Annotated in this window: 149 protein-coding genes, 2 tRNA genes and 2 pseudogenes (1 of these 153 cut by a window edge); 58 read left to right on the forward strand and 95 right to left on the reverse strand. The window is 73.3% G+C overall.

What is annotated here, in order from left to right; all coding sequences use genetic code 11:
• Both lepA and hemW read left to right on the forward strand, forming a co-directional pair.
• A protein-coding gene (lepA, locus tag ACUXPL_RS08385) for a translation elongation factor 4 (protein WP_129044192.1) crosses the window boundary here: on the forward strand, window positions 1-37 show its 3' end. It extends 1,823 nt beyond the left edge of the window; only the last 37 of its 1,860 coding nucleotides appear in the window; its start codon lies off the left edge, out of view; it ends in the stop codon at window positions 35-37.
• A complete protein-coding gene (gene hemW / locus ACUXPL_RS08390) occupies window positions 38-1,318 on the forward strand; it encodes a radical SAM family heme chaperone HemW (RefSeq protein ID WP_180535644.1) in 1,281 nt (426 codons plus the stop codon).
• Between the two features lie 15 nt (window positions 1,319-1,333).
• Here the strand turns inward: hemW and ACUXPL_RS08395 are convergent, their stop codons facing one another.
• Together ACUXPL_RS08395 and ACUXPL_RS08400 are read right to left on the reverse strand one after the other, a co-directional pair.
• Window positions 1,334-1,753 (reverse strand): DUF4870 domain-containing protein, encoded by a 420-nt coding sequence (locus tag ACUXPL_RS08395; protein ID WP_002854682.1) that lies wholly within the window; start codon window positions 1,751-1,753, stop codon window positions 1,334-1,336.
• 93 nt (window positions 1,754-1,846) lie between these two features.
• Window positions 1,847-2,707: a DUF3097 family protein gene (locus ACUXPL_RS08400; RefSeq protein ID WP_454183187.1), complete on the reverse strand. Its 861-nt coding sequence runs from the start codon at window positions 2,705-2,707 to the stop codon at window positions 1,847-1,849.
• A gap of 170 nt (window positions 2,708-2,877) precedes the next feature.
• Between ACUXPL_RS08400 and hrcA the strand changes: the two genes are divergently transcribed.
• The 10 genes from hrcA to uppS all read left to right on the forward strand — a co-directional run bounded on the left by hrcA (window position 2,878) and on the right by uppS (window position 13,531).
• Window positions 2,878-3,891: a heat-inducible transcriptional repressor HrcA gene (gene hrcA, locus ACUXPL_RS08405; protein WP_180535642.1), complete on the forward strand. Its 1,014-nt coding sequence runs from the start codon at window positions 2,878-2,880 to the stop codon at window positions 3,889-3,891.
• A 75-nt stretch (window positions 3,892-3,966) separates the two neighbouring features.
• Complete coding sequence (gene dnaJ / locus ACUXPL_RS08410; protein WP_180535641.1) at window positions 3,967-5,100, forward strand: molecular chaperone DnaJ; 1,134 nt, start codon at window positions 3,967-3,969, stop codon at window positions 5,098-5,100.
• On the forward strand, window positions 5,097-5,858 hold the full coding sequence (locus ACUXPL_RS08415) for a 16S rRNA (uracil(1498)-N(3))-methyltransferase (protein ID WP_180535640.1): 762 nt from the start codon (window positions 5,097-5,099) through the stop codon (window positions 5,856-5,858). Before dnaJ ends, ACUXPL_RS08415 begins: the two co-directional genes overlap by 4 nt.
• A 76-nt stretch (window positions 5,859-5,934) precedes the next feature.
• Window positions 5,935-6,972, forward strand: a complete 1,038-nt coding sequence (locus tag ACUXPL_RS08420; RefSeq protein ID WP_257643239.1) for a PhoH family protein — start codon at window positions 5,935-5,937, stop codon at window positions 6,970-6,972.
• Window positions 6,962-7,435, forward strand: coding sequence for an rRNA maturation RNase YbeY (gene ybeY, locus ACUXPL_RS08425; RefSeq protein WP_180535639.1), 474 nt, complete (start codon window positions 6,962-6,964; stop codon window positions 7,433-7,435). The genes ACUXPL_RS08420 and ybeY overlap by 11 nt, the downstream gene beginning before the upstream one ends.
• Window positions 7,436-7,446: 11 nt before the next feature.
• Entirely contained in the window at window positions 7,447-8,772 is a 1,326-nt protein-coding gene (locus ACUXPL_RS08430; protein ID WP_180535638.1) for a hemolysin family protein, read from the forward strand.
• A gap of 43 nt (window positions 8,773-8,815) precedes the next feature.
• Window positions 8,816-9,781, forward strand: a complete 966-nt coding sequence (gene era / locus ACUXPL_RS08435; protein ID WP_454183190.1) for a GTPase Era — start codon at window positions 8,816-8,818, stop codon at window positions 9,779-9,781.
• 338 nt (window positions 9,782-10,119) lie between these two features.
• Window positions 10,120-11,853, forward strand: a complete 1,734-nt coding sequence (gene leuA / locus ACUXPL_RS08440) for a 2-isopropylmalate synthase (protein ID WP_454183192.1) — start codon at window positions 10,120-10,122, stop codon at window positions 11,851-11,853.
• Window positions 11,850-12,671 carry a DNA repair protein RecO gene (recO, locus tag ACUXPL_RS08445; protein WP_206397071.1) on the forward strand — a complete coding sequence of 274 codons (822 nt, stop codon included), beginning with the start codon at window positions 11,850-11,852 and terminating at the stop codon, window positions 12,669-12,671. The genes leuA and recO overlap by 4 nt, the downstream gene beginning before the upstream one ends.
• The gene (uppS, locus tag ACUXPL_RS08450) at window positions 12,668-13,531 is read left to right on the forward strand and encodes a polyprenyl diphosphate synthase (RefSeq protein ID WP_454183194.1); all 864 of its coding nucleotides are present in this window, start codon (window positions 12,668-12,670) and stop codon (window positions 13,529-13,531) included. The genes recO and uppS overlap by 4 nt, the downstream gene beginning before the upstream one ends.
• Here the strand turns inward: uppS and ACUXPL_RS08455 are convergent.
• Complete coding sequence (locus ACUXPL_RS08455) at window positions 13,471-14,580, reverse strand: alpha/beta hydrolase (protein WP_454183196.1); 1,110 nt, start codon at window positions 14,578-14,580, stop codon at window positions 13,471-13,473. The genes uppS and ACUXPL_RS08455 overlap by 61 nt on opposite strands.
• A gap of 55 nt (window positions 14,581-14,635) precedes the next feature.
• Between ACUXPL_RS08455 and ACUXPL_RS08460 the strand changes: the two genes are divergently transcribed.
• Window positions 14,636-15,763, forward strand: a complete 1,128-nt coding sequence (locus ACUXPL_RS08460; RefSeq protein WP_454183198.1) for a quinone-dependent dihydroorotate dehydrogenase — start codon at window positions 14,636-14,638, stop codon at window positions 15,761-15,763.
• Between the two features lie 66 nt (window positions 15,764-15,829).
• Here the strand turns inward: ACUXPL_RS08460 and ACUXPL_RS08465 are convergent, their stop codons facing one another.
• On the reverse strand, window positions 15,830-16,453 hold the full coding sequence (locus ACUXPL_RS08465; RefSeq protein WP_180535632.1) for a DUF3043 domain-containing protein: 624 nt from the start codon (window positions 16,451-16,453) through the stop codon (window positions 15,830-15,832).
• An 80-nt stretch (window positions 16,454-16,533) separates the two neighbouring features.
• On the opposite strand from ACUXPL_RS08465, the gene ACUXPL_RS08470 reads away from it, so the two are divergent.
• The 5 genes from ACUXPL_RS08470 (at window position 16,534) to ACUXPL_RS08490 (ending at window position 21,753) form a co-directional block, all read left to right on the forward strand.
• Window positions 16,534-17,937, forward strand: a complete 1,404-nt coding sequence (locus ACUXPL_RS08470; RefSeq protein ID WP_454183200.1) for a M20/M25/M40 family metallo-hydrolase — start codon at window positions 16,534-16,536, stop codon at window positions 17,935-17,937.
• Between the two features lie 121 nt (window positions 17,938-18,058).
• Window positions 18,059-18,451, forward strand: coding sequence for an iron-sulfur cluster insertion protein ErpA (gene erpA, locus ACUXPL_RS08475; RefSeq protein ID WP_002854644.1), 393 nt, complete (start codon window positions 18,059-18,061; stop codon window positions 18,449-18,451).
• A gap of 277 nt (window positions 18,452-18,728) precedes the next feature.
• Window positions 18,729-19,646, forward strand: coding sequence for an aa3-type cytochrome oxidase subunit II (ctaC, locus tag ACUXPL_RS08480; protein WP_420826556.1), 918 nt, complete (start codon window positions 18,729-18,731; stop codon window positions 19,644-19,646).
• Window positions 19,646-21,355 (forward strand): aa3-type cytochrome oxidase subunit I, encoded by a 1,710-nt coding sequence (gene ctaD / locus ACUXPL_RS08485; RefSeq protein WP_180535630.1) that lies wholly within the window; start codon window positions 19,646-19,648, stop codon window positions 21,353-21,355. Before ctaC ends, ctaD begins: the two co-directional genes overlap by 1 nt.
• Window positions 21,352-21,753 carry a cytochrome c oxidase subunit 4 gene (locus tag ACUXPL_RS08490; protein ID WP_454183203.1) on the forward strand — a complete coding sequence of 134 codons (402 nt, stop codon included), beginning with the start codon at window positions 21,352-21,354 and terminating at the stop codon, window positions 21,751-21,753. Before ctaD ends, ACUXPL_RS08490 begins: the two co-directional genes overlap by 4 nt.
• Before the next feature lie 1,327 nt (window positions 21,754-23,080).
• On the opposite strand, the gene qcrB is transcribed toward ACUXPL_RS08490, so the two are convergent.
• From qcrB to ctaE, 4 genes are all read right to left on the reverse strand, one after another.
• Window positions 23,081-24,775: a cytochrome bc1 complex cytochrome b subunit gene (gene qcrB, locus ACUXPL_RS08495; RefSeq protein ID WP_180535628.1), complete on the reverse strand. Its 1,695-nt coding sequence runs from the start codon at window positions 24,773-24,775 to the stop codon at window positions 23,081-23,083.
• A gap of 5 nt (window positions 24,776-24,780) precedes the next feature.
• A complete protein-coding gene (qcrA, locus tag ACUXPL_RS08500) occupies window positions 24,781-25,857 on the reverse strand; it encodes a cytochrome bc1 complex Rieske iron-sulfur subunit (RefSeq protein ID WP_180535627.1) in 1,077 nt (358 codons plus the stop codon).
• 69 nt (window positions 25,858-25,926) lie between these two features.
• Window positions 25,927-26,733 (reverse strand): cytochrome bc1 complex diheme cytochrome c subunit, encoded by an 807-nt coding sequence (gene qcrC, locus ACUXPL_RS08505; protein WP_036315101.1) that lies wholly within the window; start codon window positions 26,731-26,733, stop codon window positions 25,927-25,929.
• Between the two features lie 86 nt (window positions 26,734-26,819).
• The gene (gene ctaE, locus ACUXPL_RS08510) at window positions 26,820-27,458 is read right to left on the reverse strand and encodes an aa3-type cytochrome oxidase subunit III (protein WP_454183205.1); all 639 of its coding nucleotides are present in this window, start codon (window positions 27,456-27,458) and stop codon (window positions 26,820-26,822) included.
• Between the two features lie 190 nt (window positions 27,459-27,648).
• On the opposite strand from ctaE, the gene trpD reads away from it, so the two are divergent.
• Window positions 27,649-28,707, forward strand: coding sequence for an anthranilate phosphoribosyltransferase (gene trpD / locus ACUXPL_RS08515; protein ID WP_180535626.1), 1,059 nt, complete (start codon window positions 27,649-27,651; stop codon window positions 28,705-28,707).
• Window positions 28,708-28,761: 54 nt separating this feature from the next.
• Here trpD and ACUXPL_RS08520 read toward each other — a convergent pair whose 3' ends face one another.
• Entirely contained in the window at window positions 28,762-29,043 is a 282-nt protein-coding gene (locus ACUXPL_RS08520) for an Lrp/AsnC family transcriptional regulator (protein ID WP_002854527.1), read from the reverse strand.
• Between the two features lie 68 nt (window positions 29,044-29,111).
• Entirely contained in the window at window positions 29,112-29,528 is a 417-nt protein-coding gene (locus ACUXPL_RS08525; RefSeq protein WP_180535625.1) for a DUF3054 domain-containing protein, read from the reverse strand.
• Window positions 29,529-29,637: 109 nt separating this feature from the next.
• On the opposite strand from ACUXPL_RS08525, the gene ACUXPL_RS08530 reads away from it, so the two are divergent.
• Window positions 29,638-30,288 (forward strand): hypothetical protein, encoded by a 651-nt coding sequence (locus ACUXPL_RS08530; protein ID WP_454183208.1) that lies wholly within the window; start codon window positions 29,638-29,640, stop codon window positions 30,286-30,288.
• A 193-nt stretch (window positions 30,289-30,481) separates the two neighbouring features.
• Complete coding sequence (locus ACUXPL_RS08535) at window positions 30,482-30,727, forward strand: superinfection immunity protein (protein ID WP_002854519.1); 246 nt, start codon at window positions 30,482-30,484, stop codon at window positions 30,725-30,727.
• 16 nt (window positions 30,728-30,743) lie between these two features.
• Here ACUXPL_RS08535 and ACUXPL_RS08540 read toward each other — a convergent pair whose 3' ends face one another.
• Window positions 30,744-31,292, reverse strand: a complete 549-nt coding sequence (locus tag ACUXPL_RS08540) for a maltokinase N-terminal cap-like domain-containing protein (protein WP_454183210.1) — start codon at window positions 31,290-31,292, stop codon at window positions 30,744-30,746.
• A gap of 59 nt (window positions 31,293-31,351) precedes the next feature.
• On the reverse strand, window positions 31,352-33,457 hold the full coding sequence (locus tag ACUXPL_RS08545) for an oxidoreductase (protein WP_454183212.1): 2,106 nt from the start codon (window positions 33,455-33,457) through the stop codon (window positions 31,352-31,354).
• 149 nt (window positions 33,458-33,606) lie between these two features.
• On the opposite strand from ACUXPL_RS08545, the gene ACUXPL_RS08550 reads away from it, so the two are divergent.
• The 3 genes from ACUXPL_RS08550 (at window position 33,607) to ACUXPL_RS08560 (ending at window position 35,761) form a co-directional block, all read left to right on the forward strand.
• On the forward strand, window positions 33,607-34,083 hold the full coding sequence (locus tag ACUXPL_RS08550; protein WP_180535621.1) for an NfeD family protein: 477 nt from the start codon (window positions 33,607-33,609) through the stop codon (window positions 34,081-34,083).
• 52 nt (window positions 34,084-34,135) lie between these two features.
• Complete coding sequence (locus ACUXPL_RS08555; protein WP_406890909.1) at window positions 34,136-35,326, forward strand: SPFH domain-containing protein; 1,191 nt, start codon at window positions 34,136-34,138, stop codon at window positions 35,324-35,326.
• Between the two features lie 87 nt (window positions 35,327-35,413).
• Window positions 35,414-35,761 (forward strand): RNA polymerase-binding protein RbpA, encoded by a 348-nt coding sequence (locus ACUXPL_RS08560; protein WP_060774975.1) that lies wholly within the window; start codon window positions 35,414-35,416, stop codon window positions 35,759-35,761.
• A gap of 76 nt (window positions 35,762-35,837) precedes the next feature.
• Here ACUXPL_RS08560 and ACUXPL_RS08565 read toward each other — a convergent pair whose 3' ends face one another.
• The 10 genes from ACUXPL_RS08565 to ACUXPL_RS08610 form a co-directional block, all read right to left on the reverse strand.
• The gene (locus tag ACUXPL_RS08565; RefSeq protein WP_036315073.1) at window positions 35,838-36,569 is read right to left on the reverse strand and encodes a polyprenol monophosphomannose synthase; all 732 of its coding nucleotides are present in this window, start codon (window positions 36,567-36,569) and stop codon (window positions 35,838-35,840) included.
• Between the two features lie 90 nt (window positions 36,570-36,659).
• Complete coding sequence (locus ACUXPL_RS08570; RefSeq protein WP_454183215.1) at window positions 36,660-37,754, reverse strand: hypothetical protein; 1,095 nt, start codon at window positions 37,752-37,754, stop codon at window positions 36,660-36,662.
• Between the two features lie 19 nt (window positions 37,755-37,773).
• Window positions 37,774-40,764 carry a DEAD/DEAH box helicase gene (locus ACUXPL_RS08575; protein WP_454183217.1) on the reverse strand — a complete coding sequence of 997 codons (2,991 nt, stop codon included), beginning with the start codon at window positions 40,762-40,764 and terminating at the stop codon, window positions 37,774-37,776.
• A 74-nt stretch (window positions 40,765-40,838) separates the two neighbouring features.
• Window positions 40,839-41,696 (reverse strand): twin-arginine translocase subunit TatC, encoded by an 858-nt coding sequence (gene tatC, locus ACUXPL_RS08580; RefSeq protein WP_454183219.1) that lies wholly within the window; start codon window positions 41,694-41,696, stop codon window positions 40,839-40,841.
• A 20-nt stretch (window positions 41,697-41,716) separates the two neighbouring features.
• Complete coding sequence (locus ACUXPL_RS08585) at window positions 41,717-41,974, reverse strand: twin-arginine translocase TatA/TatE family subunit (protein ID WP_002855080.1); 258 nt, start codon at window positions 41,972-41,974, stop codon at window positions 41,717-41,719.
• A 37-nt stretch (window positions 41,975-42,011) separates the two neighbouring features.
• Window positions 42,012-44,111 (reverse strand): helix-turn-helix transcriptional regulator, encoded by a 2,100-nt coding sequence (locus ACUXPL_RS08590; RefSeq protein ID WP_454183221.1) that lies wholly within the window; start codon window positions 44,109-44,111, stop codon window positions 42,012-42,014.
• Window positions 44,112-44,122: 11 nt separating this feature from the next.
• Window positions 44,123-44,518 carry an FKBP-type peptidyl-prolyl cis-trans isomerase gene (locus ACUXPL_RS08595; protein ID WP_010078659.1) on the reverse strand — a complete coding sequence of 132 codons (396 nt, stop codon included), beginning with the start codon at window positions 44,516-44,518 and terminating at the stop codon, window positions 44,123-44,125.
• A gap of 31 nt (window positions 44,519-44,549) precedes the next feature.
• Window positions 44,550-45,641: an FKBP-type peptidyl-prolyl cis-trans isomerase gene (locus ACUXPL_RS08600; protein WP_454183223.1), complete on the reverse strand. Its 1,092-nt coding sequence runs from the start codon at window positions 45,639-45,641 to the stop codon at window positions 44,550-44,552.
• Window positions 45,642-45,678: 37 nt separating this feature from the next.
• The gene (pafA, locus tag ACUXPL_RS08605) at window positions 45,679-47,073 is read right to left on the reverse strand and encodes a Pup--protein ligase (RefSeq protein ID WP_180535614.1); all 1,395 of its coding nucleotides are present in this window, start codon (window positions 47,071-47,073) and stop codon (window positions 45,679-45,681) included.
• A complete protein-coding gene (locus ACUXPL_RS08610; RefSeq protein WP_017488237.1) occupies window positions 47,070-47,261 on the reverse strand; it encodes a ubiquitin-like protein Pup in 192 nt (63 codons plus the stop codon). The genes pafA and ACUXPL_RS08610 overlap by 4 nt, the downstream gene beginning before the upstream one ends.
• Before the next feature lie 124 nt (window positions 47,262-47,385).
• On the opposite strand from ACUXPL_RS08610, the gene ACUXPL_RS08615 reads away from it, so the two are divergent.
• Entirely contained in the window at window positions 47,386-47,850 is a 465-nt protein-coding gene (locus ACUXPL_RS08615) for a pyrimidine dimer DNA glycosylase/endonuclease V (RefSeq protein ID WP_454183225.1), read from the forward strand.
• Between the two features lie 40 nt (window positions 47,851-47,890).
• The gene (locus ACUXPL_RS08620) at window positions 47,891-48,484 is read left to right on the forward strand and encodes a cyclodeaminase/cyclohydrolase family protein (RefSeq protein ID WP_454183227.1); all 594 of its coding nucleotides are present in this window, start codon (window positions 47,891-47,893) and stop codon (window positions 48,482-48,484) included.
• A gap of 15 nt (window positions 48,485-48,499) precedes the next feature.
• Here the strand turns inward: ACUXPL_RS08620 and dop are convergent, their stop codons facing one another.
• Genes dop through ACUXPL_RS08645 form a run of 5 tightly spaced genes read right to left on the reverse strand, consistent with a single transcriptional unit; the run spans window position 48,500 to window position 54,918 of the window.
• Window positions 48,500-50,221, reverse strand: a complete 1,722-nt coding sequence (gene dop, locus ACUXPL_RS08625; RefSeq protein ID WP_454183229.1) for a depupylase/deamidase Dop — start codon at window positions 50,219-50,221, stop codon at window positions 48,500-48,502.
• Window positions 50,218-51,972 carry a proteasome ATPase gene (gene arc / locus ACUXPL_RS08630; protein ID WP_454183231.1) on the reverse strand — a complete coding sequence of 585 codons (1,755 nt, stop codon included), beginning with the start codon at window positions 51,970-51,972 and terminating at the stop codon, window positions 50,218-50,220. Before arc ends, dop begins: the two co-directional genes overlap by 4 nt.
• Window positions 51,973-53,037, reverse strand: coding sequence for a tRNA (adenine-N1)-methyltransferase (locus ACUXPL_RS08635; protein ID WP_012750880.1), 1,065 nt, complete (start codon window positions 53,035-53,037; stop codon window positions 51,973-51,975).
• A 16-nt stretch (window positions 53,038-53,053) separates the two neighbouring features.
• Window positions 53,054-54,181, reverse strand: a complete 1,128-nt coding sequence (locus ACUXPL_RS08640) for a site-2 protease family protein (protein ID WP_406925558.1) — start codon at window positions 54,179-54,181, stop codon at window positions 53,054-53,056.
• Window positions 54,178-54,918, reverse strand: a complete 741-nt coding sequence (locus ACUXPL_RS08645; protein WP_454183233.1) for an HAD family hydrolase — start codon at window positions 54,916-54,918, stop codon at window positions 54,178-54,180. Before ACUXPL_RS08645 ends, ACUXPL_RS08640 begins: the two co-directional genes overlap by 4 nt.
• Window positions 54,919-55,009: 91 nt before the next feature.
• Between ACUXPL_RS08645 and ACUXPL_RS08650 the strand changes: the two genes are divergently transcribed.
• Window positions 55,010-55,960, forward strand: a complete 951-nt coding sequence (locus tag ACUXPL_RS08650) for a PAC2 family protein (protein ID WP_454183235.1) — start codon at window positions 55,010-55,012, stop codon at window positions 55,958-55,960.
• 22 nt (window positions 55,961-55,982) lie between these two features.
• Here the strand turns inward: ACUXPL_RS08650 and mshC are convergent, their stop codons facing one another.
• The 3 genes from mshC to ACUXPL_RS08665 form a co-directional block, all read right to left on the reverse strand.
• The gene (gene mshC, locus ACUXPL_RS08655) at window positions 55,983-57,251 is read right to left on the reverse strand and encodes a cysteine--1-D-myo-inosityl 2-amino-2-deoxy-alpha-D-glucopyranoside ligase (RefSeq protein ID WP_180535607.1); all 1,269 of its coding nucleotides are present in this window, start codon (window positions 57,249-57,251) and stop codon (window positions 55,983-55,985) included.
• Between the two features lie 64 nt (window positions 57,252-57,315).
• Window positions 57,316-58,149 carry an undecaprenyl-diphosphate phosphatase gene (locus ACUXPL_RS08660; RefSeq protein WP_036315183.1) on the reverse strand — a complete coding sequence of 278 codons (834 nt, stop codon included), beginning with the start codon at window positions 58,147-58,149 and terminating at the stop codon, window positions 57,316-57,318.
• A gap of 69 nt (window positions 58,150-58,218) precedes the next feature.
• Window positions 58,219-58,437, reverse strand: coding sequence for a hypothetical protein (locus ACUXPL_RS08665; RefSeq protein ID WP_036315190.1), 219 nt, complete (start codon window positions 58,435-58,437; stop codon window positions 58,219-58,221).
• Window positions 58,438-58,530: 93 nt separating this feature from the next.
• Here ACUXPL_RS08665 and ACUXPL_RS08670 point away from each other — a divergent pair, with 93 nt between their 5' ends.
• A complete protein-coding gene (locus ACUXPL_RS08670; RefSeq protein WP_010078677.1) occupies window positions 58,531-58,770 on the forward strand; it encodes a DUF5703 family protein in 240 nt (79 codons plus the stop codon).
• Window positions 58,771-58,823: 53 nt separating this feature from the next.
• Here ACUXPL_RS08670 and ACUXPL_RS08675 read toward each other — a convergent pair whose 3' ends face one another.
• A complete protein-coding gene (locus ACUXPL_RS08675) occupies window positions 58,824-60,149 on the reverse strand; it encodes a M20/M25/M40 family metallo-hydrolase (RefSeq protein ID WP_406890922.1) in 1,326 nt (441 codons plus the stop codon).
• A gap of 116 nt (window positions 60,150-60,265) precedes the next feature.
• Between ACUXPL_RS08675 and ACUXPL_RS08680 the strand changes: the two genes are divergently transcribed.
• Together ACUXPL_RS08680 and malQ are read left to right on the forward strand one after the other, a co-directional pair.
• A tRNA-Leu gene (locus tag ACUXPL_RS08680) sits at window positions 60,266-60,349 on the forward strand.
• Window positions 60,350-60,455: 106 nt separating this feature from the next.
• Complete coding sequence (gene malQ, locus ACUXPL_RS08685; RefSeq protein ID WP_257643107.1) at window positions 60,456-63,944, forward strand: 4-alpha-glucanotransferase; 3,489 nt, start codon at window positions 60,456-60,458, stop codon at window positions 63,942-63,944.
• A gap of 64 nt (window positions 63,945-64,008) precedes the next feature.
• Here malQ and ACUXPL_RS08690 read toward each other — a convergent pair whose 3' ends face one another.
• The 3 genes from ACUXPL_RS08690 to ACUXPL_RS08700 are packed head-to-tail and all read right to left on the reverse strand — an operon-like array spanning window position 64,009 to window position 67,630.
• Window positions 64,009-64,902: a MaoC family dehydratase gene (locus ACUXPL_RS08690; protein ID WP_454183239.1), complete on the reverse strand. Its 894-nt coding sequence runs from the start codon at window positions 64,900-64,902 to the stop codon at window positions 64,009-64,011.
• Window positions 64,903-64,904: 2 nt separating this feature from the next.
• Window positions 64,905-66,254 (reverse strand): 3-oxoacyl-ACP reductase, encoded by a 1,350-nt coding sequence (locus tag ACUXPL_RS08695; RefSeq protein WP_255168812.1) that lies wholly within the window; start codon window positions 66,252-66,254, stop codon window positions 64,905-64,907.
• A gap of 32 nt (window positions 66,255-66,286) precedes the next feature.
• On the reverse strand, window positions 66,287-67,630 hold the full coding sequence (locus tag ACUXPL_RS08700; RefSeq protein WP_180535602.1) for an acetyl-CoA C-acetyltransferase: 1,344 nt from the start codon (window positions 67,628-67,630) through the stop codon (window positions 66,287-66,289).
• Window positions 67,631-67,747: 117 nt separating this feature from the next.
• Between ACUXPL_RS08700 and ACUXPL_RS08705 the strand changes: the two genes are divergently transcribed.
• The gene (locus ACUXPL_RS08705) at window positions 67,748-68,461 is read left to right on the forward strand and encodes a TetR/AcrR family transcriptional regulator (RefSeq protein ID WP_454183241.1); all 714 of its coding nucleotides are present in this window, start codon (window positions 67,748-67,750) and stop codon (window positions 68,459-68,461) included.
• Window positions 68,458-70,581, forward strand: a complete 2,124-nt coding sequence (locus ACUXPL_RS08710; RefSeq protein ID WP_454183243.1) for an acyl-CoA dehydrogenase family protein — start codon at window positions 68,458-68,460, stop codon at window positions 70,579-70,581. Before ACUXPL_RS08705 ends, ACUXPL_RS08710 begins: the two co-directional genes overlap by 4 nt.
• Window positions 70,582-70,660: 79 nt before the next feature.
• On the opposite strand, the gene glgA is transcribed toward ACUXPL_RS08710, so the two are convergent.
• Complete coding sequence (glgA, locus tag ACUXPL_RS08715; RefSeq protein ID WP_454183245.1) at window positions 70,661-71,857, reverse strand: glycogen synthase; 1,197 nt, start codon at window positions 71,855-71,857, stop codon at window positions 70,661-70,663.
• A gap of 113 nt (window positions 71,858-71,970) precedes the next feature.
• On the opposite strand from glgA, the gene glgC reads away from it, so the two are divergent.
• On the forward strand, window positions 71,971-73,215 hold the full coding sequence (glgC, locus tag ACUXPL_RS08720) for a glucose-1-phosphate adenylyltransferase (protein ID WP_002855045.1): 1,245 nt from the start codon (window positions 71,971-71,973) through the stop codon (window positions 73,213-73,215).
• Between the two features lie 103 nt (window positions 73,216-73,318).
• Window positions 73,319-75,967 (forward strand): aminopeptidase N, encoded by a 2,649-nt coding sequence (gene pepN, locus ACUXPL_RS08725; protein WP_454183247.1) that lies wholly within the window; start codon window positions 73,319-73,321, stop codon window positions 75,965-75,967.
• Between the two features lie 94 nt (window positions 75,968-76,061).
• Here the strand turns inward: pepN and ACUXPL_RS08730 are convergent, their stop codons facing one another.
• The 6 genes from ACUXPL_RS08730 to ACUXPL_RS08755 form a co-directional block, all read right to left on the reverse strand.
• Complete coding sequence (locus ACUXPL_RS08730) at window positions 76,062-77,033, reverse strand: hypothetical protein (protein WP_454183249.1); 972 nt, start codon at window positions 77,031-77,033, stop codon at window positions 76,062-76,064.
• Window positions 77,034-77,079: 46 nt separating this feature from the next.
• Window positions 77,080-78,138 (reverse strand): lipoate--protein ligase family protein, encoded by a 1,059-nt coding sequence (locus ACUXPL_RS08735; protein ID WP_454183251.1) that lies wholly within the window; start codon window positions 78,136-78,138, stop codon window positions 77,080-77,082.
• Between the two features lie 103 nt (window positions 78,139-78,241).
• Entirely contained in the window at window positions 78,242-78,499 is a 258-nt protein-coding gene (locus ACUXPL_RS08740; protein ID WP_002855042.1) for a type B 50S ribosomal protein L31, read from the reverse strand.
• 109 nt (window positions 78,500-78,608) lie between these two features.
• Window positions 78,609-79,451: a TrmH family RNA methyltransferase gene (locus ACUXPL_RS08745; protein WP_454183253.1), complete on the reverse strand. Its 843-nt coding sequence runs from the start codon at window positions 79,449-79,451 to the stop codon at window positions 78,609-78,611.
• Window positions 79,444-80,289: a sulfite exporter TauE/SafE family protein gene (locus ACUXPL_RS08750; RefSeq protein ID WP_454183255.1), complete on the reverse strand. Its 846-nt coding sequence runs from the start codon at window positions 80,287-80,289 to the stop codon at window positions 79,444-79,446. The genes ACUXPL_RS08745 and ACUXPL_RS08750 overlap by 8 nt, the downstream gene beginning before the upstream one ends.
• Window positions 80,286-81,110, reverse strand: coding sequence for an ABC transporter ATP-binding protein (locus tag ACUXPL_RS08755; protein ID WP_454183257.1), 825 nt, complete (start codon window positions 81,108-81,110; stop codon window positions 80,286-80,288). Before ACUXPL_RS08755 ends, ACUXPL_RS08750 begins: the two co-directional genes overlap by 4 nt.
• An 86-nt stretch (window positions 81,111-81,196) precedes the next feature.
• On the opposite strand from ACUXPL_RS08755, the gene serB reads away from it, so the two are divergent.
• A complete protein-coding gene (gene serB / locus ACUXPL_RS08760) occupies window positions 81,197-82,033 on the forward strand; it encodes a phosphoserine phosphatase SerB (RefSeq protein ID WP_454183259.1) in 837 nt (278 codons plus the stop codon).
• A 73-nt stretch (window positions 82,034-82,106) separates the two neighbouring features.
• Here the strand turns inward: serB and ACUXPL_RS08765 are convergent, their stop codons facing one another.
• Both ACUXPL_RS08765 and fabG read right to left on the reverse strand, forming a co-directional pair.
• On the reverse strand, window positions 82,107-82,865 hold the full coding sequence (locus ACUXPL_RS08765) for an SDR family oxidoreductase (RefSeq protein WP_454183261.1): 759 nt from the start codon (window positions 82,863-82,865) through the stop codon (window positions 82,107-82,109).
• Between the two features lie 37 nt (window positions 82,866-82,902).
• Window positions 82,903-83,649: a 3-oxoacyl-ACP reductase FabG gene (gene fabG / locus ACUXPL_RS08770; protein WP_454183263.1), complete on the reverse strand. Its 747-nt coding sequence runs from the start codon at window positions 83,647-83,649 to the stop codon at window positions 82,903-82,905.
• Window positions 83,650-83,820: 171 nt separating this feature from the next.
• Between fabG and ACUXPL_RS08775 the strand changes: the two genes are divergently transcribed.
• From ACUXPL_RS08775 to ACUXPL_RS08785, 3 genes are read left to right on the forward strand one after another with little or no spacing between them, the layout of a single operon-like run.
• The gene (locus ACUXPL_RS08775) at window positions 83,821-84,270 is read left to right on the forward strand and encodes a DUF3099 domain-containing protein (protein ID WP_454183265.1); all 450 of its coding nucleotides are present in this window, start codon (window positions 83,821-83,823) and stop codon (window positions 84,268-84,270) included.
• Complete coding sequence (locus ACUXPL_RS08780; protein WP_454183267.1) at window positions 84,267-84,638, forward strand: hypothetical protein; 372 nt, start codon at window positions 84,267-84,269, stop codon at window positions 84,636-84,638. The genes ACUXPL_RS08775 and ACUXPL_RS08780 overlap by 4 nt, the downstream gene beginning before the upstream one ends.
• Window positions 84,635-85,552, forward strand: coding sequence for an SURF1 family cytochrome oxidase biogenesis protein (locus ACUXPL_RS08785; protein ID WP_454183268.1), 918 nt, complete (start codon window positions 84,635-84,637; stop codon window positions 85,550-85,552). The genes ACUXPL_RS08780 and ACUXPL_RS08785 overlap by 4 nt, the downstream gene beginning before the upstream one ends.
• A gap of 30 nt (window positions 85,553-85,582) precedes the next feature.
• Here ACUXPL_RS08785 and abc-f read toward each other — a convergent pair whose 3' ends face one another.
• Window positions 85,583-87,181 carry a ribosomal protection-like ABC-F family protein gene (gene abc-f / locus ACUXPL_RS08790; protein ID WP_180535583.1) on the reverse strand — a complete coding sequence of 533 codons (1,599 nt, stop codon included), beginning with the start codon at window positions 87,179-87,181 and terminating at the stop codon, window positions 85,583-85,585.
• A gap of 122 nt (window positions 87,182-87,303) precedes the next feature.
• Here abc-f and ypfJ point away from each other — a divergent pair, with 122 nt between their 5' ends.
• The gene (ypfJ, locus tag ACUXPL_RS08795) at window positions 87,304-88,251 is read left to right on the forward strand and encodes a KPN_02809 family neutral zinc metallopeptidase (RefSeq protein WP_454183270.1); all 948 of its coding nucleotides are present in this window, start codon (window positions 87,304-87,306) and stop codon (window positions 88,249-88,251) included.
• Between the two features lie 108 nt (window positions 88,252-88,359).
• On the opposite strand, the gene ACUXPL_RS08800 is transcribed toward ypfJ, so the two are convergent.
• The 5 genes from ACUXPL_RS08800 to ACUXPL_RS08820 all read right to left on the reverse strand — a co-directional run bounded on the left by ACUXPL_RS08800 (window position 88,360) and on the right by ACUXPL_RS08820 (window position 92,980).
• A complete protein-coding gene (locus tag ACUXPL_RS08800) occupies window positions 88,360-88,686 on the reverse strand; it encodes a metal-sulfur cluster assembly factor (RefSeq protein WP_002855327.1) in 327 nt (108 codons plus the stop codon).
• A 1-nt stretch (window position 88,687) separates the two neighbouring features.
• Window positions 88,688-89,452 carry a Fe-S cluster assembly ATPase SufC gene (sufC, locus tag ACUXPL_RS08805; protein ID WP_200968791.1) on the reverse strand — a complete coding sequence of 255 codons (765 nt, stop codon included), beginning with the start codon at window positions 89,450-89,452 and terminating at the stop codon, window positions 88,688-88,690.
• Window positions 89,453-89,498: 46 nt separating this feature from the next.
• Entirely contained in the window at window positions 89,499-90,737 is a 1,239-nt protein-coding gene (sufD, locus tag ACUXPL_RS08810; protein ID WP_180535580.1) for a Fe-S cluster assembly protein SufD, read from the reverse strand.
• Window position 90,738: 1 nt separating this feature from the next.
• The gene (sufB, locus tag ACUXPL_RS08815; protein ID WP_036315257.1) at window positions 90,739-92,211 is read right to left on the reverse strand and encodes a Fe-S cluster assembly protein SufB; all 1,473 of its coding nucleotides are present in this window, start codon (window positions 92,209-92,211) and stop codon (window positions 90,739-90,741) included.
• A 76-nt stretch (window positions 92,212-92,287) separates the two neighbouring features.
• On the reverse strand, window positions 92,288-92,980 hold the full coding sequence (locus tag ACUXPL_RS08820; protein WP_454183273.1) for a helix-turn-helix transcriptional regulator: 693 nt from the start codon (window positions 92,978-92,980) through the stop codon (window positions 92,288-92,290).
• Between the two features lie 143 nt (window positions 92,981-93,123).
• Here ACUXPL_RS08820 and ACUXPL_RS08825 point away from each other — a divergent pair, with 143 nt between their 5' ends.
• Genes ACUXPL_RS08825 through ACUXPL_RS08835 form a run of 3 tightly spaced genes read left to right on the forward strand, consistent with a single transcriptional unit; the run spans window position 93,124 to window position 95,921 of the window.
• The gene (locus tag ACUXPL_RS08825; protein ID WP_454183275.1) at window positions 93,124-94,089 is read left to right on the forward strand and encodes an ABC transporter ATP-binding protein; all 966 of its coding nucleotides are present in this window, start codon (window positions 93,124-93,126) and stop codon (window positions 94,087-94,089) included.
• The gene (locus ACUXPL_RS08830; RefSeq protein ID WP_454183277.1) at window positions 94,086-94,862 is read left to right on the forward strand and encodes an ABC transporter permease; all 777 of its coding nucleotides are present in this window, start codon (window positions 94,086-94,088) and stop codon (window positions 94,860-94,862) included. Before ACUXPL_RS08825 ends, ACUXPL_RS08830 begins: the two co-directional genes overlap by 4 nt.
• 42 nt (window positions 94,863-94,904) lie before the next feature.
• The gene (locus ACUXPL_RS08835; RefSeq protein WP_454183279.1) at window positions 94,905-95,921 is read left to right on the forward strand and encodes a COX15/CtaA family protein; all 1,017 of its coding nucleotides are present in this window, start codon (window positions 94,905-94,907) and stop codon (window positions 95,919-95,921) included.
• Between the two features lie 76 nt (window positions 95,922-95,997).
• Here the strand turns inward: ACUXPL_RS08835 and ACUXPL_RS08840 are convergent, their stop codons facing one another.
• Window positions 95,998-96,981, reverse strand: coding sequence for a heme o synthase (locus tag ACUXPL_RS08840; RefSeq protein ID WP_180535576.1), 984 nt, complete (start codon window positions 96,979-96,981; stop codon window positions 95,998-96,000).
• Window positions 96,982-97,243: 262 nt separating this feature from the next.
• On the opposite strand from ACUXPL_RS08840, the gene tkt reads away from it, so the two are divergent.
• From tkt to ACUXPL_RS08865, 5 genes are read left to right on the forward strand one after another with little or no spacing between them, the layout of a single operon-like run.
• Window positions 97,244-99,418 (forward strand): transketolase, encoded by a 2,175-nt coding sequence (tkt, locus tag ACUXPL_RS08845; protein ID WP_454183281.1) that lies wholly within the window; start codon window positions 97,244-97,246, stop codon window positions 99,416-99,418.
• 51 nt (window positions 99,419-99,469) lie between these two features.
• Entirely contained in the window at window positions 99,470-100,588 is a 1,119-nt protein-coding gene (tal, locus tag ACUXPL_RS08850) for a transaldolase (protein WP_454183283.1), read from the forward strand.
• A 55-nt stretch (window positions 100,589-100,643) separates the two neighbouring features.
• Window positions 100,644-102,245 (forward strand): glucose-6-phosphate isomerase, encoded by a 1,602-nt coding sequence (locus tag ACUXPL_RS08855; RefSeq protein WP_454183284.1) that lies wholly within the window; start codon window positions 100,644-100,646, stop codon window positions 102,243-102,245.
• Window positions 102,235-103,797, forward strand: a complete 1,563-nt coding sequence (gene zwf / locus ACUXPL_RS08860; RefSeq protein ID WP_200968782.1) for a glucose-6-phosphate dehydrogenase — start codon at window positions 102,235-102,237, stop codon at window positions 103,795-103,797. The genes ACUXPL_RS08855 and zwf overlap by 11 nt, the downstream gene beginning before the upstream one ends.
• Entirely contained in the window at window positions 103,794-104,735 is a 942-nt protein-coding gene (locus tag ACUXPL_RS08865) for a glucose-6-phosphate dehydrogenase assembly protein OpcA (RefSeq protein ID WP_454183286.1), read from the forward strand. The genes zwf and ACUXPL_RS08865 overlap by 4 nt, the downstream gene beginning before the upstream one ends.
• Before the next feature lie 94 nt (window positions 104,736-104,829).
• On the opposite strand, the gene secG is transcribed toward ACUXPL_RS08865, so the two are convergent.
• The 11 genes from secG to uvrA all read right to left on the reverse strand — a co-directional run bounded on the left by secG (window position 104,830) and on the right by uvrA (window position 117,828).
• On the reverse strand, window positions 104,830-105,081 hold the full coding sequence (gene secG / locus ACUXPL_RS08870; protein ID WP_406891035.1) for a preprotein translocase subunit SecG: 252 nt from the start codon (window positions 105,079-105,081) through the stop codon (window positions 104,830-104,832).
• 81 nt (window positions 105,082-105,162) lie between these two features.
• A complete protein-coding gene (tpiA, locus tag ACUXPL_RS08875) occupies window positions 105,163-105,954 on the reverse strand; it encodes a triose-phosphate isomerase (protein WP_192593278.1) in 792 nt (263 codons plus the stop codon).
• A 2-nt stretch (window positions 105,955-105,956) separates the two neighbouring features.
• Window positions 105,957-107,204: a phosphoglycerate kinase gene (locus tag ACUXPL_RS08880; RefSeq protein ID WP_454183289.1), complete on the reverse strand. Its 1,248-nt coding sequence runs from the start codon at window positions 107,202-107,204 to the stop codon at window positions 105,957-105,959.
• A 107-nt stretch (window positions 107,205-107,311) separates the two neighbouring features.
• On the reverse strand, window positions 107,312-108,322 hold the full coding sequence (gap, locus tag ACUXPL_RS08885) for a type I glyceraldehyde-3-phosphate dehydrogenase (protein ID WP_454183291.1): 1,011 nt from the start codon (window positions 108,320-108,322) through the stop codon (window positions 107,312-107,314).
• A 182-nt stretch (window positions 108,323-108,504) separates the two neighbouring features.
• Window positions 108,505-109,131, reverse strand: a complete 627-nt coding sequence (locus tag ACUXPL_RS08890; protein WP_002855650.1) for a superoxide dismutase — start codon at window positions 109,129-109,131, stop codon at window positions 108,505-108,507.
• Window positions 109,132-109,280: 149 nt separating this feature from the next.
• A complete protein-coding gene (whiA, locus tag ACUXPL_RS08895; RefSeq protein ID WP_180535565.1) occupies window positions 109,281-110,246 on the reverse strand; it encodes a DNA-binding protein WhiA in 966 nt (321 codons plus the stop codon).
• A gap of 31 nt (window positions 110,247-110,277) precedes the next feature.
• Window positions 110,278-111,324, reverse strand: coding sequence for a gluconeogenesis factor YvcK family protein (locus ACUXPL_RS08900; protein ID WP_454183294.1), 1,047 nt, complete (start codon window positions 111,322-111,324; stop codon window positions 110,278-110,280).
• Window positions 111,321-112,217, reverse strand: coding sequence for an RNase adapter RapZ (gene rapZ / locus ACUXPL_RS08905; RefSeq protein ID WP_454183296.1), 897 nt, complete (start codon window positions 112,215-112,217; stop codon window positions 111,321-111,323). The genes ACUXPL_RS08900 and rapZ overlap by 4 nt, the downstream gene beginning before the upstream one ends.
• The gene (gene uvrC / locus ACUXPL_RS08910; protein WP_454183298.1) at window positions 112,214-114,139 is read right to left on the reverse strand and encodes an excinuclease ABC subunit UvrC; all 1,926 of its coding nucleotides are present in this window, start codon (window positions 114,137-114,139) and stop codon (window positions 112,214-112,216) included. The genes rapZ and uvrC overlap by 4 nt, the downstream gene beginning before the upstream one ends.
• Window positions 114,132-114,803 carry a lysophospholipid acyltransferase family protein gene (locus tag ACUXPL_RS08915; protein ID WP_180537511.1) on the reverse strand — a complete coding sequence of 224 codons (672 nt, stop codon included), beginning with the start codon at window positions 114,801-114,803 and terminating at the stop codon, window positions 114,132-114,134. The genes uvrC and ACUXPL_RS08915 overlap by 8 nt, the downstream gene beginning before the upstream one ends.
• A 40-nt stretch (window positions 114,804-114,843) precedes the next feature.
• Complete coding sequence (gene uvrA, locus ACUXPL_RS08920; protein WP_454183300.1) at window positions 114,844-117,828, reverse strand: excinuclease ABC subunit UvrA; 2,985 nt, start codon at window positions 117,826-117,828, stop codon at window positions 114,844-114,846.
• 114 nt (window positions 117,829-117,942) lie between these two features.
• Here uvrA and ACUXPL_RS08925 point away from each other — a divergent pair, with 114 nt between their 5' ends.
• Window positions 117,943-118,623 carry an MBL fold metallo-hydrolase gene (locus tag ACUXPL_RS08925; RefSeq protein ID WP_180537509.1) on the forward strand — a complete coding sequence of 227 codons (681 nt, stop codon included), beginning with the start codon at window positions 117,943-117,945 and terminating at the stop codon, window positions 118,621-118,623.
• Window positions 118,624-118,653: 30 nt separating this feature from the next.
• Here ACUXPL_RS08925 and ACUXPL_RS08930 read toward each other — a convergent pair whose 3' ends face one another.
• The gene (locus ACUXPL_RS08930; protein WP_180537508.1) at window positions 118,654-119,577 is read right to left on the reverse strand and encodes a methyltransferase domain-containing protein; all 924 of its coding nucleotides are present in this window, start codon (window positions 119,575-119,577) and stop codon (window positions 118,654-118,656) included.
• 42 nt (window positions 119,578-119,619) lie between these two features.
• Between ACUXPL_RS08930 and ACUXPL_RS08935 the strand changes: the two genes are divergently transcribed.
• A complete protein-coding gene (locus ACUXPL_RS08935; RefSeq protein ID WP_454183302.1) occupies window positions 119,620-122,253 on the forward strand; it encodes a DEAD/DEAH box helicase in 2,634 nt (877 codons plus the stop codon).
• Window positions 122,254-122,285: 32 nt separating this feature from the next.
• Complete coding sequence (locus tag ACUXPL_RS08940) at window positions 122,286-123,752, forward strand: alpha/beta fold hydrolase (RefSeq protein WP_454183304.1); 1,467 nt, start codon at window positions 122,286-122,288, stop codon at window positions 123,750-123,752.
• A 55-nt stretch (window positions 123,753-123,807) separates the two neighbouring features.
• Here ACUXPL_RS08940 and ACUXPL_RS08945 read toward each other — a convergent pair whose 3' ends face one another.
• The 7 genes from ACUXPL_RS08945 to coaE (ACUXPL_RS08975) all read right to left on the reverse strand — a co-directional run bounded on the left by ACUXPL_RS08945 (window position 123,808) and on the right by coaE (ACUXPL_RS08975) (window position 133,078).
• Window positions 123,808-125,067: a TerC family protein gene (locus ACUXPL_RS08945; protein ID WP_454183306.1), complete on the reverse strand. Its 1,260-nt coding sequence runs from the start codon at window positions 125,065-125,067 to the stop codon at window positions 123,808-123,810.
• Between the two features lie 240 nt (window positions 125,068-125,307).
• A complete protein-coding gene (locus tag ACUXPL_RS08950) occupies window positions 125,308-126,345 on the reverse strand; it encodes a TerC family protein (RefSeq protein ID WP_454183308.1) in 1,038 nt (345 codons plus the stop codon).
• Between the two features lie 76 nt (window positions 126,346-126,421).
• A complete protein-coding gene (locus ACUXPL_RS08955) occupies window positions 126,422-127,186 on the reverse strand; it encodes a hypothetical protein (protein WP_454183309.1) in 765 nt (254 codons plus the stop codon).
• Window positions 127,183-127,821 carry a SatD family protein gene (locus tag ACUXPL_RS08960; protein ID WP_454183311.1) on the reverse strand — a complete coding sequence of 213 codons (639 nt, stop codon included), beginning with the start codon at window positions 127,819-127,821 and terminating at the stop codon, window positions 127,183-127,185. Before ACUXPL_RS08960 ends, ACUXPL_RS08955 begins: the two co-directional genes overlap by 4 nt.
• Before the next feature lie 76 nt (window positions 127,822-127,897).
• Entirely contained in the window at window positions 127,898-130,027 is a 2,130-nt protein-coding gene (gene uvrB / locus ACUXPL_RS08965) for an excinuclease ABC subunit UvrB (RefSeq protein WP_454183313.1), read from the reverse strand.
• Between the two features lie 37 nt (window positions 130,028-130,064).
• Entirely contained in the window at window positions 130,065-130,712 is a 648-nt protein-coding gene (gene coaE / locus ACUXPL_RS08970; protein WP_255168740.1) for a dephospho-CoA kinase, read from the reverse strand.
• The gene (gene coaE, locus ACUXPL_RS08975; protein WP_454183315.1) at window positions 130,709-133,078 is read right to left on the reverse strand and encodes a dephospho-CoA kinase; all 2,370 of its coding nucleotides are present in this window, start codon (window positions 133,076-133,078) and stop codon (window positions 130,709-130,711) included. Before coaE (ACUXPL_RS08975) ends, coaE (ACUXPL_RS08970) begins: the two co-directional genes overlap by 4 nt.
• Before the next feature lie 154 nt (window positions 133,079-133,232).
• Between coaE (ACUXPL_RS08975) and ACUXPL_RS08980 the strand changes: the two genes are divergently transcribed.
• Window positions 133,233-133,934 (forward strand): IMPACT family protein, encoded by a 702-nt coding sequence (locus ACUXPL_RS08980; protein ID WP_454183317.1) that lies wholly within the window; start codon window positions 133,233-133,235, stop codon window positions 133,932-133,934.
• Complete coding sequence (locus ACUXPL_RS08985) at window positions 133,927-135,144, forward strand: class I SAM-dependent methyltransferase (RefSeq protein ID WP_454183319.1); 1,218 nt, start codon at window positions 133,927-133,929, stop codon at window positions 135,142-135,144. Before ACUXPL_RS08980 ends, ACUXPL_RS08985 begins: the two co-directional genes overlap by 8 nt.
• A 136-nt stretch (window positions 135,145-135,280) precedes the next feature.
• Here the strand turns inward: ACUXPL_RS08985 and rpsA are convergent, their stop codons facing one another.
• The 3 genes from rpsA to polA form a co-directional block, all read right to left on the reverse strand.
• Window positions 135,281-136,738, reverse strand: coding sequence for a 30S ribosomal protein S1 (rpsA, locus tag ACUXPL_RS08990; protein ID WP_115164985.1), 1,458 nt, complete (start codon window positions 136,736-136,738; stop codon window positions 135,281-135,283).
• A gap of 142 nt (window positions 136,739-136,880) precedes the next feature.
• Window positions 136,881-138,254 (reverse strand): GNAT family N-acetyltransferase, encoded by a 1,374-nt coding sequence (locus ACUXPL_RS08995; protein ID WP_454183321.1) that lies wholly within the window; start codon window positions 138,252-138,254, stop codon window positions 136,881-136,883.
• Complete coding sequence (polA, locus tag ACUXPL_RS09000) at window positions 138,238-141,051, reverse strand: DNA polymerase I (RefSeq protein WP_454183323.1); 2,814 nt, start codon at window positions 141,049-141,051, stop codon at window positions 138,238-138,240. Before polA ends, ACUXPL_RS08995 begins: the two co-directional genes overlap by 17 nt.
• Before the next feature lie 67 nt (window positions 141,052-141,118).
• Here polA and ACUXPL_RS09005 point away from each other — a divergent pair, with 67 nt between their 5' ends.
• Window positions 141,119-141,640: a PaaI family thioesterase gene (locus ACUXPL_RS09005; protein WP_454183325.1), complete on the forward strand. Its 522-nt coding sequence runs from the start codon at window positions 141,119-141,121 to the stop codon at window positions 141,638-141,640.
• A gap of 55 nt (window positions 141,641-141,695) precedes the next feature.
• Here the strand turns inward: ACUXPL_RS09005 and mnhG are convergent, their stop codons facing one another.
• The 7 genes from mnhG to ACUXPL_RS09040 all read right to left on the reverse strand — a co-directional run bounded on the left by mnhG (window position 141,696) and on the right by ACUXPL_RS09040 (window position 147,891).
• Window positions 141,696-142,073, reverse strand: a complete 378-nt coding sequence (gene mnhG / locus ACUXPL_RS09010) for a monovalent cation/H(+) antiporter subunit G (protein ID WP_454183327.1) — start codon at window positions 142,071-142,073, stop codon at window positions 141,696-141,698.
• Between the two features lie 12 nt (window positions 142,074-142,085).
• The gene (locus ACUXPL_RS09015; protein ID WP_049158185.1) at window positions 142,086-142,376 is read right to left on the reverse strand and encodes a monovalent cation/H+ antiporter complex subunit F; all 291 of its coding nucleotides are present in this window, start codon (window positions 142,374-142,376) and stop codon (window positions 142,086-142,088) included.
• Entirely contained in the window at window positions 142,373-142,813 is a 441-nt protein-coding gene (locus ACUXPL_RS09020) for a Na+/H+ antiporter subunit E (protein ID WP_454183329.1), read from the reverse strand. The genes ACUXPL_RS09015 and ACUXPL_RS09020 overlap by 4 nt, the downstream gene beginning before the upstream one ends.
• Entirely contained in the window at window positions 142,810-144,450 is a 1,641-nt protein-coding gene (locus ACUXPL_RS09025; RefSeq protein ID WP_454183331.1) for a monovalent cation/H+ antiporter subunit D family protein, read from the reverse strand. The genes ACUXPL_RS09020 and ACUXPL_RS09025 overlap by 4 nt, the downstream gene beginning before the upstream one ends.
• Window positions 144,447-144,902, reverse strand: coding sequence for a sodium:proton antiporter (locus ACUXPL_RS09030; RefSeq protein ID WP_002855699.1), 456 nt, complete (start codon window positions 144,900-144,902; stop codon window positions 144,447-144,449). Before ACUXPL_RS09030 ends, ACUXPL_RS09025 begins: the two co-directional genes overlap by 4 nt.
• On the reverse strand, window positions 144,899-147,739 hold the full coding sequence (locus ACUXPL_RS09035; protein WP_454183333.1) for a DUF4040 family protein: 2,841 nt from the start codon (window positions 147,737-147,739) through the stop codon (window positions 144,899-144,901). The genes ACUXPL_RS09030 and ACUXPL_RS09035 overlap by 4 nt, the downstream gene beginning before the upstream one ends.
• A gap of 70 nt (window positions 147,740-147,809) precedes the next feature.
• Window positions 147,810-147,891 (reverse strand) — tRNA-Leu (locus ACUXPL_RS09040).
• Window positions 147,892-148,066: 175 nt separating this feature from the next.
• On the opposite strand from ACUXPL_RS09040, the gene ACUXPL_RS09045 reads away from it, so the two are divergent.
• Window positions 148,067-148,663 (forward strand): ANTAR domain-containing response regulator, encoded by a 597-nt coding sequence (locus ACUXPL_RS09045; RefSeq protein WP_454183335.1) that lies wholly within the window; start codon window positions 148,067-148,069, stop codon window positions 148,661-148,663.
• 18 nt (window positions 148,664-148,681) lie between these two features.
• Here ACUXPL_RS09045 and pyk read toward each other — a convergent pair whose 3' ends face one another.
• From pyk to ACUXPL_RS09105, 12 genes are all read right to left on the reverse strand, one after another.
• Window positions 148,682-150,169 (reverse strand): pyruvate kinase, encoded by a 1,488-nt coding sequence (gene pyk, locus ACUXPL_RS09050; protein ID WP_454183336.1) that lies wholly within the window; start codon window positions 150,167-150,169, stop codon window positions 148,682-148,684.
• Window positions 150,170-150,210: 41 nt separating this feature from the next.
• The gene (gene lgt / locus ACUXPL_RS09055; RefSeq protein ID WP_454183338.1) at window positions 150,211-151,200 is read right to left on the reverse strand and encodes a prolipoprotein diacylglyceryl transferase; all 990 of its coding nucleotides are present in this window, start codon (window positions 151,198-151,200) and stop codon (window positions 150,211-150,213) included.
• 2 nt (window positions 151,201-151,202) lie between these two features.
• Complete coding sequence (gene trpA, locus ACUXPL_RS09060; protein ID WP_454183340.1) at window positions 151,203-152,009, reverse strand: tryptophan synthase subunit alpha; 807 nt, start codon at window positions 152,007-152,009, stop codon at window positions 151,203-151,205.
• Window positions 152,006-153,331, reverse strand: a complete 1,326-nt coding sequence (trpB, locus tag ACUXPL_RS09065; RefSeq protein WP_454183342.1) for a tryptophan synthase subunit beta — start codon at window positions 153,329-153,331, stop codon at window positions 152,006-152,008. The genes trpA and trpB overlap by 4 nt, the downstream gene beginning before the upstream one ends.
• Before the next feature lie 29 nt (window positions 153,332-153,360).
• Window positions 153,361-154,167 (reverse strand): indole-3-glycerol phosphate synthase TrpC, encoded by an 807-nt coding sequence (trpC, locus tag ACUXPL_RS09070; RefSeq protein WP_454183344.1) that lies wholly within the window; start codon window positions 154,165-154,167, stop codon window positions 153,361-153,363.
• 5 nt (window positions 154,168-154,172) lie between these two features.
• Window positions 154,173-154,487 carry an HGxxPAAW family protein gene (locus tag ACUXPL_RS09075; RefSeq protein ID WP_454183346.1) on the reverse strand — a complete coding sequence of 105 codons (315 nt, stop codon included), beginning with the start codon at window positions 154,485-154,487 and terminating at the stop codon, window positions 154,173-154,175.
• Window positions 154,488-154,612: 125 nt separating this feature from the next.
• Complete coding sequence (locus ACUXPL_RS09080) at window positions 154,613-155,218, reverse strand: Trp biosynthesis-associated membrane protein (protein ID WP_454183348.1); 606 nt, start codon at window positions 155,216-155,218, stop codon at window positions 154,613-154,615.
• Window positions 155,218-156,768: a chorismate-binding protein gene (locus tag ACUXPL_RS09085; RefSeq protein WP_454183350.1), complete on the reverse strand. Its 1,551-nt coding sequence runs from the start codon at window positions 156,766-156,768 to the stop codon at window positions 155,218-155,220. Before ACUXPL_RS09085 ends, ACUXPL_RS09080 begins: the two co-directional genes overlap by 1 nt.
• Window positions 156,765-157,145 (reverse strand): phosphoribosyl-AMP cyclohydrolase, encoded by a 381-nt coding sequence (gene hisI / locus ACUXPL_RS09090; RefSeq protein ID WP_454183352.1) that lies wholly within the window; start codon window positions 157,143-157,145, stop codon window positions 156,765-156,767. The genes ACUXPL_RS09085 and hisI overlap by 4 nt, the downstream gene beginning before the upstream one ends.
• Before the next feature lie 44 nt (window positions 157,146-157,189).
• Window positions 157,190-157,960, reverse strand: a complete 771-nt coding sequence (gene hisF / locus ACUXPL_RS09095; protein WP_454183354.1) for an imidazole glycerol phosphate synthase subunit HisF — start codon at window positions 157,958-157,960, stop codon at window positions 157,190-157,192.
• Between the two features lie 46 nt (window positions 157,961-158,006).
• Window positions 158,007-158,855: an ATP phosphoribosyltransferase gene (gene hisG / locus ACUXPL_RS09100; RefSeq protein ID WP_454183356.1), complete on the reverse strand. Its 849-nt coding sequence runs from the start codon at window positions 158,853-158,855 to the stop codon at window positions 158,007-158,009.
• Window positions 158,856-158,907: 52 nt separating this feature from the next.
• Window positions 158,908-159,171, reverse strand: a complete 264-nt coding sequence (locus ACUXPL_RS09105) for a phosphoribosyl-ATP diphosphatase (protein ID WP_010078767.1) — start codon at window positions 159,169-159,171, stop codon at window positions 158,908-158,910.
• 320 nt (window positions 159,172-159,491) lie between these two features.
• Here ACUXPL_RS09105 and ACUXPL_RS09110 point away from each other — a divergent pair, with 320 nt between their 5' ends.
• The 3 genes from ACUXPL_RS09110 to ACUXPL_RS09120 all read left to right on the forward strand — a co-directional run bounded on the left by ACUXPL_RS09110 (window position 159,492) and on the right by ACUXPL_RS09120 (window position 162,832).
• Entirely contained in the window at window positions 159,492-159,647 is a 156-nt protein-coding gene (locus ACUXPL_RS09110; RefSeq protein ID WP_454183358.1) for a hypothetical protein, read from the forward strand.
• Window positions 159,648-160,394: 747 nt separating this feature from the next.
• On the forward strand, window positions 160,395-161,816 hold the full coding sequence (locus ACUXPL_RS09115) for a hemolysin family protein (RefSeq protein WP_454183360.1): 1,422 nt from the start codon (window positions 160,395-160,397) through the stop codon (window positions 161,814-161,816).
• A complete protein-coding gene (locus ACUXPL_RS09120; RefSeq protein WP_454183362.1) occupies window positions 161,816-162,832 on the forward strand; it encodes a CNNM domain-containing protein in 1,017 nt (338 codons plus the stop codon). Before ACUXPL_RS09115 ends, ACUXPL_RS09120 begins: the two co-directional genes overlap by 1 nt.
• A 24-nt stretch (window positions 162,833-162,856) precedes the next feature.
• Here the strand turns inward: ACUXPL_RS09120 and ACUXPL_RS09125 are convergent.
• The 4 genes and pseudogenes from ACUXPL_RS09125 to ACUXPL_RS09140 form a co-directional block, all read right to left on the reverse strand.
• Window positions 162,857-163,186: pseudogene (locus ACUXPL_RS09125) on the reverse strand (transposase); the annotation flags it as partial.
• Window positions 163,187-163,330: 144 nt separating this feature from the next.
• Entirely contained in the window at window positions 163,331-163,720 is a 390-nt protein-coding gene (locus ACUXPL_RS09130; protein ID WP_409480710.1) for an IS5 family transposase, read from the reverse strand.
• Window positions 163,721-163,768: 48 nt separating this feature from the next.
• Window positions 163,769-164,247: pseudogene (locus ACUXPL_RS09135) on the reverse strand (arsenate reductase ArsC).
• Window positions 164,198-164,563: an ArsR/SmtB family transcription factor gene (locus tag ACUXPL_RS09140; RefSeq protein ID WP_044658723.1), complete on the reverse strand. Its 366-nt coding sequence runs from the start codon at window positions 164,561-164,563 to the stop codon at window positions 164,198-164,200. Before ACUXPL_RS09140 ends, ACUXPL_RS09135 begins: the two are co-directional and overlap by 50 nt.
• A gap of 82 nt (window positions 164,564-164,645) precedes the next feature.
• Here ACUXPL_RS09140 and ACUXPL_RS09145 point away from each other — a divergent pair.
• On the forward strand, window positions 164,646-165,287 hold a 642-nt coding region (locus ACUXPL_RS09145), incomplete at its 3' end, for an arsenic resistance protein (protein ID WP_454183365.1).

Genomic DNA, 165,287 nt, shown 5'->3' on the forward strand with positions numbered 1-165,287 from the left:
GGACGGCGCCGGCGCCGACCAGGCCGCGAAGAAGTAAGTGCCCGCCCTGCCCCTCGGCGAGCCCGTCCCCGACGACGGCCGGCTGCCGGCCGACGTCGGGCAGCGGGTGCGCGCGGCCGCCCGCGACGGCGCGGCGCGCACCTTCAGCCTGTACGTCCACGTGCCGTTCTGCACGGTGCGCTGCGGCTACTGCGACTTCAACACGTACACGGCCGTCGACCTCGGCCCCGGCGCGGGTCGCGGCGACTACTGGGAGTCGGCGGTCACGGAGCTGGACTTCGCCGCGGACGTGCTCGCGTCCTCGGACGTGCCCGCCCGCCCGCTGCACACGGTGTTCTTCGGCGGCGGCACGCCCACGCTCCTGCCGGCCGCGGACCTCGTGCGCATCCTCCAGGCGGCGGTGGACCGGTTCGGGATCGCGCCCGGCGCGGAGGTGACCACCGAGGCCAACCCGGACACGATCACCCCGGAGTACGCCCGCCAGCTCGCGGCCGGCGGCTTCACCCGCCTCTCCCTGGGCATGCAGTCGGCGGTGCCGCACGTGCTCGCCACGCTCGAGCGCACCCATCGGCCCGAGTCCGTGCCCGCCGCCGTCGCCGCGGCCCGCGAGGCCGGCCTGGAGGTGTCCCTGGACCTGATCTACGGGACCGCGGGGGAGTCCCTCGCCGACTGGCGGGCCACGCTCGAGGCCGCCGTCGCCCTGGCCCCGGACCACGTGAGCGCGTACTCGCTGATCGTGGAGGAGGGCACCAAGCTCGGGGCCCAGGTGGCCCGCGGCGAGGTGGCGGACGTGGACCCCGACGACCAGGCGGACAAGTACCTGCTCGCCGAGGAGCTGCTCGGCGCCGCCGGCTACCGCTGGTACGAGGTGTCCAACTGGGCGCGGGACCCGCGGGGGTCCGGGGTCCACCGCGCGCGGCACAACGTGGCGTACTGGGAGGACCAGGACTGGTGGGGGATCGGCCCGGGCGCGCACTCGCACCTCGCCGGCGTCCGGTTCTGGAACGCCAAGCACCCCGCCGCCTACGCGCAGCGGCTGGCCACGGGGGTCACCCCCGCCGTGGGCCGCGAGCGGCCCGACGCCGACGCGCGGCGACTCGAGCGCATCATGCTCGCGGTGCGCACGGTGGACGGGCTCCCGACCGCGGAGCTCGTCTCGGAGACGCCGGGGGAGGCCGCGCGGATCCGCGGGGCGATCGCCGAACTCATCGCCGCGGGCCTGCTGGACGGGCGCGCCGCCGTCGACGGCCGCATCGTCCCCACGCTCGAGGGGCGGCTGCGCAACGACGCGATCGTCCGGGCGTTGGCAGGCTTCTGACCGGCCGGCCCCGGGTCAGCGCAGGATGCGCAGGTTGAACGGGTACCGGAACGGACGGCCCTTGGACACGTGCGAGGCGCCCATCACGCCGTAGACCGCCATGGCGGCCCACGTGAGCGCGCCGAGGATCGCGAAGATCGGGCCGACCACCGGCAGCAGGGACAGGAAGAAGAACAGGAGCGTGATGAGCGTGGGCGGCCCGGAGAAGTTCAGGGCCTCGCGCGACTCCTGCGAGGTGAACGGGCCGCGGTCGCGGTAGAGCAGCCACACGACCAGCGGGCCGAGCACGCCGAACGCCAGGCTGAGGTGGGCCAGCGCCGCGCGGTCACGGTCCTGCTTCGCCGTGAGCGGGGCGCCGCGGCCGCCGGCCGAGACGAGCCAGGCGGGCGGGCCGTGGCCGGTGCGGCCGGCGTCGGGCTGCGCGCGGGTGTTCACGAGGGGCTCCTCCTGGATCGCGGGACCCGCGCGCCGGGACCGGGCGCAGGGCATGGGCCAGCATAGCGCGGGCGGGCGGTGGCCGCGCCGAGATCAGTGCTCGGGTGCGGCGGTGAGGAAGTCGATGAGCTCCTCCACGCGGCCCAGCAGGGACGGCTCGAGGTCCGCGTACGTGGTGACGTGGGAGAGCAGCCGCTTCCACCCCAGCCCCGTGGCCTCCTTGCTCCCGTGCGGCCAGCCCAGTCCCCGCAGGATCCCCGTCTTCCAGTCCTGTCCCTTCGGCACGACGGGCCACGCGGGGATGCCGAGGACGGAGGGCTTGATGACCTGCCAGACGTCCACGTAGGGGTGGCCGAGGATGAGCACGTTGCCCGCGGCCCCCGGCACGCGCATCGCCTCGGCCGCGAGGCGCTCCTCCTTGGACCCGGTGACGAGGTGGTCCACGAGGATCCCGAGCCGGCGCCGCGGGCCGGGGGCGAACGCGCGGATCGCCCCGGCGAGGTCGTCCACGCCGTGCAGGGGCTCCACCACGATGCCCTCGAGGCGCAGGTCCTCGCCCCACACCTTCTCCACCAGCTCGGCGTCGTGCACGCCCTCCACCCAGATGCGTGAGGCGCGGGCGGTGCGGGCCCGCGCCCCCTCGACCCGTCGCGAGCCGGAGGCGGTGCGGGCCGGGGCCGCCGGGGCCGCGGCGGCCGGGGGGACCAGGGTCACGGGCTCGCCGTCGATCCAGAAGCCGCCGCCGAGGGGGAAGCCGCGGCGCACGCCGCGGCGGTCCTCCAGGACCACCACGTGCACGCCGCCGGAGCGCTCGATGCCGATCACGGCCCCGGTGAACCCGGAGGCCACGTCCTCGACCACCGTGCCGGGGGCGGCGGGCACATCGGGGACGGTCCGGGCGGGGCGGCGCGTCAGGTCGTCGTGGCCCGCGGGGCCCCAGCTGCTCCAGTCCATGGGAGAGCACGGTAGCAACGGGGGCGGGCGATCACCGTGAGCGAAGCCGTGCAGGCCCGGCGGGCCGTCCCCCGGGTCGGACGGTAGCATTGGCACTTGACCCGCCGGAGTGCCAGCCAGGGGCACCTCCGGGGTCGCCCCGGATCCCGACGGACCAGAGGAGGACCGAGATGTCGGAGCAGCCCCGCCGCCTGCAGGTGCTCCAGGCGATCGTGGAGGACTACGTGGCGCTGCGCGAGCCCGTGGGCTCCAAGGCGCTCGTGGAACGGCACGCCCTGGGCGTGTCCTCCGCGACCGTGCGCAACGACATGGCTGCGCTCGAGGAGGAGGGCCTCATCGTGGCCCCGCACACCTCCGCCGGGCGCGTCCCCACGGACAAGGGCTACCGCGTGTTCGTCGACCGCCTCTCCGAGGTGAAGCCGCTGTCCCCGGCGGAGCGCCGGGCCGTGCGGACCCTGCTGGACCCGGAGACGGACACCGAGCACATGATGGAGTCCACGGTGCGCCTCCTGGCCCAGCTGACCCAGCAGGTCGCCGTCGCGCAGTTCCCCCACGAGGACGGCTCCACGATCCGCCACCTCGAACTGGTCTCCCTCACGCCCACGCGGGTGCTCGTGGTCCTCATCCTGTCCACGGGACGGGTGGACCAGCGGCACGCCGTCCTGGACCGGCCGGTCGACGAGGCGGAGCTGTCCGTGCTCCGCGGCCTCCTGCTGGACGCCCTGCTGGGGCTCGGTCCGGTGCCGGCGGCCACCGTGGTGGACGACGTCGTCAGCCGGGTCCGCCCGGAGCACCGGCAGTCCGCCGCCCTCGTGGCCGCGGCCGTCCACGACCTGCTCGAGGCCGGCCGGCAGGACCGCATCGTCCTGGCCGGCACCGCCAACCTGGCCCGCTCCCCGGGGGACTTCGGCGCGTCCATCGGGCCGATCCTGGAGGCGCTCGAGGAGCAGGTGGTGCTGCTGCGCCTGCTCACGGAGATGGAGCAGGACGCCCACGGGGTGTCCGTGCGGATCGGGTCCGAGAACGCCGGATCGCTCGCGGACACCTCGGTGGTCGCGGCCGCCTACGGCCCCGGCGCCGTGGCGAAGGTCGGCGTCATCGGCCCGACCCGGATGGACTATCCGGGCACCATGGCCGCCGTCCGGGCGATCGCCCGCTATCTCTCCCGCATCCTGACCACCTGACGCGCCTCCGCGTGTCCCGGCGGGCCCCGTCCCGCATCGCCCCACGTCCCGCTCTCCCCGAGAGGAATCCCCACCGTGACCGACCACTACGAGACGCTCGGCGTCAGCCGTGACGCCAGCACCGAGGAGATCCGCCGCGCCTACCGCAAGCTCGCGCGCACCCACCACCCGGACGTCAACCCCGACCCGGAGGCGGCCGAGCAGTTCAAGCGCATCTCCCACGCCTACGAGGTGCTCTCGGACGAGGGCCGGCGCCGGGCCTACGACACGACGGGCAATGAGAACGGCCAGGCCGGCTTCCCGGGCGGCTTCGGCGGGGCGGGCGGCTTCGGGGGCTTCGCCGACATCTTCGAGACCTTCATGAACGCCGCCGGCCAGGGCGGCCGCGGCGGCCCCGCCAGCCGCGCCCGCCGCGGCCAGGACGCCCTGGTGACCGCGCGGATCGACCTGCGCGACGCCGTCTTCGGCGGCGAGCAGACGATCGAGTTGGACACGGCCGTGCGCTGCGAGCGGTGCGAGGGCTCGTGCTGCGAGCCCGGCACCCAGCCGGAGACCTGCCAGACCTGCCACGGCCACGGCATGATCCAGCGCCCCGTGCGGTCGCTGCTGGGCACCGTCATGGCCACCGAGGCCTGCCCCGCCTGCCAGGGGTTCGGCACCGTCATCCCGACGCCCTGCCACGAGTGCGACGGGCAGGGCCGCGTCCGCACCCGGACGCCGCTGACCCTGCGCATCCCCGCGGGCGTGGACGACGGCACCCGCATCCACCTCGCCGGCCGCGGCGAGGCCGGCCCGGGCGGCGGCCCGAACGGCGACCTCTACGTGGAGATCGCGGTCCGCCCGGACGAGACCTTCCGCCGCGAGGGCGACCACCTGGCCACCACCGTGACCGTCCCCATGGCCGCCGCGGCCCTGGGGACCACCGTCACGCTGGACACCCTGGACGGCAAGCAGTCCGTCAGCCTGGACCCGGGCGTGCAGTCCGGCCACGTCGAGGTCCTCCACGGCCTGGGCGTCGGCCGCCTGCGCGGGCAGGGCCGTGGCGACCTCAAGGTGGACGTGGTGGTCACCACGCCCACCGACCTGGACGACGAGCAGCGCCAGCTCCTGCAGCGCCTGGCCGAGGTGCGCGGCGAGGAGGTCGTGCACGGTGCACCCCAGGCCAAGGGCATGTTCGCCCGGCTGCGGGAGAACCTGAGGAACCTGTGACCGCCCCCCTGTTCCACCTCGAGCCGGGCGCCCTGGCCGGCGCGAGCGCCGGCGCGGAGGTCGTCTTCGGTGGCCCCGAGGCCCGGCACGCCGCCGCGGCCATGCGGCTGGCCCCCGGGGAGGCCGTGCTCCTGGCCGACGGGTCGGGCACGCTCGGCCACGGCACCGTGCTCGCCGCCGCCCCGGACGCGGTGTCCGTGCGGCTGGACGCGGTGGCGGAGGAGCCGGCGCCCACCCCGGCGCTCGTGCTCGTCCAGGCCCTCGCCAAGGGCGACCGGGACCTCATGGCGGTCCAGGCCGCCGTCGAGCTCGGCGTGGACGCCGTGGTGCCCTGGGAGGCCGAGCGTTCGATCGTCCGCTGGAAGGGCCCCAAGGCCGCCAAGGCCCGCCAGAAGTGGGCTGACACGGCCCGTGCGGCCGCCAAGCAGGCGCGTCGCGCCCGGGTGCCCGCGGTCCGGGACCACGTCTCCGGGACGGCGGTCGCCGGGCTGGTCCGGGACGACGACGGCGGCCGGCTCGTCCTCGTGCTGCACGAGGACGCGGAGCACGGGGTGTCCGCGGTGCCCGTGGAGCGACTCTCCGCGGCCGCCGAGATCGCCGTCGTCGTGGGCCCCGAGGGCGGGATCGGCCCGGCCGAGCTCGAGGCCTGCGTGGCCGCGGGGGCCGTGCCGGTGCGGCTCGGCCCGCACGTGCTGCGCGCCTCCACGGCCGGCCCCGCCGCCCTCGCCGTGCTCCAGCACCGGCTCGGCCGCTGGTGAGCCCCGGCAGGACGACGCGCAGACGCCTAGACTGGACGGGACGTCCCGCCCCCACGACCCCGAGGTGATCCGCCCCATCGTGACCGTGCCCCCCACGACCCCGACCCCGCCCGCCACCGCGCACGAGGGGGTCGCGTTCGAGACCGCCGACCTCATGGTCCGCACGCTCGGACCGCAGGACGCCCTGCTGCGGATCCTCGGCGGCGTGTTCCCCACCGTGGACGTCACGGTCCGCGACCAGCGGCTGGACCTGGCCGGGCCGGTGGCCGACGTGGCCTCGGTGCGGCGCGTCGTCGAGGACCTGCGCTCGATCGCCCGCCGCGACCAGGCCGTCACCCCCGAGGTGATGGGCCAGGTCGTCCACCACGTCCGCGACGCCGCCACCGGGCGCGGCGCGGGTCAGCTGCACCTGGACTCGATCCTCTCGGGCCGGGGCCGCCGCATCCGCGCGAAGACCCTGCACCAGCAGGACTACGTGGAGGCGATCGACCGCTCCACCGTCGTCTTCGGCATCGGACCGGCCGGCACCGGCAAGACCTACCTGGCCATGGCCAAGGCCGTGCAGGCGCTGCAGGCCAAGGAGGTCAACCGCATCATCCTCACCCGCCCGGCCGTCGAGGCCGGCGAGCGGCTCGGCTTCCTGCCCGGCGGGCTCTCCGAGAAGATCGACCCGTACCTGCGCCCCCTGTACGACGCGCTGCACGACATGATCGAGCCCGAGTCGATCCCGCGGCTGATGGAGGCCGGGACCATCGAGGTCGCCCCGCTGGCGTACATGCGCGGCCGCACCCTGAACGACGCGTTCGTGATCCTCGACGAGGCCCAGAACACCACCGGCGAGCAGATGAAGATGTTCCTGACCCGCCTCGGCTTCGGTGCCCGCATGGTCGTCACGGGCGACACCTCGCAGGTGGACCTGCCGCGCGGCACCCAGTCCGGCCTGGCCCAGGCCGTCGAGGTGCTCGAGGGGATCGAGGGCCTGGAGATGGTCCGCTTCGACTCCTCGGACGTGGTCCGGCACTCGCTGGTGAGCGCCATCGTGGACGCCTACGACGCCGCCCGCGGCCCCGCGGAGCGGGCCCCGAAGCGAGGAGGGGCCCGCCGTGGCCGTTGAGATCCTGAACGAGTCGGGGATCGAGGTCCCCGAGGACGCGCTGCTGCACATGGCCCGGCACGTGTACGCGCGCCTGCACGTCCACGAGCGCGCCGAGACGGCCGTGACCGTCGTGGACGCCGCACGCATGGCCGAGCTGCACGAGGAGTGGATGGACCTGCCCGGGCCGACCGACGTGATGAGCCTGCCCATGGACGAGCTGACCCCCGGCTCGCCCGAAACGCCGGCCGAGGGCGTGCTGGGCGACGTCGTGCTCTGCCCCGAGGTCGCCGCCGAGCAGGCGGCGCGCGGCGGGCACTCCCGTGACGACGAGCTGCTCCTGCTGCTCACCCACGGCATGCTCCACCTGCTCGGGTACGACCACGTCGAGGACGCCGAGCGCGAGGAGATGTTCACGCTCCAGGATCGGCTCGTCTCCGAGGTCCTCGGCCGGCCCGCCCCGGCCCCCACCGTCGAGGATTGACGGCACCGCCCATGCTGACACCCGCCGTCCTCTTCGCCCTCTTCCTGGTCTTCCTCGGCCTGACCTGGACGCTGTCCCTGGCCGAGTCCGCGTTCTCCTACCTCTCCCGGCGGGACGCGGAGGACATCGTCCGCGAGCAGCCCGGCTCCAAGGTCCTGGAGATCGCCCGCGAGCGGGAGAGCCACCTCGGGGCCCTGCGGGTCTGGCGCTTCGTGGCCGAGGCCCTGTCCGCCGTGTGCCTGACCGCGGCCGCCGACGCGGTGGTGGACGACACGTGGCTCGCCGTGGCGATCGCCGCGGTCGTGCTCGTGGGCGTGGCCGCCCTGCTGGGCGTCTGGAGCCCGCGGCCGATCGGCTCCCGCAACGAGGCCGCCGTCGCCCGCCGCCTGGGCGGGCTCGTGTGGGTGCTCCGCCGGGCCCTGGGCCCGCTCGCCGCCCGCCTCGACCGGGACCGGCGCCGTCGCGAGGTCGAGCCGGAGGACGAGGACGACTTCCAGGAGCGCCACCTGCGCGAGTTCGTCGCCCGCGCCCACGACGCGGACGTGCTCGCCGACTCCGAGGCGGAGCTGATCCAGTCGGTGTTTTCCATGAACGACACCATCGTCCGCTCGGTCATGGTGCCGCGCACCGACGTCGTCACGATCGACGCCGACCACACGCTCGGCCAGGCCATGGCCCTGTTCCTGCGCTCCGGCAACTCCCGCATCCCGGTGATCGGCGAGGACGCCGACGACATCCGGGGCATGCTGCACCTCAAGGACGTCACCCGCGCCCTGCACCACGACGGCGCTGCGACCGACACCCCCGTCACCGAGGTCATGCGCGACGTCCGCTTCGTCCCCGAGTCGAAGTCCGTGGCGACCCTCCTGCAGGAGCTGCAGCGCGAGTCCACCCACGTGGCCGTGGTGGTGGACGAGTACGGCGGCACGGCGGGGCTCGTGACCCTCGAGGACCTCATCGAGGAGATCGTCGGCGAGATCTACGACGAGGACGACCACCCGGACCGCCCCGAGGTGGAGTCCGTCGCGCCCGGCGTCTACTCCGTCGACGCGCGCATGGGCATCCACGACTTCCGGGAGGAGTTCGAGCTGCCAGAGGAGGACGAGGACGACGACGTCGACACGGTCGGCGGCCTCCTCGCCAAGGAGCTCGGCCGTGTCCCGATCCAGGGCTCGCGCGTCGTGGTCCAGGGGATCGAGCTCGTCGCGGACACCCTCGAGCCCCGCCGCAACCGGGTCGCGCGCCTGCGCGTCTCCGAGACCTCCGACCGCCCGGTGCGGCTGCGCCGGCACGAGGAGCAGGCCCACGGCGCCACGTCCGCCGACCCCGTGGCCTGAGCCGGCCGCCCCACCCCACGCCCCGCCTGACAAGGATGACCCCATGACCGATCTCGTCGATCCGGCCCGCGCCGCGGACGGCTTCCGTTCCGGCTTCGTCTCACTCGTGGGCCGGCCGAACGCCGGCAAGTCCACGCTCACCAACGCGCTGGTGGGGGAGAAGGTGGCGATCACCTCCTCCAAGCCGCAGACCACGCGCCACACCATCCGCGGGATCGTCCACCGCGAGGACTTCCAGCTCGTGCTCGTGGACACCCCGGGCCTGCACCGGCCCCGCACCCTGCTCGGCGAGCGCCTCAACGACCTCGTGGCGGAGACGCTCAACGAGGTCGACGCCGTGGGCATGTGCCTACCGGCCGACGAGGCGATCGGCCCCGGCGACCGGTTCATCGCCCAGCAGCTCTCGTACCTGCACCGCACCCCGGTGGTCGCCGTGGTGACGAAGACGGACAAGGTGGGCCCGGAGCAGCTCATGGCCCAGCTCGTGGCCGTGACCGCGCTGGGCGACGAGGTCCTCGGGCCGGAGAACGGCGGGGAGGGCTTCGCGGCCGTCGTGCCGGTCTCGGCGGTGGCCGACCGCCAGGTCGACGACGTCCTGGGCGTCTTCGCGAGCCTGCTGCCGGCCGGGCCGCCCCTGTACCCCGAGGGCGAGCTCACGGACGAGCCGGAGGCGGTCATGGTCGCCGAGCTCATCCGAGAGGCGGCCCTGGAGGGCGTGCGCGACGAGCTGCCGCACTCGGTGGCCGTGGTGGTCGAGGAGATGTCCCTGCGCGAGGACCGCCCCGCGGATCGGCCCCTCATGGACGTGTGGGCGAACGTCTTCGTCGAGCGGGACAGCCAGAAGGGCATCATCATCGGCAAGGGCGGCTCCCGGCTGCGCGAGATCGGCGCGCAGGCGCGGGCGGGCATCGAGCGGATGCTCGGCACCAAGGTGCACCTGGACCTGCGGGTCAAGGTCGCCAAGGAGTGGCAGCGCGACCCCAAGCAGCTCGGCCGGCTCGGCTTCTGAGCCCGAGGCCCCGGCCCGGTCGCGCACGCGCCGGAGCGGGCTGCCGTCGTCGTGCGTCACACGGGGACGGCCTCCTGTGGCCCGGCCCACCTCGGTGCTAGGGTCGGGGGCATGTCCCTCCGCCTCGCGACGACAGCGCCGGCCACGGCCCGCCTGCTACTTCCCGGCCGCACGGGGTCCCCGTGCCAGGCCGTGATCCACGCCGCCTGAGCGCACGCGGAGGCAGGACGCCTCCCACCGGACCGGACACCCCGTGCGGAGTCCCTGACCTCCCGGCCCGGCCACCGACCATCCACCTTTCGCGCGCCCGCCGCGCGCACGTCGAGGGGAGAACACGCATGAGCGCCCACCTGCAGAAGTCGTCGGGGATGAAGTTCCACAAGTACGTCCCGTTCCAGGACCAGATCGAGGTCGCCCTGCCGGACCGCACCTGGCCGGACAAGGTCATCGAGAAGGCGCCGCTGTGGTGCGCCGTGGACCTGCGCGACGGCAACCAGGCCCTGATCGACCCCATGGGCCCCGAGCGCAAGCTGCGCATGTTCCAGCTGCTCGTCGGCATGGGCTTCAAGGAGATCGAGGTCGGCTTCCCCTCCGCCTCGCAGACCGACTACGACTTCGTCCGCCAGCTCATCGAGGGCGACCACATCCCGGACGACGTCACCATCCAGGTCCTCACCCAGTCCCGTGAGCACCTGATCGAGCGCACCTTCGAGGCGCTCGAGGGCGCCGACCGGGCCATCGTGCACCTGTACAACTCGACGTCGGTGCTGCAGCGCCGCGTGGTGTTCCGGCAGGACGAGGACGGGATCGTGGACATCGCGACCTCCGGCGCGCGCCTGGTGAAGAAGTTCGAGGAGCAGCTCAAGGGCACGCAGATCACCTACGAGTACTCGCCCGAGTCCTACACGGGCACCGAACTCGAGTTCGCCCGGCGCATCTCGGACGAGGTGGCCACGGTCCTGGAGGCCTCCACCGACCGCAAGATGATCCTGAACCTGCCGGCGACGGTGGAGATGTCCACCCCGAACGTGTACGCCGACTCGATCGAGTGGATGCACCGCAACCTGGAGCACCGCGACTCGCTCATCCTCTCCCTGCACCCGCACAACGACCGCGGGACGGGCGTGGCCGCCGCCGAGCTGGGCTACCTGGCCGGGGCGGACCGCATCGAGGGATGCCTGTTCGGCAACGGCGAGCGCACCGGCAACGTGGACCTGGTGACGCTGGGCATGAACCTGTACTCGCAGGGCGTCGACCCCATGATCGACTTCTCCGACATGGACCACATCAAGCGCACGGTCGAGTACTGCAACCAGCTGGCCGTGCCCGAGCGCTCGCCCTGGGGCGGCGACCTCGTCTTCACGGCCTTCTCCGGCTCCCACCAGGACGCCATCAAGAAGGGCTTCGAGGCCATGGAGGTCGACGCGAAGGCGGCCGGCACGGATGTGGACGGCATCCCGTGGGCCGTGCCGTACCTGCCCATCGATCCGAAGGACATCGGCCGCTCCTACGAGGCCGTCATCCGCGTGAACTCGCAGTCCGGCAAGGGCGGCGTCGCCTACCTGCTCAAGTCCGAGCACAACCTGGAGCTGCCGCGCCGCGCGCAGATCGAGTTCTCCCACGTCATCCAGGATCTGGCCGACGCCCAGGGCGGCGAGGTCTCGGGCGCCGACCTGTGGCGCGTGTTCCAGGACGAGTACCTGCCCGCCGACGCGGCGGAGGCGCAGTGGGGCCACTACCGGCTCCGCTCGGTCTCCTCGGCCTCCGGCGAGGACGGAACGTTCCGGATGGAGGCCGAGCTCGAGGTCGACGGCGTGACGCAGACCCGCACGGCGCAGGGCAACGGCCCGATCGACGCGTTCCTGCGCATCCTCGGCGAGGAGGGCGTGGACGTCCGCGTGCTCGACTACTCCGAGCACGCGCTGTCCGAGGGCGGCGCGGCCATGGCCGCCGCCTACGTGGAGGCGGCCGTGGGCGACCGTGTCCTCTGGGGCGTCGGTCTGGACCACAACACCACCACGGCCTCGCTGAAGGCCGTGGTGTCCGCGGTGAACCGCGCCCTGCGCGCGTGAGCGGTTCCGGCTCCTCCCGGCGGGGTGCGCGGCACGGCGGCTACGCGGCGAACTCGTTCCGCACCGAGGCCATCGTGCTGCGCACCCACCGTCTGGGGGAGGCCGATCGCATCGTCGAGGCGCTCACCCCCGAGCACGGCCTGGTCCGGGCCGTGGCCAAGGGGGTGCGCAAGACGTCCTCCCGGCTGGGCTCGGTGGTGGAGCCGTTCATGCACTCCACGCTCCAGCTCGCGCGCGGCCGGGGCGAGCTGCACACCGTGAGCCAGGCGCAGCTGCTGCACCCGTACGCGACGATGCTGGCCGCCGACTACGACGCCTACACCGTCGCCGGCGCCCTCGCCGAGGCCGTCGAGCGGGTCCCCGCGGTGGACGACGACGGTCGGCGCGCCCAGTACCGCCTCTTCCACGGCGCGCTGGCCGCGCTGGCCCGCGGTGCGCACGACCCACGCCTGATCCTGCACTCGTTCCTGCTGCGCGCGCTCGCCCAGGCCGGTTGGGCCCCCACCTTCGACCGGTGCGCCCGCTGCGGCGCCCCCGGCCCGCACACGGCGCTGCACGTGGGCCTCGGCGGGGCCGTCTGCCCCGAGTGCAGGCCACCCGGTGCCGCGCACCCGGCCCCGGAGACCTTCGATCTGCTCTCGGCCCTCGCGGCGGGGGACTGGGCCACCGCGGACGCCTCCGGGGCCCCCGCCCGCCGCGAGGCGGCCGGTATCGTGGCGGCGTACCTGCAGTTCCACGCCGAGCGGCGCCTGGTGTCCCTGTCCGTCCTGGACCAGGACCTCGGCCTCCCCGCCCCGCGCGTCGAGAGGAGACCATGAGCGCCGACCGTGCCCCGCAGTCCCCGCCGCCGCACCCCTCGGGTGCGGTCGCCCCGCGGATCGATCCACGTTTCGTGCCCCGACACGTGGCGATCGTGATGGACGGCAACGGACGGTGGGCCAACCAGCGCGGCCTGCCCCGCACCGAGGGCCATCGGGCCGGCGAGGTGGCGCTGCTGGACGTCGTCGCCGGGGCGGTGGAGCTGGGGATCGGCCACGTGTCCGCGTATGCGTTCTCCACGGAGAACTGGCGGCGCTCGGCGGAGGAGGTGCGCTTCCTCATGGGCTTCTCCCGGGACGTGCTGCGCCGGCAGCGGGACACCCTGCACTCGTGGAACGTGCGGATCCGGTGGAACGGGCGGGCCCCGCGCCTCTGGACCCCCGTGATCCGGGAGCTGCAGGAGGCCGAGGAGCTCACGCGCCACAACACCGGCACCACCCTGCACATGTGCGTGAACTACGGCAGCCGGGCCGAGATCCTGGACGGCGTCCAGGCGATCGCCGAAGAGGTCCGGGCCGGCCGGATGCGGCCGGGGGAGATCAGCGAGGACGTCATCACCCGCTACCTCGACCGCGGCTTCCGCACGGGTCAGGACGTCGACGTCGTCCCGGACGTGGACCTGTTCCTGCGGACCTCGGGGGAGCAGCGCCTGTCCAACTATCTGCTGTGGCAGTCCGCCTACGCGGAGCTGCTGTTCCTGGACGTGCTGTGGCCGGACGTCGACCGGCGGACCCTGTGGGCCGCCGTTGAGACCTACGCCCGACGGGACCGCCGCTACGGCGGCGCCGTGGACACCCCTCAGCCGGCGCCGTCGTCCGGCGCGGCGGACTCGGCCTCGGACGCCGACGGCGGCGCGTAGGCGCCCAGCCACGTGAGCGTCGCGGCACCGGCCGCCTCGCGCACCGACGCGGGGGAGGCGAACACGTCGTGCAGCGCGTCGGGGAGCCGGTGGACGGTCACCCGGTCGCCGAGCCGCAGGGAGCGGCGGGCCATGGCGTCGGGGTCCAGGACGATGTCCGAGGTCAGCATCGCCTCGTCGTAGGACGTGCCCCGATGCCCGCGCGCGGAGACGAGCACGAGAATCGGCACGGTGACGTCGAGCCGCCCGGCCACGGCCCGGTGCCCCGAGAGGACCGCGCTGAGCCAGGCGGCCGGCACCTCGAACGCGTGCGGGGGACGCCAGAGCGGGTGCAGGTCCCATTCGCCCTCGGCCTGGTCCGAGAGGGTGCGCCAGTAGTGGTCGATGCGCGGCAGTGTGAGCATGGCGTAGGGCTTCATGGCGGAGACGGGCCCCACGATGGACTTCGCCAGCAGGCGCACCCCCGCGTTGCCCTGCATCTCCAGCCATGGGCTGTTGAGCACGAGCGCGGCGAGGCGGCCGGGATTCCGGTCCGCCCACAGCGCGGCGATCAGCCCGCCGGTGGAGTGGCCCATGAGGATGGGCGGCAACGGGTGGTCCTGGGCGATGGTCTCGAACGCGGCCTCGAGGTCCGCGTCGTAGCGGGCCAGGTCGTCCGTCCAGCCGGGCGTCTGTCCCGTGCGCAGCGAGCGGCCGTAGTGGCGGAGGTCGACGGCGTGGAAGGCGTAGCCGGCGGCCTCGAACGCGTGGGCGAGCGGGGCGTTGTAGAAGTAGTCGCTCCAGCCGTGCACCGAGAGGATGGGCCGCCGGGCCGGGTCACGGGCGGAGTCGGTGCGCGGACGCACCACTGTGACAAGGTTCTGTCCTTGTTCATCGGTGTCGAGGCCGAGGGTGCATCGTTCGAAGCCCGGCAGCCCGTCCGGGACCCAGCCCAGGCCCGGCGGATCGTCGAGGAACGGGCGGGTGTCCTCCTCCGTCGGTCCGCCGGCGGGTGCGCCGTGCGGGGCGGGTCGGTCCGGGGGCGGCGGCTGGAGCGGGTCACGGGCCATCCGACCACTGTAGGAGGACCCCGGGCGGGCGGGAGGCCCGTGCGAGGATGGAGGCATGCAGCTGCCTGATCCCAAGTCCGCCGTCGACGGCCTCCTGACCTCCCGCGCGCCTCGCCTGTACCCGCCCTTCTTCCGTGCCGTGTTCGGCGGCATGGACGCGGAGCGGGCGCATCATCGGGGCTTCGACGCGATCCGGCTGGCCGAGCGCACCGGGGCGTCCGCCGCCCTGCGCGCCGCCTTCCGCCCGGACCCGATGCTCGCGCGCACGGTCATGGGCCTGCGGTTCCCGACGCCCTTCGGCCTGGCCGCGGGGTTCGACAAGGACGGCCGGGGGACCGCCGCCCTGGTCGACCTCGGGTTCGGCCACATCGAGGTCGGCACGATCACGGCGCAGCCGCAGCCCGGCAACCCGCAGCCCCGACTGTTCCGTCTCGTGGACGACCGGGCGCTGGTCAACCGCATGGGCTTCAACAACGACGGCGCTGCGGCCGTCGCCCCCCGCCTGGCGCGGACCCGGCAGACGCTGGAGCGCCGCTTCGGCCCGGCCCGGCCGGTCCTGGGCGTGAACATCGGCAAGACCAAGGTGGTCCCGCTCGAGGACGCGGCGGACGACTACCGGGCCTCGACCCGCCTGCTCGCGCCCCACGCCGACTACCTGACGGTCAACGTGTCCTCGCCGAACACGCCGGGGCTGCGCCAGCTGCAGGAGATCGACGCGCTGGAGCCGATCCTCACGGCGGTGCGCGAGGAGGCCGACCGTGTGGTCCCGGGCCGTCGCGTGCCGCTGACCGTGAAGATCGCCCCGGACCTGGCGGACGACGACGTGCGCGCCGTCGGGGCGCTCGCCGAGCGCCTCGGACTCGACGGCGTCATCGCGACCAACACGACCGTCTCCCGCGAGGGCCTGCGCACCCCGCGTGCCGACGTGGACGCCCTGGGTGCGGGCGGCCTGTCCGGCGCCCCGCTGCAGGAACGGTCGATGCGGGTGCTGGAGGTCCTGCGGGCGGCGCTGCCGACGGGCACCGCCGTCGTCAGCGTGGGCGGCGTGACGGACGCCGACGACGTCCAGGCCCGGCTCGACGCGGGCGCGGACCTCGTCCAGGGCTACACCGCGTTCCTCTACGAGGGCCCGTTCTGGGCCGGCCGGATCACCGCCGGGCTGGCCCGGTCCCTGCGGGGCTGACGGTCTGCTCGCCGGGGACGCGACGGCCCGGACCCACCGGGGTCCGGGCCGTGGCGCGGTGTCGTGTCAGGCGGGGTACTCGCCCCGCTTGACCTGGGGCTTGGGCAGACGCAGGCGGCGGAACTGCAGTGCCCGCATGATGCCGTAGAAGCCGGTCCCGGACTCCGGCGTGCCGAAGCGCTCCGTGAGGCCCTTCTTGATGTGCCGGCTGACCATGAAGCTCTCGATGAGCACGAGGGCCACGAGGACGTACAGGCTGATCATCAGGATCAGCTGCGCCTCGCGGCCGGGGATGAACATGAGCAGGACGTAGGCGAAGACGACGGGCATGAGCCACTCGCCGATGCCGGTGCGTGCGTCCACGTAGTCACGGACCCAGCGCTTCTGCGGTCCCTTGTCGCGCGCCGGGAGGCCGTGCTCGTCCCCGGTCTCCAGCGCGGCGCGCTGGCGCATCCGCTCCTGGGCCATCGCCTGACGCTCGGCCTTGCGGGCCGCCTTGCGATCCTCGGGGACCAGGGTGCGACGGCGCGCGGCCTCCTGGTCGCGGCGCCGTGGAGTCGGGCCCTTCTTGCCCTGCGAGCGGTCGCGCGGCCCGGCCTCGGCCCCGGCGGCGCCCTCGGCGGGAGCGGCCGAGGAGCCGTGAGTCGAGGGGGCGGGCGCGGTCTCGGGGGTCTTGTCTCGCTTGAACACCCGTCCAGTCTAGTGGTGGGGCGCATCCGGCCCGCCCGAAGGCGCGGCCCTCGGCCCGGCCGCCGTCTACGCTGGCCGTCATGACTGACATCACCTCCCGTGCGCCGCAGGACGCGGCCCTCGTCTCCGCCGTCCGTGAGGCCGTCGAGGCCCGCTTCCCGACGACCCTCCAGACCCTCACCGACCTCGTGGCGATCCCGGGCATCGCCTGGGACTCCGCGGACCGCGCCCAGCTCGAGCGGTCGGCCGAGGTCGTCGCGGGCCTGCTGCGCGAGGCGGGCCTGCAGGATGTGGAGATCGTGACCGAGACCCGCGACGACGGCCGCCCCGGCGGGCCGGCGGTGATCGGCGAGAAGCCCGGCGCCTCCGACAAGCCAACCGTCTTGTTGTATGCCCACCATGATGTGCAGCCGATCGGGGACGAGGACCTCTGGGACACCCCGCCGCTCGTGGCCACCGAGCGCGGCGGACGGCTGTACGGCCGCGGCGCCGCCGACGACAAGGCCGGCATCATGGTCCACCTCGCCGCCCTCGCCGCCCTGCGGGACGTCCTGCCCGACGCCGGCGTCGGCGTCCGCGTCTTCATCGAGGGCGAGGAGGAGGCCGGCTCGCCCACCTTCCGCACCTTCCTGGAGAAGCACCGGGCGCGCCTCGACGCCGACGCGATCGTGGTCGCGGACTCGTCCAACTGGGCCGTGGGGGAGCCCGCGCTGACCACCTCCCTGCGCGGGCTGGTGGACGGCACGGTGACCGTCCGGGTGCTCGACCACGCCGTGCACTCCGGCATGTTCGGCGGGCCGGTCCTGGACGCCGTCGTCCTGCTCTCGCGGCTGATCGCCACGCTCCACAACGCGGACGGGGCGGTCGCCGTGCCCGGCCTCGAGCCGCGGCAGACCGCGGGCCTGGACTACCCGGAGGACGTCTTCCGTGCGGACGCGGGCGTGCTGGACGGGGTGACCCTGGCCGGCCGCGGTCCGGTCGCGGATCGGCTGTGGAACGCTCCCGCGCTGAGCATCATCGGGATCGACGCGCCCTCGGTCGCGGAGTCGTCGAACACGATCCAGCCCGAGGCGCGCGCCAAGTTCTCGCTGCGCCTGGGCCCCGGCATGGACCCCGCGGAGGCCTTCGAGGCCCTGCGCGCCCACCTGGAGGCGCAGTCCGCGGCGGTGCTCGGGGCGGAGATCACGGTCACCGCGGGGGAGTTCGGTCAGCCGTTCACGACGGACACCTCGGCCCCCGCCGCAGCCGCGATGATGGCCGCCCTGGAGGACGCCTGGGACGTCGAGCCCCGGGCGATCGGCATGGGCGGCTCCATCCCGTTCACCGCGGACCTCGCCGAGGTCTTCCCGGAGGCCACCCTCCTCATCACGGGCGTGGAGGACCCGGACACGCGGGCGCATTCGGCCAACGAGTCGCTGCACATCGACGACTTCCAGCGGGCCGTCGTGGCCGAGGCGCTCTGGCTCGCGCGGCTCTCCGCGTGAGCGCCGCCCGGTCCGCCGCCGGTGCGGCGGGCCGGGAATGCTCCGTGGGCGGCTAGTGTTGCCCGTAGGACCACACGCGCGTGACGGCCCCGTCCGCGCCCCATGATCTGAGGAGGTCACGATGGCTCTGTCCGCAGAGGAGACCGGCGTCGAGATCGGCGCGACCCAGGACGCCGAGGGCCTGCCCCCGCACGAGGTCGAGCTGACCGACGTGGCGGCCGGCAAGGTGCGCTCGCTGCTCGAGCAGGAGGGTCGCACGGACCTGCGGCTGCGCGTCGCCGTGCAGCCGGGCGGCTGCTCGGGCCTGATCTACCAGCTCTACTTCGACGAGCGCGTCCTCGACGGCGACACCGTCCGTGACTACGACGGCGTCGAGGTGATCGTCGACAAGATGAGCGTGCCCTACCTCATGGGCGCGACCATCGACTTCGAGGACACCATCTCGAAGCAGGGCTTCACGATCGACAACCCCAACGCGGGCGGCTCGTGCGCCTGCGGCGACTCCTTCCACTGATCTGCGGGCGCCCGGAGCGCCTCGACCGCGAACCGGCGGGTCGGCCTCGGCCGGCCCGCCGTCGTCGTGCCCGGGCGTCGCACCCAGGATGCTCGGACCCGACTCCCAGACACGATCGGCACGTGTCACGGTGCGGAGAATCCGCGCGTTTCGGCTTAGACTGGCTCTGAATCATCAGGGCATACCCGTGCTCCCTGCGAGGACGCTGCGAGAAGTCGCCGAATCGCCGGGGGAGCGGGGACGCCCCTCGCACACGAGATGAAGAGGAAGGCCGTCTGTGAGAGCACAGAATGACGCCGGACGTCGGACTCGCCGCCGCTGGACCGCCGGTGCCGTGGGCACCACGGCGCTCCTGGTGCTGACCGGCTGTTCGGCAGAGGTCCAGCGCGGCTGGTACCCCGGCACCCGGGACACCACCAACCACAACGCCCAGCTCACCGACCTGTGGGTGAACTCCTGGATCGCGGCCATGGTCGTCGGCCTGCTCGCCTGGGGCGCCATGATCTGGTGCATGGTGGCGTACCGCCGCCGCAAGAACGACCAGGGCTTCCCGAAGCAGACGGCCTACAACGTGCCGCTCGAGACCATGTTCACGGCCATCCCGATCCTGATGGTCTTCACCCTCTGGGGCTTCACTGACCGCGTCCAGACCGAGGTCGACCGCCCCGTGGACGACTCGCCGCTGACCGTCACCGTGTACGGCAAGCAGTGGTCCTGGGACTTCAACTACTCCTACGAGCAGGAGAACGGCGAGGTCATCGAGGCCCACTACTCCGGCATCCAGGCCCAGCTGGACGGCACCGAGGGCGTGCGCGACACCCTCCCGGTCCTGTACCTGCCGAACGACGTGCCGGTGCACTTCGAGCTGAAGTCCCGTGACGTGGCCCACTCCTTCTGGATCCCGCAGTTCCTCCAGAAGCGCGACATGGTGCCCGGCAAGACCAACCACCTGTACCTGACCCCCCAGGAGCTGGGCAGCTACGACGGCAAGTGCGCCGAGCTGTGCGGTGAGTTCCACTCCGAGATGCTCTTCAACGTGGAGGTCGTCGACGAGGCGGAGTTCGTCCAGCACCTCGAGGAGATGGAGCCGGGCCAGGTGGGCGAAGAGTACAGCCGCAACCCCAACAACAACCCTGACGGCGCCGGGACGATGGAGCGCGATCTCCAGACCCCCCGCGGTGGAGGTAGCCACTGATGACCACTTACGAGTACGCAACGGATGAGGTGCGCTCACAGGCGCAGCCTCGTGTGGTGCCCCGTTCGCTGGGCAAGATCGTCGTCAGCTGGCTGACGACGACCGACCACAAGGTGCTCGGGTACATGTACCTGATCACGTCCTTCATCTTCTTCTGCATCGGCGGCGTCATGGCCCTCATGATCCGTGCGGAGCTCTTCGAGCCCGGCATGCAGATCCTGCAGACGAAGGAGCAGTACAACCAGCTGTTCACCATGCACGGCACGCTCATGCTGCTCATGTTCGCGACCCCGCTCTTCGTGGGCTTCGCCAACGTGCTGGTGCCGCTGCAGATCGGCGCTCCGGACGTGTCCTTCCCGCGTCTGAACGCCCTGGCGTTCTGGTTCTTCCTGTTCGGCTCCCTCATCGCGACCGCCGGGTTCCTCACCCCGCAGGGTGCGGCCTCGTTCGGCTGGTTCGCCTACGCCCCGCTCTCCAACACCACGTACTCGCCGGGCGTCGGCGGTGACCTCTGGGTGTTCGGCCTGGCCCTCCAGGGCTTCGGCACGATCATGGGCGGTGTCAACTTCATCACCACGATCCTGACGATGCGCGCCCCGGGCATGACGATGTGGCGCATGCCGATCTTCACCTGGAACACGCTCATCACCGGCATCCTGATCCTGATGGCGTTCCCGCCGCTGGCCTCCGCGCTCTTCGCTCTGGGCCTGGACCGTCGCTTCGGCGGCCACATCTTCAACCCGGAGAACGGCGGCGCCATCCTGTGGCAGCACCTCTTCTGGTTCTTCGGCCACCCCGAGGTGTACGTGATCGCCCTGCCGTTCTTCGGCATCGTGTCGGAGATCATCCCGGTGTTCTCCCGCAAGCCGATCTTCGGCTACAAGTCCATCGTGTTCGCGACGACGGCGATCGCCGCCCTCTCCGTGACCGTGTGGGCGCACCACATGTACGTGACCGGCTCCGTGCTCCTGCCGTTCTTCTCCGTGATGACCATGCTCATCGCGGTCCCGACCGGCGTGAAGTTCGTGAACTGGATCGGCACCATGTGGCGCGGTTCGATCACCTTCGAGACCCCGATGCTGTGGACGCTCGGCTTCATGGTCACCTTCCTCTTCGGTGGCCTGACCGGCATCATCCTGGCGTCGCCGCCGCTGGACTTCCAGGTGTCCGACACGTACTTCGTCGTGGCGCACTTCCACTACGTCATCTTCGGCACCGTGGTGTTCGCGATGTTCGCCGGCTTCTTCTTCTGGTGGCCGAAGTTCACCGGCAAGATGCTGAACGAGCGTCTCGGCAAGATCCAGTTCTGGATGCTGTTCGTGGGCTTCCACGGCACGTTCCTGATCCAGCACTGGCTCGGCGTCATCGGCATGCCCCGTCGTTACGCGGACTACATGGTGGAGGACAGCTTCCACGCGATGAACGCGTTCTCCTCGGTCTTCTCCTTCGTCCTCGGCGCGTCGCTGATCCCGTTCTTCTGGAACGTGTACATCACCGCGCGCTACGGCAAGAAGGTCACCGTGGACGACCCGTGGGGCTTCGGCGCCTCGCTCGAGTGGGCCACCTCGTGCCCGCCCCCGCGGCACAACTTCCACTCGCTGCCGCGCATCCGCTCGGAGCGTCCGGCGCTGGACCTGCACCACCCGGAGCTCTTCCCGCACTCGCCTCAGCACACCACTGAGGCCTTCGGAGAGAAGGTGGCCCAGTGAAGGTCGCAGCGAATATCTTCTGGGTGATCGGCCTCTTCTTCGTGGGTGCCGGAACCCTGTACGGATTCTGGAACGAGTGGACCGAGTGGGCCGGCATCCCGGCGATCTACGCCCTGGGCGGGATGTCCTGGATGATCGCCTGGTACCTGAACGCCGCCGAGCGGAAGCACGGCGTCGGCCCCGCCGACGACGAGGACGGCCAGATCGTCGAGTACGCCGGCACCTACGGCACCTTCGCTCCCTGGAGCTGGTGGCCGCTCGGTCTCGGCCTCGCCTGCGCGATCATCGTGACCGGCCTGGCCGTCGGCTGGTGGGTCTTCATCATCGGCATCATCGCGGGTGCCTACTTCACTTTCGGGTGGGTCTACGAGTTCTCTCGGGGCAAGTTCGCCCACTGACCCGACCGTCGTCGAACGCCGCAGGCCGGATCCCCTCGGGGGTCCGGCCTGCGGCGTTTCCCTGTGCGATGCGCGCTGCTGGTCCGCCGTCGCGGCGGCCGCGCTCCACGCTCGACGTACGCTGCAGCGGCGGATCTCCACGACCTGTCTCGCCGCGGGGAGGGAGGCGGGAGCCGTGCACGATCAGTGCACGCGCCACGCCGCGGTGCCGGGCAGGCCGCCCGACGTCGGCGCGTGCGTCGGCAGCCATCGAGGGGTCAGGCGTCAGGCGTCCGTGCCCTCACCCCTGGACGGCCGGGGAGCGGGCCGAACGACCCGCGCGTGACGGCGACCGCGCGCCTCGCACCCGCTCCGGGCGACCGGAGACCGCCGCGTCTTGTGGGAGGGGACAGGACGCCGCTGACACCCCTGGGGCCAGCCAGGCCCGGGGAGCGTCCCCACCGGGGTAGGGAGCCGACGGTGGTCGTCGTTCCCGCCCCCGTCGCCGGCGCCTCGCGTCGCTGGGCCTCGCAGGTGCACGCCCGAGCAAGACCGGCGTCGCGGTGACAGACCGGTTCGTCCTCCCACGCCTCGTTCCGGGCCAGGCGGTGTGCCGGCCGTGAGCACGCCAGCCGCCACCGTCTCAGGCGCGCGGCCGAGGTCCTTCAGCGGCAGGTGCACGCTGCCCCTCGGCCCGCGGCGAGGACCCCCTGAGGCCTCTGGCGCCGGTCTTCCCCGGCCGGGGTGAGGACGCAGGCGGAGGATCCCGGCCCGGTGCCGCCACGTCCGACCGTGTCCGGGCGCAGCTGGCGGCGGGCAGACGCAGCGGACGCTACAGGGAGGGCAGTGGCATGCATGAGCGTGGCCCGAGCGCGGACTTCCCTCCGAGACTGACCGGACGTCGCAGCACCCGCCCCGTGGCGGGAGGCCGGGTCGCCTACTCTGAGCCCGCGTGGGAGGAACACCGCGTGAGGACCCAGAGCATCGACGGCGCCCGTCTCCGGCCGTCTCTCGGGATGCCCCCGAGGAACGCCACCTGCGTCCGCCCAGCATCCGCCGTCGCGGACCGGCGGACGCACGCCCGTCCGTGCCCGAACCGGCCGGCCGCGACGAGCGAGGCGCACCACTTTGCTCACGCCCACCCGAGGTGGCCGCCGAACGAGGACCCCGCAGCGCAGGACGCAGAGACTCGGCAGTCGGGGGGGCGGGGCGCTGGACCGCCTCGTGGCGCCCGCTGCGGCCTCCGGGGGCCCTCCCGCGGCTGCCACGGCGGCCTGCCCCGAGACGCCGAAGGGCCCCGCGCACGGTGGTGCGCGGGGCCCTTCGTCAGAGGATCAGCCGACCGGGGTCAGCGCTCCAGACGAGGAGCGTCCGAGCCGTGTCCGAGCTCCACGGGGTGCTCCTCGTGGCCGTGCTGGCCGTGGGTGCGGGCCTCCACCAGCTCCTCGCGGGAGACCGGGGCGACGCGATCCTGGTAGAACATGCGGTTCAGGCCGGCACGGGCCTTCTCCAGCGTGCCCACCTTGCCGTTGCGGTTGGGGATGGCCGGCACCGGGCGGCGGTCCTCGAAGGACACCAGGCGGTACAGCTCGTAGTCGGTGAGCTGGCGGTGACGCTCGTGGAAGCCGCCCTCGGGGGACATCTCGATGACGCCGGCCTCGTGGCCGTGGAGCACCAGCTCACGGTCCTTGCGCTGCAGGGACAGGCAGATGCGGCGGGTCACGATGAAGGCGATCACCGGGCCGAGGAAGAACAGCGCGCGCAGCACGTACAGCACGTCGTTCAGGGAGAGGTGGAAGTGGGTGGCGATGAGGTCCGAGGACGCGGCCGCCCACATGACGCAGTACCAGACGACGGCGGCCACGCCGATGCCCGTGCGGGCCGGGGCGTTGCGCGGACGGTCGAGCAGGTGGTGCTCGGTGTTGTCCTTGGTGATCCACCGCTCGATCCAGGGCCAGGCGCACATGCCGACGATCAGGGCGCCGACCGGGATCAGCGGCACGAGCACGCCCATGGGCAGGGACACCGAGGAGCCCCACGGCATCGGGATGTTCCAGAGGAAGGAGTAGTCGCCGATCATGCCCGGCATGAGGCGCAGGGCACCGTCGAACACGCCGATGTACCAGTCGGGCTGGGTGCCGGCCTGCACCGGGGACGGATCGTACGGGCCGTAGTTCCAGTTGGCGTTGATCGTCACCGTGGAGGCGATGAGCGCGAGCACACCGAACACGATGAAGAAGAAGCCGCCGGCCTTGGCCGCGTACACGGGGCCCACCGGATAGCCGACCACGTTGTCCTCGGTGCGGCCCGGGCCCGGGTACTGGGTGTGCTTGTGCACGACGACCATGAACAGGTGGATGCCGATCAGCAGCAGGATGGCGGCCGGCACGATCATGATGTGCAGGGCATACAGGCGACCGATGACCGAGTGGCCGGGGAACTCGCCGCCGAAGAAGAAGGCGGAGAGGTACGAGCCGACCAGCGGCAGCGACTTCAGGATGCCGTCGATGATGCGCAGGCCATTGCCGGAGAGCACCTCGTCGGGCAGGGAGTAGCCGGTGAAGCCGGCAGCCCAGCCGGCCATCAGCAGGAAGCAGCCGACCAGCCAGTTCAGCTCACGCGGGCGACGGAACGCGCCGGTGAAGAACACGCGCAGCATGTGCACGGACATGGCCGCCACGAACATCAGCGCGGCCCAGTGGTGCAGCTGGCGCATGAACAGACCGCCGCGCACGTCGAACGAGATGTCGAGGGTCGAGGCGTAGGCCGCGGACATCTCGATGCCGCGCAGCGGGGCGTAGGCCCCGTCGTAGACGACCTCTGACATGGAGGGATCGAAGAAGAGGGTGAGGAATGCGCCGGACAGCAGCAGGATGACGAAGCTGTACAGGGCGACCTCGCCGAACATGAACGTCCAGTGGTCCGGGAAGATCTTGCGGCCGAAGAACTTCACGATCGGCGACATGCCCATGCGGGTGTCGACGAAGTTGGCGATGCGGCCGGTCGTGGTCGCCGGCTGGAACTCATTCACGGTGGTGCTCATAGGTGTCAGCCACGCTCCCAGTAGACAGGCCCGACGGGCTCATGGAAATCGCTCTGGGCCACGAGGTAGCCCTCGTCGTCCACGGTGATCGGCAGCTGCGGCAGCGCGTGGCTGGCCGGGCCGAAGATGACCTTGCACTCCTGCGTCAGGTCGAAGGTCGACTGGTGGCAGGGGCAGAGCAGGTGGTGGGTGTGCTGCTCGTACAGGGCGATCGGGCAGCCCACGTGCGTGCAGACCTTGGAGTAGGCGAAGATCCCGTCCACGTTCCAATCCTCGCGACCCGGGGTGATCTTCACCTTGGCGGGGTCAAGGCGCATGAGCAGGACGACGGCCTTGGCCTTCTGGTTGAGCTTGTCGTGGCCCAGGTCGTTCAGCCCGTCGGGGATGACGTGCACGGCGGAGCCGAGCGTGACGTCCGAGGCCTTGATGGGGGAGCCGGTGGGGTCGCGCACGAGGCGCACGCCCTCGGCCCACATGGTGTGGCGCAGACGCTCCGGACCGAAGTTGTGGGCCTCCTCGTCCGAGAAGTTGTCCGAGTCGTCCAGATCGCGGAACACGGCGATGAACGGCAGGGGGGCCAGCAGGGCGGCGCCGATCAGGGTGTTGCGCAGCAGGGGGCGGCGCTTGATCTGCGACTCGTCCAGGATCTCGGAGATCATCCCGGTGGCGGCCACGCGGTCGTCCTCCGAGCGGATCTCGTGACGGTCCTCCACGGTCTCGTGGTCCGGCATCAGGGTCTTGGCCCAGTGCACCACGCCGATGCCGATGCCGAACATGGCGAGGGCGGTGCCCAGGCCGAGCAGCAGGTTCTGCAGGTAGATCTTGCTGAACGCCTCACCGTTGCCGATCTGCCCCACACCGAAGTAGCCGATGAAGAAGAGCACCGTGCCCACGATGGAGATGAGGAACATGACCGAGACCTGACGCTCGGCGCGCTTCGCAGCCTTCGGATCCTCATCGGCCAGACGCGGACGGTGCGGAGGCAGGCCCGGGTTGTCGATCGCGTACCGGGGCGCGTCCTCGCCGGCGTGCTCGAGGGAACCCGAGCGCTGCTCGGCCCCTTCAAAGCCTTTCTCGCCCATATGTCCTGTTTCCTTTACTCGAGTGATGAATGTCGATGACGGGTGGTCGGCGCGCCTGCGCCGACGGGATCAGGAGGACCGGCTGGTGAGCCAGACCATGAAGCCGATGATCAGCGCCAGGCCAGCGGTCCAGATGAACAGGCCCTCGGAGACGGGGCCGAGCGAGCCGAGGGCGAGGCCGCCGGGGGAGCCCTGGTTCTCGATGGTCTTCAGGTAGGCGATGATGTCGCGCTTGTCCTCGGGCTTGATGTTCGAGTCGGAGAACACCGGCATGTTCTGCGGGCCGGTCTCCATGGCCTCGTAGATGTGCTTCTCCTCCACGCCCTGCAGAGAGGGGGCGTACTTGCCGCGGGTGAGCGCACCGCCGGCCGCGGCCGCGTTGTGGCACATGGCGCAGTTGATGCGGAACAGGTCGCCGCCGCGGGTGATGTCCACGTCCTCGTGGTTCACATCCAGGTACTCGTCCTCGGGGACGGCGGGGCCGGCACCCAGCGAGGCGACGTAGGCGGCGAGCTGGGCCGTCTGCTCGTCGTTGAACTGGTTCGGCTTGACCTGGGCCTGCGGGCCGTTCATCTGCATCGGCATGCGGCCGGTGCCCACCTGGAAGTCGACGGAGGCAGCGCCGACACCGATCAGGGACGGGCCGGAGGGGCCCCCCGCGGCACCCGTGCCGTGGCACGAGGCGCAGTTCGCGTTGAAGAGCTTCTCGCCCTCGGAGATGTCATCAGCCGAGGCGGCCGCGGTGACCTGCGTGGCCGCCTGCGCCTGGTTCACGGTGCTCGCGACGGAGTACAGTCCGCCGGTCACCAGGAGTCCCAGCAGGAGGAGCGCCAGCCCCATCAGGGGATGGCGTCGGTTCTGCGAAAGTGCCTTCACGGGGGTTTCCTATCGTTCTCTTCCGGGGCGGGCCGCTCATGCTGCCGGCCCGGGCCTGAAGTCGGTGCGGTGAGTGGGGGGTCGTCTTACTTCAGGAAGTAGACGATGAAGAACAGGGCGATCCAGACGACGTCCACGAAGTGCCAGTAGTAGGACACGACGATCGCCGACGTGGCCTCGTGGTGGCCGAAGCGGCGGGCCATGTAGGCGCGGCCGATGATGAAGAGGAACGCGATCAGGCCGCCGGTCACGTGGATGGCGTGGAAGCCGGTGGTGATGTAGAACGCCGAGCCGTACGCGTTCGCCGCGACGGTCACACCCTCGGAGACGAGGGCCGCGTACTCGTAGGACTGCACCGCCACGAAGATCGAGCCCATGATGAAGGTCAGGATGAACCACTCGACCATGCCCCACTTCCCGAACTGCAGGAAGCCGCCGGTGCGGCGGGGCTGAAGGCGCTCGGCGGCGAGGACGCCGAACTGGGCGGTGACGGAGGAGAGCACCAGGATCGTCGTGTTCACCGCGGCGAGCGGGACGTTGAGGATCGCGGTGTGCTCGGCCCAGAGCTCCGGAGACGTGGAGCGAAGGGTGAAGTACATGGCGAAGAGCCCACCGAAGAACATGAGCTCGCTGGCAAGCCACACCATGGTCCCGACCTGCACCATGTTCGGCCGGCTCGGGAGCCCCGTGGTGGGCTGATGGAGAGTGGGGTTAGCTGTGGTCACCCAGCCATTATGGCCCCAAACACCGCCCGGGCGGTAAATCGAACCTACCGTGTCGCAGGACAGGTCGTCAGCACCGTCGGGGGGTTTCAGTGGCAGTCGGGGGGTGGCATCCAGGGGATGTTCAGGTTCGGGGCGTGCGGCGCATGACATGGCGCGGTCCCGGGTGCGGCCGGGCCGCTAGGCTCAGTGCGTGAGCACCCCCGAGAACACCGCAGCAGTCCTTGGGACCTCCTGGCCGGAGGTCTTCCGCGCCCTCACCCTCGGTGAGGACCTCAGCGACGACGTCGCCGCGTGGGCCATGGGGGAGATGATGGCCGGCGATGCCACCGAGGGGCAGGTGGGGGGATTCCTCCTCGCCCTGGCCGCCAAGGGGGTGACGGTGCCGGAGCTGCGCGGCCTGACCGAGGCGATGGTGCAGGCGGCGAACCCGGTGCACGTGCCGGGGGAGACCCTCGACGTCGTGGGCACGGGCGGTGACCGCCTGGGGACCGTGAACCTCTCCACGATGTCCTCGCTCGTGGCCGCCGGTGCGGGCGCGCGGATCGTCAAGCACGGGAATCGCGGCGCCTCGTCCACCGCCGGCGCGGCCGACGTGATCGAAGCCCTCGGCGTGGACCTGTCCATGCCGGCCCGGAAGGCCGAGGAGTGCGCCGAGGCCGTGGGCATCACGTTCCTCTTCGCCCAGAACTACCACCCGTCCATGAAGTACGTGGCCCCGGTGCGCAAGCAGCTCGGCGTGCCCACCGTGTTCAACTTCCTCGGCCCCCTGAGCAATCCGGCCCAGGTCACCGCCCAGGCCCTGGGCTGCTCGAGTGAGGCCATGGTCCCGCTGCTCGCCCAGGTGCTCGCGGACCGAGGGGTGCGCGGCTTCGTCTTCCGCGGGGCGGACGGCCGGGACAAGATCACGACGTCGGGGCCGTCGACCGTCATGGAGGTCCGGGACGGTGTGAGCACCCACGAGCTCGATCCCCGCGAGCTGGGCGTCGACCTGGCCCCCGTTCAGGCCCTGGCAGGGCGGGACGGCGCCTACAACGCGACCCTCGTCCGCGCTCTGCTGGCGGGGCAGAAGGGTCCGATCCGCGACGCCGTCCTCCTCAACGCGGCCGCGGGCCTGACGGCCTGGGACCGCGACGCGGACGCGCCGCTGATGGAGCGACTGGCGGCCAACATGACGCGGGCCGCCGAGTCGATCGACTCCGGCGCCGCGCGTGACGTCCTGGACCGCTGGGTCGCCTTCTCCCGGTCCTGATGGTGCGACGACGGGCCCTCACCGGCGAGGTGGGGCCCGTCGTCGAGAGGACGCTCAGGAGTCGAAGCCGAGCGCCCATCCCTCGCCGAGGTCCTCGGACGAGTAGGTCCGGAAGGCCAGCATGGTCTCGGTGTCCTGGATCCCGTCGACCTTGGAGAGGTGGTCGGCGATCACGTCGGCGAGGTCCTCGTAGCGGCGCACCTTGACCATCGCCACCAGGTCCCACGCGCCGGTCACGGAGTAGACCGACCCGACCCCCTCGAGCGCGGCGAGGGTCTCGGCGGTCTCCGGGATGCTGGATTTGTCGGTCTTGATCAAGACGATGGCGGTGACCACGGGCGGTCCTCATTTCCTCGATGCTGTGGGTCCGGTGTCCCCGACGATCCTAGCTGCGCGCCGGGCCCTCACCTCCGGGTGCGGCGCACCAGCCAGGCGGTCACGGCCCGGCGGCCCAGGAGCAGGACGCCCAGCACCCCGAGTGCCACGAGCAAGAAGGACACCGGCGCACCACCGAGACCGAAGGCCACGCGCAGGACCATGCCGACCGCCACGGTCCCCAGCCAGACGATCACGCCGTGGGGCCACACGCGGGCCCACGTCCGGTGTCCGGCGGTCACCCCGGTCATGAGGAGGAGGCCCGCCAGGAACGGCGCCGCCGTGACCAGCAGACCCAGCGGGCCGCGCTCCGTGGAGTGCTGCCCCTGACCCAGAGCCACGAAGAGGAGGGTGAGCAGGAGGTCGACGGCAAGCGCCGGCAGGGCGCCGCGCGGGGCGCGATGCTCGGCGGGCGCGGCACGACGGGCGGTGGGGGAGGACGTCATGCATTCAGTCTGGCCCACCGACAGGTCCGGACGGAGCGCCCGACCGGGGACGGCTCGGCGTACGGGACCTACGACAAGGGCCATCCTTTGTCAGAGGTATGCTCTCCGTATGGTGTCCGTGCATCTGGTGCCCATCCGACCGACCGCCGCCACGGCTGACGACGCGCGGCGTCTGGCAGCCGCGCTGCTCGACGATCCCCGCCCGGACGCGGCTGTGACCGCGGCGGCGTGGCTTCTGGACGAATCCGACCCGGGCGCCGATGCGGCGTCGCACGACGGCGAGCTCGCCGTCGTCGTCGACGGCATGGCGGCCGCGGTCGGCTTGGCGCTGTGGGCCGTGCGGACCGGGTCCTGGGCGGTGCTGTTGGATCCCGAGGATGCCCCCGACAAGGAATCGCCCTTGTCGTACCTGACAGCAGCCGAGCGGCGGCGGGCCCGGCGGGCACCGGGCCGACTCGTGCTGCCGGGCGGAGGTCGCGCGGACCGCGCCTCGGATGCCGGCCGAGAGGCTGATCTGCGCTGGGCGGAGGCCACCCTGCAGCTGGTCGCCACGGTGGAACGGCGCCGGTCCGCTGATCAGCACGCGGCGGGACGGCTGGTCGAAGCCGGTGCCAGTCAGCGAGAGGCGGCGGCCGAACTCGGGATCAGCCAGCAGGCCGTCCATTCCCGGTTGCGACACGGGCTCTGGCACGAGAGCCGGACGGCGGTGGCGGCCGTCCTGCCGTTGCTGGACCGGCTGTCCACAGACCCGGGGGAGTGAATCGCCGGTACGCGGTGTCGGTGCCGACCGGCGCGACCTCCTGGGCCAGGTCCCGAAGTGGCGCGTGCCGTGCAGGCGGCCGTCCGAAGGGGAGGCCAAGAACGGACTAGTTGACATAATGTACATTATCGGCGCATCGGAGAACGGCGGCAACGGCACCGCGCGCGGCGGGTCTTGTGCGTAGCCTGGACCCATGACGATCATGACCGACCAGCGCGACCGCCCCCTGCACGCGACGATCGCCGTCGTCCTGGCCATCGCCACGGCGGGCTACCTGGCTCCGTGGGCCGTCGCCGCCGTCCGTGGCCGTTCCAACGTATGGGCGGTGTTCTGGGTGAACCTGCTCACCGGGTGGACCGTCCTCGGCTGGTGCATCGCGCTGTACATGTCGCTCACCAGCCATCGCCGGCTGCGGTCCTGGGGCCCGCGCGGCCTCTGACCGCGCGGACCGCCCCTCAGGTATGACGCGCGACGACGGCCCGCACGCCGTCTCCCTCGGCGACGAGACACCGCGGGCCGTCGAGGTCCGCCTCGTCCGTCTCCGACAGCTCGACCGGCACCTCGAGCTCCCCCGTCGCATCGGCGCCGATCACGCGGAGGGTGAGATCCGGGGCGCGCGTCTCGAGGTAGGTCCCGGACTCGTCGTGCATCTCGAGTCGGGCCTGCGGGATCTCGCCGCGCACGCCCGCCGCGAGGATGCGGCGCGAGTCCGGGTCGGTGGCGGCGTCCACGACCCAGCGGCGTCCCAGGACGGAGTGCTCCGCCTCGGCCACGACGTCCCCTTCGGCGGGTGCGTCGCCCCGGTAGGCGAACGCGGTCTGGTAGAACCGGTCCCCCACGCGCACGAGCATCGACTCGACGCCGATCTCACCCGTGGGATCGTCGAACCGGTACGAGCCGACCTTCTCGGCGGTCACGTCCTCGGGCAGCCCGTGCGCCACGAGGCGGCGGCGGATCCATTCGGGCTTGTCCGGGTCCAGGCGTGCGGTGTAGATGAGAGCCATGCCCCGACCGTAGCCCTGACGTCGTCCGCCCGCGAGGGCCCGCCGGCCGGCGGCGCGGATCAGCCCTGCACGGCCCGCACGGCGTGGTCCATGGCCCGGTAGGCGTCGAGCTCGCGGGCTTCGGCCGCGCCACCGATCAGGCGCACCGCCTCCGGCGCGTACCCCGCAGCCACCAGGTCCTCGACGAGATCCGTCTCGGACTCCTGCCCGGCGCACACGACGACGTCCGTCACATCCAGGGTCAGCGGCACGCGTGTCTCGGGGTCCTCCGGGGACGGCGCGGTCACGCGCAGGCCGTCGGGGCCGAGGCCCTCGTAGGTCACACCGGAGTGCAGGTGGACCCCGTGCCGCCGCAGCTCGGCGCGGTGCACCCAGCCGGTGGTGGGGCGCAGTCGCACGCCGATCGGTCCGGGGCTGCGCTGGAGCAGGTGGACCTCGCGTCCGGGGTCGGCCGCGGCCGGCTTCGCCAGCTGGCCCGGCGTCTGAGAGGTCAGTGTCACGCCCCAGCGGGCCCGCCAGTGCTCCTGCGTCTCGGGTGTCCCGTCCGGCCGTTCCGTGCCGGCCGCCAGGGCCTCGGCGACATCCACGCCCACGCCGCCGGCGCCGATCACCGCGACGCGCGGGCCGACGTCGACGTGCCCCAGGACCACGTCGTCATAGGCATGGACGGCGGGCGCGCCCGGCTCCCCCGTCCCGGGCAGATCGACGGGCCGGGGCCGCACGCCGGTGGTGAGGAGCACCTCGTCGTAACCCGGCCGCCCGTCGTCGGTCAGGAGTGTCTGTGCAGACACCTCCTCCCCGGTCACGAACGTCACCCCGGACGCCGCCGCGCGGGCCGTCAGGTGCTCCAGCGCGGGACCGAACTCCTCCTTGCCGGGGATGCGCCGGGCGAGCCGGAACTGGCCGCCGGGCTCGGCGTGCCGGTCGAACAGGGTGACCTCGTGCCCGAACCGGGCCACGCGCTCCGCGGCCGTCAGGCCCGCCGGCCCGGCGCCGACCACGGCGATCCGGCGTCGGCGGCCGAGGGCCACCGGGACGGGCGCGGCGTACTCCGGCTCCGTCTCCCGCCCGGCGCGGGGGTTCATCAGGCACGAGACCTTGGCCCCCGTGAACACGTGGTCGAGGCAGGCCTGGTTGCAGGCGATGCACGGGGTCAGGGTCCGAGCGCGCGGGTCGCTGATCGCGGCCATCCACTCGGGGTCCGCCAGCAGGGGCCGGGCCAGCCCGACGAGCGCGGCGGCCCCGGACGTGAGCGCCTCCTCCGCCTCGGCGGGGGTGGTCAGCCGGTTGGAGGCGATCACGGGGATGTCGACGGCGGCGGTCAGGTCAGCCGAGGCGGCGAGGAACGCGGCGCGCGGCACGGAGGTCACGATGGTCGGCACACGCGACTCGTGCCACCCGATGCCGGTCATCAGGACGTCCGCTCCGGCGGCCTCGAAGGCCCGGGCGGTGTCCGCGATCTCCGCGCGCGTCTGCCCGTCGGGGACCAGGTCCGCCGCCGAGGTGCGCACCGAGAGCACGCCGCGCTCCCCCAGCGCCTCGCGCACGGCCGCGACCACCCCGACCGGGAACCGGCGTCGGCGCTCGGCGTCACCCCCGTACTCGTCCGAGCGTCGGTTCGTCGCCGGGGCGAGGAACTGGTTGAGGAGGTAGCCCTCCGAGGCCATGATCTCCACGCCGTCGTATCCGGCCTCCAGGGCCAGCGTGGCCGCGCGTGCGAACGCGCTCACGGTCCGCTCGATGTCCGCGGCCGTCATCTCCCGGGGCGTGTGCCGTGAGATCGGGGCTCGCACCGCGGAGGCCGAGACCAGGTCGGGACTCGGGGCGTAGCGTCCGGCGTGCAACAGCTGGGCGAGGATCCTGCCCCCGGCGGCGTGGACGGCGTCCGTGACGACGCGATGGGCGCGCGCGTCCTCCTCGCTGGCGAGCATCCCCCCGCCCAGCGTCACCGTGCCCTCCGGGACGACGCCCAGGCCGCCGGTGACGATGAGTCCGACGCCGCCGCGTGCCCGCTCCGCGTAGAACGCCGCCAGCTGCGGCAGGTCGTCGTGCCGATCCTCCAGTCCCATGTGCATCGAGGCCATGACCACCCGGTTGGGCAGCGTGAGGGGGCCCAGAGTGATCGGCTGGAGCAGGGGCGAGACCGCGACGGGTGAAGATGTCATGCAGCTCACATTACCGGGCGGTAGCCCCCTCCTTCCAGGACCGCCTGGGGACAGGCTGTGTCCTGCGGCACTCCGTAGGGCAGGATGGGGATCACACGTCGACGCGCGGCAGACCCGACCGCGCACCCGACACGGAGGGGAGCGCACGCATGGAGTGGATCGAGGCGAACGCGGGTTGGCTGTGGCTGGTGCTGGCCGCCGGCCTGGCCGGCGTCGAGCTGCTGACCCTCGACCTCGTCTTCCTGATGATCGCCGCCGGGGCCGGCGCGGCGGGGGTGGTCGCGCTCGTGGGCGGTCCGCTGGCGCTCCAGCTCGCGGCGTTCGCCGCCGTCGCCCTGCTGATGCTCGCCGCCGTGCGCCCCGTCGCCCTGCGCCACCTGCGCAAGGACACCGGCGCCGGCGCCTCCTACCTGGACACGCTCCCGGGGCGTCGCGTCGCGGCCCAGGGCGCGATCACCGGCGACGCCGGCACGCTCGCCGTCGACGGCGACACCTGGTCCGCCCGCGTCGAGCCCGGGGCGCCCGACGTCGCCCCCGGCGACGAGGTGACCGTCCTGCGCATCGACGGGGCCACCCTGGTGGTCCGTCCGCTCCCCCGCATCGACTGGGAGCCGGACGGCGCCTGAGCCGCCCCACGTCCTCGATCCGACCGCACCGACCCCAGAAGAAGGGACCCCGATGGAAACCCTCATCGTCCTCGTCGTCCTCGCCGTCCTCGCGGCGGTGATCGTGGCCTCCTCGGTCAAGATCATCCCGCAGGCGCGGACGGCCAACATCGAACGCCTCGGCAAGTACAACCGCACGGCCGGCGCCGGGCTGACCCTGATCATCCCGTTCGTGGACCGCATGCTGCCGATGGTGGACATGCGCGAGCAGGTCGTCTCCTTCCCGCCCCAGCCGGTGATCACCGAGGACAACCTCGTCGTCTCCATCGACACGGTCGTCTACTTCCAGGTCACGGACGCCAAGGCCGCGACCTATGAGATCGCCAACTACATCCACGCGGTGGAGCAGCTCACCACCACCACCCTGCGCAACGTCGTGGGCGGCATGAACCTCGAGGAGGCGCTGACCTCTCGCGACTCCATCAACTCCCAGCTGCGCGGCGTGCTGGACGACGCCACCACGCGCTGGGGCCTGCGGGTCTCGCGGGTGGAGCTCAAGGCCATCGACCCGCCCATGTCCATCCAGGACTCGATGGAGAAGCAGATGCGCGCCGAGCGCGACCGCCGCGCCGCCATCCTCACCGCCGAGGGCACGAAGCAGGCCGCCATCCTCACCGCCGAGGGCGAGCGCCAGTCCCAGATCCTCTCCGCCGAGGGCGAGGCTCAGGCCCGCGTGCTGCGCGCCAACGCCGAGGCCGAGGCGATCGAAGTGGTCTTCGACGCCATCCACTCGGGCGGCGCCGACTCCGAGGTCCTGGCCTACCAGTACCTGCAGTCCCTGCCCAAGATCGCCGACGGCCAGGCCAACACCATGTTCGTGGTCCCCGCCGAGCTCACCCGCGCCCTGCAGGGCCTCGGTGAGGCGTTCGCCCCCGGCGACGGCGGCGGCCCCACCCCGGAGCACGCACCCCGGCGTCGGGACTCCGGCGACCGTCCGGGCGAGCCGGGCGCCGAGCACGCCGGCGTCACCCCGGAGCGCGCGCGGCGGCCGCGTGGGTCCCGTCCCACCACCGCGGACGCCCTGCGCGCCAGCGGCGTCATGGACGCGATGACCGCCGGCGCGGTGACGGCGGAGGACATGCCGCAGACCTCGCTCGACGAGGCCCTGGCCACCCCGCAGGAGATCGAGCCCGACCCGTCGGCCGGCCGCACCCCCGGCACCCGCCCGGCCGGCGAGGTCGACGGGAATGCTGTGGGACACTGAATGGTTGCATCAGTGAGGACGACCCGCCGCGCCTCGATCGGCCCGCGCCCCCGCGCGGGCCTCGGCGCGGCCTGACGAGGAGGAAACGTGAGCGATCGCAGCCTGCGGGGCATGCGCCTGGGCGCGCAGTCCCTGGAGTCCGAGGCCGGTGTCGAGCCCGCCGCCCGGCAGCGGGTGGAGTACCGCACGGAGGACGGCGAGCAGGTGTTCGTGACCTTCTCCGTCGAGGCGGACGTGCCGGCCACCTGGACCTCGAAGACCGGCAAGGAGGCGTTCCTCGTCAGCGGCGAGAAGCCGGCTGAGACCGAGGGCAAGCCCGTGCGCACCCACTGGGACATGCTGCGCGAGCGCCGCAGCCTCGAGGAGCTGGAGGAGACCTACAAGATCCAGCTCAACAAGCTGCGCGCCAGCCGCGGCGAGGAGGTCGACGCCTGACCCGCCGCTCCCCCATGCACGACGGGGCCGGATCCGTCATGGATCCGGCCCCGTCGTCGTTCGGGGGCTGTGCGCCTCAGAGGCCGAGGCGGGCGCGCAGGCCCTCCCAGCGCGCGGCCAGGCCCCAGCGGGTCACGTTGACCACGGCCTCGCCGATGATGCCGCCGCTCATCTTGGACTCGCCGAGCTCACGCTCCACGAACGTGATCGGGACCTCGACGATCCGCTTGCCGAGGCGGGCCGTGCGGAAGGTCATGTCCACCTGGAATCCGTAGCCCTTGGACTCGATCGCGTCGAGGTCGATCGCACGCAGCGTGTCGGCCCGGTAGGCGCGGTAGCCCGCCGTGATGTCCGTCAGGTTGAGGCCGAGCATGATCCGCGGGTACAGGGAGCCGGCCCACGAGATCATCTTGCGGGAGGTCGGCCAGTTCACCATCTTGCCGCCCGGCACGCGGCGCGAGCCGATCACCAGGTCCGCGGTGCGGACGGCCTCCAGCAGGCGCGGCAGCTGCTCCGGCTGGTGCGAGCCGTCCGCGTCCATCTCGACCAGGACGTCGTAGCCGCGCTCCAGGCCCCAGCGGAACCCGGCGATGTAGGCGCCGCCCAGGCCGTCCTTGGTGGTCCGGTGCAGCACGTGCACGGAGGGGTCCTCGGCGGCGCGCGCGTCGGCCCAGTCGCCGGTGCCGTCCGGGGAGGCGTCGTCCACTACGAGGACGTCGGACTCCGGGACGGCGTCACGGAGTCGGCCGAGGGTCAGCGGCAGCGACTCGATCTCGTTGTACGTGGGGATGATGGTCAGCACGCGCATGTGCGGTTCTCGCCTTCCGGCCGGGGTCGTGGGGGCGGCCCGCCGGTCGGACGGGCCATCGCATCCGTTCGAGTATAGGAAGCGGAGGTCTCAGGCCGGCGCCGCGCCGTCGCGCGCGTCGCGGGCCACGTCCTCCGCGGCGATCCGGCCGTTCACCCAGGTGGCCCGCCAGCGGGGCAGGGCGGTCTCGGCGTCGAGGGCCGGCAGCAGCGGGGTGCCGGCCCGGGTGTCCGTGCTCCACGCCGCCACCCGGCCGTCCGGCGACTGCACGGCCACCGCGTCCGCGTCCCAGACGCCGAACACGGCCGGGGCCGACACGCTCAGGCGCGGGGCGACGGACAGGCGTGCCACCGGAGCGTCGGGCAGCGCGCGCAGCGGGGTGCGGGTCGCGGCGGCGAAGGCGGAGCGGGCGGAGATGCGCTCGTCCGGGTCGGGGTGGGACAGCGCCGACCGGACGGCGGCCCACGGGTCCCCGGCCGGGCCGGCCCCCAGGCACACGGAGACGGCGTCGGCCAGGAGACTCGCCACGGGGGCGCGCAGCACGCCGTCCGCGTCGGGGACGACGGTGGCGCTGACCCCGGCGGCGGCCAGGAAGGCACGGTCCTCGGCGGTGACCGGGTGGGTGACCAGGAGCCGATGGCGCACGCGGCCCAGGGCGGCGGTGCCGAGTTCCTCCGCGGCCGAACGCAGGGCGGTCAGGGCCACGTCCTGGGCGGCGGGCCCGGCGTCCGCACCGCCGTCGGGAACGAGGTAGGCCTGCTCCCCCGCCTGGGTCGAGGCCGTCAGGAGACCGGCGAGCGTGGCGGGGTCGGTGCCGGTCCCGACGGGCAGCCACACCCCGGCCGCCTCGGCGTCCACGCGGTCGGCGTGCCGATAGACGACCGTCTGGACGTCCTCGTCGGCGGGCGCGGCGCCCGTGTCCTCGGGCCCGGCCAGGACCGTCACGACGGCGGTGCCGCGGCTCAGCGCGTCACGCGCGTCCGCGGGCCGGGCCAGCGGCTCGACGAACACGGGCACGACGACGGCGCCGTCGAGGTCCCGCCGTTCGTCGCCCGGGTCGGCCACGCGCTCCGCGGAGTCGTCCGCGCCGAGCCAGGCGATCACCCCGTCCCGGACCAGCAGCGCCTGTGCGTACGGGTCCGTCGTCGAGTGGATGATGCCGTGGGTCAACAGGTGTGCGCTCACCCGCCCACCCTAGCCCGTGTCAGTCCTCGTCCGCGCGCGGGGCCGAGGCCGCCGGCAGCGAGGTGGCCACGACGCCGCGGGAGACGAGGTCCGCGGCCCGGCGGCAGGCGCGGCTGCGACGGGCGTCCCCGGGGACGTTGGCCAGCTGGTCCAGCACGTCGATGACCTGCCGCGCCCAGCGGACGAAGTCGCCCGCGGCGAGGTCCGCGCCCTCGAGGGTGCGGCGCAGGGTGGCCCCCCGCACCCAGCGATGCATGGGCGCCACCAGCCCGGGGTCCGTCCGGGGCGTGGGCTCGAGCCGTGCCTGGGCCTCGTCCGTGCGCAGGCGCCCCTCGATGCGCTCGGCGGCCTCCGCGACGCGCGCGAGCCGCGGGGTCGGCATCGGGACCAGTCCGGGCTCGGTCTCCCCCTTGCCCTGGTACACGAGCAGCGCGGCGACGGCGGCCCACTCCTCCGGCGTCAGGCCGTCCGTGGCCGGATCCTGCAGCACCAGCGAGGTGAACAGGTCCCGCTCGCCGTAGATCCGGCGCAGGGCCTCGCCGCGCTCCGTGAGAGCCGCGCGGGGCGAGGACGCGTCCTCCTGGACGTAGCCGTAGGCGCGCAGCAGACCGACCACGCGGTCGAACGTGCGGGCGATGGTGTTGGTGCGGCCCGCGATGCGCTCCCGCAGGACGGAGACCTCCCGCCGCATGGCCCACCAGCGGTCGCCCCAGCGGGCGTGCTCCTCGCGGTCCTGGCAGCCGTGGCACGGGTGGCGGCGCAGCGCCCGGCGCAGCTCCTCGACCCGGGGCGCGGCCGGGTCCTCCCGGAGGCGGAAGCCCGCCGTGCGGCGGCCTCCGGCGGGCGGGCGGCCCGTGCGCACGGCCTCGCGCATGAGCGCGGCGACGTCCTTGCGCTGCGTGGGCGTCTTCACCTGCACCACCTGGGGCAGGGCGGCACCCGCCACCGGCTCGACCGGCTCGGCGACGTCGTCCACCGTGACGCGGCGCAGCTGCGCCTTGTCCGTCACGACGCCGACGCGCGGGTTCTGGGGGTTGCCGGCGGGGAACACGACGACGGCCCGGCCGAGCGCGCGGCCGGCGTCGAGCTCGACGACGTCCCCGACCGCGAGGTTCGCGAGCGAGTCCTTCACGGCGGCCAGGTGGGCCCGACGGCGCCCCTGCGAGCCCGACTTCTCCGCGGCCGCGAGCTCCTTGCGCAGGGTGAGGTACTCGGCGAAGTCGCCGAGGTGACACTGCATGGCCTCCTCGTACTTCTCGAGGCTGGCCTGCTTCGAACGGACCTCGCGGGCCAGCCCCACCACGGAGCGGTCCGCCTGGAACTGGGCGAACGAGGACTCGAGGATGCCCCGTGCCCGCTCCGCCCCGACCTGTGCCAGCAGGTTCGCGGACATGTTGTAGGTGGGCCGGAACGAGGAGCGCAGCGGGTACGTGCGGCGCGAGGCCAGGCCCGCGACGGCGGCCGGGTCCAGCCCGGGACGCCACATCACCACGGCGTGGCCCTCGACGTCGATGCCGCGGCGGCCCGCCCGGCCCGTCAGCTGGGTGTACTCCCCCGGCGTGATGTCGACGTGGTTCTCGCCGTTGAACTTGACCAGCTTCTCGATCACCACGGAGCGGGCCGGCATGTTGATGCCGAGGGCGAGGGTCTCCGTGGCGAACACGGCCTTGAGCGCGCCGGCGGCGAACAGGTCCTCGACGGCCTCCTTGAACGGGGGCAGCATGCCGGCGTGGTGGGCCGCGAAGCCCCGGGACAGGCCGTCCCGCCACGCCCAGAACCCGAGGATCTCCAGGTCTTCGACGGGCAGCAGGCGCGCCGCCTCCTCGACCCGCTCGGCCACGAGCGCCTTCTCCCGCGCCGTGGTGAGGTCGAGCCCGGCCCCGAGGCACTGCTCCACGGCGGCGTCACAGCCGGTCCGCGAGAAGATGAAGGTGATGCACGGCAGCAGCCCGTCGCGGTCGAGGGCCCGGATCATCTCCGGGCGCGACGTGGACAGCCGCGGTCCGCGCCGCTGGCCGCCGTCGTGACCGCCCGGCCGACCGGAGACCGGCCGCTCCCGGTCCAGCGCGGAGGAGCCGTTCCGGCCCCGGCCGCCGTCGCGAGTCGTGCGCCGGCCGCCCCTGGCCCGACCCTTCTGGCCGCCCCCGCGCCCGTCGCGGTGCTGCTGCCGCCCGGGCCGTCCCCAGTCCGCGCGCTGGAACCGGCGCTCGGCCTCCTCCCCCAGGCGCTTGAGCTCGGGGTTGAGCAGGGCCTCCCCGTCCCGGTCCGCGGTGTCCTCGAAGGCGATGTCCTCGGCGAACAGGTCGTAGAGCCGGCCCCCGGCCATGACGTGCTGCCACAGCGGCACCGGCCGGTGTTCGGAGACGATCACGGTGGTGGCGCCCCGGACCGTGTCGAGCCAGGCGCCGAACTCCTCGGCGTTCGACACCGTGGCGGACAGGGAGATCAGCTGCACGTGCTCGGGAAGGTGGATGATGACCTCCTCCCACACCGGGCCCCGGAACCGGTCGGCGAGGTAGTGGACCTCGTCCATGACGACGAAGCCGAGGTCGATGAGGGTGTCGGACTGCGCGTACAGCATGTTGCGCAACACCTCGGTGGTCATCACGACGACGGGCGCATCCGGATTGACGGAGGTGTCCCCCGTGAGCAGGCCGACGTTCTCCGCACCGTGCACGCGGGCGAGGTCCGCGTGCTTCTGGTTGCTGAGGGCCTTGATGGGGGTGGTGTAGAACGCCTTCGTGCCGCGGGCCAGGGCCAGGTGGACGGCGAACTCGCCGACCACCGTCTTGCCGGCACCGGTGGGCGCCGCGACGAGGACGCCGTGGCCGTCCTCGACCTCGGCGCACGCGCGGCGTTGGAAGTCGTCGAGGGGGAAGCCCACGCGTGCGGCGAACCGGCCGAGCTCGGAGCCGGCGTGGTGCCGAGCCGCCCGGGCACGGGCGTAGCGCTCCGCCGGGCTCAGCTCGGGCTCGTCGTGCGGGGTCGCGGACGCGGGGTGGTGGGCCATGGCCCCACCCTACTGGCGGGTCCGGACACCGTCGTGCTCGTGCGTCCGGGCGGGAGGGCCGCGGCGGACGCCGCTCAGATCTGATCGAGCGGCTTCGGGCCTGCGGCGAGCTCCGCCTCGACGTCCACCTCGCGCTGGCCCTTCCGACGGTCGCGACGCCGGTCCCCCCACAGGCACAGGACGATGGCCACGCCGAAGAGGACGACGAGCGGGATCGCCATGTAGAACATGGAGATGGCGTCCGCACCGGGGGCGGCGATCGCGGCGATCAGCATGATCACGAAGACGGTGATGCGCCAGTGGTGGACGATCGTGCGGCCCGGCAGGATGCCGAGCATGTTCAGTCCCACCAACAGCACCGGCAGGACCATGGCCACGCCGAACGCCAGGTAGAGACGCGTGACGAAGCTGATGTACACCGACGCCGTCGGGAGGATGCCGCCCCCGTCGGGCGTGAATCCTCCGAAGAACTGGACGGCCTGCGGCATCACGAGCCAGCCGAGCGCGAGGCCGAACACGAACAGCGGCACGGCCGCCGCGATGAAGCCGAGGGCGTACTTCTTCTCCGACTTCTTCAGTCCGGGCACGATGAACGCCCAGATCTGGTAGAGCCACACGGGGCTGGACAGGATGAGGCCGATGAACATGCTGATCTTCAGCATGATGTCGAACGGCGAGGCGACGGTGTCGTAGGCGATCGCCGCCGTGTAGCCCTGCTCGGACAGCTCCTTGATCGGCCGGTACAGCTCGGCCATGACCGGCTGGTAGACGAGGAAGCCGATCACCATGCCGACGGCGACGGCGAGCGCCGACTTCAGCAGTCGGTTGCGCAGCTCCGTGAGGTGCTCGCGGAGCGGCATCTCGCCGGTGGGGTTGTCCCGCTGCTTCCGGCGGCGCCGGGTGCGGCGGGCGACCTCGTCGACCTCGGTCATCGGGTGGGGGTCCTTCCGGCTCAGCGCGGGTCGCGCGGGTCGGTCTCGTCACGCTCGACGACGCGGCCCTCGACCGGCTCGTCCGCGGCGGTGGAGCCGGCGCCGGAGCGCTCGTCCGTCGTGCCCTTGCCCTCAGTGCGCATCTGCTTCACCTCGGAGGAGAAGATGCGCATCGACTGGCCGAGGTTGCGGGCCATCGCGGGCAGCTTCGGGGCCGCGAAGAGCAGGATCGCGAGCAGGATGATGATGACGAGCTGCCAGCCCTGGAGTCCAGCCATGATGAGGGGTCCTTTCGATGGGTTTCCGGGGTCTAGGCTACCGCGCCGGCAGGGCCGCGAGGGCATCGCCCAGCGCGTCCGCCACGGACGCCCGGAGGTCCGCGGGGGCCAGCACCTCGACGGCGCCGCCGTGGCGTCCGACCAGCGCGGCCGCCACGCCGGCGTCGGTCAGATGCACCCGGGTGAGCCGGTCGCCGTCGGGCAGGTCGGCCTGGGCGTCCGGGCGGTAGCCGGCGGCCGCGTCGCGGACGGGATGGGCCCAGCGCAGCAGCACGGGCACCCCCGCGGCATCGTCGGGATGGACCCGCCAGCGCGCGGGCCGGGCCCGGGGCGCGAACGTCTCCCCCGTCGGTGCGGGCGCGCTGATCCGGTCCACCCGGAACACCCGGTGGTCCTCGGCGCGACGGCACCACGCCTGCAGGTAGAGGCGCGCCCCGTCCTGCACCACGGCCAGCGGCTCCACGTCCCGCTCGGTGAGGGCGTCCGCATGCACGGAGCGGTAGATCAGGTGGACGACGGCCCGCTCCGCCACGGCGGCCAGCAGGGTGCGCACCGTCGCGGGGTCCACGGCCACGTCCCAGTGGGCGGCGACGGCGACCGGGGGCTCGCCGGCGGTGTGCGCCTCGGCCTCCTGGAGGGCGGCGTCGTCCGCGTCGTCCGCGTCCGGGGCCCCCGCGTCCAGGACCGCGGCGCGGATCCGGCGCTGAGCGGAGCGGGCGGCCTCCCGGTCGGCCTCGTCCAGCACCGGCAGGTCCGCGACCGTCTGCAGGGCGGCGACGAGGCTGTGCGCCTCGGGGCGCGTCAGGCGCACGGGACCGGCCAGGTCGGCGGCGCGCTCCACGTGGACGCGGCCGGCCACCTCCGCCACCTCGAACTGGAAGCCGGGGAAGTCGCGCTCGGGCATGCCGCAGTAGCGCAGCGTCTCGAGGTCGGCGTCGAGGCGCTCGTCGGTGATCCCGAGACGCGCGCGCAGCTCCGCCCGGTCCACCCCGCCGGCCCGGTTGGCCAGCCCCACGATGTCGAGCAGGCGGCCCACGAGGTCCTCGCTCGAGTCGCGGGCGCGACGCCGGACGGGCGCGGCGAGCGGGACCTCGAGCAGGGCCGGGTCGGCGGGGCCGGCGTGGGCGGCCGCCGCGGCGGCCAGGCCCGCGCGGACGCGGTCCGTCAGGTCCGGGTGCGCGGTCGAGGGCACGGCGCGGCCCAGCAGGCCGCCGATCTCCGCGGCGAGGCCGTCTTCGCGCGGTCCGGCCGGGGCCTCCCAGAGCTCCCAGCCGGGTCCGGGTGCGGCGCCGTCCTCGACGCGGGGCTCGGCGGGCTCGCCGACAGCGCGGACGCCCTGGCCCCGGCCGGGCGCGAGCCACACGCGGACCCGCTCGGCGTCGGCCTGTCCGGCCAGGCGCGCCACGAGGCCGGCGTGGTCGTGGTCCTCGGGACGGCCGGGAGCGTCCGTCGCCCGTTCGAGGCGGCGCGGCTCCCCCTCCATCCGGGTGAGCCGGAAGCTGCGCTCGGCGGCGCGGTCCAGGTCCCAGCCGGTGAGGTACCAGCGGCCGCGCACGAGGGTGAGGAACCAGGCCCGCACGGTGCGCCGGGTGGCCCGCCCGCGCGCGTCGCGGTAGGGGAAGCGCAGCACGGCCTCGTCGGCCACGGCCTGGGTGAGGGCCTCGAGTCGGGGGTCGGCCCGGGGCATGAGGGTGTGGTAGCCGGCCAGCTCGTCGTCGCCCGTGAGGTCGGTGGCCGGCTGGAACAGCAGGCCCACGGCGCGGACGACGTCCGCGCGCAACGGCGAGTCGCCCCACAGGCGCCGCGCCCGCACAAGGGCGCGGCGCTCGTCCACGGTGAGGTCGAGGTCGCGCAGCAGCAACGCATCGCGGACGACGCGGTGCCGCACCCCCGCCTCGCCCTCGTCGAAGCCCGCGGGTTCGAGCGTCTCCAGCGGCACCCCCACGGCGCGCAGCACGCGGCGGTCCCGCTGGAAGAGCTTCTCGAAGGCGGTGTCCGTGAGCCCCTCATAGCCGACGACCTGCCGTCGGATCCGGTCACGCTCGAGGCCGTGCGGGACCGAGAGCAGCAGCCACAGCAGCGAGATGATGCGCTCGGCGGCCTCGTCGCCGGCGCGCCGCGGGGCGGGTGGGGTCACGGGGTCCGGGGTCAGTCGACCGAGACGAGGTCGCAGACGAAGATGAGCGTCTCGTTCGGCCCGATCGCGGAGCCGGCGCCGCGGGCGCCGTAGCCCAGGTGCGGCGGGATCTCGAGGCGGCGGCGGCCGCCGACCTTCATGCCGAGCAGGCCCTGGTCCCAGCCGGCGATGACCTGGCCGACGCCGACGGTCAGGGGCAGCGGGGTGCCGCGGTTCCACGACGCGTCGAACTCCTCGCCGGTGGACCAGGCCACGCCCACGTAGTGGACCTGCACGCGGGAGCCGGCCTCGACGGCCGGGCCGGAGCCCTCGATCAGGTCCTCCACCACGAGCTCGGTGGGCGGGGTCTCGCCCGGGAAGTCGATCTCGGGCTTGGTGCGGTCGTAGTCGCGCTGTCCGAAGGACACGGTGCTCTCCTCTGGGTTCTCGTGGACGGGGTCAGTTCGCCGACGGGGTGGCGGACGCCTGGGCGTCCAGGATGTCCACCACGAACAGCAGGGGCTCGTTCTCGCCGATGTCCGGCGGGCTGCCCTCCTCACCGTAGGCCTTCTCGGCCGGGATCGACAGGAGGACGCGCGAGCCCACCTTCTGGCCGGCCAGGCCCTCCTTCCAGCCCTCGATGACCTGGTTGAGGGAGAACGTGATCGCCTGGCCCGTCTCCCACGAGGAGTCGAAGACCTCACCGTCGGACCACGTCACGCCCTCATACTGCACGGTCACGGTGTCGTCCGCGCCGACCTCGCGGCCCTCGCCCTCGATCAGGGGCTGGACCACCAGCTCCTGAGGCGCCTCGCCGTCGGGCTTCGCGATGCTCGGCCGGCCGCTCTCCTCGTCCACGGTGACGTCGGGCAGGCGCTCGTCCCGCTCGGTCACCTCCTCGCCCTCGGCCTGCTTCGGCAGGATGGCGTCGATCTTGTAGACGAACAGCTGGGCGGGCTGCGTCTGGGTGGAGGGGGAGGCGCTCGGCGACGCGCTCTCGGTCTGCGGGACGGGGACGTCGTACTCGGGGCTGTACGCGGCGACGATCGTGCCGGCGCCGTTGCCCACCAGCATCTCGTGGATCTCCGGGTTCATGGACTTGAGCTGGTCGTCCACGGGCACGGCCTCCGGTTCGCCGCTGAAGTTCTCGGCGACCACCTCGCCGCTGGCCGGATCGACGACGGCGATCGACATCTTCAGGACGTCGCCCTCCTGCACCTGCTCCCCCTCGCCGGCGGTCAGCACGCGCGTGGTGGGCTGGTCGGTGTCGATCTCCCCGTCGATCTCGACCGTCGGCGCCCCGCCGTCGCCCTCCGTGAAGGTGACGCCCGCCAGGGCGTCCGGCTCCCCCTGGCCCTCGCCGACGGCCGCCCGCTCGGGGGCGGCCGACGTGGAGGCCGACGCGGTGTCGCTGTGGGGCTGGTCCGCGCCGTCGTCGCCGGTGGCGCAGGCGGTGGCCAGCATCAGGCCCGCGGCGCCGAGCGACAGCAGCGGCAGCAGGCGGCGACGGCGGCTGGCCGTCGGGGGCTGGGGGGTCTCGAACGAACTCATGCGAGTCACCCTAACGGCGCGTCCTGGGCGTGCGCTGTCAGGCGATTCGCCCGAACAGCCGGTCGACGGCGGCCGACGACGTGTCGAACGGGTCCTTCGTCACGATCGCGTGCAGCGGATGGTCGGTGAGCTTCAGGGTCGTCCAGTCGACGGCGTAGTCCAGGCCGCGCGCCCGGGCGCGAGACACGAAGTCCGCGCGCACGCGGGCCCGGGTGGTGGGCGGGGCGGTCTCCACGGCGGACCGGGCGGCGTCCTCGGGCAGCAGGCGCGCGACGGCGCCGCGCCGCAGCAGCAGGCGGAACAGCCCCCGGTCGGGGTCGATGTCGTGGAAGGCCAGGTCCAGCTGGGCGAGACGGGGCGCGTCCCAGCTCAGGTCGTGGCGGGCCCGGTAGTCCTCCAGCAGGCGCAGCTTGATCGCCCAGTCGATGCGGTCCTCGATGCGGGACCGGTCACCGGTGCGGACGGCGTCGAGCACCTCGCCCCACAGGGTGAGGATCTCCCCCACCCGGTCGTGGTGGGCACCCTCCGCGGCGACGAAGGCGCGGGCCCGCTCGAGGTAGTGCTCCTGCAGCTCGAGCGCGGAGGCCTCCCCCTCCCGGAGCGCGATGCGGGCCGTGCCGGTGAGGTCGTGCGAGATCTGCCGCACTGCGCGGGTGGGGTGGGCGACGACGCGGTCCCCGAGCGGGAAGCCCGCCTCGATCATCCGCAGCAGCAGGTCGGTGGCGCCGAAGCGCAGCAGGTGGGTGTGCTCGGAGAGGTTCGTGTCCCCCACGATCACGTGGAGGCGCCGGTACTCGGAGGCGTCCGCGTGCGGTTCGTCCCGCGTGTTGATGATCGGCCGGGACCGCGTGGTGGAGGAGGACACGCCGTCCTGCACGAAGTCGGCGCGCTGGGAGAACGCGAAGTGGGCCGGGCCCTCGCCCTCGGGCCACGTGCCGGCGGGCACGACGCGGCCCGCGCCCACGAGGATCTGCCGGGAGACGAGGAACGGGACGAGCGCCTCGGTGAGCCGCCGGTACTCGGTGCGCCGGCGCAGCAGGTAGTTCTCGTGGGAGCCGTAGGAACTGCCCGAGGAGTCGGCGTTGTTGCGGTAGAGGTGGATCCGGCCGCCGACCCCGTCCGCGGCCATGCGCTCCTCGGCCTGGACCACGAGGTCGTGCAGCAGCAGGTCCCCCGCACCGTCCGAGGCGATGAGCTCGTCGAGCGTCGAGCACTCGGCGGTCGCGTACTCGGGGTGGGAGCCGACGTCGAGATAGAGCCGGGAGCCGTTGGCCACGAACACGTTCGAGGACCTCCCCCACTCGACGACGGGCCGGAAGAGGTAGCGGACGACCTCTTCGGGACTGAGCGGGCGCCCCTCCGGGTTCCAGTGCTGGACGCCGTACTCCGTCTCCAGACCGAAGATCCGGCGGGCGCGGTCCGCGTCGGTCACTGGCCGCCCTTCTGGACGAAGCCCTTGACGAACTCCTCGGCGTTGGACTCCAGCACCGAGTCGATCTCGTCCAGCAGGCTGTCCAGGCCCTGGTCCTGGGCTGCGGGCTTCACGTGCGCCTGGCCCGCCGCGGCGCCGGTCTCGTCGTCGCCGCCGGACGGGCGTGGGCGGATCTGCTCCTGGGACATGGTGGCCTCCTCGTGCGTCGACGCGGGTCGGTGTGCTCCGTCCGCGTCCACCCATCCTGCCCCACGCGCGGGCCACGTTTCAGCCCCACGTCCCCGGGTTGCCCCGCGCTGGCAGGATGGGGGCATGCGCCTGTGGACCCTTCACCCCCGCCACCTCGACCGCCAGGGCCTGACGGGGGCCTGGCGCGAGGCCCTGCTCGCGCAGGCCGTCCTGGCCGGCCGCACGCGCGGGTATCGGGACCACCCGCAGCTGCTGAGGTTCCGGGAGCACCCGGACCCGTCCGGCGCCGTCGGCGCGTTCCTCTCCGGCCTCGAGGCCGAGGCCACGGCGCGCGGCTATCGCTTCGACCACTCCCGGATCGACCGGCCGTGCCCCGCCCCCGACGGCGCGGTGCGCATCCCGCCCACCGGTCTCGCACCGATCCCGGCCACCACGGGCCAGCGCGACCTGGAGTGGCGTCACCTGTGCGCCAAACTGGCCGCGCGCAGCCCCGCCTGGCTCGAACGGTGGTCGGACACGCCCGTCCCCGACGTGCACCCGCTGTTCACGATCGTCCCGGGGCCGGTCGCCTCCTGGGAGCGCGCCTGAGGGCGGGCCGCGGTCGGGCCCGGTCTGGCACGGTGGGGGCATGATCCGCGACGAGAGCATCGAGAGCTATCTGGGGCGCCTCGCCTCCGGCGAGCCCACCCCCGGCGGCGGCGCGACGGGCGCGCTCGCGGTCGCCGAGGGCGCCGGACTGCTGGCCATGGCGGCCCGGTTCAGCGCGGCCGAGGAGGACGCCCAGGCATCGGAGGGCCTGATCGCGGCGTGCCTCGGCCTCGCCGACGGCGACGAGCGGGGCTTCGGCGCCGTGGCCGAGGCGTTCGGGCTGCCCCGCGACACCCCGGAGGCCCGGGCCCGGCGCTCGGCCGCGATCCAGGCCGCCCTGGCCGAGGCCGTCCGGCCACCCCGCGGGATCGTCGACACCGCCGAACGTGCACTGGACCTGGCCGAGCGTGTGCTGGACGCGGCGAACCCGAACGTGCTCTCCGACGTCGGTGCGGCGCTCGGCTGCGTCCGGGGCGGCCTCACCGCCGCCGCGGTGACCCTCGAGACCAACCTGGGCCCCCTCCGCGACGAGGGCCTGGAGGGCGTCCTGCGCACCGACGTCGACCGGGCGGACCGTCTCGTCGCGCGGGCGGACGCCCTGCTGGGCCGCGTGCGCGCGGCCGTCACGGGCTGAGCGCCCGCCCTCGCCTCAGGCCCGCGCGCCGAACAGCGGCGGCAGCGTGGCCACGAGCGCCTCGTCGTCGGGCCGAGGCGCGGCGGCGTCCTCCCACCAGCCGGGCAGGTCCACGGCGGCGCCGACCAGCGGCTCGGCCAGGTGCAGCCGGTGCACCCGCTCCCCCGCCCCGCGCAGCAGCAGGGTCTCCCACGCGGCGCCGGCCACGCGGTCACCGTGGCGGCCCACGAGGTTGCCGCGGGTCCACGCGCGGGTGGCCCGCGGCGGCGTGCCGACGGCGGCACGGATCTCCGCCTCGTCGGCGAGCGTCCGGAGGGCGCCGGCGGCCACGAGGCGGCGGTGCAGGGAGCGGGCCGGGCGGAGGTCGGCGTACTGCAGGTCCACCATCGCGAGGCGGGGGTCGGTCCAGTCCGCGCCCGTGCGGGCCCGCAGGCCCTCGAGGACGCGCAGCTTGGCCGCCCAGTCGGCGCGGTCGCTCAGGGACAGCGGATCCGCGGTGGCGTCGTCGAGGTCGACGGCCCAGGCCTCCAGCACCTCGCGCGTCTGCGGATCCGTCACCCCGAAGGCGGCGCAGTGGGCGCGGGCCGCGTCCAGGTACGACCGCAGGATCTGCAGCCCGGTCCAGTGCCGGCGCACGGGGCCGTCCGCGGTGCGTTCGAGCAGGGGCACCGTGGCCCGCAGTCCCGGGTCGTGGCTGATCGTCTGCAACGCGGCCACCGGGTCGTCCAGGGTGAGCCGGGGCGCCGTCCCGGCCTCGGCCATCGCGAGGACGAGCGCGGTCATGCCCATCCGCAACCACGTGGCGTGCTGGCTCAGCGTCGCGTCGCCGATGATCACGTGGAGTCGGCGGTAGGCCTCGGGACGGGCGTGCGGCTCGTCCCGCGTGTTGACGATCGGCCGGTGGATCGTGGTCTCCAGTCCCACGGGCTCCTCGAAGTAGTCGGCCCGCTGCGACAGCTGGAAGCCCGGCCGCTCCCCCGCCGGGCCGAGTCCCACACGGCCCGCGCCCACGAGCACCTGCCGCGCCGCGAAGAACGGCAGCAGGACGGCGGTGAGCTCCTCGAAGTCGAGGGACCGGGCCACGAGGTAGTTCTCGTGCGCGCCGTAGGACTGGCCCTTGCCGTCCACGTTGTTCTTGTAGACCAGCACCTCCGGGGCGCCCTCGGCCTGGCCGATGTGCTCGGCCGCCGCCTGGGCGACCAGGTCCCCGGCGGCGTCCCACACCATGGCGTCCCGCGGGGTGGTCGTCTCCGGCGACGAGTACTCCGGGTGGGCGTGGTCCACGTACCAGCGCGCGCCGTTGGCCAGCACGGTGGACAGCAGCAGGTGCACGGGCTCCCCGTCCGGGCCCACGAGCGCCTCGTCGGTCAGCTGCGAGGGGTGCGCCGCCGAACGCGGCAGCCGCCAGCCGCGGGCGTCCACGAGCGGCGATTCCCCCGTGTAGTCCCACTCCGTGCCGGCCACCGCCGAGCCGGACCGGGTGACCAGGTCCGCGTACGCGTTCACGAGCTCGACCGAGAGCACGCTGTGGTGCGCCCCCGGGTTGGCCGGCGCGTGGATGCCGAACTCGGTCTCCGTGCCCATCACCCGGTGCACGCCCCAGCCGGCGGCGTCCCTCCCGTTCGGGGGCACGGCCGCGCCGTGGAACAGCCGGCGCTGGCCCTCGAAGGCGGGGGTCGGGCCGACGTCGACGGCCCGGGCGAAGCCGTCCGCGGCCCCGCGGCCGAACGCGCTCATGCCTCGACCCCCCGGACCATGCGCAGCGAGCGCAGCCGAGGACCGCGCCAGCCGGAGGTGCGCGCCCACTCGGCGGGCGCGACCGTGGCCAGCAGGTCCGTCTGGTCCTCGAGCACCGCGGCCACGGCCTCGCGCAGGTGGCCCTCGCGGACGCCGAGCGCGGCCGGGGCCTGGCCGGCGGCGAGGTAGTCGCGGACCGCGTGCCGCTTGGCCCGGTCCACGACGTCGGCCACCACGGCGCCCGAGACGAGGTCGGCCAGGTGCAGGGCGTGGGTCGTGCCGGACACGTCCGTCAGCTCCGCCAGCGCGGTGTCCGCGCCGCGGTCGTAGAGGGCGGCGACCGTCCGGGCGATGAGCGTCGCGCGGGCCGCGTCCGCGGAGCCGGCCGCCGCGACGTCGTCGGCGTGCAGGGGCACGTCCGCGGTGAGGTGCTTGGCCATGATCTCCGCGGCGCCGGCGGCGTCGGGACGGTCCACGCGGATCTTCACGTCCAGTCGGCCGGGGCGGAGCACGGCCGGGTCGATCATGTCCTCGCGGTTGGAGGCGCCGATGACGATCACGTTCTCGAGGGCCTCGACGCCGTCGATCTCGGTGAGCAGCTGCGGGACGATCGTGGTCTCCACGTCCGAGGAGACGCCGGAGCCGCGCGTGCGGAACAGCGACTCCATCTCGTCGAAGAAGATGACCACGGGGAAGCCGGCGTCGGCCTTCTCGCGGGCCCGGTCGAAGATGACCCGGATCTGCCGCTCGGTCTCGCCCACGTACTTGTTCAGCAGCTCGGGCCCCTTGACGTTGAGGAAGAACGAGCGCTCGCCGTCCGCGCTGCGGGCCGAGAGGGCGTTGGCCACGGCCTTGGCGAGCATGGTCTTGCCGGTGCCGGGCGGGCCGTACAGCATGATCCCCTTGGGGGCCCGCAGGCCGTGCTCGCGGTAGACCTCGGGGTGCAGGAACGGGATCTCGACGGCCTCGCGGATCCGGTCGATCTGCGGGCCGAGGCCGCCGATGTCCTCGAACGTGACGTCCGGGACCTCTTCCAGCAGCACCTCGTCCACCTCGGACAGCTCGACCCGCCGCAGCGCCCATTCGACGCGGGCGTCCACGGTGACGGCGTCCCCGTGGCGCAGGTCGACGCCCTCCAGCGCGGGCGCGCGCCGCACCACGCGCTCCTCGTCCGCCGTGCCGGCCAGGACGAGGCCGCCGTCGGGCAGCGCCTCCTTGACGCGCAGCAGCTGACCCGAACCCGTGCCCGGGGCGACGCCGACGATCGAGCTGGACTCGTCCAGCAGCACCTGGGCGCCGGGGGTGAGGCGGCCGGCGTCGAGCAGCGGGGAGACCGTCACGCGCAGCCGCCGGCCGTTCTGCACGACGTCCGCTCCCCCGCGCACCACGGCGCCGGTCTCCACGCCCTCCTCGGGCTCGCGCGGGGCGTGCACGGCCTCGAGGGTGGCGAAGGTGAACGGCGGATGCGTGACGGCGTCCAGGTTCTCCTTGAGCGTCGTGATCTCGGCGCGCGTGGCCTCGAGCAGCTCGACCATGCGCCGGTTGTTGCGGGCGGCCGTCTGCGTCTGGGCCTCGGCGGCCCGACGGCGTTCGCTCAGGCCGGCGGCGTGCCGCTGGGCGGACTGCAGCTGGTGCCGCAGCCGTTCGGCCTCGGCCTGGGATTGCCGCAGCAGCTCCCGCGCCTCGGCGAGGCGCTGCTCGGCGTGCTCCGTGCCTGATTGCGCGTGGTGGTCCACCGGTGCTCCGTCCACTCAGTCCTGCTCCCCGGTCGGGGTCCTCCCACCGTACGCGTCCACGCCCTGCTCGGCGGCGCGTGACCGCGCGGCCATGAGGCGGGCCTCCTTCGCCGCCTTGCGCGCCTTCTTGTCCGTGACCGGCCGTTCGCCGAGGGCCTCGGGCGTCCACCGGGCCTCGTCGGCCGGCTGCCAGGCCTCGACGTCCTCGGCCTTGAACTCGGAGACCTTGGAGCGCTTCTTCAGCCGCAGCGCCTCCTCGCCCGAGGCCAGGCGGCGGGCCGTGAGGAGGAAGCCGGTGTGCGCGACCATGCGGTGGTCGGGGCGCACGGCGAGCCCGTCCAGGTGCCAGCCGCGCACGAGCGTCTCGTTGGCCTCGACCTGCGTGAAGCGGCCCGAGTCCCGGATGGCCTCGGCCACGCGGGAGAGCTGGGTGGCGGTGGCCACGTAGTTCAGCCACACACCGCCGGGGGCCAGGACCTCGGCGACGGCGTCGAGGCACTCCCAGGGGGCCAGCATGTCCAGGACCACCCGGTCCACGGAGCCCGGCTCGTGGACCTTGGGCATCTCCTCCTGCGCGTCGCCGAGGTGCACCGACCAGGCGGGGTGCTCGGCGCCGAAGAAGGCCTCCACATTGGCCCGGGCGACGTCCGCGAACTCCGGGCGGCGCTCGTAGGAGTGCAGGCGCCCGTGGTCGCCCACGGCGCGCAGCAGGGACATGGACAGGGCGCCGGAGCCCACGCCGGCCTCGACCACGACGGCGCCCGGGAAGATGTCCGCCTGCTGCACGATCTGCGCCGCGTCCTTCGGGTAGACCACCGTGGCGCCGCGGGGCATGGACAGGACGAAGTCGTTCAGCAGGGGGCGCAGCACCTGGTACGGCTGGCCGGCCGAGTTCTCGACCACGACGCCCTCGAAGCCGCCGATCAGGTCGTCGTGCCGCAGCACGCCCTGATAGCTGTGGAACTCCCCGCCGGGCAGCAGGGTGATCGTGTTGAGGCGGCCCTTCGCGTCCTTGATCTGCACGCGCTGGCCGGCCCGCAGGGGGCCGCGGCGCGCGCTCACGCCGGTGGGTTCGGTCATGGGGGGCTCCTTCGGTTCAGGGACGCCGCGTCGCGTCGACGGCGGCGAGGATCGTCTCGCGGGGCACCACGGAGCGCACGAGGCCGTGCGCGTCGGTCAGCACCCACACGGGGGTCTGGAGGGCGGCCAGGCGGGCGGCCAGGTCGGGACCGGCGGCGGGGACGTCGTCGCGGACGAGGACGGCCTCCGGGGCCAGCGCGACGGCGACCGCGGCCAGGGCGGTGGTCGTGCGGCGCGCCGGGGTGAGGCCCGCCGCGGCCGTGAGGTCCAGCACGCCGCGGGGCCGACCGGCCCCGTCCACGGCCACGACGGCGCGGCGGCCGCCGTCCGCCTGGGCCAGGGCCTCGGCGACGCTGAGGTGCTCGGGCAGGGCGATGGCGGGCGCCTCGACCTGCTCGAGCCGCAGGGCCTCCAGCCGGCGGCTCCAGCGCCCGTGGCGCACGGCCTCGTCCGCGCCCCGCCACAGGGTGAGGGCGACCCAGGCCGCCAGGACGACGACGAACAGGTCCGGCGCGCGGCCCGCGAGGATCGGGGGGCCGAGCACCGCCACGAGGACGCCCACCGCGACGACGCGCCCCGCCCAGCCGGCCGCCTCGACGCCGCGGGCCCGGGAGCCGGTGGCGGCCCAGACGGCGGACTCGACCATGCGGCCGCCGTCGAGCGGGGTGCCCGGCAGCGCGTTGAACGCGGCCAGGAGGAGGTTGGCCCACACCGTGACCTCGAGCAGCAGGGCGGGGACGGACGGGCCGGGCACGGCGCGGGCCGCCAGATGGGCGAGGCCCGCGAGCACGAGGTTCGCGGCGGGGCCGGCCATCGCGGTGAGGACCGTGTCCAGCGGTCGGGCGGACGGGCTGCGGAACTGGGTGTGCCCGCCCCACAGGGTGAGCGCGATCTCCTCGGTGCGCTGGCCGAAGGCGCGGCCGGTGAGGGCGTGGGCGGCCTCGTGGACCAGGACGGAGAGGGCCAGGAGCACGGCGTACCCCAGGGCCACCCCGTAGGCGCCGCCGCCGATCAAGGGCAGCGCGCGCTGGATCTGCGGGCCGAACGCGAGGGTGATGACCGCGGCGATCAGGAGCCAGGACCAGGACAGGCGCACCGGTGCGCCGGCGATCGTGCCCAGCCGGACGGAGGCGGGCCCGCTCATCCGGCCCCGTCCGCCCCGGGCCCGCGCGCGGCGGCGACCCGACGGACCGCGGCGAGGTCGGCCGGCGTGCGGCCGGCGAGCGTCGTCCACTCGACGGTCGCGAGCCCCGTCGGCAGCGGCAGCACGCTGGGCACGCCGACCGTCGGCAGTCCCGCGGCCACGGCCGCGCCGACGCCCACCGGGGAGTCCTCGACCGCCACACAGTCGGCGGCCGTCAGCCCCGGTGTCCGCTCGGCCAGCAGCTGCAGGCCCAGCCGGTACGCCTCCGGGTCGGGCTTGCCCCGGGAGACCATGTCCCCCGAGACGACGACGTCCAGGGTGCCCGCCGGCGCCCGCTCGGCCAGCGCGCGGGCCAGTGGGGCATGGGACATCGTCACGAGGGCGCCCGGCACACCGGCCTCGGCGAGCGCGACGAGCAGCTCCCGGGCGCCCGGCCGCCACGGCACCCCGCCGACGACCCCCTGGACGACCTCGTCCATCGTCAGGTCGATGATCCGCTGCACGGGCAGGTCCAGCCCGGCCTCCTGCAGGCGTCGCGCTCCCTCGTCGAGGGGGCGTCCCACGAGGGAGGCGGCCAGGTCATCCGACCAGGTGCCGCCGTGCTCGACCACCAGGCGGCGCTGGACGGCGTTCCACAGGGGCTCCGTGTCCACGAGGGTGCCGTCCATGTCCCACAGGACGGCGCGCGGCAGGCGGCGGGCACGGTCGTCCGGGGCGGGCGCGGGGTGGCGGGGCATGGAGTGCATCCTATCGAGCGCCGCCGCCGGGGTGTGCGGGGCGGGTCGCGGGCCGTGGCCCCGTCGTCGGGCCGTGTCTAGGCTGGCCGCCATGACCGACGCTACCTCCGAGGACCAGCCGGACGACGTCCTGGGCCCGCTGCGGACCCACCTGACGGCGACCGTGGACGAGCTCGAGGCCGGGCGGCGGGCCCCCACGGTCCTGTTGCTGGCCTTCGAGGGGTGGAACGACGCCGGGGAGGCCGCGACCGGGGCCCTGGGTGCGCTGCGGGAGCAGTGGGACGCCGGGGACGCGGGACGGGTGTGCGACGGCGAGTTCTACGACTACCAGGTCACCCGGCCGCTGGTCCGGCGCGACGCCGACGGGCTGGGGACGCTGGACTGGCCGGCGGTCACCCTGCACGAGGCGCTCCTGGACCGGGAGGGCCGGCCCGTCGCGGGCGAGGCCGCCCCGCCGGACGGGGTGCGCGTGCTCCTCGCCGTCGGCGTGGAGCCGAACGTGCGGTGGCGCGCGTTCCTCGAGGAGCTGTTCACGGCGGCCGACGCGCGTGACGTGGACGCCGTCGTGACGCTGGGCGCGCTGCTGGCGGACGTGCCCCACACCCGGCCCCTGCGCGCCCGCCCAACCTCGCCGCTCGTGGACGTGCGGGTGGCCGTCGGCGCGGACCGTCCGGTCTACGAGGGGCCCACCGGGATCATCGGCGTCATCGCGGACGAGGCCGCGCGCCGCGGCCTGCCGAGCCTCTCGCTGTGGGGGACGGTGCCCCACTACGTGGCCCAGGCGCCCTCCCCCAAGACGCTGCTCGGGCTGGTCGAGGCGGTCGAGGACCTGCTGCACGTGAGCGTGTCCACGCGCGGGCTGGAGGACGACGCGCGGGCCTGGCAGCGCGGCGTGGACGAGCTGGCCGCCGAGGACCCCGACGTCGCCGCCTACGTCCGGCAGCTCGAGGAGGCCCAGGACACCCAGCAGCTGCCGGAGGCCTCGGGCGAGTCGATCGCGCGGGAGTTCGAGCGCTACCTGCGCGGGCGCGGCGGACGCTGACGACCGGCCGCACCCGGCAAGGTCACCGCAGGCGCAGACCCAGCAGCGCCGCCACGACGTCGACCACCGGCACCGGGTCGGCGGCCGCCTCCGCCAGGCCCGGCAGGGTGCCGGCCGCCCATGCGTCGAGGGCCTCCAGCGCGCGGGGGGCGTCGAGGTCATCTGAGAGCGCCGCGTGCACCGCGTCCAGCACGGCGACACCGGCGGCGGCATGCGGTCCGTCCACGGCGGCGCGCCAGCGGGCCACCCGCGCCTGGGCGTCGGCCAGCACCTGCTCGGACCACTCCCAGTCCGACCGGTAGTGGTGCGCGAGGATCGCCGCGCGGACGGCCACCGGCTCGACGCCCCGCGCCCGCAGGCGGGAGACGAGTTCGAGGTTGCCGAGGGACTTGGACATCTTCTCGCCGTCCAGGGCCACCATGCCGGTGTGCGCGTAGGTGTGCGCGAGCGGCAGGCCGTCGACGGCGGTGGCGTGCGCGGCGGAGAACTCGTGGTGCGGGAACCGCAGGTCGGAGCCGCCGCCCTGCACCGTGAACGGCGCCGGCAGGTGGGCCCGGGAGATCACGGAGCACTCGATGTGCCAGCCGGGTCGGCCGGAGCCGAGCGACCGCCCGTCCCAGGCCGGCTCGCCCTCGCGGTGCACGCGCCACAGCAGCGGGTCCAGCGGGTCGCGCTTGCCGGGGCGGTCGGGGTCGCCTCCCCGCTCCGGGAACACCGTGGCCATCTCGTCCGGGCCCATCGCGGAGACCTGTCCGAGGCGCCAGTCGGTCGCGGACTGGGCCGCGCGGACGTCGAAGTAGACGTCCCCGTCGGGCTCGCCGTCGCCGCCCGGCACGCGGTAGGCCCGGCCCGCCGCCAGCATCGTCTCGACGGCGTCCACCACCAGGCCCACCGCCTCGGTCGCGCCGATGTAGTGGTCCGGGGCGAGCACCTCGAGGGCGGCCATGTCCGCACGGAAGAGGTAGGTCTGCTCCTCGGCGAGCGCGCGCCAGTCGACGCCGGTCGCCTCGGCCCGCTCGAGCAGGGGGTCGTCCACGTCGGTCACGTTCTGGACGTAGGCGACCTCGAGACCGGCCGCGCGCCAGTAGCGGTGCAGCAGGTCGAAGGCCACATAGGTGCTCGCGTGGCCGAGATGCGTCGCGTCGTACGGGGTGATCCCGCAGACGTACAGCGAGGCGCGCTGCGCGTCGTTGCCCGGATGCCGGGTCCGTCCCGTGGCGGTGTCGTGCAGCCGCAGCCGGTCGGGGCGGCTCGGCACGGCGGGCGGGGCGGGGGTGCTCCAGGACTTCACGGGACTCCTCAGATCGGGGTGGTTCGGCGGTGCCGGGCCGCCATGCCCGGCGGCGGGAGCGGGCTCAGGCGCTGATGACGCCCGCGCCCAGCAGGGCGAACAGGACGCCGCCCAGGAGGATGCGGTACCAGACGAACGGCAGGTACGAGTTGGTGCTGATGAAGCGCATGAGCCAGGCGATGACCGCGTAGGCCACCACGAAGGCGATCGCGGTCGCGACCAGCGTCTCCCCCATGCCGTACGGGCCCTGCGTGCCGGGATCGGTGAGCGAGGTGTACAGCTTGTACAGGCCGGAGGCGAACACGGCGGGCACCGCCAGCAGGAACGCGTAGCGGGTGGCGGCGGGCCGGGTGTAGCCCATGGCCAGGCCGGCCGCGATGGTCCCGCCGGAGCGCGAGACGCCCGGGATCAGCGCAAGGGCCTGGGCCAGGCCGTAGAGGACGCCGTCCCGCACGGTGAGCTTCTCGAGCGGCTTGGTCTGACGGCCGAGCCGGTCCGCCAGGGCGAGCAGGACGCCGAACACGATGAGCATGGTCGCCGTGATCCACAGCGACCGGAACTCCGTGTCGATCCAGTCCTCCAGCAGCAGGCCCAGGACCGCGATCGGGATCGAGCCCACGATGATCAGCCAGCCCATGCGCGCATCGGGGTCCGAGTGCGGGATCCGCCCCGTGACCGCGGCGCACCACCGGCCGATGATGCGGGTGATGTCGCGCCAGAAGTAGATGAGGACCGCCAGCTCCGTGCCGAGCTGCGTGATGGCCGTGAAGGCCGCCCCCGGGTCGGTCGCGGAGGGCAGGAACTCGCCCACGATGCGGATGTGGGCGGAGGAGGAGATGGGCAGGAACTCCGTGAGGCCCTGCACCAGGCCCAGGATGATGGCTTCGATCCACGTCACGGAGGGTCACTGTACGCGACGGCCCCGGGTGGGAACCCGGGGCCGTGCGGTCCGTCACGAGCAGGACGGTCAGTCGTCGTCGTCCTCGTCGTCGAAGAGGTCGAGCGGGGTGACCTCCTCGGTGTCCGCGTACAGGGCGTCCTCGTAGGCCTCGAAGGCGTCGGCCACGGCGAAGAAGGCGGCTTCGACGGCGGGGTCGTCCTCGCCCCGCTTGTTCTGCGCGGCCACGAGGTGTTCGTTCAGGGCGGTGGTGAGGGCCTCGAGGGCCATGCGGGCGTCAGAGCTCATGGGTGAACGGTAACCCGGTGGCCGGTGACGCGGCCAGGGGTGGGCCGTGCGGGACCGGCCGCCGGACCCGACGCCGTCTGCCAGGATGGGCGGGTGCGTGAACAGCTGATGTCCTCGACCCTCGACGCGATCTCTCGCGGACAGAAGTGGGAGTACCTGGTGATGACGGTCGCCCCCCACGAGTCCCTCGCCGACGCCCGGCGGCGCCTCGTGGAGCACGCGGAGTACGGCCAATGGGAGCTGCAGCGCTCCGTGCACTACCGCGACGGGGCGCGCCGCTACTGGATGCGCCGCCGCGTGATGCGCGTGGCCTCGACCCTGCAGACCCTCTGAGCCACGGGCGCAGACGACGGCGCTCCGGCCGTCGTCTGCGCCCGTGGCCCGGATCAGCGCGGCTCCAGCATCCGCTCGAGCACCCGGCAGCCGAACTCGAGCGCGTCCACGGGCACCCGCTCGTCGATGCCGTGGAACAGGGACGTGAAGGCCAGGTCGGCGGGCAGGCGCATGGGCGCGAAGCCGTAGCCGGTGATGCCCAGCCGGGAGAGGGACTTGTTGTCCGTGCCCCCGCCGAGCATGAACGGCAGCACCTGGGCCTCGGGGTCCTCCGCCTGCAGCGAGGCGATCATCAGCTCCACCAGGTCCCCGGAGAAGGGGGTCTCCAGGGCGACGTCCCGGTGCTCGGGTTCGATGGTCACGTCGGGGCCGGCGAGCTCGGCGATCGTGGCGAGGGCGGACTCCTCCTCCCCGGGGATCAGGCGGACGTCCACGGTGCCGGTGGCCGAGGACGGGATGACGTTGTGCTTGTAGCCGGCGGTCAGCCCCGTCGGGTTGGACGAGGTGCGCAGGGTGCCGGCCACCCAGGAACGGGCCTGCCCGAGCGCGTCGAGCTGCGGCGTCGGGTCCGTCTCGTCGAAGTCCACGCCCATGATCTCGGCCACCTGTTCGAGCAGCGCGCGCGTGGTCTTGGTGTACACGAGCGGCCACTCGTGCCCGCCGATGCGGGTCATGGCGCCGGCCAGCCGGGTGACCGCGTTGTCCGGGTGCGGGGCCGAGCCGTGCCCGGGGGCGCCCTCCGCGGTGAGGTTGAGCCAGGCGAGCCCCTTCTCCGCGGTCTGCACGAGGTAGGCGCGCGAGCCGTGCACCTCGGTGGAGAAGCCCCCCACCTCGGAGATCGCCTCGGTGCACCCGTCGAACACCTCGGGGTGGTGGTCCACGACCCAGCGTGCGCCGTAGACGCCGCCGGCCTCCTCGTCGGCGAAGAACGCGACCGTCAGGGGTCGCCGCGGCCGGCGGCCCGTGCGGGCCAGGTGCAGCAGCACCGCGAGCACCATGGCGTCCATGCCCTTCATGTCCACGGCGCCGCGCCCCCAGATCATGCCGTCCTTGAGCTCGGCGCCGAACGGGTCCACGCTCCACTCGTCCGCCTCGGCGGGGACCACGTCCGTGTGCCCGTGGATGACGAGCCCCGGCGCCTCCGGATCCCAGCCCGGCAGGTGCCCGACGACGGAGACCCGGCCCGGCGCCGACTCGAAGAAGCGGGGGGTCATCCCCGCCTCGGTCATGAGCCGGGCGCAGTACTCTGCGGCCTCGGGCTCACCGACGGAGACGTTGCCCCCGCGGTTGGTGGTGTCGATCCGGATGAGGTCGCGGCAGATCTCCACGACGCGGTCCTCGGGGCGCGAGCGGGCGGGGTTCTCGATGTTCTCGACCATGGTTTTGAGCCTAGCCCGAACCCGTGCTATCTTTCTCGAGTTGCCCGGAGCGGGACGGACCGGACAGGACCGGAACGCGGTGGGCGACGGAGCCTCTTCCAGGGCTCCACCGATGAGCGCGAGTGGCGGAATTGGTAGACGCGCAGCGTTGAGGTCGCTGTGTCCGCAAGGACGTGGGGGTTCAAGTCCCCCCTCGCGCACCGCTCGTCGAGCAGCAGGGCCCCGGTCGTCACGACCGGGGCCCTGCGTGTTCCCCGGTCCGGCGTCCCCTCTAGAGTGGTGTCCGTGCGACGGCAGGCGCCGTCGGTGGAACCGCACGACGGCATGGAGGACCCGATGGCCCTGGAAGCCCCCGCACTGCTGCACCGGCTCGCGCGAGCCCACGGGGTGCAGCCCGAGTACGTCGGGCAGGACGGCTCGGCCCAGACCGTGCCGGACGAGGCCCTCGTGAAGGTGCTCGCCGCCCTCGGGGTGTCGGTCCGTCCGGACGGGGTCGCCGCTCTGGCCGAGGCGCTGGAGGAGGCGGAGACGGCCCCCTGGCGGGATGTGCTCCCGCCCACCGTGGCCGCCCGGTCCGGCCACCGCCTGTCCGTGCCGTGCCACGTGGCCGCGGGCGAGCCGGTCGTGGCCCGCGTGCGCACGGAGGACGGGCGGACCCTCGAGGTGAGCGTGAGCGAGCCGGTGTCCGAGGTCCGCCTCGTGGACGGCGTCGAGCGCGAGCGCGTCCACGTGCAGATCCCCGCCGACCTCGCCCCGGGCTGGCACCGGCTGGAGGTGACCAGTGGCTCCGGCTCCACCGCCTCCGCGGTCCTGGTCTGCGCCCCGACCCGGCTGAGCACGGCGCGTCCCTTCCTCGAGCGCCGCGGCTGGGGCGCGGCTGCGCAGGGCTACTCGGTGACCTCGGCGGACTCGTGGGGCATCGGCGACGCGGCGGACATGGCGTCCCTGGCCGAGATCGTCGCCCGGCACGGTGCCGACTTCCTGCTGCTGCACCCCCTGCACGCGGTCGAGCCCGGCCCCCATCCGGCGGACTCCCCCTACTCCCCCGTCTCCCGTCGGTTCCTCTCGGCGCTGGTCGTGCACGTGCCCTCGATCCCCGAGTTCGCCGACCTGCCCGCCGCGGAGCAGGCGGAGCTGCGGTCGGCCGGCGCCCGCGTCCAGGCGGAGCTGGAGCGCACCGGCCGGATCGATCGGGCCGCCGTCGCCGCCGTCCTGTGGCCCGCGCTGCGCCGCGTGCACGAGGTGCCCCGCTCCCCCGAGCGCGAGGCCGCCTACGCGCGGTTCCGCGCCGAGGCCGGCCCGGGCCTGGACGACTTCGCCCTCTGGTCCGTCCTGCGCCTGGACGGCGACGGCACCGGGCCCGATCTCGCCGACCCGGCGTGGGCGCCGGGCGGGGTCGAGGCCGAGCGGGTCCGCGTCGAACGCGCGACCGACGTCGACCTGCACCGCTGGGTGCAGTGGATCGCCGCCGAGCAGCTCGCTGGCGTGCAGGAGCGGGCCCGGGCGGCCGGCATGCGCATGGGCGTCATGGTGGACCTGGCGGTCGGGGCGACCCGCGAGACCGCGGACGCATGGATGCTCGGGGACGTGCTGGTGCCGACCATGTCCGTCGGCGCGCCGCCCGAGCTGTTCAACCAGCTGGGCCAGGACTGGTCGCAGCACCCCTGGCATCCGCGCCGCCTGGCCGAGACCGGCTACGCCGCGTTCCGGGACATGCTGCGCACCGTGCTGCGCGGCGCGGGCGGCATCCGCATGGACCACGTCCTGGGGCTGTTCCGCCTGTGGTGGATCCCGGAGGGCGCCGGCGCCACCCAGGGCGCGTACGTCGAATACGACCACGAGGCGATGCTCGCCGTGCTCACGCTCGAGGCCGAGCGCGCCGGCGTCGTCGTGGTGGGCGAGGACCTCGGCACGTTCGAGCCGTGGGTGCAGCGCCGCCTGGCCGAGGCCGGCGTGCTCGGCACGTCGATCCTCTGGTTCGAGCAGGAGGACGGCGAGCCCACCCCGCCGGAGCGCTACCGGCGGCTGGCCATGGCGGCGGTGAACACGCACGACCTGCCCCCCACGGCCGGCTACCTCGAGGGAGTCCAGGTGGACCTGCGCGAACGGCTGGGCCTCTACACCGTGGACGTCGCCCAGGAACGCCTCCGGTCGGCGGAGGAGGTGCGCGCGTTCCTCGCCGCCGCGGCCCGGCGCGGGCTGCTCGCCGAGGCGGACGTGGACGTCCCCGATGCCGGCCCCGAGGTGCGCGAACGCCAGATCGTGGCCCTGCACCGCCTGCTCGCGCAGGCGCCCTCGGCCCTGCACAGCGTGGCGCTCGTGGACGCCGTGGGCGAGCGGCGCATCCAGAACCAGCCCGGCACCCTCCAGGACCAGTACCCGAACTGGACCGTGCCCCTCGGCGACGGCGCCGGACGGATGGTCTCCGTCGAGGACCTGGCGGACTCGGCGTCGGCGGCCCGGCTGTTCGACGCCGTGGACGCCGAACTGCGGGCGTCCGTGCCGGTGGGGATCGGGGTCAGCCTGCACACCTCCCCCCTGGCCCAGCCCGGCCGCGGCGACGCCGGCGGCATGAACGTCTACGTGCGGCAGGCCGCCGTGGCCCTGGCCCGCCGGGGCGTGCGGATGATCCTGCTGACCCGGGCGGAGGAGCCGGTGGGAGCGGACGGCGCACGGGTCCGGATGGTGGACGCCGGCGGGCAGGCCCCGCCGGTCACGGTCGTGGACCTCGCCGCCGGGCCGTCCGCTCCCGTGCCCAAGGAGGAGCTGGCGGGACTCGGCGCCGAGTTCACCCGCGCGGCCCTGGACTGGCTCGCCTCGGACGCCGTGCCGGGCGGCCCCGTCCTCGGTGGCGCGGACGCCCCGCCCGTCGCGTTCGTCCACGGCCACTACTGGCTCTCCGGACCCACCGCCGCGGCGCTGGCGCGGGCGGCGCACGCCCCGTACCTGCAGACCATGCACACCACGGCGGCGGCGAAGATGCTCGAGGACCCCGAGCTGCGCGAGCCGGCCGCGCGGATCGAGGCCGAGCGCGAGGTCGTCGAGCGGGCCGACCTGCTCGTGGTCAACTCCGCCGCCGAGGTCGCCGACCTGCGCGAGCTGCTGGACGTGCCCCGCGCCCGCACCCGGGTGTTGCCCCCCGGGGCCGACCTCGAGACGTTCACGCCGGAGGGCGCCGCGCAATGGCCGGGCGTCCCGGACGACGACGGGGCCCTGCGCGTCCTGTTCGCCGGCCGCGTGCAGCGGCACAAGGGCCCGCACCTGCTCGTGGCCGCCCTCGGAGTGCTGCGCGAGCGGGCCGGTGGCGCGGGCGCCGACCCGGGGGTGCGCCTGCACGTGAACGGGGCCGCCTCGGGGGACGACGGACTGGACCTGGCGGGCCTGGCCGCGCGGGAGGGGGTCGCCGACCTGGTGACGTTCTCCGGGCCGGTGCCCGCGCCCGCCCTGGCCGCCCAGTTCCGGGCAGCGGACGTCGTGGCGATGCCGAGCGCGTCCGAGACCTACGGCCTGGTCGCCCTCGAGGCACAGGCCTGCGGCACGCCCGTGCTGGCGCACCGGGTCGGCGGACTGGTCTACGCGGTCCTCGACGGCGTGTCCGGCCGCCACGTGACGGCGGGCACCCCCGAGGCGTGGGCCGATGCCCTGGCCGAGATCCTGGCGGATCGTGCCGCCTGGGCCGCGCTGGGGCCCGGCGCCGTGCGCCACGCCGCCGGTCACTCGTGGGAGGCCTACGCGGACGGGCTGCTCGAGGCCGTCGCCGCCGTGCCGCCGCGGTCGCCCGGATTGGACGCCTGAGCCGCGGCGGTCACCGGCCCGCCGGGACGGGAGGTCCCGGCGGGCCGACGCGTCGGCCCGGCCGTCAGTGCCCGAGCGGAGTGATCTCCCCGGAGAAGTGCGGGCGCCGGCGCCGCGCATCCCAGCCGCACACGCGCGTGCCGCCGTCGGGCCCGGGCTCGTAGCGGACGGCCACGGTGGTCGGCAGCACGACGGGCGCCTCGAAGTCGATGTGCCAGCGGAAGCCGGCGCCGGCCGGCTCACGGCCCTCGAGCATCCGGGCGGCCAGGAACATCCCGTGGGCGATCGCGCCCTTCATGCCGAACAGACGGGCCGAGACGCCGGTCAGGTGGATCGGGTTCCAGTCCCCGGAGACGCCCGCGTACCGGCGCCCGGCCCCCGTGCCGAAGCGCCACTGGGCGGTCGGCGTCGGGGGCACGAAGTCCGGGCGGGCGGGCCGCTCGGGACGCAGGCCGGAGAGGTGGACGCCCTTGGCGAGGTACCGGGAGACGCCCTCCCACAGCAGTGCCTCCCCGCCGTCGTCGCCGGGCCCCTCGACGGTCACGACGACGTCCACCGCGGTGCCCGCGTGGTGCGGGACGAGACCCACCGCACGCGCGGTGACGCGCAGGGCGGTCTCAGCCGGGACGGGCCGGTGGTGCAGGACGGTGTTGCTCAGGTGCACCAGCCCGGGCAGGGGCAGCGGGAACTCGGGGTCGGCCATCAGCTCCATGGCGGCACCGAACACCTGGGTGTGCACCAGGACCGAGGGCAGGTCCGCCGGATCCGCGGACCCGACGGCCCCGCGCCACGCGGTCACGGCCTCGGCCGGGATGCGGTGGCCGGTCACGACCACCTGACGGTCCGGCAGCTCGCGGGGACGGCGCCGACGGACGACGGCGTCCGTGGCGGCCTGCCCCGCGGCCCGGACGTAGAGCCGGCCGAGGGAGGGCGGGGCGGACAGCTGCGTGGTCCGCATCCTCACGCCCCCAGCTTCGACTGGCCGCAGACCCGCAGCGTGGCCCCGTTGGTGCCGCCGGCGGCGTCCGAGGCGAGCCAGGCCACCGTCTCGGCCACGTCCTGCGGCAGGCCGCCCTGCTGCAGCGCGTTGAGCCGCCGGCCCACCTCGCGCGTGGCGAGCGGGATCTTCGCGGTCATCTCGGTCTCGATGAAGCCCGGGGCCACCGCGTTGATCGTGCCCCCGCGGGCCGCGAGGACCGGGGCGGACGCCGCCGTCAGGCCGATGACCCCGGCCTTCGAGGCCGCGTAGTTCGTCTGGCCGCGGTTGCCCGCGATGCCGGAGATGGAGGCCAGGCCCACGATGCGCAGCCCATGGCCCGCCACGTCCCGGGCGTCCTCGGCGAGGAACGCCTCGTTCATGGCCAGCTGGGCCGTGGTGTTCACGGCGAGGACGGAGTCCCAGCGCGCGGCGTCCATGTTGGCCAGCATCCGGTCCCGGGTGATCCCGGCGTTGTGCACCACCACGTCCATCCGGCCGTGCCGGGTGCGGCAGTGCTCGAGGATGCGCGCGCCGGCGTCCGGCGCCGTGATGTCCAGGGCGAGCGCGGTGCCGCCCACCTCGTTCACGACCTCGGCCAGCGCCTCACCCGCCGCCGGGACGTCCACGCCGACGACGACGGCCCCGTCGCGGGCGAGCGTCCGCACGATGGCGGCGCCGATGCCGCGGGCGGCGCCCGTGACCACGGCGACCTTGCCGGCCAGCGGGCGCGCCGCGTCGGCGGGGACCGCGCCGTCGGCGGTGGCGACGGGCACGAACTGGCCGGAGACGTACGCCGCGCGGCCGGAGAGCAGGAACGCCAGCGCGCCGGCCGCACCGGGGGCGGTGAGCGGCACGCCCTCGCCCAGGACCAGGCCGTTCGCCGTGCCGCCGCGGCGCATCTCGTGCGCGATGGAGCGGGTCAGGCCCGTCACGCCCTGGCGGGCGGCGCGCAGGGTCGGGTCCGTGGCGGCCTCGGGGTCCTCGAACACGGTCACCACGCGCGAAGAGGAGCCCAGCGAGCGCAGCGCGCCGCCGATCTCCAGCGCTACCGCGCCGAGGTCCGCGGGCGTGGCGACCCCGTCGAAGCACGCGACGATCGCCGCGTGGCGGGCGCCCTCCCGGGGGGCGTCGGCGACCTCGAGGCCCCACGAGGCCAGGAGGGTGCGGGCGTCCGCGGCTGCGGGGGTCGCGCCCAGGACGAGCACGGAGCCGGGCAGCACGGGGTCGCCAGGGGTGTGCCGGCGCAGCTCGACGGGCTGAGGCAGGCCCAGGGCGCCGGTGAGGCGGCGGCCCAGGGGCGAGGCGACGAAGGTGCCGTAACGGTCGGTCATGGTCGGTCCTCTCGGGTCGGGTCGGTCGCGGCTCAGCGGCCGCGGAGCAGGGCGACGATGCCCTGGCCGCCGGCGGCACAGACGGAGATGAGGCCGAGGGAGCCCTCCCCCTTCTCGTGCAGCATCTTGGCCAGCAGGGCGACGATGCGGCCGCCGGTGGCGGCGAAGGGGTGACCCGCCGCCAACGAGGAGCCGTGCACGTTGAGCCGGGCGCGGTCCACCGAGCCCAGCGCACCCGGCAGCCCGAGGCGCTCGCGGCAGTACTCCTCGTCCTCCCAGGCGGCGAGGGTGGACAGGACGGTGCCGGCGAACGCCTCGTGGATCTCCACGAAGTCGAGGTCGTCGAGCGTGAGCCCGTGCCGGGCCAGCAGGCGCGGGACGGCGTAGGCGGGGGCCATCAGCAGGCCCTCGTGCCCGTCGACGAAGTCCACGGCGGCGTTCTCCATGTCCACGAACTCGGCGAGCACGGGCAGCCCGCGCTCGGCGGCCCACTCCTCGGAGGAGAGCAGCACCGCGGAGGCGCCGTCGGTGAGCGGGGTGGAGTTGGCGGCCGTCATGGTCGCCTCGTCCCCCAGCTGGCGGCCGAACGCGGGCTTCAGGCCGGCCAGCTTCTCCGGCGTGGAGTCGGGGCGGAGGTTGTTGTCGCGGGCCAGGCCGCGGAACGGGGTCACCAGATCGTCCATGTACCCGGCGGCGTAGGCGGCGCCGAGGTTCCGGTGGGAGGCCGCGGCGAGCTCGTCCTGGGCCTGACGGGTGATGCCCCACTTGTGGGTGGTCAGGGCCTGGTGCTCGCCCATGGACATGCCGGTGCGCGGCTCGCCCGCACCGGCCGGCTCGGGCACGAGCTGGCCGGGGCGCAGCTGGGCGAGGGCGCGCAGGCGGTCCTTCATGGTCTTGGCGGTGTTCAGCTGCAGCAGCACGCGGCGCGCACCGTCGGAGAGCGAGACGGGTGCGTCCGAGATCGAGTCCACGCCGCCGCCGATGGCGGAGTCGAGCTGACCGAGCCGGATCTTGTTGGCCAGGGTGCCCAGGGCCTCCATGCCGGTGGCGCAGGCCACCTGGACGTCGGCGGCCGGGGTCGCGGCGGAGAGCGCGGAGCCCAGGACGGCCTCGCGGGTGAGGTTGAAGTTGCGCGGGTGCTTGAGAACGGCGCCGGCGGTGACCTGGCCGATGCGCTCGCCCTGGAGCCCGAACCGCGCGACGAGGCCGTCGAGCGTGGCCGTGAGCATCTCCTGGTTCCCGACCTCGGCGTAGGCGGTGTTGGCCCGGGCGAAGGGGATGCGGTTGCCGCCCAGGATGACGGCGGGGCGCAGCGCTCCACCGGCGACGGCGGGGCGGGAGGCGGTCTCAGACGCGGGGGTCTCGTGGTGGGTCATGGCGGTCCTCTCGACGGCGGGCCCGCCGCCGGCGCGGCGGGGGCGTGCCACCCCGGACGATACGGACGTCTTCGGGATGGGTGACTGTGACGCACAGTACCTGATACGCTCGGTTTCGTGAACCCCGTCACGTCCACCGCCCGCGACGGTCGCAGCGTCCGCTGGGACCGGCACCGCGCCGAGCGCCGTCTGGAACTGGTCCGGGCCGCCCGGGCGGCCGTGCACGCCCTGGGCGCACACGCCTCGATGGAGGAGATCGCGTCCCACGCGGGCACCTCCAAGACCGTCTACTACCGCTACTTCGGCGACCGCGAGGGCCTGCGCCTGGCGGTCTCCGAGCGGGTCACCGCCCACATGGAGCGCCGCCTGCTCGAGGTCGCGGACGAGCCGGTCTCCGAGCCCGAGGCGCTGCGTCGCATGGTCGAGGTGTACCTCACCGTCGCGGCGACCTCGCCCGAGGTGTACGCGTTCGCCGTCGCCCCGTCCCCCGCCACGGCCGAGGCCCCTGTGCTGGGCCCGTTCCTCGAGCGCGTCTACGCCGTGCTCGAGTCGGGCCTGGCGCGCGGGATGGCCGCGCGGGGCCACGTCCCGGCGCCGGCCGACCCGCTCGCCCTGTGGCCGCGCGCCGCCGTCGGCCTCGTCCGCGCCGCCGCCGAGACCTGGCTGCGGACCCCGGCCGCCGGTCGCATCCCGGTCGAGGCGATGGCCCGCGCCATCGCCGACTGGCTGCTCACCGGCCTCATCGGAGCCGCGCCCGGCGCCTCCCTCGACCCCGCGGCGGCGGACGCCGACCGCGCCCGCCCCCACTCACGAACAGGAGCATCGTCATGACCGTCCACGAGAAGCTCGCCCCCCAGTCCCCGACGCACAGCACCGAGGTCCCCTCCGACGTCGCCGAGATCGCCCCCGAGCGCCCGACGCCCGGCTCCCTCGACGCCGCGGCCCTCGAGGAGGCCCTCCTCGGCCGCTGGGCCGCCGAGCGCCGCGAATCCCGCGAGCTCGCGAAGGACCCCGCCCTGTGGCGCGACCCGCTGCTCGGCATGGACGAGCACCGGGCCCGCGTCCTGCGGCAGCTGGGCGTCCTCGTGGAGCGCAACGCGGTCCACCGCGCCTTCCCGCGGGAGTTCGGCGGCGAGGACAACCACGGCGGCAACCTCTCCGCCTTCGGGGACCTCGTGCTCGCGGACCCCTCCCTGCAGATCAAGGCCGGTGTGCAGTGGGGCCTGTTCAGCTCGGCGATCCTGCACCTGGGCACCGCCGAGCACCACCGCCGGTGGCTGCCGGGCGCGATGGACCTGAGCGTCCCGGGCGCCTTCGCCATGACCGAGATCGGGCACGGCTCGGACGTCGCCTCGATCGCCACGACCGCCACGTACGACGAGGCGACCCAGGAGTTCGTCATCCACACGCCGTTCAAGGGCGCCTGGAAGGACTACCTCGGCAACGCCGCGTTGCACGGCAGGGCGGCCACGGTCTTCGCACAGCTGATCACCCGGGGCGTCAACCACGGCGTGCACTGCTTCTACGTCCCCATCCGGGACGAGGAGGGTGCCTTCCTGCCCGGCGTGGGCGGCGAGGACGACGGCCTCAAGGGCGGGCTGAACGGCATCGACAACGGCCGCCTGCACTTCACCCAGGTCCGCATCCCGCGCACCAACCTGCTCAACCGCTACGGCGACGTGGCCGAGGACGGGACCTACTCCTCCCCCATCGCCTCCCCCGGGCGTCGCTTCTTCACGATGCTCGGCACGCTCGTCCAGGGCCGCGTCTCCCTGTCCCTCGCCGCCACCACGGCCTCCTTCCTCGGCCTGCACGGTGCGCTGGCCTACGCGGAGCAGCGCCGCCAGTTCAACGCCTCCGACCCGCAGCGGGAGGAGGTGCTGCTGGACTACCAGAACCACCAGCGCCGCCTCATCGACCGCCTGGCCCGCGCCTACGCGGACGCCTTCGCCTCCAACGAGCTCGTCGTGAAGTTCGACGACGTCTTCTCCGGCCGCTCCGACACGGACGTGGACCGGCAGGAGCTCGAGACGCTCGCCGCGGCCGTGAAGCCGCTGACCACGTGGCACGCCCTGGACACCCTGCAGGAGGCCCGCGAGGCGTGCGGCGGCGCCGGGTTCCTCGCCGAGAACCGGGTGGCCCAGATGCGCGCCGACCTGGACGTGTACGTCACGTTCGAGGGCGACAACACGGTGCTCCTGCAGCTGGTGGGCAAGCGTCTGCTGACCGACTACTCGAAGGAGTTCGGACGTCTCAACGTGGGCGCCGTCTCCCGCTACGTGGTCCACCAGGCCTCGGACGCCCTCCACCGTGCGGGCCTGCACAAGGCCGTCCAGTCCGTGGCCGACGGCGGGTCCGAGCGCCGCTCCGCGAACTGGTTCAAGGACCCCGCCGTGCAGCATGAGCTGCTCACCGAGCGCGTCCGCGCCAAGACCGCCGACGTCGCCGGCACCCTCTCGGGGGCCCGGGGCAAGGGCCAGGCGGCCCAGGCGGAGGCGTTCAACACGCGCCAGCACGAGCTCATCGAGGCCGCCCGCAACCACGGCGAGCTGCTGCAGTGGGAGGCCTTCACCCGCGCCCTGGAGGGCATCACGGATGAGACCACGAAGACCGTCCTGACGTGGCTGCGCGACCTCTTCGCGCTGCGCCTCATCGAGGACGACCTCGGCTGGTTCGTGGCCCACGGCCGCGTCTCGAGCCAGCGCGCCCGGGCCCTGCGCGGCTATGTCAACCGGCTCGCCGAGCGGCTGCGCCCCTTCGCCCTCGAGCTCGTCGAGGCGTTCGGCCTCGAGCCCGAGCACCTGCGCATGGCGGTGGCCACGGACGCCGAGACCCAGCGGCAGGAGGAGGCCCACGCCTGGTTCACGGCCCGCCGGGCCGCCGGCGAGGAGCCGGAGGACGAGAAGGCCGTGCGCGCCCGCGAGAAGGCGGCGCGGGGCCGCCGCGGCTGACCGCGGCCGTCCCCGGACGCACCGGGCCCCCGTCACCTCGCGGTGGCGGGGGCCCGTCTGCGTGGTCGGCCGGGCGGGCTCAGCGCAGCACGCCCTCGTAGACCTCGATCGTGCGCTCCGCGATGGTCTCCCACGAGAAGTGCTCGATCGCGCGGGTCCGGCCGGCCTCACCCATCGCGCGGGCGCGCTCCGGGTCCTCCACGACGCGGGTGAGCGCGGCCGCGAAGTCGGCGGCGAACCCCTCCTCGTCCACGGGCGCCCCCGTGCCGTCGTCGACCTGCTCGAAGGGGACGAGCAGGCCGGTCTCGCCGTCCTGCACGACCTCCGGGATGCCGCCCACGGCGGACGCGACGACGGCGGTGCCGCACGCCATCGCCTCGAGGTTGACGATGCCCAGCGGCTCGTAGACCGAGGGGCAGGCGAACACGGTGGCGGCCGTGAGGATCTCCATCACCTCGTGGCGCGGGATCATCCCCTCGATCACGACGACGCCCTGGCGGGTGCGCCGCAGCTCGGCGATCAGCTCGTTGACCTCGTGCGCCAGCTCCGCGGTGTCCGGGGCGCCGACGCACAGCACGAGCTGGACGTCCTCCGGCAGCCGCAGGGCCGCACGGAGCAGGTGGGGCACGCCCTTCTGGCGCGTGATGCGGCCGACGAACGCGACGGAGGGCTTGTCCGGGTCGATCCCGTACTTCTCCAGTGCGGCGGTGCCGGTCTGCGGGGTCCAGACCTGCGTGTCGATGCCGTTGTGGACCGTGTGCACCTTCGCCGGGTCCACGTCCGGGTAGCAGGCCAGGATGTCCCGCCGCATGCCGTCCGAGACCGCGATGACCGCGTCCGCCCCGAGGTAGGCCGTGCGCTCGGCCCAGCTGGACAGGGCGTAGCCGCCGCCGAGCTGCTCCGCCTTCCAGGGGCGCAGCGGCTCGAGGGAGTGCGCGGAAAGGACGTGGGGGGCCTGGTGCAGGAGCTTGCCGAGGTGGCCGGCCAGGTTGGCGTACCAGGTGTGGGAGTGGATGACGTCGGCGCCCTCGAGGTCGCCGAGGATCGTGAGATCGGTGGCCAGGGTCTGCACGGCCCCGTTGGCGGCGTCGAACCCGGGCGGGTTCGGGTACGTCAGGACGCGGGCCCCGTGGTAGTCCGGGTCGCGCGGCTCGCCGAAGGCGTGGACGCGGACGTCGGCGCGGGAGGCGAGGACGCGGGTCAGCTCGGCGACGTGGACGCCGGCTCCGCCGTAGATGGACGGGGGGAACTCTTTGCTCACGATGTCGATGCGCACGCCCCCAACCTAGTTCAGCCCGGCGGGGGTCGATAGTCTGGCGGCACGGATGCCCCGCACGCCCCGAGCACGCGTGCGGGTCGCGACGACCCGGCTCACGAGGAGTGACGCAGATGGTGCAGAAGAAGGTCCTCTCGGTCGTGCTGGCGGGCGGTGAGGGCAAGCGCCTGATGCCGCTGACGGCCGACCGTGCCAAGCCGGCCGTCCCGTTCGGCGGCACGTACCGCCTCATCGACTTCGCGCTGTCCAACCTGGTCAACAGCCGGTACCGCGAGATCGTGGTGCTGACGCAGTACAAGTCGCACTCGCTGGACCGCCACATCTCCGAGACGTGGCGGATGTCCACGCTGCTGAACAACTACGTGGCCTCCGTGCCGGCGCAGCAGCGCCGGGGCAAGGACTGGTTCACGGGCAGCGCGAACGCCATCTACCAGTCCATGAACCTGATCCACGACGCACGGCCGGACATCGTCGTCGTCATCGGCGCGGACCACGTCTACCACATGGACTTCCAGCAGATGGTGGACCAGCACATCGCCTCGGGCGCCAAGGCGACCGTGGCCGCGGTGCGCCAGCCGCTCGAGCTGGCCTCCTCGTTCGGGGTGATCGAGACGGACCCGCAGGACAGGACGCGGATCTCGGCGTTCGTGGAGAAGCCGGAGACGACCCCCGGCCTGCCGGACGACCCCACGCAGTTCCTGGCTTCCATGGGCAACTACGTGTTCGACACGGACGCCCTCGTGGCGGCGCTGAACCAGGACGAGGAGAACCCCGAGTCGAACAACGACATGGGCGGGGACATCATCCCGCTGTTCGTGGAGCGCGGCGAGGCCGGGGTGTACGACTTCACCGCCAACGAGGTGCCCGGGGGCACGGCCGGCAAGCACTACTGGCGCGACGTCGGCACCCTGGACTCCTACTACGACGCGCACATGGACCTGGTGCAGCCGTGGCCGGAGTTCAACCTCTACAACCGCGAGTGGCCGCTCTACACCCGCCAGTCCGTCTCCCCGCCCGCCAAGCTCGTGCGCTCGTCCACCCGCCGTCCCGGCTCGGCGAACGACTCGATCCTGTCGCAGGGCGTGGTCATCTCGGGCGGCACCGTGGCCCAGTCCGTGCTCTCCACGGACGTGCGCGTGCAGAACGAGGCGTGGGTGGAGCAGTCGGTGCTGCTGGACTCCGTCGTGATCGGCGAGGGGGCCCACGTGCGCAACGCGATCCTGGACAAGAACGTGGTCGTGCCCCCGGGCGCGCGCATCGGCTTCGACCGGGCCGAGGACGAGGCGAACGGCTACACCGTGACAGAATCCGGGCTGACGGTGCTCTCCAAGGGCCAGCCCGTCCCGAAGCCGCACTGACGCGGCCCCGGGCCGCCGGTCCCGGACCACCGCCGACGCGCGGGCACGCCCCGGTGTGTCCGCGCGTCGCCGTCCCCGCTGGATCCCCGACCGGAGGCTCGCCTTGACCGACACCACCCCCGACCTCGACGCCACCAACGTCACCCGCGCGGAGGCCGCGGACCGCTCCCGCCTGCTCACGGCGCAGGACTACGTCGTGGACGTGGACCTCTCCGACGCCCGGGACGCCGCGACCGACACCTATCCGGTCCGCACCGTGATCCGCTTCGCGTGCGCCGAGCCGGGCGCCCAGACCCACCTGGACTGGATCCACGGGGGTGTGGAGTCGGTGACCCTCAACGGCACGGCGCTGGACCTGGCCGAGGTCGTGGGCGAGGCCCGGGTGCTGCTGCCCGACCTCGCGGCGCAGAACGTGGTCGAGCTGGTCGGCCGGTCCGTGTACTCCCGGTCGGGCGAGGGCCTGCACCGCTTCACGGACCCCGCCGACGGCGAGGTCTACCTCTACACCCAGTACGAGCCCGCCGACGCGCGCCGCGTGTTCCCGGACTTCGAGCAGCCGGACCTCAAGGCCGCCTTCACCTTCTCCCTCACCGGGCCCGAGGACTGGGTGCTGGCCTCGAACCGGCCGGAGGTGTCCCGGACGCCGGCCGGGGACGGCGTCGTCCGGGTGGAGTTCGCCCCGACGCTCCCCCAGTCCACCTACATCACGACGCTGCTCGCCGGCCCCTATGCGCAGTGGGAGGACGCCTGGGACGGTCACCCGGCCAGTGGCGCGCAGGCCGTGCCGCTGCGGCTGTTCACCCGGCGCACGATGGCCGACGCGTTCGACCCCGAGGCCGTGTTCGACGTGACCAAGCGGGGGCTGACGTTCTTCCACGACCTGTTCGGCGTCGCGTACCCGTGGGGCAAGTACGACCAGGCGTTCGTGCCCGAGTACAACCTCGGCGCCATGGAGAACCCGGGCCTCGTGACCTTCACCGAGGACTTCGTGTTCACCTCGCGGGCCACCGCGGTCCAGTACGAGGGCCGGGCCAACGTGATCCTGCACGAGATGGCGCACATGTGGTTCGGCGACCTCGTGACGATGCACTGGTGGGACGACCTGTGGCTCAAGGAGTCGTTCGCGGACTACATGGGCGCCCTCGGCGTGGACGAGGCCACCGACTTCCGGACCGCGTGGGTGACCTTCGCGTCCCGCCGCAAGGCCTGGGCGTACGTGCAGGACCAGATGCCGACGACGCACCCCATCGTCGCGGACATCGTCGACCTCGAGGCCGCCCGTCAGAACTTCGACGGCATCACCTACGCCAAGGGCGCCTCCGTGCTCAAGCAGCTGGCCGCCTACGTGGGCCGTGACGCGTTCCTCGACGCCGCGCACCGCTACTTCGCCGCCCACGCGTGGGGCAACGCCTCCCTCGCCGACTTCATGGCCGCGCTCGAGGCCGCCTCGGGGCGGGACATGCGCGCGTGGGCGGACGCGTGGCTGCACACCTCCGGCGTGCCCCGGCTGCGGGTCGACGTCGACGGCGACACCCCGGTGCTGCACCAGGAGGGCACCGACCCGGTCACGGGCGGGCCGATCCTCCGCCCGCACGTGCTGAAGGTCGGCGTCTTCACGCCCGGGCAGGACGGCGTCCTGCGCCGCACCGCCCAGGTCACCGCCGACGTGCCGGGCGGGGCGGAGGGCGCGGCCGTGCCCCTGCCGGACCTCGAGGTCCCCGGGGGCGTCCGCCTCGTGCTGCCCAACGACGAGGACCTCACCTACGCCGCCGTCGCGCTCGACGCGGACTCGCTGCGTGCGGCCCTGACGCACCCCATCGCGGACCCGCTCGCGGAGGCCACCGTGTGGGCCGCCCTGTGGTCGATGACCCGCGACGGCGAGCTGCCGGTCGCCCGGTTCCTCGACGCGGTGGCGACGCTGTCCGCGCGGATCTCGACCGTGGGCGTGCACGCGCAGGTGCTGGCGCAGGCCGCGGCGGCCGTGGGCCAGTACGCCCGCGCCGAGGACCGGGACGCGCTGCGGGCCCGGCTGGGCGAGGTCCTGGCCGAGCAGACCCGCACGCTCGAGGCCGGCTCCGACCGCCAGCGCACCGCGGCCCGCACGTGGGCGACGCTGGCACGGGCCGACGTCGGGATGGCCGCGGCCCTCGAGGCCGCCCTGCTCGGCGAGGACGCGGCGACGTCGGCGCCGGGCCTGGCGATCGACGCGGAGCTGCGCTGGCTCGTGCTCCAGGCCCTCGCCGCGACCGGCCGGGCCGGCCAGGACCGTCTGGACGCGGAGCTCGAGGCCGGCCGCACCGCCCAGACGGTCACGTGGCACCGCCTCGCCGCGGCCGCCCGCCCCGAGGCCGAGGTCAAGGCCGCGGCGTGGGAGGCGGTCATGTCCGGCCGCACGGCCACCGGCACGGAGCTGTCCAACGACCTGCTCTCGGCCACGGCGGCCGGCTTCGCCGCGGGCGAGGTCGAGCTCCTCGCCCCCTACGAGTCCGGCTTCTGGCCGCGCCTGACCTCGGTGTGGGCCTCCCGGTCCAACGGGCTGGCCTCGCGCGCGATCGGCGGGCTGTTCCCGGGCCGCCAGGACGCGGTGGCCGGCGGCGCCGACGCGCAGGAGTCGCACCCGACGCTGGCCGCGGCCCAGCGCTGGCTGGACGAGCACCCCGACGCCCCGGGGGCCCTGCGGCGCCTGGTGGTGGAGCACACGGACGCCCTGCGCCGGTCCCTGCGCGTGCAGGCGGTGCAGCCGACCGCCTGACGCTTCCAAGTCCCCCGCTTTCGTGTGGGAAACGGGAGCCTCCCCCACCTCTTTCGTGCGGGAGACGGGAGGCTCCCGGGGGCGTGCGGATCCGTCAGCGGACCAGGAACCGCAGCTCGCGTCCCACGCGGCGCAGCCCCAGCTCGTTCGCCGCGCGCAGGGCGGCCCGGTCCCCCGCCGCCGCGGTCTCGACGACGACGGGCCGCTCCCGCAGCGCCGCCACCAGGCCCGCGTGCCGGGCCAGGTGCTCCGCCCCGCCACGGGGGTTCAAGGAGAGCGCGTTCATGTCGGCGGCGAGGATCCACCGCTCCTCGACCTGCTCGCCCTCGCGGCCCAGGCGCGCGCCCAGGGCCGCGGGGTCGACGACGTCGGCCAGGCGCGCCCCGCGGAGGCGCCCCAGCAGGGCAGCGTCACCGGCGACGACGGCGGTCGTGTGCAGCAGCGTCACCGTCAGCCCGCCGTTCCGTCCTGCGTCGAATGGGGGCGCGGCGTCCGTCGACTCCGGCACCGGCACGACCCCCGGGACACTCCACGCGTCCGGGTCCGCGCCGACCCGCTCGGCGAGCGCCCTCTGAAGTCCAGCGACCGCCTTCGCGCCGAGCGCGTCCTCGGGCGGGCGGGTGCCGAGGGACTCCTCGGGCAGGCCCAGGAGGGCGGTGAGCGCCTCGGCTCGGTCCCGGCCCCGCGCCGCCAGCGCCTCGAGCGCGGCGGAGGCCTCCGTCTCCAGCGGCAGCGCCCGCAGCGCGCCGGCCGGGATCGTCACTCCGGCGGCCCTGGCCAGCGCGGCCAGGTGCTCCCAGTGGGCTTCCTCCTCCTGGGCGGCGGTCATCCCGGGGGCGGGCTCGTCCGGGCCGGTGACCGTCACGGCCGTCTCGGCCACCTCCGACGGGGTGAGCCCGTCCCAGCCGGCGCTCGAGCTCCACCCGTGGTCGGTCAGCAGCGGCACGCGCCGGCCGTCGGCGAGCTCCAGCTCGAGCACGCACTCCACGGCCACGGTGGTCCGCGGCCTCGCCGGGGCGTCGGAGCGCGCCACCAGGCGGGCGGGCGCGGCGTCGTCGTCGCTCATGCGCCAATCCTGCCACGCCGGCCGCCCCACGCCCCGGCCGGGCCGGTCACGGCACCCGCGCGGTCCACTCCGGGGTCGTGAACTTGGTGCGGGCCAGCTGCTCGGCCTCCTCGCGAGTGGCCTCGTCCAGCTCGACGCGGCGGGCGCCGTAGCGCTCCTCGAAGGTGGTCATCATGGTCTCCCAGATCTCGGCGCGGGAGACGCCGGTCTGGCGGCGGAGCGGGTCCACGCGCTTCTTCGCCGAGGCCACGCCCTTGCCGCGCAGCTTCTCCCGGCCGATGCGCAGCACCTCGAGCATCTTGTCCGCGTCGATGTCATAGCTCATCGTCACGTGGTGCAGGAGACCGGCCGTGCCCACCCGCTTCTGCGCGGCGCCGCCGATCTTCCCCTGGTCCGTCGCGATGTCGTTGAGCGGCTGGTAGAACGCGTGCACGCCGAGTCGGGAGAGCGCGTCCATGGTCCACTCGTCCAGGAACGGGTAGGTCTCCGCCGTCTCCAGCCCGTCGACCAGCGACGACGGCACGTGCATCGAGTACGTGACGCAGTTGTCCGCCTCCATGAACATCGCGCCGCCGCCGGAGATCCGCCGCACCACGTTGATGCCGTGGCGCCGCGCCCCCTCGGGGTCCACCTCGTTGGCGAGCGACTGGAAGGCGCCGATCACCACGGCCGGCTCGTTCCACTGCCACAGGCGCATGGTCGGCTTGCGCCGACCCTCGGCCACCTGCCGGGTGAGCACCTCGTCCAGGGCCACGGTCAGCGCGATCGGCATCGGCTCTGGCGCGATGACCTCCCACTCGTGGTCCTCCCACGTGGTCGCCTTGCCGAGGGCCCGACGCACGGCCGAGGCCACCGCGAAGGCGTCCACGCCGAACAGCTCGGCCTCGGGTCGCAGACCCCGCTCGACGGCCTCCCGGATGACGCGGTGCTCGGCGTCCGCGGACAGCCCGGCCACCGCCGCGTTGAGGTCCTCGAGCGCCTCGTCCGGCTCGAGGAAGAAGTCGCCGTTGATGCTCGCGGTCGCGATCCGGCCGTCCGCGAGACTCAGGTCCGCCGCGACCAGCTTGCCGCCGATCACCTTGTATTCACCGTGGAGAGTCGTCATGCCCGTCAGCCTACGGGCGACGCGACGGGCCCCGCACCGCCCGGATCGCTCCGGGGACGCGGGGCCCGTCGTCGTGGTGGGCGTGCGGCTCAGGCCGCCGCGGTCACTTCTTGCCGCCGAAGCCCTTGAAGCGGGCGTTGAAGCGCTCGACGCGGCCGGCGGTGTCCATGATGCGCTGCTTGCCCGTGTAGAACGGGTGCGAGGCGGCCGAGATCTCGACGTCGATCACCGGGTAGGTGTTGCCATCGGTCCACTCCGCGGTCTTGTCGGAGTTCGCGGTGGTGCGGGTGAGGATCTTCTCACCGGAGGCGAGGTCGTTGAAGATGACGTAGCGGTAATCCGGGTGGATCTCAGACTTCATGGTGCATCCTTCGTGTCAGCCGCCTGATTGGGACCAGGGGCGCGAGAGGTGTGGTCAGGGGGTCCGCCGGACGGCGGGCCAGCCGCCCACTCTACCGCACCCGGGCCGGTCAGCGCGCGCGCAGCTCCCACAGCGCGACCGCCGCGGCCGCCGCCACGTTCAGCGAGTCGACGCCGGCGGGCATGGGGATGACGACGTCGGCGTCGGTCTGGGCGAGGGTCTCGGGCCGGACCCCCGGCCCCTCCTGGCCGAGGACGAGGGCCAGGCGCTCGGCGGTCCGCAGCGGCTCGATCCGGGCGGAGTCCAGGCCCACGGCGCGCTCCGTCACCTCGAGGGCGGCCACCGCGAACCCGGCCGCCCGCAGCGCAGGCAGCGACGCGGCGACCGGACCGGGCAGGCGTGCCCACGGCAGGCGGAACACCGTGCCCATCGAGACGCGGATGGCGCGCCGGTACAGCGGGTCGGCGGCCTGAGGGGTGAGCAGCAGCGCGTCCCAGCCGAGGGCGACGGCGGAGCGCACCACGGCGCCCAGGTTCGTGTGGTCCACGAGGTCCTCGGCGATGAGGACGCGCCGGGCGCCCGCGAGGACGTCGGCGAGCGGCCGGGGTGCGGGGCGGTCCATCGCGGCCAGGGCGCCGCGGTGCAGGTGGAACCCGGTGAGGGCCTCGAGCACATCGTCGGGTCCGGTGAAGACCGGGACCTCCGGATGGGCGGCGAGCACGTCCGCGAAGGACCCGCGGTAGCGGTCCCCCAGCAGGAAGGAGCGCGGGGCGTGTCCGGCGTCCAGCGCGCGGCGGACCACCTGGGAGGACTCGGCGAGGAAGACGCCGTGCTCCGCGTCGACGCGACGTCGCAGGGCCGCGTCCGTCATGGTCGTGTAGGGGGCCAGGCGGGGGTCGGCGAGGTCCTCGATCCGTTCCAGGCGCACCTCGCGGGTCCCGCCCTCACCCACCCGAGACCTGCCGCATCACCATGACCACCAGCCCGGCCAGGCCCACGATCACGATGGTGACGCGCAGCGCCGTCGGCGAGATGCGCCGCCCGATCCTCGCGCCCACGAGCCCGCCCACGAGCGAGGAGAGCGCGATCAACAGGACGGCCCGCCAGTCGATGCGGTCGAAGGCGAAGACCAGGTAGAACGCGGCGGCGGTGAGGTTGACCACCAGCGACAGCCACGTCTTCACCGCGTTGGCGTGCACGAGGGTGCCGCCCACCAGCAGCACGCCGAAGATCGCCATGAGCATGACGCCCTGGGCGGCCACGAAGTAGCCGCCGTAGATGCCGGTCAGAAACACGAGCGTCCACAGCGTCGGGGTCACGGGGCCCACCGGCACGGGAGAGTCCGCGCCGGGAGTCGGCCCCTGGTCCTCCGCCCGACGCCGGACCCACCGCTGGATGCGCGGCTGCAGCACGACGACCGTCAGGGCCACCACGAGCAGCACCGGCGCGACGTAGCCGAACACGGCCGGGGGCAGCGTGGTGAGCAGGGCGGCGCCGATGACCCCGCCGAACAGGGACGCGACGGTCAGCGTCGGCAGGAGCACCCGGGACTGGGCCAGCTCGCGGCGGTACCCGTACGTGCCGGAGAAGCCCGAGGCCACCAGGCCCATCGCATTGGAGACCTGGGCCGTCACGGGCGGGAACCCGACCGCCACGAGCGTCGGGAAGGTGACGAGCGTGCCCGAGCCGATCACCGAGTTGATCGTGCCGGCCCAGAACCCCGCGAGCAGCACGAGCAGGACCTGCCACAGGTCCATGCCCAGCAGCTGCACGGTCAGCAGCCCCGTCACCGGGCGACGGCGGTGTACCGACCGCCGGTGCGGGTCACCTTCAGGTCCGTGCCGAACGCCGCGGAGAGGTGCTCCGCGGTGAGCGTCGACTCGATGGGCCCGGCCGCCACGACGTTGCCGTCCCGCAGCAGCAGCGCATGCGTGAAGCCCGGGGGCACCTCCTCGAGGTGGTGCGTGACGAGGACCAGCGCGGGCGCGTCCTCGTCCGTGGCGAGCGCCGTCAGCTGGCGCACGAGGTCCTCCCGCCCGGCGAGGTCCAGGCCCGCGGCGGGCTCGTCCAGCAGGAGCAGCTCGGGGTCGGTCATCAGGGCGCGGGCGATGAGCACGCGCTTGCGCTCACCGTCGGAGAGGGTGCCGAACGCGCGGTGCGCGAGGCGGGAGAGCCCCCAGGTCGCCACGAGGCCGAGCGCGCGGGCGCGATCCTCCGTCTCGTACCGCTCGCGCCACGTGCCGGTGATCCCGTAGGCGGCGGTGACGACGGCGTCCTGCACGGTCTCGTTCGCGGGCACCTGGGCGGCGAGCTGGGCGGAGGACAGGCCGATGCGCGGGCGCAGCTCGAACACGTCGACGGCGCCGAGCACCTCGTCCAGCACACCGACGTCGCCGGCGGTCGGGTGCAGGCGGGCCGCGGCCAGCTGGAGCAGTGTCGACTTGCCGGCGCCGTTCGGGCCCATCACGATCCACCGCTGCCCCGCGCGGACCGTCCAGTCCAGGGGGCCGAGGATGTCGGTGGCGCCGCGGCGCACGCGCACGCGGCGCATCTGCAGCACGGCGTCCTCATCCGGGAGGAACCAGTCGTCGGGAGGCGCGGGGGTGGTCATGGGGGCCAGCCTAGTCCGGCCGGCCGGCGCGTCGCCGATGCGACGCACGCCCGGCCGCGCCCACACCCCCGCCTAGGATGCCGCGCATGAGCACCCTGCGCCGCCTCGTCGTCACCGCCGACCCCGCCCTCCTCGTCACGGACGCGCCCCCGGTCGGCGTGCCGGACGACGCCGAACGCCTCACCGACGACGGCCTGCTGGGCTGGCGATTCGCCGCGGACGAGTGGGCGGCGGCCCCCGAGCCGGGCTCCGGATGGGACGTGCACACGCTGTCGGCGACGGTCGCCGCCGCACCGGCGCCCCTCGTGGTGACGGACGTGGACTCCACGCTGATCCGGCAGGAGGTCATCGAGCTGCTCGCCGCCCACGCCGGCCGCGAGGCCGAGGTCGCCGAGGTGACGGAGCGCGCGATGCGCGGTGAGCTCGACTTCGCCGCCTCGCTGCACGCGCGCGTCGAGGCACTCGCGGGGCTGCCCGTGGGCGTCGTGGCGGACGTGGTGCGGGCCATCCGCCCCACCGACGGAGCCCTCGCGCTGATCGAGGCCGTCACCGCGGCCGGCGGCCGGGTGTGCGCGGTCTCCGGCGGCTTCACCCAGGTGCTCGCCCCGCTGGCCGAGGCGTGGGGCGTGCACGCCTACTGCGCCAACGAGCTCGAGGTGCGGGACGGGCACCTGACCGGGAAGGTGGTCGGCGACGTCGTGGACCGCGCGGCGAAGGCCGCGATGCTGCGCGCCTGGGCCGAGGACGCGGGGTTCACCCTCGAACAGGCCGTCGGCGTGGGCGACGGCGCCAACGACATCGACCTGCTCGAGGCGGCCGGCTGCGGCGTGGCGCTGTGCGCGAAGCCGATCCTCCGGGAGCACGCGGACGTCGTCGTCGACGTGCCCTCCTTCACCCCCCTGCGGTGGCTCCTCGGTCTCTGAGGCGCCCGCGCCCGGAGGTCACGAGGGCCGGATCCCACGGATCCGGCCCTCGCCGTCAGGGGTGTGCTGCGGTTCAGTTCCGCCCGAGGAAGTCCTCGGCGCCGCCCACGAGCTCGGTGTGGCCGACCTCGAGGTCCTCGCGGCCCACGAGGGAGGCGATCTCGGCGGCGAACTCCTCCACGGAGTAGAGCTTGCCGGCGGCCTCGCGGCGGGCCTCGATGGCACCGGGCTCGGCACGGTCGAGCAGGGTGGCGGTGATGGTGCCCTCGATCATGTCGCCGGAGACCACCACGAAGCCCACGCCCTTCTCGGTGAACGCGGGGATGCGCTCGCGCAGGGCGTCCTCGCCGGCGCGCTTGGAGCGGGCCACGGGCTCGTAGGAGTCCATCGTGGCGACCTCGTCGATGAAGTGCGCCTGGTGGGAGGTCACGAACACGATCTGCCCGCCGGCGCCCATGCGCTCGAGCGCGGCGTCGACCATCGCGGCCTGGGCGTCGCGGTTGAGCTTCATGGCGTAGTCCTCGCCGAACTGGGACTCCATGCCGCCCGAGGCGTTGAGCACGAGCACGTCGAGCGAGCCGAAGTGCTCCACGGCGGCGTCCAGCAGCGCGGCCCGATCCTCGGCGACGGTCACGTCGCCCCCCACGGCCACGGCGCGGCCGCCGGCGTCCACGATCCTCTGCACCACCTTGTTCGCGCGCGGCGCCTTCTGGCGGTAGTTCACCACGACGCCCGCGCCGCGGGCGGCCAGCAGCTCGGCGGTGGCGGCGCCGATGCCGCGGGAGGAGCCGGTGACGACGACGCCGCGTCCGGCCAGGTCCTGCTCGGTCATGTTCTGTGCTTCCTGTCTGCTCAGCGGTCGGTGGTCGTCAGTGGCCCATGCCCAGGCCGCCGTCCACGGGGATCACGGCCCCGGAGATGTACGCGGCCTCGTCCGAGGCCAGCCAGCGCACGACGCCGGCCACCTCCTCCGGGGCGGCGAAGCGGCCGGCCGGGATGGACGTCTTGTACTGGGCCTTGAGCCCGTCGTCGAGGGACTGCGTCATCTCGGTGTCGATGTAGCCGGGGGCCACGACGTTCGCGGTCACGCCGCGCGCGCCGAGCTCGCGCGTGATCGAGCGGGCCATCCCGACGAGGCCGGACTTGGAGGCGGCGTAGTTGACCTGGCCGGGCGAGCCGAGCAGGCCCACCACGGAGGAGACCAGGACGATGCGGCCGCGCTTCAGGCGCATCATGCCCTTGGTGGCGCGCTGCACCACGCGGAAGGCGCCGGTGAGGTTCGTGTCGATCACCGAGGTGAAGTCGTCCTCGGACATGCGCAGCAGCAGCTGGTCGTGGGTGATGCCGGCGTTGGCCACGAGCACCTCGACCGGACCGTGGGCCTCCTCGACCTGGCGGAAGGCCGCGTCCACGGAGGCCGCGTCCGTCACGTCGGCCCGGACCGCGAGGACCCCCTCCGGCCCCTCCCCCGAGCGGGAGGTGATGGCCACCCGGTCGCCGTTCGCGGCGAACGCCCGGGCGATGGCCAGGCCGATGCCGCGATTGCCCCCCGTGACGAGGACGCTGCGGCCGGCGGCCTGCGCGTCCGCTGCGGGCGTGGTGGTCTGATCGGCCATGGGAACACCTTCCGGACGGGACGGGACTAGACTGGAGCACCGGCGCGGCGCCGTCGACGCCGTCCTGCGGGACGCCGCCGAGGGCGGGCGCGCCGGCATGTGAACCACCACTCTACGTCCGCGGCCGCGCGGGGGCCCTCCGCAGGGCGCGACGTTCCAGGAGGATGCGCCATGACCAGCTCCGCCGCCGGCTCCCGAGCCGGGCGCGGGACGAAGCCGGAGGTCCAGGGGGTCACCACCGCCGCCGCCGGCCGCAGCGCGGACCGGGAGGCGCGCATGAAGGTCTACCTGGTCCAGATGCTGATCCGCACCGCCTGCTTCGTCGCCGCGCTCTTCACCCACGGCTGGTGGCAGCTCGGGTTCATCCTCGGCGCGGTCGTCCTGCCCTACGTCGCCGTCGTGCGCGTGAACAACACCGGCCCCCAGCAGGCCGGCACCCTGCGTGCCGTCCCCGCCCAGGGACCGGCCCTGAACGCCCGCCCCGACGACGCGGCGGCGCCCGAGCCGGTCGTGCTCACCGGCGACCTCGTGGACGACCCGCGCGACCGTGCGCCCCGGGCGCTGGGCCGAGGGTCCTCGTCCGCCGGCCGTCCCGGCCTGCCCGGACGGGGCGCCGCGTGATCGGGGTGGGCCCGGGTGAGCCGGGCATGGACCTGCTGGGCGCCCTCGCCGCCGGCCGCCTCGACCCCGCCGCCGGTGCCTCCGCCGCCCGATCCCCGCACGCCGCCGCGGACGGGCCCGAGCGGCCGGTCTGCTCGCGCCGCGGGTGCACCGCGGAGGCGACCTGGGCCCTGGAGTGGAACAACCCGCGCGTCCATTCCCCGGACCGGGTGAAGACCTGGCTGGCCTGCGCGGACCATCGACCCTTCCTGGACGACTTCCTGAGCGCCCGCGGCTTCCTGCGACGCTCCCGCCCGCTCGACCCGCCCGCCACGGAGGCGCCCGAGGTCGAGACGCCCGAGACCCCGCAGGAGCCCCCGCGCCCATGAGCACCCCCGCCCCCATGACGAACCCGACCGCCCGCGACGCCGAACGCCTGCCGCCCCTGCGCTTCGGCTTCCTCGCCACCGGCCCGTGGATCCTCGGCTTCGTGGTGTGCATCCTCTTCGCGTTCCTGTGCCACGCGCTCGCCCAGTGGCAGTGGGACCGCCGCGTGGAGGTCCAGCACCGCGTCAACCGCGTCCTGGAGAACTACGACGACGACCCGGTCCCGTTCGCCGAGGCCTCCCGGCTGTTCACCGCGTTCCAGACCGAGGACGAGTGGACGCCCGTGACACTGACCGGCGAGTACCTCGTCGACGAGACGCTCATCGTCCGCAACCGTCCCCGCGCCGGCCAGCCCGGCTACGAGGTGCTCGTGCCGTTCCGGACGGACGAGGGCCCCGTCGTCGTGGTGGACCGCGGCTGGCTTCCGGTGGGCAACAGCCCGGGGCGACCGGACGCCGTGCCGGCCCCGCCCGCCGGCCACGCCGAGGTCGTGGTGCGGGTCAAGCCCGGGGAGCCGGCCCTGGACCGCGACGCCCCGGACGGCCAGGTGCCCTCGATCGACCTCGCCGAGATCGCCGACACCGTGGGCGGGCCCGTGGCCGGGACGGCCTACGGGATCATGGTCACGGAGGACCCGGCGGTGGAGTCGATGCCGCAGAAGCTCGTCGAGCCCACCCTCGACGAGGGCCCGCACCTGTCCTACGCGATCCAGTGGTACCTGTTCGCGGCCATGGGCTTCGGGGTGTGGGGGTACTCCGCGTGGATGCGCGCCCGCAACGACCGGGCCGACGCCCTCGACGACGCCGCGGACGACGGGCTGCTCTCCGCGCACCGGGTCCCCCGCGCCAAGCCGGTCCGGCGGCGGCGCGACGGGCGGCTCACGGACGAGGAGGCCGAGGACGCGCTCTTCGACTGAGCCCGCCCTCCGCCTCGGCGGCCCGCGCACTCAGGCGAGGGTGATGAGGTCCCTGTAGTCGTCGTTCCAGAGGTCCTCGACCCCGTCCGGCAGCAGCACCACGCGCTCGGGGTCGAGCGCCTCGACGGCACCCTCGTCGTGGGTCACGAGCACCACGGCGCCCTCGTACTGGCGCAGCGCATGGAGGATCTCCTCCCGGCTGGCGGGGTCGAGGTTGTTCGTGGGCTCGTCCAGCAGCAGCACGTTCGCGCTCGAGGCCACGAGCGTGGCCAGCGCGAGGCGGGTCTTCTCGCCGCCGGAGAGGACGCGGGCGGGCTTGTCGACGTCGTCGCCCTGGAAGAGGAACGAGCCGAGCAGCGTGCGCGCCTGGGTGTCGCCGAGCTGCGGGGCGGCGTGGCGCATGTTGTCCAGGACGGACGCGTCCTGGTCCAGGGTGTCGTGCTCCTGGGCGAAGTAGCCCAGTTTGAGCCCGTGGCCCGCCTGCACCTCCCCGGTGTCCGGGGTCTCCTCCCCGGCGAGCATGCGCAGCAGCGTCGTCTTGCCGGCGCCGTTGTAGCCCAGGATCACCACCCGCGAGCCGCGGTCGATCGCCAGGTCCACTCCCGTGAAGATCTCGAGCGAGCCGTAGGACTTGGACAGGTTCTCGGCGCGCAGCGGCGTCTTGCCGGAGGCCTGCGGGGTGGGGAAGCGGATCGCGGCCACGCGGTCGACCGCGCGCTCGCCCTCGACGCCGCGCATGAGCCGCTCGGCGCGCTTGATCATGTTCTGCGCGGCGGTCGCCTTGGTCGCCTTGGCGCGCATCTTCTCAGCCTGGGCCAGGAGGGCCGAGGCCTTCTTCTCCGCGTTGGCGAACTCCCGGCGGCGGCGCGCCTCGTCCTGCTGACGCTGGGCGAGGTAGTTCTTCCACGTCATGTTGTAGACGTCCATGGTCTGCCGGTTCGCGTCCAGGTAGAGGACCTTGTTCACCGTCATCTCCATGAGCTCCACGTCGTGCGAGATCATCAGGAGGCCGCCGGAGTAGGTCTTCAGATAGTCGCGCAGCCACACGATCGAGTCGTGGTCGAGGTGGTTGGTGGGCTCGTCCAGCAGCAGGATGTCCGCGTCGGAGAAGAGGATGCGGGCGAGCTCCACGCGGCGGCGCTGGCCGCCGGACAGGGTGTGCAGCGGCTGGTCCAGGACGCGGTCCGGCAGGCCGAGGTTGGACGTGATCCGGGCGGCCTCGGACTCGGCCGCGTAGCCGCCGCGGGCCTCGAACTCGGCCTCCAGGCGGGAGTAGCGGTTCATCGCCCGCTCCCGCTCGGCGTCGTCGACGGCGGCCATGCCGGCCTCTGCCTCGCGCATGCGGCGGATGGTCTGGTCCAGGTCGCGGGCGGAGAGGATGCGGTCGCGGCCGGACTGGTCCATGTCCTCGACCTTGGGGTCCTGGGGCAGGTAGCCGATGCGCCCGGTCCGGGTCACCGTGCCCGCCGTGGGCTGCCCGCCGCCGGCCAGGACCTTGGTCAACGTCGTCTTGCCGGCGCCGTTGCGCCCCACGAGGCCGACCTTGTCCCCCTTGTCCACGCGGAAGTTCACCTCGTCCATGAGGAGACGGGCGCCCACGCGCAGTTCGACATCGGTGACGGTCAGCATGGGGGTGTCAGACTCCAGGGGTCGAGGGGGGAACAGGGGTGCACCGGCGGGGTCCGGCCGATCTCGACGGGCGGGGGCCAGCGCGGTGCCGGGCCAGTCTAGTCCGTCTACACTCTGGCCCCATGAGCTTCAACGAGAACGTGCAGATCGACGCCGGCCGGGCCCGATCGGGCGGAGGCGGCGGGCTGGGGGGCCGGGGCATCGCCATCGGCGGCGGCGGCGGCCTGCTCGCGTTGCTGCTCGCGATCTTCGCCCCCGGGCTGGCCGAGCAGCTCGGGATCGACACGGGCGGCGGGTCCGTCGGCCAGAGCCAGTACCAGCAGCAGACGGGCTCGGGCGGCCAGGGTCAGCCCCTCTCGGACGAGGAGTGCGCCAGCGGTGCGGACGCCAACCAGAACACGGACTGCCGCGTCATCGCGACCACCGAGGCCGCGGACGAGTTCTGGGGCGAGTACCTCGCGCAGTTCTCGGACATCCAGTGGCGCCAGCCGCAGCTCACCCTGTTCCAAGGCGGCGTGAGCACCGGCTGCGGCAGCGCCTCCTCGGCCACGGGCCCGTTCTACTGCCCGGCGGACGAGTCCATGTACTTCGACACCGCGTTCTTCGAGACGCTGCAGACTGACTTCGGCGCCGAGGGCGGACCGCTGGCGGAGGAGTACATCGTGGCGCACGAGTACGGCCACCACGTCCAGCAGGTCACCGGCTACCTGCAGCACTCGAAGGACGGGACAACCGGCCCCACCTCCGGCGCCGTGCGCGCGGAGCTGCAGGCCGACTGCTTCGCCGGCATGTGGGCCGGGCACGCCGCGTCCACCGTGGACCCCGAGTCCGGTGCGCCGTTCCTGAAGCCGATCTCGCAGAACCAGCTGCGCCAGGCCATCGACGCGGCCTCCGCCGTGGGCGATGACCGCATCCAGTCCACCCACACAGGCCGGGTGGACCCCGAGGCGTTCACGCACGGCACCTCCGAGCAGCGCATGGCCTGGTTCATGCGCGGCTACCAGAGCTCCCAGCAGGAGCCGGACATCCGCCAGTGCGACACGTTCCGGGCCTCCTCCCTGGACATCTGAGCCGGGAGCGCCGGGGCGCCTGCGGGTCCGTCCGCACTCCCCCAGCACGACGGCGGCCCGTCACCTTCTGCGCGAAGGTGACGGGCCGCCGTCGTCGTCCGGGCCGGATCAGATGTTGAAGCCGAGGGCGCGCATCTGGTCGCGGCCGTCCTCGGTGATCCGCTCGGGGCCCCACGGGGGCATCCAGACCCAGTTCAGCCGCCACTCGTCCACCATGGTGCCGATCGCCCGGGAGACCTGGTCCTCGATCTCGTCCGTGAGCGGGCAGGCCGCGGTGGTCAGGGTCATGTCCACGAGCAGCGCGCCGTCGTCGGCGTAGTGCAGCCCGTAGAGCAGGCCCAGGTCCACGACGTTGACGCCCAGCTCCGGGTCGATCACGTCCTTGAGGGCCTCACGGATGTCCTCCGTGGGCGCCTGGTTCGTGGTCTCCGTCATCTCAGGCCCCCGCCGCGGCCTTCTCGAAGCGGGCGTAGCCCTCGGCCTCGAGCTGCTCGGCGAGCTCCGGGCCGCCGGACTCGGCGACGCGGCCGTCCACCAGCACGTGCACGTGGTCCGGCTTGATGTAGTTGAGGATCCGCGTGTAGTGGGTGATCAGCAGGGTGCCCATCTCGTTCTTCGCCTGGGCGCGGTTGACGCCCTCGGAGACGATGCGCAGCGCGTCGACGTCGAGGCCGGAGTCGGTCTCATCGAGGATCGCGAACTTGGGCTTGAACAGCTCGAGCTGGAGGATCTCGGCGCGCTTCTTCTCGCCGCCGGAGAAGCCCTCGTTGACGTTGCGGTTCATGAACGCCGGGTCGATCTGCAGGGCCTCGAAGGCGCCCTTGACGTCCTTGGTCCAGGTGCGCAGCGAGGGGGCCTGGCCGTCGAGCGCGGTCTTGGCGGTGCGCAGGAAGTTGGTCATGGTGACGCCCGGGATCTCCACGGGGTACTGCATGGCCAGGAAGAGGCCGGCCTGGGCGCGCTCGTCGACGCCCATCTCCAGCACGTCCTCGCCGTCGAGGGTGATGGAGCCGGAGGTGACCTCGTAGCGCGGGTGGCCGGCGATGGTCGAGGCCAGGGTGGACTTGCCGGAGCCGTTCGGGCCCATGATCGCGTGGGTCTCGCCCGTCTCGATGGTCAGGGAGAGGCCCTTCAGGATCTCCTTGGGGCCGTTCTCGGTCTCGATCTGCACGTGCAGGTCGGTGATCTGCAGGGTTGCCATGGTGGTTCTCCTCGGGTGGAAGGCGGTGGGGTCTGCGGGGCGTCGGTCAGAGCTGCGCGATGCGCAGCTCGTCCTCCATGACGGCGGTCAGCTCGTCCTCGACGTCGCCGACGCCGATCTTCTGGATGATCTCGTTGAGGAAGCCGCGCACGATCAGGCGGCGGGCCTCGGTCTCGGAGATGCCGCGGGCCATCAGGTAGAACAGCTGGGTCTCGTCGAAGCGGCCGGTCGCGGACGCGTGGCCCGCACCCTCGATCACGCCGGTCTCGATCTCCAGGTTCGGCACCGAGTCCGCGCGCGCCCCGTCGGAGAGCAGCAGGTTCTGGTTCTTCTCGTACGTGTCCGTGCCCTCGGCTTCCTTGCGGATCAGCACGTCGCCCACCCACACGGTGCGCGCGTCCGTGCCCTGCAGGGCGCCCTTGTAGAGCACGTTCGAGACGCAGTCCGGCTGGTTGTGGTCCACGAACAGGCGGTTCTCGAGGTGCTGCCCGGCGTCGGCGAAGTACAGGCCGTACATCTCGGCCTCGCCGCGCTCCGCGGCGAACCGCGCGGTCGGGGTCAGCCGCACCACGCCGCCGCCGTAGGACACGGCCACGTGCTTGAAGTGCGCGTTCGTGGCGACCGAGGCCTGCTGGGCCGAGACGTGCACGGCGTCGCCCTCCCAGGCCTGCAGCGCGACCACGTTCAGGCGGGCGTCGCGGCGCACGTCGAACTCGACGTTCTGGGCCAGCACGGCGGTGCCGCGGTGGGCGATCACGACGTCGGCCTGCGCGTTCTCCTCCACGAGCACGGTCAGGTGCATCGCGGCCGGGTCGGCGGAGGAGCCGACGACGTCGATGCGCACCGGCTCGGCGACCTCGCCGGAGATCGTGACGACGGTGGCCTCGGAGACCGAGTTCCAGGCCGCGGCGGACACGCGGTCGTCCGGGGTCAGGACGGAGCCGACGCGGGCGTCGTCGCGGGCCACGGTCTCCACCGTGACGCCAGCCTGTTCGGCCACGGTCACGGCGGGCGCGGCGCCGGTCAGGCGCGCGTCGTCGCCCTCGGGCAGGTGCAGCCCGCCCAGGCGCTTGAGCGGGGTGAAGCGCCAGTCCTCCTCGCGCCCCGTGAGCACGGGGAAGTCGGACAGCTCGAAGGAGCTGAGGCGATCGGCGCGCGAGCCCGCGGCGTTGCGCTCCCGGCCCCCGGCCCGGGCGGCCGGGTTCTGCGCCACGGTGAGCTTCTCGCCCTCCTCGCCCATGCCCGGGATCATGGTCCGCTGGGTGTTCTCCACGGTGTCGGTCATGTCAGCCCACCGATCCTTCCATCTGCAGTTCGATCAGCTTGTTGAGCTCGAGCGCGTACTCCATGGGCAGCTCGCGGGCGATCGGCTCGATGAAGCCGCGCACGATCATGGCCATGGCCTCGTCCTCGGACATGCCGCGGCTCATGAGGTAGAAGAGCTGCTCCTCGGACACCTTCGAGACGGTCGCCTCGTGGCCGAGGGTGACGTCGTCCTCACGGATGTCGATGTACGGGTACGTGTCGGAGCGGGAGACCGTGTCCACGAGCAGGGCGTCGCACACCACCGAGTTGGCGGAGCCGTTCGCGCCCTCGGCGATCTGCACCAGGCCGCGGTAGGCGGCGCGGCCGCCGCTGCGGGCCACGGACTTGGACACGATCGAGGAGTTCGTGTGCGGGGCCATGTGCACCATCTTGGAGCCGGTGTCCTGGTGCTGGTCCTTGCCCGCGAACGCGACGGAGAGGGTCTCACCGGTGGCGTGCTCGCCGGTCAGGTACACGGCCGGGTACTTCATGGTCACCTTGGAGCCGATGTTGCCGTCGATCCACTCCATGGTGCCGCCGGCCTCGACCACGGCGCGCTTGGTCACGAGGTTGTACACGTTAGTGGACCAGTTCTGGATGGTGGTGTAGCGCACGCGGGCGTTCTTCTTCACCACGATCTCGACGACGGCCGAGTGCAGCGAGTCGGACTGGTAGATCGGCGCGGTGCAGCCCTCGATGTAGTGCACGTACGAGTCCTCGTCCGCGATGATCAGGGTCCGCTCGAACTGGCCCATGTTCTCCGTGTTGATGCGGAAGTAGGCCTGCAGCGGGATCTCCACGTGCACGCCCTTGGGCACGTACACGAAGGAGCCGCCGGACCACACGGCCGTGTTCAGGGAGGCGAACTTGTTGTCGCCGACCGGGATCACGGTGCCGAAGTACTCCTCGAAGATCTCCGGGTGCTCCTTGAGCGCGGTGTCGGTGTCGAGGAACACGACGCCCTGCTCCTCCAGGTCCTCGCGGATCTGGTGGTAGACGACCTCGGACTCGTACTGGGCGGCGACGCCGGCCACGAGACGCTCGCGCTCGGCCTCGGGGATGCCCAGGCGCTCGTAGGTGTTGCGGATGTCCTCGGGCAGGTCCTCCCAGGTCTTGGCCTGGCCCTCGGTGGAGCGCACGAAGTACTTGATGTTGTCGAAGTCGATGCCGGACAGGTCCGGGCCCCACGCCGGCATCGGCTTGCGCTCGAAGTACTTGAGGGCCTTGAGGCGCAGGTCGCGCATCCACTCCGGCTCGTCCTTCTTGCCGGAGATGTCGCGCACGACGTCCTCGTTCAGACCGCGGACGGCCTTCTCGCCGGCCGCGTCGGAGTCGGCCCAGCCGTACTGGTAGGCGCCGATGGCGTTGAGCTCGGGGTTCTTGTCGAGGATCTCCTGGATCACGCCGGGGTCGGCGGTCTCCGCGGAGTCCCGCTGGACGATCTGGTCGGTCATCTCAGCCTCTCTCACTAGTCACTGCGGTCGGGTTCGGTCGGGTGGTCGTCGGGAGCCGGGGCGTGGCCCGCGCAGCTCAGTCGCGGCCCAGCGGCACATGTGTGGTGCACACGTGGGCGCCGGCGGCGAGGGTGGAGAGCCGGCGCACGTCCACCTCGAGCAGGCGGGCGAACAGCGCGGTCTCCTCTTCACAGAACTCCGGATGGCGGGCGGGAATTCCCTGGAACGGGCAGTGCCCCTGGCAGACCTGGTCCGCGCGGAGGGTGGGCGCCAGCCCCGCGCCGAAGTGGCGCAGCGTGCCGGCGTAGCCGGCCTCGTCGAGGACCCGGGCGAGGATCCGGGTGCGGTCCTGGAGCGCGGTCTCCCGGCCGTCGACGGCGGCCGTGAAGCGCTCCTCAATCTCACGGAAGGCGTGGCGCGCGGCGCGGCGCACCTCCTCCTCCCCGCCGAGCTCCTCGAGGCGGGCCAGGGTGTCCAGGGCGACGGCGAGGTGGTCCTTGGGCAGGTGCTCCTGCGCGTGCGACGTGACCACGTAGCGGCGGGAGGGCCGTCCCGCGCCGCGGGCCGCGGTGACCCGCTTGACCTCGACGAGCGAGTCCTCCTCGAGCGCGTCCAGGTGGCGGCGCACGGCGGCGGCGGTCAGCTCCAGCTCGCGACCGATCTCGGCCGCGCTCACGGGACCACGCGTCAGGACCAGCTGCAGCACACGCTCGCGCGTGCCCTCGGCCGGGGCCGGAGCGGGGGGCGACGCAGACTGATCCGAATACACCACGCCATCATGACCTATTGATCTGGAACGGTTCAAGTGAGGATCGCCTGGCTTGATGACGCCCGCGGCGGAACCCGCCGCAGACCCGGACGCCCCCGACCCCACGAGCCAGGGTCGCAGGGCCCGAGGACTAGACTGGCACAGTGCCCCGACCTCCCCTGACCCCGGATCCCGTGCCGCGCGACGAGCCCGTCCTGCGCCTGAGCGACGTCCACCGGAGCCTCGGCCGCGGCCGGTCCCGCACCCCCGTCCTGCGGGGCGTCGACCTCACCGCCCGTGCCGGCGCCGTCACGGTGCTGCTCGGCCCCAACGGGGCTGGCAAGTCCACCACCCTCGGCCTCTGCCACGGCATGGACCGGCCCGACGCCGGATCCGTGCGCGTGTTCGGCGCAGACCCGTGGCAGGCCTCCGCCGACCTGCGCGCCCGCATCGGCGTGATGTGGCAGGAGGGGGGCCTGCCGCCCGCGATCCCCGCCCGCCGCTTCGTCGGCCACGTGGCGTCCCTGTACCGCGACCCGCTGCCCGTCGAGCCGCTGCTGGAGCGCCTGCTGATCGCCGACGTCGCCGGCCGCCCCCTGCGCCGCCTCTCCGGCGGCCAGCGCCAGCGCGTCGCGCTCGCGGCCGCCCTCGTCGGCCAGCCGGACATGCTGTTCCTCGACGAGCCCACCGCGGGCCTCGACCCGGAGACCCGGCCCGTCGTGCACGACGTCGTGCGTGAGCAGACCGACCGCGGCGCCGCCGTGCTGCTGACCACGCACCTGCTCGACGACGCCGAGCGGCTCGCCGACGACGTCGCCATCCTGCGTGCCGGCCGGGTGGTGCGCTCCGGCTCGCTGGCCGAGCTCACGCGCGTGGCCGAGGGCGACGTCGTCGACGTGGACTTCGGCGACGCCTCCCCCGACGCCGTCCGCGCCTGGGCCGACACCCTGCCCGCGCCGCTGCGCGCGGCCGGCCTCGACGAGTCCGCCCGCCTGCGCGTCGCCGGCGTCCGCGGCCCGGACGACCTGGCCGTCCTCGCGGCGAGCTGGCGGGAGCACGCCCTGATGCCCACCCGATTCGAGCGCGCCGGACTGCGCCTCGAGCAGATCCTCCGGGAGACCGCCGCATGAGCACGCCCGTCGTCGACCACCGCGCCCCGGCCGGCACCGGAGCCCACGCCGGCGCCGCCCCGCTGGCCGCCCGCGTCCTGCGTCAGGCCGGCTACGAGACCGGCACCGCGCTGCGCAACGGCGAGCAGCTGCTCGTCACGGTGGTGCTGCCCCTGCTCGCGCTCGTGGGCGTGCACGTCACCGGCCTGCTGGACACCCCCAGCCGCTCGGGCCTGGACGTGGCCGTGCCCGGCGTGCTCGCCCTGGCCGTGATCAGCTCCGCGTTCACGGCCACCGCGATCGCCACCGGCTTCGAGCGTCGCTACGACGTGCTCGCCGCCCTGGCCACCACCCCGCTGGGCACGCTCGGCCTCGTCGCCGGCAAGGCCCTGGCGGTGGTGGCCCTCCTGCTGGTGCAGGTGAGCGTGATCGGCGGCGTCGGCCTGGCGCTCGGCTGGCGTCCGGACCCCGAGGGGATCCTGCCGGCCCTCGTCGCCCTCGCGCTGGGGGCCGCCGCCTTCACGGCCCTCGGGCTGCTGCTCGCCGGCACGGCCCGGCCGGAGGCGACCCTCGCCGTCGCCAACCTGCTGTGGGTGCTGTTCGGCGCCGTCGGCGGCACGGTGTTCCCCGCCCGGGTGCCCGGCGTGGACCTGCTCCCCTCCGGCGCGCTGGGCACGGCCCTGCGGGCCGCCCTTCTGGACGGGGCCTGGTCGCCCGTCCCCCTGCTCGTGCTCACCCTGTGGGGCGCCGTGGCCGTCGCGGCCGCGCTCCGCTGGTTCCGCTGGCGGCCCTGAGCCGTCTCCCGTCCCCCTGCATCGAACGATCGGAAGGACACCGTGTCCACCACCACCCCCGCGGCCCGGACCGCCCCGGCCGGGCTCGCCGCCCGCCTGCCGCAGCGCCTGACGAAGGCCACCATGGCCCTCGCCGTGGCGTCCCTGGCGTCCGAGATCGGCATCATCGTCACCGGCGGCGCCGTGCGCCTCACCGGCTCCGGCCTGGGCTGCCCCACGTGGCCCAAGTGCTCACCCGAGTCCCTCACCAACACCCCGGAGATGGGCATCCACGGCTACATCGAATTCGGCAACCGGACGCTGACGTTCGTCCTGGTGGTCATCGCCGCCGCCATGTTCCTGTCCCTGTGGAACCTGCGCGGCACCCACCGGAGCCCCTTCTGGCTCTCCGTGGGCCTGCTGGCCGGCATCCCCGCCCAGGCCCTCGTGGGCGGCGTCGTGGTCCTGACGCATCTGAACCCGTGGTGGGTGGCCGGCCACTTCATCGTGTCCTCGATCATGGTGGCCGTGGCCACCCTGCTCGTGGTTCGCATCGCCGCCGAGCGCCGCGCCGGCCGGGCGGGCGTGCCCCTCGTCGACGGCGCCACCACCGGCCGGTCCCGTGCCGCCGCCTGGGCCGCGTTCGCGCTGACGTGGGCCGCCGTGTACCTGGGCACGGTGGTGACCGGCACGGGCCCGCACTCCGGCGATCCCGGCTCGCCTCGCCACGAGTTCGACCCGCTGCTGGTCACCCGGGTCCACGTGGTCCCGGTGTACCTGCTCCTGGCGGCCGCCCTCGTCCTGTTCTTCACGGTGCGCCGCGCGGCCGGCGCCTCCCGCCTGCAGCGCGCCGCCGTGCTGCGGCTCCTGCTCGCCCTCGTGTTCCAGGCCGCCGTGGGCTACACCCAGCACTTCACGGGCCTGCCGATCGGCGTGGTCCTGCTGCACATGCTCGGCTCGGCACTGCTCGTGGCGTCCGCGACGGAGGCCTGGGACCGGCAGGTCGCCCGTTACGTCACGGCCGGACCGGGCGCCGCGGTCCAGGCCGCCGCGCCCGCGCGCACCGTCGCCGCGGGCTGACGCCCCCGCGCACGCGAACGGCCCCGCACCGGCAGGTGCGGGGCCGTCGTCGTCTGCGCCCGGGGCGGACCGGAGGTCAGGCGCCGAAGTGCATCAGCGGCGCACCCACGAACGGGTCCACGGCCAGGGCGATGAACAGCAGCGTCAGGTAGGTGATGGAGAGGTGGAAGACCTTCATGGCCTTGCGGTCCTCGAAGTCCTCGCGCTGGGCCTGCACCTGCAGCACGTGGGACTCCCAGATGAACCAGCCGCCGACGACGAGCGCGACCGCGGTGTAGACGATGCCGGCCCAGCCCATCGGCACGAGCAGGAGGGAGCAGGCCACGGTGGCCCACGCGTAGAGCACGACCTGATTGGAGACGTGGCGCGCGGAGGCGATGGCGCCGAGCATCGGCACGTCGGCCTGCTGGTAGTCGCGCTTGTACTTCATGGACAGCGGCCAGTAGTGCGGGGGCGTCCACAGGAAGACCACGAGGAACAGCACGATGGCCGGCCACTCCACGGTCCCCCGCACGGCCGCCCAGCCGATCAGCACGGGGAAGCAGCCGGCGATGCCGCCCCACACGATGTTCTGCTCCGTGCGGCGCTTGAGCACGAGCGAGTACACGACCACGTAGAAGAAGATGGCGGCCACGCCCAGGCCCGCCGCCAGCCAGTTGGCGCCGAACCCGAGGATCAGGATGGACACGACCGTCTGCACCCACGCGAACACGAGGGCCTCGCGCGGGGTGACCTCGCCGGTGACGAGCGGCCGGTTCTCGGTGCGCTTCATGACCCGGTCGATGTCCCGGTCGATGTAGCAGTTGAAGGTGCCGGAGGCACCGGCGGCGAGCGCACCGCCGACGAGCGTGGCGATCATGGTGAGCACGTCCGGGAAGCCGCGCTGCGCGAAGATCATGGTCGGCAGCGTGGTCACCAGCAGCAGCTCGATCACCCGGGGCTTCGTCAGCTCGACGTACGCCCGCACCTTGCGGCGCAGGGGCAGCGGGGACCGGTCGACGGCGCCGGGCTCGGCGGCGGGGACGCGGGCGGCGGACGGCGACTCCAGGGAGGATGACATCTGCTTCTCACGGTGAGGGGACGGTGGGCGTGCCCGTCCCGGGGTTCGGAGCGGCCACTCGGGCGGTCCGCCTGCGGGCAGGCCTGGACCCAGTCTACTCGTGTCAACGGCTGTTCGCCCGGGGGCGAACCATGTCATGGGACGCCCGGTCGGGCCCGCCCCGCCGTCGCGCGGCTAGGCTGGGGCGACGGCCCCGCGCCGCGACGCCCCGGCGTCGGCCGGGGCCGCGCCCCGACGCTCCCGATCCGCCAGGAGAGAACCCGTGACCGACGCCGCGCAGCCGTCCGCCCCCCCGACCCTGGACCGGGTGGCCCCGGCCCGCGGGTTCGTCTACTCGGAGCAGGACCGCCGGATGGTGGACACGCTCAAGGCGCTCTCGGCGGACGCCGTGGAGAAGGCCGGGCACGGCCACCCCGGCACCGCGATCTCGCTGGCCCCCGTGGCGTGGCAGCTGTACCAGAACGTGATGCACCTGGACCCCACGGACGACCGCTGGGAGGGGCGGGACCGCTTCATCCTCTCCGCGGGCCACGCCTCGCTCATCCAGTACCTGCAGCTGTTCGCCGCGGGCGCCGGGCTCGAGATCGAGGACATCCAGGCGCTGCGGACCGAGGGCTCCAGGACCCCGGGCCACCCGGAGTACGGCCACACCCACGGCGTCGAGGTGACCACGGGCCCGCTGGGCCAGGGCCTGGCGATGGGCGTCGGCTTCGCGTACGAGCAGCGCCGCGTGCGCGGGCTGTTCGACCCCGACGCCGCCCCGGGCACCTCCCCGTTCGACCACCACGTGTTCGTGCTCGCCTCCGACGGGGACATCCAGGAGGGCGTCGCCGCGGAGGCCTCCTCGCTGGCCGGGCACCAGGAGCTCGGGAACCTGGTGGTCGTCTACGACGCGAACCGCATCTCGATCGAGGACGACACGGACGTCGCGTTCACCGAGGACGTGGTGCGCCGCTACGAGGCCTACGGCTGGCACGTGCAGGAGGTCGACTGGACCAACGGCGCCCAGGGCCACGCCGTGACCGAGTACACGGAGGACGTGGAGGCCCTGTACGACGCCCTCGTGGCGGCCAAGGCCGAGACCGGCCGGCCCTCACTGATCAAGCTGCGCACCGTGATCGGCTGGCCCTCCCCCACGAAGCAGAACACCGGCGGCATCCACGGCTCCAAGCTCGGCACGGACGAGGTCGCCGGCCTCAAGGAGGGCCTCGGGCTGGACCCGACCACGACCTTCGACGTCGACCCCGAGCTCCTGGCCGGCGCCCGGTCCATCGCCGAGCGCTCGGCCGAGTACCGCCGCGGGTGGGAGGCGGCGTTCCAGGCCTGGCGCGAGGCCCACCCGGAGAACGCGCGCCTGTACGACCGACTGGCCGGCCGAGAGCTGCCCGCCGGCTTCGCGGACGCGTTCCCGTCCTGGGACCCGGACGAGAAGGGCCTGGCCACGCGCGCGGCCTCCGGTGAGGTGCTCACGGCCCTCGCGCCGGTCATGCCCGAGCTCTGGGGCGGCTCGGCCGACCTCGCCGGGTCGAACAACACGACCATGAAGGGCGAGCCCTCCTTCATCCCGGCCCGCCGCTCCACCGCGACCTGGCAGGGCGACGAGCACGGCCGCACCCTGCACTTCGGCATCCGCGAGTTCGCGGCCGGGGCGATCGTCAACGGCATCACGATCGGCGGCCTGACCCGCGCGTACATGGGCACGTTCCTGACGTTCTCCGACTACATGCGCCCCGCCGTCCGCCTGGCCGCCCTCATGGGCACCCCGAGCACGTACGTGTGGACGCACGACTCCATCGGCCTCGGCGAGGACGGCCCCACGCACCAGCCGGTGGAGCACCTGGCCGCACTGCGCGCCATCCCCGGGCTCGACGTCGTCCGCCCGGCCGACGCGAACGAGACCGCGTGGGCGTGGCGGACGGTGCTCGAGCACCGGGACCGCCCGGCCGGCCTCATCCTGTCCCGGCAGAACCTGCCCGTGCTCCCCCGGGACACGGACGGCTTCGCCCCCGCCTCGGGCGTGGCCCGCGGCGCCTACGTCCTCGTCGACGCCACGGATGCCGACGGCGCGCCGACGCCGGCCCGCGCGCTGCTGATCGCGACCGGCTCCGAGGTCTCCGTGGCCGTGCGGGCCCGCGAGCTGCTGCAGGCCGACGGCGTCCCGACCCGCGTCGTCTCCGCCCCGTGCCTCGAGTGGTTCGCCGAGCAGGACAAGGCCTACCGAGCCGAGGTCCTGCCCGACGGCCCCGACGCCCCGGTCCGCGTCTCCGTCGAGGCCGGCGTCGCGATGCCGTGGTTCGAGCACACGGTGACGACCTCCTCCCCGGGCGCCCGCGTGAGCCTCGAGCACTACGGCGAGTCGGCCGACGGCGCCCGCCTGATGGAGAAGTACGGATTCACCGGAGAGCACGTCGCCGAGGTGACCCGCGGCCTCCTCTGAGCCCCGGCGCCCCGAGCACGTCCACCCCCGAAGGGAAGGCACCCGCAGACCATGAGCACCCCGCAGAACCCGAACACCGCCGCGCTGGCCCAGGCCGGTGTGTCGATCTGGCTCGACGACCTCTCCCGCACGCGGCTGGACGAGGGCACGCTCGAGGAGCTGATCGCCACCCGCTCGGTCACCGGCGTCACCACGAACCCGTCCATCTTCGCCGTCGCCCTCGCGGACGCGGGCGCCTACCAGGGCCAGCTGCGCGAACTCGCCGCCGCCGGGGCCTCGGTGGACGAGGCCGTCGTCGCCCTGACGACCGAGGACGTGCGCCGCGCCGCCGACGTGCTCGCGCCCGTCCACGAGCGCACCGGCGGGGCGGACGGGTTCGTCTCCCTCGAGGTCGATCCGCGCCTGGCCCGCGACGCCGCCGGCACCGTGACCCAGGCCCGCGAGCTGGCGGCGGCCGTCGACCGGCCCAACCTGATGGTGAAGATCCCCGCGACCGTGGAGGGCCTGTCCGCCATCGCGGACGTGCTGGGCGCGGGCATCAGCGTGAACGTGACCCTCATCTTCTCGCTGCCCCGCTACCGCCAGGTGCTCAACGCCTGGCTCACCGGCCTGGAGAAGGCCCGGGCGAACGGGCACGACGTGCGCCGCCTCCACTCGGTGGCCTCCTTCTTCGTCTCCCGTGTCGACACGGAGGTCGACGCGCGGCTGCGCACGATCGGCACCCCCGAGGCCGAGGCGCTGACCGGCCGGGCCGCCGTCGCCAACGCGCGCCTGGCCTACCGCGCCTTCGAGCAGGCCCTGGACTCGGAGCGCTGGCGCCTGCTCGAGGCGGCCGGCGCCCCCGTGCAGCGACCCCTGTGGGCCTCCACCGGCGTCAAGGACCCCGCCCTGCCGGACACGCTGTACGTCACCGAGCTCGTGGCACCGCACACCGTGACCACGCTGCCGGAGAAGACCCTCGAGGCGGTCGCCGACCACGGGGTGATCACGGCGGACACCGTCACGGGCGCCTACGCCGACGCCGACGCCCTGCTCGACGCGGTCGGCGCGGCGGGCGTGTCCTACCAGGACGTCGTGGACGTGCTGGAGACTGAGGGCCTGGAGAAGTTCGAGGCCGCGTGGGACGAGCTGCTCGGCTCAGTCCGCTCCGGGCTCGACACCCACCGCTGACCGCACCCGCCCCCGACCCCGCCGCCCGCTCGCCACGCGCACGGAAGGACCCCCCATGAGCACCCTCGGCCTCACCGCCACCGGAGCCGCCCTCGAGGCGATCGACCGCCATCTGCCCGCTCTCCTCCAGGACCGCGTCGCCTCCCGCCTCGGGGCGCAGGACGCCGACCTGTGGGGGGCGTCGGCCCGCGACGAGGCCGCCAAGCGGCTCGGCTGGATCGCCCTGTTCGAGGACTCCCGCGCCCTCGTCCCGCACATCGCCCAGCTGACCCGGGAGCTGCGCGCCGAGGGCGTGGACCGCGTGGTCCTGGCGGGCATGGGCGGCTCGTCCCTGGCCCCCGAGGTGATCGCGGCGACGGCCGGCGTCGAGCTCGAGGTCCTGGACTCCACGGACCCGCTGCAGGTCTCCCGCGCCCTCGAGCACGACCTCGAGCGGACCGTGCTGGTGGTCTCCTCCAAGTCCGGGTCCACCGTGGAGACCGACTCGCAGCGCCGCGTCGTCGAGGCCGCGTTCCGCGACGCCGGGATCGACCCCCGCACCCGTCTGGTCGCCGTGACGGACCCGGGATCGCCGCTGCACGCCGCGTGCGAGTCCGCCGGCTGGCGCGCCGTCTTCACCGCGGACCCGACCGTGGGCGGGCGCTTCTCGGCCCTCACCGCGTTCGGCCTGGTCCCCACCGGCCTGGCCGGCGTGGACGTCGCGGCCCTGCTGGACGACGCGGAGGCCGTGCTCGACCTGCTGACCGCCGACGACGAGGACAACCCGGGCCTCCAGCTCGGCGCGGCCCTGGGCGGCACGCAGCCGCTGCGCGACAAGCTCGTCTTCGCCGACCACGGGTCCGGCATCGCCGGACTGCCGGCCTGGATCGAGCAGCTGATCGCCGAGTCCACGGGCAAGGACGCCACCGGGCTGCTGCCCGTCGTCGTCGCCCCCGGTGACCCCGAGACCGCGTGGGACGCCCCCGACCTGCTGCAGGTGCAGCTCGTCGGCGAGGACGACGTCGCGGCCCCGGGCCACGGCGTGCAGGTCGCCGGCTCGCTCGGCGCCCAGCTGCTGCTGTGGGAGGTGGCCACCGCGGTGGCCGGCCGCCTGCTCGGGATCAACCCCTTCGACCAGCCGGACGTGGAGACCGCCAAGGCCGCCGCGCGCACCCTGCTGGACAGCCCCGCCGCCGAGCGGACGGCCGACGGCGAGGTGGAGGGCGTCGAGGTCTCCGGCCCGGCGTCCGCGACCTCTGCCCCGGACCTGGCCGGCGTGCTGCGCGCCACGGCGGCGCTGGTGCCCGAGGACGGCTACCTGGCGGTCCACGCCTACCTCTCCCGTCACGACGACGCCGAGCTCGAGGAGCTGCGCGCGGACCTGGCGGACCTGGTCGGCCGCCCGGTCACGTTCGGCTGGGGTCCGCGGTTCCTGCACTCCACCGGACAGTTCCACAAGGGCGGCCCGGCCGTCGGCGTGTTCCTGCAGATCACCGGCGACGCCGGCCTGGACCTCGAGGTGCCCGGCCGCCCGTTCTCCCTGGGCAGGCTCATCGCCGCGCAGGCCGCAGGCGACGCCCGGGTGCTCGGCGATCTCGGCCGCCCCGTGGTCACCCTGCACCTGCGCCGCCGCGACGCGGGCATCGAGACCCTGAGGAGCGCCGTCCGTGGCCGGTGAGTCCCGGACCGCCCCCCGCAACCCGCTGCGCGACCCCCGTGACCGGCGCCTGACCCGCATCGCGGGCCCGTCGGCGCTCGTGCTGTTCGGCGTGACGGGCGACCTGGCGAAGAAGAAGCTCCTGCCGGCCATGTACGACCTGGCCCAGCGCGGCCTGCTGCCGCCAGCGTTCTCCCTCGTCGGCTTCGGTCGCCGCGACTGGTCCGACGAGGAGTTCGCCGACTACGTGCGCGCCGCCGTCGAGGCCTCCTCCCGGACCACGTTCGACGAGACCGTGTGGGACCAGTTCCAGGGCGGCCTGCGCTTCGTCTCCGGCGCGTTCGACGACGAGGCTGCCTACGTCCGTCTCGACGAGGTGCTCGCCGAGCTCGAGACCTCACGCGGCACGCGCGGGAACACCGCGTTCTACCTCTCCATCCCGCCGGACTGGTTCGAGGCCGTCTCCCGCCACCTGGCCGACCAGGGCCTGGCCGACCGGTCCCAGCCGGCCGACGGCCCGTGGCGCCGCGTGGTGATCGAGAAGCCCTTCGGCCACGACCTGGCCAGCGCGCAGGAGCTCAACGCCGTGATCGAGCGCGTCTTCCCCTCGGACGCGGTGTTCCGCATCGACCACTACCTCGGCAAGGAGACGGTGCAGAACATCCTCGCGTTCCGGTTCGCCAACCGGATGTTCGAGCCGCTCTGGAACGCGGAGCATGTGGACCACGTCCAGATCACGATGGCCGAGGACATCGGCATCGGTGGACGGGCGAGCTACTACGACGGCGTGGGCGCGGCGCGCGACGTCATCCAGAACCACCTCCTGCAGCTGCTCGCGTTCACCGCGATGGAGGAGCCGATCTCGTTCGACGCGGACCATCTGCGCGCGGAGAAGGAGAAGGTCCTCGAGGCCGTGACCGTCCCGGACACGCCCGAGGGACTCGCGGCGGCCTCCGCCCGCGGCCAGTACACCTCCGGCTGGCAGGGTGGCGAGCGGGTCACGGGATTCCTCGACGAGGAGGGCTTCAACCCGGCGTCCGTCACGGAGACGTACGCCGCGCTCAAGGTGGGCATCCGCACGCGGCGCTGGCAGGGCGTGCCGTTCTACCTGCGGGCCGGCAAACGCCTCGGCCGACGGGTGACGGAGATCGCCGTCGTCTTCAAGAAGCCCCCGCACCTGCTGTTCCCCGTCCACGACGGGGACGAGTTCGGGCAGAACATCATCGTCATCCGGGTGCAGCCGGACGAGGGCGTCACCATCCGCTTCGCGTCCAAGGTGCCCGGCACGCAGACCGAGATCCGCGACGTCACGATGGACTTCGGCTACGGCCACGCCTTCACCGAGGACTCCCCCGAGGCGTACGAACGTCTCATCCTCGACGTGCTCCTCGGGGAGCCGCCGCTGTTCCCGCGCCAGGCCGAGGTGGAGCTGTCCTGGCGGATCGTGGACCCGTTCGAGGAGCACTGGGCGAGCCTGGGCACCCAGCCCGAGCCCTACGCCCCGGGCACGTGGGGACCGCCCTCGGCCGACGCCCTCATGGCCCGCGACGGACGAAGCTGGAGGCGCCCGTGAAGATCCGCATGCACGACACCACCACCTCCCAGGTGGCCAAGCGCATCACGCAGCTGCGCGAGAAGAGCGGGGTCGTGGCCCTCGGCCGCGTCCTGACCCTCGTGATCAGCACGGACGACGCCGGCATCGAGTCCGCCGTCCAGGCCGCCAACGCGGCCTCGCTCGAGCACCCGTGCCGCATCGTCGTCCTGGCCCTGGGCGACTCCGCGGCCCCCACCCGCCTGGACGCCGAGATCCGGGTCGGGGGCGACGCCGGCGCCTCCGACGTCGTGGTGCTGTGGTGCGCCGGGGAGAACGCCCACGCCGACGAGTCGCTCGTCTCCGGGCTGCTCTTGCCCGATGCGCCGATCGTCGTGTGGTGGCCCGGGGTGCCGCCCGAGGTCCCCTCGGCGACGGCGCTCGGTCGCCTGGCCCACCGCCGGATCACGGACACGGCCTCGGCGTCCGCGGCCGAGCCCGCCCTGTGGGCTCTGCGCGCGGGCCACCACGAGGGGGACACCGACCTGGCCTGGACGCGCCTGACGCTGTGGCGGATCCAGGTGGCCGGGATCTTCGACACGCTCGACGTGGCCACCCTGCGCTCGGTGACGGTGGACGGGGCGCCGGACTCCCCCAGCACCATGCTGCTCGCGGCGTGGCTCACCCTGACCCTGAAGGTGCCCGTGACGATCGCGCACTCGAAGGTCGGCCACGGGATCCGTGCGGTGCGCCTGCGGTGCACGGACGGGGACGTGGTGCTCTCCCGCTCGCAGTCGCAGGTGGCCCGGCTCTATCAGCAGGGCCGGCCGGTGCAGCGCATCTCCCTGCCACGCCGGACGATCCAGGACTGCCTGGCCGAGGAGCTGCGCCGCCTGGACCCGGACGAGGTCTTCGGCGCCGTGCTCCACCAGGGCCTGCCGCGCACGGACCTCTCCCCCGTGCAGGCCTCCGAGCGTTGAGGAGCGCCCGGCGCCGCACCGGCCCGGGACGCACGGACGCCCCGCACGGATGATCCGTGCGGGGCGTTCGCGTCGGGGCCCGGCGGGGGCGGCCTCAGGACTCCATGGTCAGACGCGGCAGGACGCCGAGCAGCGCGATCACGACACCCCAGGCGACCACGGTGCCGACGGTCAGGCGGGTGAGCAGACGCTGGGCGGAGCCCGAGGAGCTCATCGAGGTGGTCACGCCGCCGCCGAACATGTCCGAGACGCCGCCGCCGCGGCCCTTGTGCAGCAGGATGAGCAGCACGATGACCACGCTGAGCACGACCACGAGGATCTGCAGGGCCAGGGTCAGGACGTCCACGGGAGGGCTCCTCGGGTCGAGGTGCGGCCCCGGCGCGCGCCGGGGCCGTCACGGAGAATGCGGTCGGTCGGGCCGGACGGATCAGGCCTGGTCGAACCGGACGATCTTAGCAAACTCGTCCGCGTCGAGGCTGGCGCCGCCCACGAGGGCGCCGTCCACGTCCGGCTGCGCCAGCAGCGCCGGCGCGCTGGAGGACTTCACGGAGCCGCCGTAGAGGATCCGCAGTCCGGCGGCGACGTCGTCGCCGTGCAGTGCGGCCACGCGGGCCCGCAGGGCCGCGCACATCTGCTGCGCGTCCTCGGGGCCGGCGACCTCGCCCGTGCCGATCGCCCACACGGGCTCGTAGGCGACGACGACGCCGGCCACGTCCTGCGCCGACAGGCCCGCGATCGAGCCCTCCAGCTGGGCGAGCGTGTGCTCGACGTGCCGGCCGGCCTGGCGCACCTCCAGGCCCTCTCCCACGCAGATCACCGGGGTGAGGCCGTGGCGCAGGGCCGCGGCGGCCTTGCGCGCCACGAGCGCGTCGTCCTCCCCGTGGAGGGTGCGGCGTTCGGAGTGGCCCACGATCGCATAGCGGCACCCCAGCGCGGCAAGGAACGCCCCGGAGACGTCCCCCGTGTAGGCGCCGGCATCCTCGGGCGAGAGGTCCTGCGCGCCGTAGGCGAGGTCCAGGCGGTCGCCGGTGACGAGCGTCTGCACGGCCCGCAGGTCCGTGAAGGGCGGGAACACCGCGACCTCCACGGCCTCCTGGTCATGGTCCGCGTCCGTGAGGAGCCACGCGAGGCGCTGCACCAGGGTGACGGCCTCGAGGTGGTCCAGGTTCATCTTCCAGTTGCCCGCGATCAACGGCACGCGCGTGGTCTGCTCCGCCATGCTCACGCCCGCCCCTCGCCGGCCAGGGCGGTGACGCCCGGGAGCTCCTTGCCCTCGAGGTATTCGAGGGAGGCGCCGCCGCCGGTGGAGATGTGGCCGAACGCGTCGTCGGCGAAGCCCAGCGTGCGCACGGCCGCCGCGGAGTCGCCGCCGCCGACCACCGACAGGCCGCCAGCCGCGGAAGCCTCGGTGAGGGCCTGGGCCACCGCGCGGGTGCCCTCCGCGAAGGCCGGGAACTCGAACACGCCCATGGGGCCGTTCCAGAACACGGTCTGGGCGCCGCGGATCTGCTCCGCGAACGCCCGGGCCGTCTCCGGGCCGATGTCCAGGCCCATGGCGGACGCGCCGTGCGCGCCCGAGGTGAGGGCGTCCACGGCCAGGACCTCGTGCTCGGCGTCGGCCGCGAAGCCGGAGGCCATCACGATGTCCGTGGGGAGCACGATGCGGGCGGCCCCGGCCTCGGAGCGGCGCAGGTACTCGCGGACGGTGTCGAGCTGGTCCTCCTCGAGCAGGGAGGCGCCCACCTCGTGGCCCTGCGCCTTGAGGAACGTGAAGAGCATGCCGCCGCCGATCAGCAGCGTGTCGGCCTTGTCCAGCAGGTTGTCGATCACGGCCAGCTTGTCCGAGACCTTGGACCCGCCCAGCACGACGACGTAGGGCCGCTCCGGGGACTCGGTCAGACGGGTGAGCACCTCGAGCTCGGCGGCGACCAGCGGGCCCTGGTGGGCCGGCAGCTGCGCCGCGACGTCGAACACGGAGGCGTGCTTGCGGTGGACCGCGCCGAAGGCGTCGCCCACGTAGGCGCCGTCCTCGCCGGCCAGCGCCGCCATCTCGTCGGCGAGGGCGGCGCGCTCGGCATCGTCCTTGGAGGTCTCGCGGGCGTCGAAGCGCACGTTCTCCAGCAGCAGCACCTGGCCGTCCTGCAGGGCGGCGGTCTTCGCGCGCGCGTCGTCCCCGGTCACGTCCGCGGCGAGGGCGACGTCGGCGCCCAGCAGCTCTGCCATGCGCGCGGCGACGGGGCGGAGGGAGTACGCGGGGTCCGGCTCACCCTTGGGGCGGCCCAGGTGGGCCATGACGATCACGCGCGCACCGGCCTCGGCCAGGTCCCGGATCGCGGGCAGCGAGGCACGGATGCGGCCGTCGTCGGTGACGGTGTCCCCGTCCAGCGGGACGTTCAGGTCGGACCGGATGAGCACGGTGCGGCCGGCGACGCCGGCCTCGAGCAGATCGTTGAGGGTCGATGCGGGCATGATGCCTCCTGGGGTGCCGGAGCGGGGTCGGTTCACGGTGCAGTCTAGGCGGACGGCCCGGGCCGACGGGGGAACCGTCGGCCCGGGCCGTCGGGCGCCGTGCGGGCTCAGAGCTTCGAACCGATGAGGTCCGCGAAGTCCATGAGCTGGGAGGTGTAGCCGTACTCGTTGTCGTACCAGCCGATGACCTTCACGGTCTGGCCGATGGACTTGGTCAGCGGGGCGTCGAAGGTGCACGCCGCCGGGGAGGTGATGATGTCCGAGGACACGATCGGATCCTCCGAGTAGACCAGGCGGCCCTGCAGCGGGCCGGACTCCGCGGCCTTCTTGAACGCGGCGTTGACCTCCTCGACCTCCACGTGGCGCGTCAGCTCCACGGTCAGGTCGGTGGCCGAGCCGGTGATGGTGGGCACCCGCATGGCGAAGCCGTCGAGCTTGCCCTTCAGCTCGGGGATGACCTCGCCGATGGCCTTGGCCGCGCCCGTGGAGGTGGGCACCATGTTCTGGGCGGCGGCGCGCGCCCGACGGCGATCCTTCTTGTGCACGTTGTCGTGCAGGTTCTGGTCGCCGGTGTACGCGTGGATCGTGGTCATGATGCCGTCCACGATGCCGAACTCGTCATTGAGGACCTTCGCCATCGGGGCCAGGCAGTTGGTGGTGCACGAGGCGTTCGAGACGATGTGCATCGTCTCCGCGTCGTAGGTGTGCTCGTTCACGCCCATCACGAAGGTGCCGTCGACCTCCTTGGCGGGAGCGGAGATGAGGACCTTCTTGGCCCCGGCGTCGAGGTGGGCCTGCGCCTTGGGGCCGGTCGTGAAGATGCCGGTGCACTCGATGACCAGATCCACGCCGAACTCGCCCCACGGCAGCTTCGTCGGGTCGGCCTCCTGGAAGAACGCGACGTCGCGGCCGTCGATGCGGAACCCCTTCTCGGTCCGTTCCAGCTCGCCCGGGTAGCGGCCCAGGATGGTGTCGTACTTGGTCAGCCAGAACAGGTCCTCGGGGTCGGCGAGGTCGTTCACGGCGACCAGCTCGAGGCCCTGGTGGCCGCGGTCCTTGAGCACGCGCACGATGTTGCGTCCGATGCGGCCGTAGCCGTTGATGGCGATCTTGGTCATGGTGGTCCCTCTCGTGGGTTCTCGTTGCGTGGCCCGTGGCGGTGGGTGCGGGCCGTGCGGTCGAGCGGTCGCGCCCGGTCCGGGCGCGGGGTGGGGACAGGGCCGGAGAGCCGAGCCCCTCCCGGCACCGGGGCGCTGACGTCGTGGGGCCACGACGTCAGCGCCCCGGTGCGCGGTGTGGATCAGGCCGGAAGGATCAGGCCGGAGGCGCCGGTGCGGGCGGCCTCGAAGCGGGCCTGCACGTCGGCCCAGTTCACGATGTTCCAGATCGCCTTCACGTAGTCCGCCTTGACGTTCTGGTAGTCGAGGTAGAAGGCGTGCTCCCACATGTCCAGCTGGAACAGCGGAATGGTGGCGACCGGCACGCCGTTCTGCTGGTCGTAGAACTGCTCGATCACGAGGTTGCCGCCGATGGGCTCGTAGGCCAGCACGGCCCAGCCGGAGCCCTGGATGCCGAGGGCGGCGGCGGTGAAGTGGGCCTGGAACTTGTCGAACGAGCCGAAGTACTCGTCGATGGCGGCGGCCAGCTCGCCGGTCGGCTTGTCGCCGCCCTCCGGCGAGAGGTTCTTCCAGAAGATCGAGTGGTTCGTGTGGCCGCCCAGATTGAAGGCGAGGTCCTTCGACAGCTGGTTCACGGAGCCGAAGTCGCCGGCCTCACGCGCGGCGGCCAGCTTCTCCAGAGCGGTGTTCGCGCCCTTGACGTACGTGGCGTGGTGCTTGGAGTGGTGCAGCTCCATGATGCGGGCCGAGATGTGCGGCTCCAGCGCGGCGTAATCGTAGTCCAGCTCCGGAAGGGTGTACTCCGTCATGCTTCCTCCTTGATCAGGCGGGGCGGCGGGCAGGACGCCCGCGGCCTCCGCCCCGGGCAACCCCGCGTCCCGGCGGCGTATTCCGTACGTCCCCATTGTGATCGCGCGCGGAGCGACGGGGCCAGATCCCGTCGACGGTGATCTGGCGCTCAGCCCGCGGAGGCCGCGTCCGTCCCGGGAACGCCCCGCTCGGCGGCCCGCTTGTCCGCCATGGCCAGCAGCCGGCGGATGCGCCCGGCGACGGCGTCCTTGGTCATGGGCGGGTCCGCGAGGCGGCCGAGCTCGTCGAGGGAGGCCTGCTTGTGCTCGAGGCGCAGCCGCCCCGCGTAGCGGAGGTGGTCCGGCACCTCGTCGCCGAGGATCTCGAGGGCCCGCTCCACCTTCGCCCCGGCCATGACGGCGGCCTGGGCGGAACGGCGGAGGTTGGCGTCGTCGAAGTTCGCCAGGCGGTTGGCGGTGGCCCGGACCTCCTTGCGCTCGCGCCGCTCGCGCCAGAGGGTCGCGGTCTGCTCCGCGCCGACGGCGGCGAGCAGCGTGGCGATCGCCTCCCCGTCGCGGACCACGACGCGGTCCGACTGACGCACCTCGCGTGCCTTCGCCGCCACGTGGAGCCGACGCGCGGCCCCCACCAGGGCCAGGGCGGCCTCCGGGCCCGGCGTGGTCACCTCGAGGGCCGCCGAGCGGCCGGGCTCGGTGAGGGAGCCGTGGGCCAGCAGGGCCCCGCGCCACACGGCGGCGGTGGCCGCCGTCGTCCCGCTGACGAGGACCGGCGCGAGGCCGCGCACGGGCCGTCCCCGCTGGTCGATGAGCCCGGTCTGCCGGGCGAGGTCCTCTCCCCCGCGCACGACCCGGAGCACGTACCGCTGACCCCGGCGCAGGTTGCCGCCGGAGACCACCACGATCTCCGGGGCCAGGCCGTACAGCTCTGTGATGGCGGCGCGCAGGCGGCGCGCGCTGGCGCCGTGGTCCAGCTCCGCCTCCACGACGACGCGGCCGGCCACGAGGTGCAGCCCCCCGGCAAACCGCAGCATCGCCGCCGTCTCCGCCCGCCGCTCAGGGGTCGCGGCGACCGGCACACGGGCCAGCTCCTCCTTGAGGGTCATGGTCAGCGCCATGCTCGTGCTCCTTCTCGGCGAGGTGCGCGCGTCAGTGGGTCATCGCCTCGTCGATCGCGACGGCCAGGCGCAGCGGGTCGTGAACCTGGGGATCCTGGGCACTGCTCACTCTACTGAACGCCACGCGCGCGCCCATCCGGGCCGCCTCGGCCTCCACCGCCGCGCGGTCGGTGACCGCGTCCGCATCGGCGATCACCACGTCCAGCCGGAGGTCCGGTGCATAGGAGCGCAGCACCTTGAGGTGGTCGGCATGGGCGAGGCCGGTGGTCTCCTGGTCCCCCGTGCGCAGGTTCAGCACCATGAGGCGCCGGGCGGTGGTGGCGGCGAGGGCCGAGCGCACCTCCGGCATCAGCAGGTGCGGCAGCACCGACGTGTACAGCGAGCCGGGCCCGAGCACCACCCAGTCGGCCAGCTCGATCGCCGAGAGCGCCTCCGGGGTGGCCGGTGCGTCGGACGGGCTCAGGCGGACGTCGGTGACGCGCCCCTCGAACGCGGCGACCGCGAGGGCCACCTGACCCTCCACGCATCGGGTGCGCAGGCGGCCGTCCGGACCGGCGCTGAGCACGTCCCCGCCGATGGTCAGCGGCACCCGCGAGACCGGCAGGACCTCGCCGTGCGCCCGCAGCAGGGCGCCGGCCCAGCGCAGCCCGTCCACCGGGTCGCCCAGCAGCTCCCACAGGGCGACGATCAGGAGGTTCCCGAGCGCGTGGTTGTCCAGGGTGGCCTGGTCCGCGGGCACCTCGGTGGAGCGGAAGCGGTGCTGCATGACGTGGGCCCAGGTCCGACCCCAGTCGGTGTCGTCGCACAGGGCCGCCAGCGCCATGCGGAGGTCGCCGGGCGGCAGCACCGCCATCTCCCGGCGGATGGTGCCGGAGGAGCCGCCGTCGTCCGCGACGGTGACGATGGCCGTGAGGTGCCCGGCCACGTGGCGCAGGGCCGCGAGGGACGCGGAGAGGCCGTGGCCGCCGCCGAGGGCGGTGACCCGGGCCGTAGGGCGGGACATGCCGACCCCCACCCCGCGCCCTTCCGAGCCCATCCCGGGCGGCAGGGGCAGCTGGCCGGTGAGCGGGGACGTCATTCGCGCCCCATGTCCCGGTGCTGGATGTGCACCGTCACGTGGGGCACCTGGGCCAGGCGCCGGGCCAGCTCCTCGGCGACGGCCACGGAGCGGTGCTTGCCGCCCGTGCAGCCGATGGCGAGCGTGGCGTAGTGCTTGTTCTCCCGCCGGTAGCCCTCGAACACCGGCCCCAGCATGGCGACGTACGTGCGCAGGAAGTCCTCCACACCGGGGCGGGAGAGCACGTAGTCCGCGACCGCGGCCTCCGTGCCCGTGTGCGGACGCAGCGCCGGCACCCAGTGGGGGTTGGGGATGAAGCGCATGTCCGCCACGAAGTTCGCGTCCGCCGGGACGCCGTACTTGAAGCCGAAGCTCATGATGGTCAGGCGCAGCGTGACGGGGCCGGACTCCGTGAACAGCTCGGTGATCTCCGTGGCCAGGCCGTGCACGTTCAGCTCGGTGGTGTCCACCACGACGTCGGCGCGCGCCTTGAGCGGCTCGACGACCTCCCGCTCCGCGCGGATGCCGTCCAGCAGCCGGGCGTTGCCCTGCATCGGGTGGGGGCGGCGGCCCGCCTCGAAGCGCTGGAGGAGGACGTGATCGTCCGCATCGAGGAACACCGTGCGGTACTCCACGCCGCTGTTGGCCAGGTGCTGCAGGGCAGCGCGCAGCTCCTCGAAGTAGGAGCGCGAGCGCACGTCCACCACGATCGCCAGGCGCGGGAACGCCTCCGGCGAGCGGGCGATGAGCTCGGCCAGCGTGCCGAACAGCGCCGGCGGCATGTTCTCCACCACGTCCCAGCCGTGGTCCTCGAGCGCATGCGCGGCGGTGGTCCGCCCGGCGCCGGACATGCCGGCGATCACGAGCACCTCCGACGTCGGCGGCTTCTCCGGCTGGAGGGTCTCCTCGGTCATGACTCCACTGTATCCGTGGGCGTGTCGGCCGTGAGCGCCGTGTGGACGGCCTCGGCCAGCCGCGGCCCGATGCCGGCGACCTCGGTCAGCCGGTCCACGCCGGCGGCCCGGATCTCGGCGACGGAGCCGAAGTGGTTCAGCAGCGCGGTGCGCTTGGCCGGGCCCAGGCCCGGGATCCCGTCCAGGGCGGAGACGGTCATCGCCTTGGACCGCCGGCTGCGGTGGCCGGCGATCGCGAACCGGTGCGACTCGTCGCGGATGCGCTGGAGCAGGTACAGACCCTCCGAGGTGCGCGGCAGGACCACCGGGAACTCGTCGCCCGGCAGCCACACCTCCTCGAGCCGCTTGGCCAGCCCGACCACGGGCAGGTCGTCCAGGCCCAGCTCCTCGAGGACCGCCGCGGCCGCGGCCACCTGGGGCGGGCCGCCGTCGACCACCACGAGCGAGGGCGGGTACGCGAAGCGGCGCCCCGACTCCTGATCGTCCCCCTCGACCTGACCGGAGAGCGGGGCGCCCTCGGCGCGCTCCTTGGCCAGGCGGGCGAAGCGGCGCCGCAGGACGTCGCGCAGGGACGCGGTGTCGTCCCGGGCGGCCTCCCCCGTGACGTTGAAGCGGCGGTAGTCCTTCTTCTTCGGCAGGCCGTCCTCCATGACGACCATCGAGCCGACCACGTTGGTGCCCTGGGAGTGGGAGATGTCGTAGCACTCGATGCGCAGCAGGGGCTCGGTGATCTCCAGGGCCTCCTGCAGCTCCCGCAGGGCGGCGGAGCGGGTGGTGAGGTCCCCGGACCGCCGCGACTTGTGCAGCTTCAGGGCCATCTCCGCGTTCTCCCGGACGGTCTCCATGAGGTCCGCCTTCGAGCCCCGCCGGGGCACGCGCACGGCGACCCGGGACCCGCGCAGGCCCGAGAGCCACTCGGTGAGCTGCGCGGCGTCGTCGGGCTCGACCGGGACGAGGATCTCGTGCGGGATGCGCTCCGGCCCCTCGAGGTCGCCGTAGACCTGCTGGAGCAGGTGCGCGACCATCTCCGGCTCGGCGACGTCCTCCACGCGCTCCATGACCCAGCCGCGCTGGCCGCGGATGCGTCCCTGCCGGACGTGGAACACCTGCACCGCGACCTCCAGCTCGTCCGTGTGCAGGGCGAAGATGTCCGCCTCCGTGTTCTCCGGCAGCACCACGGCGTTGCGCTCGAACACACGGCGCAGCGCGGCGATGTCGTCCCGCAGCCGGGCCGCGTCCTCGTAGCGCAGCTCCTCGACGGCGCGGGCCATGGCCTTCTCCAGCTCGCGGATGAACCGGTTCGCGTCCCCGGCCATGAAGTCGCAGAAGTCCTGGGCCAGCGCGCGATGGTCCGCCGGGCTGATCCGGCCCACGCAGGGCGCCGAGCACTTGCCGATGTAGCCGAGCAGGCACGGCCGGTCCTGGGCGCGGGCCCGCTTGAACACGCCCGCCGAGCACGTGCGGACCGGGAAGACGCGCAGCATCAGGTCCACCGTCTCGCGGATCGCCTTGGCCGGGTGGAACGGGCCGAAGTACTTCACGCCGGGCTTCCGGTCGCCGCGCATCACCTGGACGCGCGGGTACTGCTCGTTCATGGTCACGGCCAGGTACGGGTACGACTTGTCGTCCCGGTACATGATGTTGAACCGGGGGCGGTACTCCTTGATCCACGTGTACTCGAGCTGGAGCGCCTCCAGCTCGGAGCCGACGACGGTCCACTCGACCGCGGCCGCCGTGAACACCATGGTCCGGGTCTTGGTGGCCAGCCGGGCCGGGTCCTGGAAATAGGAGCTCAGACGCGCGCGCAGGTTCTTCGCCTTGCCGACGTAGACGACGCGTCCGTCCGCGTCGCGGAAGCGGTAGACGCCGGGGGACGTGGAGATCTCGCCCGGAGCCGGGCGGTACGAGGCCGGATCAGCCACGGGCACCCGGGGCGGCGTTGTACGCGTCCACGCGCTCCTGCCCCGAGAGCGCGCCGATGGCGTCCATGATCGCCGCCGTCGCGTCGCGGCGCTGCGGCAGGGTGTGACGACGCCCGGGGTGGCCGAAGTCCAGGGGCGCGCCCACGCGCACGGAGAACCGGTGGGGACGGAAGCCGTTGGTGTCCGGCGGCTGGAGGTGCTGCGTGCCGGCGAGGCCCACGGGCACCACGGGTGCGCCGGTGGCCAGGGCCAGCCAGGCCGCACCGGTGCGGCCGCGGTAGAGGCGGCCGTCGCGGCTGCGGGTGCCCTCCGGGTAGATCCCCACGCCCCGGCCGGACTCGAGCAGGCCCACGAGGGACTCGAGCGCGGCCACGGAGGCGGCCTGCTCGCCCCGCCGGACGGGGACGGAGCCCACGGACTCGAAGAACCGCCGCCGGGCCCGGCCCCGCAGGCCCGTGCCCGTGAAGTACTCCTCCTTGGCGAAGAAGTGGACCGGGCGGGGGGCGAGGGCCTGGAGGATCACCGAGTCGACGAAGGACAGGTGGTTGGAGGCGATGACGAAGGGGCCCTCCGCGGGCACGTGCTCCATGCCGACGACCTCGGGGCGGCAGGAGAGCCGCAGCAGCGCGGCGGCGCTCCTGCGCACGGTCTCCGACGTCGCCATGGCTCTCCTTCGTCCTCGTCCTGCGTGGGCGGGGTCCATGCTACGCGAGCAGCTCCGCGAGGAACCGGCCCGTGTGGCTCTCGGCGACGCGCGCGACCTCCTCCGGCGTGCCCGTGGCCACGATCGTGCCGCCGCCGGAGCCGCCCTCGGGGCCGAGGTCGATCACGTGGTCCGCGCTCTTGATCACGTCGAGGTTGTGCTCGATGGTGAGCACCGTGTTGCCCTTGTCCACGAGGGACTGGAGCACGTGCAGGAGCTTGCGGATGTCGTCGAAGTGCAGCCCCGTGGTCGGCTCGTCCAGCACGTAGATGGTGCGGCCGTTGGAGCGCTTCTGGAGCTCGGCCGCCAGCTTCACGCGCTGGGCCTCGCCGCCCGAGAGCGTGGTGGCGGGCTGGCCCAGACGGACGTAGCCCAGACCGACGTCGACGAGCGTGTCCAGGTACCGCGAGATGCGGGTGTACGCGCTGAAGAAGTCCGCGGCCTCCTCGATCGGCATGTCGAGGACCTCGGCGATGTTCTTGCCCTTGTAGGTGACCTCGAGCGTCTCCCGGTTGTACCGGGCCCCGTGGCACACCTCGCACGGCACGTAGACGTCCGGCAGGAAGTTCATCTCGATCTTCAGCGTGCCGTCGCCCGCGCACGCCTCGCAGCGCCCGCCCTTGATGTTGAAGGAGAATCGGCCCTGCTGGTAGCCCCGGACCTTCGCCTCGGGGGTCTCTGCGAAGAGCTTGCGGATCGCGTCGAACACGCCCGTGTAGGTGGCGGGGTTGGAGCGCGGCGTGCGCCCGATGGGGCTCTGGTCCACGTGGACCACCTTGTCCAGGTGCTCGAGCCCCTCCACGGACCGGTGCCGGCCGGGCACGAGCTTGGCGCCGTTGAGCCGGTTGGCCAGGACCTTGTAGAGGATCTCGTTGATCAGCGTGGACTTGCCCGAGCCGGACACGCCCGTCACGGCCGTGAGGACCCCGAGCGGGACCTCCACCGAGACGTCCTTCAGGTTGTTCTCCCCGGCGCCGCGGACCGTCAGCACGCGCCCCTTCTCCGGGACGCGACGCCGCTCCGGCACCGCGATGGAGCGGCGGCCGGAGAGGTAGTCGCCGGTGACGGACCGCATGTTGGCCTTGAGATCCGCCAGGGAGCCCGAGTGCACGACCTCGCCGCCGTGCTCGCCCGCGCGGGGGCCGATGTCCACGATCCAGTCCGCCTCGGCGATCGTGTCCTCGTCGTGCTCGACGACGATGAGGGTGTTGCCGAGGTCCCGCAGGCGCAGGAGGGTCTCGATGAGGCGGCGGTTGTCCCGCTGATGCAGGCCGATGGACGGCTCGTCGAGGACGTAGAGGACGCCGACCAGCCCGGAGCCGATCTGCGTGGCCAGGCGGATGCGCTGGGCCTCGCCGCCGGAGAGGGTGCCGGCCGGCCGCTCCAGGTTGAGATACTCGAGTCCGACGTCCAGCAGGAACGCCAGTCGGGCCAGGATCTCCTTGAGCACCTGGTCCGCGATCTGCCGCTCCCGGTCCGTCAGCCGCAGCCCCGAGAAGAACTCCATGGCCTCCCGCATGGGCAGGCGGGTGGCGTCCGCGATCGACAGGCCGCCCACGAGCACGTGCAGGACCGTGGGGTTGAGGCGGGCCCCGTGGCACGCCGGGCACGGGATCTCCCGCATGAACGACTCGTAGCGCTCGCGGGCGGCGTCCGACTCGGTCTCCCCGTGCTTGCGCATCACGTAGGGGATGACGCCCTCGAAGCCCGTGGTGTAGCGGCGCTCGCGGCCGAACCGGTTGCGGAACGTCACCTCCACCTTGAAGTCCTTGCCGTTCAGGACGGCGTCGCGCTCCGCCTCCGTCAGGTCCTTCCACGGGGTGTCCAGGGAGAAGCCCATCTCCTTGCCCAGCCCGCCGAGCACGCGCAGCCAGTAGTCCGAGGTGGACTTGCCCAGCGACCACGGCACGACGGCGCCCTCGCGCAGGGACAGCTCGTCGTTGGCGACGACGAGGTCCGGGTCCACCTGCAGGCGGGAGCCGATGCCGGTGCACTCGGGGCACGCGCCGAACGGGTTGTTGAAGGAGAACGAGCGCGGCTCGATCTCGTCCACGGTCTGCTCGTGCCCGTTGGGGCAGGAGAGCTTCTCGGAGAACGAGCGGTACCGGGGGTTGCCCTCGGCGTCCCGCCCGCCGAACTCCGCGGTGTTCTTCTTGCCCTTCTCGGCGACGGGCTCCACGTCCACGAACTCGGCCACGACGAGGCCGTCCGCCAGCTTCAGGGCGGTCTCCACCGAGTCGGTGAGGCGCTGGCGGATGCCCTCCTTCATGGCGAGGCGGTCCACGACGACGGCGATGGTGTGCTTGACCTGCTTCTTCAGCACGGGCGGGTCCGAGAGCTGGACGGTCTCCCCGTCCACGACGGCGCGGGCGAAGCCCTGCGTGGACAGGTCCTTGAACAGGTCCACGAACTCGCCCTTGCGGCCGCGGACCACGGGCGCGAGCACCTGGAAGCGGGTGCGCTCGGGCAGCTCCTCGAGCTGGTCCACGATCTGCTGCGGGGTCTGCCGGCTCACCGGCTCTCCGCACTGCGGGCAGTGCGGCACCCCGACGCGCGCCCAGAGCAGGCGCATGTAGTCGTAGATCTCGGTGATGGTCCCCACCGTGGAGCGCGGGTTGCGGTTGGTGGACTTCTGGTCGATGGACACGGCCGGGGACAGGCCCTCGATGAAGTCCACGTCCGGCTTGTCCACCCGGCCCAGGAACATGCGGGCGTAGGAGGAGAGTGACTCGACGTAGCGTCGCTGGCCCTCGGCGAAGATCGTGTCGAAGGCCAGGGAGGACTTGCCCGAGCCGGACAGACCCGTGAACACGACCATGGCGTCCCGCGGGAAGCTGACGTCCACGTCCTTCAGGTTGTGCTCGCGGGCGCCCTGGACGACGATGCGGTCCCGCTCGCCCGAGCGCGCGCCGCCGGGGCCGGAGGCGAGGCCGCCGGCATGGGTCTCGACGGCGGAGGAGACGGTGGTGGAGGAGTTCTTGGGCACGCGGCCAGCATAGGGGCGGGCACGGACACGACACCGGGGTCTCGCCTGTGGGCGAACCGACCGCGGGCCGGGCCCGCCCTGGCGCGTCGCCGCCCCGTCCGTACACTGTTGCGCATGCCCGAGACCGCCCGGAACCGCCTCCTGCACGATCTGCCCGCCGTCACGGTGCGCACCTGCTCCGTGTCGGAGATGGACAACAACGTGTACCTGCTCACCTCCAAGACCACGGGGGCGCAGGTGCTGATCGACGCCGCCGCCGAGGCCGAGGCCATCCGCGACCTCATCGCCTCGGCCGCGGACGACACTCCGTGCGAGCCGCGCCTCGAGATGATCGTCACCACGCACCGGCACTGGGACCACGTGCGGGCGCTGCCGGCGCTGGCCTCCCTGACCGGGGCCCGCACGGCGGCCGGCGAGGACGACGCCGACGCCATCGCCGAGGCCACGGGGGTCGCCCCCGACGTGCGCCTGCGCCACGGGGACACCGTGGGGGCGGACGGGCTCCGGCTCGAGGTCGTGGCCCTGCGCGGCCACACGCCCGGGTCCATCGCGCTGGTGTGCCGCCCCGAGGCGGACGAGCCGGCCGTGCTCTTCACCGGCGACTCCCTCTTCCCGGGCGGGGTGGGCAACACCGAGGGCGACGACGGCCGGTTCCGCCAGCTGTTCACGGACGTCACGGAACGGGTCTTCGACGCGTTCGACGACGACGTGGTGGTCCACCCCGGCCACGGCGCCTCCACGACCCTGGGCGCCGAGCGCCCCCACCTGCCGGAGTGGGCCGAGCGCGGCTGGTGACGGCCCGCCCGGGCGGTCCCGGGCCCGGCGTCAGGCCGGCTTCTGCCCCACCATGAACAGGCGCCGGGCCGGGAAGATCGTGACCGGGCCGCCGTCGTCGGCCGTGACGCCGGGCACCGGCGGGTACGCCTCGCGCATGGCGGCGCGGTACCGGTCCACGAACGCCTCGAGCAGCCCGGCGCCCTCGGCGGCGCCCTCCTCGGCGTCCCAGCGGGCCAGGGCCTGCAGGCTCGGCCGCAGGGCCGCGCCGGAGGTCCACCGGAACACCGGGTCCTCGCCCGTCAGCACCTGCTGGTACTCCGTCTCCCAGACGACCGGGGACCACCCCGCCTCGAGGAACAGCCGCGTGTACTCCTCGGGCGGCGCCACGGTGCGGGTCGTCGCCACCCCGTGCAGCGGTTCGGAGAAGGCCGGGTCCTCGGCCAGCGCCACGATCGCCGCGTGGGAGGGCTGCTCGTAGGGCCGCGGGATCTGCGCCGCGAACCACGCCCCCGGCGTGAGGTCCCCGAGCCAGCGCCGGATCAGGCGACGGTGCGTCGGGATCCACTGGAGCATCGCGTTGGACACCACGACGTCCGTCGCCCCCGTCGGGCGCCACTGCGACGCGTCGACCGCCTCGAAGCGCAGGTTGGCGGGGGCGCCCGTGCGGGCCGCCTGCTCCCGGGCCCGCTCCAGCATGGCGGGCGAGTCGTCCAGGCCGATCACCTCGGCGTCCGGCCAGCGCTCGGCCAGCGTCCGGGTCAGGGTCCCCGGGCCGCAGCCCAGATCCACCACGACGCGCGGGGCCTCGGCGCGCACGCGCCCCACCAGGTCGTGGAAGGGGCGGGCGCGGTGTTCGGCGAAGCCCTCGTACTGCGCGGGATCCCAGGTGAACCCCCCGCCCTGTCGGCCGGTCACGTCCCCCACGACGGCGTCGGTGTCCGGGTGCGGGCTCTCGGGCGCGATCTGACTCATGGCGGCACCGTATCGCGCGGAGCGGCCGATACCCTGGGGGCGATGACTTCTGCCGCCACGAACCCGCCCTCGCTGACCGACCGCATCGACGCGCTCCCGCCGGCCCCGGACGCCGACGACGTCTTCGGGGCCTTCGCGGCCTGGACCGAGGACCGCGGCATCTCGCTCTACCCCGCCCAGGAGGAGGCCGCCCTCGAGCTCGTCCAGAGCCGGCACGTGATCCTGGCGACGCCCACCGGCTCCGGCAAGTCCCTGGTGGCGCTGGCCGCGCACGCCGACGCGCTCGCCCACGACGCCGTCTCCTATTACACGGCGCCGATCAAGGCGCTCGTCTCGGAGAAGTTCTTCGCGCTGGTGGACGTGTTCGGCGCGGAGAACGTCGGCATGGTCACGGGCGACTCCACCGTCAACGGTGACGCGCCCATCATCTGCTGCACCGCCGAGATCCTCGCCAACCGCGCGCTGCGCGAGGGCTCGGGCATGGAGATCGGCACCGTGGTGATGGACGAGTTCCACTACTACGCGGACCCCTCCCGCGGCTGGGCCTGGCAGGTCCCCCTCCTCGAGCTGCCGCAGGCCCGGTTCCTCCTGATGTCGGCCACCCTCGCCGACACCGCCCGCCTCGAGGCGGACCTGACCGAGCGCACCGGACGCGAGGTCGCCGTCGTCGCCCACGCGGAGCGCCCCATCCCGCTGACGTTCGAGTGGTCCGAGGTGCCGCTGCAGGAGAAGGTCGAGGAGCTCGTGAGCACCCACCAGGCACCGGTGTACATCGTGCACTTCTCGCAGCTGGACGCCGTGGAGACGGCCCAGGGGCTGTCCTCGATCTCGGTGACGTCCAGGGAGGAGAAGGAGGCGATCGCCGCGCGGATCGCCGGCTTCCGCTTCTCCGCGGGCTTCGGGCACACCCTGAATCGCCTCGTCCGGGCGGGCATCGGCGTGCACCACGCGGGCATGCTGCCCAAGTACCGCCGCCTCGTGGAGAAGCTGGCCCAGGACGGGCTGCTCAAGGTCATCTGCGGCACGGACACGCTCGGCGTCGGGATCAACGTGCCGATCCGCACCGTGCTGCTCACCGCGCTGTCCAAGTTCGACGGCGAGAAGACCCGCCTGCTCCAGGCCCGCGAGTTCCACCAGATCGCCGGCCGGGCGGGCCGGGCCGGCTTCGACACCTCCGGCACCGTGGTGGTCCAGGCCCCCGAGCACGTGATCGAGAACAAGGCGGCCGAGCGCAAGGCCGCCGCGAAGTTCGCGAACGTCAAGGACGAGGCCGAGCGGGCCAAGCGCATGAAGCAGTCCGTGAAGTCCGGCAAGCGCAAGACCCCGCCGGCCGGCTTCGTCTCGTGGGGGCCGGCGACGTTCGAGCGCCTCGTCTCCGCCGAGCCGGAGCCGCTGGTCTCCCGCATGCGGATCACGCACTCCATGCTGCTGAACATCCTCGACCGGCCCGGCGACCCGGTGATCGCGGTCCGGCGCCTGCTGCGCGGCACCCACGAGACCCCGGCCCGCCAGGCGGTGCTCATGCGCCGCGCGCTCGGGATCTTCCGGGAGCTGCTGGCCACGGGCGTCGTCGAACGCCTGCCCGAGCCGGACGCCGAGGGCCGCACCGTGGACCTCACGGTGGACCTGCAGCCGGACTTCGCGCTCAACCAGCCGCTCTCCCCCTTCGCCCTCGCCGCGCTCGACCTGCTGGACCCGGCCGATCCCGACCACGCGCTCGACGTCGTCTCCGTGATCGAGGCGACCCTCGACCCGCCGCGCCAGGTGCTCTCGGCCCAGGTCAAGCACGCCAGGGGCGAGGCCGTGGCCGCCATGAAGGCCGAGGGGATGGACTACAACGACCGCATGCGGGCCCTCGACGAGGTCACCCACCCGCGGCCGCTGGCCGAGCTCCTCGAGCAGCAGTTCGAGCTCTACCGGCAGGACGCCCCGTGGCTCGCGGAGTTCGAGCTGACCCCCAAGTCCGTGGTGCGCGACATGTTCGAACGGGCCATGGGCTTCGGCGACTACGTGCGTTTCTACGGGATCGCCCGGTCCGAGGGCGTGCTACTGCGCTACCTCACGGATGCGGTCAAGGCGCTGCGCCACACGGTGCCCGAGGCGGCCCGCACCGAGGAGCTCCAGGTGCTGCTGGACTGGCTCGACGAGATGGTGAAGCAGACCGACTCGTCCCTCCTGGAGGAGTGGGAGGACCTGGTGGCCGGGGACATCGACGAGCTGCGCCGGGACTTGGAGGCGCTCGAGCCGCCGGCCCCGCCCCGCCTGACGGACAACGAGCCCGTGTTCCGGGTGATGGTCCGCAACGCGATGTTCCAGCGGGTGCGCCTGTTCGGCGACGAGCGGGACGAGGCGCTCTCGCGCCTGTCCGGTGACCTGTCCGCCGACGACTGGGCCGACGCGCTCGACGCCTACTTCGACGACCACGAGGACATCGACGACGGCCCCGCCGCGCGTGGCCCCGAGCTGTTCCGCGTGGCTGCGGCCCCCGACGTCGCCGCCCCGCTGGAGCTGGCCGGCCCGCGCTGGTGGGCGGTGCGGCAGGTCCTGAAGGACCCGGACGGGGACCTGGACCACGGGATCAACGCCGTGGTCGACCTGGACGCCTCCGACGAGGCGGGCCACCCCGTGATCCGGGTGGTCTCCGTGGGCGCGCCCGAGTCCGGGTGGGGCCTGTGAGCGCCGGGGTCGCCCGGGCGGCAGGACGGCCCGTGGCGGGCGACCCGCGCGGCTTCGCCCCGCTCGAGCCGGCCCGCCACCGCGTGGGCGAGCGCACCGAGCTCTACGACGGCACCGTCACGGTGGACCACTGGTTCACGGTGCCGATCGACCACGCGCTGGGCCTCGCCGAGGCCGAGGCGCAGGATGCGGCGGGCACCGGCGTCGGGCCGCACCGGCGCGGCACGCTGACCGTCTTCGCCCGGGAGATCCGGGCGAAGGACGACCCCGGGGGCGAGCGTCCCTGGGCCCTGTACCTCCAGGGCGGCCCGGGCAGTGCCGGGCCCCGCCCGGCGCGCCGGAGCGGCTGGCTCGGCGCGCTGGCCGAGAGCCACCGCGTGCTGCTGCTGGACCAGCGCGGCACGGGGCGCTCGACCCCGGCCACCGTGGCGACCCTCACCGCCCCGGGCGCCTTCGCCTCGGACGAGGCCCGCGCCGAGCACCTGGTGCACCTGCGGGCGCCCTCGATCGTGCGGGACGCCGAGATGTTGCGCCTCGCCCTCGGCGCCGGGCCGTGGACCACGCTGGGCCAGAGCTTCGGCGGGTTCTGCACGCTGAGCTACCTCTCCTTCCACCCGGAGGGCCTGCAGCGCAGCCTGGTGACCGGCGGCCTCGCCCCGCTCACCGGCCACGCCGACCGGGTCTACCGGGCCACCTACGCCCGGATGCGCGCCCGCGCCGAGGAGTTCTTCGACCGGCACCCGGCCGACCGCGACGCGTGGGCGGAGGCCGTGGGGCTGATCCGTGCCGCCGAGGCCGCGGGCGCCCCGATCCCCCTGCCCGGCGGCGGACCGCTCACCGTGGGACGGGCCCAGGCCCTGGGCATGCTGCTGGGCGGCAACACCCGCGTGGACCGCCTGCACTGGGTCCTCGCCGAGGCCGTGGACCGCACCGGACCCGCACCGCGCCTGTCCGAGACGTTCCTGGCCGCCGTCGCCGACCAGGACGATCGCCTCGTCAACCCGCTCTACACCGTGCTGCACGAGGCGATCTACGCGCAGCCGGCGGACCTGGCCGGCGGCCGGGCGGACACCGGCTGGTCGGCGTCCCGGATGCTCGCCGAGCACCCGGACTTCGACCCGGAGGCGACCGCGGTCCCGCTGCCCACGGGCGAGCACGTCATGCCCTGGTCCGTCGAGGTCGACCCCCGGCTGCGGCCCCTGGCCGGCACGGCGCGGCTGCTCGCCGAGCGCACGCAGTGGGGCTCGCTGTACGACGTGGCCGCCCTGGCGCAGAACACCGTCCCCGTCGCCGCCGCCGTCTACGCCGACGACGTGTACGTGGACCGGGACCTCTCGCTCGAGACCGCGGGGCGCGTCCGCGGCCTGCGGGTGTGGGAGACTGACGCCTTCCACCACGACGGCATCGCCGACGACGGGCCGGCGATCCTCGACCGGCTCCTGGCGATGACCGCGCCTGACGGCGCCGGGACGACGACGGCCCCCGACCCGGTCGACTGACCGGCCCGGGGGCCCCGGGGCGCCGGCGGAGCACTCCCCCGGCGCCGTGGTCGGCTCAGACGGTGGGCCCGTCCTGCCGCACGATCTGCTCGGAGACCCCGCGCGCGTCGTCGTCACGGGGATCGGCGAGCCGGGTCTCGTGGGCCGTGCGGATGATCGCCGACCACGCGTCCTTGTGCTCGAGCAGCTGGTCGCGCCAGCGCTGGTCCAGTGCCTCGGCCCGGGCCGTCCAGCGGTCCATCAGGGCGGCGGCGCGCTCGCGCTCGGCCGGGTCGGCGTCCTCGGCCAGCTTCGAGTAGCGGTGCGAGTACTTCTCGGCGTTCTGCAGCGCCCGCAGGGCCTGGCCCTTGGGTGAGGCCAGGGAGATCGCCACGGTGACCGCCAGGATCACGACGACGACCACGAGGGACAGCGTCGTGGGGATCTCGACGACGGGCACGTTCTCGCCGCCGTTGATGAAGGGCAGGTTGTTCTCGTGGAGAGCGTGCAGGATGAGCTTGACGCCGATGAACGCCAGCAGCGCGGAGAGCCCATAGGCCAGGTAGACGAGGCGGTCGAGCAGACCGTCGATCAGGAAGTACAGCTGGCGCAGGCCCATCAGGGAGAAGGCCGTGGCGGTGAAGACGATGTACGCCTCCTGGGTCACGCCGAAGATCGCGGGGATGGAGTCGAAGGCGAACAGCACGTCGGTGGCGCCGATCGCGATCATCACGAGGAGCATCGGCGTCATGAGGCGCTTGCCGTCCACCATGGTGAAGAGGCGCTCGCCGTCGAACTGCTCGGAGGCGGGCAGGAACCGCTTGACCAGGCGGACCATCACGTTGTCCGCCTCGTCCTGGGCGCCCTCGGCGTCGCCGGACATCTCGCCCTTGAGCTGTCCGCCGGCGATGATCAGCAGGAACAGGCCGAAGAGGTAGAACACGTCGGACCACGCGGCGATGACGGCGGCGCCCAGCAGGATGAACAGGGTGCGCGAGATCAGCGCGAAGGTGATGCCGAACAGGAGCACCTTCTGCTGGTAGTCGCGGGGCACGCGGAAGCTGGCCATGATGACCAGGAAGACGAACAGGTTGTCGACGCTGAGCGCCTTCTCCAGCAGGTAGCCGGTGTAGTACTCGACCGCGTGCTGGGTGTCGCCGAAGGCGAAGAACACGAGGCCGAAGACGAGCGCGAGGCCGACGTAGACGCCGGACCAGATCGCGGCCTCCTTGATGGTCGGCGTGTGCGCCTTGCGGACATGGGCGAAGTAGTCGAAGGCGAGGAGTCCGACGATCAGCGCGATCGTCAGGCCCCAGGTCAGGCCGTTGATTTCCACGGGTCACCTCTCGGCGTCAGGGGTCGGGACGGTGCCGCAAGTCTCTCCGCCCGCCGCGACCGCGGCCCGGGCCCCTGTGTCCGGCCGGCGGCGCGCTCTCGGCGGCCGCGGCGTGCTGACGTCCACAGTGTTCGGGATACTCCCCTACGTCGCCGGCCAGTCTACCCGGTCGCACGACGACGCCCCGGTCCGCGGCGGGCGGAGCGGGGCGTCGTCGGGCCGGCTGGCGCGGTCGGCGGGTCAGCGGTCGTCGCGGCGGGCCCGGTCGGCGTAGTCCTCCCTGCGCTGGACCTGGCCGGTGAGCGGGGAGTCGGACTCCCGGTCCGTGCGGCCCCAGATCAGCGACGCCACGGTGGCCAGCACCAGGGTGCCGACGATGACGCCCAGGGAGACGAACGTGGAGATCTCCGGGACGGCCGTCACGGGGTGGCCGCCGTTGATGAAGGGCAGCTCGTTCTCGTGCAGGGCGTGGAAGACGAGCTTGACGCCGATGAAGGCGAGGATGAACGCGAGCCCGTGCTTGAGGAACACGAGTCGGTCCATGAGCCCGCCCAGCAGGAAGTAGAGCTGGCGCAGGCCCATGAGGGCGAAGATGTTGGCGGTCAGGACGATGAACCAGTTCTGGGTGAGGCCGAAGATCGCCGGGATGGAGTCCACCGCGAACATCACGTCCGTCAGGCCGATCGTGATGAACACGACCACCATGGGGGTGAACATGCGCCGGCCGTCCACGGTGGTGCGCAGTCGGTTGCCGTCGTAGTCGGGCGCCACGTTGAGGCGGCGGGTCAGGCGGGCCACGACGCCCGGCTCGGACTCCTCGTCTTCGTCCTTGAGCTGCTGCCAGGCGGTCCAGAGCAGGAAGGCGCCGAAGATGTAGAACACCCACGTCAGGTGTTCGATGGCGACGGCGCCGACCGCGATGAACACCGCGCGGGCGATCAGCGCGATGATGATGCCCACCATCAGCACCTCCTGCTGGTAGCGGCGGGGCACCTGGAACTTGGCCATGATGATGAGGAACACGAACAGGTTGTCCACGCTGAGGCTGTACTCGGTGACCCAGCCGGCGAGGAACTCGGTGCCGTGCTGCGCATCGCCCAGGGCGAAGAGGAGCCCCGCGAAGACCAGCGCCAGCGCCACGTAGAACCCGATCCACAGGCCGGCCTCCTTCATGGAGGGCTCGTGGGGGCGGCGCGCGACGTACAGCAGGTCGAGCAGGAGGATGACGCCGAGGACCACAAGGGTCGTGGTCTCGAAGACGGGACTGAGCACGTCCATGGAGGGGTTCCTTTCGTGGGGGCCGCGCCAGTCTAGACGGGGGCGGCCCCGCGCGCGGACGCGGGTGGGCCCGGTCTCAGGCTGCGCCGGGGGCGGTCAGCCCCAGGGCGAGCCAGACGACGACGGCACCGGCGGCGGCCAGGCCCCAGCTGGCGAGGGAGCCGATGAGGAACTCCTCCGCGCGCGAGCCGACGCCGCGGTCCGCCGAGATCTCCGGGAAGCGCACGATGCCCTTGGCCGCCATGAGGGCCGCGATCACCGGGTAGGCCTGCGCGAGCCCCAGGACGACCATGAGCAGCCGCTCCATGGGCCCGATGTAGCGGCCGCCGCGCAGGCCGTCGGCCGCGGCGGCCGTGGGCGCGGCGGACGGCGCGGTCTCGGGCTCCGCCACGGGGTCCTCCGCCTCCTCGTCGCCCCCGTCGGCGGGCCGGCCCGCCAGGGCGAGGACCGCGCGGGTGACCCGGTTGCCGGTCTCGGTCAGGGCCAGCGCCACCGCCAGCAGCGTGAGGGCCGGGGGCGCGGAGCGCAGGCCCGCGGGCGCCAGGGTCGACTCGAGCACGGCCACGAGGCCGACCGTGGCCACCACCGCGACCACCCCGAGCGGCCGGTCCGGGTGCAGCCACGTCCAGCCCATCAGCAGGCCGAGGGCCACCAGGCCGCCGCCCACTGCGACGGACATGCCGGTCGGCGCCAGAACGGCCACCAGCACCGCGGCGAGGACGGCGGCCACGGCCGCGCCGGCCCGGGCGAGCCGCCGTCGCCGGGGGGTGGGCCAGGCGCCGGGCAGGACGGCGTCGAGCAGGTCGTGCAGCCCCAGGGCGAGCAGTGCGAGGGCGGTCACGGCGCGGCCTCCGTCGCCGCGGCGGCGAGCTCGGCGTCCAGCTCGAGCAGCCGGTCGATCCCGGACCGCGCGGCGGCCTGCGACACCGCGGACTGCGTGATCCGCTCCGCCCGTGCGGCCTCCGCCTGGGTCGCCCCGCCCAGCAGGGCGGCGGCGATCCGGCGTTCGCGGGCCTTGAGCCGGCCGAGGACGTGGTCGCGCAGCAGGACGAGCCCGTCCACGGCGGCGGTGAGGGACGGGTCCGCGGCGCGGAAGGCGGTCGCGGCGCCGGAGGCCCGCTCGTGCGCGCGCTCGACGGCCTCGCGGGCCCGATACCAGGCCGTGCCGTCCTCGATGCCGCCCCCGCCGGCATCCAGGGCCCGCCGCTGCCCCAGGCCGATCCCGAAGCGCAGGTCGAGGCCCGGGGGCAGGGCGAGCGTGACGCGGACGGTCAGCCGGAGCGCGTCCGGCCACGTGCGGTGCAGCGCCTGGAACTCGTCGCCGACGCTGGCCCAGGCGGGACGCAGCGGCGGGACGTCCTGTTCCGCGGCCGCGAAGGCGGCCAGGATCTGCTCCTGCGCGCGGTCCCGGTCCGGGAGCGCGCGGGAGCCGACGATGTCCGCGATCACGGCCGCGACCGGGGGCGCTGCGCTCATGGCGTCACACTATCACTGATATGAGGCCATTCATCAGCGTTTTCATAACACCCTGGGTCGGCACCATGCCGGGCGGTCACTGCTCCCGCTTCATCTGCCGCAGCTCCTTCTTGAGCTCGCCGACCTCGTCGCGCAGGCGGGCCGCGAGCTCGAACTGCAGGTCCGCCGCCGCCTGGTGCATCTGCTGCGACATCTGCTCGATCAGATCGGCCAGGTCCTTGGCGGGCAGCGACGCCGGGTCCACCGCCGGGGCCTCGGCGCCCTCCCCCGCGGCCGGGGCCCGGTCCAGCGAGCTGAGGCCGCGGTGGCCCATGCCGAAGTCGAACCCGGACTTCACGCCGCCCATGCCCTTGAGGAAGTCGGCGGTGTCCGCGTCCTCCCGGGCCAGCTGGTCCGTGATGTCCGCGATGCGCTTGCGCAGCGGCTGGGGGTCGATCCCGTGCTCCTCGTTGTACGCGATCTGCACGGCCCGGCGCCGCTCGGTCTCCTCGATCGCCCGGCGCATGGAGTCGGTGACGTCGTCCGCGTACATGTGGACCTCGCCGGAGACGTTGCGGGCGGCACGGCCGATGGTCTGGATGAGGGAGGTGGTGGAGCGCAGGAAGCCCTCCTTGTCCGCGTCCAGGATCGCCACGAGCGAGACCTCGGGCAGGTCCAGGCCCTCGCGCAGCAGGTTGATGCCCACCAGCACGTCGAAGGTGCCCTTGCGCAGCTCCCGCAACAGCTCCACGCGGCGCAGCGTGTCCACATCCGAGTGGAGGTACTCGACCTTCACCCCCGCCTCGAGCAGGTAGTCCGTGAGGTCCTCCGCCATGCGCTTGGTCAGCGTGGTCACCAGGACGCGCTCGTCCTTGGCCGTGCGCACGCGGATCTGCTCGAGCAGGTCGTCGATCTGCCCCTCGGTCGGCTTGACCACCACCTGCGGGTCCACCAGGCCGGTGGGCCGGATGATCTGCTCGACGTAGCCGTCCGCCTGGCCGAGCTCGTAGGCGCCCGGCGTCGCGGAGAGGTACACGGTCTGCCCGATCCGCTCGAGGAACTCGTCCCACTTCAGCGGGCGGTTGTCCATGGCCGAGGGCAGGCGGAAGCCGTGCTCCACGAGGGTGCGCTTGCGGGACATGTCCCCCTCGTACATCGCCCCGATCTGCGGGATGGTCACGTGGGACTCGTCCACCACGAGCAGGAAGTCGTCCGGGAAGTAGTCCAGCAGGCAGTGCGGGGCGGAGCCGGCGGGACGGCCGTCGATGTGGCGCGAGTAGTTCTCGATGCCGTTGCAGTAGCCCATCTGCTGCATCATCTCGAGGTCGTACGTGGTGCGCATGCGCAGCCGCTGCGCCTCGAGCAGCCTGTCCTGGGACTCCAGCTCCTGCAGCCGCTCCCGCAGCTCGTCCTCGATGGTGGTGATCGCCCGGCCCATGCGCTCGTCGCCGGCCACGTAGTGCGAGGCCGGGAAGATGTACATCTCCTCCTCCTCGCGCACCACCTGGCCGGTGAGCGGGTGCAGGGTCTGGATGGACTCGATCTCGTCCCCGAAGAACTCGATGCGCACCGCGAGCTCCTCGTACATGGGGATGATCTCCACGGTGTCCCCCCGCACCCGGAAGGTGCCGCGGTGGAAGTCGACGTCGTTGCGCACGTACTGCATCTGCACGAACCGCCGCAGGAGCACGTCCCGGTCCATCTCCGCACCGCGGCGCAGGGTGACCATCTGCTCGATGTACTCCTCGGGCGTGCCGAGGCCGTAGATGCAGGAGACGGTGGCCACCACGATCACGTCCCGCCGGGTCAGCAGCGCGTTCGTGGCCGAGTGGCGCAGCCGCTCGACCTCCTCGTTGATGGAGGAGTCCTTCTCGATGAAGGTGTCCGTCTGCGGGACGTACGCCTCGGGCTGGTAGTAGTCGTAGTAGGAGACGAAGTACTCGACCGCGTTGTTGGGCAGCAGCTCGCGGAACTCGTTGGCCAGCTGCGCCGCAAGCGTCTTGTTCTGCACCATCACCAGCGTGGGCCGCTGGAGGCGCTCGACGAGCCACGCCGTCGTCGCCGACTTGCCCGTGCCGGTGGCGCCCATCAGGACGACGTCCTTCTCCCCCGCCTCCACGCGCTCGGCGAGCTCGGCGATGGCCTTCGGCTGGTCACCGGAGGGCTGGTACGGGGAGATGACCTCGAACGGGGCGACGACGCGGTTGATCTTCTGGGCCAGGCTCATGGCAGAACCCTACGTCGCGCCCCGGACACCCCGGCGGTCAGTCCGCCGAGGGCTCAGCCGCGTCGGGGGCGAGGAACCGGTCCCACACCTGGTTCGCCACGGACGCGAGCCGCTCGAGGTCGGCGTCGTTGACGATGACCACGTCCGCGACGGCGCGCCGCTGCTCGTCCGTGGCCTGGGCCGCGATCCGCGCCTCGGCGTCCGCGCGGCTCATGCCGCGGTCCTCCACCATCCGGCGCAGGCGCTCCTCGAGCGGGGCCTCCACCACGATCACGAGGTCGAACGCGTCCGCCTGCCCGGTCTCCACCAGCAGCGGCACGTCCTGGACCACGACGGCGTCCGGCCCGGCCTCGGCGACGATGCGCCGGGCCGCAGCCCGGATCCGGGGGTGCACGATGCGGTTCAGGCGCTGTCGGGCGCGCTCGTCCCCGAAGACGATGCGGGCCATCTCGACGCGGTCGAGCTCACCGTCCGCGGTGATGACGCGGTCCCCGAACTCGTCCTGGACGGCGGCCAGCCCGTCGGTGCCCTTCTCGAGGACCAGCCGGGCGAGGGCGTCCGAGTCCACCAGGAGCGCGCCACGCTCCTGCAGGACGCGGGCCACCGCGGACTTGCCGGCGGCGATCCCACCGGTCAGGCCCACGTGGACGCGCGGCCGCTCGGCCACCGGGTCGGTCTCGGTCATACGCGCTCTCCTCGGGCGGCCTCGAGCTGAGGCTGGATCTTGGCCTCCCAGTATGCCCGGACGGCCTCCCGCAGGTCCTCGAGCGAGCCGTCGTTCTCGATCACGGTGTCCGCGATCTCGGCCCGCTCCTCGTCCGCCGCCTCCTCGTCGATGAAGGCCCAGGCCCGCTCGCGGGTCATGTCGTGGGACTCCATGAGCCGGGCGACGCGCACCTCGGCGGGAGCAGAGACGGCCAGCACCTGGTCGAAGTCGCGCTCGGAGCCGGTCTCGGCCAGCAGGGCCAGGTCGACCACCAGCACGGAGTCCTCGCCGATCTCGCGGGCCCGGCGGTTCGCCTCGTCACGCACCGCCGGGGAGACGATCTCGTACATGCGCGTCCGGGCGGTCGAGCTCTCGGTGGTGAGCCGGTTGAGGGTGCGCGCGTCCAGGGTGCCGTCCGCGCGGACGACGTCGTCGCCGAAGACCGAGCGGAGCTCGTCGAGCACGGGGTTGCCGGGCACCAGGATCTCGCCCATCAGGTCGTCGAACTCCACGACGACGGCGCCCAGCCGCTCGAGCTCCGCGCCGACCTCGGTGCGGCCCGCGGCGATGCCGCCGGTCAGGCCGACGGTGACGAGGGCCTTGGCAGCGTCGATGCGCTGCTGGTGCCACGTCTTCGGGGTGTGCGTGTCGTTCTCCGGCTCGGTGCCGACCTCGAACTCGGGGCGGATCACGAAGTCCGAGACGTCCACGCCGTCCTCGGTGGCGCGGCGGCGGTACTCCTCGGCCGGCAGCACCTGCTTCCACTGACGGGTCCGCATGGGCCGCGCGGCACCCGCGTCCTCGCGCAGGGCCTGCAGCAGCAGTGCGGCCTGCGTGACGGTGATGAGCAGGATGGGCAGGCCGATCACGATGATGACCTCCTGCAGCGCTGCCAGGCCGTTCTCGCCCGCGGTGAGGATGATGGCCGCGCAGACCGCGCCGATGGACACGGCCCAGAACACGGACTGACGGCGGGGCGCCGCATCCTCGTGCCCGTTGGCCATCGCGTCCATCACGAGCGCGCCCGAGTCGATCGAGGTGATGAAGAACAGCGTGATGACCACGAGGGCCACGACCGCGGCCACCGTGTAGAGCGGCATGGCCTGCAGGTGCTGGAACAGGGCGGCCTGGACGTTGCCGTCGGTGACGATCGTCTGCGTCAGGTCACCGCCCTGGCCCGGCGCCGGCGCGGTGGCGCGGTCCGACTGGAACGCGGAGTAGCCGTAGATGCCCATCCAGATGATGACGAACGCGGTGGGCAGGCCGAGGCCGGCCACGATGAAGGAGCGGATGGTGCGGCCGCGCGAGATGCGGGCGAAGAACATCCCCACGAAGGGCGCCCACGTGACGGTCCAGGCCCAGTAGAAGACGGTCCAGTCACCGGACCACTGGCCCGAGTTGTACGTGTCGTTGTAGGTGGAGAGCACGGGCAGCATCGAGGCGTACTCGCCGATCGCCTGCACGGTGCCGCGGATGACGTCCATGCTGGAGACGGCCCACATCAGGACGTACACGAGCAGGGCGATCGCCAGCAGGATGTTGGCGTAGGACAGCCGCTTGACGCCCTTGTCCATGCCGGCCAGCACGGAGGCCGTGCCGACGGCCGTGATGACGGCCAGGATGAGCGCCTGGACCCAGCCGGCCACGGGGGTGCCCAACACGTAGTTCATGCCCGCGTTGATCTGCAGGGCGCCCAGGCCCACGGACACGCCGAGGCCGAACACGGTGGAGACCACGGCGATGATGTCGATCGTCTTGCCGATGGGGCCGTGGATGCGATCGCCCAGGAGGGGCTGGAAGGCGGAGGACACGCGCGGGGGCAGCTTGCGCTTGTACGTGAAGTAGCCGAAGCACAGGCCCGGGACGAGCAGGATCGCCCACATGTGGATGCCGAAGTGGAAGTTCGCGATCGACATGGCCTCCGAGGCCGCGCGGTCGGAGAACGGCTCCGTCCCCGCCATGGGCGGGTTGGCGTAGTGGTTCATCGGCTCGGCGATGCCCCAGAACATCAGCACCGCGCCGACGCCGGCGGCGAACATCATGCCGAACCAGGTCAGGCCGGAGTACTCCGGCACCGCGTCGTCGTCGCCGAGCTTGACCCGGCCGTACCGGGTCACGGCGAGGATGAACAGGAACGCCACCAGCAGGGTCAGGCTGAGCGTGTAGATCCAGCCGACGTCGTAGCGCAGCCAGCTCGAGACCGCGCCGAAGGCCGCCTGGACCGGACCCGGGAACAGGCCCATCGCGGCGGTGAAGAGGACGACCACGGCGGCCGAGCCGAAGAAGATCGCCGGACTCGTGCGGAGTCCCAACGTGTCGTGCAGGCGAGTGAGCGGGGAAGTCATGAGTCTCCCGGGACAGGGTCGTGGGAGGCCCGCGGCGGCACGCGTGCACGCTCACCGGTGGGCCGGTGCCGGGTGGCACGGTCCCCCACTGTACCGAAGCTCACGTCCGGGCTCGACGACGTGCCCGTCCTCGGCCAGCCCCTAGGGTGGGGTCATGCCCGATCCCGCCCTCGCCCCGACCGCGCGCTGCACGGTCCTGCCGGCGTCCGCCCGCGACTCCGACGGCTGGCTGGAACGGGAGGTGGAGATCCGCCGCAGCCGCTTCCTCACCTACCTCGGGCGCGTCGAGGACGAGGCGCAGGCGCGCGAGATGGTCGCCGTCCTGCGGCGCCGGCACCACGACGCGCGGCACGTGTGCAGCGCGTTCGTCCTCGGCCCCGCCCGGGACCGGATGCGCTCCAGCGACGACGGCGAGCCCGCCGGCACCGCCGGCGTCCCCATGCTCGAGGCCCTCGTCCAGCGCGAGACCGCGCCGGGCCGGACCGACCTGACGGACGTGTGCACTGTCGTCGTGCGGTGGTTCGGGGGGATCAAGCTGGGCGCCGGGGGCCTGGTGCGCGCCTACTCGGACTCGGTGTCCGGGGCGCTCGACGCCGCCCCGCTGCGCACCCGCTCCCGGCTGGCCCTGCTCGCGGTGGAGGCGCCCCACACCGACGCCGGCCGGTGGGAGAACGAGCTGCGCGCGGCGGGCGTGTCGGTGCTGGAGGCGAGCTACGGCGCCGCGGCGGTCCGCCTGACGGTCGGCGTGCCGGACACCGAGGAGGACCGCGCGGCGTTCGCGGCGCGGCTCGCGGACGTCACGGCCGGCGCGGGGCATGCGGAGCGGATCGGAGAGGACTGGGTGGACCATGAGTGAGCCGCTGCCCCGGGGGGTCACCCCCGATGTCGCCCGCGGCGGGCTGCCGGACGACCTCACCGCGGGCGTGGACTTCGCGGCGCTGGACCGGTGGCCGCTGCCGCCCGAGCCCGACCGCCAGGCCCACGACGCGGCGGACCTGCTCCTGCTCGACACCCTGGCCGGATGGATCGCGAGCGGGCACGTCCCCGGCCCGGTGGCCGTGCTGGAGGACCGGCACGGCGCCCTGACCCTGCCCCTGCTCGCGGCCGGTCACGACGTGCGGGTCCACCAGGACGACGCCTCCGCCGAGCGCTCGCTGGACGCGAACCTCGCCGCGTGGAGCGACGCCGGTCGCCTCGGCGGGGAGACGGGCGAGCTCGAGCGGTCGGCCACGCCCGAGGAGGCGGCCCGGGGCGCCCGGACGGTCCTGCTGCCGCTGCCCCGCTCGCTCGACGAGCTCGACCGGCTGTCCCGGATCGTGGCGGGCGCGGCCGACCCCGGCGTGGTCCTGCTGGCCGGTGGCCGCGACAAGCACATGAGTCCGCGCATGAACGCGGTGCTCGGCGCGGCGTTCGAGGACGTCGTCGCCGGTCGGGGACGCCGCAAGGCGCGCGTGCTCACGGCCCGGGGCCCACGTCCCGGCGTGACCCCCCGGCCGCCGGAGGAGGCCGACCGCGACGTCCCCGGCGTGGGGCGCCTGCACCTGGTGGCCCACGCCGGCGCCTTCGGCGGAGCCGCCGCCGACCCGGGCTCCCGTCTGCTGCTCGCCTCCCTCGCCGACGACCCACGCCCGCCGGGGCGCGTCGTGGACCTGGGCTGCGGCAACGGACTGCTCTCGGTCGGGGCGGCGCGGCTGTGGCCGCACGTCACCGTGGTGGCCACCGACCAGTCCGCCGTGGCGGTGGCCTCGACGCTCGCCACGGCCCGCGCGAACCGCGTGGCGGACCGCGTCGGGGCCGTGCGCGACGACGCCCTGGCCACGTGGCCGGACGGGACGGAGGAGTGCGTGCTCCTAAACCCCCCGTTCCACGACGGCAACGCCGTGGACCCCTCCGTGGCCCACCGGCTGGTGGCCGCCGCGGCGCGGGTGCTGGAGCCGGGCGGCCGGCTGTGGTGCGTCTGGAACTCGCACCTGCGGTACCGGCCGGTGCTGGAGGACCTCGTCGGGCCGACCCGGCAGACGGCGCGCGACCGCACGTTCACCGTGACGGTCTCCGAGCGCCGCTGAGCTGCGCCGTCGGGTCCCGTCCGCTCCCCCGCGGCCGGTCCCCCCGAGACGCGACGACGCCCCGCCCCTCCGAAGGGAGGGACGGGGCGTCGGATGCTCGGCGCGGGCCGTCAGGGACGGTCACGCACCGCGGCGATCAGTTGCCGGTGAGCTTCTCGCGCAGGGCGGCGAGGGCCTCGTCCGAGGCCAGGGTGCCGCCGTCCGAGGACGGGGCCTCGGAGGAGTAGGACGAGCCGCCCAGGCCCGCACCGGCGTCGGCGCCGGCGGTGGCCTCCTCCTCGAGGGAGCGGCGCACCTGCTCCTTGTGGGCCTCCCAGCGGGCCTGAGCGTCGGCGTACTGCTGCTCCCAGGCGGCGCGCTCGGCCTCGAAGCCCTCCATCCACTCGTTGGTCTCGACGTCGAAGCCCTCGGGGTACTTGTAGTTGCCCTCCTCGTCGTACTCCGCGGCCATGCCGTAGAGCGCCGGGTCGAACTCGGTGCCCTCGGGGTCCACGCCCTCGTTGGCCTGCTTGAGGGACAGGGAGATGCGGCGACGCTCGAGGTCGATGTCGATGACCTTGACGAAGAGCTCGTCGTTGACCGACACGACCTGCTCGGCGGTGTCGATGTGGCGCGAGGCCAGCTCCGAGATGTGCACGAGACCCTCGATGCCGTCCTCGACGCGGACAAACGCACCGAACGGCACGAGCTTGGTGACCTTGCCCGGCACGACCTGGCCGAGGGCGTGGGTGCGGGCGAAGAGCTGCCACGGGTCCTCCTGGGTCGCCTTCAGCGACAGGGAGACACGCTCGCGGTCCATGTCCACCTCGAGGACCTCGACGGTGACCTCCTGGCCCACCTCGACGACCTCGGACGGGTGGTCGATGTGCTTCCAGGACAGCTCGGAGACGTGCACGAGGCCGTCCACGCCGCCCAGGTCCACGAAGGCGCCGAAGTTGACGATGGAGGACACGGTGCCGTTGCGGACCTGGCCCTTCTCCAGCTTGTGGAGGAAGTTGGAGCGGACCTCGGACTGGGTCTGCTCGAGCCAGGCGCGGCGGGACAGGACCACGTTGTTGCGGTTCTTGTCCAGCTCGATGATCTTCGCCTCGAGCTTCTGGCCGATGTAGGGGGCCAGGTCGCGCACGCGGCGCATCTCCACGAGGGAGGCCGGGAGGAAGCCGCGCAGGCCGATGTCGAGGATGAGGCCGCCCTTGACCACCTCGATGACGGTGCCCTCGACGACGCCGTCCTCCTCCTTGATCTTCTCGATGTCGCCCCAGGCGCGCTCGTACTGGGCGCGCTTCTTCGAGAGGATCAGGCGACCCTCCTTGTCCTCCTTGGTGAGGACCAGGGCCTCGACGGTGTCGCCCACGGCCACGACCTCGTCCGGGTCCACGTCGTGCTTGATGGACAGCTCGCGGGACGGGATGACGCCCTCGGTCTTGTAGCCGATGTCGAGCAGGACCTCGTCGCGGTCCACCTTGACGACGGTGCCCTCGACGAGGTCGCCATCGTTGAAGTACTTGATGGTCGCGTCGATGGCGGCGAGCAGGTCCTCGGCAGAGCCGATGTCGTTGATGGCGACCTGCGGGGCGTTGGAAGTGGTGGTCATGTAGGAGGGACTCCGTTGGGATCGGGGGTCACGTCGGGATCGATGCCGCCGGTGGGCGGCATCCGGGCACCAGAGGGGCCCCACCCGGCGTGGGTCGTGATGGACATGTATCAAATGCGCACGAATGTGCTCGTCCAGCGTATCAGAAGCCGACGAGGGTGTGCAGGGGTCGTCCGGGCCGCACGAGCGCGTCGAACGCCTCCGCCGCGCCGGCCTGCAGCTCCGCCACGACACCGGCCTCCGCCAGCACCGCGGCGCCGGCCCCGCGGGAGTGCCCGCCGAGCCAGAGCGCGGAGAACCGGGCCGCGTCGAGCCGGAGCCCCGCGCCCAGGCCCCCGGCGTCGGCCGCGGGGCCCAGCCGCTCGGCGTCCCCGCGCCCCCGGCGGACGGTGAGCCGCCACGTCCCGTCGATCGCGCCGAGCGCGTCCTCCACGGCGACGACGACCTCCCCGTCGCCCGCCCAGCCACGGGCCGCCATGGCGGCGGGCAGGTTCAGGACCCGCAGGTACAGGTCGTCGGAGCCGCGGTGCCGGCTCACCCGCCGCTCGTCGACGAAGAGCGCCTCGAGCCAGCCGGGCTCGGGCGCGCGGCCCCACTCGATCCGCTCGACCAGGTCCAGCCGGGCCAGGTGGTGGACGAGCCCGCGCCGCGCGTCGGCGGTCGCCGCGAGGAACGCGGTGACGGTGATCGTGGGCGGCTCCTTCTCCCAGCCCTCGAACCGGTACAGCGCGACGCCCTGGACCCGCCCGCCGTCGTCGCGGTGGACCGCCGCGTACAGCCCCGAGCCGCGCCCCTCGTTCCGGCTCGCCTCGCGGTCCTCCCAGCGAGGCACGCTGAACGAGGTCCGCTGGACCGAGCCGGGGGTGGCCGGCAGCACCCGTCCGTACAGCTCGTCCACGAGGCCGGGGATCTCCCGGGGCTCCTCGACCGTGACCCGCCCGCCGGCCGGGGCGCCCGTGAGCGCGGGGGCGCCCGAGACGTCGATCCGCACGGCGTGCCACCGGGTGGCGGCCCCGAAGCCGAAGCGGCCGTAGATGGCGGCCTCGGTCGCGGTCAGGGCGGCCGCGCACAGGCCGGCGTCACGGGCGTCCGCGAGGGACCTGAGCATCATGGCCCGCAGCACGCCGCGCCGGCGGGCGTCCGGCGAGACGGTCACGTCGGTGATCAGCCAGGCGTCGACGGTGCGGCCGGGCGACGTGGTCAGCGGCTGCACGAAGTCCTCGAAGGTGGCGGCGGGGCGGCGGGCCGCCGGGTCGTCCCCCGGCGCGTAGACGCCGAGCCGGCGCCGTCCGTCGGCCGCGTGGGCCTCGAGCTGCTGGCGGAGCGCGGCGCCCGTGGGCACCGTCTCGTAGAAGCCTCGTTCGACCGCGGCCGCGAAGTGCGATGCGGCGGGGTCCTCGGGGCCGAGGACCCCGAGGTCGCGCAGCGCGAGGCCGTGCTCGCCGAGCCGGGCCTCGGCGGCATCGGCCAGCCGCCGCAGCGACGGACCCTCCGGAGCATCAGTGTGCGGCGTCATGCCAGCTCCTTCCCTGGCCGACGTGCACGTCGAGCGGCACGGAGAGCTCTGCGGCCCGGCCCATCCGCTCCTTCAGGAGCGCCGTGGCCTGCTCGAGCTCGGCGGCCGGGACCTCGAGGATGAGCTCGTCGTGGACCTGCAGCAGCAGGCGCGAGGCCAGCCCGCGCTCCTCGAGGCCGGCCTGCACGTCGAGCATCGCGCGCTTGATGATGTCCGCGGCCGAGCCCTGGATGGGGGCGTTGAGCGCGGCGCGCTCGGCCATGTCCCGCAGCTGACGGTTGTCCGAGCTGAGGTCCGGCAGGTAGCGGCGGCGCCCCTCGATCGTCGAGGTGTACCCGTCCTGCCGGGCCTGCGCGACGACGTCGCGCAGGTAGTCGCGCACGCCGCCGAAGCGGTCGAAGTAGCCCTTCATGAGGCCGCGCGCCTCGTCCACCGAGATCTTCAGCTGCTTGGACAGCCCGAAGGAGGACAGCCCGTAGGCCAGGCCGTAGCTCATCGCCTTCACCTTGGCGCGCTGCTCGGCGGTGACGTCGTCCGGGTCCACCCCGAACACCTGCGAGCCGACGAACGAGTGCAGGTCCTCGCCCTCGCGGAAGGCCTGGATCAGCCCCTCGTCCTCGGACAGGTGCGCCATGATGCGCATCTCGATCTGGGAGTAGTCGGCCGAGAGCAGCACGGCCTGCTCGCCGGCCACCTCGTCCGCCACGAACACCTCACGGATGCGGCGGCCCGCCTCGGTGCGCACCGGGATGTTCTGGAGGTTCGGGTGCAGCGAGGACAGTCGGCCCGTGGCGGCGGCGGTCTGCGAGTAGGTGGTGTGGATGCGGCCGTCCGGGGCGACGGTCTCGAGCAGCCCCTCCACGGTCTGCCGGAGCTTCGTGGCGTCGCGGTGGGCCATGAGGTTCTCGAGGAACGGGTGCCGGGTCTGCTCGAGCAGGTCCTGCAGCGAGTCAACGTCCGTGGAGTAGCCGGTCTTCGTCTTGCGCGTGCGCGGCATGTTGAGCCGCTCGAACAGCACCTCCTGCAGCTGCTTGGGCGAGCCGAGGTTGACCTGCATCCCGCCGGTCTCCTCACCGACGGACGCCCACGCGGACTCCTTGGCGGCGTCGGCGGCGTCCGTGAAGTCCTCGCGCAGGCCGGTCAGGGCGTCGACGTCGACGGCGATGCCGGTCAGCTCCATCCGGGCGAGCAGCCGCGAGAGCGGGATCTCGAGCTCCTGCAGCAGCCGCTGGGCCCCGCGGTCGAGCACCTGGGGCGTGAACTGGGTCGAGAGACGGCGCACCACCCAGGCGGCCCGCACGGCGTCCGCGGCGCGGTCCGCGCGTTCGGCGGCGGCCTGACCCCCGTCGAGGTCGAACGTCCCCTGCGCCCGCTGCTGCGCAGGCTCGCGCGGGGCGGCGAGGGGGGTGTGCAGATGCGCCTCCGCCAGCGCCTCGAGCGAGGTGTCCCGCCGGTCCGGCTGGATCAGGTAGGCCGAGAGCAGCACGTCGTCCACCACGCCGTCCAGGGCCGCGTCCGGGCCGAGCCCGTCGCCCTCGGTGGGCGCGGCCAGCGCCTTGAGCGTGCGCTTGAGGTCGTGCACGGCCTTGGCCAGTCCGCCCTCGCCGAGGGCCTCGCGTACGGCGGCGACCAGCGCCGGGTCCGGGGCGTCGCCGTCGAGGCTCACGTGCAGGCCCGCGTGCTCCCCCACCAGCGCGACGCCGACGGGCGTGCCGAACGTGCCGGGCACGGGCACCTTGCGGCGGGGCAGCAGGGCCGGGCCCTCGACGTCCACGTGGACGCCGAGCAGGTTGCCGGCCTCGGCGGCGAGGAAGGCGCGCACGTCCTCGGCCGTCGTCGCCTCGGTGAACTCCGGGGCGGCCTCGACCTCGGGGGGCGGCGCGTCCTCGCCCACCCGCTCGCCGAACACCTCGAACACGCGCTCCCGGATGCGGTTGAACTGCAGCGCGTCGAACAGCTCCTCCACGGGCTCGCGCTCGGGCATCTCGAGCCGCATCGCCTCGAGCCCGATCGGCAGGTCGAGGTCGCGCACGAGGGCGTTGAGGCGGCGGTTGCGGCGCACGTCCTCGAGATGCTCGCGCAGCGCCTCCCCCTTCTTGCCCGTGATCTCGTGCGCGTGCGCGAGCACGCCGTCGAGGTCCCCGTACTGCTTCAGCCACTTCGCGGCGAACCCGGGGCCGACGCCGGGCACGCCGGGCAGGTTGTCCGCGGCCTCGCCGACGAGGGCCGCGAGCTCGGGGTACTGGGCGGGGGCGACCCCGTACTTGGCCAGGACGGCGTCCGCGTCCATCGGCGGGATGTCGGAGACGCCCTTCTTGGGGTAGAGCACGGTGGTGCGCTCGGAGATGAGCTGGAACGCGTCCCGGTCACCGGAGACGACGACGGCCTCCCACCCCGCCTCCTCGGCGCGCGCGGACAGCGTGGCCACGATGTCGTCGGCCTCGTAGCCCTCCAGCGTGAGCGTGGGGATGCCCAGGGCCTCCATGACCTTCACGGTCAGCTCGATCTGGCCCGCGAACTCCGCGGGCGTCTCGGAGCGGCCGGCCTTGTACTCCCCGTACTCCTCGGAGCGGAACGTGGGCCCGGAGAGGTCGAACGCCACGGCCACGTGCGTGGGCCGCTGCTGCCGGATCATGGTCAGGAGCATGGCGGTGAAGCCGTACACGGCGTTCGTGTGCTGGCCCGTGTCCGTGGCGAAGTTCTCGGCGGGCAGCGCGTAGAACGCGCGGAACGCCATCGAGTGCCCGTCCAGGACCAGCAGCCGCTGCGGGGCCTCTGGGGTCGGATCTGCCGCCATGGGTGCTCACGTCTCCTCTCGGCGCGCGGCGCGGGGCGCGCCGGTCGCGTGTGCCAGCCTAGTGCTCATGAGTGAGCACACCGAGACCACCCCCGCCGCCTCCGAGCGCGTGTACCGCCCCGGCGTCACCCCCGAGCTGAGCCCCGCCGAGCTGGAGGCGGCCTGCGCCGAGGCCGGTCTGACGCCCGAGCTTGTCACCGCCCTCGGCGGCGCGGCGATCAGCCCCCTCGCCCAGAAGATGGGTCTGCGCTTCCTCGAGCTCACGGCCGAGCGCGCCGTCGCCACCCTGCCCGTCGCGGGCAACGAGCAGCCCGTCGGGCTGCTGCACGGCGGCGCCCACCTCGTGCTCGCCGAGTCCCTGGGCTCGATGGCCGCGAAGATCCACGCCGGGCCGGACCGCAACGTCGTCGGGGTCGAGATCAGCGCCACGCACCACCGGGCCGTCCGCTCGGGCCTCGTGACCGGCACCGCGGCCGCCGTCCACCTGGGCGGCACCCTCGTCACCCATGAGGTGGTGATGACGGACGAGCAGGGCCGGCGGCTCTCGACCGCCCGCATCACCAACCTGGTCCTGGCGCCGCGCCCCTGAGGCGGCACGGCCCGCCCCGGGAGACGGGACGGGCCGACGCCGCGTGCGGGCGGTCTCAGACCTCGTCCGGCGCGCGGGGAGCGGGCTTGCCGTGCTCGCGCCCCGGGGTGTCCTCGGCGAGCTCGTCGTAGTGCCCGGGGTTCATGGGCACCCCCGTGAGATAGGCCGAACGGGCCAGGGCCATCGTCGCCACCGACGCCGTCCCGAGCTGCAGGACCACGATCAGTACGACCTTGACCACGTTGGCCACCGAGGGCATGTGGAGCAGGGCCCCGACCACGAGCAGGATCATGCCGACGCCGCCGGCCGTGCCGGTGGCGGAGATCCGCGTGTAGGGGTCCGGGAAGCGCACGAGGCCCAGGGCGGCGCCGAGGAAGACGAGCGCGCCCAGCACGATCATGAGGGAGCCGATGACATTCATCGCGGTGTCCATGGGGTGGCCTCCTCAGCGTCGCCCGCGCGTCAGCGCGCGGGCCAGGGACATGCCGGTCAGGAACCCGGTGATCGCGGCGATGAGCACCAGGTCGAACGTGAAGGCGTTGGCCGCCCGGACGCCGAACAGCGTGACCATCCCGGTGACGCTGAACGTGAGCAGGTCGCCGGAGACGGCCCGGTCGGCGTCGAGGGGCCCCACGAGGATCCGGTAGGCGGAGACGACGGCGGCGACGAGCAGCAGGGCGATGCCGACGTCGATCCCGATCAGGGACCAGTCGTAGTGCAGATCGGTCAGGCTCATGCGGCCACCCCCGTCCGACGCAGCGCATGGAGCATGCGCCGCTCCATGTCGTGGATGTCCGCACGCAGGCCGTCCGCGTCGTCGAAGTACAGGCCGTGCACGTAGAGCAGCCGGCGCGCATCCGGGTCGCCCGGCTCGTCACCGACGGCGCCCGCCCGGCGGGTGCCGAGGGTGAGGGTGCCCGGAGTGAGGGTGATGAGCGAGGACAGGACGGTGATCTCCAGGTCCGTGCGGCAGCTGGTGCGCACCCGGGCGATGCCCGAGCGGGCGTCGTCGCCGGGGGTGATCAGGTCGTGCAGGACCGCGCCCGAGGACGTCACGAGGGCCCACAGGTACCAGAGTACGAAGCCGGCCAGGCGCAGCGGCCACGACCACACGCTGGCCGTGCCGTCGCGGAAGTCCTGCGTGCCGTTGTCGTACTGGTGTGCCTGGCTCATCGGCCGATCACCGCCTCCACATACGCATGCGTGTCCGCCAGTCCCTGGGCGGCCGTGTCCGAGGCCAACCACAGGCCCTGCGCGCCCAGGCCGAGCGCGAGGGACAGGGCCGCGGTGAGGACCGCCGGCAGGGCCAGCGAGAAGGGGATCCGGGAGCGGGTGAGGTCCTCGTCCCGGCTGAAGACCACGGGCAGCACGCCCGTGGGGGTGTGGACGGCCGCGGGGCCGTCGGGGGCGCCGGCCGGGGCGGCCGCGCCGTCCGCGTGGGCCTCCACGATGGGCAGGGCGGCCGTCTCGAGGCGCTCCCGGTGGTGGCGGGGCATCTCGGGTTCGCCCCAGAACCAGCCGTTCCAGATGCGCAGCAGCCCCCACAGGCTCAGCAGCGACGCGATGAGCACGACGGCCACGACGACGGTCCGACCCGCCTCCACGCCGGCGACCACGAGCATGAGCTTGCCCGCGAACCCGGAGAACGGCGGGATCCCCACCAGGGAGAGCAGGCCCGCGAAGTACGCGGCGGCGATCAGCGGCTCACGCCGGGCCAGGCCCTGCAGGTCCGCCAGCCGGCCGGAGCCGTACCGGACCTCGACGGCGCCCGTCGCGGTGAACAGGGAGGTCATGACGACCATGTGGTGGATCATGTAGAAGATGCCGGCGGCCAGGCCGAGCTGCGTGGACAGGCCGACGCCGACCAGGATGCCGCCGATGCCGCTGACCATCTGCCACGAGAGGATCGCACGGGTGCTCTGCTCCCCGAGGGAGGCGACCGCGCCGATCATGAGCGTGAGCGAGCACAGGACCAGGATGGCCCACAGGTAGCGTGGCTCGCCGTCGTAGAGCACGGAGTAGATGCGGTAGATCGCGTAGACGCCCACCTTGGTGTGCAGGGCTGAGAAGATCGCGGTGACCGCCGGCGACGTCGAGGGGTACGCCTTGGACAGCCAGCCGTGCAGGGGCACCACGGACGCCTTGATGGACAGGGCGAACAGCACCATGAACCCGGCGACGGCGACCCGCTCGTCCCGTGCCGCCGCGCCGGCCAGCACGGCGAGGTTGACGCTGCCCGTGATGCCGTAGATGAAGCCGACGCCGACCACGAGGATCGTGGAGGTGAACAAGTTCAGCGTGACGTAGAGGCGGGCGCCGTCCACGCGGCGCAGGGGCTCACGCCGGTTGGCGGAGAGGACGAACAGGCCGTAGGACGGCAGCAGCATGACCTCGATGAACACGAAGAGGTTGAACAGGTCCGCCGTCAGCAGGGCGCCGTTCACCCCGGCCGTGAGGACGAGCAGCAGCGGCGCGAAGTAGACGGAGTTCGTCACGCGGGAGCCGTAGGCGAACAGGGCGCCCACCCACGAGAGCCCGGCGGTGAGGGTGAGCATCAGGCCGGTGAACGTGTCGGCTGCGAACGCGATGGCGATGCCGTCCGGCCAGCCGCCCACGCCCCCGGCCACCACGGTGCCGTCCAGGGTCAGCAGGATGAGCCCGGCGCCGCCGAGCGAGCTCAGCCCGAGCAGCCAGAGCAGGACCCGGCGGTGCAGCCCCGGACGCTCCCCCGCGATCACGAGCAGGCCGCCGGCCAGCAGGGGGACGGCCACGAACAGCGGCAGGGCCAGGCCCAGGGCGTCGAGGCTCACCGGCGCTCCTCTCGGTCGTCATGGCGGTGGCTGCCGTGCAGCACGGGCTGGGGCTGTGTGGCGAGGTGGCGCACGGCGGCGCCCAGCTCGGCGCGCGGGAAGCGGGCGTCCGCGGCGGCGAGCTCGTGCGGGTCGGCGTCCTCGGAGGGGTCGGCCACCTGGTCGTCGGACCGGCCCGTCACGGCGAGCACGAGCAGCAGCACGGTGACGGCGAAGGAGATGACGATCGCCGTCAGCACGAACGCCTGGGGCAGCGGGTCGGCCTGCGCGGCCACGTCCCCGTTCCCGATGAACGGCAGGGCGCGCCGGTCGGTGCCGCCGGCGGCGAGGATGGCGAGGTTGCCGGCGTGGCCCAGCAGCACCATGCCGAGGATCACGCGCAGCAGCTCGCGCTTGGAGAACAGGTAGACCGCGCCGAACATCAGCAGGCCCACGGTGATCGCGACGGTCATCGGGTCGCCTCCTCTCGCGTCGTGGCCGCGCCGGGTGCGGCCTTCTCGGGTGCGTCGCCGTCGTCGGGCGCCTCTTCGACCGTGTCCGGGCCCAGGAGGGTGAACGCGGCGACCACGAGGCCGAGCACGCACAGGTACACGCCCATGTCGAAGACCAGGGTGGTGGACAGTCCGTAGCCGAGGATCTTGACCCCGGAGGCGGCCAGGAAGCCCACGCCCGTGAGGTAGCCGGTCAGACCGGCGGCGGTGCCCAGGGCCACGCCGCTGCCGATGAGCGTGAGGTAGGGCCACCGCAGGCGCCGGTCGCGGTCGGTGTCGGCCGACAGGTACATGAGGGCGTAGCCCGCACCGGCCACGAGGGCCGCGATGAAGCCGCCGCCCGGCTCGTAGTGCCCGCGCAGCAGCAGCAGGGCGGACAGCGCGATGATCACGGGCCCGAGACCGCGGCCGAAGGTGCGCGCGTAGACCAGGTTCTCGTGCACGTGCGCGAGCGGGGAGCGCTCGTCGACGATGCTGCGCAGCGCCCGGACGGGGGCGCGGTTCATCAGCAGCGCCGCGACGGTCAGTCCGGTCACGCCGAGCACCGTCATCTCGCCCAGGGTGTCGAGCGCGCGGAAGTCCACGAGGATCACGTTGACCACGTTCACGCCGCCGGCCTGCTCGTAGGTCTCGGTGAGGTAGTAGCGCGCGATCTCGGACATCTCGCGCCGACCGGTGAAGGCCAGGACGCCGACGGTGGAGGCGACGCCGGCGATCGTCGCGGCCACGAGGGCGCCGGCGCGGCGCGGGGCGGGGTCGCGCCGGAAGCGGCGCGGCAGGCGGCGCAGCAGCAGCACCATCACGCACACGGTGAGGACCTCGACGAGCATCTGGGTCAGGGCCACGTCCACGGCGCCGAGGGTGAAGAACCACAGCGTCACGCCGAAGCCGACCGTGCCCACGACCACCATCGCGGCGATGCGGGTGCGGGCGCGCAGGGTCGCGGCGACGCCCACGGCCACGAGGACGACGAGCGCCCAGTCGTGCCAGCGCGCGGTCTGACCGACCACGTCCGGCAGCTCGTCCACGAGCAGGACCCCGACGACCGCGAGGACGCCGAGCATGACGGACGGGATGAGCAGGTGCGCCCGGGGCGCCATGCCGCCGGAGTGACGCCCGACGACCTCGCCCAGCCGCACCAGGCCGAAGCGGATGTCGTCCACGATGTCCAGGGCCGAGAAGGGCAGGCCCGTGCGCGCGGCGACCCGCTCCACGGGGCGGCGCAGCAGCACCAGGACGAGGCCCATGGCGATCACGGCGGCGGAGAGGAGCAGCGCCGGGGTCACACCGTGCCACAGGGCCAGGTGCGCGTGCGCCTGCGCGCCCGCCACGGCCTGGGCGGCGGCGGAGACGGGGGCGTCCAGCGCCTGCGGGGCGAGGCCGAGCACGACGCCGACCACGGCCGCCAGCACGGGCATGGTCCAGAAGGCCGGGCCCGCCTCGTGGACCTCCTCGCCGCGGGCGGACTCCCACGGCTGGGCGGTGCCGGCCGGACTCGCGCCCCACCTGCCGAGCGCGCCGAGGACCAGACGGCCGGAGTAGGCGACGGTGAAGACGGAGGCCAGCGCGATCGCGCCCGTGACCACCGGGGCGGCCCAGGCCGGGCCCGGGGTGCCGAGGGCGGCGTCGAGCAGGCCCTCCTTCGAGACGAAGCCCAGCAGGGGCGGCACGCCGGCCATGGAGACGGCGGCGAGCGTCAGGGCCGTGCCCGTGACCGGCATGCGCACGTGCCTGCCGGCGAGGACGCGCAGGTCCCGGGTGCCGGCCTCGTGGTCCACGATGCCGATCAGCATGAACAGGGCGCTCTTGAACAGCGCGTGCGCGACCGTGTGCACGACCGCGGCCGTCAGCGCCGCCGTCGTGCCGATGCCGATGACGGCGGTCAGCAGGCCGAGCTGGCTCATGGTCGAGTAGGCGAGCAGGCCCTTCAGGTCGTGCTGACGCAGGGCCTTGACCGCGCCGAACAGCGCCGTGATGAGCCCGCACGCGATCAGCAGCGTGGACCACACGACGTGACCGGCCAGCACGGGGCTGAACACGAGCAGCAGGAACACGCCGGCCTTCACCATCGCCGCGGCGTGCAGGTACGCGGAGACCGGGGAGATGGCGACCATGGAGTCCGGCAGCCAGGCCTGGAACGGGAACTGCGCGGACTTCGTGAAGGCGGCCAGGGCCAGCAGGACGGCCAGCACGGTGCTGGTGGCGGGGTCCTGCCAGATGTCCGAGGCCAGGACGCCGCTGAGCGAGGCCGTCCCGGCGGTGACCATCATGATGGCGACGGCGGCCAGCAGCGCGAGGCCGCCGCCCACGGTCACGAGCAGGGTCCGGATCGCGGGGTCGCGGGCATGGTCCCCCGAGCGCCCGATGAGGAAGAAGGAGGTGAAGGAGGTGAACTCCCACGCGACGAAGAGGACCACGATGTTGTCGGCGAGCACCAGCAGCAGCATCGACGCCGCGAACGCGGTCATCAGCAGGTAGAAGGAGCCGGGGCGGCTCTCCGTGCGGTCCCGGCTGAGGTACCGGCTGGAGTAGGCGAGGATCGCCGCGCCGATGACGAGGACGATCATGGCGAACACGAGGGCCAGGCCGTTCAGCCGGAGGTCGAGGTCCACCCCGACCGCGGGGATCCACGGATGGTGCTCCGTCCGGACGCCGCCCGTCCACGCCGCGACCAGCACGCCGGCCGCTGCCAGCAGGGGTGCGGCCAGGACCCAGCCCGCGTCCCTGCCCAGCGCGCGGGAGGCCGGGACGGCCGCCACCACCGAGAGGAGGGTCAGCAGGAGGCTGGTCAGGAGCACAGGACACCACTCAGCTCGGGTCGATCGATCACGGACACGGCGCACACGGCGGGTGGCCGCGCGCCGACGGTGCCCGAAGTGGGACTCGAACCCACACGCCTCTCGGCACCGCATTTTGAGTGCGGCGTGTCTACCGATTCCACCATTCGGGCAGTGCCGCCCGGAGGCGGGACTCGATCACCCTATCAGCGCCCCGGCCCGGCGTCCTCGGCCTTCCGGCGGGGGTCCCCGCCGCCGCGCCCGCGCCGCGCCCATCGCGCACGGTAGCCTGGTGGACCACCAGCGGCGCCGCACCGACGCCGTCCCGGCCCGCACGAAGGAGCTGCCGTGTCCACGCTGACGCCTCCCGAGGAGACCGGCCTGCGGGCCGTCGTCGCCGAGGACGAGACCCTCATCCGCCTCGACCTGGTGGAGGTGCTCACCGGGGCGGGCTACCGGGTGGTCGCCGAGGCCGGCGACGGCCGGGCCGCCGTCGAGGCCGTGCGCGAGCACCGGCCGGACATCGTGGTGATGGACGTGAAGATGCCCGTGATGGACGGCATCGCGGCCGCCGGCGAGATCGCCGGGGAACGGCTCGCCCCCGTGGTCATGCTGACCGCCTTCAGCCAGCGCGAGCTGGTGGAGCGCGCCCGGACGGCCGGGGCCATGGCCTACGTGGTCAAGCCCTTCACCGAGGCCGACCTGGTCCCCGCCATCGAACTGGCCGTGGCCCGCTTCGACGAGGTGCGCAGCCTCGAGGCCGAGGTGCGGGACCTCGGGGACCGCCTGGAGACCCGCAAGATCGTGGACCGGGCCAAGTCGCTGCTCCAGGAGCGGATGCGCCTGACCGAGGCCGAGTCCTTCCGCTGGATCCAGAAGACCTCCATGGACCGGCGCCTGACCATGCGGGAGGTCGCGCAGGCCGTCATCGACCAGGTCGGCTGAGCGTCGCCCGCGCGCTCGTCAGAGCGGGGAGCGGGCCGGCCAGAAGCCGAGCGGCTCGCGCGTCTGCGGCGAGGCCGCGGACGAGCCGCCCGCGGCGTCGTCCCCCACGCGGTGCACGCGCAGCGTGTTGGTGGAGCCCACGGTCCCGGGAGGGGACCCGGCGGCGATGACCACGAGGTCGCCGTGCTGGGCGATGCCCTCCGACGTGAGCGACTGCTCCACCTGGAGGGTCATCTTGTCCGTGGAGTCCTGGAACGGGACCATCTTCGGGTAGACGCCCCACGTCAGGCACAGGATGTTGTGCGTGTGCTCGTGGTGGGTGAACGCGTAGATGGGCTGACGCGGCCGCAGGCGGCTGAGCCGACGGGCCGAGTCGCCGGACTCGGTGAACGCGGCGAGGAACGGGATGTCGAGCTGGTTCGCGACCTCGACGGCGGCCCGGGTGATCGCGCCGCCGCGCGTGCGGGGGCGCGAGCCGAGCGGGTGGATGAGCTCGAGGCCGTGGGTCTCGGTGGATTCGATGATCCGGGCCATCGTCTGGACCGTCTCGACCGGATACGCGCCCACCGAGGTCTCACCCGAGAGCATGACGGCGTCCGCGCCGTCGAGCACGGCGTTGGCGCAGTCCGAGGCCTCGGCGCGCGTCGGGCGCGGGCTGTCGATCATCGACTCGAGCACCTGCGTGGCCACGATGACCGGCTTGGCCCAACGGCGGGCGAGGTCCACCGCGCGCTTCTGCACCACGGGCACGTCCTCGAGCGGCAGCTCCACGCCGAGGTCGCCGCGGGCCACCATGACGGCGTCGAACGCGTCCACGATGGCCTCGAGGTTCTCCACCGCCTGGGGCTTCTCGATCTTGGCGATGACCGGGACCCGGCGCTCCTCCTCGTCCATGATCTCGTGCACCCGGTCCACGTCCGCGGCGTCCCGCACGAAGGACAGCGCCACCATGTCGACGCCGGTGCGCAGCGCCCAGCGCAGGTCCCGCTCGTCCTTCTCGGACAGGGCGGGCACGTTCACCGCCACGCCGGGCAGGTTGATCCCCTTGTTGTCCGAGACCATGCCCGGCACCTCGACCTCGGCCAGCACGTCCGTGTCCGTGACCTCGACGGCGCGCAGGCGCACCTTGCCGTCGTCCACCAGGAGCACGTCACCCGGGGCGACGTCCCCGGGCAGCCCCTTGTGGGTGGTGCCCACCAGCTCGCGGGTCCCGGGCACGTCCCGGGTGGTGATGGTGATCCGATCGCCCTTCTCGAGCAGGTGTGGGCCGTCGGTGAAGCGACCGAGGCGGATCTTGGGGCCCTGGAGGTCGGCGAAGATCGCGACGGGGCGGCCCTCCTCCACGCTGATGCGGCGCACCCGCTCGTAGGACGTCTCATGGACCGCGTGGTCGCCGTGGCTCATGTTGAGGCGGACGACGTCCGCCCCCGCGCGGATGATGGCGCGGGTGGTGTCGTCGGAGTCGGTGGCGGGCCCAAAGGTGGCGATGATCTTCGCGTGTCGCATGCCCTCCACTCTAGGCCGGGCGCGGCGGAGGGGCCGAGGGACTAGCCCCGTTCCCGCGCTGTCGGACGCGTCTCATCCGAGGCCCCGGGATCGAGGGCGCGGTCGCCGCCGTCGGCCGTGTCCGCCACCGCCCGCGGGGCTCGGCCGGGCAGCCAGACGTCGTCGTCCGAGCGCGGCCCCGCGGCCGCCGCCCCGTGCCGCATGAGCACCAGCACGAGCATGGCCACGCCGACGACGAGCAGCAGGATCGACGTCCACACGTTCAGGCGCTGGGTCACGCCGAACAGCGTGACCATCTCCGCGTCATCGATGCGCAGCATCTCGATCCACACGCGCCCGGCCGTGTACCAGGCGACGTAGGCCCAGACCATGGCGCCGTGCCGCAGCCGCCACCGCCGGTCCACCAGCAGCAGGACGGCGACGCCGAGCAGGTTCCAGAGTGACTCGTAGAGGAACGTGGGGTGGAACAGGGTGTCCGCGGGCAGGCCCGCCGGGAAGTTCGGGTGGTCGGCGTCCACGCGCAGACCCCACGGGGCCGTCGTCGGGCCGCCGAAGAGCTCCTGGTTGAACCAGTTCCCCCACCGGCCCACGGCCTGGGCCAGCAGGATGCCGGGGGCGACGACGTCGGCGAACGCGCTCAGCCGCACCCCGTAGCGCCGGCAGGCGATCCACGCGCCCACCGCCCCGAGGGCGATCGCGCCCCAGATGCCCAGTCCGCCGTTCCACACGTACAGGATCTGGATCGGGTCGCCCGTGCCGTCGAAGCCGGGCCCGAAGTACCGGTCCGGTGAGGAGAACACGTGGTAGAGCCGCCCGCCCACGAAGCCGAAAGGGATGGCCCACAGGGCGATGTCGAGCACACGGTCCTCGGGGCCGCCGCGGGCTCGCCACCGGCGCTCGGCGAGCCACAGGGCCAGGACGATGCCCACGATGATGCAGAGCGCGTACGCGTGGATCTTCACCGGGCCCAGCTGGAACCCGTCCCACCCGGGGGCGGGGAAGGCGGCGAGCGGGGCCAGGGCGGCGGTCACCCTCAGCCCTCTCGGACCGTGCCGGCGGCGAGCTCGCGGGTCAGCGTGCCCACGGCCTGCGGCCCGCCGTCCGTCAGCGCACGCACCAGGGCCGTGCCGACGATCGCGCCGTCGGCGTAGGCGCCGATCTCGCGGACGTGCGCCGCCTGGGAGACGCCGAGGCCGACGCACACGTGCTCCGCCCCGGCATCCTGGGCCCGGCGGACCACGGTCTCGGCGGCGGTGGACACCGCGTCGCGGGCGCCGGTGACGCCCATGACCGACACGGCGTACACGAAGCCGCGGGAGGAGTCGACGGTGAGGCGCACCCGCTCGTCCGTGGACGAGGGCGCGGTGAGGAACACGCGGTCCAGGCCGTGACGGTCCGAGGCCTCCATCCAGGCGCCGGCCTCCTCGGGCACGAGGTCAGGGGTGACGAGACCGGCGCCACCGGCCTCCGCGAGGCGGCGCGCGAACTCGTCGACGCCCATGCGGTCCACGAGGTTCCAGTACGTCATCACCAGCACCGCGGCGTCGGTGCGCTCCGTCACCCGTCGGATGATGTCGAAGACGTCGGCCACGCGGAAACCGGCCTGCAGCGCCGCCTGGGTCGCGGCCTGGATCACGGGGCCGTCCATCACGGGGTCCGTGTAGGGCAGGCCCAGCTCGATGACGTCGGCGCCGTTCTCCGCGGCGGCGACGACGGCCTCGACGCACTCGTCCACGGACGGGTAGCCGGCCGGCAGGAAGGCGACGAGGCCGGTGCGGCCGGCCGCCTTCGCTGCGTCCAGGGCCGCGGCGGTCTTGGAGTGCACGGTCATGCCGGTCACTGCTCCTCTCCGGGGGTCATCTCCTCGAGCGGGTCCTTCTCCTCCGCGGCACGGCCGAGGCCGAACCAGGCCGCCGCGGTGGCGACGTCCTTGTCCCCGCGGCCGGAGAGGTTCACGATGATGATCCGCTCCTGCCCCTCCGGGGCGTCCGGCCCCACGAGGCCCTCGTCCGCCCAGCGGCGGGCCAGGCGCAGCGCGCCGGCCAGGGCGTGGGCCGACTCGATGGCGGGCGTGATGCCCTCGGTGCGCGTGAGCCGGAGGAAGGCGTCCATGCACTCGGTGTCCGAGACCGGCTCGTAGACGGCGCGGCCCGTGTCGTGCAGGAAGGCGTGCTCCGGGCCGACGGCCGGGTAGTCCAGGCCGGCGGAGATCGAGTGGGAGTCGATCGTCTGCCCGTCCTCGTCCTGCATCAGGTACGTGCGGGCGCCGTGCAGCACGCCGGTGCGTCCGAGCGTGATGGACGCGGCGTGGCGGCCGGTCTCGAGGCCCTCACCGCCGGCCTCGAAGCCGTAGAGCTCCACCTCAGGGTCGTCGAGGAAGCCGTGGAACAGGCCCATCGCGTTGGACCCGCCGCCCACGCACGCCGCGACGGCGTCGGGCAGGCGGCCGGCCTGGGCCAGGATCTGCTCGCGGGCCTCTTCGCCGATCACGGAGTGGAAGTAGCGCACCATGGCGGGGAACGGGTGCGGGCCCGTGACCGTGCCCATCAGGTAATGCGTGGTGTCCACGGAGGCGACCCAGTCCCGCAGGGCCTCGTTGATCGCGTCCTTGAGGGTGCGGGCGCCGATCGCCACGGGGACCACCTCGGCGCCGAGCATCTGCATGCGGGCCACGTTCAGGGCCTGGCGGCGGGTGTCCTCCTCCCCCATGTACACGGTGCACTCCATGCCGAACAGCGCGGCCGCCGTCGCCGTGGCCACGCCGTGCTGGCCGGCGCCGGTCTCCGCGATCAGGCGCGTCTTGCCCATGCGGCGGGCGAGCAGCGCCTGGCCGATCACGTTGTTGATCTTGTGCGAGCCGGTGTGGTTGAGGTCCTCGCGCTTGAGGAAGATGCGCACGCCGGGGGTGTCCGCGGCGAACCGCGGCACCTCGCTCAGCAGGGAGGGCCGGTTCACGTAGTCCCGGAACAGGGTCCGCAGCTCGGCCTCGAAGGCGGGGTCCTGCCGCGCCTCCTCGTAGGTGCGGGTGAGCTCCTGCAGCGCGGCCATGAGGGACTCGGGCATCCACTGCCCGCCGTAGTCGCCGAAGTAGGGCCCGGCCTGACCCTGGTAGGGCCCCTCGAACTCGATCGCGGGCTCGGTGCTCGGACGGTCGGCGCTCATGGCGACCACGCTCCTCGGGTCTGGTTCGGTCAGCGGACGGTGAGGGACGCGGCGCGGAACGCGCGCAGCGCCTCCTCGGGGGCGCCGTGGCGCACGAGGGCCTCGCCCACGAGCACGACGTCGGCGCCCGCGGCGGCGTAGGCCTTGATCTGCTCCTCGGACTCGACGCCGGACTCGGCGACCCGGACGACGTCCTCGGGCAGCCCGTCGGCCAGCGCGGCGTAGCGGGCCGGGTCGACGTCGAGGGTCTTGAGGTTGCGCACATTGACGCCGAGGATGCGGGCGCCCGCGGCGACGCCGCGCTCGATCTCCTCGGGCGTGTGGGCCTCCACGAGGGCGTGCATGCCCAGGGACTCGGTGAGCTGCAGGAAGCCGGCCAGCTCGGCGTCGTCGAGGGCGGCCACGATCAGCAGGACCAGGTCGGCCCCGTGGGCGCGGGCCTCGTGGATCTGGTACTCGGTGACGGTGAAGTCCTTGCGCAGGACCGGCAGATCGACGGCGGCGCGCACGGCGTCCAGGTCGGCCAGGCTGCCGCCGAAGCGGCGAGCCTCGGTGAGCACGGAGACGACGCTGGCGCCGCCGCGCTCGTACGCCCGGGCCAGGGTGGCCGGCTCGGGGATCTCGGCGAGCGCTCCCTTGGAGGGGCTCGCCCGCTTCACCTCGGAGATCACCCGGATGCCCGCGGGGTCGGTGCGTCCGCCGTGCAGGGCCGCGTGGGCGTCACGCGGCGCGGGGGCCGCGGCCACCAGCTCGGCCAGGCGCGCCTCGGGCACGGCACGGCGACGAGGCTCGAGGTCCTCGCGGACGCCGTCGATGATCTCCTGGAGGACGGACACGCGGATCAGTGACCGTGCTGGCCGCGACCCGCGCCGGCCTTGCCGGCGACGATGCCCACGACGACGCCCACGGCCATCAGGGCCACGCCGATCCACACGATGACGCTCCAGTCGGCGAGCAGGCCGACGCAGCCGGCCACGAAGCCGACGAGCACGAGCGCCACCATGGCCCACGCGCCGGGCACATTGCCGTGGCCGGGCAGCTCGAGGTGGGTCGGGTCGTTGAGCACCCGGCCGTCCTCGGTGACGACGACGTCCTCGACGGCGCCGCTGCGGGCGGCGCGACGGGTGGTGGGCTCGGTGTTCGCGGTGTGGCTCATGGCTGTCCCTCACTGGTGCGTGGTGTACATGACGACTGTCCCTCATTGTGCCATGCGGGCACGGGGCCGGGCCCGCGTGACCCGGGACGACCCGGGCGGTGCGGGGCGCGCCGAGCGACGGGCGCTCAGGTGGGGTCGTTGCCGCGGGACAGCTCGTCCCAGGCGTCCATCTGGTCCACGCGCCGGCGCTGGGCCGCCTCGCGGGCGGACGGCGCGGGCTGCTCCCCGGCGACGGCCGGGCCGGGTTCGGAGGCCGCAGGCGCCTTCTCGTAGCGCCGGGACGAACGCCAGCCACGGCCCGCCACGGCCGCCACGACGCCGCACAGCGCCGCGAGGACGCCGCCGGCCGCCGCGACCCACGGCCACGCCGTCACGGCGTAGTCCTGCGCGAGCGCAGTGGTCCCGGTCGTGTCGGCGACCGCGGCGGCCGCCGTCGTCGCCGGATCCAGGGCGGCGGTGACCGAGGTCGAGGCGATCACGACCCCGGCCAGCGCCATGAGCACGCCGACGATCACGGCGCCGAGGCGCCGGGCGGTGGTCAGGGCGAGGGCACCGGCCATCACGACCAGGGCCATGGCGGTGGCGACGGGCGCGGCGGCGCCGCCCGACGTCGTCGCCTCGGAGGCGATCCCGCCGGACAGGCCCGTGGCGGTCACCCAGGTGCGGCCCGCCGTGAGCAGGACGAGCGCGCCGGCGGCCAGCGCGGCGAGGACCACGGTGCGGCGGCGCATCACGCCTGCCCCAGCTCGCCCGCGGTCAGCACGGACCGCAGCGGCGCCGTCGCCTTGGTGACGGTCTCGGCGGTCTCGGCGTCGGGGTCGGAGTCGGCGACGATGCCGGCGCCGGCCTGCACATGCGCCTGGCCGCGGTGCAGCGTGGCCGAGCGGATGTTGATCGCCATGTCCATGTTGCCCGCCAGGTCGAAGTAGCCGACGACGCCGCCGTAGGGCCCGCGCTCGGTCGGCTCCCACTCGTCCAGCAGCTGCAGGGCGCGGGGCTTCGGGGCGCCGGACAGCGTGCCGGCGGGGAAGGCGGCGCGGAGGACGTCGAGTGCGTCGACGTCGTCGCGCATGCGGCCCTCCACGTGGGAGACCAGGTGGAGGATGTGGCTGAACGCCTCGAGCTCCATGAACTGGGTGACCTCGACGGTGCCGGGGCGGCACACGCGCGAGAGGTCGTTGCGGGAGAGGTCCACGAGCATGAGGTGCTCGGCCCGCTCCTTCTCGTCCTCCACCAGGTCCTTGCCGAGGAGGCGGTCGTCCTCCTCGGTGGCCCCGCGCCGCCGTGAGCCGGCGATCGGATGGGTGACCACGCGGCGGTCCCGCACGGTGACGAGCGCCTCGGGTGAGGAGCCCACGATCTCGTACGGCTCCCCGTCCGGGGTCTCGAAGGAGAAGAGGTACATGTAGGGGCTCGGGTTCACCATGCGCAGGACGCGGTACACGTCCAGACCGGTGGCGTCCGTGGTGACCGAGAGGCGGCGGGAGACGACGGCCTGGAACACGTCGCCGTCGCGGATCGCCCGCTGGGCCTTCGCGACGGCCTCGCGGAAGCCTTCGGCGCCCCACCGGTCCTCGGCCTGGGCGGCGACCTCGTCCGCGTCCGCCTCGAGCCAGCGGCGCGGGACGTCGCTGACCGGGTCCGCGGCCGGGGCGGCCAGGCGCTCGACCATGGCGTCCAGGCGGGCGAGCGCGTCGTCGTAGGCGCGGTCCGCGCCGGTGGCCAGGCCGTTGCCGTTCACAGCGTTGGCGATCAGCGTCACGGTGCCGTCCAGGGCATCGTGCACGGCCAGGTCGGTGACGAGGTTCATCGCGAGGTCGGGCAGGCCGAGATGGTCCTCGGGCGGGTGCGGCAGGCGCTCCCACGCGCGGACCGTGTTCCACCCCAGGAAGCCGGCCATGCCGGAGACGAGGTGCGGCAGAACGCCTCCGACCTCGGCGCGCACGTCCGTGCGCAGCAGGCGCAGGCACGCCGCGAGCACGTCCAGGGCGCGGCCCTGCGTGGGCAGCCCCTCGGGCGGGGTGCCCTGCCAGTGTGCCTCGCCGTCTCGCGAGGTCAGGGTGACGGCGGAGCCGGCCCCGATGAAGCTGTACCGGGACCACGCCGCGCCCGGGGTGGCGGACTCCATCAGGAAGGTGCCGGGGCGGGAGCCGGCCAGGCGCCGGTGGATCGCCAGCGGCGTGAGGCCGTCCGCCAGCACCGTGCGGACCACGGGGATCACGCGGGCGGTGTCCGCCAGACGCAGGAACTCCGCACGGGAGGGAGTGGTGGCGGCGGTCATCGGGCGGCCTCCTCGGGGTCGACGGCGGCCGCCGGCATGACGAGCCCGCGGCCGGTGAAGCAGGTGCGGGTGCCCGTGTGGCAGGCGGGGCCGGTCTGGTCCACGGTGAGCAGCAGGGTGTCGCCGTCGCAGTCCGCGTGGACCGCGCGCACCCGCTGCAGGTGGCCCGAGGTCTCCCCCTTGCGCCACAGCTCGCCGCGCGACCGGGACCAGTAGGTGGCCCAGCCGGTCTCGAGCGTCGCGCGCAGGGACTCCGCGTTCATCCACGCCATCATGAGCACCTCGCCGGTGCCCTCCTGCTGGGCGATGGCGGGCACCAGGCCCCGGTCGTCGAAGGTCACGGAGGCCACGAGGTCATCGGGCGGGGAGATGCTCATGGAGGTCCAGTCTAGGGAGCCGGAGCGGGGCGTGGCCGCCGGGGTCAGCGGACGGTGTGCCCCGCGTGCCGCAGGGCGTCCTTGACGCGGGCGAGCATGTCGTCCGGGCCGAAGTGGAACAGGGAGGCGGCGAGCACCGCGTCCGCACCGGCCGCGACGGCGGGCGGGAAGTGCTCGGGCTCGCCGGCGCCGCCGGAGGCGATCAGCGGCACGCGCGTCACGGCGCGCACGTCCCGGATCATCTCCAGGTCGAAGCCCTCGCGCGTGCCGTCCGCGTCGATCGAGTTGAGCAGGATCTCCCCCACCCCGCGCTCGGAGGCCTCCCGGCACCAGGCGACGGCGTCGATGCCGGTGCCCCGGCGGCCGCCGTGGGTGGTGACCTCATAACCGGAGGCGCAGCCCGGGTCCTCCGTGCGCCGGACGTCGAGGGAGAGCACGAGGACCTGGGACCCGAAGCGGCGGGTGATCTCCGTGATCACCTCGGGCCGGGCCACGGCCGCCGTGTTGACGGAGACCTTGTCCGCCCCCGTGCGCAGCAGCCGGTCCACGTCCTCGACGGTGCGCACGCCACCGCCCACGGTCAGCGGGATGAAGACCTCCTCGGCCGTGCGGGTCACGACGTCGTAGGTCGTGGCGCGGTCCGAGGTGGAGGCGGTGACGTCGAGGAACGTGAGCTCGTCGGCGCCGGCGGCGTTGTAGCGGCGAGCGAGCTCGACCGGGTCGCCCGCGTCCCGCAGGTTCTCGAAGTTCACGCCCTTGACCACGCGCCCGGCGTCCACGTCCAGGCAGGGGATGACACGCACGGCGAGGCTCACGTCGGCTCCTTCGTCTCGGGGGGCTCGGGCGGGACGGCGCGGTCCGTCAGAGGCGGATGGCGTGGATCGCGGAGATCAGGATGCCGCGGGCGCCCAGGGCGTACAGCTCGTCCATGACACGGTTGGCGTCCGGCTTGCGGACCATGGAGCGCACGGCGACCATCGTCTCGTCCCGCAGCGGGGAGACCGTCGGTGACTCCAGCCCCGGGGTGACCGCGGTGGCCGCCTCCAGCAGGTCACGGCGGATGTCATAGTCGATCATGACCCAGCGGCGGGCCACGAGCACGCCCTTGAGGCGGCGCAGCAGCACGTCGAGGCCCTCGGGGCGCTCCCCCGCGCGGCCGATCAGCACGGCCTCCGAGTCGAGGATGGGCTCGCCGAAGACCTCCATGCCGGCGGCGCGCAGGGTGCTGCCGGTCTCCACGACGTCGGCGATCGCGTCCGCCACGCCGAGCTTGACGGAGGACTCCACGGCGCCGTCGAGGTGGACCACCGTGGCGTCCAGGCCGGTGCGGGCCAGGTAGTCGGAGAGCAGGCCGTCGTAGCTCGTGGCGATGCGCTTGCCGACGAGCTGCTCGGCGGAGGTGAAGGAGCCGGCGGGGGCGGCGAGACGGAACACGGACCGGCCGAAGCCGAGCGCCATGATCTCCTCGGCGGTGTCCCCCACCTGCGCGTCGCAGAACAGGTCGCGACCGGTCAGGCCGACGTCGAGGGTGCCCTGGCCGACGTAGACGGCGATGTCCCGTGGGCGCAGGTAGAAGAACTCCACCTGGTTCTCGGGGTCCACGAGCACCAGCTCGCGGGAGTCGCGGCGCTGGCGGTAGCCGGCCTCCTGCAGGATCTCACGGGCGGCCTCGGCGAGGGCGCCCTTGTTCGGAACGGCGATGCGCAGCACGCGTCGGTCTCCTCGGGGTGCGGTGGGGCGGGCGGAAACGGGGCCGGCGGCCTCAGAGGTGGCGGTAGACGTCCTCGAGGCTGATGCCGCGGGCGATCATCATGGTCTGCACGTGGTACAGCAGCTGAGAGATCTCCTCGGCGGCGGCCTCATCCGACTCGTACTCGGCGGCCATCCAGACCTCGGCCGCCTCCTCGACGACCTTCTTGCCGATCGCATGGACGCCGGCGTCGATCTGGGCCACGGTGCCGGAGCCCTCAGGGCGCTCCTGCACCTTGCGCGTCAGTTCCGCGTACAGCTCGTCGAAGGTCTTCACGGGACCACCCTAGCGACCCGACTCCTCCAGCCCGGACCGGAGTCGGTCATTGTGACGGACGGGACGGCGGGGCCTTCGCCACGCGCTGCACCCGCGAGCCCACGTGGGACGCCCCGGCCGCCCAGCGTCCTCCCCTGACATGTCTGCACGCTCTTCCCATCCCATCGGGGGCTCGAGCGCGAGGCACCACGGCTCCAGGACGTATCCACGGGACTCGGTCATCCTCCGGGCGGCTGCCCGGTCCCACCGCACCAGATGTCTCCCGCGACGCACGCATCCATCTCGTCGACTCCCCGAGCCCCCGACCTAGGCTCCAGGGCATGGAGATCACCGCCGGGCGCCGCAGCCTCGCCTACGTCGCCGACGGGGAACAGGAATGCTGCGGCGAGCGGGTCCTCGTGGGAGAAATCGTCGACATGGTCCTCCTCCCCTTCTCGGATGAGGACCAGGATCCCCCGCTCGGGCCCGTCGACTGAATCATGACCCATCACGATGACGGAGACCCATCCCGCCCTGCCCACCGAGTAAGCGCCCGGCTGCAGCGGGTGCAACAGATCCACTCCCGATGGCGGGGGGCATCGGGCAACGCGGTGGAAGGCGTGGAATGGGAGCGTGCTCCCGGCGCTGCGCAGCTCGTGGAGATGGCTCGGTTGCCGAGCAGAGGCGACCTGTACAACCAGATCCCGGAGGAGCCCGGCCACGCAGGCATGCCCCTCTATCCCCAGGGGCGTCGACGCTCTTCTACGTGGGGGGGGCTGCAGTCCCATGCTCCCCCAGCTTCCGAGCCCAGGAGGCTGGCTTCTGGAGCTGAAGATCCTCGTGGGCCTCGGTTCACAGACCTGGCGACGGGCCGGCCTCAACCACCGGCTCGCCAGTTGCTCGTTGGTTCGTGCAAGGCTCCGGCGTCCGTCGCCCTCGGCGGGTCGCCATGCTCGACCGGACGCGAGCCGGCGCACCACCGTGCGGGGCGGGTCAAGGGGCACACCCAGCTGGACATCCTGGCGGGCAGATGCCCGATGCCGGCGGCGAGGCCACACCCCACCTTGCCCTGCGATCGGTTACCGGTGGTAATGTGCCGCCATTATTCATTCGACCCCTTATGGAGCCCCTGAATACATGAGCGACGGCCCCGCCGCCTGCCCTGGTGACAGTCCGAGCGTCACCCCCACCCCCACCCCGCAGCCGGCGGGGTCGCCTGCACCTCGTGAGGAGGTGACTCAGGCATGGATCCAGTCCTGACACTGATCCTCGGCTCCCTCATCATCCTGGCGATCATCGCCGCCAACGGCTTCTTCGTGGCCCAGGAATTCGCGTACATGTCTGTAGACCGCGTCCGCCTGCAGACCGCCGCCAAGGCCGGCGACCGCGCCGCCGCCCGCGCACTGCAGGTCACTCGCCGCACCTCCTTCATGCTCTCCGGCGCGCAGCTGGGGATCACGGTCACAGGCCTCATGGTGGGCTACGTGGCTGAGCCGATGGTGGGTGCGGCCCTGACCGAGTTGCTCGGCGGCACCGCACTGCCTTCTGGAGTGGTCATCGCCGTCTCCACGCTGGGCGTACTGGTGGTGGCCACCCTGGTGCAGATGATCATCGGCGAGCTGTACCCCAAGAATTTGGCCATCGCCAACCCCGAGCCCCTGGCCCGCGCTCTGGCCCGGCCCACACAGATCTATCTCGGCCTGTTCGGCTGGCTCATCTGGGTCTTCGACAAGGCGGCCGAGGTGCTGCTCAAGCTCCTGCGCATCGAGCCAGTGCACGACGTCGACAGCACCGCCACCGCCGAGGACCTGGACCGCATTGTCCTGGACTCCAGAGCTTCCGGATCCTTGCCCGCGGAGGTCTCCGTCCTGATCGACCGCGTGCTGGACTTCCCAGACCAGGACGTGCAGCACGCGATGGTGCCCCGCTCGCGTGTGGACGAGGTTCATCCCCAGACCTCCCTGGCTCAGGTGCGCAACCTGATGGCCACCGGCCACACCCGCTACCCGGTGATCTCGAACGACCACGAACCGCTCGGGGTAGTCCACCTCACCGACGTGCTCGGTGGGACCCGGATGGCCCCGGGCACCCCCGTGTCCGCCCTGATGCGCCCTGCACTGGTGCTGCCCACGATGATGCCCCTGCCCGACGCAGCCCGGGAGCTCGACGGCTCAGGGCAGCAGATGGCGTGCATCGTGGACGAGTTCGGCGGCTTCGTCGGCGTGCTCACCGTGGAAGACCTCGCGGAGGAGCTCGTGGGCGAACTCACGGACGAGCACGACCTGCACCCCCAGGAGGAGATCACCGCCACAGGCCTGCACTCCTGGGTCCTGAGCGCGGAGGCCCACCTGGACGAGCTCGAGCGCCTCGTCGGGCACCCCCTGCCCGTGACCGAGGCCGAGTCCGCCGCCGGTCTGGCCATCGACGCTCTGGGCCGTCTGCCCCGGGAAGGCGAGGTCATCACGATCGACCTGCCCGAGGACCCACGAGACTTCGGGGCTGAGGAGGTCTACGACCGCCACCTGCAGGTCGAGGTGCTCTCCATCCGACGCAGGGTCCCGGCTCGACTGCGGATCCACCTCATCGAGGTGCCCCGCTCTGACACCGCCGGCAGCCATGCCGCCCACGAGGCCCAGCCCGACGCCACCACGGACGAGGAGCGATGATGCACGGTCCACTGATCGTCATGCTCGTGACCACAGCGCTGATCGTGCTCAGCGCGATCTTCGTCATCATGGAGTTCTCCCTGCTGGGCGCCCGCCGGCACCGACTGGAGGCCGAGGCAGGACGCAGCCGCGCCGCACGGGCCGCTCTCAAGGGAGTCGACGAGCTGACCCTCATGCTCGCCGCAGCCCAGTTGGGCATCACCTTGTGCACCTTCGCCCTGGGGGCGATCACCAAGCCGGCCGTCGACGCATGGCTCGGCCCCGTCCTGGAGGACTGGGGCATCCCCGCGACGGCAGCCGGAACCGCCTCCTTCGTCCTGTCCTTGCTGGCCGTGACCTTCCTTCACCTGGTCATCGGGGAGATGGCCCCCAAGTCCTGGGCCATTGCCCACCCCGAGGCCGCAGCCAAAGCCGTGGCCGTGCCCGCACGCGCCTTCGTCTGGACCGTTCGCCCCCTGCTGCTGCTTGCCAACCGGCTGGCCAACCGCCTGGTGACCCTCAGCGGCGTCACCCCCGTGGACCAGGCCGCCGTGGGCGGCTACGACGCAGCGGCCATTCGTCAGCTGGTTGAGCACTCTGCCGCCGCCGGCACCCTGGACCGGCAGAACCATGAAGCCTTGGCCGGTGCCCTGGACCTTCAGACCCTCACTCTCGGGGACCTCCTCCCCCAGGGTCAGCGCCCGGTCAAGGTCGCCCCCGATGCCGACGTCGAGGCGGTCCAGAATGCCGCTGCGCGCTCAGGGCACCTGCGTATCCTGGTCCAGCCGGACCACACCCCTGAGAGCGTTCCGGGCGTCGTCCACGTGCGGGACACCCTCACGATGGAGCCTTCTGCGCCGATCCAGCCGCTCATCCAGGAGGCTCTGACGCTGCCTTCCACCACACCGTTGCACGAAGCACTCGCCTCCATGCGCCGCAACAGCCGTCAGCTGGCCGCAGTGACCCAGGACAACCGATTCACTGGGGTCGTCACCCTCACCGACGTATTGCGCGGAGTGTTGCCCCGCGCGGCTTAGGGCGTGTTGCCAAAGGGTAGTAGTCAGCCAATGCAGTGTCGCGGCGAGGCAGGGCCCGGCGTGATAGCTCCGGGCGTACTTGTCCGAGCGCATCGCGATTCCTCGCCACTGTTTGAGCCGGTTGAAGCACCGCTCCACGACATTGCGGCCCCGATAGCGCTGGCGCTGGTCTCCACCGAAGTCGATCGGTCTTCCTGGGCGGCGGCGCCGGTGCGCGATCTGATCGGCCCGCTCGGGGATCGTGGCCGCGATGCTATGCCGGCGCAGCCAAGCCCGCTTCGCCTTCGAGGGGTAGCCCGTGTCCGCAATCAGGCGGTCAGGCCGCGCCGTGGGCCGCCCACGGGCGCCGGCCACGCTGATCAGCTCCAGCGGGTGGCTAACATCGAGGTGTCCGCCATCTGCCCGCCGGTCACCACGAACGCCAGCACCCTGCCCTTGCCATCACAGCCCAGATGGGACTTCGTCGTCAGACCGCCGCGGGAGCGTCCGATGGCATGATCAGCCGGCTCGTCCCCGGATTTCTTGTAGTTCGTCAGGGCCCCCTGTGGGGCGGGGCAGGGTCGCCCCGTGCGGATGGACGCGCACGATCGTGGAATCGATCGAGGCCACCCAATCCAGCTCGCCAGCCTGCTGTGCCATCGACTGAGTGCGCTCGAGCACGCGCTCCCACACACCCTGGGCGGCCCACCGGTTGAAGTTCTTGTAGATCGTGTTCCAGTTCCCGAACCGCTCGGGCAGATCCCGCCACGGAGCTCCGGTGCGGAAGCCCCACGCGGTGGCCTCGACCACCGCGCGCCGATCCACCGGGGGCCGACCCGTGGACTTCGGGGCAGGGAACAGCGGGCCGATCACGGCCCAGACCTCGTCCGAGATGACATCACGCGACACCCCTCAAGACTGGCGCACCCAAAGCTTGAAACCCTTTAGCAACACGCTCTAGGGGCGGAGGCTGGCGATGAGCTCCTCGGCCCTGGCGCGGATCTCGTCGCGAACCGGGCGGACCTCGTCGATTCCCTTGCCGGCCGGATCGTCGAGCTGCCAATCCTCGTAAGGCTTTCCGGGGTAGAACGGGCAGGCGTCACCGCAGCCCATAGTGATCACGACGTCGGAGGCCTGGACGGATTCCGGGGTGAGAATCTTGGGCGTCTGGTGGGAGAGGTCGATCCCGACATCTCCATCGCGGCCACGGCTGCGGGGTTGATCGTGTCGGCGGGTGCGGAACCGGCGGAGCGGACCTTGATGCGGTTGCCGGCGAGTTCACGAAGCCAGCCGGCTGCCATCTGCGAACGACCGGCGTTGTGGACGCAGACGAACAGGACACTGGGCCGTGCGGTCAGGAGGATCTCCAAAGTCGGCGGCGGGGGTTCAGGCGATGTCGAGGAAGGAACGGAGCTCGGCGAAGGCCGACGGCACAACGGAGTAGTGCGCCCAGCGGCCCTTCTGCTCGCGCGTGAGCAGGCCAGCGTCGACGAGCTTCTTCATGTGGTGACTCACGGTCGGCTGGCTGATGCCCAGCGGCTCGGTGAGATCACAGGCGCAGACCGAATTGCAACCCTGAGCAGCGACATGGGATAGAAGCCGGAGACGGGTCGGATCGGAAAGCGCCTTGAGCAAGGACGCGATCCTCTCGGCCTCGACGCTGTCGACGGGCCCCGCTGAGAGCCTGCAGCACTCCTCAGGGCCGTTCATCGTCTCGAGCCCGGCAGCTGTGATCGCGGTCGTCGTGGACATGCCCCCACCTTACATTGACAGTCATCGATGTGAAGCATAGCGTTCGCATCGATATCCGTCGATGGAAGGTTCGGCCCCCCTCATGAGTACGACCACCAAGGATGTGGAGCAGCCCCGCGTGATGAAGGAGATGTCCTTCCTCGATCGCTGGCTCCCGGTGTGGATCCTGGCCGCCATGGCAGTGGGTCTCCTGCTGGGGCGGTTCATCCCCGGCCTGAACACCGCGCTGGAGGCGGTGAAGATCGGATCCGTGTCCCTGCCCATTGCGATCGGACTGTTGGTGATGATGTACCCGGTCCTGGCGAAGGTCCGCTACGACGAGACCCGGCGCATCGGCGCGGACCGACGCCTGCTGGTGACCTCGCTGGTGCTGAACTGGATCGTCGGCCCGGCACTCATGTTCGCCCTGGCCTGGATCTTCCTGGCCGACCTTCCGGAGTACCGCACCGGCCTGATCATCGTCGGGCTCGCACGCTGCATCGCGATGGTCCTCATCTGGAACGACCTCGCCTGCGGTGACCGAGAAGCAGCTGCGGTGCTGGTCGCGATCAACTCCGTCTTCCAGGTGATCGCCTTCGGTGCCCTGGGCTGGTTCTACCTCCAGGCGCTGCCGTCCTGGCTGGGGCTGCCGACCACGTCGGCCGAGTTCTCGATCGGCGCGATCGTCCTCAGCGTGCTGATCTTCCTCGGGATCCCGCTGGTCGCAGGGTTCCTGACCCGCATC

The sequence above is a fragment of the Micrococcus sp. 140720015-1 genome (assembly GCF_053627595.1).

Bases quoted from the DNA above. Each gene is read 5' to 3' on its own strand.
- abc-f (WP_180535583.1), bottom strand. From the start codon at position 87,181: ATGCTGACCGTCACCGATGTCGAACTGCGCGTGGGCGCCCGTCTCCTC.
- ACUXPL_RS09020 (WP_454183329.1), bottom strand. From the start codon at position 142,813: ATGAGCCAGGCACACCAGTACGACAACGGCACGCAGGACTTCCGCGAC.
- ACUXPL_RS08735 (WP_454183251.1), bottom strand. From the start codon at position 78,138: ATGACGACTCTCCACGGTGAATACAAGGTGATCGGCGGCAAGCTGGTC.
- ACUXPL_RS08470 (WP_454183200.1), top strand. From the start codon at position 16,534: ATGACTGACATCACCTCCCGTGCGCCGCAGGACGCGGCCCTCGTCTCC.
- era (WP_454183190.1), top strand. From the start codon at position 8,816: ATGACCGATCTCGTCGATCCGGCCCGCGCCGCGGACGGCTTCCGTTCC.
- ACUXPL_RS08925 (WP_180537509.1), top strand. From the start codon at position 117,943: ATGCCCGAGACCGCCCGGAACCGCCTCCTGCACGATCTGCCCGCCGTC.
- ACUXPL_RS08710 (WP_454183243.1), top strand. From the start codon at position 68,458: ATGACCGTCCACGAGAAGCTCGCCCCCCAGTCCCCGACGCACAGCACC.
- ACUXPL_RS08730 (WP_454183249.1), bottom strand. From the start codon at position 77,033: ATGAGCGACGACGACGCCGCGCCCGCCCGCCTGGTGGCGCGCTCCGAC.
- ACUXPL_RS08855 (WP_454183284.1), top strand. From the start codon at position 100,644: ATGAGCACCCTCGGCCTCACCGCCACCGGAGCCGCCCTCGAGGCGATC.
- serB (WP_454183259.1), top strand. From the start codon at position 81,197: ATGAGCACCCTGCGCCGCCTCGTCGTCACCGCCGACCCCGCCCTCCTC.
- qcrA (WP_180535627.1), bottom strand. From the start codon at position 25,857: ATGGGCGAGAAAGGCTTTGAAGGGGCCGAGCAGCGCTCGGGTTCCCTC.
- rpsA (WP_115164985.1), bottom strand. From the start codon at position 136,738: ATGACCACCACTTCCAACGCCCCGCAGGTCGCCATCAACGACATCGGC.
- trpB (WP_454183342.1), bottom strand. From the start codon at position 153,331: ATGAGCGCCGACCGTCCGAGCACCGAGCCCGCGATCGAGTTCGAGGGG.
- ACUXPL_RS08915 (WP_180537511.1), bottom strand. From the start codon at position 114,803: ATGGCGACGTCGGAGACCGTGCGCAGGAGCGCCGCCGCGCTGCTGCGG.
- erpA (WP_002854644.1), top strand. From the start codon at position 18,059: ATGGCTCTGTCCGCAGAGGAGACCGGCGTCGAGATCGGCGCGACCCAG.
- ACUXPL_RS08585 (WP_002855080.1), bottom strand. From the start codon at position 41,974: ATGGCTGGACTCCAGGGCTGGCAGCTCGTCATCATCATCCTGCTCGCG.
- ACUXPL_RS09140 (WP_044658723.1), bottom strand. From the start codon at position 164,563: ATGTCCACGACGACCGCGATCACAGCTGCCGGGCTCGAGACGATGAAC.
- tal (WP_454183283.1), top strand. From the start codon at position 99,470: ATGAGCACCCCGCAGAACCCGAACACCGCCGCGCTGGCCCAGGCCGGT.
- rapZ (WP_454183296.1), bottom strand. From the start codon at position 112,217: ATGACCGAGGAGACCCTCCAGCCGGAGAAGCCGCCGACGTCGGAGGTG.
- ACUXPL_RS08530 (WP_454183208.1), top strand. From the start codon at position 29,638: ATGGTGTCCGTGCATCTGGTGCCCATCCGACCGACCGCCGCCACGGCT.
- ACUXPL_RS08755 (WP_454183257.1), bottom strand. From the start codon at position 81,110: ATGACCACCCCCGCGCCTCCCGACGACTGGTTCCTCCCGGATGAGGAC.
- sufB (WP_036315257.1), bottom strand. From the start codon at position 92,211: ATGACCGACCAGATCGTCCAGCGGGACTCCGCGGAGACCGCCGACCCC.
- ACUXPL_RS09005 (WP_454183325.1), top strand. From the start codon at position 141,119: ATGAGTGAGCACACCGAGACCACCCCCGCCGCCTCCGAGCGCGTGTAC.
- ACUXPL_RS08785 (WP_454183268.1), top strand. From the start codon at position 84,635: ATGAGCACCCCCGCCCCCATGACGAACCCGACCGCCCGCGACGCCGAA.
- ACUXPL_RS08690 (WP_454183239.1), bottom strand. From the start codon at position 64,902: ATGCGGACCACGCAGCTGTCCGCCCCGCCCTCCCTCGGCCGGCTCTAC.
- coaE (WP_454183315.1), bottom strand. From the start codon at position 133,078: ATGACTTCCCCGCTCACTCGCCTGCACGACACGTTGGGACTCCGCACG.
- ACUXPL_RS08645 (WP_454183233.1), bottom strand. From the start codon at position 54,918: ATGCCCCGCCACCCCGCGCCCGCCCCGGACGACCGTGCCCGCCGCCTG.
- ACUXPL_RS08980 (WP_454183317.1), top strand. From the start codon at position 133,233: ATGCCCGATCCCGCCCTCGCCCCGACCGCGCGCTGCACGGTCCTGCCG.
- tpiA (WP_192593278.1), bottom strand. From the start codon at position 105,954: ATGGCGGAGCAGACCACGCGCGTGCCGTTGATCGCGGGCAACTGGAAG.
- pyk (WP_454183336.1), bottom strand. From the start codon at position 150,169: ATGCGACACGCGAAGATCATCGCCACCTTTGGGCCCGCCACCGACTCC.
- qcrB (WP_180535628.1), bottom strand. From the start codon at position 24,775: ATGAGCACCACCGTGAATGAGTTCCAGCCGGCGACCACGACCGGCCGC.
- tatC (WP_454183219.1), bottom strand. From the start codon at position 41,696: ATGACCGAGGTCGACGAGGTCGCCCGCCGCACCCGGCGCCGCCGGAAG.
- ACUXPL_RS08555 (WP_406890909.1), top strand. From the start codon at position 34,136: ATGGAAACCCTCATCGTCCTCGTCGTCCTCGCCGTCCTCGCGGCGGTG.
- ACUXPL_RS09030 (WP_002855699.1), bottom strand. From the start codon at position 144,902: ATGACCGTCGCGATCACCGTGGGCCTGCTGATGTTCGGCGCGGTCTAC.
- ACUXPL_RS09110 (WP_454183358.1), top strand. From the start codon at position 159,492: ATGGAGATCACCGCCGGGCGCCGCAGCCTCGCCTACGTCGCCGACGGG.
- fabG (WP_454183263.1), bottom strand. From the start codon at position 83,649: ATGGCCGATCAGACCACCACGCCCGCAGCGGACGCGCAGGCCGCCGGC.
- ACUXPL_RS08740 (WP_002855042.1), bottom strand. From the start codon at position 78,499: ATGAAGTCTGAGATCCACCCGGATTACCGCTACGTCATCTTCAACGAC.
- ACUXPL_RS08960 (WP_454183311.1), bottom strand. From the start codon at position 127,821: ATGAGCGCAGCGCCCCCGGTCGCGGCCGTGATCGCGGACATCGTCGGC.
- polA (WP_454183323.1), bottom strand. From the start codon at position 141,051: ATGGCGGCAGATCCGACCCCAGAGGCCCCGCAGCGGCTGCTGGTCCTG.
- gap (WP_454183291.1), bottom strand. From the start codon at position 108,322: ATGACCAAGATCGCCATCAACGGCTACGGCCGCATCGGACGCAACATC.
- uppS (WP_454183194.1), top strand. From the start codon at position 12,668: ATGAGCGCCGACCGTGCCCCGCAGTCCCCGCCGCCGCACCCCTCGGGT.
- ACUXPL_RS08900 (WP_454183294.1), bottom strand. From the start codon at position 111,324: ATGACGTCCCCGCTCACCGGCCAGCTGCCCCTGCCGCCCGGGATGGGC.
- ACUXPL_RS08600 (WP_454183223.1), bottom strand. From the start codon at position 45,641: ATGAGTTCGTTCGAGACCCCCCAGCCCCCGACGGCCAGCCGCCGTCGC.
- ypfJ (WP_454183270.1), top strand. From the start codon at position 87,304: ATGAGCTTCAACGAGAACGTGCAGATCGACGCCGGCCGGGCCCGATCG.
- ACUXPL_RS08615 (WP_454183225.1), top strand. From the start codon at position 47,386: ATGCGCCTGTGGACCCTTCACCCCCGCCACCTCGACCGCCAGGGCCTG.
- ACUXPL_RS08765 (WP_454183261.1), bottom strand. From the start codon at position 82,865: ATGACCGAGCAGGACCTGGCCGGACGCGGCGTCGTCGTCACCGGCTCC.
- dop (WP_454183229.1), bottom strand. From the start codon at position 50,221: ATGAGCGCGTTCGGCCGCGGGGCCGCGGACGGCTTCGCCCGGGCCGTC.
- ACUXPL_RS08830 (WP_454183277.1), top strand. From the start codon at position 94,086: ATGAGCACGCCCGTCGTCGACCACCGCGCCCCGGCCGGCACCGGAGCC.
- ACUXPL_RS08665 (WP_036315190.1), bottom strand. From the start codon at position 58,437: ATGAGCTCTGACGCCCGCATGGCCCTCGAGGCCCTCACCACCGCCCTG.
- ACUXPL_RS08545 (WP_454183212.1), bottom strand. From the start codon at position 33,457: ATGACATCTTCACCCGTCGCGGTCTCGCCCCTGCTCCAGCCGATCACT.
- ACUXPL_RS08675 (WP_406890922.1), bottom strand. From the start codon at position 60,149: ATGGTCGAGAACATCGAGAACCCCGCCCGCTCGCGCCCCGAGGACCGC.
- coaE (WP_255168740.1), bottom strand. From the start codon at position 130,712: ATGACCGAGACCGACCCGGTGGCCGAGCGGCCGCGCGTCCACGTGGGC.
- ACUXPL_RS09075 (WP_454183346.1), bottom strand. From the start codon at position 154,487: ATGAGCCACACCGCGAACACCGAGCCCACCACCCGTCGCGCCGCCCGC.
- ACUXPL_RS08995 (WP_454183321.1), bottom strand. From the start codon at position 138,254: ATGACGCCGCACACTGATGCTCCGGAGGGTCCGTCGCTGCGGCGGCTG.
- ACUXPL_RS08950 (WP_454183308.1), bottom strand. From the start codon at position 126,345: ATGGACGTGCTCAGTCCCGTCTTCGAGACCACGACCCTTGTGGTCCTC.
- ACUXPL_RS08535 (WP_002854519.1), top strand. From the start codon at position 30,482: ATGACGATCATGACCGACCAGCGCGACCGCCCCCTGCACGCGACGATC.
- ACUXPL_RS08455 (WP_454183196.1), bottom strand. From the start codon at position 14,580: ATGGCCCGTGACCCGCTCCAGCCGCCGCCCCCGGACCGACCCGCCCCG.
- ACUXPL_RS09080 (WP_454183348.1), bottom strand. From the start codon at position 155,218: ATGCGCCGCCGCACCGTGGTCCTCGCCGCGCTGGCCGCCGGCGCGCTC.
- ctaD (WP_180535630.1), top strand. From the start codon at position 19,646: ATGACCACTTACGAGTACGCAACGGATGAGGTGCGCTCACAGGCGCAG.
- uvrB (WP_454183313.1), bottom strand. From the start codon at position 130,027: ATGAGCCTGGCCCAGAAGATCAACCGCGTCGTCGCCCCGTTCGAGGTC.
- ACUXPL_RS08610 (WP_017488237.1), bottom strand. From the start codon at position 47,261: ATGTCCCAGGAGCAGATCCGCCCACGCCCGTCCGGCGGCGACGACGAG.
- ACUXPL_RS08650 (WP_454183235.1), top strand. From the start codon at position 55,010: ATGACCGACGCTACCTCCGAGGACCAGCCGGACGACGTCCTGGGCCCG.
- ACUXPL_RS08985 (WP_454183319.1), top strand. From the start codon at position 133,927: ATGAGTGAGCCGCTGCCCCGGGGGGTCACCCCCGATGTCGCCCGCGGC.
- ACUXPL_RS08550 (WP_180535621.1), top strand. From the start codon at position 33,607: ATGGAGTGGATCGAGGCGAACGCGGGTTGGCTGTGGCTGGTGCTGGCC.
- ACUXPL_RS08695 (WP_255168812.1), bottom strand. From the start codon at position 66,254: ATGACCGACCGTTACGGCACCTTCGTCGCCTCGCCCCTGGGCCGCCGC.
- ACUXPL_RS09015 (WP_049158185.1), bottom strand. From the start codon at position 142,376: ATGAGCCTGACCGATCTGCACTACGACTGGTCCCTGATCGGGATCGAC.
- whiA (WP_180535565.1), bottom strand. From the start codon at position 110,246: ATGGCGCTGACCATGACCCTCAAGGAGGAGCTGGCCCGTGTGCCGGTC.
- ACUXPL_RS08635 (WP_012750880.1), bottom strand. From the start codon at position 53,037: ATGACCGAACCCACCGGCGTGAGCGCGCGCCGCGGCCCCCTGCGGGCC.
- ACUXPL_RS08540 (WP_454183210.1), bottom strand. From the start codon at position 31,292: ATGGCTCTCATCTACACCGCACGCCTGGACCCGGACAAGCCCGAATGG.
- sufD (WP_180535580.1), bottom strand. From the start codon at position 90,737: ATGACCGACACCGTGGAGAACACCCAGCGGACCATGATCCCGGGCATG.
- glgC (WP_002855045.1), top strand. From the start codon at position 71,971: ATGGTGCAGAAGAAGGTCCTCTCGGTCGTGCTGGCGGGCGGTGAGGGC.
- sufC (WP_200968791.1), bottom strand. From the start codon at position 89,452: ATGGCAACCCTGCAGATCACCGACCTGCACGTGCAGATCGAGACCGAG.
- hrcA (WP_180535642.1), top strand. From the start codon at position 2,878: ATGTCGGAGCAGCCCCGCCGCCTGCAGGTGCTCCAGGCGATCGTGGAG.
- ACUXPL_RS09085 (WP_454183350.1), bottom strand. From the start codon at position 156,768: ATGACCGCCGCCACCACTCCCTCCCGTGCGGAGTTCCTGCGTCTGGCG.
- ACUXPL_RS08575 (WP_454183217.1), bottom strand. From the start codon at position 40,764: ATGGCCCACCACCCCGCGTCCGCGACCCCGCACGACGAGCCCGAGCTG.
- ACUXPL_RS08565 (WP_036315073.1), bottom strand. From the start codon at position 36,569: ATGCGCGTGCTGACCATCATCCCCACGTACAACGAGATCGAGTCGCTG.
- hisI (WP_454183352.1), bottom strand. From the start codon at position 157,145: ATGAGCATCTCCCCGCCCGATGACCTCGTGGCCTCCGTGACCTTCGAC.
- ACUXPL_RS08775 (WP_454183265.1), top strand. From the start codon at position 83,821: ATGACCAGCTCCGCCGCCGGCTCCCGAGCCGGGCGCGGGACGAAGCCG.
- ACUXPL_RS08460 (WP_454183198.1), top strand. From the start codon at position 14,636: ATGCAGCTGCCTGATCCCAAGTCCGCCGTCGACGGCCTCCTGACCTCC.
- leuA (WP_454183192.1), top strand. From the start codon at position 10,120: ATGAGCGCCCACCTGCAGAAGTCGTCGGGGATGAAGTTCCACAAGTAC.
- ACUXPL_RS08935 (WP_454183302.1), top strand. From the start codon at position 119,620: ATGACTTCTGCCGCCACGAACCCGCCCTCGCTGACCGACCGCATCGAC.
- ACUXPL_RS08890 (WP_002855650.1), bottom strand. From the start codon at position 109,131: ATGACGGAGTACACCCTTCCGGAGCTGGACTACGATTACGCCGCGCTG.
- ACUXPL_RS09120 (WP_454183362.1), top strand. From the start codon at position 161,816: ATGCACGGTCCACTGATCGTCATGCTCGTGACCACAGCGCTGATCGTG.
- ACUXPL_RS08400 (WP_454183187.1), bottom strand. From the start codon at position 2,707: ATGGACTGGAGCAGCTGGGGCCCCGCGGGCCACGACGACCTGACGCGC.
- ACUXPL_RS08800 (WP_002855327.1), bottom strand. From the start codon at position 88,686: ATGACGGAGACCACGAACCAGGCGCCCACGGAGGACATCCGTGAGGCC.
- mnhG (WP_454183327.1), bottom strand. From the start codon at position 142,073: ATGGACACCGCGATGAATGTCATCGGCTCCCTCATGATCGTGCTGGGC.
- ACUXPL_RS08700 (WP_180535602.1), bottom strand. From the start codon at position 67,630: ATGACCCACCACGAGACCCCCGCGTCTGAGACCGCCTCCCGCCCCGCC.
- ACUXPL_RS08640 (WP_406925558.1), bottom strand. From the start codon at position 54,181: ATGAGCGGGCCCGCCTCCGTCCGGCTGGGCACGATCGCCGGCGCACCG.
- ACUXPL_RS08430 (WP_180535638.1), top strand. From the start codon at position 7,447: ATGCTGACACCCGCCGTCCTCTTCGCCCTCTTCCTGGTCTTCCTCGGC.
- ACUXPL_RS08930 (WP_180537508.1), bottom strand. From the start codon at position 119,577: ATGAGTCAGATCGCGCCCGAGAGCCCGCACCCGGACACCGACGCCGTC.
- ACUXPL_RS08525 (WP_180535625.1), bottom strand. From the start codon at position 29,528: ATGACGTCCTCCCCCACCGCCCGTCGTGCCGCGCCCGCCGAGCATCGC.
- ACUXPL_RS08840 (WP_180535576.1), bottom strand. From the start codon at position 96,981: ATGTCATCCTCCCTGGAGTCGCCGTCCGCCGCCCGCGTCCCCGCCGCC.
- ACUXPL_RS08620 (WP_454183227.1), top strand. From the start codon at position 47,891: ATGATCCGCGACGAGAGCATCGAGAGCTATCTGGGGCGCCTCGCCTCC.
- ACUXPL_RS08880 (WP_454183289.1), bottom strand. From the start codon at position 107,204: ATGCCCGCATCGACCCTCAACGATCTGCTCGAGGCCGGCGTCGCCGGC.
- ACUXPL_RS09115 (WP_454183360.1), top strand. From the start codon at position 160,395: ATGGATCCAGTCCTGACACTGATCCTCGGCTCCCTCATCATCCTGGCG.